Raw genomic sequence first — 230,686 nt, 5'->3', positions numbered from 1 at the left:
CGCCGCGCTGCCCGCGCAGGGCGCGACCGTCGCCCTGGTGGAGCAGCCCTGGCGGGTCGCGGGGAAGAAGGTCGCTCCGGCGCCGCGCACCCTGGACACCGCGTGGACCGCGCTCTGGCCCGCCCTCGCCGCACGCGGGCTGCCGGTCGTCGCGGGCGGGCGGAGCGCCGGGGCGCGCGTGGCCTGCCGTACGGGCGCGGAGCTGGGGGCGCGCGCGGTGCTCGCGCTGTCGTTCCCGCTGCATCCGCCGGGGAAGCCGGAGAGGTCGCGGGCGGCGGAGCTGGCCGGTACGGGCCTGCCGACCCTCGTCGTCCAGGGCGGGCGCGATCCCTTCGGGACGCCCGGCGAGTTCCCGGAGGGCACGGAGATCACCGAGGTGCCCGGCGGCGACCACGGCTTCGCGGTGCTGAAGCAGGCGGAGGTCACGCAGGAGGAGGCGCTGGCCGTGCTCACCGAGTCGGTGCTGGCCTGGCTGCGCGCGCTGCCGCCGCCGCTTCCGGCCGCCGGCCCGGAGTGACCGTTCCTGGCCGGTTCTCGCCTGCTCTGACCGGCGGCGATCGGTTTCAACCGGTTTGGCGAGGCGGGAATGCGTACGGGGATGTGGTTGTTGACGCGATAACCAAGCAGCACGTCTCGACGAGAGGAAGCCGCCCCCATGGGTTCTGTCGCTTGCCCGCAGCGTCCCCAGGCCGCTGACCTGGACTGGGCCACGCTCGCGCTGGCCGGTACCCCGAAGATTCCGGCGGCGGGGGGAGTGGATCGTCGTCTATTCTCCGATTCGAGCGGGTCCTCTTTCGGACCCGGCACATCATCGGAGGAGGTGGGTCCGGTCACCGGGACCGACGACGGCACGGAAAGCACGCCGAACACGCCGCACGAGACCGCCGCGGAGCGCAGCGCGCGCTTCGAGCGGGACGCCCTCATGTTCCTGGACCAGATGTACTCCGCCGCGCTCCGCATGACGCGGAACCCGGCCGATGCGGAGGACCTCGTACAGGAGACGTACGCGAAGGCGTACGCGTCCTTCCATCAGTTCCGCGAGGGCACCAACCTCAAGGCGTGGCTCTACCGCATCCTGACCAACACCTTCATCAACTCCTACCGCAAGAAGCAGCGTGAGCCGCAGCGCAGCGCCGCCGAGGAGATCGAGGACTGGCAGCTGGCGCGCGCCGAGTCGCACATGTCCACCGGACTGCGCTCGGCCGAGGCGCAGGCGCTGGACCACCTGCCGGACTCCGACGTGAAGGAAGCTCTCCAGGCGATTCCGGAGGAATTCCGGATCGCTGTCTATCTCGCCGATGTCGAGGGGTTTGCCTACAAGGAGATCGCGGACATCATGGGGACACCCATCGGCACGGTGATGTCCCGTCTGCACCGCGGACGGCGGCAGCTGCGCGGCATGCTGGAGGACTACGCCCGGGACCGCGGGCTGGTCCCGGCGGGCGCCGCACCCGCGCCGACCGGGTCGGCTCCGGCGCAGCCGGAGTACGGCGTCTCCTCGGCGCAGCCGGGGTTCGGGGAAGAGTCGTCGCACGACCGGAAAGGCTCGGGCTCATGAGTTGCGGAGAGCCGCATGAAATGGACTGCTCCGAGGTCCTGGACCATCTCTATGAGTACCTCGACAAGGAGATGCCCGACAGGGACTGCGAGAAGTTCAAGGAGCACTTCGACGAATGCTCCCCGTGCTTCGAGAAGTACGGCCTGGAGCAGGAGGTCAAGAAGCTCGTGAAGCGGTGCTGCGGGCACGACGACGTGCCGTCGGACCTGCGGTCCAAGGTCATGGGCCGGATCGACATGATCCGTGCGGGCGGCGTCACGCCGGAAGAGCCCGCGGAGGAGGACGCGCCGGCCACCGGTCCGCGCAAGCACCTCGCCTGACGGCGTGGCAACAGCCCCTCCCAATACGGCAGTTGAGCCGTGAACGGTAGCTTCCGTAGGGCGATTCACTCGATCGAGTGCGCTCGATGCCGCTCGTAAGGACCAATGCGGGTATGAGCCCGCGCGGACCCCTTACGGCGGCCTATCCTCCCCAACCTGTGGCAAGCGGGGAGGAGTCGCGATGCGGATACGGGGTGCCGGGCTGCCGTGGGGCGCGCGCGTCCTCATCGTGTGCGCGGCGGTGGCCGCCGCCGGCTGCGCTTTACCCGCCGTCATACGCCCCGCCGGCACGGACTGGGCCGCGCTGGTCCCGCTCGCCGCGCTGTACGCGCTGTGCGAATGGATGCCGCGCTGCCCCCTGATGAGCCACCGGGTGCCGCAGCGCATAGGCCCGCTGTTCCCCGTGCTGCTCACCGCCGCGTTCCTGCTCCCGCCCGAGGCCGCGGCGCTCGCCCCGCTCGGCGGGGCCCTGTGCGGCCGCGTCGAGCCGCACCACGCGGCCGCGCGGCGCGTCTGGCACGCCGCACAGCTCGGGCTGGCCGCGTACGCCGCCGCGCACGTACGGGAGCGCATGGCGGGGGCGGACGCGGCGGAGCTCGCCGCAGCCGACTTCCCCGGCGCGCTGTTCCCGGCGTGCGCCACCGCGTTGACCTTCTGCGCCGTCGTCAGCGTCCTCGACGGCGCCGTCCTGGTCCTCGCCGAACGCTGCTCCCCGCGCGCCGCCTTCCGCGGCCAGCCGCTGCGCAACGCGGCGCCGTACGTCGTCCACGGGCTGGCCGGCCTGATGATGGCGGTGCTGTGGCGCAGCCCGTACGGGCCGGTCGCCGCGCTGTTCGTGCTGCTGCCCATGTACATCTCCGCCTGGGTCTTCGCGCAGTACCACCGCGAGCGCGCCGCGCACCAGGCCACCATCCGCGCCCTCGTACAGGCCGTCGACATCAAGGACCGCTACACCCGCGGCCACAGCGAACGCGTCGGCCGCGCCTCCGTCCTGATCGCCCGCGAGCTCGGCATGGACGAGGAGCGTACGGAGGCGCTCCGGTTCGCCGGCATCCTGCACGACGTCGGCAAGCTCGGCGTGCCCACCCGGCTGCTGCGCAAGGACGGCCCGCTCACGCCGCAGGAGAGACGCGTCATCGAGCTGCACCCCGAGTACGGGCACGAGATGGTGCGCGGCATCCGCTTCCTCGGCGACGTGCGCTGCGCGATCCTGCACCACCACGAGCGGCTGGACGGCCGCGGCTATCCGTACGGGCTGTCCGGCGGCCAGATCCCCGAGTTCGCGCGGGTCGTCGCGGTGGCGGACGCGTTCGACGCGATGACCTCGACCCGCTCGTACCGCAAGGCGCTGCCCGTGTCCCGCGCCGTCGCGGAGCTCGAGGACTGCGCGGGCACGCAGTTCGACCCCCGTATGGTCGCGGCGCTCGCCCGCGCGCTGGCACGGGATGGCTGGTCGCCCGCCGTGACGGCCGATGCCGGCGGCGCGGAACCCGGCGGTCCGCCGGAGGACTTCCCGGACCTCGTCGTCGGACTGCCCGGTACGCGCGCCGAGACCGCGCCCTGGTCCGAGACCGCGTACCCGTCCGGGCCCGCGCACCGTGCCGAGACCGCGGGGCCGCCGGCGTGAGCCGCCGGGTGGCGGCGGTGCACGCCGCCGCGGTCGCGCTCGGCGGTGCGGCGATCGCCGGCACCCTGGCGCGCGGCCTCCAACAGCCCGGCATCGCCCTCGCGTTCGGGATGGTCATCACCGTCGGCGAGCTCGTACGGGTGCGGCTGCCCGGCACGGACCACTCCGTCGGGCCGCTCGGCACCGCCGGCGCGCTCGGCTACGCGCTGCTCGGCGAGGCGGGCGGGCGCGCGACCAGCCACGGCGCGCTCCAGGTCGTCGCCGTCGTCGTGACCGCGACCCTGCTGGGGCTGGCGCCGCACCTCGCCGCAGAACGGGCGGCGGGCCGCGCGTTCGTGCTCGACCACGCCGTACGCAGGGTGCTCGCCGCCGGATTCGCCGCCGTCTGCTTCCAACCGCTGTACAGCACCGGCACGTTGGAGCGCTGGGTCGGCACCGGCCCGTACTACGCGCTGTGGCTGCTCGCCGTCGTGCTGCTCACCGCCCTGTGCGACGCGGTGCTCGCCGCCGTCCTCGCCGCGGGGCGTACGGGCTGGCCTTACGCGCCGCTGCTGCGCGACCAGTTGCGCGCCACCGTCGGCATCATCCCGGCGATCGTCGCGACCGGCGCCGTCATCGCGCTCGCCGTCGCCGTGGCGGGGCTGTGGGCGCTGCCGGTCTTCTGTGTGCCGCTGCTGCTCACGCAGTTCTCGTTCCGGCGCTACGCGGCGGTGCGGACCACGTACCGGCAGACCATCGTGTCACTCGCACGGGCGACCGAGGTCGCCGGCTACACCCCGCACGGGCACGCGCGCCGCGTCGCCGCGCTCAGCCGCGCCGTGGCACGCGAGCTGGGCCTGGGCGAACCCGAACTCACCGTTCTGGAGTACGCCGCCCTCATGCACGACATCGGCCAGCTGTCCCTGGTCGACCCGGTGGCCGCCGGCGCCACCGAGCCGCTGGACCCCGCGCAGCGGCGCCGGATCGCGCTGCTGGGCGGCGCGGTCGTACGGCAGACGGGCGTGCCCACCGAGGTCGCCGTCGTCGTCGAGCGGCAGGCCGATCCGTACCGTGAGCAACCCCTCACCGCCCGCATCGTGCGCGCCGTCAACGCGTACGAGGACCTGGTGGCCCGATCCGGGCACGGCACCGCGGACACCTCCGGAGAGACCGAACCGCCGGACGGGCGGGACGGAATAGCGGGTCCGCTGCACGCGCTGGAGCGACTGCGGCTGGGGTGCGCGCGGGACTACGACCCGCGCGTGGTGGAAGCGCTCGCCCGGGTCGTGTCCGAGGGCAAGGTGCCCTGACATACGGGTAGTGAGCGGGCACCCGAGTGGGCATGGTTGGATGCGAAGAGGGGAACCGGAAAGCGCGGAGGCAGCGCACAGGACAAGCGCACACAGACCCCGTACGGACGCACCGGACAGGGCGCGGATGACAACCGGCAGGCGGGAATCAGGCGGCACATAGTGAGGATCTTCGGCAAGGTGCGGCACCGGCCCTCCGCCTCCTGGCGGCAGGCGACGGACCGCGCGTTCACGCTTATAGGCGACGGGCGTTACGAGGACGCCGGCGCCCTGCTGACGCGTGCCGCGGATCTGGAGCCGTGGCTCTCCGAGTCGTGGTTCAACCTCGCGCTGCTGCACAAGTTCCGGCACGACTGGGAGCAGGCGCGCGCCGCCGGGCTGCGCGCCGTCGCGCTGCTGGACCGCGACGCCGGGGCGCCCGACTGGTGGAACGTCGGCATCGCCGCCACCGCGCTCCAGGACTGGCCCCTCGCGCGGCGCGCCTGGCAGGCGTACGGGCTGCGGGTGCCGGGCGAGGCGCACGGCTCGGCCGCGGCCGGGGAACCGACCGGGATGCAGCTGGGCAGCGCCGCCGTACGGCTCTCGCCGGAGGGCGAGGCCGAGGTCGTCTGGGGGCGGAGGATCGATCCGGCACGGCTGGAGATCCAGAGCATCCCGCTGCCCTCGTCCGGCCGCCGCTGGGGCGAGGTGGTGCTGCACGACGGGGTGCCGCACGGCGAGCGCACGACCTCCGCCGGCCCGTCGTACCCCGTCTTCGACGAGATCGAACTGTGGGCGCCCTCGCCCGTGCCCACCTGGGTGGTGCTGCTGGACGCCGCCACGGAGTCGGACCGCGACGCGCTGGAGCGGCTCGCGGCCGAGGCGGGGTTCGCCGCCGAGGACTGGTCCTCGTCGGTGCGGCTGCTGTGCCGCTCCTGCTCGGAGAGCCGGATGCCCAGCGACGAGGGCGACGGCTCGCTCCATCTCGACCCGCACGACCACAGCTCGCCCGGCCACCCCGGGCCGCTCGGCCACATGACCTCCGGCGGGCCCGGCGATCTGTGGGTGCCGGAGCGCGAGTGCGGGCTGGCGGCGCCGGCCGGGCTCGTACGCGGGCTGCTGGACGGCTGGGTCGCGGACAGCCCGGACAGCCGGGAGTGGCGGGATCTGGAAGAGGTCTGCTGACCGCGCCGTACCCTGTAGGGCGAAACTGTGTAGGGCGTAACAGCCAGTGTGGTCCCCGGCGCGACCGGGCGTGAGGAAGGCGTACGACGGCATGTCGCAGCAGCAGGAGACCCGGTCGGAGACCGCCGACGAGTTCGTGGTCGACACGGAGGACTGTGCGGAGCGTGAGGCGGCGCACGTCGCGCGCGGCACCGCGCACCCGGTCACGGTCGTCGGCAACCCGGTCCTGCACAGGGAGTGCAAGGACGTCACCGAGTTCGACGACGGGCTGGCCCGGCTGATCGACGACATGTTCGCGAGCCAGCGCGCCGCCGAGGGGGTCGGGCTGGCCGCCAACCAGATCGGCGTCGACCTGAAGGTGTTCGTGTACGACTGCCCGGACGACGACGGCGTACGGCACGTGGGCGTCGTGTGCAACCCGGTGCTGGACGAACTCCCCGCCGACCGGCGGGTGCTGGACGACTCCAACGAGGGCTGCCTGTCCGTTCCTACCGCGTACGCGCCGCTCGCCCGCCCCGACTACGCCGTGGTGCGCGGGCAGGACGCCGAGGGCAAGCCGATCGCGGTGCGCGGCAGCGGGTACTTCGCGCGCTGCCTCCAGCACGAGACGGACCACCTGTACGGGTACCTGTACATCGACCGGCTCTCGAAGCGTGAGCGCAAGGACGCCCTCCAGCAGATGGCGGAGGGGACGCCGCGGTACGAGACGGTGCCGAACGACTGACGACTGACGGGTGACCGCCGGCGGCCGGGTGCCGGGATCCGGGGCACGCTGGTCAACGGCGTTCAATGGCCCGGCCATTGGCAGTTTCGCGGTGATGTTGACGCGTTGGCCTGGGCACGCCAATCTCGGTGTTCCCCCACACCAACGGAGGCAGCATGCTCCCCAGCAACGTTCCGGGCGACCGGCGTGACCCGCGGCCGAGACGGCGCCGTGTGACGCGCGTCCTCGCCGCCGCTGGCGCCGCGGTGGCGCTCGTGGCCGGAGGCGTCACCGCCACCGCCGTGGCCGCGCCCGGCGGCGCGCCCGCCGAGGCGACCGAGGCGCAGCCGCTGGCCAAGCTCAGCCACGGGCAGGCGACCGACAAGTTCAGCGCGGCCGGCCTCACCTGGTCGTCCAGCGGCAACTGCTCGGACCGCAACAACTCCACCTGCACCTCGTTCGACCAGATCAACTCGGCGACGGTGGACGGCGTGATCACGCTCAAGAGCGCCAGCGGCTGCGCGATCAACCTCACCGGCGGCACCGAGACCGGGCACGCGGACGGCACGTACAGCCACTGGAACGGCTACAAGGTCGACTTCAGCCTGTCGAGCTGCCTCGACAACTACATTCAGGGCACGTTCACCTCCATCGGCGGCTCCAAGTGGAAGTCCGGCTCCGGGAACATCTACTACCGGGAGGGCAACCACTGGGACGTGACCTACCACAACTGCGGCGGCTGCTGAGTCCCCCCTCGCACGGCCGGCCGTGGGCGTCCGCGGCCGGTCCCCGTACGTCGCGTGTACGGAGACCGGCCGCGCCGTCGCCCGCCGCTCAGAAGTCGTCGTCGAAGGAGACCGATCCCTCGACGGCGACCTGGTACGCGGAGGCGCGCCGCTCGAAGAAGTTGGTCAGCTCCTGGACGTTCTGCAGCTCCATGAAGGAGAACGGGTTCCGCGCGCCGTAACGGGCCGCGAAGCCCAGCCGTACGAGGCGCTGGTCCGCGACCGCCCGCAGATAGTCGCGCATCGACCCGGTGTTCATGCCCGGCAGGCCCTCCCCGCACAGGTCGCGCGCGAACTGCAGCTCCGCCTCCACCGCCTCGTCGAGCATCGCCGCGACCTCCGCCTCCAGGGCGTCGTCGAACAGCTCCGGCTCCTCGGCGCGGACCGTGTCCACCACGTCGAAGGCGAACGACATGTGCATCGACTCGTCGCGGAACACCCAGTTGGTGCCGGTGGCCAGGCCGTGCAGCAGGCCGCGGGAGCGGAACCAGTAGACGTACGCGAACGCGCCGTAGAAGAACAGCCCTTCGATGCACGCGGCGAAGCAGATCAGGTTCAGCAGGAAGCGCCGCCGGTCGGCACGTGACTCCAGGCGGCCGCTCCTCGCCACCCCCTCGCCCTCCTCCAGCGCGGCCATCCAGCGGAAGCAGAACTGCGCCTTCTCGCGGATGGACGGGATGTTCTCCACCGCCGCGAACGCCTCGGCACGCTCGTCCGGATCGGGCAGATACGTGTCCAGCAGCGTCAGATAGAACTGGACGTGCACGGCCTCCTCGAACAGCTGCCGGGACAGATACAGCCGCGCCTCGGGGGAGTTGATGTGCTTGTACAGCGACAGCACCACGTTGTTCGCCACGATCGAGTCACCGGTGGCGAAGAAGGCCACGAGACGGCTGATCATGTGCTGCTCGCCCGGTGAGAGCCGGGCGAGATCGGCGACGTCGGAGTGGAGGTCGACCTCCTCCACGGTCCAGGTGTTCTTGATGGCGTCGCGGTAGCGGTCGTAGAACTCCGGATACCGCATCGGGCGCAGGGTCAGCTCGAAGCCCGGGTCGAGGAGGTTCTTGGGACGGGCCGGTTCCGGGTGTGCTGTGGTCGTCACTGGCATGCCTCGCAGGACTCGGGGTTCTCCAGGGAGCAGGCGGCCGCGTCGTCTTGGGGCGCGGCTGTGGTCGGGTTCGCGGCCGTGCCGCCCGCCGCCCGCGCGATCCGGGTCGCCGGGCGCGAGCGCAGGTAGTACGTGGTCTTGATGCCGCTCCGCCATGCGTACGCGTACATCGAGCTGAGCTTCCCGATGGTCGGCGAGCTCAGGAACAGGTTCAGCGACTGGCTCTGGTCCAGATACGGCGTGCGCGCCGCCGCCATGTCGATCAGCGCGCGCTGCGGGATCTCCCACGCGGTGCGGTACAGCGCGCGTACGTCGTCCGGGATGCCGTCCAGCTCCTGCACCGAGCCGCTGCTCTCGCGCAGCGCGTCCCGGGTCCGCTCGTCCCAGCGCCCGAGCCGCTTCAGCTCCGCCACCAGATAGGCGTTCACCTGGAGGAACTCGCCGCTCAGGGTCTCCCGCTTGAAGAGGTTCGACACCTGCGGCTCGATGCACTCGTACACGCCCGCGATCGAGGCGATTGTCGCCGTCGGCGCGATGGCGAGCAGCAGGGCGTTGCGCAGGCCGGTGCGGGCGACGCGCTCGCGCAGCGCCGACCAGCGCTCGGGCCAGGCCGGTACGGCGTCGGGGTAGTGGTCGGGGTGCAGCACGCCGCGTGCCGTACGGGTCGACTCCCAGGCGGGCAGCGGGCCGTGCCGCTCGGCGAGCGCGGCGGACGCCTCGTACGCGGCGAGCATGATCCGTTCGGAGACACGGGTGGACAGCTCCCGCGCCTCCGGCGAGTCGAACGGGAGCCGCAGCCGGAAGAAGACGTCCTGCAGGCCCATCAGGCCCAGACCGACCGGGCGCCAGCGGGAGTTGGAGGCCGCGGCCTGGGGGGTCGGGTAGTAGTTGACGTCGACGACGCGGTCGAGGAAGGTCACGGCGGTGCGGACGGTGGCGTCCAGCCGCTCCCAGTCCAGCGTGCCGTCGTCGTGCAGATGGGCTGCGAGGTTGACGGAACCGAGGTTGCAGACGGCCGTCTCGCCGTCGTCCGTCACCTCCAGGATCTCGGTGCAGAGGTTCGAGGAGTGCACGACGTGGCCGGGCTCCGCCGTCTGGTTGGCGGTGCGGTTGGAGGTGTCCTTGAAGGTCATCCAGCCGTTGCCGGTCTGCGCGAGCGTGCGCATCATCCGCGAGTACAACTCACGCGCGGGCACGGTCCGTACGGCCAGGCCCGCGGCCTCCGCACGGCGGTAGGCGGCGTCGAAGGCGTCGCCCCACAGGTCCGTCAGCTCCGGTGTGTCCGAGGGCGAGAACAGCGACCAGCCGGCGTCCGCCTCGACCCGGCGCATGAACTCGTCGGGGATCCAGTGGGCAAGGTTGAGGTGGTGCGTACGGCGTGCCTCCTCGCCGGTGCTGTCGCGCAGCTCGAGGAACTCCTCCAGGTCCGCGTGCCACGTCTCCAGATAGACGCAGGCCGCGCCCTTGCGCCTGCCGCCCTGGTGCACGGCGGCGACGGAGGAGTCGAGGGTGCGCAGGAACGGGACGATCCCGTTCGAGAGCCCGTTGGTGCCGCGGATCAGCGAACCCCGCCCGCGGATACGGGAGTACGACAGGCCGATGCCGCCCGCGTGCTTCGAGAGCCGGGCGACCTGGCCGTAGCGCTCGTAGACGGAGTCGAGGTCGTCCAGCGGGGAGTCCAGCAGATAGCAGGACGACATCTGCGGGTGCCGGGTGCCGGAGTTGAAGAGGGTGGGGGAGGAGGGCAGATAGGCGAGGGTGCTGGTGAGCCGGTACAACTCGGCGACCTCGGTGAGCGCCTCCTCGCCGTCGTCCGCGGCGAGTCCGCAGGCCACACGGAGCAGGAAGTGCTGCGGGGTCTCGATGACGCGGCGGGTGACGGGGTGCCGGAGCAGATAGCGGGTGTGGACGGTGCGCAGCCCGAAGTACCCGAGGCGGTCGTCCGCGCCGTCCGCCTGGGCCGCCGCGACGAGCGCGTCCAGCCGCGCCGCGTGCGTACGGACGAACGCCGCGGTGCCGTCCGCGATCAGCCCCTCGCGGTGCCCGGTCGCGACCGAGGCCGAGAACGAGTGCGCGCCCTGGCCGGCCGCCTCCTCCCGTACGGCGAGGGTGAGGAGCCGGGCGGCGAGCCGTGAGTACGCCGGCTCCTCGCCGATCAGGCCGGCGGCGGCCTCCGTCGCGAGGGAGCGCAGCTCCGCGTCGTCGGAGCCCGGGTGGCGGCCCCGCAGCGCGGCGGCGGCGACCCGGTGCGGGTCGGTGGCGGGGAGGTCGGCGGCGAGGCCGGTGAGGAGCCGGGTCAGCGCCGCAGCGCCGGGGTCCGTACGGGCGGCGGGTGGTGCGCTCGGCGCAGTGGCGGCTGCGGCGGCTGGTGCGGTGGTCACAGGACGTGCTCTCCCTCGCTCGGCCGGAGCCACGGGGAAGCGGTGCGCGCGGGCGCGACGCGGCAGCCGGGCAGCACGGCACGGCTCCGCTCGCGTCCACCGGCCCAAATCCACGAAGCCCGGGACGTGTACGACGCCGTCGGCAGGTGCTCGGGCTCGGCAGGGCCGTACGCGGTGCCGCGTCAGCCCGTGCCACACCGTTGCGGGTCAGCTCCGGATTCGCACCGGATTCCCCTGCGGCGACAGCAGGCCCCACCATACATGTGGTGGCGCTCCATGCGAGCACCCCAATATGTTGTGCCGGACGCCGTGTTGAGTCTTTTGGCGGCCCAGCGCCGTGCTCAGCCCGACGGCGGCAGGTCCACGGTGAACGTCCACAGGGTGAGGTCCGGTATCGGCTGCCAGTCGCGCTCCGGGGTCCGGCGGAAGCCCAGCCGCTCGTACAGCCGGTGCGCCGCGGCCATCTGCGGCTGGCTGGACAGGACGACCCGGTGCAGCCCGAGCGCCCGCGCCCGCGCGAGGCACTCGCGCACCAGGGCCTCGCCTGCTCCGCGGCCGCGCCCCTCCGGCCGTACGGCCAGCATCCGGAACTCGCCCTCGCCGGGCCCGGCTATGTCCGCGTACTGCCCGCCGTCCCCCACGAACGCCACCGCGCCCAGCACCAGCGGCCGCACGCCCGGCCCCGCGCGCTCGGCGGCCACCAGCACCTCCGAGTGCTCCGCGCGGCGGCGGGCGTCACGCAGCTCGGCCAGATATCCGTCCGCCTCGCCGAACGCGAGCAGACCGTCCCCGAGATACGCCTGCGCGGTCAGCTCTCCGACCTCGTCGAGCTCGTCGACCCGGGCCGGCCTGATCGTGATGTCCATGGAGCCAAGCATGCAGCACCCCACTGACAGCGGGCCGTCAGTGGGGTGCGGAGCCGACGCCTCCGGCCGGAGGCGCCGGTACCGTTCTCAGCCGGTCAGGGCGCCTTGGCGACCGGCGGCAGCTTCTCCTGCACGCCCGGGTCGCCCGCGTCCGCGGTGTAGTCGCCGGGCGAGGTCTCGTCGACGCCGTCCGGCGCGTTGAGCGCCCGCAGGACGAACGTCAGGACCAGTGTCACCAGCAGGTTGAGCACGAAGGCCGTCAGCCCGATGTAGCCGATCTCGCCGATGAGCGGGATGGTGTCGTTGCTGCCGCCGAAGTGCTTCTGCGTGGGGCTCTCGACGTAGTACGCCGCGATCGTCCCGTAGAGCATGCCCACGGCCCAGCCCGCCAGCAGCGCCCAGCGGTGGAACCACCGTGTGAAGAGGCCGCCGACGAGCGCCGGCATCGTCTGGACGATCCAGATGCCGCCCAGCAGCTGGAAGTTGATCGCGGTGGTCTTGTCCATGGTGAGGACGAAGACCAGCGCGCCGACCTTCACCAGCAGCGAGGTGATCTTGGAGACCTGGGCCTCCCGCGCCGGGGTGGCGTCCGGCCTGAAGAAGTCGCGGTAGATGTTGCGCGTGAACAGGTTCGCGGCCGCGATCGACATGATGGCCGCCGGGACCAGCGCGCCGATCCCGATCGCCGCGAAGGCGACGCCGGCGAACCAGGCCGGGAACATGTTCTCGAACAGCTGCGGCACGATCAGCTGCCCGTTCTCCACCTCGATGCCGGCCGCGATGCCCATGAAGCCGAGCAGCGCGAGCATCCCCAGCATCAGCGAGTACAGCGGCAGGATCGTCGTGTTGCGGCGGATGACATTGCGGCTGCGACTGGACAGCGTCGCCGTGATGGCGTGCGGATACATGAACAGCGCGAGCGCGGAGCCCAGCGCCAGCGTCGCGTACGCCCAGTGCGCGTCCGGCCCGGTCACCAGCGAGCCGCCGGTCTCCGAGAACTTCTCCTCGGCGCTGCTGAAGATCTCGTCGAAGCCGCCGAGTTCGACCGGGATGTAGACGATCGCCACGATGATCACGATGTAGATCAGCGCGTCCTTCACGAACGCGATGAGCGCGGGCGCCCGCAGCCCGGAGGAGTACGTGTACGCCGCCAGCACGCCGAACGCGATCAGCAGCGGCAGGTCCTTCACGAACCAGTGCGTCGATTCCCCGCCGCCGACGCCCATCACGTCCAGCACCGCCTGGATGCCGACGAGTTGCAGCGCGATGTACGGCATCGTCGCCAGGATGCCGGTGAGGGCGACCGCGAGGGAGAGCCCGCGGGAGCCGAACCGGCCCTTCACGAAGTCCGAGGTGGTCACGTAGCCGTGGCGGTGCGAGACCGACCAGAGGCGGGGCAGGAAGGTGAAGATCAGCGGGTAGACGAGGATCGTGTACGGCACCGCGAAGAAGCCCGCCGCGCCCGCCGCGTAGATCGCCGCCGGGACGGCCACGAAGGTGTACGCCGTGTACAGGTCGCCGCCGAGCAGGAACCAGGTGATCCAGGTGCCGAAGCTCCGGCCGCCCAGGCCCCATTCGTCGAGATTGTCCGCCACCGCCGCCTTGCGCCAGCGCGCGGCGAGGAAGCCCATCACGGTGACCAGGGCGAAGAAGAAGATGAAGACCGCGAGCGCGATTCCGTTGACGCCGTCGTTCACTGCTGCTCACCGCCCTCGCGAGCACGCCTGGCGGCCTTCTCGCGGCGCACCAGCACGTACGCGACGCAGGTCAGCGCCGTGGACAGGGGCACCCACAGCATCTGGTACCAGTAGAAGAACGGGATGCCGATGAACTTCGGATCCACGCTGTCGTACGAGCCGACCCAGAGCATCGCGACGAACGGAGCGAGCAGGCAGAGGCCGATCACCACGCGCGCGGGCGTGATCACCGGCTCGCCTGCTGCCTTATCGGGTGGTGACATGAGGCGCTCCGTCTCTGGCTGGGTGATCTCTGCGGGCTGCGCAGGAAATCTAGCCACGGCGGGGTCTCGCGTCACTACCCCACGGGATAACGGACCGGCCACACCACCGCCGGTCAGCGGCCCGTACGGGCAGTCCGGAACGCCGGCTCGTACGGGCGCGGGGCGTGCGCCCGTACGACCGCGGTGGCGCCGTACGTCAGCGGCGCGGGCGTTGGAGGGTGGCCACGAACTTGTAGCGGTCGCCGCGGTAGACCGACCGGACCCACTCCACCGGTTCGCCCTCGCTGTCCTGGGAGTGCCGGGACAGCATCAGCATCGGCAGCCCGACGTCGGTGGCCAGCAGCCCGGCCTCGCGCGGCGTGGCCAGCGAGGTCTCGATCGTCTCCTCCGCCTCGGCGAGGTGGACGTCGTACACCTCGGCGAGCGCGGTGTAGAGCGAGGTGTACTTGACGAGGCTGCGGCGCAGTGCCGGGAAGCGCTTCTGGGACAGGTGCGTCGTCTCGATCGCCATCGGCTCGCCGCTGGCCAGCCGCAGCCGTTCGATGCGCAGCACGCGGCCGCCGGTCGGGATGTCGAGCAGGCCGGCGAGCCGGTCGTCCGCGGTGATGTAGCCGATGTCCAGCAGCTGCGAGGTGGGTTCGAGGCCCTGGGCGCGCATGTCCTCGGTGTACGAGGTGAGTTGCAGCGCCTGCGAGACCTTGGGCTTGGCGACGAACGTGCCCTTGCCCTGGATGCGCTCCAGCCGCCCCTCGACGACGAGTTCCTGGAGGGCCTGGCGCACGGTCGTACGGGAGGTGTCGAACTCGCTGGCCAGCGTGCGTTCGGGAGGTACCGGCGTGCCGGGCGGCATCGTCTCGGTCATCTCCAGCAGATGCCGCTTCAGGCGGTAGTACTTGGGCACGCGTGCGGTGCGCGGGGCGGCGTTGCCGTTCCCGCTCGCGGCTTCCCCCGTGCCCGCGCTGTTGGTGCCGGCCGCCGTGGCCGCAACCCCGTCGGTGCTCATGGCACGCCTTCCCGGCTCGTGTCGTGCTGCCGTCACCGGCTCCTCCGTGTACGTAGCGGCTCACATCGTGGCACGAGCCCGGCCTGGGAGTGCGTCCCAGCTCAGATGTCGTTCCGGTAACGGAAACGACTGCGAGCTTTATACACCGTTGACACCCCTATAGGTCTAGGCCAAGCTGCGGGAACTGGTCTAAACCATTAAAGACCAATCCCGGTCCCACGGGCAGTACGCGACGTATGTCTTCGTATGTCTTCGGTTGTTCATCTCGTTGGGCGGGGGGTTCGGGCGTCCCTTGAGGAGGATGGCGTGAAGCGCAAGCTCATAGCGGCAGTGGGGGCCGCGGCCATGGTGGCCGGTGTCACGGCCTGTGGCTCAGACGACGACAGCGGCAGCGGTGGCGGCGACAAGACTCTCACGGTCTGGGCGATGGACGGATCCGCACCCGACCCCTGGGCCAAGGAACTCAACAAGGCGTTCGAGGCACAGCACAAGGGCGTCAAGGTCGAGATCAAGGTCCAGCAGTGGAACGGCATCCAGGAAAAGATCACCACAGCGCTCTCCGAGGACTCCCCGCCGGACGTACTGGAACTCGGCAACACGCAGACCGCCGGCTACGCGGTCACGGGCGGCCTCGCCGACCTCACCGACATGAAGAGCGAACTCGGCTACGACAAGTGGAACAAGGGCATGGTCCCCTCCACCGAGCTGGACGGAAAGCTCTACAGCGCGCCCTGGTACGCGGCCAACCGCGCCGTCGTCTATGACAAGAAGGTGTTCGAGGACGCCGGGGTGAAGCCGCCGAAGACCCGCGACGAGTGGGTCGCCGGACTGCAGAAGATCAAGGACAAGACGGACGTCCAGCCGATCTACCTGCCCGGCCAGAGCTGGTACGTCTTCGCGGGCTTCCTCTGGGACGAGGGCGGCGACATCGCGGCGAAGGACGGCGACAAGTGGAAGGGCACCCTCGCCGGCCCGGAGGCGCAGAAGGCGATGGAGTTCTACAAGAAGCTGAACTCCTTCTCCACCGCACCCAAGGATGCCGACGAAGCGACCCCGCAGCAGTCCACCGACGTCGTGCCCAAGGGCAAGGTCGCCTCCTGGATCGGGCTCGGCTGGGAGGCCGCCGGTGCCATCGAGGCCATCGAGAAGGCCGGCGACAAGGCCGACTTCGGCTACTTCCCGATCCCCGGCAAGACCGCCGACACCCCCGGCAAGGTCTTCTTCGGCGGCTCGAACCTCGCGGTCTCCGAGCGCTCGCCGAACAAGGAACTGGCCCAGGAGTGGCTGAAGATGGCCACCTCCGAGAAGTGGATGAAGAAGTACGCCGAGGCCACTGAGGGCGGGCTGCTGCCCAACAGCCCGGCCGCCCAGGTCAAGCCCGCGGCCGGCTCCTTCGCCGAGGCCATGGTCAAGTCCTCCGAGGCAGGCGCGCTCACGCCGATCACGCCGGGCTGGGCGAACGTCGAGACCGAGCCCAACCCGATCAAGGAGTACATGACCAAGGTGCTCAAGGGGACTTCCCCGGGGCAGGCCGGCAAGGACGCCGACAAGGTCATCGACGAGCGCATCAACAAGAGCTGAACCGCCCCCGGCGTTCCGCGCCGGGAGACCCATGGGGGTGCACCGGGCGGCCGTCGGCCCGGGCACCCCGCCCCTCGTCCCCGGCCCTCACCGCGAGGAAGTAGACATGACCGTGCACACCCAGGGAGCGACCCCGGTCGCGGAGGAGTCGCCGCCGCCCGGCACGAAGGAGCCGGCGGGCGGCGGGCGGAGCGGCGGGAAGGGCGCCCGCGGCAGACGTACAGGGAACGCCGCGTGGCTGCCGTACGCGCTGATCGCTCCCGCGGTCGTCTCGCTGCTGGCCTTCCTGGGCTACCCCCTGGTCCGGAACATCCTCCTGTCGACGCAGCAGCTCGGCCGTACGGAGATGATCTCCCGCAAGACCGTCTGGACCGGTCTCAGCAACTACACCGACCTGCTGACGAACGACGCCTTCTGGACCGTCGTCGTACGGACCTTCCTGTTCATGGCGGTCAACGTGGTGCTGATCATGGTGTTCGGCACCCTGATCGGCGTGCTGCTGGGGCGGCTCGGCAAGAAGATGCGGCTGCTGCTGTCCCTGTCCCTGGTGATGGCCTGGGCGATGCCGATCGTCGCCTCGGCGACGGTCTTCCGCTGGCTGTTCGACACGCAGTTCGGCGTCATGAACTGGGTGATGCGCAGCCTCGGCTTCGAGGGCTACGAGCAGCACAACTGGTTCGAGTCCGGGTTCTCCACGCTCACCATCGTCACGGTGATGATCGTCTGGGCGTCGGTGCCGTTCGTGGCGCTCAACCTGTACGCCGGACTGACCACCATCAGCGGCGAGCTGTACGAGGCCGCCCGCGTGGACGGCGCGTCGAACTGGCGGCTGTTCCGGTCCGTGGTCCTCCCGATGATGAAGCCGTTCTTCCTGATCACCACGTTCCTGGAGATCATCTGGGTCTTCAAGGCGTTCGCCCAGATCGTCGCCCTCAACGGCGGCGGGCCGGACCGGGCTTCCGAGACGCTGCCCGTCTTCGCCTACGTCGAAGGCATGGCGCAGATGAACTTCGGCACCGCGGCCGCGGCCTCCGTACTGACCATCCTGGTCCTGCTGATCGCGATGTCCTTCTACTTCCGCCTGATCCTCAAGCAGGAGGAGGAACAGTGAGCAACACCCTGCCGGTCGACAAGGCGGCGGTGCGCGCCAAGCGCCGCAAGACGATGGGGAAGGTATGGCCCAACGCCGTGGCGCTGGCGCTGGTGCCGGTCTTCCTGTTCCCCGTCTACTGGATGTTCTCGACGTCCTTCAAACCGTCCTCCGAAATCCTCACCGAGACACCGACGTTCGTCTTCACGCCGACCTTCGAGCACTACGGCACGGCGACCGGCGTCGACATGTTCTGGACGTACGTGCAGAACAGCCTCACCGTGACGATCGGGGCCGTGCTGCTCGCGCTGTTCGTGGCGCTGGCGGCGAGCTTCGCGATCGTACGGATGCGGTTCCGCGGCCGTAAGGGCCTGGTGCTCGCGGTGATGATGGCGCAGATGGCGCCCTGGGAGGTGATGGTCATCGTGATGTACCTGATCGCCCGGGACGCCGAAATGCTGAACAACATCGGCTTTCTGACCCTCATCTACTTCGTGATGGTCCTACCCTTCACCATCTGGACGCTGCGCGGCTTCATCGCCGCCGTGCCGAAGGAACTGGAGGAGGCCGCCCTGATCGACGGGTGCAGCCGCACGCAGGCGTTCTTCCGGGTGATCTTCCCGCTGCTCGCGCCCGGGCTGATGTCGACCTCTCTCTTCGGGTTCATCACGGCCTGGAACGAGTTCGCCATGGTGCTGGTGCTCAACAAGGAGTCCGAGGCGTACACGCTGCCGCTCTGGCTGACCCAGTTCCAGAGCGCCTTCGGCAACGACTGGGGTGCCACCATGGCGGCGTCCTCCCTGTTCGCCGTACCCGTACTCCTCCTGTTCCTCTTCCTCCAGCGACGCGCCGTCGGTGGCCTGAGCGCCGGCGCAGTGAAGGGATAACCGCGGCATGACGACCCTCGTAAGTGACGCCGGCACCCTCACCCGCGACGCGCTCGCCGTCCTCCAGCCCGGCTTCACCGGCACCACCGCCCCCGCGTGGCTGCTGGCGCAGCTGCGCGAAGGGCTCAGCTCGGTCGGGCTGTTCGGGCGGAACATCGAGAGCGCGGAGCAGCTCGCCGCGCTCACCGCCGAGCTGCGCGAGGCACGACCGGACGTGCTGGTCGCCATCGACGAGGAGGGCGGCGATGTCACGCGGCTGGAAGCGCGTACGGGGTCCTCCTTCCCGGGCAATCTGGCGCTGGGCACCGTGGACGACCCGACACTCACCCGGGAGGTCGCCCACGAGCTCGGGCGGCGGCTGGCGGCCTGCGGCGTCAACCTCAACTGGGCGCCGTCGGCGGACGTCAACTCCAATCCGGACAATCCGGTCATCGGGGTCCGTTCGTTCGGGGGCGACCCACAGCTCGTCGCCCGGCACACGGTGGCCTATGTGGAGGGCCTGCAGGCGGCGGGCGTGGCGGCCTGCGTCAAGCACTTCCCCGGGCACGGCGACACGGCCATCGACTCGCACCACTCCATGCCCCGCATCGACGCCGATCTCAGCACGCTCCACGAGCGTGAACTCGTGCCGTTCCGGGCGGCCGTGGCGGCCGGCAGCAAGTGCGTGATGAGCGCGCACATCCTGCTGCCCGCCCTCGACGAGGCGCTGCCCGGCACGCTGAGTCCGGCCGCCCTCACCGGGCTGCTGCGTGCCCCGCAGAGCCGGGGCGGCGTCGGCCACGACGGGCTGATCGTCACCGACGGGATGGAGATGCAGGCCATCTCCGCCACTTACGGCCTCGAGCGCGGCAGCGTGCTCGCCCTCGCCGCAGGGGCCGACGCCATCTGCGTCGGCGGGGGACTGGCCGACGAAGACACCGTGCTGCGGCTTCGCGACGCGCTGGTGAGGGCCGTACGCGACGGCGAACTCCCGCGGGAGCGACTCGCCGACGCCGCAGCACGGGTGCGCGCTCTCGCGCGCTGGACGAGGGGTGCAGGCGCGCTGGGCAAGGAGGGGAGCGCGCCTGCCCTCTCGCCACCACGGCCGGGCCTGCTGGGGGAGACGGGACCGGGCGGCACGGGTGCGGGTGTCACGCGTACGAATGTCACGGACACGGGTGTCACAGGCACGGACGGCACGGCGGGTGCGGACGTGGGGCTGCGGGCAGCCCGGCGTGCGCTGCGGATCACCGCGTCCGGCGACTACGAACCCCTGGCTTCACCTCCCTTCGTCGCGGCCTTCACACCGCTGGCGAACATCGCCGTGGGCGACACGACCCCCTGGGGCCTCGCACCCGAACTCGAACGTCTCCTTCCCGGCACCCGTACGGCCACGTACGGCCGCGACGCGGTGGCCGCCACGGGTGCGCCCGGCTTGGTCGCAAATGTGCTCGACGCCGCGGCGGACCGTAGGATCGTCGCAGTGGTACGCGACGTCCACCGTCACTCCTGGATGGCCGACGCACTGGACGCCCTGCTCGCCGTACGGCCGGAATCGGTCGTGGTCGAGATGGGACTGCCCCAGTCGCCGCCCGCCGGGGCCCTGCACATCGCCACCCATGGCGCCGCCCGCGTCTGCGGACGGGCCGCCGCGGAGGTCATCGTCGGCAAGGGGGCCGACGGCTGACCCCCGCGGGCCGCACAGCACAAGCCACTTGGAGGCACCCAGCATGTCCGCCCCGACTCCGTCCCAGCAGCCCCACGTGCCGGGGCGGATCATGTCCGGTGAGATGGCCGAGCAGCCCGCGGTGCTGCGCCGCATCCTCGAAGAGGGCGCCCCCGTCATCCGGGAGACGGCCGAACAGATCGCCGGACGGAACCCCCGCTTCGTCCTTCTCACCGCGCGCGGCACCTCCGACAACGCGGCGCTGTACGCGAAGTACCTCCTCGAGGTGCTGCTCGGCAAGCCCTGCGGACTCACCTCCATGTCCACGACCACGGCGTATGAGGCCAAGGCCGATCTGACCGACTGCCTCGTGATCACCGTGAGCCAGTCCGGCGGCTCCCCGGACCTGGTCGCCTCCACCAAGGCCGCCCGCGAGGCCGGTGCGATCACCCTCGCGGTGACGAACAACGCCGATTCCCCGCTCGCCGAGGTCAGCGAGTTCCACATCGACGTCCTCGCCGGACCGGAGAAGGCGCTCCCGGCGACCAAGACCTACACCGCCGAACTGCTCGCCCTCTACCTCTTCGTGGAGGGCATGCGCGGCGGCAACGGCCCGGAGACCGCCAAGGCGCTGCCCGAACTGGCCGAGTCGGTGCTGGCCCGTGGCGACGAGGTGAAGGCCCTCGCCGGCCGCTACCGCTTCGCGGAACGCATGGTGATCACCTCTCGTGGCTACGGCTATCCAACGGCCAAGGAAGCCGCGCTGAAGCTCATGGAGACCAGCTACATCCCCGCCCTCTCCTACTCGGGTGCGGACCTGCTGCACGGCCCGCTCGCCATGGTGGACAACATCTCCCCGGTGATCGCCGTCGTGACCGACGGCAAGGGCGGCGAGGCGCTGCAGCCGGTGCTGGACAGGCTCAAGGACCGGGGCGCGGACCTGGTCGTGATCGGCCCGGCAGCGCAGGTGGACACGGCGTCCTCGGGCTTCGTCCTGCCGACCGAGGGTGTGGCCGAGGAGCTTCAGCCCATCCTGGAGATCATGCCGCTCCAGATGCTGGCCTACGAGGTCACCATCGCCCGCGGCCAGGATCCCGACGCCCCGCGCGCCCTCGCGAAGGTCACCGAGACGCGCTGAGGCTCGAGACGCACCCAGGCTGAGCACGGACGACGGCCCCGCCCCCGTGGCGGGGCCGCCGTCCGTGTGCGCTCAGAGCAGCGAGCCGCCCGACGCGTCTATCCACTGCCCCGTCACCCAGCGGCCGTCCTCCGACGCCAGGAACGCCGCGACATCCGCTATGTCCTCGGGCCGCCCCACGCGGCCCAGCGCGGCCGCACCGGACGCGCCCGACCACGCTTCCTCGCTGGTGCGCAGCCAGCCCGCGTTCATGTCGGTGTCCACGATGCCCGGCGCCACGGTGTTGACCGTGATGCCCCGCGGGCCCAGCTCCTTCGCCAGCGTCAGGGTGAAGACGTCCATCGCGCCCTTGCTCATCGAATACGCGATCAGCTCGGGCATCCCGACGCCCCGGGTGAGAACCGTCGAGACGCTGATGATCCGCCCGCCGTCCCGAAGCCGGGGCAGCCCCAGCCGCGTGACGAAGAACGGCGCCTTGGCGTTCACGTCGAAGACCACGTCGAAGTCGTCGGGCGTCAGCCCCGAGATCGGCTCCCGGGCGCCGGTGATCCCCGCGTTGTTCACCAGGATGTCCAGTCCGTCGGCATGCTCGTCGAACGCCGCCCAGAGCGCCTCCGCGTCGCCGGGCCGGCCCAGCTTCGCCCCGACCGTGAACGCCTCACCTCCCGCGGCCTCGATGGCCGCCGCCGCCTCCTTGGCCGATGTCTCGTCGCTGCCGTAGTGCACGGCGACCCGGGCGCCGTCCCGCCCCAGCCGCTCGGCGATGCCTCGTCCGATCCCCCTGCCGCCCCCGGTGACCAGCGCGGTCTTGCCCGTAAGGGTGCGCGTCACATGTCCGGTCGCAGGCGCCGTGGCAGCACTCATCGCTGTCTCCCGTTTCTCTAGCGGTCACTATAGAAAGACCGTAGCACATTCTTCAGTGAGCGCTATAGAATGGTTTCCATGGCCACGAAACAGCGCGGACGTCCGCGGTCCTTCGACCGGGAGACAGCCCTGGAGAAGGCGCTGCGTGCTTTCTGGGAGGACGGCTACGAGGCGACGTCCATCTCCGATCTGACGCGCGTGATGGGCATCGGCGCGCCCAGCCTCTACGCGGCGTTCGGCGACAAGAAGACGCTCTTCGAGGAGGTCATCGAGAGCTACATCCAGGAGTACGGCGGCTTCATCGACCGCGCGCTCGCCGAGGAGCCGACCGCGCGGGACGCCATGGAGCGGGTGCTGTGCGACGCCGCGGTGGAGTACACGCAGCCGGGCCGCCCGCCCGGCTGTCTGATCGTGAGCGCCGCCACCAACTGCAGTTCGGGCGAGGTCGCGGAGTCGCTGCGCCTGATGCGCGAGCAGAACGTGCGGCTGTTCGAGCGGCGGATACGCGCGGGGGTCGCGTCCGGTGAGCTGCCCGAGGAGGCCGACCCGGACTCGCTGGCGCGGTACGTGGGGGCCGTGATGCAGGGGATGTCCCAGCAGGCGCGGGACGGCGCGGGCCGTGCGGAGTTGGAAGCGGTGGCCGGCGTCGCGATGCGGGCCTGGCCGGAGAGACCGGAGGCCGGCGGCGCCTGAAGGAAGGCAGCCCCGGAGCTGAAGCCCGGCGGCCCCGGAAATCACTTCGGGCCGCGGCGCCGGGACGGGACCCTCAGCCCGTCCGGCACCGCAGCCCGGAGTTCGGAGACTCAGGCGCGGTCAGGGCAGAGAGCGCCGCGAGTCTCGTTCCGCCTTCCTGTGCGGGGAAGGCAGAGTCTGTGGAGTTGTGTGTCCGGCCCTTCGCGAACCATTGTGGACTAGACCTTTTGCCGCTGTCCATGGGCTGAGGCGACTTCTTGTTCGCCACCCGCCGGTAGGCTCGACGCGTGCCCTCCATGAACGACCTCGTACGCCAGCACACCGCCCTCAGCGACCGCGATCTCGACTGGCTGCACCTGCTGGTGTCCGAGTGGCAGCTGCTCTCGGACCTCTCCTTCGCCGACCTGGTCCTGTGGGTCCCCACGCTGGACGGCGCCCGCTACGTCTCCGTGGCGCAGATGCGCCCCAATACCGGCCCCACCTCGTACCAGGACGACATGGTCGGGCATCTCGTTCCGCGCGGCCGCCGCCCGCTGCTGGACGCGGCCCACGACGAGGGCCGGATCGTACGGGAGGGCGACCCGGAGTGGCGCGAAGAGGTGCCCGTACGGGTCGAGTCGATCCCCGTGCGCCGTGAGGGACGGGTGCTCGGCGTGATCGCCCGCAACACCAACCTGCTCACCGTCCGTACGCCGAGCCGGCTCGAGCTGACGTACCTTCAGAGCGCCTCCGATCTCGCACAGATGATCGCTGCCGGATCGTTTCCCTTCCCCGGCGAGCAGGGCGACACGGATGTCTCCCCGAGGGTCGGCGACGGGCTGATCCGGCTGGACGCCGAGGGCGTCGTGCAGTACGCCAGCCCCAACGCGCTCTCCGCGTACCACCGGCTGGGCCTGGCCGCCGACCTGGTCGGCCTCCATCTGGGCCAGGCCACCACCGAACTGGCGCCGTCGCGTGGCCCCGTGGACGAGGCGATCGTGAAGCTGGCGAGCGGCTGGGCGCCGCGTGCGGCGGAGGTCGAAGGCAACGACTGCGTCGTGCAGTTGCGCGCGATCCCGCTCAAACCGAAGGGCACCCGCATCGGTTCGCTCGTCCTGCTGCGGGACATCACGGAGGTACGGCACCGGGAGCGCGAGCTGCTCACCAAGGACGCGACCATCCGGGAGATCCACCATCGGGTGAAGAACAATCTGCAGACGGTTGCCGCGCTGCTCCGGCTGCAGGCCCGGCGGATGGACTCCGACCGCGGCCGCGACGCGCTCAACGAGGCCGTACGGCGGGTCGGTTCGATCGCGATCGTGCACGAGACGCTGTCCCAGACACTGGACGAGCGCGTCGAGTTCGACGAGATCGCCGATCGTCTGCTCGCGATGGTGGCGGAGTTGTCGCCGGGCCGGGTCACAAGTCGCCGGGCCGGGCGCTTCGGCATCCTCGACGCCGAGGTCGCGACCCCGCTGTCCATGGTGCTCACCGAGGTCCTGCAGAACGCTCTGGAGCACGGCTTCGGGCCGGACACGCTCGGCACGGTCGAGGTCGGAGCCGTACGCGGCGGGAACGTGGGCCGCGAGGCGGGACGGCTGCTGGTGACGGTGCAGGACGACGGGTGCGGTCTGCCCGAGGGCTTCGACGCGCGGAGTTCGGGCAACCTGGGACTGCAGATCGTACGGACGCTGGTGGAGGGCGAGTTGGGCGGCACGTTCGACATGGTGCCGGCGCCGGAGCGGGGCACCCGCGTGATCTTCGACCTGCCGGTGGCACCCGAGAAGCCTTAGGGCCGGGGCCGGCCCCGCCGCGCTCGCGGAAGGGCTGTTGGGGGCGCACAGACCGCGAGCCCCGGACGGTGACTTTCGTCGTCACGTTCCGGGGCTCAGGGCGTATGTGCGATGCGTATCAGGGCACTGCGCGCTGCGGGTCGAGAGCAGCTGGTGGCAGTCGGGGGGTCAGTCAGGCGGTCGCGGCGTTGTTCCGCGCCCGGTTGCGGGCGGCGCGGCGCTTCATCGCGCGGCGCTCGTCCTCGCTGAGGCCACCCCAGACACCGGAGTCCTGACCGGACTCCAGCGCCCACTGCAGGCACTGCTCCATGACGGGGCAGCGGCGGCAGACGGCCTTGGCTTCCTCGATCTGCAGCAGCGCGGGACCGGTGTTGCCGATGGGGAAGAACAGCTCGGGGTCTTCCTCGCGGCAAACGGCGTTGTGACGCCAGTCCATGGCTGCTACCTCTCCTCGTGCTACGGGTACGTTGCTTGTGAATGTGAACGCTTTCACGAATCCCTCCACGGGGGAAGGGGCACTGCGCAAGATGTGATGCGCGTCCCACAGGAATGAGGAGGAGGATTCGGGCTCTCAAGGGGGCCGACAACGAGCCGTCCCGATCGCCATGAAGAGACTCGCAAACCTCGGCTGCGGATACAACCCCTTGCGGAAAGTTTTTTTTGATTCCTTGGTGTCGCATCGCTCACAGCCGTACTTCCAGTGGGTGGAAGCCAGCCTAAACGTTCGAGTAAAAGGACTTTAGGCCCTTCGGCTTACACAATCACGCGCAGTGCACGCCGTACGCCTGTGAACTGAACGCTGGTACGGAGTCCCAGGTGGTCACCGTCCATCTGGAACGGCAGTGGGACCTGCGAATGCAAGGTGAAACCACTCAGGTCGTGCAGGGATACCGCGTGCTTGCCGTGCGGGCCGCGTTCGGGCGTGGAAGTGAGCAGCTGGGTGCCGTAGCGGCTGACGGCGGCGGGCGTCAGTTTGGACAGTCCCAGCAGGTCAAGGCCGGTGTCGAAGGAGGTGCCGGGGACCGCGTACATCGGGCGGTTGCCCAGATAGGTCCAGGGCGCCGTGTTGCAGATTATGGACATCACGAGCTTCTCGACGGGCTCCTCGCCCGGGCGCTCCAGTGTGATCGTGCCGTGCCTCCGGTGCGGCTCCTTGAGGAACTGGCGCATCACCTGTCGTACGTACAGCGGGTGCGTCGAACGCTTGCCCTTCTCCCGCTGCTGTTCGACCCGGCCGATCACTCCCGCGTCGAATCCGTAGCCCGCGCAGAAGGTGAACCAGCGCGGCGGCACTCCGGCGTCGTCCGAGTCGGGCGGTCCCGCCGCCAGCCCGAGCCCGACCGTACGTTCGCGGCCTTCGCGCAGCGCGTCGAGCAGGACGCCGGTGGCCTCGACGGCGTGGTTCGGAAAGCCGAGCGCGCGGGCGAACACGTTCGTGGAGCCGCCGGGGACGACGGAGAGGCGGGGGAGCCGGTCCGGGTCGGGGCCGTCGTGCAGCAGGCCGTTGACGATCTCGTTGACGGTGCCGTCGCCGCCGAGGGCGATCACCAACTCCGTCTCGCCGTCCTGAGCCGCCAGCCGGCCGAGGTCGCGGGCGTGGCCCCGGTACTCCGTCGTCGCCACTTCCAGCTTGAGGTCGCTGGCAAGTGCGTGCGAGAGCACGTCACGCGTCCGCGCGCTGGTGGCGGTGGCTGCGGGATTGACCACGAGAAGTGCGCGCATGAAGGGCAGCGTACCCACGGTGCGGTACGGGGCCCAGCCCGGTGCCGGGCTACCCTGCTGGGGTGAGTGACACCACCGCGCCCCACGCCCGTCCCGCCCGCATCACGGCGGCGGCTCTGCTGACCGCACTCGAAGGAGTGGTCATTGCCGGGTTCGGCCTCGTCTCGCTGGTGATGCTCTTCACCGGCGATCCCGACGGTATGACGCAGGCACTGACGATGGCCCTCACCGTGCTCGCGCTGTCCGTGCTGCCGCTGCTGGCCGCGCGAGGGCTGTGGCTGCGGCGGCGCTGGAGCCGGGGGCCTTCGATGATCACTCAGCTGCTGGCGTTGCCCGTGGGCTGGCAGATGGCGCAGAACGGCGGCGCCTGGACCGCGGGGGGAGCGCTGATCGGTGTGATCGCGTTCGCCGTGCTCGTGTGTGTGGTCAACCCCACCGCGACCGAGGCGCTCGGCATCGGGCCCAGGGACGCGTAGCCAGGGGCGCCAGGGGGCGTCCGAAGGGCGCCCGGCCGACGTATGAGCCCGGAACACCGGGCGCGGACGTCGCGTGCGGGGACATCCGGCGCAGGAACGTTCAGCCCGGGAAGTCCGGCCCGGAGCCTTCCGCTTCAAGGGGGCGCGTGGCGCGCGGACGGGCGCGCCACACTGCCGCCTACTCCTCCACGAGCAGCCGGTCGCGAAGCTGGGCCAGCGTGCGGGCCAGCAGCCGGGAGACGTGCATCTGGGAGATGCCGACCTCCTGGGCGATCTGCGACTGCGTCATGTTGCCGAAGAAGCGGAGCAGCAGGATCTTCTTCTCGCGCGGCGGCAGCTCCTCCAGCAGCGGCTTGAGCGACTCGCGGTACTCCACCCCCTCCAGGGCGTCGTCCTCCGCGCCCAGGGTGTCGGCGACGGCGGGGGACTCGTCGTCTGTGTCGGGCACGTCGAGCGACAGGGTGCTGTAGGCGTTCGCGGACTCCAGGCCCTCCAGCACCTCCTCCTCCGAGATCGCCAGCCGCTCGGCCAGCTCGTGCACCGTCGGGGCGCGGCCGTGCTGCTGGGACAGCTCGGCGGTGGCGGAGGTGAGCGACAGCCGCAGCTCCTGCAGCCGGCGCGGCACGCGGACCGCCCACCCCTTGTCCCTGAAGTGCCGCTTGATCTCGCCGACGACGGTGGGGGTGGCGTACGTCGAGAACTCCACGCCCCGGTCCGGGTCGAACCGGTCCACCGACTTGATCAGACCGATCGTCGCGACCTGCGTGAGGTCGTCCAGCGGCTCGCCGCGGTTGCGGAATCGGCGGGCCAGGTGCTCGACGAGCGGCAGATGCATCCGCACCAGGTGGTTGCGCAGCTCCGCGCGGGCGGGGGAGCCGTCGGGCAGCTTGCGCAGCTCGATGAACAGGGCACGCGCACCGCTGCGGTCGTGCGGGTCGTACTGCCCGTACTCGGTGTGCCCCTGCTTCTCGCTCCGCTGCTTTTCCATCGAGTCCGCCCGCTCTGCCTGCTCCGCTCGCTCCGCCCGCTCCACTCGCTGACTGCCGGGGTCGGCCGGGTGCGGCCGGGCCTGCTGCTCGGGAATGCCGGGACCGGCCGCCTCGAAGCGGCCCGCCCACGCTTCTCGTGCCTCGTGCTCGGTCACGACGATTCCGGACCCGCGCCGCGCTGCTTGCGCAGACTGATGCTGACCGTACGGTCCTCTGACACCACCGAGTCCACCTCCCCGGCCAGGGCGGTCAGCACCGTCCAGGCGAAAGTGTCACGCTCAGGAGCCCGGCCGTCGGTCGTCGGCGCCGAGACCGTCACCCGCAGCGAGTCGCCGATCAGCTCGAAGACACAGCTCAGCACCGAGCCGGGGACGGCCTGCTGGAGCAGGATGGCGCACGCCTCGTCGACCGCGATCCGCAGATCCTCGATCTCGTCGAGAGTGAAGTCCAATCGGGCCGCGAGCCCGGCTGTGGCCGTACGCAGCACGGACAGATAGGCACCCGCAGCGGGCAGCCGGACCTCGACGAAGTCCTTGTCTCCGGGCTCGCCTGCGATCTGGGACACCCTCACCTCCAAGGTGGCGCAAGCTGGTTAGGCTCGATGGCTGTTTACCAACGCTCCGGTCCGGGGGCTCTGCGCAGTGCCTGCAGAGCCGCACGGGCCGACGCGGCGGATGGTACGACTGCGACGCTATCGCGATCCGACTCGGGATGTCGCCCGGACGAATCTTGAACGGCCGCCGCCGCCCCATCCTGGGGGCGTCACCCATAGTAAACACATGGGTACTGTCCGTGGCTAGGGGGTAAGGCCCTCAAATCCAGGACGATTACGCTGCGTTGGCGTCGTCCGGCGCGCGCAGTGGCTCTCCGGGGATCCGGAAGAGCACCCGGCGGTCCCGCCACCCGGTACCCCGCGGCTCGTATCGCAGCCGATGGAAAGGGGTACCTCAGGTTCCATACCCACGAGTTGGGGCGTTCATAGCAACACCCGGCACGGATCTGGGCGAAAGCGGAAGGCGGTTCCTTTGCGTGACCGCAAGCGGAGCGAGGCGGTACGGTCGCGCAGCCGTGCCGGACACGCAGCGTGACAGCGATGTCGGCGGCTAACCCGTGATCACGGCCGTGACGGTGCTCCCCGGCGCGAACGAGCCCTCCACCGTGAGTGTGCGGAGGGCGAACAGCAGCTTGGCCACGTAGACGCGGTCGAGACGGTCCGTGCCCCCGTCGTGCGCCCCCTCCCCCGACGCTCCCAAGTCGTCCCTGGCCAGTACGGCGGCGTGCCGGGCGGCGAAATCCGCGGCGAAGGCGTCGAGCTCACCGGTCGTCCGCGCGTAACCGCCGCAGTGGAAGCGGTCGTCCAGCGTCCAGTCGCCGCGCGGGCCGCCGAACGCCTCCCGCTGCAGCCGCTCCACCTCGGCGCCCAGGAAGCCGCCCTTGAGCACGGGTATGCCCAGTGCGCACCCTGGTGCGGATGTGGAGGATGTGGAGGGTGTGCCGTACGTGTCTTCCGCGCCGTACGTGCCGAGCCCGGCGGCCAGTCCCGCCAGCGTGCCGCCCGTACCGCAGGCGACGGCGGCGACGTCCGTACGGCCGCGCAGCTCGTGGCCCAGTTCCGTGCAGCCGTGTACGGCCAGGGCGTTGCTGCCGCCCTCGGGGATCGCGTAGAAGTCGCCGAACCGGTCGTGCAGCCCGGCGGTCCAGGCGGGGTCGTTCCGGCGCCGGTACGCGGCGCGGGACACGAAGTGGAGCCGCATGCCGTCGGCGGCGCACCGGGCGAGCGACGCGTTGAGCGGGCGGTCGGCCAGCTCCTCGCCGCGGACGACGCCCACCGTGGCGAAGCCCAGGAGGCGTCCCGCGGCGGCGGTGGCGCGCAGGTGGTTGGAGTAGGCGCCGCCGAAAGTGAGCAGCGTACGGTGGCCGGTTTCGGCCGCGGCGCGCAGATTCGGCGCGAGCTTCCGCCACTTGTTGCCGGGCAGCGCCGGGTGGATCAGGTCGTCCCGCTTCAGCAGCAGCCGGACGCCCCGCCGCGCGAACCGCTCGTCGGCCACCTCCTGGAGGGGCGACGGCAGTCGCGGGGCGAGGGCGTCCAGCCGGTCCGCTGTCACGCGGGGCCTGCGGGGCACGCGGGGCCTGCGGGGCACGCGCGTTGCACGGGGCACGAGGGGCACGCGGGCTGCGCGGGTTGTGCGGTCACAGGCCGATTCTCACCCGGGCCGGCCCGCGGCTCGACCCGGCGCCCTCCCGTGCCCGGCTCTCACTTGAGCCGTTCCGCGATGCGTTCCCGCATGTCGTCCATGCTGAAGCCGCGCGGGTCCACCTTCTGGTTCGTCCACTCCTTGTGGCCGATGACGGACGGCGCGTTCCAGCCGTGGTGGCGGCAGAGCGCCGCGGACGCCTTCTCGATGGCCTCGAGCTGGGCGGCCGGCCAGGGGTCCTCGCCGTCGCCGAGGTTCTCGCACTCGAAGCCGTAGAAGCGGCTGTTCCCGTCGGTGTTCTGCTCGTTGGGCGCGGGGAGTCCCTTCTCCGCGATCACGGCGCGCAGCACGTCGTCGTCGCCCAGCCCGGCGTGGTTGGCGCGGCCGTGGCCGACGAGATGGACGGTGCCGTCCTTCGTGATCACGCCGTGGCAGAGCGGCCCCGGCAGCTCGGCGTATCCGTCGTAGCAGATGTCGACGGTGCGCTCGGCACCGCTGGTGACCGTGTGATGGATCATGATGCCGTGCACTGGCCCCCAGGCGCCCTTGTGGTTGCGGTTGTGGTTCCGCCAGTCGCGCACTTCCGCGACGGTCAGACCCTCGTCCTCGAGGGCCGCGACCAAGGCGTTCGCGGTGATGGGTGTGGCCATGCTCGCCTCTGTTTCTCCTGGTCTCGGATGACGTCAGGGGCCGAAGCCCGTACTTTCGCTTTTACTGGAAACCACCGTTCCCCGCCAGGGCGCCCGAGCGCGCCATAAGCGCCTGTGCGCACTCTTCGCGCCGGTATGGGCGGATCAGCACCGGGATGCGGGCCCGGGCACGCCGCGCGCGGCCGGAGCGGACCATCGAGCAGTCTTCCAGGAAGACCTCCCAGGAGGCGCACGCCTCCTCCAAACGGCCGCAGGAGAGCAGCAGTTCGGCGAGCTCCGCGTGGCTCAGCGCGCGGGCGCGCCGTTCGTCCACCGGGCGGGACCGCAGGGACGCGCGCAACTCGCGTATGGCGCCGCTGCGGTCGCCCAGTCCGGCGCGTACCTGCCCGGTCTGGTACTGGAGCGCGGCCTCCTGATAGCCGCCGACGGGGCCGCCGCCCAGGGCGTCGGCGTGTGCCATGGACTGCTCGGCGCGGCGCAGCGCGGCCAGTGCGTCGGCGCGTCCGCCGCCGTCCGCCGCCGCGACGGCCAGTCCCGCGTAGAGGAACGCGCGCGCGGACGGCTCGGTGTCCGGCGGCGCCGTCTCGCAGGCGGCCTCGGCGAGCGCCAGGCTGTGCCGGTGGTGCCCCAACTCGTGCGCCTGCGTGCTCAGTGCACGCCGCGCGAGCGCGGAGCCGGCCGGGTCGCCGGCCTCCTCGGCCAGTTCACCGGAGGTGAGGAAGGCGCGCTGGGCGAGTCCGTGGCGCTGCTCGTCGGCGTATACGCGGGCGAGCAGGTAGCTCAACCGTGCGGCGCCGGACAGCAGTTCGCCGCGGTACGGGCCCGCCGCCTCCGGGTCGCGCAGCCGGCGGGCCAGCCCGGAGACGTACGCGGCCAGCGGCGCGCGGATGTGCCCGCCGCCGCGCCGGTCGGCCTGCTCGGCGAAGAAGTACGCGTGCGCGCGGACGGAGGCGACGTCCGCCGGGCCGCAGTCGGCGCGCTCCGTGGGCTGCGCGCCCTGCGCGTGCTCCGCGCGCTGTGCCGGTGCGGGCCGCCCGCGTACGCCCTCCGGTCCCGTCAGTGCGGCGTTCCCCGCCGGTCCTCCGGGTCCTGCCGGTCCTTTCGGCCCTGTCCGGCCCTCCGGCGGTACGGACTTCCCCTCCGGCGGTACGGACTTGGGCTCCGTGAGGAGCGTCAGCCGGTACGGCGCCGGGGTCTTCGCGTGCGCGCGCGACGGGCCCGCGGCCGGCGCCGTGAGCGCCGCCAGCGTGTCCAGCGCCCGTACGCGCGGATCCGGCCAGTCGGGCGGCGCGGCCGTGCGCCCGTACGGCCGCCGGCCCGGGCCGCCGGTGCCGCCCATGCCGAGGTCGGCCACCGTCACCGGGCGGCGCAGGCGGCGGCTGAGCGCCTCCGCCATCAGCCGCTGGACCGCGGGCCCGGGGCGGCTGCCGCGCAGCCAGTGGGCGACGGAGGTGCGGTCGTAGTGCAGGTGTGCGCCCGTCTCGGCGCCCAGCCGCGCCAGGGCGCGGGCGAAGGCCGCCTGCGTCCAGCCGGACTCCTCCAGCAGCGCGCGGAGCGCGTCGTTGGGGGTGCGGGTGCGGCTAGCCGAGCGCATCGCGGTCCTCCTTCCGGAGATCGAGTCGAAAGCGGATCGGATCGTTCACTGAGCCCTCCTTGGTTGCTCTCCGTACGCATCTCTGCCTACGGAGGGGTACTTCGACTCAACCCCAAGTAACCTACGACGGGGAGCATGTGCCTCGTACAGGTGGTCGTGCTGTATTCGCACCCCGTGTGAACGGATGTGCCCTTACTCTGCGAAACACGTGATGAAGGACCGGAGGGCCGCGATGGAGCCGAACCGCCAACTGGACGCGCTGCTCGATCAGGCCGGGATGTCCCGGGCCGGACTGGCCGCGCGGATCAACCAGCTCGGCAACGACGCCGGGATCACCCTGCGTTACGACCACACGGCTGTGGCGCGCTGGCTGAAGGGCCAGCGGCCGCGCGGCCGGGTGCCCGAGCTGATCTGCGAGATCCTCGGCCGCCAGCTCGCCCGTACGCTCACGCTGGACGACATAGGCATGGCGGCGCCCTCGGAGCCGCCCGCCCAACTCGTCGCCGACGTCGGCGGACTGAACCGTTTCCTCGAACGGGCCGCCGTGCTGTGGCGATCCGACCAACTGCACGGCGAGGCGCCCGGCCCGTCGCTGCTCACGGGCGCGGCCGCGGCGGCGCCCGTATGGGAGTGGGAGAACCCGCCGGAGGACCTCGACGTCTCACACGCCGGCCGCCGGCAGGTGACCGACGCCGAAGTGGCTGTGCTGCACGCGGCACGCGGCCACTATGAGCACCTGTACCGGAATGCCGGCGGCGTCGCCACCCGCCCCCGCGTCGTCGGCTTCCTGACCGCCGAGGTGGCGCCGCTGATGCGCGGGGCGTACGACGACCGCACCGGTCGCAAGCTGTGCCGCGCGGCCGGCTCGCTGGCCGCGGTCTGCGGGATCTGCGCGTACGACGCGGACTCGCAGGGCCTCGCCCAGCGGTACTTCCACCAGGCGCTGCGGCTCGGAAAGGCGTCCGGGGACCGGCTGTTCGGCGGGTACGTGGTGTCGCTGCTGGTGAACCAGGCGCTGTTCCTGGGAGACAACCGGCACTCGATCGCGTGCGCCGAGTCGGTGTTACGCACCACCGGTCCGCACGCGAGCCCCGCGCTCGCCACCGACCTGTACGCGATGCAGGCGAAGGCGTACGCGCGGCTCGGTGACCGGGGCAGCGCGCACCGCTGCATGCGGCTGGCCGAGACGTTCTCCACGCGGATACGTCCGGAGGAGGAGCCCGAGGAGACGGGCTACGTACAGCCAGGGCTGCTCGAAGTGCGGGTGGCCGAGGCGCTGTTGGTGCTGGGGGACGTGAAGGCCGCCGGCCGGTATGCCGAGGAGGCCGCCCGGGCACCCGCGCACGTACGAGGACGGGTGAACCGGCTCGCCACGCTCACCGACGTCGAGCTGCGCAGCGGCGAGGCGGAGCGGGCGGCGGCGACTGCGGCCGAGATGGTGGGGCATGCGCAGGGGATCGAGTCACAGCGGCTGCGGGACCGGATGCGAGCGGTCCGCGACCACTTGGCCGGGCACCCCGGCACGTCCGCGGCGGAGGCCGCGCGGCTGATCGACGAGGCACTGCAAGTCCCCCTCTGAGGCCGCATGCTGGAGTGCCCAACTTCTGCGGGGAAGGGGGCACTTACGTGCTATGGAAGAACCTGGGTGAGCACACGGTGTACGAGAACCAGTGGCTGCGCGTGAACCTGGCCGATGTGGAACTGCCCGACGGCCGCCGCCTCGACCACTACCTGATAAGGATGCGGCCGGTCGCCATGGCCACCGCCGTCAACGAGCGGAACGAGGTGCTGCTGCTCTGGCGGCACCGCTTCATCACCGACAGCTGGGGCTGGGAACTGGCTGCGGGCGTCGTCGAGGACGGCGAGGACATCGCCGCCGCCGCGGCCCGCGAGATGCTGGAGGAGACCGGCTGGCAGCCGGGCCCGCTGCGGCACCTGATGACGGTCGAGCCGTCCAACGGGCTGACCGACGCGCGGCACCACATCTACTGGGCGGAGAGTGCCGCGTTCGTCGGCCACCCGGAGGACGACTACGAGTCGGACAAGCGCGAGTGGATGCCGCTGAAGGAGGCGCCGGACCTGATCGCACGGGGCGAAGTGCCCGCCGCGAACTCGGCCGCGGCGCTCCTCATGCTCCACCGGCTGCGCTTCGGCTGACCGGCGCGACCGGCGGGACCGGTGCGCGCAGCGAGCACGACGCGCGAGGTGCGTACGGTGCCGGCTAGCGCAGTGCGCCGTCGCCGTGCTGGGCGATGTGCTGCTCGAGAGCGGCCATCGCCTGCTGCACGTTCGCGGCGGAGCCGGTGCCGTGCTGCTCCGCGTAGTAGGCGGCGCCCAGCTTGCGGACCAGGTCCTGGCCCGCGCGCTGGGCCTGCACCTCGCCGACCTTCTCCTTGCCCTGCGAGAGGCCGCGCTGCGCCTGCTCCTTGGCCTTGTCGAGGAACCCTGCCATGGTCTGTCTCCTGTGGTGGATCTGGATGGGGAATGGATCCGGATCCCGATACCTGGATCCCGATGGGTGTGCGAGAGGCTGAGTGCCCTCTGCCCGGCCAACGTATGCCGTGATCACTCGGTTCCCTGTGGAGGGACACAGAGGATGTCGAGTACGAGGGCGGTCAGCGCGGGCACCGCCGGGTGGGCCGCGGTGCCGGGCCAGACCAGCCGTACGGGCACGTCGTCCGTCCCGGCCAGCGGCCGGTAGACGACACCGGGGTGCGGGTGCAGCTCCGCGGTGGCGGTGGTGGAGGTGCCGACGGCGCTGCCGCCCGCGATGACGCCCAGCCAGTCGTCCGTGTTGCGGACGCGTACGGCCGCGGCCTCGTCGGGGCGGATGTCCTGCGGCCACAGTTCGAGCGTCGTCAGGCCGGCCACGGTGTTCAGCACGACCGGCTGACCCGACAGGTCCGCCAGGGTCAGCGGTTCCGGGCGGGTGGCGAGCGCGCTGCCGGCGGGCACGGCAGCGACGCGCGGCTCGTCCAGCAGCCACTCGCTGCGCAGCCCCTCGGCGTCCTCCGGAAGCGGCCCCCGTACGACCGCCGCGTCCACCTCGCCGCGCAGCAGGCCGGCCGTACGGTCGTCGACCCGGAGGAGTTCGAGCGGCGTCAGCGGGTGCTCCTCGCGCCAGCGGCGCAGCAGGGGAGTGGTCCAGCGGCCGAGCGCGGACCAGGCGTGCCCGAGCCGCAGCGGGCGGTTGGCGGCGCGGGCCGGGTCGAGCGTCTCGTCGACGGCGGCCACGGCGGCGGCCGCGCGGTCGCGGAAGGCGCGTCCCTCCGGGGTGAGTTCCAGGTGGTGCGTGGACCGGTCCACCAGCCGCACGCCCAGGTGGTCCTCGAGCCGGCGCAGCCGGCGGGAGAGCGTCGGCTGGCTGAGCCGCAGGACGGCCGCGGCGCGTGTGACGCTGCCCTCCTCCGCGATGGCGAGGAAGGCGCGCAGATGACGCAGGCCAGCGGTCATGCGTCCCGAGCATAGCCGCCGGTGAACCGGCATTTCACGCGGCGCACTGTGCCCTTCTAGCGTGGCCGTATGGGCAGCGCGGCGGCACGAGGGACACCGGAGACACAAGGGACACCGGCGGCAGGGGGCGCGGCCGCCGGCGCCCGCGCCGCGGGGACGGCGCGCGCGGGCGGCCGTACGCCGCACGGCGCGGGCCGCGTCGGCGCGGTCGGGCTGGTGTGCGCGGGCGCGCTCTCGCTGCAGTTCGGCGCTGCCGTGGCGGCGCTGCTGTTCCCGCGTGCGGGGGCCATCGGCGTGGTCGCCATGCGGCTCACGTTCTCCGCGCTGATCATGCTGGCGCTGTGCCGTCCGCGGCTGCGCGGCTACACGCGTACGGACTGGACGGCGGCCGTCGGCCTCGGGCTGGCCCTGGGGGCCATGAACACGCTGATCTACCAGGCGATCGCCCGCATCCCGCTCGGCGCGGCCGTCACCCTCGAACTGCTGGGGCCGCTCGTGCTCTCGGTCGTCGCCGCGCGCCGCGCCGTCAGCCTGCTGTGGGCGGCGCTCGCGCTGACGGGCGTGTACCTGCTGGGCAGCAGCGGCTTCAGCGAACTCAACTTCACCGGCGTCGGCTTCGCCCTCGCGGCGGGCGCGACCTGGGTGGCGTACATCATGCTGAACGCACGCGTCGGCGCCCGCTTCCCGAAGGCGGACGGGCTGGCGCTGGCCATGGGCGTCGCGGCGCTGATCAGCGCGCCCGTCGCGGTGGTGAGCACGGGCACCGCGCTGCTGGACCCGGTCACGCTGGCGCTGGGCGCGGCGGTGGCGGTGCTGTCCTCGGGGCTGCCGTACACGCTGGACCTGTTCGCCCTGCGGCGCCTTCCGCAGGCCACGTTCGCCGTGCTGATGAGCCTGATGCCGGTGGCCGCCGCGACCGCCGGGTTCGTCGTGCTCGGGCAGGGCATGGAGCCGCTGGAGCTGCTGGCGGTGGCGCTGGTCATCGCGGCGAGCGTGGGCGCGGTCCGTACGGAGCCCCGTACCGGCCCGCGTACGGCGCCCGCGCACGGGGCGGACGCGGCGCCGCCCACGTAGCGGGCGCAGGCCTGTGCGGCGGGCACCGTACGGTCGGCGGGCGCCGCCCTCTGCGGCGCCGCATAGGGTGGCCCGGTGAGCGAACGCCAGACCATCCGCTGGATCGAGGGCGGCGAGGAGCGGTCCGCCCGGTGGCGTTCCGAGAGCGGGGCGCGCGTACCGGCGCGCGTGGCCGTCGCGGACGACCGCACCCGCGCTGCCGACGCGTACAAGCGCGTGTGCGAGGGCACGGCGCTGCTGTACCGCGGCGACTTCCAGAACGCGCGCCAGCTGCTGACCGCCCTCGCCCACCGGGTGGACCGCAAGCCGCGTACGGCGGACGGCACCACGGGCGAGCCGCGGGACCTCTTCCACCGGCACCGCGCGCGGCAGGCGCAGCGCGCCCGCATCCTCGGCATGCTGCTCGTCCCGCTGGACGGCGGCCACGCGGTGCCGCTCCGCCGCGCACCCACCGTCGCGGACGCGTGCACCGCCGCCTTCGGCCCGCCGGACGGCGCGCCGTCGGTGCTGCCGCTGCGCGAACTGCTCGGCGTGATCGGCGCGTACGAGTGGCAGCGCAAGGGCGTCGAGATCCCGGCGCTCGGCGGTGACCGCGTGCACCCGGCGTACGGCGTCTTCTCCCCGGTGCGCGGCGAGTACGTCGACCTGGTGGCCGAAGCGCCCCTGCCGGAAGGGGCGGTGGGGCTCGCGTACGACATCGGCACCGGCACCGGCGTGCTGAGCGCCGTGCTCGCACGGCGCGGGATCCGGCGCGTGATCGCCACGGACACCGATGCGCGCGCCCTCGCCTGCGCGCGGGCGAACGCCGAGCGGCTGGGTCTGGCGGAGCGGGTGGACGTACGCCGGGCGGAACTGTTCCCGGACGGGCGGGCGCCGCTGGTCGTATGCAACCCGCCCTGGGTGCCGGCCAAGCCCACGTCGCCGCTCGAGCACGCCGTCTACGACCCGGGCAGCCGTATGCTGCGCGGCTTCCTCGCCGGACTGGCGGACCACCTCGAACCGGGCGGCGAGGGCTGGCTGATCCTGTCCGACCTGGCCGAGCACCTGGGGCTGCGTACGCGGGAGGAGCTGACGGGCTGGATCGGCGCGGCGGGACTGCGCATACGGGGGCGCGCGGACGCGGCCCCGCGCCACCCGCGCGCCGCGGACGCGGATGATCCACTGCACGCCGCGCGCGCGGCGGAGGTCACCTCCCTGTGGCGGCTCACCGCCGGGGAGTGACAGGCGGCGGGGGAGTGACAGGGCGCGCACGGAACGGCGCCCGGCCCCGCAGTCAGCGGGCCGGGCGCCGTCTCCGTGCGTCAACGGGTCCTGGTGCACACGCCCTTCACACCGTCCCGGCTGTCGCCAGCCCGCCGGAAGGGACGGTCAGCGGGCAGTCACCGCAGACCCGGTGCGGGCTCAGTGGGCCTTGGCGAACGCCGCGTTGAGGTCCATCTGGTTCAGGCCGTTCGCCCACAGCTCCTCGACCCGTGCGGACTCCTCCGCGTTGGGCTGCGAGTTGGTGCAGGACGGGCCGGGGCCGCCACCCGACATCAGTTCCTCGCACGGGCCCTCGTAGTGGTCCGGGAGGCCGAGCACGTGGCCGGTCTCGTGCGCGGTCACGCGGGTGGAGTCGTACTCCTCGTTCTGCGCGTAGTCGAGGAAGATGTAGCCGTGTCCGTGGCCGTCCGTGGAGGCGTACGAGCCGCGCGGGTCGTTGCCCTCGCGGTAGTCGAAGTCGCTGCCGCCCTCCTGCAGGGTGACGTTGTCCACCGCGGCGTTCCAGATCTCCGTGCTCTTCGCTATCTCCGCAGCGAAGGTCGGCGCGCCGCTGGCGTCGTAGGAGACGGTGACGGCCTGGATGCCGGGCTTCTCCGCCTGCTTCTCCATGGCGATCTTCATGATCGCCTTGAAGAAGGCCTTGTTGCCCGCCTGGTCGGCCTTGCTGCCGGTGTAGCCGGCGGTGACGGAGGTGTCCTGCGGGGCGGCCGCGGAGGTGGACGCAGCCGCCGGCACGGCGGACATGCCGGCCGCGAGGCCGAGTCCGAGCACGCCGGAGAGGACGGTACGGGAGAATCTCATGGGGGGTTTCCTCCTCGTCGTCCGTGGGATCACGGCCGCCTGGAACGTGGGGCGGCGGCTGGATCCAACGGATGAAGGTTCGGTCCCGCAGAGTGTCGAGGAGGCTACGGGCCGACGGGATGATGTCAGCAGGCGATAGCCCCGTCGAATACCCGTCCGGAAGGGGCGAGTGTGAACGGACCTGTCGCATCCTGAGTCTGGTGCGGCGAACAGACGCGCGGCTATGCTCCCGGCGTGGAGCTCGAGGTGAGGCACCTTCGTGCCCTGTGCGCGATAGCCGACACGGGCAGCGTGCGAAAAGCCGCCCGCCAGCTGGGTGTTACCCAGCCTTCGCTGACGACCCAGCTGGGCCGCATCGAACGGGCCATCGGCGGACAGCTGTTCACCCGTGAGCGTACGGGCAGCCGTCCGACTCCGCTCGGCCGCTCCGTCCTCTGCCGTGCCCGCCCCATAGTGGCGGAGATGACGGCACTCGTCACCGAGGCGAAGGATTCGGTGATGCTCGCCGGAGGGGCGAGGTTCCGCATCGGCAGCACCGGAAACCGGGCCGTGGCCGGGTGGTTGAGGCGGCTGCACGCGCGGCTGCCGGACACGGACATCACGATCCGGATCGACGTCTCACCCAACACGCTGCTCCAGATGGTCGCCGCCAACCAGCTCGACGTCGCCTTCGTGCACGAGGTCGCGGGCTGCCCGCTGCACATCCCCGACGGCGTACGGCAGCGCGTCCTCGTACAGCGCGAGCCGCAGTTCGTCGCGCTGCCCGCCACGCATCCGGCGGCGGCGAAGGAGCAGGTGGCCCTCACCGACCTTGCCGGGGAGCGCTGGATGGTGGACCCGAGCGTCGACGGCGAATGGGCGGGCCTGCGCCGGGTGTTCGCCGCCGAAGGGCTCAACCCGCGTGTGGTGCACGGCGATTACCTCACCGGAGCCGACCTGGTGGCCGCCGGCGAGGTGGTCAGCCCGTGCCAGCCGACGTCGCGGCCGCGCCCCGGGATGGCGATACGTCCGCTGCTCGGCGACCCGCTGACCGTACGGCTGCTGCTGGCGAGCCGGGAGGTCGCCTCCCCGGAGGCGGAGACGAACCTGGACGCGGTCTTCGCGGACCTGGAGGGCTCGTACCGCGAGGCGGCCTGGACGAGCGCCGCGTACCGGCAGTGGCTGATGTTCCACGACAGCCCGCTGCTGCGCTCGCACGCGGCGTAGCGGCCCGGCGCGCGTACGGACGGCTCGCCCGCGCCGTACGTACCTGGCACGGATGAACCCGCTCATTTCAGACCCGGGCCGCTCCCGGGGCAGCATGTGACGGCGGCGCGCCGCAGGTCCGCGGCCCGGCGAGGGGGCAGGTGTCGCGCGAGCGCGCACACGAGATATCTTGATATCGAGACGATGCATACATGGAGCGGAGTTCCGGTGACTGACTCGACCATCATCTATACGGACACTGACGAGGCCCCGGCCCTGGCGACGTACTCGTTCCTGCCGGTGGTCAAGGCATACGCCTCGACGGCCGGGGTTACCGTCGAGAGCCGCGACATCTCCCTGGCGGGGCGCATCATCGCCGGCTTCCCCGAGTGGCTGGAGCCGGGTCAGCGCATCGGCGACGGCCTCGCCGAGCTCGGCGACCTCGCCCAGCAGCCCGAGGCGAACATCATCAAGCTGCCGAACATCTCCGCCTCGATCCCGCAGCTCAAGGCGGCGGTCGCGGAGCTGCAGGAGCAGGGTTACGCGCTGCCGGACTACCCCGACGACCCCAAGACGGACGGGGAGCGGGACATCCGCGCCCGTTACGACAAGGTCAAGGGCAGCGCGGTCAACCCGGTGCTGCGCGAGGGCAACTCCGACCGGCGCGCGCCCGCCTCCGTGAAGAACTACGTCCGGTCGCACCCGCACCGCATGGGCACGTGGTCGGCGGACTCCCGTACGAACGTGGCCCACATGGTCGCCGACGACTTCCGCTCCACGGAGAAGTCCGCGGTCATCCCGGCGGACGGCGCGCTCCGTATCGAGCTGGCGGCGGACGACGGCAGCACCACGGTGCTGCGCGAGTCGGTGCCCGTGCTGGCCGGCGAGGTCGTGGACGCGGCCGTGATGCGGGTGGCGGCGCTGCGCGAGTTCCTCACGGCGCAGATCGCCCGCGCCAAGGCCGAGGGCGTGCTGTTCTCGGTGCACCTGAAGGCCACGATGATGAAGGTGTCCGACCCGATCATCTTCGGTCACGTGGTCCGCGCCTTCTTCCCCAAGACGTTCGCCGAGTACGGCAAGACGCTGACGGCGGCCGGGCTGACCCCGAACGACGGTCTCGGCGGCATACTCAAGGGCCTGGAGTCGCTGCCCGACGGCGCGGCGATCAAGGCGTCCTTCGAGGCGGAGCTCGCCGAGGGACCCGACCTGGCGATGGTCGACTCGCACCGCGGCATCACCAACCTGCACGTGCCGAGCGATGTCATCGTCGACGCGTCCATGCCCGCGATGATCCGTACGTCCGGTCACATGTGGAACGCGGACGATCAGGAAGCGGACACCCTCGCGGTGATCCCGGACAGCAGCTATGCCGGTATCTACCAGGTCGTGATCGACGACTGCCGTGCGAACGGCGCGTACGACCCGGCCACCATGGGCTCGGTCCCCAACGTCGGGCTGATGGCGCAGAAGGCCGAGGAGTACGGCAGCCACGACAAGACGTTCGAGATCCCGGCCACCGGGACCGTGCGGGTCGTCGACGGCGCCGGCAACGCCGTCCTCGAGCAGGCCGTGAGCGCCGGCGACATCTTCCGCATGTGCCAGACCAAGGACGTGCCGATCCGCGACTGGGTCAAGCTCGCCGTCACCCGCGCCCGCGCGACCGGTGCCCCGGCCGTGTTCTGGCTGGACGAGGGGCGCGCGCACGACGCGAACCTCATCGCCAAGGTCAAGGAGTACCTCCCGGAGCACGACACCGAGGGGCTGCGGATCGAGATCATGTCGCCCGTCGACGCGATCGCGTTCTCCCTGGAGCGGATCCGCCGCGGCGAGAACACCATCTCGGTCACCGGCAACGTGCTCCGCGACTACCTCACCGACCTGTTCCCGATCCTGGAGCTGGGCACGAGCGCCAAGATGCTCTCGGTGGTGCCGCTGATCAACGGCGGCGGGCTGTTCGAGACCGGAGCCGGCGGCTCCGCGCCGAAGCACGTACAGCAGCTGGTCAAGGAGAACTACCTCCGCTGGGACAGCCTGGGCGAGTTCCTCGCGCTGGCCGTCAGCTTCGAGCACCTGGCGCAGAAGACGGACAACGCGCGCGCCAGGATCCTGGCCGACACGCTGGACCGGGCGACCGCCACGTTCCTCAACGAGAACAAGTCGCCGACCCGCAAGCTCGGCGGCCTCGACAACCGCGGCAGCCACTTCTACCTCGCGCTCTACTGGGCCCAGGAGTTGGCGAAGCAGACCGAGGACGCGCCGCTCGCGGAGGCGTTCCGGCAGCTCGCCGACACGCTCGGCGAGCAGGAGCAGACGATCGTCGGTGAACTGCTCGCGGTCCAGGGGCAGCCGGCCGACATCGGTGGCTACTACCGGCCGGACGCCGCGAAGGCGGCGGCGGTCATGCGGCCGTCGAAGGTCTTCAACGAGGCGCTGGCGACCCTCGGCTGACGGTGCCTCGGGGGCCGGAGCACCGAGCTCCGGCCCCCGGAACCCGTACCGGCACCGGCACCCGTACCGGCACACGAAAGACCGCACCCGGCCCGCACGTACGCCTCACGGCGTGTGTCGCGGGCCGGGTGCGGTCGTGTGTGACCTCACCGGCTCAGCCGTTCTTGGTCTCCCAGAAGATCTTGTCGATCTGGGCGATGTGGTCCAGGGCCTTCTGGCCCGTGGCCGGGTCGGTCGAACCCTTGGCGGCGCTGAGCGCCTTGAGGGTGTCGTTCACCAGCTGGTGCAGGTTCGGGTACTTCTCGAAGTGCGGTGGCTTGAAGTAGTCACTCCAGAGCACCGACACGTGGTGCTTGGCGAGCTCTGCGCGCTCCTCCTTGATGACGGTGGCGCGGGCCCGGTAATGCGGGTCCTCGTTCGCCTGGTACTTCTCCTGGATGGCCTTGACGGACTCGGCCTCGATACGTGCCTGGGCCGGGTCGTACACGCCGCAGGGGAGGTCGCAGTGGGCGCTGACCTTCACCTTTGGGGCGAACAGGCGGGAAAGCATAAAGCTGTCCTTCCTCGTGATCGTCTTCTCACGTGCGAGATTACTCCGTGCGGGAGCTCTTTTCGCGTGTGGCCCCGGGTGCCTAGGACAAAAGTCCAGTGGGAGTCTGGGACAGGTGGAGGATCGGACCGGAGGCGGACAGATGCCGGAGCGGGCGCGGGAACGGCCGCAGGAACGGGAGCAGCAGGACGCGCACGGCCGGGGTCTGCTGTCGCGAATCGGCCTCGCGGAGGTGTACAACCCGTCGATGATGCCGACCCTGCGCCCCGGCGACCAACTGGTCGTGCACTACGGCGCGGCCGTACGGCCCGGGGACATCGTGGTGCTGCGGCACCCGTTCCAGCACGACCTGCTGATCGTGAAGCGCGCGGTGGGCCGGCGTACGGGCGGCTGGTGGGTGCAGGGTGACAACCCCGCGGTGTTCAACGACAGCCGCGAGTTCGGCGCCGTACCGGACGAGTTGCTGGTGGCGCGGGCGTGGCTGCGGCTGCGTTCGCCGCGCGGGATTCAGCTCTCCGTGACCTCGGTGCTCGGCTGGGCGCTCTCGGCGGTACGCCCCCTGGGGCCGTTCTCCAGGCGTTTCCGGGCGCGGTAGGCGGCCACGTTGGCGCGGGTCGCGCAGCGGTCCGAGCAGTAGCGCCGGGAGCGGTTGGTCGAGGTGTCCAGATAGGCGTTGCGGCACGGGTGCGCCTGGCAGATGCCCAGCCGGTCCACGCCGAGCTCGGTGAGGCTGAACGCGAGCCCCATGCAGGCGGTGGCGGCGTAGCCCGCGGTCGCGTTGGCGGGGTGGTCGGCCAGGTGCATGTGCCAGCGCGGGCGGCCCTGGTCGTCCAGGTACTCGTGGCCGGAGATCTGCGGGCTGGTGGGGAACTCCATCAGAAGCGAGTTCAGCAGGTCCACCGCCCGTACCTCGTCGCCCTCGGAGGCGGCGCCGAAGACGGCGCGCAGCCGGGTCCGTACGCCGCGCAGGCGCGTCACATCGGCGTCGGTCGCGCGGCGGGCGGCCTGCTGGCCGGGGCCGAACAGCTCGCGTACGGCTTCGACGGTGGTGAGCGTGTCCTCACCGCGTTCGGGTTCCTCGGTGTTGACCAGACGGACGGCGAAGTCGGAGTAATAGCTCAGTTCCACTTGTGATCCTTACGGCTGGCCGTCTATGGTCGGTAATGGCTGAATGGCTATCCAGGCTATTACATGCGGCATGGAGGAGGAGCGGTGACGATCGAGGCGACGGGGCACCGGAACGCACGGCCTTCGGAGTGGCAGGCGTGGCAGGACAGCTGGGATCGCCAGCAGGAGTGGTACCTGCCTGACCGCGAGGAACGCTTCCGGGTGATGCTCGACATGGTCGAGGCACTGGTGGGGACCGCGCCCAGGGTGCTGGACCTCGCGTGCGGTACCGGCAGTATCTCGGACCGCGTGCTGAAACGGTTCCCGAAGGCCGAAACCACCGGCGTCGACCTCGACCCGGCCCTGCTCACCATCGCCCGCGGGCACTTCGAGGACGAGCCCCGCGCCACGTTCGTCACCGCGGACCTCACCGACCCGGCGTGGCCGGACCGGCTGCCGCACCGCTCGTACGACGCCGTGCTGACCGCCACGGCGCTGCACTGGCTGCGTACGGACGCGCTGAGCGCGCTGTACGGCCGACTCGCCGGCGTGGTCCGCGAGGGCGGCGTCTTCATGAACGCCGACCACATGCCCGACGAGACCACGCCGCGCATCGACGAGGCCGCGGGCGCCTTCGACCGGGCCCGCCGCGAGGCGGCGAAGGAAGCCGGGGCGCAGGACTGGGTGGACTGGTGGCAGCGGGTCGCCGACGACGAGCGGCTGGCAGGCGCCGCCGCCGAGCGCTTCGGCATCTTCGGCAACCCGATCGAGGGCGACCACTCCGACGGCGAGGTCCAGTCCGTCGCCTGGCACGTCCGGACGCTGCGCGAGCACGGCTTCGCCGAGGCGAAGGCCGTCTGGTGCGCACCGGCCGACGCGCTGGTGCTGGGGCTGCGGTAACCGGGCCCGCGGCAGCGGCAGCGGCAGCGGCAGCGGCCGCGGCAACGGCTCCCGGCGTCCGGGCGCGCGGAGGGGAGCGGCCGGGCGACGGGCGTACGCGAGGGGTGGTACGGGCGTGCAGCACGCTCGTACCACCCCTCGCGCCGTCTCCTGGACGGCGATGGCCGCGGTTACCTCCGGGCCACGCCCTCCGCGCGTGCCGCCGCGGCCACCGCCGAGGTGACCGCGGGCGCCACCCGCTCGTCGAACGGCGACGGGATGACCTTCTCCGCGCTGAGCTCGTCGGCGACGACCGCCGCCAGCGCCTCAGCCGCGGCGATCTTCATGCCCTCGGTGATCTCGGACGCGCGCACCTGGAGCGCGCCGGCGAAGACACCGGGGAAGGCGAGGACGTTGTTGATCTGGTTCGGGTAGTCGCTGCGGCCGGTGGCGACGACCGAGGCGTACTTGCGGGCCACGTCCGGGTGGATCTCCGGATTCGGGTTGGCCATCGCGAAGATGAACGAGTCCGGCGCCATGCTGGCCACCGCGGGCTCCGGAACCGTACCGCCGCTGACCCCGATGAACACGTCGGCTCCGGCCAGCGCGGTCTCCAGGGAGCCGGTGCGGCCCGCCTTGTTGGTGAACCCGGCGAGGTCGCGCTTGACCGCGGTGAGGTCCGTACGGTCCGCCGAGACGACGCCCTTGCGGTCGCAGACCACCACGTCGCCGATGCCGGCCTCGACCAGGATCCGCGAGATGGCCACGCCGGCGGCGCCGGCGCCCGAGATGACCACGCGCAGCTCGCCGAGCTGCCGGCCGCTCACGCGCGCCGCGTTGCGCAGCGCGGCCAGGGTGACGATGGCGGTGCCGTGCTGGTCGTCGTGGAAGACGGGAATGTCGAGGCGCTCCTTGAGCCTGTCCTCGATCTCGAAGCAGCGGGGCGCGGAGATGTCCTCCAGGTTGATGCCGCCGAAGGACGGCGCGAGCCGCGCGACGGTCTCCACGAGGTCGTCCACGTCACGGCAGTCGAGCGCGATCGGGACCGCGTCCACGCCGCCGAACTGCTTGAACAGGATGGCCTTGCCCTCCATCACCGGAAGCGACGCCTCCGGCCCGATGTCGCCCAGGCCCAGCACCGCGCTGCCGTCCGTCACCACGGCCACGACCTGGGACTTCCAGGTGTAGTCGTGCACCTGCTCCGGGTGCTCGGCGATCGCGCTGCACACCTTGGCGACCCCGGGCGTGTACGCGAGGGACAGGTCGTCCGCGTTCCGCACCGGCACGGTGGCCTGCACGGCCATCTTGCCGCCGCGGTGGAGGGCGAATGCCGGATCGATGACATCCCCTTCCAGCCCGTCCTGAGAATTGACGATCTCCGCTGCCACTTTGTGGACCCCTTTTTCGTGAATATGGCGAGGGTGGCCGCTCCCGGTTGTGAGGAACGGGCGGGCACCACGTCCGCGACCGGGGCCGCGGATGGCCGCTGCCCCCGGGGGAGTTACGGACGCCGGGCGCGCCGCACACGCGCCCTGGGTCCCCGGGTGAGGGGTGTAACTGTCTTTTCTACCGGATGACTGCCACCAGGGACGAACGGCTTTGGTCACACAGCGCTGACACCCGGCGGCAAGTCAGTGCAAAAAGGGTCGAGTCGCCTGGTGAATCGAGGGTTCCTTTAGCGCGCCCCTGGCGCCCTGTATGCGGAGTGAGCTATCCGTTATCCGATTTTGACATCGGGGACGCACTGATCCCCGCAGTCCGGATGGCAAGATGCCCCCCATCACACGTGGTCGTGACGTTCGAAGATCCGTTCCCCGACAGGCGACTACCTCACCCAGCAGGAGGACCTGGCAATGACCGTAAGCACCACCCGTCGCTCCACCGCCGTCCGATCGCGGGCCGCGGCGGCCGGAGCCATCGCGGTCGCCGGAGCCCTGCTGCTGAGCGGCTGCGGGGACCAGACCGACGACGCGAGCGGCGGCGAGAAGACGAAGGGGAAGGACGCGCCCCTCTTCGACAAGCTGCCGAAGAAGATCCAGGACGCCGGCGTGGTCAAGGTCGGCTCGGACATCGCGTACGCGCCGGTCGAGTTCATGGACGAGAACAACGAGGTCGCGGGCATCGACCCGGACATCGCCAAGGCGCTGGGCGAGCAGCTGGGCGTCGAGTTCAAGTTCGCGAACGGGACCTTCGACGGGCTGGTGACCGGCCTCAACACGGGCCGCCACGACGTCATCATGTCGTCCATGACGGACACCAAGGACCGTCAGCAGGGTCTGGACGAGAAGGGCAAGAAGGTCGGCTCGGGCGCCGACTTCGTCGACTACTTCAAGGCCGGCTCCTCGATCCTCGTCAAGAAGGGCAACCCGGAGGGCATCAAGTCCCTGGACGACCTCTGCGGCCGGACGGTCGCGCTGCAGCGCGGCACGGCCAACGAGGACCTGGCCAAGGAGCAGAGCAAGAAGTGCGACAAGCCCATCGAGGTGCTCGCCTTCGAGAAGGACACCGAGGCGCTGCTCCAGCTGAAGCAGGGCCGCGCGGTCGCCGACCTGAACGACTTCCCGGTGGCGGCGTACAACGCGAAGACCTCCGGCGGCGGCAAGGACTTCCAGGTCGTCGGCGACCAGATCAACGCCGCCCCGTACGGCATCGCGGTCAGCAAGAAGAACACCGAGCTGCGCGACGCGGTGCAGGCCGCCCTCACGGCGATCATGAAGAACGGGGAGTACGAGAAGGTGCTCAAGAAGTGGGACGTGACCAACGGCGCCCTGAAGAAGGCCACCGTCAACGCCGGTGAGTGACACCGGCCAGCGATCCCGCGCAGGTGCCGGTGATCCCCCGGGCCGGTGATCCCGCAGGTCCGTGATCCCGTGCCAGAACCGTTCCGCCGTGCAGTCCGCCGTGCAGTGAGGTAGTACTCCGTGTCAGACCCCGTCGACCTGAAGGACAAGGTGCCGCCGGAGGCCATCAAGGCCATCCCGGTGCGCCACTACGGCCGCTGGATCAGCGCCGTGCTCGTGCTGGCGGTGCTCGCGCTGCTCGGCTGGGCGCTCTCCAACGCCGAGATCAAATGGGACACCGTCCCCGAGTACCTCGACTACGAGACCGTGCTCAAGGGCGCCGGCAACACCCTGCTGATCACCGTGCTGGGCATGCTCGTGGGCGTGCTGCTCGGCACCCTGCTCGCCGTGATGCGGCTGTCGAAGAACCCCGTGGTCAGCAGCGTCGCCTGGGGCTACGTCTGGTTCTTCCGCGGCACGCCCGTACTCGTGCAGCTGATGCTCTGGTACAACCTGGCGCTGATCTTCCCGATCCTGAACCTCGGGTTCTACAAGGACGAGATGAACGACGTGATGACGCCGTTCCTCGCCGCGCTGCTGGGACTCGGCCTCAACGAGGCCGCGTACATGGCGGAGATCAGCCGCGCGGGCATCCAGTCCGTGGACGAGGGGCAGACCGAGGCGGCGCACGCGCTCGGCATGACCCGCGGCCGCACCATGCAACGGATCGTGCTGCCGCAGGCGATGCGCGTGATCGTGCCGCCGACCGGCAACGAGTTCATCAACATGCTGAAAACCTCGTCGCTATGCTTCGCGATCCAGTTCGAGGAGCTGATGAAGTCCGTCACGGACATCTCCTCGCGGAACCTCGCGGTGATGGAGCTGCTGATGGTGGCGACGATCTGGTATCTCGTGCTCACCACGGTCTTCAGCATCGGCCAGTTCTACATCGAGCGGTACTTCCAACGCGGTTCCTCCCGTACGTTGCCCGAGACGCCGCTGCAGAGGGCGAGGAGAAACCTGATGACGTTCACCCGTGGCACGGGATCGGGGGCCAAGGCATGACCCCGATGGTGAAGGCGGAGGCCGTGCACAAGTCGTTCGGCGCCTCCCACGTGCTCAAGGGCATCGACCTGGAGGTCGCGCCGCGCGAGGTGTTCTGCCTGGTCGGGCCGTCCGGGTCCGGCAAGTCGACGTTCCTGCGGTGCATCAACCACCTGGAGAAGATCAGCGCGGGACGGCTGTCCGTCGACGGCCAGCTGGTCGGGTACCGGCAGAAGGGCGACAAGATCTACGAGCTCAAGGAGCGCGAGGTCGCCGCCCAGCGCCGGGACATCGGCATGGTCTTCCAGCGCTTCAACCTCTTCCCGCACATGACCGCGCTGGAGAACGTCACCGAGGCACCGGTCCAGGTCAAGGGCGAGTCCAAGGCGAACGCCGTGGAGCGCGCGCGGAAGCTGCTGGACCGCGTAGGGCTGCGCGACAAGGGGGACCACTACCCCGCGCAGCTCTCCGGCGGGCAGCAGCAGCGCGTGGCCATCGCCCGCGCGCTGGCGATGGAGCCGAAGCTGATGCTGTTCGACGAGCCCACCTCGGCGCTCGACCCGGAGCTGGTCGGCGAGGTGCTGGACGTCATGCGGGGGCTGGCCGAGGACGGCATGACGATGATCGTCGTGACGCACGAGATGGGCTTCGCCCGCGAGGTCGGCGACTCGCTGGTGTTCATGGACGACGGCGTGGTGGTCGAGTCCGGCCGGCCGCGTGAGGTGCTGACCGATCCGCAGCACGAGCGGACGAAGTCGTTCCTGTCGAAGGTCCTCTGAGCCGGCGGTCCCTGCGGCCCCCGCTCCGAACGTCCTCCGCAGCGCGGTACGAGCGCCCGCGGCCTCCGGGCCGCGGGCGCTCCCGCATACCCTGGAGGCGGAATTTCCCCGTTTCCCCGTTCCCCTGTACCCCTGGAGCACAGCCTTGTACTTCACCGACCGCGGCATCGAGGAGCTGGAGAAGCGGCGCGGCGAGGAGGACGTCACCCTCGGGTGGCTGGCCGAGCAGCTGCGTACGTTCGTCGACCTCAACCCGGACTTCGAGATTCCCGTGGAGCGGCTGGCGACCTGGCTGGCGCGGCTGGACGACGAGGACGACGAGGACGACGAGGGCTGAGGCCGCGGGCGGGCGGCCGACGCGTAAGTCGCGTAAGTCGCGATGCGAGGGTGCTTGCGCGGCACGGGGGTCGCGACATATCGTGTTTGCCGAGGACGCGATATGTCGTCGTACGTCGATCAGGGAGGCCGTCGTGCCCGCCGACCGTTCATGGCAGATCTCGGAGCCGCGGAAGCTCGACTTCGACGGCCCGATCGACGAGCTGCAGGTGCGCATCGTCAACGGCACCGTCAACGTCGTCGGCACCGATGACCCCACCGCGCGGCTCGAGATCAGCGAGGTGCACGGCCCGCCGCTGTGCGTCCAGCGCGAGGGCGGCAGACTCGTCGTGGCCTACGAGGACCTGCCGTGGAAGGGCTTCCTCCGGTGGCTGGACCGCAAGGGCTGGCGCCGGGGCGTGGTGGTCTCCCTCTCGGTCCCGCACGATGTCCGGCTCACGGTCGGCGTGGTCGGCGCCAGCGCCGTCGTCACCGGGATCAGCGGCCGTACGGACGTGCGCGGCGTTTCCGGCGACACCACTCTCGTGGGGCTCTCCGGCGAGGTACGGGCGGAGACGGTCTCCGGGAGCGTCGAGACGCAGGCGCTGGAGGGCACCCTGCGGATGAACTCCGTGTCGGGCGATCTCACCGTCGTCGACGGCGGCGGCTCCCGCATCAAGGCGGACTCGGTCAGCGGCTCCATGATCCTCGACCTGCACTCCTCGGCCCAGGGCGCCGACATCAGCCTCAACACCGTCTCCGGCGAGGTCGCCGTCAGACTGCCGGACCCTGCTGACGTCGAGGTCGTGGCCAACACCACCAGCGGCGCCCTGTCCAGCGCCTTCGACGAGCTGAGCATCGACGGCCAGTGGGGGGCGAAGCGGGCCGTCGGCGTCCTCGGCACGGGCAGCGGCTCGCTGCGTGCCACGTCCGTCTCCGGCGCGGTGGCGCTGCTGCGCCGGCCGCCCCGTGACGACCTGGACGACGTGCTGCATGGCGCGCGGGCCGGCGGCTCCGGCGACGACAGCCACTCCTCCGGTAAGGACGTCTGACATGCCTCCCGTCTTCGCACACGGGCGCCTGCGCCTCTATCTCCTCAAGCTCCTGGAGGAGGCGCCGCGCCACGGCTACGAAGTGATCCGGCTGCTGGAGGAGCGGTTCCACGGGCTGTACGCGCCGTCGGCCGGGACCGTCTATCCGCGGCTCGCCAAGCTGGAGGCCGAGGGCCTCGTCACCCACGCCACCGAGGGCGGCCGCAAGGTCTACTCCATCACGGAGGGCGGACGCGGCGAGCTCGCCGGCAGACAGGACGAACTCACTGATCTGGAGCGCGAGATCAGGGACTCGCTCGCCGCCCTCGCCGCCGACATCCGCGAGGACGTCAGCGGCTCGGCCCGCGCGCTCCGCATCGAGATGCGCGAACAGGCGCTGCACGCCCACGGCGCGAGCGGCGGCGCCGACGGCCGCTGGCGCAAGGAGGAGGCCAAGCGGGCCAGGCGGGAGGCGCAGGAGGCACAGCGCCGCGCCCGCGAGGAGGAGCGGCGTGCCCGCGAGGAGGACCGCCGCGCCCGGCAGCCGGGGCCCCAGGGCTGGGAGGGGCACACCGAGGCGGCCGAGGAGATCGGACGGATTGCGCGCGAGACCGAGCACCAGGTACGCGAGCAGGCGCGCGCGGGCGACTGGCAGGGCGTCGTCCAGTCCGGCTTCGAACTGGCCCGGCAGATGGGGGACTTGGATCTGGGCGGGTTGACAGGGCACACCACCTCGTGGCCGCCGTATGTGAAGCCCGACCCCGCCGGGGCCGAGACACCGGACTGGGCGGCGGAGCCGGCGTCCTCCGGCGACCCGGCGCGCGATCTGGAGCGGCTGCTGGACCGCTTCCGGGACGACGTGCGGGACGCGGCCCGCGATCACGGCGTCAGCGAGGACCAGTTGCGGGAGGTCCGCCGCCATCTGTCGACGGCGGCGGCGCACATCGGGGTGGTCCTGCGCAGACCCGAGGAGACGGAGGCACCGCGGGGAGAGGGCGCCGAGGAGAAGTGAGCCCGAGGGGGGGGCCGGGGGCCGGGGGGACCTGTACGGCCCGGTGACCGGTCACCGGGCCGTACGGCGGGCGGGCGCCGGGGTTGCCGGTGTCCGCACCCCGGAGCGGTGACGGGTCAGACCGGCTCGCGCCACATGGGCCACATCTGCGGGCCGTCCGGCAGCCGGACGGCGGTGCCGGTGAACACGAAGCCGTGCCGCTCGTACAGCGACCGGCTGCGCGGGTTGCTGGCCTCCAGGAAGGCGGGCAGCCGCAGCCGGTCGCACTCGTCCAGCACCGGCTCCAGCAGCGCGCTGCCGATGCCCCGGCCGCGCCGGTCCGCGGCCACCGCGATGGCCTGGAGATAGGCGTGGTCGACGTCCACGGAGTGCAGGTCCCCGGTCAGCCGCTCCAGCTCCGGGAGCCGCTTGTTCCCGGGGTCGGCCTCCTCGGTCCAGCGGCCGAGGTCGTCCTCGCCCACCAGCGCGCCGCCCCGTACGGAGAACCACACGGCGGCCCCGGCGCCGTCGTCCGTGACATGGACGGTGCCGTGGGCCAGGCCCATGTCGAGGAAGGCGGTGAAGAGACGGCGGTGCGCCCACTCCCGGTGCGCCTCCTCGGGGAACAGCCAGCAGCTCACGGGATCGTCGCGGAACGACTCGTGCAGCAGCTCCCCGACCGCGTCCCGGTCAGCCGGTCCGGCCTCGCGAATGCCCCCCACAACGACCCCTCTCCCCACGGCGGTTCGGCACGGCCGGGCGTGTCAGACGGTCAGCACGACCTTGCCGAACAGGTCGCCGGCGGACATCTTCTCGAACCCCTCGCGCGCCCGGTCAAGGGGGAGCGTCGAGTCGATCACCGGCCGCACCCCCGTCGCGGCGCAGAAGCTCAGCAGCGAGGCCAGCTCCTCCTTGCTGCCCATGGTCGAGCCGACGACCTTGAGCTCCAGGAAGAAGATCCGGTTCAGCTCCGTCGCGGCCGGGTTCGGGCCGCTGGTCGCGCCGGAGATCACCAGCGTGCCGCCCGGCTTCAGCGACTTGACCGAGTGCGACCAGGTCGCGGCGCCCACCGTCTCCAGCACGGCGTCGACCCGGCGCGGCAGCCGCGTGCCGCTGTCGAAGGCGCCTTCCGCGCCCAGTTCGAGCGCGCGCTGCCGCTTCGCCTCGTCCCGGCTCGTGGCGAAGACCCGCAGGCCCGCCGCCGCGCCGAGCACGATCGCCGCGGTGGCCACGCCGCCGCCCGCGCCCTGTACGAGCACGGAATCGCCGGGCCGTACGCCCGCGTTGGTGAACAGCATGCGGTACGCGGTCAGCCACGCCGTCGGCAGGCAGGCGGCCTCCTCGAAGGACAGCTCCTTCGGCTTGGGCAGCACGTTCCACTGCGGGACGGCGACCCGTTCCGCGAAGGTGCCCTGGTACTTCTCGGTGAGGAGCGAGCGCGGCTCGCGGGCGTCGACGCCGTGCCCGGTCTGCCCGATCACGGAGTGCAGCACGACCTCGTTGCCGTCCGCGTCCACGCCGGCCGCGTCGCAGCCGAGGATCATCGGCAGCGACTCCTCGTTCAGCCCGACGCCGCGCAGCGACCACAGGTCGTGGTGGTTCAGCGAGGCCGCCCTGACGTTGACGGTCGTCCAGCCCGGCGGCGTCTCCGGCTCGGGACGGTCTCCCAACTCGAGTCCGTTCAGCGGCTGATCCGGGTCGAGGCGCGCAGCGTAGGCAGCAAACATGATCCACACGCTAGCGCCGCGGGGCGGAGGCCAACCAGCCCCCGCCCCGCGAAGCGACGCACATCACCCGGCCGCGGCCCGCGGCCCGCCGTACCACCGGCAGGCCGCGGGCCCCCGGGCCGGTCCGGTCAGAGGTCGAACACCTCGTTGACCAGTTGACGCTGCTCCTCGTTGTGCCGCTTGCCGGAGCCCACGGCCGGCGACGAGGAGGACGAGCGCGAGACCCGGCGCAGCCGGTCCGCGTTGTCCGGCGCCGCGCCGATGATCAGGTCCAGGTGGTCGACCAGGTTGAGCGCGATGAACGGCCACGCGCCCTGGTTGGCCGGCTCCTCCTGGGCCCACACGTACTTCTGGGCCTTCGTGTACGGCGCCAGCGTGTCCTGGATCTCCTGCGCGGGCAGCGGGTAGAGCCGCTCGATGCGGACGATCGCGGTGTCCGTGATGCCGCGCGACTGCCGCTCGGCGTCCAGGTCGTAGTAGACCTTGCCCGAGCAGAAGACGACCTTGCGGACCTGCTCCGGGTCGACCGAGTCGTCCCCGATCACCGGACGGAAGCCGCCCGAGGTGAACTCCTCCACCTTCGACGCCGCCGCCTTGAGCCGGAGCATCGACTTCGGCGTGAAGACGACCAGCGGCCTGTGGTGCGGGTTGTGCACCTGCCAGCGCAGCAGGTGGAAGTAGTTCGACGGGAGGGTCGGCATCGCGACCGTCATGTTGTTCTGCGCGCACAGCTGCAGGAAGCGCTCGATACGGGCCGAGGAGTGGTCCGGGCCCTGGCCCTCGTAGCCGTGCGGCAGCAGCAGCGTGACGCCGGACGTCTGGTTCCACTTCTGCTCGGCCGAGCTGATGAACTCGTCCACGACGGTCTGCGCGCCGTTGACGAAGTCACCGAACTGCGCCTCCCACATCACCAGCGCCTCGGGCCTGGCGAGCGAGTACCCGTACTCGAAGCCCATCGCCGCGTACTCGCTGAGCAGCGAGTCGTAGACGTTGAACCGCGCCTGGTCCTCGGAGAGGTAGAGCAGCGGCGTGTACTCGTCGCCGGTGTCGCCGTCGACGAGGACCGCGTGCCGCTGGCCGAACGTGCCGCGCCGCGAGTCCTGGCCCGCGAGCCGGACCGGCGTGCCCTCCATCAGCAGCGAGCCGAAGGCGAGCATCTCGCCCATGGACCACTCGATGGTGCCGTCCTCGATCTGCGCCGCGCGCCGCTGGAGCTGCGGCAGGAGCCGCGGGTGCACCTTGACCCGGTCCGGGATGTTGACCTGGGACTCGGCGATCCGCTTGATGATCTCCTCGCTGACGCCGGTCTCCAGCGGTACGGGGAACTCCGCCGTCGGCTGCGGCACTTCGGCCGGCGCCGCGGCGGTGGTCGCCTCCCTGACCTCCGTGAAGACCTTCTCCAACTGCCCCTGGAAGTCCTGGAGCGCCTGCTCCGCCTCCTCCATGGTGACGTCGCCGCGGCCGATCAGGGACTCGGTGTAGAGCTTGCGCACCGAGCGCTTCTTGTCGATCAGGCTGTACATCACCGGCTGGGTGAAGTTGGGGTTGTCCATCTCGTTGTGGCCCCGGCGCCGGTAGCAGATCAGGTCGATCACGACGTCCTTGTTGAACGCCTGCCGGTATTCGAACGCGAGCCGCGCCACCCGTACGACGGCCTCGGGGTCGTCGCCGTTCACGTGGAAGATCGGCGCCTCGATCATGCGGGCCACGTCGGTGCAGTACATCGACGAGCGCGCGGACTCCGGCGCCGCCGTGTAGCCGACCTGGTTGTTGATCACGATGTGCACGGTGCCGCCGCAGCGGTAGCCGCGCAGCTGCGACATGTTCAGCGTCTCGGCCACGACGCCCTGGCCCGCGAAGGCCGCGTCGCCGTGCACCTGGATCGGCAGGACGGTGAAGTCCGTGCCGCCCTTGCCGATGATGTCCTGCTTGGCCCGTGCGACGCCCTCGACGACCGGGTCGACGGCCTCCAGGTGGGACGGGTTGGCGGTGAGCGTGACCTTGATCTGCTCGCCGTCCAGCCCGGTGAAGGTGCCCTCGTTGCCCAGGTGGTACTTCACGTCGCCGGAGCCGTGCATCGACTTCGGGTCGAGGTTGCCCTCGAACTCGCGGAAGATCTGCGCGTACGACTTGCCGACGATGTTCGCGAGCACGTTCAGCCGGCCGCGGTGCGCCATGCCGATGACGGCCTCGTCCAGGCGCGCCTCGGCGGCCGCGTCGATCACCGCGTCGAGCAGCGGGATGACCGACTCGCCGCCCTCGAGCGAGAACCGCTTCTGGCCGACGTACTTGGTCTGCAGGAAGGTCTCGAACGCCTCCGCCGCGTTGAGCCGGCGCAGGATCCGCAGCTGCTCCTCACGCTCCGGGGAGGCGTGCGGCCGCTCCACGCGGTCCTGGATCCACTTGCGTTCCTTCGGGCTCTGGATGTGCATGTACTCGATGCCGGTGGTCCGGCAGTACGAGTCGCGCAGCACACCGAGGATCTCGCGCAGCTTCGCCATCGTCCGGCCGGCGAAGCCGCCGACCGCGAACTCCCGCTCCAGGTCCCACAGCGTCAGCCCGTGCTCGTTGATGTCGAGGTCGGGGTGCTTGCGCTGCTTGTACTCCAGCGGGTCGGTGTCGGCCATGACGTGGCCGCGCACGCGGTAGGAGTGGATCAGGTCGAAGACGCGGGCGGCCTTGGTGACGTCGTCGTCGTGGGAGACGTCGATGTCCTTGAGCCAGCGGACCGGCTCGTACGGGATGCGCAGCGCCTCGAAGATGTCGTCGAAGAAGCCGTTCTCGCCGAGCAGCAGCTGGTGCATGATCCGCAGGAACTCGCCGGACGCGGCGCCCTGGATCACCCGGTGGTCGTACGTGCTGGTCAGCGTCATGACCTTGGAGACGCCGAGCCGGTGCAGGGTGTCCTGCGAGGTGCCCTGGAACTCCGCCGGGTACTCCATCGCCCCGACGCCCACGATCAGGCCCTGGCCGGGCATGAGGCGGGGCACGGAGTGGACGGTGCCGATGCCGCCGGGGTTGGTCAGCGACGCGGTGACGCCGGAGAAGTCCTCCATCGTCAGCTTGTTGCTGCGGGCGCGGCGGACGATGTCCTCGTACGCCTGCCAGAACTCGAAGAAGGTGAGCGTCTCCGCCTTCTTGATGGCGGCCACTACGAGCTGCCGGTCGCCGTTCGGCTTGACCAGGTCGATGGCGAGCCCGAGGTTGATGTGGTCCGGCTTGACCAGGGTGGGCTTGCCGTCCTTCTCGGCGTACGCGTGGTTCATCGTCGGCATCGCCTTCAGCGCCTGCACCATGGCGTAGCCGATGAGGTGCGTGAAGGACACCTTGCCGCCGCGGGCGCGCTTGAGGTGGTTGTTGATGACGATGCGGTTGTCGATGAGGAGCTTGACCGGGATGGCGCGCACCGACGTGGCGGTGGGCAGCTCCAGCGACGCGTTCATGTTCTTCGCGACGGCGGCGGACGGGCCCCGCAGGGGCACGTACTCCGGGCCGCCCTCCTCCGCGGCGGGCTCGTCCGCCTTGGCGGGGGCCCCCGCGCCCGCGCTCGGCTTGGCCGGTGCCGGCTTCGCGGGCGCTGCCGGTGCGGCCTGCGCCTGGGCGGGTGCGGACTTCGCGGGCGCCTGCTGCGCCGGTGCCTGCTGCTGCGCGGGCGGCGCGGCCTGCGCGGGCGCCTGCTGCGCCGGTGCGGCCTGGGCCTGCGCGGGAGCGGCCTGGGCCGGCGGCTGCTGCGCCGGGGGCGCGGGCGGCGCGGCGGCGCCCGAGGCGCTCGCTCCCGACTTCCCGTCGCCCTTCAGGCTGGCCCCGGCCGGGCCTGGCTTGTAATCCGCGAAGAAGTCCCACCAGGCTCGGTCTACCGAGTTGGGGTCCTGGAGGTACTGCTGGTAGATCTCGTCGACGAGCCACTCGTTGGGTCCGAACGCGGCGGCGGGGTTATTCCCCTCACCGTGCTGTTCGGCAGAGACGCTCGAGGTATTGGGGGACTGTGACGACACGGCGACAACCGCCCTCTTCCGCTTCCTAAGATGGTGGACAGCGGAAGTAAAGGCTACGCCTTCCAGCCGGTTCGTTGCAGTCTGAACGGGCTGTCGTCGTGCAAGTCACATCCGAGACCTGGTTTCAAGGCAGGTTTTGGCGGGAAACACACGACGTTCAGCGTCAGTCGGCAACCGGGAGACGTCGCCTCGGCGTCCGTGTCCGCGTGCTCGTGCGACCCTACGTCAACAAGCGGCCCGCTACCGACCCGGAAGCATGACCTGGATCCGGCACCCCCGGGGGGATTCGGCCACGCGGATCCGTCCGCCGTGCAGATCGACCGCCCAGCGCGCGATCGCCAGGCCCAGCCCGGTGCCCCCGTCGCCCGAGCCCGACTGGGCGCCGCCCGGCCCCTTCGTACGGCTGAAGCGCTCGAAGACGCGGTGCCGCTGGGACTCCGGGATGCCGGGGCCCTCGTCCAGCACCTCGACCTCAAGGCTCTCCGGGGCGCTGCCGCCGCGGGCACGCACGGTGACGCGGCCGTGCGGCGGGCTGTGCTTGACGGCGTTGTCGATCAGGTTGGCGACGACCTGGTGCAGCCGTTCCGCGTCCGCGTGCGCGGTCAGCTCGGGCGGCGAGACGTCCAGGTGGAGGTGGACGTCCGTACGGGCGTGCCCCTGGCCCTTGCTCATGTTGGCCTCCTTGAGCACGCCCGCGAGGTACGGCCACACCTCGAAGCGCCGCGCGTGCAGCGGCACCACGCCGCTGTCCAGCCGCGACAGGTCGAGCAGGTGCTCCACCAGCCGCCCGAGCCGCTGGGTCTGCTGGAGGGCGGTGCGCATGGTCTCCGGGTCGGCGTCGGAGACCCCGTCGACAACGTTCTCCAGTACGGCGCGCAGCGCGGCGATCGGGGTGCGCAGCTCGTGCGACACGTTGGCCACCAGCTCCTTGCGGTGCTGGTCGACGGCCTCCAGGTCGGCGGCCATCTGGTTGAAGGTGGCGGCCAGTTCGCCGAACTCGTCGCGCCGCCCGCCCCGTACCCGCTGCGTGTAGTCCCCCTGCGCCATGCCGCGTGCCGCGTCAGTCATCTCGTCCAGCGGCGCGGTCAGCGACTGCGCGACGAACTGCGTGATCAGCAGCGAGACGATGATCGAGAGGATCGTGATCACACGCAGCTCGGTCGCCGAGTGGACGGCGAACAGCGCCAGCAGCGTGGTGATCACGACCGAGGTGATCACCACCGCGCCGAGCGCCGCCTTGACCGAGCGGTACGGGTCGAGCGGCCGGAGCGCTTCCCACGTGCGCGCCCATGTCCGGCTCCAGGCCGCGCGTACGCGTGGCGAACCGGCGGTCACGTCACGTCACGCCCCGTCGGTGACGGATGTGACCGGTGTGGCCGCCGAGGCGGGGGTGCCCGAGGAGGGCGACTCCAGGGCGTACCCGACGCCGTGGACCGTACGGATGCGCTCGGCGCCGATCTTCCGGCGCAGCGCCTTGATGTGGCTGTCGACGGTGCGGGTGCCGGAGGCGTCCGCCCAGTCCCACACCTCGGCGAGCAGCTGCTCGCGGGAGAGCACGGCGCGCGGCGAGTGCGCCAGGCAGACGAGCAGGTCGAACTCGGTCGGCGTGAGGTGCACGTCCTCGCCCGTCACCCGGACCCTGCGCTGTGCGTGGTCTATCTCCAGCTCACCGAGCCGCAGCGTCCCGCTGCGCGGTGTGTGCGCGGCGAGCGTGGCCCGCTCCACGCGGCGCAGCAGGACGTGCACCCGGGCGGCGAGCTCGCGCATGGAGAACGGCTTGGTCATGTAGTCGTCGGCGCCGACACCGAGCCCGACGAGCATGTCGGTCTCGTCGTCACGCGCGGTGAGCATCAGCACCGGCAGCGGGCGCTGCGCCTGTACGCGGCGGCACACCTCGAGTCCGTCGAAGCCCGGCAGCATGACGTCCAGGACGAGCAGGTCGGGCTGCCATGCCTCGGCGGTTTCGACGGCGGCCGGCCCGTCGCCGGCCGTTTGCACCTGGAAGCCCTCGGCGCGCAAGCGCATGCTGATGGCGTCGACGATGGTGGGATCGTCCTCGACCACCAGAATGCGACGCTGGGCGCCAGGGGTGGTCGCCGCAGCGGCTTGGCCGTTATGCGTTGATGTGGTGTTGGTCTGGTCCATTCGGTGCCGCCCCTGCGTTGCCCCTGTGGCTTTGTGTGTGTCTGCTGGCAGCAGCGTAAGGGCCTCGTGCACGTGTGGGCTACGCCGGTCTCATTGCGAAGTGAACGACGTCGGGAACGCCCCGGGCGACTGGTGTCTCTTCCGTACGGACCCGACTGAATCCGTTATTCCGCAGTAGTTCCTCGAATGCGGGGGAGTGTCGGGCCGACCAGACCGCCAGCACCCCGCCGGGGGTCAGCCGGGCACGGCAGGCGGCGAGTCCGGTGGGGGAGTACAGCGAGCGGTTGCCGTCGGTGACGGTCCAGTCGGGGCCGTTGTCGATGTCGAGGCAGAGCGCGTCGTAGCGGTCTCGGGTGGCGCGCAGGTGCTCCAGGAGGTCCGCGTGTACGAGCTCGGTGCGCGCGTCGGCGCGGGCTTCGGCGGTGAACGGGGCGAGTGGTCCAGACCTGTGCCATTCCACCACGGCCTCCTCGCGCTCGACCACCGTGATGCGCCCCCAGCGCGGTTCGCGCGCCGCCTCGGCCAGCGAGAAGCCGACGCCGAGGCCGCCGAGCAGCAGGCGCGGTCCGGGCCGTACGGGCAGGGCGTCGAGCGCGGCGCGGACCAGCAGCCGTTCGGAACGGCCGTCCGAGGTGTCCATCAGGAAGCAGCCGTTGGCGATGATCTGCAGCAGTTCGCCACTGCGCCGCAGCACCACCTCGCCGTACGGGCCGGTGCGGCGGTCGAGGACGACGGGCCGGCCGTCGTCGGGCGCCTGCGTCTCGTCCGGTGCGTGCATGGCTTCCGCTGCTCCGTCCGCTCGTGCCGTTCCCGCTGCCGTTCCGCCGTGCCCGGTCAGTCCTCGACGGCCCGGTCCAGCGCCCGCTCCAGCAGCGCGATGGCGTCGGACAGCGGCGGCACGGGGTCGGAGAGGTCGGTGACGACGACGTGGTCACCGTAGGTGACGCGGTAGAGGAACTGGTCGCGGAGGTCCGGGTCCACGTTGCGGCTGGGCTGCGTGCCGAGCCGGGCGCCGTCCAGCAGGCGGCGCAGCCGGGACAGCTCGGCGGGCGTGAAGCGGCCGGTGCGGCCCGGGATGTCGCGGAGGGAGGTGGTGTACGAGCCGTCGGTGCGGACCGCGATCTCCTTGTCGACGCCCGCGTAGCCGCCGGAGACGTGCAGGGTGACGAGCCGCGCGCGGCTGCCGGACGGGTCCGGGCCCGGGGACCGCTCCGGGGACGGGGACTCCTCCGCAGTGGCGTCCTCCGAGCGCGGGGCGTCCCCCGAGCAGCCCGCGAAGGCGCCGAGCAGCAGCCCGGTCATGAGGGTGCGACGGGTGACACGGGGAGGTGACATGTCTGGAGTATCCCGGATCGCTGAGAGCGAACAAGCGCCCGTACGAGCCCCGTTCCCGCGCCGTCCCCCGTACGGGCGCCGGGGAACAGCCCGCCGCCGACCGGGGTTGTCGACCACGCGACTCCTTCCTTCGGGTCCCCTCGTTCGGATCCCCCCGGTGGGCCGGCTATCGCCGACAGCGAACGCCCGCCGCTCACGGGAACATCCCACCCCCTCCGTGCATTGAGTCTTGATAGCTCAACTTGCCTGCCTAGGGAGAGATCATGGCTTCGACGTCCGAAACACTCACCCTGCCCGTGCTGCCCCTCGACGACGAGGTGGTCCTGCCGGGGATGGTGGTGCCGCTGGACCTGTCCGACACCGAGGTACGCGCCGCGGTCGAGGCCGCGCAGTCCGCCGCGCCCGAGGGGAAGAAGCCGCGGGTGCTGCTCGTCCCGCGCGTGGACGGCAACTACGCCGGCATCGGTGTGCTTGGCCGGGTCGAGCAGGTGGGGCGGCTCGCCGACGGCGACCCGGGCGCGCTCATCCGCGGCCTGCGCCGGGTCCGTATCGGCTCCGGTACGGCCGGCCCGGGTGCCGCACTGTGGGTGGAGGGCAGCGAGGTCACCGAGACCGCGCCCGACCCCGTGCCCGGCGCGGTCGCCGAACTGGTCAAGGAGTACAAGGCGCTGGCCACCAGCTGGCTCCGCAAGCGCGGTGCCTGGGAGGTGGTGGACCGGGTGCAGCAGATCGACGACGTGGCGCAGCTCGCCGACAACGCCGGCTACTCGCCGTTCCTGTCCACCGCGCAGAAGATCGAACTGCTGGAGACCACCGACCCCGTGCAGCGGCTGCGGTTCGCCGTGGAGACGCTCCGCGAGCACCTCGCCGAGCAGGACGTGGCCGAGTCCATCGCCAAGGACGTCCAGGAGGGCGTCGACAAGCAGCAGCGCGAGTTCCTGCTGCGGCGCCAGCTGGAGGCCGTACGGAAGGAGCTCGCGGAGCTGAACGGGGACGACGCGGCTGAAGGCGATGGAGTGGATGCCTACCGCGCCCGCGTCGAGGCAGCCGCGCTCCCGGAGGACGTCCGCAAGGCGGCGCTCAAGGAGGTCGACAAGCTGGAGCGGTCCTCCGACCAGAGCCCCGAGGGCAGCTGGATCCGCACCTGGCTGGACACCGTGCTCGAGATGCCGTGGAACGAACGGACCGACGACGCGTACGACATCGCGGGCGCCAAGGAGGTCCTGGACGCCGACCACGCCGGGCTGGCGGACGTGAAGGAGCGCATCACCGAGTACCTGGCGGTGCGCAAGCGCCGCGAGGAGCGCGGGCTGGGCGTCATCGGCGGCCGACGCGGCGGCGCCGTACTGGCGCTGGTCGGCCCGCCCGGGGTCGGCAAGACCTCGCTGGGCGAGAGCGTCGCGCGGGCGATGGGGCGGAAGTTCGTACGGGTCGCGCTGGGCGGCGTACGTGACGAGGCGGAGATCCGCGGCCACCGCCGTACGTACGTCGGGGCGCTGCCCGGGCGGATCGTACGGGCCGTCAAGGAGGCCGGTTCGATGAACCCGGTGGTGCTCCTGGACGAGATCGACAAGGTCGGCTCGGACTTCCGCGGCGACCCGGCCGCGGCCCTGCTGGAGGTGCTGGACCCAGCGCAGAATCACACGTTCCGGGACCACTACCTGGAGGTCGAACTCGACCTCTCCGACGTGGTGTTCCTGGCCACGGCCAATGTCATGGAGGCCATCCCGGAGGCGCTCCTGGACCGGATGGAGGTCGTGCAGCTCGACGGCTACACCGAGGACGAGAAGGTCACCATCGCCCGCGACCACCTGCTGGCCCGGCAGCTCGAACGGGCCGGACTGGCCGGTGACGAGGTGACCCTGGACGAGTCCGCGCTGCGCAAGCTCGCGAGCGAGTACACGCGTGAGGCGGGCGTACGGAACCTGGAGCGCGCCGTCGCACGCGTCCTGCGCAAGGTCGCGGCCGAGCACGAACTCGGCGAGCGCGAGCTGCCGTTCACCGTCGGTCCGGACGCCCTGCGCAAGCTCATCGGGCGGCCGCACCACACCCCGGAGGCCGCGCAGGACCCGGCCGAGCGGCGTACGGCGGTGCCGGGCGTGGCCACCGGCCTGGCGGTCACGGGCGCGGGCGGCGACGTGCTGTACGTGGAGGCGTCGCTGGCCGATCCGGAGGCGGGCGGCAGCGGGCTCACGCTGACCGGGCAGCTCGGTGACGTGATGAAGGAGTCCGCGCACATCGCGCTCTCCTACCTGCGTTCGCGCGGCGCCGAACTGGAGCTGCCCGTCGCCGACCTCAAGGAGCGCGGTATCCACCTGCACGTGCCCGCGGGCGCGGTGCCCAAGGACGGGCCGAGCGCGGGCATCACCATGACCACCGCGCTGGCCTCGCTGCTCAGCGGGCGCCAGGTGCGGCCGGACGTGGCGATGACGGGCGAGGTCTCGCTGACCGGGCGGGTGCTGCCGATCGGCGGCGTCAAGCAGAAGCTGCTGGCGGCGCACCGCGCCGGGGTGACCACCGTGATCATCCCGAAGCGGAACGAGCCGGACCTGGACGACGTGCCGGAGGAGGTGCTGGCCGGCCTTGACGTCCACCCGGTCTCGGACGTACGCCGGGTGCTGGAGCTGGCGCTCACCCCGGCCTCCGCGGAGCTCCCGGTCGCGGCGTGACGGACGCGGCCGGGAAGGGCGGCCGCGTGCCCCGGCGCGCGGCCGTACCGACGGCACGGCCGCGCGTGGCCGTACCGCAGGAATGGCCCCCTCCCGCCCTGGTGGAGGGGGCCACTCCTGGTCTGTGGCGGCGCTGCCGCCGCGTGCCGGGGCCTAGCCGTTGGCGAGGGCCTGCAGGCGGTCGTACGCGCCGTTGAAGACGTTGTGGTCACCGACGATGGGGCCCGTCGAGGTGTACTGCCAGAAGGTGTAGAAGCCCCAGCCGTTCGGCAGCGCGCCCGGCCCGGAGGCGTAGCGGGCGACCCACAGCGGGTTGGTGGCGCCGAAGCTGCCGTCGTTGCCGGTGCAGGTGGCCCACCAGTTGGTGGTCGTGTAGATCACGGCGTCGCGGCCGGTGCGGGCCTTGTACGTGTTGGTGAAGTCGCGGATCCAGTTGACCATCGCGCCGGCGCTCATGTCGTAGCAGTCGTTGCCGTCGTACGGGTTGTACTCGATGTCGAGTACGCCCGGCAGCGTCTTGCCGTCCTTCGACCAGCCGCCCCCGTGGTCCACGAAGAAGTTGGCCTGGGCGGCGCCGCTGGAGTCCTTCGGGTTGGCGAAGTGGTACGCGCCGCGGATCATGCCGACGTTGTACGAGCCGTTGTACTGCTGCGTGAAGTAGTCGTTCTGGTAGTACGTGCCTTCGGTGCCCTTGACGTAGGCCCAGCGGACTCCGCTGTTCCACAGCGCGTTCCAGTCGACGTTCCCCTGGTGGCCGGAGACGTCGACGCCTTCCACGCTCGCCGCCAGGCTCGGCGGCGGCTCCTCCTGCGGCTTGCCTCCCTCGTGCCGCTCGACCGACATGCCCATCCACGCGTCGCCGCGCTTGACGGGCCCGCGGTCCTCGCCCGGGGCGGCGGACGCCGTGCCGGGCAGGGTGACGACGAGGGCGAGAACGGACAGGAGCATCCCGGCCGCGGTGGCGACACGGCGCGTGGGGCTGCTGGAACCGGATCTGTAGCTGGGCATCGCTGCCTCCGAAGACCTCAGTGGGGGATGTGCCGGGGGGTGGGACGGTGCCTGGTGGTACGGAGCGGTGCGGGGGTGCGTACGGTGCGGAGCGTGCGCGTGGTGCGGGGGAGCACGTGGTGCCGAGGGGGTGACATGCCCGGAGTGCGGTGGTGTGGACATGCCATGGGAAAGATACGCGCGTAGAACTCCCGGGTGGAAGAGGGCTCGTGGGCTGCCGTTGGTCTACTCCTGCGAAATACTGGCGGAGCTGCGACGATCGCGTGCGCTGGCAGGAACTTTCATCATGGGAAAAGCCGGAGAGGGCGCTGACGTGCACAATGCCGGGACCGAAGGTGACGCTTCGACGAATCCGCGGGACGCCGCGGACCGCGGCCACGATCCGGCGGGCGGGCCGTACGGGCCCGAGTTCCTCGACCTCGAACGGGAGTTGGCGGTTTTCCTCCGCCGCGCCCGCGCCTCCTCCGGCGAGATGGCCCGCGAGGTGCACCCTGACCTGGAGCCCGCCGCGTACGGGCTGCTCGTACGGCTCGAGGAGGCCGGACCGCAGCGGGCCACCGAGCTCGCGACGTACTTCGGGGTCGGCAAGGCCACGATGAGCCGCCAGTTGGCGGCCCTGGAGACGCTCGGTCTGGTCGCCCGCACGAGGGACCCCGCCGACGGGCGTGCCTCGCTCGTGGAGCTGACACCGGGCGGCCGGGACCGCTTCACGCGGGTACGGCAGGCGCGGCGCGCGGAGTACGGGCGCAAGCTGGCGGCGTGGGACCGCGGGGAGATCTCCGAACTGGCGCGGCTGCTGCACCGGCTGAACGGGCTGGGCAACACGGAGGACTGACGCGGCGTACGGCGCCCGCCCCGCGTGCGGCTCGTACGCCGGCCTGCGTACGGCTCGTACGCCCGCCCGCGTGCGCCCGGGGCTACACCCCGCCCGTCGTGCCCCGCCGCGCCTCCGCCTGCGGCAGCTCGGCGAACACCGTAGTCGCGTCGTCGTGCGCCTTCCCGCGCGGGAACGCGGTGCAGTCCGGGTCCGCGTCTTCCGCCGTGCGCACCCGTGCGACGAGCGCGTACGGGCCCTCCTTCCGCACCAGGTCCAGCAGTCCGGACCAGTCGCCGAGCCGGAACGTCTCGACCCAGCGGGACGCGCCGTCCGTGAGGCCGAGCAGCGCGGTGACGTCCGTACGCGGCGTGGTGCCGGTGACCGCGAGCCGGGCCACGGCCGGGTCGGCGGCCGCGGTGTAGAAGCCGCCGCCGTCGGGCGCGTTGCGCAGCGCCTCGACGGCGCGGGCGTACGCGGCGCCCGCCGTGGCGCGTTCGGCGGAGCCGCGCGGGAGGGCGCGGACACCGGCGCGCATCGAGCGGACACGGTCGGGGAGTTGATCGAGGCGCGCGTCGAGCACGGGCGTCACGGAGCCGTCGGCGCGCTCCAGGAGCAGTGCGGAGTCCGAGAGCACCAGGTGTTCGACCGTCCCCTCGTCCCAGCGGGCCGCGACGACGGTCGCCTGCGGAGTGCGCGAGTGAGAAAGGTCACAGGTTTCGCGGTGCGCGTCGGAGGTACGCGTAATGGCCTCCGCGAGGCACTCGGCGAGCGTCAGATCCCGCGGGGAGGCGGCCAGTTCGAGCAGCGCGCCGCCCAGCCGTGAGGTGAACCAGGGCACGCCGTGCACACACCCGTCGTCGCCCGCGGGCGGGGTCACCCCGTCGAGGACGACGAGGGCTCCGCCGTCGCCGGAGGCGGGCAACGCCACGGATGTGTAGTCCTCGTTGGGGCGTCCCGGGCCGCCCGGTTCGCTCGCCATCTCGATGCGCATGGGACAAGTCTGCCGGAGCCCTGAGCGGCGGATTCGGGCACCCGTACGGTTTCCGGGGATTGGCCTGGACCAGCAGGTCAGGGGTGTGCCGCGGTGCCCCGGCGTGCTCCGTGCGGTGCCGGACGCGGTCCTTCAGGCGGCTCCGTACGAGTGCGGGCGCGCATACTGCCAGGCTCCCGCGCGGATTTCCAACCGCGGCCACGGGCGGGCCCGTACGCAGCCGCGATCCGAGTTGTCTACCAACTCCCGCGTGATGTTCACTCCTTCGGGTGGTGCGGAAGGGGAACCACACCCGCCCCAATTCGGCACTGGAAGGGTCGTGCGTCGTCAGTCGGGGCGGGAGCCTTCTCGCGCCACATGAGTTGGGCTGTCGCCTCCGGGGCCGTTCCCGGGCCGGGCGGGACGAGATTGCGAGCGCGGGTGCGGACGAACCGACTTCGGAAATCTGGCAAGCCTGCCGCCACCACGGCGTCCCCTACGCCACGTACACCGCGCCGGGCGCGCGTACGCAACCGGCTGCTCATCTCCGTCGCGCTCACCGCCGTCTGCGTCGCCGCGGCCGGAGCCCCCGCCGTCCTCTCCGCCTCCGGATCGCTCGCCGACGCGCAGGACCGCGTCGACCAGGCCGTCCTGGACCAGCGGATCATCGCCCTCACGCACTCCCTCGCCGACGAACGCGAGGACCTCGTCGTGTACGCCGCCGCCGGACGCGAGCGCGGCACGGGGGGCACGGGCGGCACCGAGGTCGGCACCGGTTCGACCGCCGGCAGCCCCACCGGCGTGTCCGCGTCCCAACGGGCCCGGCTGAAGCGGCAGATCGCCGCAGTACGCGGCTCCGACGAGGTGCCCGCGGACCTCAAGGAGCGGCTGGCCCGGCTGCCCGGCAAGCGGCAGCAGGACGGCGCCGGGCAGGCCGCCGCCCTGGCGACGTACGAGTCGTACACCGACACCATCCAGCGCCTCCAGGCCGTGACCCGCGACGGCGGCTCCTCCGGCACCGCCGCGTTGCCGCACCTGGGCCGCGCCGTCGCCCAGGCGTCCGGCACCCGCGGTCTGCTGCACGGCGCGCTCGAGGCGGCCGGTTCGCAGCCGGAGCTGACGGCGGCGGCCGAGCTGGCACGCGTACGGGAGCAGGGCGCGCAGGAGGACTTCGAGCAGACGGCGGACAGCGGCCCGCGCGAGACCTTCGAGAAAGCGGTGACCGGCAGCGACGTCAACGCCGCGCACCGGTATCTGCGGCGGCTCACCGAACGCACCTCGCCCGGCCCCGCAGACTGGTCGAACGTGGACGGCGAACGCGTCGCCGCCGCCCTCTCGGCCCGTGTGGGCCTGATGCGCGGTGTCCACTCGTCGCTCGCCGCCGCCGAGGTGCGGCGGCTGGAGGGGCTGCGGGACGACGAGGTGACGGACGCGGAGCTGCGCGCCGCACTCGTCGGCGGCAGCCTGCTGCTGGCGCTCGCCACCGGTGTGCAGTCGGCGCGTTCGCTCGCCCGGCCGCTCGCGGTGGTGCGGCGCGGCGCGCGGCGGCTCGCCGCCGATCCGGTGGGCGAGGAGCCGGTGCGGTTCACCGGCCGCAACGACGAGTTCGCCGACGTGGTCCGCGCGCTGAACCAGCTGCGGGACACGGCGGCGGCGCTGCACGAGCGTACGGCGGACGGCGCGGCCTCCGTAGGGAGCGCGGCGGCGTCTGTAGGGAGCGCGGCCGCGGGCGCGGACGGTGCGGACAGCGCCGGAACGGGCGGCGCGGGAACGGAGCCGCACACCCCGCCGCTGGGCGCCCCGGCCGTCTCCGCCCCCGAGGTCGCGCGGCTGCGCGCCGGACACGCCGCCCTGGCACAGGAGACGGCCGCCGCGCCGCAGCCGTCCCAGGCCGACAGCCCGGTGGCGCTCCTGGGGCAGCGCACCCTCGGGCTGATCGAACGCCTGCTGGCCAACATCGAGGCGCTGGAGGCGGACGAGACCGACCCCGGCCGCCTCGGCACCCTGTTCACGCTCGACCACCTGGCCACCCGCACCCGCCGGCACAGCGAGGGACTGCTGCTGCTCGCCGGCGCCGTACGCCCGGTCCCGCACCACGACGGGCCCGTCCCGCTGCTCGACGTGCTGCGCGCGGCGGTCAGCGAGACGGAGCAGTACGAGCGCGTACGGCTCGCCCCGCTGCCGCCGCAGGCGTACGTGACCGAGCACGCGGCGGACGACGTGAGCCACCTCGTCGCCGAACTCCTCGACAATGCCACCGCGTTCTCCGCCCCGGAGTCCGAGGCCCAGCTGACCGGCTGGCTGCTGCAGAACGGCGAGATCATGCTCTCCGTACAGGACCAGGGCACCGGCATGACCGGCGAACGCCTCGCCGAGCTCAACGAGTTGCTGTCCGCCCCCGTCCCGCCGGAGCCCGTACGTCCGGGCGTCGACGCAGGCGGCAGCGCGGGCCTGGGGCTGCACGTGGCGGCCCGGCTGGCGGCGCGGCACGGTCTGCGCGTACAGCTGCGCCGGCAGACGCGTGGCGGCATCGCCGCCGCGGTGATCCTGCCGCTCGAGGTGCTGGCGGAGGCGGGCCCGGAGGCCGGCGCCGCCGCGCCGGACGACGGCGCCGCGCGCGCGGCGGCGGCACCGGCCGCGGCCGGTGCGCCGGGCAGCCTGCCGGGCTCGGTGGCGGAGGCCAACTCCAACGCGCTGCCCGTACGGCGTCGGCGCACCGCCACGGTGCCGCACCCGCCCGCGCTGGAGCGGAACGTCACCCCGCCGATACCCGTCCCCGCCCCCGCGCCTGACGCGCCGCAGCACGAGTCCGCGGACGACGCCGGCCGCGAGGGCACCAGAGGAGACGACGCCGTACGGAGCGACGCGGCGCCGGACGACTCCGTACGGAGTGACACCGTGCGGAGTGACGCGGCGCCGGAAGGCGACACTGTACGGGAGCACACCGGGACCGTCCCGGACGTCACCGGCACGGGGCTGCCCAGGCGCACCCCGAAGCAGGGGAAGCACGCCGCGCCCGCCGGTCCGCCGCCGCAGCGCAAGGGCGGCGCCGACCCGGAGGAACTCCGCCGGCGCCTCGGCGGCCTGCAGCGAGGCGCACAGAAGGGCCGACGTGACGCGGCGGCGGAGATCGCCGCTGAACGAGGTGCGAACGAAGAGGAGTCTCTGCCGTGAACGCCCCCACTGCCCCCACCACGGAGCACACACCCGTCAGCAGCGGAGTGCGCAGTCTGCGCTGGCTGTTGTCGGACCTTGTCGCGGAGGTGCCCGGACTGCTGTCCGTCGCCGTCGTCTCCGCCGACGGGCTGCCGATGCTGTCCTCCGATGATGACCCGGCTGACCCCGCCGACCCCGGTCCACGGTCCGCGCCACACGAGACCGGCGCGGACCTCGCCACCATCGTCTCCGGGCTCGCCTCTCTCACCACGGGCGCCTCCGAGCTGATGGAGGCCGGTGCCGTGAAGCAGACGATGGTCTCCATGGACGACGGCAGCCTGTGCGTCATGTCCATCAGCGACGGCTCGCTGCTGGGCGCGTACGCCGCGCCCGACTGCGACATGAGCGCCGTCGCGTATCACATGGCGCTGTTCGTCGGCCGGGCCGGCCATCTGCTCACACCCGAACTCCGCACCGAGCTGCGCCGGTCGCTGCGGACGGAGACCGGGACGGAGCGGGAGCGCCGGCCGTGACCCGGCTCCCCGCGCTGCCCGTACGCGCGCCCGCGAGGGTGCGTCCGTACGCGCTGACCGGCGGCCGTACCGGCGCCGGGCGGGTGCTGCTCGTGGAGACCTTCGTGGCCACGGCCGAGGTGCCGCCGCGCCGCACCGGGCGGCGCGGCCCGCAGGGCCCGCTCGGCGAACGGGGGCTGCCCGAAGCGCGGGCCATCATCGAACTGTGCCGCAGGATGCGCACGGTGGCGGAGATATCCGCGCTCCTGCGGATGCCGCTGGGCGTGGTGCGGGTGCTGCTGAGCGAACTGGCGGACCAGGGCCGTATCCGCGTGCACGGCACGGGGCACGGCACCGGGCCGCCCGATCACGCGCTGCTGGAAAGGGTGTTGGGTGGACTCCGCAGACTGTGAACAGGACCCGCCGGGCTCCGGGCCGCGCCGGGGCGGCGAACCGCGCTGGCGCGACGACCTGAGCAGCGCGCCCATCTCCACGAAGATCGTGGTGGCGGGCGGCTTCGGGGTCGGCAAGACGACATTCGTCGGGGCCGTCTCCGAGATCGAACCGCTGCGCACCGAGGCGGTGATGACCAGCGCGAGCGAGCTGACCGACGACCTCGTGGCCACCCCGGACAAGACCACGACGACCGTCGCGCTCGACTTCGGGCGGATCACGCTCGACGAAGGCCTGGTGCTGTACCTGTTCGGCACGCCCGGCCAGCAGCGGTTCTGGTTCATGTGGGACGACCTCGTACGGGGCGCGATCGGCGCGGTGGTGCTGGCGGACACGCGGCGGCTGCAGGAGTGCTTCCCGGCGATCGACTACTTCGAGGCGTGCCGCCTGCCGTACGCGGTCGCCGTCAACCACTTCGAGGGCACCCGCGCGTACGCCACCGAGGACGTACGCGAGGCGCTGTCCGTGCCGGACACGGTCCCGGTCGCGCTGGTGGACGCCCGGCGTCGCGGGGCCGTCACCGAGTCGCTGGTCACCCTGGTGGGCCACGCGCGGGAACTGGCGGTCGTCTGAGGGCGGTTGGCGCCTTCCGCGGAGCGGCTCGTTCCGGTAGGACACAGCCAGCGAGCCCGGCCCCCCGGGGCACGGCCCGGCGGGGCACGGCCCGGCAGAACATTCACACCCTCACACAGGGAGATCCGCCATGCGGAAGATACTCGTCGTCGGAGCCGGGCAGGCCGGGCTCCAGCTCGCGCTCAGCCTCCAGGGCAGGGGCTACGAGGTGACGGTGATGTCCAACCGTACGCCGGACGAGATACGCGCCGGCCGGGTCATGTCCACCCAGGTCATGTTCGACCAGGCGCTCCAGCACGAGCGGGACGCCGGCCTCGACTGCTGGGAGAGCCAGGCGCCCCCGATCGAGGCCATCGGCGTCTCCGTCGCCGCCCCCGACCCGGCCACCGGCGCGGCCGGCGAGTTCCCGGAGCGCGCCGTCGACTGGCTCGGCAGCCTCGACGCGTACGCGCAGTCCGTGGACCAGCGGGTGAAGATGGCCGGCTGGATGGAGATGTTCGCGGCGCGCGGCGGCCAGTTGGTGATCCACGGCGCCGCCGTCTCGGATCTGGACTTCTTCGCCGGGAAGTACGACCTGGTGCTGGTGGCAGCGGGCAAGGGCGAGCTGGTGTCGATGTTCGCGCGGGACGCGGCCCGCTCTCCGTACGACAGCCCGCAGCGCGCGCTCGCCGTCTCGTACGTGCACGGGCTGGCGCCGCGTTCGGACGAGCCGGACGTCGAGGCCGTCCGCTGCAATCTGGTGCCGGGCGTCGGCGAACTGTTCGTCATGCCGTGCCTGACCACCTCCGGACGGTGCGACATCCTGTTCTGGGAGGGCCTGCCCGGCGGCCCTCTGGACGTCTTCCAGGGCGTCAGCGACCCGAACGAGCACCTGGCCACGACGCTGGAGCTGATGGAGCGCTACACGCCCTGGGAGTACGCGCGCGCCACCAACGTCGAGCTCACGGACGAGCAGGGCACCCTCGCGGGCCGGTACGCGCCGACCGTGCGGCACCCCGTCGGGCACCTGCCGGGTGGCGGCGCCGCGCTGGGCGTGGCGGACGTCGTGGTGGCCAACGACCCGATCACGGGGCAGGGTTCGAACTCCGCGTCCAAGTGCGCGGCAACCTATCTCGCGGCGATCGTCGAACGCGGCGACCTGCCGTTCGACGAGCAGTGGATGCGGGAGACGTTCGACCACTACTGGGCGACGGCACGGCACGTCACGAAGTGGACGAACGCGATGCTGGCGCCGCCGCCCGAGCACGTCCTCACGCTGCTCGGCGCCGGCATGCGGCACCAGGAGGTGGCCGACCGCATCGCCAACGGGTTCAACGACCCCGCCGACTTCGAGGACTTCTTCTACGAGCCCAGGGCGGCGGAGCGCTATCTGGCGTCGCTCGAGCGCGGTTCGGTCCCGCGCGCCTGACCGGCGTCCGTACGCGCGGCGTCCGTACGCGCGGCGCCCGGAACCGCGTCGTCGGGGCCCGCGTCGGCGGGCAGCGGCGGGGCCTCGTACGAGGGCAGCGGCGGCGCCCACGGGTCGGGGCGTACGGCGCCGATCACCGGGTTCGCGGCAATCGGCGAGACCTTGACCCGGGCGCCGGGGCGCGGCGCCTGCACGATGCGGCCCTGGCCCGCGTACAGGCCGACATGGGTGGCGCCCGCGAAGTAGAGCACCAGGTCGCCGGGGCGCAGCTCGCGCAGCGGCACCCGTTCGAGCCGCCGCCACTGCTGCTGGCTCGTGCGCGGGATGGCGCGCCCGGCCCGCGCCCAGGCGCGTGCGGTGAGGCCGGAGCAGTCGTACGCGCGCGGGCCCTCGGCGCCCCAGGCGTACGGCTTGCCGCGCTGCGCGAGGGCGAACTCCAGCGCGCGGCGGCCCTGCTCGGACGGCGCGCGCGTGCCGGCCTGGGCGTCCCCGCCGGGTGCGCCGCCCTTCGGGGTGTCGCCGCCGAGCGCGCCGCCCGCCAGGAACTCCCGCTGCGCGCGTGCGTCCTGCGTGCTCTCCAGCTGCCGCAGCCGCGCCAGCCGCTCCGGCGGCAGCGCCGCCAGCATCCGCTCCACCTGGCGCAGCCGCCGCTGCGCCGCGTCGCGGTGCGCCTTGCGCGTGGCCGCCAGCCGCCGCTGCTTCTCGAGCGCTCCGCGCGCGCGGAGCGCGAGCGCGTCCCGCTGCCGCTCCCCGCTGGTCAGCCGCTTCACCGCGACGGCCTGCCGGCCGACCGCGCGCTGCAGCGCGTGCCCGCCCTGGAGGGCGCGTACGGGGTCGTCGGCCAGCAGCACCTGTACGGAGGGCGGCAGACCGGCGGCCTGCTCGCGGTACTGCTGCCGGGCGAGCCGCCCGGCCTCGGCCCGTCCGGCGTCCACGGCGCTGCGGGTGCGCACCAGCCGCGCGTTGAGCCGGCGGACCTCCGCCTGCTGTGCCTTCAGCCGCTCCGCGGCGCCGTTGTACGCCTCCGAGGCGGCCTCGGTCTGGCGGTACAGCGTCCGCATCCGGGTCAGCAGCTCGCCGAGCGACCGGCCGCCGGGCTCCGCCGGTGCCGCCGCCGCGGCGGGCCGCCCGGCCCGTACGGTGTGCCGGTCCTGCGGTACGGGCTGGGCCGGCTGGGCGGTCACGACCACCATGGCCGCGGTGGCCACCGCCACCGCGCTGACGGACCGTACGGGAATCAGCGGACTCACCTCCGGGACAAGGGCCTCCCGGTGATCGTCGCCGGGCGTCCGGGCCGTCCGCGCGGTGAGTTGGGCGGATCCGCCGACGCGTGTCACCCGTTGGGGGAGCGGGGGCGCCTGAGGGTCACCCGTCCAGCGGCAGGGCGCGGATGTGCACGCCGCGTACCGCGTACAGCCGTTCGCCGTCCCAGGAGAGCTGCGCGCTGTCCGCGATGTTGTCCGTCTCCGCGATCCGCCAGGCACGCTCGCCGGTACGGGCGTCGAGCGCGACCAGCGCGGTCTGGCCGCCCAGCAGTGAGGGGAAGACGAGGCCGCCCGCGGCGGTGACCGGGGCCGGGGGCGGGCTCAGCTCCTCGTCTCCGGCCTGCCAGAGCCAGCGGCGCTTGCCCGTACGGACGTCCACCGCCAGCACGGCCTTCTGCGCCACCGTGACGTACGCCGTGTTCCCGGCCACCGCAGGAGTGCCGAACGCCGTCGCGCCCGGCTCCACCCTGCCGGTGTCCACGTCCTTCAGCCGGCCGGGGCCCAGGCGCCAGAGGGGGCGGCCGTCTGAAGGGTCGAGCAGCCGCAGTTCGGGGCCCGAGGTCAGCACGCCGTGGCGGCCCGCGGACGCCATGCCGTGGTCCGTGAGGCTGTAATCCGTGATGCCGTCCGCGGGCGGGGTGCCCTCCAGCGGCGCCTCCCACTGCTTCGCGCCGTCCTGTACGCCGTACGCGCGCAGGGTGTCCGTCTCGAACACCAGCAGCCGCGAGCCGAACACGCCGCCCGTCGCCGTCTTCACTTCGCTGGGGGAGATGCGGCGGCGCCAGACCGTCTCGGCGCGGTCGATGTCGTAGGCGAAGAGGTGGAGTTCGCGCTTCCCCGGGGCCGCGGAGGCGCCCTCGCGCAGCCGCTCGCCGACGGCGAACACGGTGTGGCCGCGGGTGGCGACCACCGGCGAGCCGTCGATCCTCTCGAGGATGATGTCGAGCGGCTCGCTGTACCAGGTGCGCCCGTTGGCCGTCTCGACGAACGCGAGCCGGTCGTCCCCGGCCGTGCCCAGCGCGGCGAACACGGCGATCGAACGGTCAGGGACGGTGAACGGCTGTTCCCCGGCGACACCGGTCACGGTCCAGCGCAGGGTGCCCGTACGGGTGTCGATGCCGTACAGCTCGCCGAACGTGTCGGTGCCCGTCACCAGCACGCCGCGCCCCAGCGCGGGCCGCCCATAGACGTCCAGCGGGCCGCGGTACTCCCAGGCGGGCTGCGGCGCCGTGCCCTTGGCGCCGCCGGGGCGCCGGGACGCGGCGGCGGAGCCGCGCGCGGGACCCGGTTTGGCGGCAGGCCGGGCGGCGCGGCCCGCCGCGTACGCGCCGGTGGCGGCGGCGCCGGCCGCCGCGAGGGTGCCCGCGGCGCCGAGGAGCAGCGCACGGCGTGAGGGCGGACCGCCGGGCGTACGGGCGTGGGCGGGAGCGCCGTCCGGGCCGACGGCGCCGCCGTCGTCCTCCCGCGTGCCGTGGCCCGGCGGCGGGGAGGGCGCGTCCTCCCGGCGAGGCACCGCGATGTCCCAGTCGAGCGTCGTACGGGCGGCGATGTCCGCCAGTACGGGCGCGGGCAGCAGCGCCGCGAAGGGAGGCGCGTCGACGTCCGCCGGGCGCAGCAGCCGGGCGAGTTCGGCGGCGCTGGGCCGCTCGGTCACGTCCTTGGCCAGGCAGCGCGCCAGCAGCCTGCGCAGCGCGCCGTCCGGGTCGGCGGGCCCGTCGAGCGCCGACAGGTCCGGCTGCCCGTGCACCACCCGGTACAGCAGCTCCTCGGCGGCGCCCGTGCCGAACGGGCCGCGCCCGGTCGCCGCGAAGACCAGGACGCCCGCGAGCGCGTACACGTCCGAGTACGGCGTGGACGTGCGCCGCTCCACCTGCTCCGGCGCCATGTAGGCGGGCGAGCCCAGCACGTGGCCGGTGCGGGTGAGCCGCCGCGCACCGGACGACAGGGCGATGCCGAAGTCGATGACGCGCGGACCGTCAGCGGTGACCAGCACGTTGGACGGCTTGACGTCCCGGTGCACCAGCTGCGCGCGGTGCACGGCGGCGAGCGCTTCCGCGAGAGCGGAGCCCAGCGCGCGTACGGCAGTGAGCTGCCACGGCCCGAACGCGTCCACCGTCTCCTGCAACGCGGGCGCCAGCAGGTACTCGGTCGCCAGCCACGGCCGCGGCCCCTCCGTGTCCGCGTCGACGACGGCGGCGAAGTGCCGCGCCGCCGTGGACGGTCCGGGCTCGGCGTGCCCGATCAGCGCGCGGGTGGCGCGTACCTCGTCGCGGAAGCGGGCACGGAACTCGGGCTCCTGTGCGAGCGTTGGATGCACCGCCTTGAGCGCGACCGTACGGCCGCCGGGGGAGCGGGCGAGGTAGACGCTGCCCATGCCGCCGGAGCCGAGCCGGGCCAGCAGCCGCCAGCGGCCCAGCGCCGCGGGGTCGTTGGCGTGCAGCGGGCGGGGGCGTGCGAGGGATTCCATGCCGCGGCCCCTCAGTCCACCGGGAGGGCGAACGCCGACGCGGTGTGCGTCACCAGGACCACGCCGTTCCCCGGGAACACCGCGTACTCGTCCGCCGAGTCGCCGCGCGTCTCACGGAACCGCCACAGCAGCTCGCCGCTGCGTGCGTCGATGGCCACGACGCCTGAACTCGACGCCGCCAGCACCGTCTTGCCCGACGGCGAGGACTCCAGCTCGGGGACGTCGCGCCAGAGTGAGTCGTTGGCCAGCTCCGTGCGCCAGATCTCCCGGCCGTCCTCCGGCGCGAGGGCGAACACGGTGCGGTGGCCGTCCGCCACGTACATCCGCCTGTCGCGCTTCTTCCCCTTGGACTTCCCCGACGTGGGCGGCGGTCCGGGCCGTACGACGGCACGGCCGAGGCCGCTCTCCGTCCGGGTGACGAGCCGCCGGGACCAGAGCTCCCTGCCCGTGTCGACACGGACGGCGCGCAGATCGCCGCCGCGCGAGGCGTAGACCGTGCCGGAGGAGGCGGAGAGCGACAGCGTGCTGTGGCCCTTGAGCCCGTCCAGGGAACGCCGCCACTCCCGCTCGCCGTCCGACAGCCGGTACGACGTCAGCTGGGGCACGTCGTCGCGCGGCGCCATCGTGACGACGGACGCGCCGGCGGCCTGGACGCTGAGCGCGTCGTCCGTCTCGTACTCGGCGAGCTCGACGTGCCAGCGCTCGCGGCGCTTGCGGGTGTCGTACGCCGACAGCGTGTGCGGCGGCTCCTCAGGCGTGTCCTCGCCCGGCTTCCCGATCTGGTCGGCGGTCACGAAGGCGGTCCGGCCGTCGCCGGTGGCGGCACGGAGCTCGTCGGCGCTGCGGCCGTTGAACCGCGGTGTCCCCGGCTTGAACGCGTTGTCGCCCCAGCGGCGCTGCCCGGTGCGCGCGTCGAAGGCGACGAGCTCCGACTTGTCCAGCACCAGGACGAGTTCGCTGCTGATGACCTTGGGCGCGTAGAGGCTCGACAGGTCGTTGCGCGACCAGACGGTCTCGCCGGTGCGCAGGTCGACGGCCACGGAGCTGTGGAAGCCGACGAGGACGCCGAGTTCGCCGCGCCACACCAGCGGCCTCGACTTGGCGGAGTCGGAGCCCGGCAGGTCGTACCGCCACAGTGCGGTCGGCGGAGTGCCGGGCGGCGGCGTGCGCCCGCCGCCGAGCGTGTCCGCTCCGGCGCCCGTACGGCCCGGCCGGGTCAGCGCGTCCAGCCCGCCGCCGCGGCCGGTGACCCAGCCCGCGACGGCGCCGCCGCCGACGGCCAGCCCGGCGGCGCCGGCCGCCGCGCCGGCCAGCAGCAGCGAACGGCGGGACGCGGCCCGCGGCCGCGTGGTGTCGCCGTGCGGGGCGGCGGCAGGGCTGTCCTGCGGGCGGGGCTCGGTGGGTTGGTTGTGGGGGCCGTCGGGGCCGGAAGCGCCTCCCTCCGCGGCGCCTCCCTCGGGTGCCGTTCCGTGCGGCTGCGCCGGCACCAGGGGCGGCGATACGGGCAGCGGCTCCAGGCCGGAGACCTGCCCGTCGCCCCGCCCGGCCGTGGGCCATACCTGTACGGGCGCCGCTCCGGACCCGTCCGGTGCCGCCCCGGGCTCCTCGGGTGCCGCTCCGGACTCCTCCTGCGCGGCCCGCAGTTGCAGTGTGCCCCCTTCCGCGTGCCGGTCCGCGCCGCCCGTACGCAGCTGCCGGGTGGCGTGGTCCGCGCCCGGCGGAACGGCGTCCGGGCCGTCCGGCGCCTCCAGCGCCAGCGCCTCCGCCGCGCGCGCGGCGAGCGCGGCCACGGACCGCGCCGGGAGCGTCAGTTCGGGCCGCCGGCCGCGTACCGGCGTGTCCAGCGCGGCGTGCAGCTTCGCCAGCCGTGGCGCGTTGCGGGCGCCGCCCTTGCCCGCGACCTTCCCCGCGCCGAGCGCCGGCCCCAACGCGTCCGCCAGCCCCGTCGGCATCTCCGCCAGGGCGCCCGCCCGCTCCGCCGCACCCGCGCCCGTACGGCCCGTCGCGGCGTAGACGAGCACCTCCGCCAGCGCGCGTACCTCCGCCGCCGCGTCGCCCCCGTCCGCCGCCCGTACGTCGCCGAGCGCGCCCAGCCGCGGCCCGTCGGCCGCCAGCGAGACGGCGTGCGGCCCGAGTCCGCCGTGCGTCCGGCCGGCGTCGTGCAGCGTGCCCAGCGCCTGCGCGAGGGCGCTGCCGAGGGCGCGTACGGAGGGCTCGGCGAACGGCCCTTGCTCCCGCACCAGTCCGGTCAGCGGCAGCGTCGGCACGTACGCGTACGCCAGCCACGGCACCGCCGCGTCCGGGTCCGCGTCCACCAGCGGCACCACCCACGGCCCGGCGGCGGCGCGGGCCGTCTCCGCCTCCCGGCGCATCCGCTCCCGCAGGGTGGCGTCCCCGGCGCGGTCCGGGCGTACGGCGGTGACGGTCACGGTGCGCGCGTCGTGCGGAGAGCGGGCCAGATAGCACCGGATGCCGTCGCTGACGACGCCGTCGTCCTCGGCGGCCAGCAGCCGGAAGCCGCCCAGCGTACGAGGGTCACCGGCGTCGAGCCGCCGGTATACCCGGTCCCCCTGCTGTGCCACGGTTCTCATCCCCCCGGTTTCCCGTTGCGGTCAGCACGATACGCGGCGCGTCACGGGCGCGGCGTGCGTCTTCGTACCCGCTGTCCGGCTCAGAACACCGGCATCGCCGTCAGCGCCCCTCCGCGCAGCAGGAACACGCGGTTGCCCGCCGCCGCCTGCCGCCACGGCCCTTCGCCGTTCTGCGTGTACAGCCACGCGCTCTTGCCGCCCCTGCGGTCGACGGCCGCGACACCGTCCTCGCCGGAGGCGTCCAACGCCGTCCACACGCTGTTGCGTTCGACCACGGGCGGCTGCGGGGGCAGCGGTTCGGAGACGAGCGAGAGCGTCCAGACGTCGCCGCCGTCGGACACCCGGCGCGCGTACAGGCTCGCGCCGTCCGTCGCGTACACCCGGCCGCCGTCCACCGCCGGCGCGCCCCAGCCCTCCTCGGCGCCGCTCGGTCGCGCCCACCGCTCCCGGCCGTCGGCGAGTTCGAGCGCGGTCAGCTCCGTGCCGCCGAGGTACGCGGTGCCGCCCGCGACGGCCGGTACGAGCGCGCGCTCGCCGCGCTTCCGCGGCCCCCAGACGCGGCGGCCGTCGCGTGTCGAGAGCGCCGCGGCCCGGCCGTCGGTGCCGCACAGCACGAGCCGTCCGGCGCCCGCGGCGGCGGCAAAGGAGGCCGCGCCGGGGGACGTCGCGCCGGGGGATGCCGTGCCGGGGGATGCCGTGCCGGGGGAAGCGGCGAAGCCGCGTACGGGCGGCTCCGCCGTCCACAGGGGGCGGTGCGAGGCCAGGGAGACGGCGCGCAGCGCTCCGTCGCGGGTGGTGAAGCAGACGGTGTCCGCGCTGACGGCGAGGAGCACGGCGGCGTCCGCCGTACGGAGCGTCCACCGCGGCCGGCCGTCGTCGGCCGCGAGTGCGAGCAGTGCGCCGTCGCCGTCGGCGGCCAGTACGGTGTCCGCGCCCGCCGCCAGCGTCCGTGCGCCGGGTGCGGCGTCCGGCTGCCGCCAGCGGCGCTTCCCGTCGCGTACGCCGAACGCGGCCAGGCCGCCGCCGCGCGCCGCGACGACGACAAGGTCCCGTACGGGCAGCGGCGCCGTCTCCGCGGACGCCTCCAACGGTCCCCAGAGGGGCTGCGGCGCGGTGCCCTCCGTGTAGCCGGAAAGCGGTTCGGCGTCCCAGGGGTGTCCGTCCGCCGCCGCGTCGTCACGGCGCAGCAGCCACCAGGCGGCACCGCCGCCACCCGCCGCCAGGGCGGTGGCGGCGCCCGCGAGCGTGATGGCGATCCGGCGCCGCGCGGGGCCCGTTGGCGCCCCCGGCCCGTCCCGCGCACCCAGCGCGTCCCGCGCACCCAGCGCGTCCCGCGCACGCGACCCGCCGTCCCCGTCGTCGTCCGGTGCCGTGGCGAGCTGTCCCGCGGCGCGTTCCCGCTCGGCGATGTCGCGGGCCAGCGGGCCCGTGCGCCACGCCTTGCGGCCGCGCCACGGCGGTGCCAGCAGCCGGGCGAGCCGTTCGGGGGAGGGCCGCCGGGCGGGGTCGGTGGCGAGGCAGGGTTCTGCCACCTCCCGTACGGCGGCGGGCACCGCGTCCAGTTCCGGCTCGCCGTGCACCACTTGGTACTGCACGGCGGCCACGTGCCCGCCCCCGTACGCGCGCCGGCCGCTCGCCGCGAACGCGAGCACGGCGCCCAGTGCGAACACGTCGCCCGCCGGTCCCGTCCGCTGCCCGAGCACCTGCTCGGGCGCGGCGTAGCCGGGTGTGGCGGGGGCCTGGCCGGTGGCGGTGAGGGTGAGACCGTGCTCCGCGCGCGCGATGCCGAAGTCGATCACGCGGGGGCCGTCCGAAGTGAGCACGATGTTGGCGGGTTTGAGGTCGCGGTGCACGAGACCGGCGGCGTGGATGTCCCGCAGCGTACGGGCGAGGGCGGCGCCCAGCGCGCGTACGGCGGCCTCGTCCAGCGGCCCGTACCGCTCCACCGCCCGCTCCAGCGTCGGTCCGGCGAGGAACTCGGCGGCGATCCACTGCCGTCCGCCCTCCGTACGGGTGGCCAGCACGCGTGCGACGCCCCTGCTCCGTACGGCCCGCGCGGCCTCCGCCTCGCGCAGGAAGCGCTTCACCATGTGCGGGTCGTCGGCGAGTTCGGGGCGCAGCACCTTCACGGCGGCGACGCCGCCCGCGCCGTCCCGCCCGAGGTACACGTGGCCCATGCCGCCGGACCCAAGAACCCCGGCCAGCCGGTACGGGCCGAGCCGCCGCGGGTCGTCCTGCTGCAGTGGTTCCATCTCCGTTCCGTCCCCCGGCGGGGGAGCCTACCGTCCGGAGCGTGGCCGGGCGTACGGTCGCGGCAGAGGGCTCAGCGGCAGAGGGCTCAGCGGCAGAGGGCTCAGCGGCCGAAGAGGTGGCGGCCCAGCAGCTGTCGCGCGTCTTTCCTGGACATGTCAATCTCGTGCACGTACGACTCCGGCAGCCAGTCCGCCGCGGGCTGCTCCGCCAGGTCCGCCAAGTCGAGGGCGCGCGCGAGCTGTCCGGGCGACGGCCGCGACTCCGGCGTCTTGTGCAGGCACGCGAGCAGCGCCGGATGCAGTCCGTCCGGCACGCCCGTCAGGTCCGGGTCCTCCCGCGCCGCCGGCAGCAGGCTGCCGGTGAACGGGAGGTGCGCGCTGGCGGCGTAGCAGAGCAGCGCCCCCAGCTCGAAGACGTCGGCGGCCGGGTCGGCGGCGGTCTCGTCGTCGGCGCCGAGGTCCGTACGGCCCGGCCCGAGGCCGTAGTCGACGACGCGCGGAGTCCCGGCGGTCAGCAGGACGTTGGCCGCGCGCAGGTCGCGGTGCGGGATGCGGGCGGCGTGCAGCGCCGCGAGGGCGCGGCACAGGGCGCCGCCCAGCGCGCGTACGCCGTCCTCGTCCAGCGGCCCGTACCGCGCGACCAGCGTCGCCAGCGCGGGACCCGGCACGAACTCGGCGGCCAGCCAGGGGTGTTCGCTGTCCAGCTCGCAGTCCAGCGCGCCGGCGACGTACGGGCTGTCCACCTCGTTCGCGACGGTCTGCGTCACGTGGCGCAGCCGCGCCCGCAGCGTACGGTCGCGCAGCAGCTCCGGGCGCATCGCGCGGACCGCGGCGGCGCGCTTGCGGCCGCCGCGCCGCGGACTGCCGCGCCCGAGGTACACCGTGCCGAGGGCGCCGTTGCCGAGGACCCCGTGCAGCCGGTACGGGCCGAGCTGGCGGGGGTCGGCACTGCCGAGGCGAGCCATCCCTTCGAACACGGTGCGCAGACTAGGCCCAGATGGGCCTCAGACGGTCAGGCCCCGTAATAACTGTCGAAGTTCTTCATAAACTCCCACCCTGCGAACCGGTCCCAATTGATCGACCAGGTCATCAATCCGCGCATATCCGGCCAGCTCCCGTGCGGCTGGTACGGACCGCAGCCGGTGCCGTCGTGCAGGCAGTCGAGCGCCTTGGTCACCTCGGACGGGGTGGTGTGCCCGTTGCCCGCCTGCGCCGAGGCCGGCAGCCCGATGGCGACCTGCCCGGGGTCGAGCGGCGGGAAGACGCGGCTCTCGTCGCCGGCCACCGGGAAGCCGGTGAGCAGCATGTCGGTCATCGCGATGTGGAAGTCGGCGGTGCCCATGGTGTGGTACTGGTCGTCGAGGCCCATGATCGGGCCCGAGTTGTAGTCCTGTACGTGCAGCAGCGTCAGGTCGTCGCGCAGGGCGTGGATGACGGGCAGGTACGCGCCGGAGCGCGGGTCCTGCGCGCCGTTCGGGCCGGGGCCGTAGAACTGGTAGCCGAGCTGCACGAAGAACGTCTCGGGCGCCATGGTGAGCGCGAAGTCCTCGCCGTACTTGCCCTTGAGCGTCTTCAGCGCGTCGATCAGGTTCACGATCACCGGGGTCTTCGGCGAGCGGAAGTCCGAGTCGCCGGCGTCCAGCGACAGGGAGTGGCCCTCGAAGTCGATGTCCAGGCCGTCCAGTCCGTACCGGTCGATGATCCCGCTCACCGACTCCACGAACTTGTCGCGCGCGGCGGCCGTCTTCAGCTGCACCTGGCCGTTCTGGCCGCCGATGGAGAGCAGCACCTGCTTGCCGGCGGCCTGCTTCTCCTGGACCGCGGCCTTGAACTCCTCCTCCGTCTCCACGTTCGGGCACTCGCTCTGCGGGCACAGCTCGAAGCGGATGTCGCCGGAGGTGGTGGACGTGGGCTCGCCGAAGGCGAGTTGGATGACGTCCCAGCTGTCGGGCACCTCGGAGAGCGGCGTGTAGCCGGAGCCGTTGGCGAAGGTGGTGTGCAGATAGCCGACGAGGGCGTGCTCGGGGAGCGCGGCGGAGGTGCCGCGCGGCCGGTCGGCGCCGGCCGTCTCGCCGGAGTCGCCGGACGGTCCGGCGTGTGCGCCGGTGATGAGCAGTCCCGCGCCGAGGATTCCGGCGAGGACGGCGGTGAGCGCGCGGGTGCGGGGGGCCTTGGGGCGGCGGCGGTGGCGCATGGGGGGACGCTCCCTGAGTCGACGGCGGACGCGCGGATGCGGACGTACGTACGGCCGAACTGGTGGGTGCGCCGCCCGGAAGTCATACGACAGCGGGAGGCATCCCGGGCGGCGCCCCTGGTCAGGGAGCAAACAGGACTAGACCAGTGTTGTCAATGGTCCGTACCAGAACTGTTCCGATCGGTCTCCGGCGCGGTCACGCCGGTCCGCAGTGGTCGTGAACCGCGCCGCCGCCAGGGCCACTTGGGGCCCTTGTCGGCGGCCTCCGCGTCCGGCTCGTACACGTAACGCCAGCCGCGCGGCAGCCGCAGCCGCGGCGTCACCGCGGCGGGCTCCAGCCGGTACACGTGGACGACCTCGGGCCCGCCGTCCGCGTCCGGCACCGGCACCTCGTACGACGCCGGGGGGCGGCCGGTCGGGCCGAGCAGCACGGGAAGCACCCGGCCGTCCAGCGGTCCGCCGGTGAACTCGGTGTCCTCGCTCCGCACGCCGTCACTCCCCGTGCGGCGTGCAGGGCTGGGCCAGCCGGCGGGCGCCGGGGCCCTCGTCGCCGAGCTGGTCGTACGGGTTGGCGAGCACGCAGACGTCGATGGACAGGCAGCCGCAGCCGATGCAGTCCGTGAGGTTGTCCCGGAGCTGCTGCATCAGCGTGATCCGCTGGTCCAGATCGCTCCGCCAGCACTCGGACACCCGGGCCCAGTCCTCGCGCGTGGGCGTGCGGTTGTCGGGGAGCAGCGACAGCACCTCGCGGATGGACGCGAGCGGAATGCCGAGGCGTTGCGAGGCCCGGATGAAGGCGACTCGGCGCAGCGTGTCCCGGCTGTAGCGGCGCTGGTTGCCGCTGGTGCGCCTGCTGCGGATGAGGCCCTCGCGCTCGTAGAAGCGGAGGGCGGACGTGGCGACCCCGGCGCGTTCGGCGAGCTCGCCGACGGTGGCTTCCTTGGCGTCCCAGGACAGGTGAGTCGTCGACATGTGTCCACCGTAGCGTGCGGTTGAAGGGGAGTTTAAGTCACCTGGGCACGGCGCTCGCGGTCCCCTCGGGCACGATCCCCTCGGGGGCTCAGCTCTCCGGGCTCTCCGGGCTCTCCGGCGGCAGCGCCAGATGCGCCGCGTCCGCCACGACCGGCAGCAGCCGCTGCGTCAGCGCGGCCACCGGGCCGTCCGGCCGCTCCAGCACCAGCGCGCGGCGCGCGGCCGCGGCGGTCTCCGGGTCGCCCGCCGCCGTGACCGTCAGCAGCGCCACGAAGTGGTCCAGCAGCCAGCCGTGCAACTCCTCCACGGGCGGCTGCTTGCCCTCGTCCAGCCAGATCAGCGAGGCGCCCTCGACCGCGGTGATCCACGTCCGCACCATGAGCCGCAGCCGCGCGCCCGGCTCCGGCGCCTCGAGGTGCACCAGGATGTGGTCGGCGGCGGTGCGCCGCACCTCGTCCACGATGGCGTTCGTACGCGACGTCTCCACCACGCTGCCGCCCTGCAGCAGTGCCATGAAGCCGGTGTCGTGCTCGTCGACGAAGCGGAGGTAGCGGCGCAGCGCACGCGCGAGGCGTTCGGTGAGCGGCCCGGTCTGCGGCTCGGCGAAGCAGCGCTCCAGCTCGTCGGCCGCGGAGCGCAGCGCCGCCTCGTACAACTGCTGCTTGCCGCCCGGGAAGTAGCGGTACACCAGCGGCCGTGAGACGCCGGCCGCGGCGGCGACGCCGTCCAGCGAGACCTCCTCGGGCAGCCGGTGCGCGAAGAGGTCGAGCGCCGCGTCGATCAGCTGGCTGCGGCGCTGCTCGACACTGAGTCTTCGGTACGCCGGGACGGTCATGCCGGGCAGCGTATCCGCCCCGGCGCACGCGCCGAGTCGCGCGCCCCTGCCGGCGTACGGGCGCGGCTCGTACGCGTCCCGTACGCCGTCCCCGTCAGGCGAGGAGGCCGGAGCTCTTCCACATGCGGCGGCCGACACCCCGCAGCACCCCGATCTCGTCGAGGAAGTCGGTGAGCCGCTTCGCGCCCTGCTGCATCACCTCGCGGCGGTGCCCGCTGGCCTTCACCTGGGCGAGCGCCTCCCGCCTGTCCAGCCCGACGTCCGTGTAGACCTGCGGGTTGACGAAGGAGATGGAGAAGACGCGGGCGGCCTCGCCGGAGCTGATCCGGGTCAGTTCGGCCTCCCAGCGCGGACAGCTCACCATCTGGCGGCGCAGCTCCTCGCGGGCGTACCGCACGTGCCGCGCCTCCTCGACGACGTGGATGCGGGTGACGCCGCGTACGAGCGGCTGGACGCGCTCGTCCGGGAACGTCAGCCGCTGCATCCAGTCCAGGATCTCCTCGCCCAGCAGAGTGCACGTGAACGAACCCGGCGTCGTGGACACGGTCTTGAGCACCCGCGCCAGGTTGTGGTGCAGCCTGCTGACCGGGTACGCGGGTGCGCCGCCCTTGGTGATGAGGCGCGCGAACATCATCGAGTGGCGGCACTCGTCGGCTATCTCCGTGAGCGCGTACCGCACGTGGGAGCTGGTCAGCGGCTTGTCGTAGATGTGCCGGACGAGCAGCTGCATGAGGATGACCTCGAACCAGATGCCCAGCGACGCCAGCGAGGCGGCCTCGTGCCGGGCCAGGTCCAGCCGCTGCTCCTCCGGCATGCGCCGCCACATCGGGGTGTCGTAGAGCGAGACGAGCTCCGGCGGCCAGAACCACTTGCCGTCCTCGAAGGGGGCGTCCCAGTCGAGCTCGGTGTCGGGGTCGAAGGAGTGCTTGCGGGAGGAGTCGAGGAGGCGTTCGGCCACCTGTTCCCGGTCCTTGAGCAGGCCGAGTGCGTCCCGGAGGACCTCGTTCTCGGTCATGGTCGTCATCGCTGCGGACACCTCGCTGCGGGAGTCGTCATCCGGGTGTTACCGGCGGTCACCACTCTTGTCGCCTCTTATGAGACTGCGCGTCAGCAAGGACGTCAATCCCTCGCGCAGGACTTGTCGACGCGGTGGTAACTCCCGTACGCGGTGCCCGGACCGGCGGGATCCCGCGGGTCCCCGGATGCGCACAGCACCGTGCCCCCAGGCCGCTCGGGCAGCTGGGGGCACGGTGAGTGTGTTCCCGCGCCGGGAGGGGGATGGTCCGGCCGGTCACACGTCTGGGGGTCAGCGGTAGCGGCACCACTCGGGGGCGGCACCGATGTTCTTGATGTAGCGGGCGGAGGCCCAGGCCCAGCGGCCGTCGGCCAGCTTGTACCAGCGGGGGTTGCCGTTGATCCACTGGCCGTTGACCTTGCACTTGATCTTGACCGTCTGGCCGTAGTGCAGGACGCCGATCACGCGGTAGCTCTGGCTCGGGCCGGAGCGGATCTTGAGACCGGTGCGGGCGATGACCTTGCCCCAGTAGACCTTGCCGCTGCCGCCGAGCTTCGGCAGCTGCTCGGTGCTGTGCGAGGTGGCGGGGGGCGCCGTCGGGACGGAGTTCGTGGCCATCGCGGGCCCGGCCGCGGTCATGGCGGCTACGGCACCGCCCGCCGCGCACAGGGCGACTTTGCTGAACTTGGTGTCAAGCACTTTCTGCCTCCTACGGAGGGGGAGCGGACCCCGGGGCGGGGGTCCTGGGAAGGGCGAGGAGTACGGTCCGTGAGGAACCGGTTACTTCATGCAGGCATCACGCTAAATGTCCTAGTTTGTGCCCGCAACTTGTCGCCCTCCGCTGTCCCCTGGATGCGTCGCACCCGCAGCGGCGCTCCGGATCACACGCTCACGAGCGCGCGGTCCCGGCTGCGCGCGTCCATGATCAGCGAGAGGTCGCCGAGGTACGCCATCTGCTCCGCCACCGCCGCGGGGGTCGGCTGGTGGAGGCAGCCGGCCAGCTTGCCGTCCGCCATGAAGACCACCGAGTCGGCGTACGAGGCCGCCACCGGGTCGTGCGTCGCCAGCACCACCGACTGGCCGAACTGGCGCACGGAGTGGCTGAGCAGCTCCAGTACGTTCCGCGCGCTGTCGGGGTCGAGGCCGCCGGTCGGCTCGTCGCCGAAGATCACGCTGGGGTTGGCGACCAGGGCGCGTGCGATGGCGACCCGCTGCCGCTCGCTGTCGGACAGCTCCGCCAGGAGGTGGTGCAGCCGGCCGCCCAGGCCGGCCTGGGTCGCGATGTGCTCGGCGTACGAGGTGTCGACCCGCTTGCCCGCCGTCCGCAGCGGGAGCGTGACGTTCGCCAGCACGGTCTCCGTCTCCACCAGGTCGAACTGCTGGAAGATGGAGCCGATCCGCTGCCGGCGGAACTTCGCCAGCTCCTCCTCGCCGCGACCCGCCACCTGGGCGCCGTCCACGACGACCACACCGGTGTCCGGGGTGTCCAGCCCGGCCGCGCACTCGATCAGCGTGCTCTTGCCGGAGCCGGAGGGGCCCATCACCGCGGTGAAGGAACCGGCCGGCAGGCTGAGGGACACCCGGTCCAGTGCGGTGACCTCGCCCTCGGGGTGGCCGTATGCCTTGCGCACGGAGACCATCCGAAGAGCTTCGGTAATCGTGTCCGGGGCGGTGTCGTGGTGGCGGAACATCGTCTTCACTCCCCTTCGCGGCGCCGGGTTGCGCCCTCTGAAGAAGAAGCTACGCAGTGCGCGGGGCCGGCACGATGGCTCTACGTGGCGAAGGTGTGGTGCACCTATGTGCACCACACCCCTCGGGTTTGCCGCGCACCGTACGGGGGTTAACCCGCGGCCCTGAACCCGCGCAGCCGCAGGCTGTTGCCCACCACGAACACCGACGAGAAGGCCATCGCGGCCCCGGCGATCATCGGGTTCAGCAGCCCGGCCGCCGCCAGTGGCAGCGCGGCCACGTTGTACGCGAAGGCCCAGAACAGGTTGGACCGGATGGTACCGAGCGTCCGCCGCGACAGCCGGATCGCGTCGGCGGCCACGCGCAGGTCGCCGCGTACGAGGGTGAGGTCGCCCGCCTCGATGGCGGCGTCCGTGCCGGTGCCCATGGCCAGCCCCAGCTCGGCCTGGGCGAGGGCGGCGGCGTCGTTCACGCCGTCGCCGACCATCGCGACCCGGCGGCCCTCGCCCTGCAGCCGCTTGACGACGTCGACCTTGTCCTCCGGCATGACCTCGGCGATCACCTCGTCGATGCCCACCTCGGCGGCGACGGTCGCCGCGACGGCCTTGTTGTCGCCGGTCAGCAGGATGGGCGTGAGGCCCAGCGCGCGCAGCCGCGCGACCGCCTCACGGCTCGTGTCCTTCACCGCGTCGGCGATCTCGAGGACGGCGCGCGCCTCGCCGTCCCAGGCGACGGCGATGACCGTACGGCCGGCCGCCTCCGCCTCAGTACGGGCGCGGGCGAGGTCCGCGGGCAGTTCGATCGCCCATTCGGCGAGCAGCGCGGGGCGGCCGACGAGGACGGCGTGGCCGTCGACGACGCCCTGGACGCCGAGCCCCGGGACGTTGGCGAAGTCCTCCGGTACGGGCAGCTCGCCCAGCCGGTCCGCCGCGCCGCTCGCCACCGCGCGGGCGATCGGGTGCTCGGACGCGTGCTCCAGCGCGCCTGCCAGCCGCAGCACTTCGTCCTCGGAAGCGCCGGCGGCCGTACGGATCTCCAGCAGGGTCATGCTGCCGGTGGTGACGGTGCCGGTCTTGTCCAGTACGACGGTGTCGACCCGCCGGGTGGTCTCCAGCACCTCGGGGCCCTTGATGAGGATGCCGAGCTGCGCGCCGCGTCCCGTACCCGCCATCAGCGCGGTGGGGGTGGCCAGCCCGAGGGCGCAGGGGCAGGCGATGATCAGCACGGCGACGGCCGCGGTGAACGCGGCGGTGAGGCCCGCGCCGTTGCCGAGCCAGAAGCCGAGGGTGCCCAGCGCCAGAGCGATGACGACCGGCACGAAAACGGCGGAGATCCGGTCCGCCAGCCGCTGCGCCGCTGCCTTGCCGTTCTGCGCGTCCTCGACCAGCCGCGCCATCCGGGACAGCTGCGTGTCGGCGCCGACGCGGGTGGCCTCGGCGACGAACCGGCCGCCGACGTTCAGCGTCGCGCCGGTGACGGCCGTGCCCGGCACCACCTCGACGGGCACGGACTCGCCCGTGAGCATCGAGGCGTCGACGGCCGAACTGCCCTCCACCACCAGGCCGTCGGTGGCGATCTTCTCGCCGGGGCGCACCAGGAAGCGGTCGCCGACGGCGAGTTCGGCGGTGGGGATCAGCTCCTCGCGGCCGTCGCGCAGCACGGTGACCTCCTTGGCCCCGAGCTCCATCAGCGCGCGCAGGGCGGCGCCCGCCTGCCGCTTGGAGCGGGCCTCGAAGAAGCGCCCGGCGAGGATGAAGGCGGTGACTCCGGCGGCGGCCTCGAGGTAGATGTTCCCGGCGCCGTCGCTGCGGGCGATCGTGAACTCGAAGCCGTGCGTCATGCCCGGTGTCCCGGCCGTGCCGAAGAACAGCGCCCACACCGACCACAGGAACGCGGCGGAGACACCGACCGAGATGAGGGTGTCCATGGTGGCCGCGCCGTGCCGGGCGTTGGTGAACGCGGCGCGGTGGAACGGCCAGGCGGCGTACGTGACGACCGGCGCGGTGAGCGTCAGCGAGAGCCACTGCCAGTACTCGAACTGCCAGGACGGCACCATGGCCAGCGTGATCACCGGCACCGCCAGCAGCACCGCGGTGATCAGCCGCTGCCGCAGGGGCAGCAGCTCGTCCGGTGCGGCGCTCTCACCGGCGGTGCCGGCGCCCGTACCCGCGCCCGAGGCCGAGCCGGCCGTACGGGCGGGGGCGGGCGGCGTCGCGGTGTAGCCGGTCGCCTCGACGGTGGCGATCAGGTCGGCCACGTCGACGTCGCCGGCGTAGGTGACCTTCGCCTTCTCGGTGGCGTAGTTGACGGTGGCCTCGACGCCCGCCATCCGGTTGAGCTTCTTCTCGATACGGGCCGCGCACGAGGCGCACGTCATCCCGCCGATGGCGAGCTCGGTCGCGCTGGTCCCGCCGGCAGGGGCGGACTCGCCCGTACCGCCCGTCCGGCCCGTCTCGTGCGGCGCCGTGGTGGTCATCTTCGCTCCCAGGTTCCTCGGTGAAGCATGCGGTGCCGGACCGGCCCGCGCGGGCCGGTCCGGCGGGCTCAGGCCGCGCGGCCGGTGAGTTCGTAGCCGGCGTCGTCGACGGCACGGGCGACGGCTGCCTCGTCGGGCTCGCCCGAGGTCCGTACGGTGACGCGGCCGGCGCCGAGGTCGACGTCGACGCCGAGCACGCCGTCCAGGGCGCCGATCGCCCCGGTGAGTGCCGTACGGCAGTGTCCGCAGGTCATGCCGGCGACGTCGTAGACGGCGGTGCGGGCCTCGGCGACGGCCGTGGCGCGGCCACCGTCAGGGGTGGTGGCGGTCGAGCAGTTGCCGTCGGGAGTACAGCAGTCCGACATGGTTCCTCCAGTGTGGGTGCGGCTTCCGCAAGTATACCCTCGGGGGGTACCTGCGCTGGCTCTCCATATATACCCCCGCCCCGTATCCTTCCGCAAGGGTTTCCGACGCTTGACATGATACCCCCTGGGGGTACTCTCAAGTTCTCGGCCCGCCCCTCCCGCGGCGGCCCCCCGGAAAGGAACCCCATGAACACCGGACTGAAGATCACCGTTTTCGCCACCGCTCTCGCCGCCGTCTTCGGCGGTGCCTACGGGGTCGGCACGGGCCTGGACCCGCTCGCCGACGACCCCGAGCCCGCCGCGCACTCGGACCACCGGGGCGAGGAGTCCGGGGCGCCGGACGGCCGGGCCCCCGCCGCCGCGGACGAGCCCGTCGGCGGGCTGCGCGTCTCCTCCGGCGGGTACTCGCTCGATCTGCGGACGCCCCGCGTCGAGGCCGACCGCGCCGCCACCCTCCGCTTCCGGGTCCTCGACCGGGACGGCCGGCCGCTCACCGAGTACCGCCCGGACCACGACAAGGAGCTGCACCTGATCGTGGCGTCCCGCGACCTCGGCACGTACCGGCACGTGCACCCCACCCGCGCCGCGGACGGCACCTGGAGCACCCGGCTGACCCTGCCCAGGGCCGGCGACCACCGCGTCTTCGCGGACTTCGTCCCGGGCGACGGCGCCAAGGGCGGTGAGGCCGCCGAGGACGTCACGCTCGGCGCGGACCTCGCGGTCGCCGGACCGTACGAGCCGCGCGAGCTGCCCGAGCCCGCGCGTACGGCCGACACGGACGGCTACCGCGTACGGCTCGACGGGTCGCTGCGCCCCGGCACCGCGCGGAAGCTGACACTCACCGTCACCAAGGACGGCAAGCCGGTCACCGACCTGCAGCCGTACCTGGGTGCGTACGGGCACCTGGTCGCGCTCCGCTCGGGCGACCTCGCGTACCTGCACGTGCACCCCAACGGCGAGCCGGGCGACGGCAGGACGCGCCCCGGCCCCGGGGTGTCCTTCACCGCCACGGCGCCCAGCTCCGGCGCGTATCGGCTGTTCCTGGACTTCAAGCACGAGGGCGAGGTCCGCACGGCGGCGTTCACCGTACGGGCGGACGGCACGGCGGGGCAGGACGCGCACGAGGAGGGCGGGAGCGGTGAGAGCGGTGAGGGCGCCGAGCACGGGCACTGACGGGCACCCGCGGACCGGCGCGCACGACCGCTACCACCGTCTGCGCGCCACCTCGTCCCGCAGCGCGGGCAGTTGCCCGTACAGCGCGTCGCCGGGGCAGTCCGTCTCGAAGCCGTCCCGGTGGCCGGTGATCACGTCGAACCGCGCCGCGGACCCCTCGTGGTACCGGCTGTCGCTGTTCGTCGAGACCAGCCGCACCCGGCCGTGCGGGTCCGCGCCGGGCCGCAGCTTCCACGCCGCCACCGCCGCGATCGCCTCCAGCATCGCCCGCGGCACGTGCGCGCCCGCGCCGAAGTCGCCGAGCGCGCCGATCCCCACGCTGCGGGTGTTGAACCCGGTGGTGTGCGCGCCCCGTAGGGCGCGGCCGGTGCCGTCGCCGCGGCCCTCGTAGACGGTGCCGCAGCGGTCCACGACGAAGTTGTAGCCCATGTCGTCCCAGCCCATCCGGCGGACGTGTTCGGCCTGGAGCGAGCGGAGCATGCGGGGCGTGTCGGCGCAGTCGTAGTCGTTGGCGTGGCCCGTGTGGTGGATGAAGACGGCGCTGACCGTCGCGACGGGCTTCGAGCGCTCCCGTACGAGCCGCTCGTCCGCGCCCCACTCGGCCCTGCTCACCAGATCGGGGCGTGCCGCCGCGGGGCGGGCCGCGGAGGGCGCCGAGCGCCGCTCCGGCTCGGGGTCCCGCACCGGGGCGTCCCAGCGCATCAGCACCGCCAGTGGCAGTGCCGTCGCGGCGAGCGCGAGCTTGGCCAGACGCATAGGGCCAACGGTGCACCGGGGGCGTCCGCTCGCACATTTGGACGCATCCGTTCGGGTGGCCCGGGGAAGGCTCCGGGCGGTGCCGGGGGCTCTGCGGACGAGCCCGGCGAGCAGATTCCGTTCAGCCGCTGAAAGTGGCCCGTTAAGCCGAATACTAGGGGAATCGCTATACCCAGTGCCTCTTCCGCTTGGCGCGTTTGCCGGGACGGGGCGCAGGAAAGGCGGCTGTCATGACAAGACTGACACTGCCAGAAGAGCTCATGCTCATCGCTCTTGACGACGAGACCGGCGGGGGCAAGCTGCGCCCCGGCGTCGACTACGCCGTGGCCGGTATGGCGCTCGTCGAACTGTCCCTCCAGGGCCGGGTCGACGTGAGCGAGGACGACAGAGTGAGCGTGCTGGACTCGAATCCGGTAGGCGTGTCGTACTTGGACGCCGAGCTGGCCAAGATCGTGGAGAAGAGCGAGGGTTCCAAGGTCGGGACGGTGCTGCGCCGCTCCCACATGAGCGCCATCAACGGCGCCGTGGACTCCCTCGTCGAGCGCGGCGTGCTGGAGAAGAAGACGAAGCGCGTCCTCGGCCTGCTCCCGATCAGCCGCTACCCCGAGGCCGAGGGCGCCCCGGAGCTGGAGATCCGCAAGCGGATCGGTGACGTGGTGCTCGAGGGCGGGGAGCCGGACGAGCGTACGGCCGCCCTGATCGCCGTCCTGCACGGCGCCAAGCTCTGGGGCAAGGCGTTCCCGGACGCGGACCGCAAGCAGGTCAAGAAGCGCATGGAAGAGATCTCGGAAGGCAGTTGGGTGCAGGGCGCGGTGGCCCACGCGGTCAAGCGGACGCGTATCGCCATCGCCGCCGCGGCGGCGCACGGCGGCGGCTGACCGGGGTCGCCCGGCCGGACCGGCCGGGACGGGCCGGGCTCTGCCGGCCGATGAGGACGACGTAGCAGAACGCAGAAGGTGACCGCACCGGGCGGGTCCCGACCGTGAAGGGTCGGGGCCCGCCCGGTCGTTCGTGTGCCACGAGTCCGGCGGTACGTCGCGTGTACGGCGCGCTGCCGGGGGCCGGATCCGGTAGGAACGTGTGCGGAAACGGTCGTTGCCGCCCGCTCGCCGCACCCTTCCGGCGGGACCGCACGCTCTCTACCGTGGAAATCACGCACTTGGCACGGACATGCCAGTTTCGCCACATCCCTGACACCGGAGGAAGGCGACGATGAGACCCCACCGAGTCCGCACGGTCCGCCGAGTCACCGGAGTGCTGACCGCCGTGCTGCTGTGCGCCGCGGGCCTCGTGCCCACGGCTGCGGCACACACCACGGCCGGCCCTTACGCGCCGCACGCCCCCGACCCGTACGGCGCCTCCGCGCGCGCGGCCGACGACGGGCTCGCCCTCACCCCGCCCATGGGCTTCAACAACTGGAACTCCACCCACTGCGGGCCCGAGTTCAACGCGGAAATGGTCAAGGGCATCGCCGACATCTTCGTCGACAAGGGCCTGAAGGACGCCGGCTACGAGTACGTGAACCTCGACGACTGCTGGGCCCTGCCCGAGCGCGACGCCGACGGCAAGCTCGTGCCCGACCCCGAGCGCTTCCCCGACGGCATCAAGGCCGTCGCGGACTACGTGCACGGCAAGGGACTGAAGCTCGGCATCTACACCAGCGCCGGCACGAAGACCTGCAACGACGCGGGCTTCCCCGGCGCGCTCGGCCACGAGTACAGCGACGCCCGGCAGTTCGCGGACTGGGGCGTCGACTACCTCAAGTACGACAACTGCAACAACCTGGGCCAGGACGCCCGGACGCGCTACACCACGATGCGCGACGCCCTGCGCGCCACCGGCCGCCCGATCGTCTACAGCATCTGTGAGTGGGGCGAGAACGACCCCTGGGAGTGGGCGGGCGAACTCGGCCACCTCTGGCGCACGACAGGGGACATCAGCGACAGCTGGGACTCGATGCTCTCGATCATGAAGCGGAATCTGCCGCTCGCCCCGTACGCGAGCCCCGGCAACTGGAACGACCCGGACATGCTGGAGGTGGGCAACGGCGGGATGACCGGCACCGAGTACCGCACCCACTTCTCCATGTGGTCGGTCATGGCCGCGCCGCTGCTGATCGGGTCCGACCTGCGTACGGCGTCCCCCGAGACGTTCGAGATCCTCGGCAACGAGGAGGTCATCGCGGTGGACCAGGACCCGCTGGGCAGGCAGGGCGCGGTGGTCTCCAGCGAGGAAGGGCGCTGGGTCGTCGGCAAGGAACTGGCGGACGGCAGCCGGGCGGTGGCGCTGTTCAACGAAACGGACGAGGAGCAGACAGTCGCCACCACGGCCGGGGCCGTCGGGCTGCCGGACGCCGACTCGTATGCGCTGCGCGACCTGTGGGCGCACGAGGACGGCAGCACCGCGGGCGACATCTCCGCAACGGTGCCCGCGCACGGCACCGTGCTGCTGCGCGTCTCGGCCGACGGCTGACGTTCCGCGCGCTGCGGAACGGAGCGCGCGGAACGTACGGGAGTGGTTGCGTACGGAACCACTCCCGTACGGAACCGCCCGTACGTGCGCGGGGTCTGCACTGTCATGCGTGTCACGATGATCCTGCCTGCGCTCACGGAGGCGACCAGCCCGCCTCGGTCGCGACCCTGATCGCGCCGACACGGCTGCGGGTACGTCTTGGCGACCGCCGAGCAGGGTAGTTCCGTACGGTCCCCACCGAGATGTACAGCTGCGCGGCGCCAGCGGCCGCCGCGGATGCTCCGGGCGGGCCACGCTGGTGAGGATGAGTGTCCGGCACTCCGGCAGCCGCGACCGCAACTCACCGGCCGCGCTGAACCCGTCGACCACCGGCAGGCCGATGTCGGGGACGGCGACGTCGGGCACCGTACGGAGCGCCTCCCGAACGATGAGTTCGCCGCTCTCCACAGTCGCCACGGCGTCGATGTCCGGCTCCCGGGCGAGCAGCGCGGTTCAGCGCTGGAACTCGGCCCGCCTGCAGCAAGGGCGCGATCCAGCCATGGGCGGAGGCGGGAGCCGGGGGAGCCGACGGCCGACGGCCAGCTAGGCGGCTCGTTCAGTCGAGGACCGCGGTGGCCTCGACCTCGACCAGGTGCTCGGGTACGTCCAGGGCCGCGACGCCCAGCAACGTGCCCGGCGGCACCGGGGTGGCTCCCAGCTTCGCGGCCGCCCGGGAGATCCCGTCCAGGACCAGGGGCATCTTGTCGGGGATCCAGTCGACGACGTAGAGGGTGAGTTTCGCGACGTCGTCGAAGGAACCGCCGACCCCGGCGAGGGCGGTGCCGACGTTGAGGTAGCACTGCTCGACCTGCGCGGCGAGGTCGTCCGCGCCGACGGTGGTCCCCTCGGCGTCCCAGGCGACCTGTCCGGCGAGGTGGACCAGTCTCGTCCCGGTGGCGACCGACACCTGCCGGTACGCGTCGACGGTGGGCAGTCCGGCGGGGTTCACCAGGGTGATGGCCATGCTGTGGGTCTCCTTGTGCGGGTGTGCGGGTGTGCGGGTGTGCGGGTGTGCGGGTGTGCGGCTGTGCGGAGGGAGCGCGTACGGCACGCACCCGCTCTCTTGTGGTTACTGGAGAACCGTAGGAGAGTGGCCGCTGACATGGAAGAACGCACTTTTCAGTGACTGGGGAACCGTATGGTGACCAAGCAGTTCAGCGACGCGCCCGAGGACGCGGACCTGAGGCGGGCGGACTCGCTGGCGCGGGAGATCTTCTCGGACGTCGCCAACAAGTGGGCGCTCCTGATCATCAGCGTCCTCGACGAGCGCACCCTCCGCTTCAGCGAGCTGCGGAGGGAGATCGACGGCATCAGCCACAAGATGCTCACGCAGAACCTGCGCATGATGGAGCGCAACGGCCTCGTCGAGCGGAACGTGCACCCTACGGTGCCGCCGCGGGTCGAGTACGCGCTCACCGAGCCGGGGCAGGGCCTGCTCAAGACGGTCGACGGCATGTGCGACTGGACGCACCGCTACCTCGGTCACATCGAGAGCTCACGCCGCCGCTTCGACGCCTGACCGGTGGGGTCTCGGCGCGCGCCCGCCGGTCATTCCGGCGGGTGGGCGATCTGCGCGGCGAGCTTCTTCGGGGCCAGCAGGCGGTAGCTCTCGATGAGCAGTTCGGTGAGCTCGTCCCAGCCGGTGTCCGCACCCTGGCGCCCCTCCGGGCCGTCCAGCACCATGCCGACGGCGTCGCGGCCCCAGCCGCCGTAGAAGTACGGCGGGCCGAGGAGGCGCAGGGCGTCGAGTTCCGCACCGCCCGCCCGGAACGTGACGACGGTGACCGGCCCGTCGCTGCCCACCGCGCGCGCGAACGCGGGCGGCCAGCCCGACTCGATCCGCAGCACGTGCGCGAAGGTGCGCAGGCGGACGCGCCAGCGGGTGCCCGCCCAGGCTTCCTCCTCGTACGCCTCCGGCAGCCGCAGGCACACCGACCGCAGACGGTCGAGGATGTCGAGGGGCACGTCACGGTCCACCACGGTCACGCTTTCCTCCCGGCAGGCGGCGGTCGACGGCGTACGGCGCCTCCGTACGGTGCGTGCTTACGGCACCTCCGTACGGTGCGACGGGCGCCTCCGTACGGTGCGTACGGCGCCTCCGTACGGTGCGTACGGCGCCTCCGTACGGTGGCGCTTCCGTACGGTCTCAGCCTGCGCCGCCGGACCGCAGGAAGATGCCGTCCTCCGGGAGGATACGGGCGGGCGTGCGGCCGCCCGTGAGCAGCGCCGCCTCGGCCGCCAGGAGCCGGAGCCGCGGGTCGGCGTTCCGGTCGTGTACGACGTCCGCGGGCAGGAGGTCCAGCGCCTCGTCCGGGCGGTGCGCGTCGAGGAGCGCCCGCAGGGTCTCGACGGTCAGCTCCGTGAGCGCGGGGCGCAGCCGGTGCGCCTCGGTGAGCAGTACGGCGGCACCTCCGGCGTCGCCCGTACGGGCCGCCAGCACGGCGAGGCAGCGCAGGGACCACGGGTTGCGCCCGGCGTCCACGGACTGCTGCCAGGCGCGGCGGGCGCCGTCGGTGTCGCCGTCGGCGTGGCGGACGAGGCCGAGGTGGTAGCGGGCGTGCCAGTCGCAGGGGTGCCGTTCCAGAAGGGTGCGCCAGACGCGTCCGGTGACGGGCCGCGCGGGCGGGTCCTGTACGGGCAGCCGCCCGGAGGTGAGCAGCTTCAGCCACGGGCGCTGCTCGCGCTGGACGGACCCGAACGGCAGCCCCGGCAGCGGGGGGAGGAACTCGGCCGCCGTCTCCAGCGCGCCCCAGCCCGAACCGGTGGACAGGACCCGCGGGCCGCCGTGCCGGGCGGCACGCCCGCGTCCGCCGCGCGCACCGTACGGGTGGCCGCCGGCGGTGACGGGCCGCACCCCGGCGGCCTCGTCGAGCACCGCGGGCGGCACGAGACGCTCCGCGGCGCGGGCGGCGGCGCGCCGGGCCACGCCCCAGTCGCCGTGTACGAGCGCGGGCTGGACGGCCAGTGGCCCGTACGCCTCCGCCCACATCCACTCGGTGTACGGGGGCAGCGGGGCGTGTTCGGACTGGGCGCGGGTGAGGCCGGCCTGGAGTTCCAGCCAGCGGCCGTCCCCGCCGTCGGACAGGTCCGCGCACGCTTCCGTACGGCTCGTACGGCTCGTACCGGCGTCTGCTTCCGTACGGCGACCGGCTTCCGTACCGGCACGTGCTCCCGTACCGCCACCGGCTTCCGTACGGGCATCGGCTCCCGTAGCGGCGTCCGTGCCCGCGTCGGCCCCCCAGTGGAACAGCTTCCGCCCGCGCAACCGGCCGGTGGAGAGCTGGACCAGCCCGCGTCCGGTCCCGTCCAGCGCGGCGGTCCACGGGCGCTGGTCCCGGCCGATGTCGAAGAAGTGCTCACCCGCCGCGCGTTGGCGGCCCGGGTAGCTGCGGTCCGCCGCGCCGCCCGGCGGCGCGAACGGCGCACGTCGCAGCCGCCCGCCCCGGTCGTGGCGGAACGCGTGGTCGGCGGGCGCGAGTACGCGCACGTCCGGGCGTTCCGGGACCGCCGTGGCGGACCACCAGGAGACGGGCACGGTGTCGGGGCCCGGATTGCGTATCGCGATCCGTACGAGGAGCACCGGCGAACCCTCCGGCAGCCAGGCGTCGATGACGAGCAGCACGCGGCGCAGCCGCTCGAACTCGTACATCCGCAGCACCGGAGTGCCGTCCCGCAGCGCCAGCCGCACCGCGTGCAGCGGCGCGCAGGTGAGCGGCCAGCGGGCGCCGCTCACGCCGAAGTTCCACTCCACGCCGCCGGGCACCCAGGCGCCGCGCAGCGCCATGTTCACCGGGCGGAGGACGGCGGGGCGGTGCAGCAGCTCCCGTTCGGCGGGCCGGTGGACGAGCGACCACAGGCGGCCGCCGAGGGAGGGCACGAACGTCGCCGTGAGGACGTCGTTCTCGAGCACCACCACGGGCAGGCCGCGGCGGCGTGCCGTACGGGCGTGGCCGTTCTGCGGGCCGTACGGCAGGAGGGTGCGCGGGCGGCCGTAGGCGGCCTCTGCGGCGAGGCTTGCCGCGGTGGCGGGCAGATCCGCCGGCGGGTCGGGCGGGCCGAGCAGCGGCAGGTGTCCCTCCGTACCGATCGCGGCGGCGGGCAGCCGCACCGTACTCACGCGCAGGGACGTGTTCACCGGCGAACCCCCTCCTCCTGCTGCGGACTTGTGTCGGCGGTGGTCGCCGTCGCCCGGGCGCGGTGGGGGAGCACCGGCCCGTGGCGGCAGGCTCACGATGGGCCGCGGGCGCGGGCGGAACAATCCGGAGGGCGATAGGTAGGGGTACGCAATCAGCAGCAGGGGCGGGGTGGTTACTCCGCCGCGCCGTCAGGTACGGATGAGCCGCTGGGACAGTCCCCGCAGCTCCTCGCTGATCACCGTCCGGGGCGAGAGGGCCGCCGGGCGCAGTACGGGCGAGGCGGTCTCCCACGCGGAGTCGGGGTCGCCCGCGCAGGCGTAGCTGTCGGCCAGCCGTACGGTGAGCAGGAGCCGTATCGGCTGCATCCACTGCGGTAGATAATCCAGCGCCGAACTCGTCGCGCGCACCGCCTGCCGGGCCAGCCGGCGGTCGCCCGTGGAGACGGCGAGGTCGCGCAGCGCGGCGCCCGCGGTGGACTCGAGGTGCATCAGCCCCTGTGTGCCGTCGAGGCACGGAGACTCCTCCAGATCACGCCTGTCGAGGACGTCGAGCCGGCGCCGCGCGAGCGTCAAGTGCCGCCTGCACTCCCGCAGATCGGAGGCGCGCGCGTATGCCCGCGCCTGGAAGATGTGCGAGAGGGCGGCCGTCCAGCCGCGGTCCGGGGCGAGGGCGGTGAGGGCCTGCGCGTACGAGAGCGCCGAGTCGACATCGTGCTCCGCGCGCGCGAGGGCGGACATCTCGCCGAGCAGCGCCGCGCGCGCGGAGAGGTCACCGCTGGCCTCCGCCCACCGCGTGCCGTGGCCGAACCAGGCCATCGCCGCCGCGCTCTGGCCGTTCTGCCTCCGCAACCGCCCGGCCAGGACGGCGTAGTGCGCGCTCAGGATCAGCTGGCTGCGCGGCAGCCGGCCGGCGGCGTGTACGGACTCCGCCCAGCTCACCACGGAGCGCAGGACGCGTTCGACGTGTGCGGTGGCGTCGCTGTCGAGATCCGTACGGTTCTCGACCACCAGGCATTCCAGGAGTGCGGTGAGCCCGTGGATCAGGTCGCCGTCCTCGCCGTCGGGGAAGGAGGCGCCGCTCGTGAACAGTGTGTGGACGGCGGTGATGTCCGGGACGGCGCAGCGGGCGCTGCCGTGCAGCGGGCAGTTCAGCTCCTTCTGGGGCAGCCGGTCCGGCCAGCCGCCGGGCGCCGGAAGTGCCGTACGGCCGCCCGCCGCCGCCCACCGGGCGGGCATCGCGGGGAACAGCGCCTGCTGGGTCAGCGGCCCGCCGCGCCGTGCCTGCCGCAGGCGGAGTGATTCGGCCAGCAGGCCGCCGGTGTTCAGTGCCACGTCCAGGCGGCGAACCGTTGCCCACGGGGGTGGTTCGCGGGTGCCGCTCTCCCAGCGGCTGACCATGCTGTGGTCGTAGCCCACCACGGCCGCCAACTGGCGCTGCGTCATTCCGCGCCGCCGGCGCCACGTCCGTAATCGCTGGCTGAATCCCGCCCACGACTTCGCGTCCCGGTCGTCTTCGACGGACACTCTTCCCTCCCAGACGCGTTCTGAACCGAGCGGAACTGAAAAGGAGTCCGGAGCGGGCCGCGGCCGGAAGACGTCTCTGCGGGAGCGGCATTCCGCGTGGGTATCCCGTGGCTGCTGTATACCGCGTCGGCTTGCGGACCGCCATACCACGCACCGCGGAGCGCCGGCCCTGGTTGCCTGGATTTGCCAACCCGCCGCCCGGGGCCTCGCCGCGTTGACGCACCGGCGTCCCGATGTAACTGTTCATCCGTCCAGCGGGCGTTACGTGCAGGCGAATCCGTTTCCGCACTCGGCCGCCACGGAGGAAAAGGCCGTTCGCACCAGAGCACTTCGGTCAGTGGCGTGGCATGCACGCGACATCCCGCCGGAACATCACCGCAGAAACAGCGACACCGCACCAGGCGACACCACGCACCATCACGCGGAAACAACACCCCCATTGAGCAAGACCGTCTTTCTTCTCGGGAGGAAGAAATGACCAAGCGCAGCACTCCCCACGGTGGCCGCGCCGGGCGCGCCCGGCTCATCGCCATCGCCACCGGTATCGCGGCGGTGGCAGGACTCACCCTGGCCGCCACGAACGCGAGCGCCGAACCGGCCGCCGAGAACGGCTCGTTCAGCGCCACGCAGCTCTCCCAGGCGAGCGACGCCGTGCTCGCCGCGGACGTGGCCGGCACCGCATGGCACACCGACGCCCGTACCGGCCAGGTGGTCCTCACGGTCGACAAGCGCGTCTCCAAGGCCGAGATAGCGCAGATCAAGAAGAGAGCCGGAGACACCGCGTCGGCCCTCAAGATCGAGAGAACCAGCGGGACCTTCCAGCGCTACGTGCAGGGCGGCGACGCCATCTACAAGGGCGGCTCCCGCTGCTCCGCCGGCTTCAACGTGCGCTCCGGCAGCACGTACTACATGCTCACCGCCGGGCACTGCACGGACGGCGGCGGCACCTGGTACGCCAACTCCAGCCGCACCACCCTCATCGGCCCGACCGTCGGCTCCAGCTTCCCGACCAACGACTACGGCCTCGTGCGCTACGACGGCAGCGTCAGCCACCCCGGCACCGCCGGCGGCGTGGACATCACCAGCGCGGCCAACGCCACCGTCGGCATGAGCGTCACCCGGCACGGCAGCACCACCGGCACCCACAGCGGGCAGGTCACCGCCCTGAACGCCACCGTCAACTACGGCGGCGGCGACGTCGTCTACGGCATGATCCGCACCAACGTCTGCGCCGAACCCGGCGACAGCGGCGGCTCCCTGCGCTCCGGCGCCCGCGCCGTCGGGCTGACCTCCGGCGGCAGCGGCAACTGCAGCTCGGGCGGCACGACGTTCTTCCAGCCCGTCCCCGAGGCGCTCAGCGCGTACGGCGTGAGCATCTACTGACCGCGCGCCTGCCGACGGCAGGCACCACGGCCACGACAACGGCCCCGTCCGGTACCCCGCGCACAGCGGGACCGGGCGGGGCCCTTCGCGTCGTACGGGTCATGCGCGTCGTACGGGTCGCGCGTGCCATGTGCTTCGCGGAGAGAGGCCCGGAGGTGCGTGCACGTGTCTTGACCGGCTGTCCGGAGGCTGGCACCGTTCCCATCTGGGATCGATGCCATACGTGTCACCACGCGCCCCGGGCCGCTCACGGCCGTACCGGGGGCGGCCCCGTCGTGCCGAGCCGTGCCCGAAAGGATCCGCATGCGCCCCTTCTCCGCGGCTGCTCCGCAGCCGCCACAACCGCGCGGCAGGGCGCGCCTGCCGGCCGCCGGCCTGGCGGCCGTCCTCGGTCTCGGCCTCCTCCCGTCGGCCACGTCGGCAACGGCCGCCACCACTGCGGACGGCCCTGCCGCGGACGCACCCGCGGGCGCCGGGCCGGCCGCCTCCGGCGGCGAGCAGGCGGCGCTCCCGTCGATCACCCCCCGGCCGCAGTCCGTGCAGCGCCGCGGCGACGGCGTCCCGCTCCCGGCCCGCGCGCGGGTGGTGGCCGCCGACGGCACCGACCGCGCGGCGCGCGCCGCCGTCACCGCCGCCCTTCGCGCGGCGGACGTAGAGGTCGAAACGGCGCCCGCAGGGGCGACGGAGGCGGCACCGTCCGGGGCCGCCGGAACGCCCGTCCTCACCGTGTACGTCGGCGGCCCACAGCAGGGCGCCGCCTCCGTCCGAGCACTCCGCGAACTGGGCGCCAAGAGCCCGAGCGGGCTGCCCTCCGGCGGCTACGTGCTCGCCTCCGGCAAGGCCGCCTCCGCCCCGGACACCGCCGTCGTGGGCGACTCCGTACGGGGCAGCGCACGCGTCGTGCTCTCCGGCGCCGACGCCGACGGCACGTACTACGCCGCGCAGACCTTCCGCCAGCTGCTGGAGTCCGCGCGCGCGGAGGGCGGCCGGCCCGCGCGCGCGGAGGGCGGGGACGACGCCCCCGTACTGCCCGCGCTCACCGTCCGCGACTGGCCGCGGATGCAGTGGCGGGGCGCCATCGAGGGCTTCTACGGCGACCCGTGGACGCAGCGGGACCGGCTCAGGCAGCTCGACTTCTACGGCGCGCACAAGATGAACACGTACGTCTACGCGCCCAAGGACGACCCGTACCACCGCGAGAAGTGGCGCGAGCCGTACCCCGCCGACCGGCTGGACGACCTGCGCGCGCTGAACCGGCGTGCGCAGGCGCGGCACGTCGACATGGTGTACAGCATCTCGCCCGGCCTGGACGTGTGTTACTCCGATCCGGACGATCTCGCCGCCCTGCGCGCCAAATCCGAGGCCGTGTGGGACCTCGGGGTGCGCACCTTCGGCCTGTTCTTCGACGACATAGCCGGCGAGCTGAACTGCGCGCGGGACAAGGAGCGGTTCGGAGACGACGCGGACCCCCTCGCGGCGGCGCAGGCGCACCTGCTGAACGCGTACCAGAAGGAGTTCCTCGACGCGCGTGAGGGCGCCGGCCGGCTGCTGACCGTGCCGACCGAGTACTCGGGCACGGACACCTCCACGTACCGCGAGCGGTTCGCCGAACTCACCCACGACGACGTGGTGATGTACTGGACCGGGCCCGAGGTCGTCTCCGACACGATCACCGACGCGGACGCCGACGCGGCGGCCGACGTCTTCCGGCACGACCTCATCCTGTGGGACAACTACCCGGTCAACGACTACCTGCCGCGGCAGCTGTACCTCGGCCCGCTGGCCGGCCGTTCGCCCGAGCTGACCCGGCACGGCATCGTCGGCCTCACCGCCAACCCGATGCCGCAGGCCGAGCCGTCGAAGATCGCCCTCTCCACGGTGGGCGACTACGCCTGGAACCCCGGTGGTTACCGTTCCGAGCCGTCCTGGCGCGCCGCCCTGCGCGACGTCGGGGGACAGGCGCACGAGGCGCTGCGGGCGTTCGCCGGCAACACCCGCTCCTCGGACCTGGACCCGACCGAGTCGCCCCGGCTCGCCGCGCTCATCGAGGACTTCTGGACGGAGCGGCGGAAGGGCGGTGGCGCTGCTAGCGCCGCGGGCACTCGCGAGAGCGGCGGCGCGGCCGAGGCGCTCGTCGCCGAGTTCACCGCTATGGAGCGCGCGCAGGGCGAGTTGACGCGGCACATGGGGAACCCGTCGTTCACGCGGCAGGCGAAGCCGTGGCTGACGAAGCTGCACCGGTACGGTGCCGCGGGCGCCGCCGCGACGCGGGCGCTGGCCGCGCAGACGGACGGCGACGCCGGTAGGGCCTGGCGGGAGTGGACGGCGAGCGTCAAGGCCGCCGAGTCGGCCGACGAGGTCTACGAGTCGATGACGAACGGCGTCGTTCCGCGCTTCCTCGCCGACGCCACCAAGGCGCAGCGCGTGGTCACCGCGCAGGGCCCGGAACGCGCGCCGGCGGAGTCCGACGTGCCGCTCACCGCCCGCGTGCGGTCCGGCGACGTGGCGGTCGACCGTGTGGAGTTCCACGCCGGGCCGCGCAAGCTCGGTGCCGACACGACCGCTCCGTACGAACTCACCTGGAAATCGGCCCCCGTAGGGAGGCACATGGTGACCGCGCGCGCGGTCGCGGATGACGGCAGTACGGTCACCTCCGCCGCCTCGCCGCTGACGGTCGGCGATCCGTCGCCGGTGCTGCTGCTCGTCGGTGACGACGTGCCCGTACCGGAGGGCGAGGAGCTGAGCGCGGGAGACGCCGCCGTACGCGACCGGCTGGAGTACCTCGGCCATCCCGTGGTCGTCGCCCAGGGCGAGGACACGGGTCCGGAGGACGCGAAGGGCAAGGCGGGCGTCGTGATCTCCTCGTCGCTGCCGTCCAGCGCGGTCGAGGAGAAGTTCCGGGACGCCGCCGTGCCGGTCGTCACCTGGGAGGCGCAGATCCTGGACGACATGGGGATGGCGTCCGAGCCGGGCGAGACGTTCCGTGTCTCGCGGTTGCGGATCGCCGACCCCGAATCGCCGCTCGCCGCCGGGCTGGACGGTGACGTCGACGTGTATCGCGGCGAGGACCGCATCCGCTGGGGCACGCCCGCCCGCACCGCGGAGACGGCCGCCGTGACGGCGGACGAGGACGAGTACGCGACCGTGTTCGGCTACAGGAAGGGCGACCGGATGGTGGACACGACGGCACCGGCCGCACGCGTGGCCCTCTTCCTCGGCGACGACGCCATCGCGCCGGGCGTGACCACCGACGAGGGCCTGCGCCTGTTCGACGCCGCCGTACGGTGGGCGCTCTGAGCACACGCAGGGGCCGCGCGCGTACGGAGGACTGCGCGCGCGGCACAGGGCGTACGGGGCGCACTTCCCGTAGAGCCGTCCAATGCGTACATCTCCGACAGGCGCTATTTGGACTTTCTCGTGAAGGTCACGTGTGGGCGCAGTGCAGCTCGCTGCCCGCGCCGACTCTCGGTATAGACCAATGACGGGCCTGGTTGGGACGGTGCGGCTGCAACCGGCCGCACCCGTGGGGTGGTTGACGCGCCCCTTGTCAACAACGGCTTCCGGTCACCGTTGAGGCACCCGTGGCGGATCGCTCACGCGAACACCGTGTCCCCTCCCGCCGATTGACGCACCATATGGCGGGGCGGCCCCCGACCGAAGCGCCCCGCGTCCTTGGGGGGACACACATGAGACGTACGATCCTGCCCGCCGCGCGCCGCGCGGTGGCGTCGCGGGCGTTCCCGGCGCCCCGGGCAGGCGCGCCCCCGCACCCCGCACCGCGTTCCGTACCGCACTCCGCACAGCCCGCACCGCCCGCACAGCCCTCCGTACGGTGTCCGCATCCCGTACGGCGCCCCGTATCGCACCGCTGAGCCCGGCCCTCCGCCGCGGCACCCTGACACGCCGGCCCGACCCCGCCCGCGCCCCTCCGCACGCGGGCCCCGTACGCCCGTACGGCCCCCACGCCACCCGGACTGCTCCCACCTGGCGGAAAGACCTCACCGAGCCGCGCGCGGCGCCCTCGCCGGCGCCGAGTCAACGACCCGCGCGCACAGCTGATCAAAGGAGCGTGAGACCACGATGCGGATCCTCCTGCTGGGCCACAGCGGCTATCTCGGCACCCATGTCGCCAACGCCCTGCGCGCCCACCCCCGGGTACGGGTGCTGCGCGGCGGCAGGCACGGCTGCGTACGGGACGCCGGCGGCGCGCTCACCGACGGGCCGCAGCCGGAGGTCGCGCTGCGGGCGGACCTGGCGACCGCCGACCCGGAGGACCTCGCGGTCCGGCTGCGGCGGCTCGCCCCGGACGCGGTGATCAACTGCGCCGGCGCCGTCGGCGGCAGCGCCGCCGCGCTCGTCTCCACCAACGCCCGCGGCCCCGCCGTGCTCTGCGAGGCCCTCCGTACGGCGGCACCGCGCGCGCGGCTCGTCCATCTCGGCTCCGCAGCGGAGTACGGGCCGGGGCTCGCAGGACAGCCGTGCGCGGAGAGCGACCCGGCGTGCCCGGCGAGCGTGTACGGCGCCGCCAAGCTCGCGGGCACCCTGGCGGTCACCTCTTCCGGCCTGGACGCGGTGGTGCTGCGGGTGTTCAACCCCGTCGGGCCCGGCGCCCCGGCCACGTCGCTGCCCGGCCGGCTCGCCGCCGAGATGCGGCGAGCGGGCGCGGAGGGCACCGTACGGGTCGGAGACCTGTCGGCGCACCGGGACTTCGTGGACGTACGGGACGTGGCGCGGGCCGTCGTGCTGGCCGTGCTCTCATCCGGGAGCCTGCCGGGCGTGCTGAACATCGGCAGCGGCGCCGCACGCCCCGTACGCACGGTCGCCGAAGGGCTGGCGCGGGCGGGGGAGTTCCGCGGCCGATTCGACGAACGGGGCGGCAGGTCGCAGCGTTCCGCGATGCTGTCCTGGCAGCAGGCGGACATCAGGGCGGCGGACCGCGTACTGGACTGGCGTCCGCGGCACGGCCTGAAGACGTCCCTCACGGACCTGTGGGCGGCGACGGCCGCACAGCAGCGGGAACCCGCACTGTGACGCACCGTACGGGCGCCACCCGAGCACCGTACGGTGCTCGCGTCCCGTACGGCACGGTGCGCGCGTCCCGTACGGCGCGAGCCGGACGCTCGAGCACCGTACGGTGCTCGCCGCCCCCTGCCGCGCGGCTATACCACTTGCCGATAACGGCGCGCGCATTCCCGTAGAAGTGCGCAGGCCGGACGGGCTCCGGTGAACCGCGCCGAAAACGGCGCCCCTTGTTGCACGTGTATGCCTCCCCTAGGCTCGGCCCGCTCCTTTGTGCCCTGTATTTCGCGTCAGTGATCGCGTATCAGCCAGAGGAAGGACCCCCCATGCTCAGGAAAGTCCGAATCGGCGTCCTCGCCGGTGTCGCCACGGTCGCCCTTGTCGCGGCGCCCACGGCCATCGCCACGACGTCACCCGCACCGGCGCCGCCAGCGCCCGACCGCGTCGCACAGACCACGCTGTACTACGACGACAGCCAGGCCCAGGGCTGGGAGGAGGCCGTGACGGCGGGCGTCGAGTCGTGGAACAGCACCGTCGAGAACGTCAAGCTCGCCCCGGCCGAACCGGGCTCGCGCGCCGAGATCACCATCGTCGCCACCAGCGGATGGCCGCAGGCGACCCTAGGCCCCGTCCGCCCGGGCGGCAGCGCACGCGTCGAACTCGGCCAGCAGGCTGTGGACGACGGCCACGACAAGATACGGATCGCCGCCCACGAGCTCGGGCACAACCTCGGGCTGCCCGACACCAAGCCCGGCCCCTGTTCTCAGCTGATGTCCGGCTCCTCCGCGGGCACCAGCTGCAAGAACGCGCTCCCTGACGAGCGCGAACAGGCCTCGGTCGAGGCCAACTACGGCAACGGCGCCGCAGGGCGCACACCGTCCGACGGCCGTACGATCGTCGACGCACCCTGAACCACCGCGAGTTGACAGGCGGCTTCTCCGTGACCGGAGCCCGGAACGCACGCTGCCGCGTGCGCCGGACCGCGGGTCACGGGGAAGCCGTTCTCGCGGCGTCGGCGTCGGCGTCGGCGTCGGCGTCGGCGCTGGCGCCGGCGCGATGCCCGGAGCAGCCCTCCTACTCCTCGCGGCCGGCGCCGCGTTCCGGCCGCTCCTTCAGACGCCAGTAGCTGGCGGGCGCCCTCTTCGCCGCCATCGTGCGGATGACGGGCGTCAGCAGATCGCCGAGCCCCCGCCCCTCGAAGTCGAGCGTGAAGGTCACACGCGACGGCCCGCGCCCGACCCGGCGCACCGTGGTGAACCGCGTCCCCACGCCGGGCGGGCCGCCGCCCGCGAGACGCACCTCCACGACGTCGTTCTGCCACTCGGCGAAGCGCAGCGGGTCGGTGGCGTACGCGAAAACCGCCTCCGGCGGGCGGTCGATCTCGATCTCGGACACGATCGGTGCCATGGCAGTTCCTCCTTGCGCACACGGTGGACTGGTCCTCACTGTCCTGACGTGTCCGGCGGGCGCGATGTGACGGGCGGCGCGCCGCACGGCGGCCGCGGCCACCGCGAAAAGGGAGTGCGGCGCGGGCGGGCCGGGCATAGCGTGACCTGCCGGAGGTACGGACATGGGTGGAGTTGGAGAAGTCGGGTAACACCGCACGCGCTGACGTGAGATGACCGCGACCTGCCGTCGCGGACCTGTCATCGCGTGCTGCCGGTCTTTTCGGTTCGCAGCACGGCGAGGCGGCGGCGTCCAGAGGGCGTCCGCCTGATTCCCGTACCCCGCCGGACCCACCCGCCCCGCCCCGCGCGGCGGTTACGGGTCCTGCCTGTGGCCCGAAGGGTCCTCCCCATGCCTCTTGCCGTTCTCGCCTGCCTGGCCTACGTCAGCATGGCGCTCCCCGACAGCGTGATGGGCATCGTCTGGCCCGCCATGAGAACCGATCTGCACCAGCCGCTCGGCGCGTTGGGGCTGCTCCTGCCGTTCGGCCTCGGCGCCGCGGTCCTGTCGAGCAGCATGACCGGGCGCATACTCGCCCGTACGCACATCGGCGGGCTGCTGGCGGGCAGCACCGCCCTGTCCGCGGCCGCGATCCTCGGCTACAGCCTCGCCCCCTCCCTGTGGGCGGTGATCGCGGCGACCGTCCTGCTCGGCCTCGCCAACGGCGCGGTCGACGGCGGTCTCAACGCACACGCCGCCCGCCACTTCGGCGCCCGCCACCTCACGTGGATGCACGCCAGCTACGGGCTCGGCGCCGTCGCCGGCCCGGCGATCGCCACCGCCGCCCTGAGCGCCGGCGTCCACTGGCGCTGGACATACGCGCTGATCGCGGCCGTGCAGACGGCGCTGGCGTACGCGTTCGTACGCTCCGCCCACCGCTGGGCGGACGGCCTCCGCACGGACGCGTTGCATACGGACGCGTTGCATACGGATGCGTCGCGTACGGATGCGTCGCGTACGGATGCGTCGCGTACGGATGCGTCGCGTACGGATGCGTCGCGTACGGGTGCGTCGTGCACGGACGCGTCTCCTGCGGATGCCTCCGTGGACGGCCCCCGTCGGGAGGGTCCTCGCCCCGACGCGCCGCCCGCGGAAACGCGCGCCGCGCGCGCGAAGGCACGTACGGCCCGTACGGAACGCACCGTCCGCGGCGGGCCGCGCTCCGGCGCTCTGCGAGCGGCGCTCAGCACGGTGGTCTTCTTCCTGCAGACGGGCATCGAGGCCTCCGCGAGCCTGTGGATGTACGTCTTCCTCACCACGGGGCACGGCGTCTCGCCCGGCGCCGCCGGAGTGGCCGTATCGGCCTACTGGGCCACCATGTTCGCCGGCCGCGTCGTTCTCGGCCCGGTCGCCGAACGCGTCGGCGCGGCGCCCGTCCTCGCCGCCGCCGTCACGGGGATCGCGGCCGGCGCGGCGCTGACGGCCGTACCGGTGCCCGGTCCTCCGTACCTCGCCCTGTGCGGCCTGCTGATCCTGGGGCTCGCGTCGGCGCCCGCTTTTCCGCTGCTGGTGCTGACCACGGCCGGACGGGCCGGGCCGGAGCGCGCGGACCGTACCGTCGGCCTCCGTGTGGCCGCGTCCAAGGTCGGCATCGCCGCACTGCCCTCCGGAACGGGCCTGCTGATCCAGGAGTACGGGCCGACCGCCCTCGGCCCGGCCCTGCTCGCCCCGGCGCTGGTCTTGGCGGCTGCGTACGCCGCGTTGGTGCGCCCGGTGGCGAGGAGCGCGTAACGCCGACTGCTCTATCGCCGCAGAACGGTGCCGCTGGTCACGTCGCCAGGTTGCCGGCCGAGCCGGCGCCCTTCTGCTCCTGTACGAGGCGGCGCGCTTCCTGTGCGACGGGCTGCGCTTCCTGTGTGAGGGGCCGCGATCCGGCGCCCTCTGCGGTCAGTTCGGCCACCTGCTCGCGGAGCATCCGCACCTCCGCCGTCAGTTCGGAGATTGCCGCCGTCTGCCGCCCCATCTCCTCGTCGTCCCGTTCGAAGCGGGCGATGAACCAGGCGGCGATGTTGGCCGTGACCACACCGAGCAGCGCGATCCCGGACAGCATCAGCCCCACGGCCAGCACCCGGCCGAGCCCGGTTACCGGCGCGATGTCGCCGTAGCCGACGGTCGTCATCGTGGTGAACGCCCACCACACCGCGTCGCCCGTCGACTGGATGGTGGAGCCGGGCACGTCCCGCTCCACCTCCAGTACGGCCAGCGAGCCGAACATCAGCAGCCCGCCGCACGCCCCCGCCACGTACGTCGTCACCCGGATCTGCGACGCCAGCCGGGCCCGCTGCCCGACGAGCAGCAGCGCGGCGACGAGCCGCAGCAGGCGCAGCGGCTGGACCAGCGGCAGCGCCACCGCGAGCAGTGCGAACGGATGCTTGCGTACGAACTTCCAGCGGCTCCGCGACAGCACGAGCCGCGCCCCGTAGTCCACCGCGAACGCGCCCCACACCGTCCACTCGACGGCCTGGCACACACCCCGTACCCAGGGGGCGGAGTCGGCGACGACGATGGGCGCGGCGTAGGCGACCGCGAACAGCGCCGCGAGTCACAGCAGGGGGACTTCCGTACGCCGCTCCCAGCGCGTACGTCTCGCCTCCGCCGCCTCGGTGGTGTCGCTGTCACCCGTCATGCTGGGCATCTTAGGCACCGCCGTCCGGCCGCCTTCCGGCCCCGCCGCCGCCTTCACATGCCGTGGCGGCGAGTGCCGAGGACGCGTTCGCTCACCTCCCGCTCCATGCCGGCCGGGCCGAAGGGGGAGGGGTCGGCGCCGATGCCCGTGGCAACGTTGCGCGGGGCTCCGGCCCTCGCTGCAACGTTGCGCCGAGCCGCGACGGCGCGGCGTGTGTCCTCGGTGATCAGATCGGCGTTGAGCGCTCCGGCGGCGCGGACCCCCGCGGCGGCGGAGCCCGCCACCTGCTCCGTCATGCTGGCGAGGTTCCCGGCGATCCACACGCCCGGTACGGCGGTCAACCCGGTGGGATCCGCCGGAATCTGGCTGCCGAGCACCGCTCCGGCCTTCTCCAGCTCGACCGGTTCCAGACCGAGGGACGCCAGGAAGCCGGCGCGGGCGGTCATGCGCGACGCGACGGCCAGCGCCCGGCAGCCGACGACGGTGCCACCGGCGAGCCGTACGCCGGTCAGCCGCCCGTCCTCCCGTTCCAGCGCGCTCACCTCGCCGTCCACGACCGCGATGCCGCGGGCGGCGAGCTGCTCGTACTCCTCGTCGTCCGGCTCGGGACCCGTGTGCAGGAAGAGGGTGACGTCCTCGCTCCACTGCCGCCACAGCAGCGCCTGGTGCACGGCCAGCGGCCCGGTGTTCAGCACGCCGATGGCCTGGTCGCGTACCTCCCAGCCGTGGCAGTACGGGCAGTGCAGCACGTCGCTGCCCCACAGCCCGGCCAGACCGGCGACGTCGGGCAGCTCGTCGACGAGGCCCGTCGCGACCAGTAGCCGGCGGGCGCGGAGCACCCCGCCGCCGGTGAGGCGGACGGCGAACCCCGGGACGTCTCCGTCCTCCGCCGCGCCTGCGGATTCCTGCTCGACGGCCAGGACGGTGCCCTGCCGGAACTGCCCGCCGTAGCCGCGTACTTCCGCGCGCCCGGTGTCCAGCAGTTCGGCGGGTGCGACGCCCTCGCGCCCCAGGTAGCCGTGCACGCCGTCGGCGGGGGCGTTACGCGGCCGGCCGTCGTCGACGACCACCACCGAACGCCGCGCCCTGGCCAGCGTCAGCGCCCCACTCAGTCCGGCGGCGCCACCGCCGATCACCACCACGTCAAAACGCTCTCCGTGCTGTGCGGTCTGCTCGCTCATGTGCGTTACCTCCGTTCTGAGGCAACAGTGCGCTCGCACTCCCGAGATTGACAAAGACTGTTGCCATAACGGCAAACTGGCTCCATGGGCGACGACGACCTCGCACACGTACTCACCGCCGTGGGCCCCCGCCTGCGCGCCCTCCGGCACGCACGCGGCGCCACCCTGACCCAGCTCAGCGCCTCCACGGGGATCTCCACGAGCACGCTCTCCCGCCTGGAGTCGGGGCAGCGCGAGCCCACCCTGAAGCTCCTGCTGCCCCTGGCCAAGGCGCACGGCGTACCCCTGGACGAACTCGTCGGCACCCAGACCGGCGACCCCCGCGTCCACCCACCCGTCGCTCCCCCCCAGGCGGGACGGCGCGTCCCGGTCTACCTGGAGATGGACATCTACTGGGCGTACTGCGGCCAGTACTTGTACTGGCCGCAGTACGCCCAGTAGATGTCCATCTCCAGGTAGACCAGCCGCGGGTCGGTCTCGGCGAGGAGGATGTCGTAGAGGCGCACGTCGGGCCGGTCCTCGGCGAAGCCGAACTCTTCGGCGTGGTTGTGCTGGTAGAACTTCAGGCCGCGGGCGCGGGCGGCCTCGCCGTACGTGTTGAACTCCTCGGCGGCCTTCTTCCAGGCGTCGACCGTGTTCCCGTACCGGTTGGGGCTGGCGGGCGTGCCGACGTGCGGGGCGCCGAGTGCCGCCGCGTCGTCGAGGACCTTCTCGAGCTGGGTGGCGAAGGTGTACGAGTCCGGGTCGCCGCCGTCGGCGTGGTAGCCGACGTGGCTGCCGACCGGGTCGAGCCCGTTGTCGCGCAGCAGCCGGCGCAGCTGCTTCAGGCTGATGTCGCCGGTGCCCTGGGTGTAGCCGGCGAACTCGACCTCGTCGTACTCGTAGCGGGCCAGCTCCTCGAAGACGCGGGCGAAGCCCATGGACTGGATCTGGTCGCGGAGCGTGTAGAGCTGGATGCCGAGCCGCCCGCGCGGCACCGCCGGTCTCAGGCCCGCGCCCGCGGGGGCGGGCGCGGCGGCGGCCGTGCCGGCGGTGCCCAGCAGGGCGGCCGCGGTGGTGCCGGCGGCGACGCCGAGGAAGCCGCGGCGGCGCAGCTTGCGGTCCAGTTCGGTGCCGTCAGTGGAACGGGAGGCGTTCTGGCGGTGCTTTCTCATGACGCGTCTCCTGTCGTGCGTTGTGGGTTCAGGGCGAGGTCCAGCAGGAGCCGTTTGACCTCGGTGGCGTCGACGGAGCCGGTGACGGCGTCCGGTCGGGAGCAGAGGATCAGCGGCCCCTCCTCCTCGCTGTCGGGCAGCCGCCCGTGGCTGCCGCGTACGGGAGAGGGGTCGAGCGGCACGACGGCCATGCGGTAGCGCATCCCGGACTTCTTGCGGGCGAGTGCGGTGGCGGCGCGCAGCCGTACGTACGGGTCGAGCGGGTCCATGAACAGTTCGGCCGGGTCGTAGCCGGGCTTCCGGTGGATCTCCACCAGCTGGGCGAAGTCGGGGGCGAGGGCGTCGTCCAGCCAGTAGTAGTACGTGAACCAGGCGTCGGACTCGGCGACGGCCACGAGTTCGCCGGCGCGGGGGTGGTCGAGGCCGTGGGTCTTCTTGCCGTCGGCGTCGAGGAGTTCGGCGATGCCGTCGAGCCCGTCCAGCGCCTCTCGCACGGCCGGCAGGTCCTCGGGGCGGCGGACGTAGACGTGCGAGATCTGGTGGTCGCTGACGGCGAACGCCCGCGAGGTCCACGGGTCCAGATACTCCATTCCGTCCTGCGTGTGCACCTCCAGCAGTCCCGCGCGGCGCAGCGCGCGGTTGATGTGCACGGGGCGGGAGACGGGCGTGATGCCGTACTCGGACAGGGCGACGACCGTACGGCCCTCCGCGGCCGCGTCGTCCAGCAGCGGGGCGAGCGCGGCGTCCAGGGCGGTGGCGGCGGCGCGGGCGCGCGGGTCGTCGGGGCCGTGGCGCTGGAGGTCGTAGTCCAGGTGGGGGACGTAGCAGAGGGCGAGGTCGGGCTTGCGGGTGCGGAGAATGTGCCGGGTGGCGTCGATGATCCACTGCGAGGAGGTGAGGCCGGCGCGCGGGCCCCAGAAGGTGAAGAGGGGGAACGTGCCGAGGGCGTCGGTGAGTTCGTCGTGCAGGTCCGGGGGGCGGGTGTAGCAGTCGGGTTCCTTGCGGCCGTCGGCGTAGTAGACGGGCCGGGGCGTGACGGTCCAGTCGGTGTCGGCGCCCATCGCGTACCACCAGCAGATGTTGGCGACGGTGTAGCCGGGATGCGCGGCGCGGGCGGCGTCCCACAGCTTCTCGCCGCCGACGAGGGCGTTGTGCTGGCGCCACAGGAGGACTTCGCCGAGCTCGCGGAAGTACCAGCCGTTGCCGACGATGCCGTGCTCGGCCGGTGGCACCCCGGTCAGGAACGTGGACTGCGCGGCACAGGTGACGGCGGGCAGGACGGTGCCGAGCGGCGCGTACGAGCCGGAGTCCGCGAGGGCGCGCAGCCGCGGCATGTGCGCGAGCAGCCGGGGGGTGAGGCCGACGACGTCGAGCACGAGCAGGGGATGCGCGGGTGCGGCTTCGGGGCCGGCGGGTTCGGTCATGGCAGCTCCTTGAGCCCGAGGTCGGTCAGCAGGTCGCGGGCGACGCCCAGTTCGGCCGCGATGCCGTCGGCGAGCTGGGCGCGGGTGCGGGGGCGCAGCCCGTCCGGCAGCGCCTGCCAGGTGTACGTCTCCACCTCCAGGTGGTGCGTGAGCGGCTCCGTACCGCCGACCAACTGCCCCAGCGCCGCCCGTAGTTCCGGCAGCGTCGCGGTCAGCGGCGGCCGGAGCGGCGCGTGCAGCGGCACGTGGAAGTGGGCGCGCCAGGGCGCCTCGGTGGGCAGCGCGCCGGAGGTGAGGGCCTCGTCGAGGTCGTCGGTGGCGCGCAGCCCGGCACCCGTACGGACCCGGGTCTGGTGCAGGAAGCGCGGCTCGGCGAAGTCGGCCAGGGCGGCACGTACGTCGGGGCGGTGCGGCTCCTCGGCGTGCAGCGCCGCCGACAGCTGCGCCTTGACGACGGGCAGTCCCGCGCGGGCGAGGGCGGGCAGCGCGCGGTCGGGGTCCTCGAAGGAGGTGGCGAGGTGGCAGGTGTCCACGCACACGCCGATACGGTGCGCGGGCGGCGCCCCGTCGCCGGTGAGCGCGGCGACCGCGTCGGCGGTGGTCTCGACCGTGCAGCCCGGCTCGGGTTCGAGGCCGATGCGGATGCTGCGGCCGGTCAGCTCCTCCAGCGCGTCGAGCTGCCGGGCGAGCGCGGTGAGCGCGCCCAGCGCCGTACGGCGGCGGTCCGCGTCGAAGCCGGTGCGCCAGGCGAGCGGCAGGGTGGAGACGCTGCCGTCGGTGACGTCGTCCGGGAGCAGCGCGGCAAGCAGCCGGGCCAGGTCGGCGGTGTGCTCGAGGCGGTCGGGCTCGGTCCAGTCGGGGCGGTACACGCGGTACTTGACGTACTCGTCGCCGAACCCCTGGTAGGGGAAGCCGTTCAGCGTGACGACCTCCAGGCCGCGCGCGTCGAGCTCGCCGCGCAGGCGGCGCAGCGACGCCGGGTCGGAGGTCAGCGCGTGGGCGGCGTCGCGCGCCAGCCACAGGCCGATACCGAGCCGGTCCCGGTGCAGCCGCCGCCGTACGGGCTCGGCGTACGTGCCCAACTGCGCCAGCACGCCGTCGAGATCCTCCGCCGCGTGGACGTTGGTGCAGTACGAGAGGTGGACGGTGGAGCCGTCCGGGTGCCGGAACCGCATCGTCACTCACCGCCGCGCAGCAGCGAGTTGCCCTCGTGGGTCGGCTCGGGCCGTACGACGTCCAGGTCGAGGCGTCCGCTGAGGCCGTAGAACGCGACGGGGTTGCGCCACAGCACCTGGTCCACCTCGTCGTCGGTGAAGCCGGCGGCGAGCATGGCGTCGCCGACGGCGCGGGTCTTGAGGGGGTCGCTGTTGCCCCAGTCGGCGGCGGAGTTGACGAGGATGCGGTCCAGGCAGCCGCCGTGCGAGCGGAGGATGCGGACCATGCGGTGCTCGTCCATCTTGGTGTCGGGGTAGATGGAGAAGCCGAGCCAGCAGCCGCTGTCGGCGGCGGCGTCCACCGTCGTCTCGTTGAGGTGGTCCAGCAGGACGAGCGCGGGGTCGAGCACGGACTCGCGTACGACGTCGACCGTACGGGCCAGGCCCGCCGCCTTGTCCCGGTGCGGCGTGTGCACGAGCGCCGGGAGGCCGTGGTCGGCGGCCAGTTGCAGCTGTACGGCGAGCGCGGCGTCCTCGGCGGGGGTCATCGAGTCGTAGCCGATCTCGCCGACGGCGACGACGGAGTCCTTGACGAGGTAGCGCGGCAGCTCGTCCAGGACGGGGAGGCAGCGCGGGTCGTTGGCCTCCTTGGGGTTCAGCGCGAGGGTGCAGTGGTGGGCGATGCCGTGCTGCGCGGCACGGAACGGCTCCCAGCCCAGCAGCCCGTCGAAATAGTCGTAGAACGTCTCGGGGGCCGTACGGGGCTGGCCGAGCCAGAAGGACGGCTCGACCAGGGCGCGGACACCGGCCGCGTACATGGCGGCGTAGTCGTCCGTGGTCCGTGAGGTCATGTGGATGTGGGGGTCGAAGATGCGCATCAGGACTCCTTCTCCTCCTTCTCCTCGTCCTTCGCGGTGAGCGCGTCCTTCGCGGTGAGCGCGAGCACGCGGTGGAGGTCGTCCGGTACGGGGCGGCCCGCGGCGGTCCGTTCGGCGGCGTAGTCGTGCAGCATCCGGGCGAGTTCGGCGTCGCCCGCGGCCCGCTCAGGCAGCTCCGCCACGGCGGCCACGGGCACTCCCGTGAACAGGCACTTGAGAATGGCCTGCCGCCACGCGTGGGCGCCGAGGTGCGCGGCGGCGTACGGGCCGACGGCCGCGGCGACGAGCCGGGTGTCGTTGGCGCGGAGGGCGTCCTCGACGAGCGGCACGGCACCGGCGCCGACCGGCAGCCGCGGCAGCGCGAGCAGCACGGCGCGGCGTTCGGCGGCGCTGCCGCGGGTGTAGAGGCGGGTGAGGGTGTCGGGGCCGGGGCGGGCGGCGTGCAGGAGGAGGACGCGGGCGGCGTCGGCGGGGTCGTCGGTGCCGTCGGGGTCGTCGGTGCCGTCCGGGTCTTCTCCCGGGCGGACGCGGCAGTGGCGGCCTGCCGACGCGAACCGCAACTCCCAGGCGGGTATGGGGCGCCGGGCGCCCTGAGCCGCGTCCGGCTGCTGCGTGCCGGAATCGGCGCCGGTGCCGGTGCCGGTGCCGGGGTCGGGGCCGGTGCCGGGATCGGGGCCGGGACCTGTGCCGGGGTCGGCCGCGGCGGACTGCCGCGCCTCCTCCAGCGCGCTGTCCAGCCACGTACGGGCGTCCTCACCGAGCCGCCGCCGCAGCGCCTCGTACAGCGCCTCGGCCCTCAGCACGGCTGCTCCTGTACGGGGCGTACGGGGTGGGGCGCTGCTGCGGACCGCGTGTGCGCGGCCGCCGCTTCGGCCGCGCGCAGGAAGCGCAGGGAGGTCTCCGCCATGGCCGGTCCGGCGTGCGAGTGGCGGGGCAGCTCGACGGTGACCAGCCCCTCGTAGCCCACGTCGCGCAGCGCCGCCAGGATCGGCGGGAAGTCCATCTCCCCCTCGCCGAACGGCAGATGCTCGTGCTTGCCGCGCCGCATGTCCTCGATCTGTACGTGCCGCAGCCAGGGCGCGGCGGCGTGTACGCACTCCTCCGGCGGCGCCGGTTCCAGGCACTGGCAGTGGCCGAGGTCCAGCGTGAGGCCGAGCCCCGGCGTACCGCCGACGGCCATCCGCAGCCGGTGGAACCCCGCCAGGTCCTCCACGAGATGGCCCGGTTCCGGTTCGACCGCCAGCGGCACACCGGCGGCGTCGGCCGCGTCCAGTACGGTCCCCATGCCGTCGGTCAGCCGCTGCCACGCCTCGTAGTGCGGCGTGCCCGGCGGGGCCACGCCGCTGAAGCAGTGCACCGCGTGCGCGCCCAGATCGGCGGCCACCCGTACGGCCGTGCACAGCAACCCCACCCGGGCGGCCCGGCCCTCCGGCTCGGCGTCCAGAAGGGTCGGGCCGTGCTTGCGGCGCGGGTCGAGCACGTAGCGGGCGCCGGTCTCGACGGTGACGGAGAGGCCGCGCCGCTCCAGCGACCTGGCGACGGCGGCCGTACGCCGGGCCAGGTCCGGTGCGAGCGGGTCGAGATGCATGTGGTCGAGCGTCAGGCCGACGCCGTCGTAGCCGAGTTCGGCGAGGACGGCGAGGGCGTCGTCGAGCCGGAGGTCGGCGAGGCCGTTGGTGCCGTAGGCCAACGCCAACCGCCGCAGGGCAGCGGGCGGGGTCATGTGGGGCTCACCTTCCTGGACAGCCGCCGTGCCAGCGGCAGCAGCGCGAGCAGCGGCACAGCGGTACGTACGGAACCGGACCGCGCGGCCAGCGCGGCCTGCAACGGGATCATGGCGCGAATGCCGCCGCCGACCGCCCGCTGGAACAGCTGCGGCGACGGGTTGAGCACGGCGTGCGCGAGGGGGCGGGCGGCGGTGGCCGCGTAGGCGGCGGCGAGGAGGGTGGGTACGGGGGTTCTGTGGCCGCCGCGGGTTGTGACGGCGGCGATCGCGCCGACGGCCGCCAGCGCGGCGAGCGGCAACGCCGTCGATTCACCGACGGTCTCGCGCCGCGACACGGTGGTGACGGCGAGGGTGTGCGCGCCGAGGAGGGCGGCGGCGGGGGCGGCGCTCCGTACGGTGTGGCTGGCACGGCCACCGCCGGTGGCGGGCCGGGGCGCGCGGCCCCACGCGGGTGCCTCGGGGCCGGGGGCCGTCCTCAAACGCCGGACGGGCTTGCTGAGGCCCGGGTGCTCCCCAAGGCGGACTGCCTCATCGGGGTTACGGGCCGTCCCCACGCCCCGGGCGGGCTTGGCGGGGGCGGGGGCCGCTGCTCGGGTTGCGGTGGCGCCCAGGAGGAGGTCCAGGGCGCGGGCCGTGGCCATTGCCGCCGGGCCCGCCGGGGTGTGCTTCAAGCCCAGGTCGTACGCCCACACCGCGCCCGCCAGCGCCGTTGCCGTACCGAACGCCGTACGCCCCGCCGCGGCCGCGAGCCCGAGGCCCGCCGCGGTCAGCGCGGCGGCGGCGGTGAGCGCCGCGCGCGGGCTGATGCGGCCCGAGGGCAGCGGGCGGTCGGGGCGTTCGACGGCGTCGATGTGCCGGTCCGCCCAGTCGTTGAGCGCCATACCTGCCTCGTACAGGCAGAGCGAGGCGCCCATGGCCAGCACGGTGCCGCGGTTCGGTCGGCAGCCTGCGGCTGCCGCGCCCGCGAGGGCGTCCCCGGGCACGGTGAACACGGCCGACACGCGCAGCAGTTGTGCCCAGTCGGCGGCACGCTCGGCGGCTCCGCGAGCGGGAACGTCCACGGCTCGGGGCTCGCTGGGCGCACCGGTGCGCGGCGGCCGTACGGGCACCCCAACGGCCCCGATCACACCGAGCACGGCGACCCCGACAACCCCGAACGCCCCAGCGCCCACGGCGCCTTGCCGGGGCGTTGCCGGAGCACCGGCGGGCCGGCCAGGCGGCCCGGTGCCAACAGTGTCGGCGTCCCTCGCCCCCTCCTGGCGGGCCCGCCATGGGGACGACCCGCGCCACATCAAGCCCGTCCGGCAGTTGAGGACGGCCCCCGGCCACGAGGCACCCGCGCTGGGCCGCGCGCCCCGATCGGCCACCCGCCGTGGCCTCGCCATCCCTTGACGACCCGCACGCGCCGGGCGAAGCGCGGCAGTCGACGGGGTACGCCCGTACGGCTCGGGCGGCATGGCAACGTTGCCGGGCCCCGCCAACCGGCCCCCCTCCGGAGCGGCTTCCGCCGCCCGGTGGCGCGCGGGGCGGCGCGCCCCGCGGCGCGCCAGGGCGGCGGCCACCGACGCGGTCGCGACCGTGAGTGCCCCCGCCGCCACCAGCGTGGCCACCCGTGTGGGGCCGTTCACGGGCGGGCCCCGAGGCGGGCGGCGAGGGACAGCAGTGCGCGCCACTGTTCGGGCAGGGCGCTCGACCCGGTGTCAGGGTCCTTGAAGTAGAAGCCGAGGCCGTCGACCGGCCCGGCCAGGCCCACTTCGTGGGCGCGTGCGAGCAGGCGCGCGAGGTCCAGTACGAGGGGCGCGGCGAGTGCCGAGTCGCAGCCCTGCCAGATGGTCTGGAGGATCATGCGTGAGCCGAGGAAGCCGTCGAACGCGACGTGGTCCCAGGCGGTCTTCCAGTCGCCCAGCGCCGGTACGTCGTCGATGTGCAGCTCGCCCTCGGGGAGTTCGCCGAGGGTGTCGGACAGCACCCGGGCCTTGCCGGCGTTCTTCGCCGCGGCCGCGCCGGGGTCGGTGAGGGCGGCCCCGTCGCCGCCGCCGAGCAGGTTCGTGCCGGACCAGGACCGTACGGACAGGGCGCGCTGCGCGAACATCGGCGCCAGTACGGAGCGCAGCAGCGTCTGCCCCGTCTTGCCGTCGCGGCCCGCGTACGGGAGCCCCGAGCGCTCCGCCTCTGCCCGCAGCCGCGGGTGGTGGAGCCCGGCGGAGGGGGTGAAGTTGACGTACGGGCAGCCCGCGCGCAGCGCCGCCGCCGCGTAGAGGGAGCTGGCGGGCAGGGCGGCGTCCCCGGCGGGAACGGGTTCCGTGGTGGCGACGTTGATCACGACGACACGGGCGAGTCCGTGCGTGCGCCGGAAGCCGTCGAGGTCGGCGGCGAAGGCGTCGATCAGCTCCTCCTCGCCGCGCGGGTCGTCGGGGCAGGGCCCGCCGGGGCGCAACGCGTCGTCGGCTGCGGACAGTTCGGCGCGGAGTGCGGCGGGCAGGCCGTGCGGGAGGGCGCCGGAGGTGACGAGTTCCTCGGCCCGTTTGGGCAGCGGGGTGTGCGCCGTGTCGTGGCCCCCGAAGACGAGGGTCTCCAGGGGTGGCAGTCCGCTGTCGGCGAAGGGGTCGGTCGCGGTGACCATTCCCGTGGCGGGATGGAGCCCCGCGGCGACGGCCGCGCAGCCGGCGATCGCGGTGGTGGCGACGGAGCCGCGGGCTCCGATGAGCCACACGCCTGTTCGGTCCTCGGTCACGTCCTGCCTCCCTGGTTGTTGCTCTGCCGTGGTGGGGGCCTCTGTCGTCGAGTGGGCTGGAGCGCCGCCGTACGGGCCGTGCCCGTACGGGGGTTGTGCCGTGGTGCCTGGCGCCGTCGTGCCTGGCGCCTCGTGCCGTCGTACGTGGTGCCTCGTGCCGTCGTGCCGGAGCCGTGCATGCGCACGTACCGGCTGTGGTGTGCCGTGTGGTGCTCCCGATTCAGCTGTTGTGCGGCGTGCAGCCCACGAGCCGCACTGCCCATCCGGCCGCCCGCCCAACCTCCCGTACGTGCACGGCAGGTGGCGCGGCACCCCGCAGGCACCCCGTACGGCGCCCGCACAGCGGTCGTACGGCGCCCGCACGGCACCCGTACGGCAACGGGTGGGGAGTCGGCGTTCTCCCCACCCGCCGCCAGCGCCGCGGGCGGCCCCCCTCGGGCCACCGGCGGCGGGATGAGGGGCCGGGACCGGCCGGGAGGCCGGGACCGGCCGGCTCGGCCGACCCGGCCTCAGGGCAGGTCCAGACCTACGGTACCGGTGTGGTCAGCTCCTTCACTCGGACGTTCCGGAACGAAACCTCGTCGCCGTCCCCGTGGTTCTGCAGACCGACGTGGCCGTCGGTGAGGCTGCGGACGGGGTCGGTGTTCGTGAAGTCGTTGATCAGCACGTCGTTGAGGTAGAGCTTCAGGTTCTCGCCCTCGACGACGAGTTCGTACGTGTTCCACTCCCCCGGCGGGTTGAGCGCGCCGTCGCGGGCCTCGATGTCGGCGGACTGGAAGCCGTAGACGGCGCCCGTCGTCTTGTCCTCGGCGTCCGTGGCGTCGATCTGGATCTCGTAGCCGTTGTCGACCGCCGACCACGGGTCGTCGGAGGCGGGGAAGCCGATGAAGACACCGGAGTTGTCGTCCCCGGCCATCTTCCAGTCGAGCTTCAGCGAGTACGAGGAGAACTGCTTGGCCTCGTACCACAGCAGGCCCATGCCCCCGGTGGAGGTCATGGTTCCGTCGTCGTTCAGCTCGAACGAGCCGGGACCGGCCTGCTGCCAGCCGTCCAGTGAGGTGCCGTCGAAGATGGGCGTGTAGCCCGGTTCGTCACCGCCGCCGGGAGGCGCGCACGTGGCCTCGACGGCCCCGGTCGCGTACTGGATGCCGCCGAGCAGGTGCTGCCGGAACTCGGGCTCGGCGTACGACTCCTTGGTGTGCCCGAGCCCGGTGTAGAACGACCGTCCGCCGTCGAAGTCCTGGCACCAGGTGATCGGGTGGTCGTCACCCATGTTCCCGCCGGTGTAGGTGCTTTCGTCGAGGGTGGCCAGCACCCGCGTCCGGGCACGGGGGTTGGACTGGTAGTTGTACAGCTCGTCCGTGCGCACCCAGCTGTCCTCGAGGTGCTCGGTCGCCGGGTGCTCGTGGTCCTCGACGTGCACCGTGGCCTCCTGGATGGCCGGGTGCGAGTCGAAGTACGTGCCTGCGAGCTGCCCGTACCAGGGCCAGTCGTACTCCGTGTCGGCCGCCGCGTGGACGCCGACATAGCCGCCGCCGGCCTGCACGTACTCCTCGAACGCCGTCTGCTGCGCGTCGTCGAGCACGTCGCCGGTCGTCGACAGCCACACCACGGCGTCGTACTTGGCGAGGTTCTCCGGGGTGAACCGGGCGGCGTCCTCGGTCGCTTCGACCGTGAAGCCGTTCTCCTCGCCGAGCTGCTGTACGGCGGCGATGCCGTCGGGGATGGAGTCGTGGCGGAAGCCGGCGGTCTTGGAGAAGACCAGGACGTTCTCGCCCTCCTTCTTGTCTTTCTTGTCCTTCTTCTCTTTCCCGGCTTCCTTTCCGGCCTCTGCTGCGGCCGGCGCCGCGGACTCCGCGGCGTGTCCGGCGGGCAGGGCAGCCGAGCCGAGAAGCAGAGCCGCCGCGATGGTCGCCAGGCGTGCTGTGCGCTGCATGCGTTACTCCTTTCTCTGCGGTCAGCTGCTGGTCACGGTGAAGCTGTCGAGGCTGAACCCGGTGCCCTTGAACACCAGGTAGAGGCTGGAGGCGTCGGCCGGCGCGCCTTCCAGCGCGGCCTCGAGGTCCTGCCAGCCGTCTCCGGCGGCGACCGGAACGGTGCCCACGAGCGTGCCGTCCGCGGCACCCGCGCGTACCTCGATGGAGCCCTCCGCGGTCGCGTTGACCCGCGCGGCCAGCTCGGTCACGCCGCTGAGCGCGTACGGGCTGAACGAGATCCACTGGCCGTCCTTGATCTCGGTGACGGCCTTGCCGCCCTCGGCTCCTTCCGCGTCGCCGACGGTGACGCCCTCGGCGGACTCGGAGAAGTGCTCGGCCTGGCGGTGCTTGGGCTGCAGGGTGCCCTGGTCGTGCGTGGTCAGCGCGGGCTGGCCGTTGGCACCGTTGTCGGTGTACTCGGCGTCGAGGACGCCGAAGATGTTCGCGTTGGGGTCGTGTTCACCGTCCGCCTTGGTCTGCAGCGTGCCGGAGCAGCCGTTCGCCGAGGTCTGCGGGTGGCCGTGCGAGTCGTGGCCGATGATGAACGTGACCTTGACCTTGGAGCAGTCGATCTCGCCGTCCTCGGGGTCGCTGACCTTCACCTCGAACGGGATGGCGTCACCGAAGTTGAACGGCTTGCCGTCCACCGGCTGCTGGATCTCCACGGTCGGCGCGGTGTTGCCCACGGTGACCTGGACCGAGGCGGTGCCGGTGAGCCCCGAGGGGTCGGTCGCGGTCACGGTGGCGCTGTACGTGCCGTTCTCCTGGTACGTGTGCGTGGGCTCGGTGCCCTCGCCGGTGCTGCCGTCGCCGAAGTCCCAGGAGTAGGTGAGTTCGTCGCCGTCGGCGTCCGTGCCCTTGGCTGAGAACGCGACGTCGAGCGGTGCCTGGCCGTTCGTCACGTCGGCCGAGGCCTCGGCGACGGGCGCGTGGCCCTCGGTGGCGTTCTCGATGCGGTACAGCGCGGAGTTCTCGTCGCCCGCGAAGTAGCCGGTGCCGTAGTCGAGCACGTAGAGGGCGCCGTCCGGGCCGAAGTCCATGTCCATCACCTGGGTGCCGCTCCAGGGGAAGTCGTTGATGGAGGTCACGGAGCCGTCGTCACCCTGCTCGATGCGCTTGATCCACTTGCGCCCGAACTCGCCGGCGAAGAAGTCGCCGTCGTACTCCTGCGGGAACTTCTTGGGCGAGTCGAGGTCCTTGTCGAAGCGGTAGACCGGGCCGCCCATCGGGGACTCCGAGCCGTCGCCGAACTCCGGCACGGAGGCGCCGTCGTAGGGGATCCAGGCGGGCTTGGCGGCCGGCAGCTTCTCCAGGCCGGTGTTGTTCGGCGAGTTGTTCACCGGGGCGGCGCAGTCGAAGGCCGCGCCGGAGGTGCCGGAGGCGAAGTCGTAGTCGGTGTACGCGTCGTTCTTGCCCGTGCAGTACGGCCAGCCGTAGTTGCCCGGCTCCGTGACGCGGTTGAACTCGACCTGCCCGGCGGGCCCGCGTGCCGGGTCGGCGGTGCCCGAGTCGGGGCCGTAGTCGCCGACGTAGATGGTGCCGGTGGGCTTGTCGACCGTCATGCGGAACGGGTTGCGGAAGCCCATCGCGTAGATCTCCGGCCGGGTCTTCTCGGTGCCGGGCGCGAAGAGGTTGCCCTCCGGGACGTCGTACGAGCCGTCCGCGTTGACCTTGATGCGCAGGATCTTGCCGCGCAGGTCGTTGGTGTTGGCCGAGGAGCGCTGCGAGTCGAACGCGGGGTTGCGGTCCGCGCGTTCGTCGATGGGCGTGAACCCGTCGGACTGGAACGGGTTGCCGTCGTCGCCCGTGGACAGCAGCAGGTTGCCGTCGGCGTCGAACGCGATGTCACCGCCGACATGGCAGCAGATGCCGCGGCTGGCGGGTACGTCGAGCACCTTGGTCTCGCTGCCGGCGTCCAGCGTGCCGTCTTCCTTGAGCACGAACCGGGACAGCCGGTTGACGCCGTTGAACGGCTCGAAGTCCGCGGCGGAACCGCTCTCCGGGGCGTCTCCGGCCGGCGTGTCCAGCGGCGGTGCGTAGTAGAGGTAGACGAAGCGGTTCTCGCTGAACCCGGGGTCGATGCCGACGCCCTGGAGCCCTTCCTCGTCGTGGGAGTAGACGGGGATCCGCCCGGCGACCGAGGTGGTGCCGCCCTCGTCGGTCAGCCGGACCGTGCCGTCGCGCGAGGTGTGCAGCACGGACTTGTCCGGGAGCACGGCCATGGTCATGGGCTCGCCCATCTCGGGCTCGCCCTTCGCCAGGGTGACCTGCTGGAAGTCCGCCGCGGCGGGCTTGTCCTTCTTGGGTGCGGGGGCGGCTTGCGTCGTGGGGCTGATGCCGACGGTGAGTCCGCCGACGAGCAGGGCGCTCGCGAAGGCCGCGAGGCGGATTCTCAGTTTGCGGTTCTTCCTGTGCACGCGTGTCCTCCTGGGACGTTAACGGTTGACGGGGGTGTCGTGACCGTCGTGCCTGGCACAGGCGCGCGCCGTCGCGCCGGAGTTCGGGGCGGTGCCCGAAGGGGTGTGTACGGGTCTCGTACGAGGGGGGTCGCGGGGGGATCATGACCCGTACACACCAAGGACCGTAGCCATCTTTGTCTAGTTAGTGAACCCCTTTCACAAATCCAGAAGTTGACTTCTTCCAGAGCCGGGACAAAGTACGGGCACCGGTACGCCGGTGACGTGCGGTCAGCCGTCGGTCAGCCGGTGGCGGCCGTCGCCCGCCGTCGGTCAGCCGTCCTCGGGCCCGCCGAAGGCCGCGTCGAACGAGGCGGTGGGCGGCTCGTAGTCGTACGCCTTCAGCCGCCGCAGCGCCTCGGGCGCGCCCTGGAGCCGGTCCATGCCCGCGTCCTCCCACTCGACCGAGACGGGCCCGTCGTAGCCGATCGACCGCAGCATCCGGAACACGTCCTCCCACGCCACGTCGCCGTGCCCGGCCGAGACGAAGTCCCAGCCGCGCCGCGGGTCGCCCCACGGCAGATGGGAGCCGAGCCGGCCGTTGCGGCCGTCCAGCCGGCGGCGGGCCTCCTTGCAGTCCACGTGGTAGATCCGGTCGCGGAAGTCGTAGAGGAAGCCGGTCGGGTCGAGGTCCTGCCACACGAAGTGGCTCGGGTCGAAGTTCAGCCCGAACGCGGGCCGGTGGCCGATGGCCTCCAGGGCGCGGTGCGTCGTCCAGTAGTCGTACGCGATCTCGCTGGGGTGCACCTCGTGGGCGAAGCGCACGCCCTCCGCGTCGAAGACGTCCAGGACCGGGTTCCAGCGCTCGGCGAAGTCCGCGTAGCCGCGCTCGATCATGTGCGGCGGCACCGGCGGGAACATCGCCACCAGGTGCCAGATCGACGAGCCCGTGAACCCGACCACCGTCCGCACCCCGAACGCCGCGGCGGCGCGCGCCGTGTCGGCCATCTCGGCCGCGGCACGCTGCCGTACGCCCTCCGGTTCGCCGTCGCCCCAGATGCGCGCGGGCAGGATCGCCTGGTGCCGCTCGTCCACCGGGTCGTCGCACACGGCCTGCCCGACCAGATGGTTGGAGATGGCCCAGCAGCGCAGCCCGTACTTGTCCAGGAGCTGGTGGCGGCCCTCGAGATAGCCCGGCTCGGTCAGTGCCCGGTCCACCTCGAAGTGGTCACCCCAGCAGGCCAGTTCCAGCCCGTCGTAGCCGAAGTCGCGGGCCAGCCGGCAGACCTCCTCCAGCGGCAGGTCGGCCCACTGCCCGGTGAACAGCGTGAAGGATCGCGGCATCGTGAACTCCAACTCCTCTGTGCGTCCGGCGGTGCTTCCGTGCGTCCGGCGGTGCTCTTCCGGTGTGTGCTTCGGCTAGTTCAGTACGGGGGTGTAGACGCAGTTCTTCGCGGCGCTCTCCTCCACCGCCGCCAGCACCCGCTGCACCCGCAGGCCGTCCTCGAACGACGGGCTCGGGTCGGTGTCGTCGGCGATGGCGTGGAGCAGGTCGCGGGCCTGGTGCACGAACGTGTGCTCGTAGCCGAGCCCGTGCCCCGGCGGCCACCACGCCTCCAGATACGGGTGGTTCTCCTCGGTCACCTGGATACGGCGGAAGCCCGCCTCGGCGGCGTCCTGCGTCTGGTCGTGGAAGTGCAGCTCGTTGAGGCGCTCCAGATCGAACGAGAGCGACCCGAGCGTGCCGTTCAGCTCCACGCACAGCGCGTTCTTGCGGCCCGCGGCGACCCGGCTGACCTCGAACGAGGCCAGCGCACCCGACGCGAGACGGCCGTTGAACACCGCCGCGTCGTCCACCGTGACCGTGCCGTACGCGGCCCCTGCCGCGCCGCCCGTGCCGTCCTTGCCGCCGGGCAGCGGCCGTTCCCGTACGAACGTCTCGGTCTGCGCGGACACCCCGGTCAGCGCCTCGCCCGCCAGGTGCTGCGCCAGGTCGATCGCGTGCGCCCCCAGGTCGCCGAGCGCGCCCGACCCGGCCTGGTCGCGCTGGAGCCGCCAGGCGAGCGGGAACTCCGGGTCGACCAGCCAGTCCTGCAGATACGTCACCCGTACGTGCCGGAGCGTCCCGATCCGGCCCTCCCGCACCATGTGCCGGGCGAGCGCCAGGGCGGGCGTACGGCGGTAGTTGAACCCGACCATCGCCCGCTGCCCGCGGTCCCGCGCGCGCCGCGCCGCGTCCGCCATGGCCTCGGCCTCGGCGACCGAGTTGGCCAGCGGCTTCTCGCACAGCACGTGCTTGCCCGCGTCCAGTGCGGCGATGGCGATCTCCGCGTGGCTGGCGCCGGGGGTGCAGATGTCGACCAGCTGTACGTCGTCACGGGCCAGGAGGGAGCGCCAGTCGGTCTCGGCGGCGGCCCAGCCCAGCCGTACGGCCGCCTCCCGTACGGCTGCCGGGTCGCGTCCGCACACGGCTCTCATGGCGGGGCTCAGCGGCAGGTCGAAGACCCGGCCCACGGTGCGCCAGCCCTGGGAGTGGGCGGCGCCCATGAAGGCGTAGCCGACCATGCCCACCCCCAGAGCGGGTGCGGCGGTGTCGTTCAGCATGAAGCTCCTCCCTGTCCCGGAACGGGACGGTCAGTTGAAGCCGATGGGCAGGTACTCGTCGACGTTGTCCTTGGTCACGACGGCGGAGTAGAGCGTCATCGACGCGGGGATCTCCAGCTCGGCGAGGCCGCTGACGCCCTTGCCCTGGCCCAGCGCGCGGGCGAGGTCGATGGCGGACGCCGCCATCGTTGGCGGGTACAGGACGGTCGCCTTGATGACGGAGTTGTCGGCCTTGATGGCGTCCATGACGCGCTTCGAGCCGGCGCCGCCGACCATCAGGAACTCGTCGCGGCCGGCCTGCTTGATGGCCCGGTCGGCGCCGACGCCCTGGTCGTCGTCGTGGTTCCACAGCGCGTCGAACGAGGACTCGGCCTGGAGCAGCGCCGACATCTTCTCCTGCCCCGACTCGACCGTGAACTCGGCGGCCTGCCGGGCGACCTTCTTGATGTTCGGGTAGTTCTTGAGGGCGTCGTCGAAGCCCTTGGTGCGCTCGCCGGTGAGCTCGAGGTTGTCCAGCCCGGCCAGCTCGACGACCTTGGCGTTCTTCTTGTTCTTGAGCTGCTCGCCGATGTAGCGGCCGGCGTTCAGGCCCATGCCGTAGTTGTCACCGCCGATCCAGCAGCGGTACGCCTGGGGCGAGTTGAAGATCCGGTCGAGGTTGACGACGGGGATGCCCGCGCGCATGGCCTTCAGGCCGACGCGGGTCAGGGCCTTGCCGTCGGCGGGCAGGATGACCAGGACGTCGACCTTCTTGTTGATCAGCGTCTCGATCTGGCCGATCTGCTGCGCCGTGTCGTTGGAGCCCTCGGTGCTGACGAGGGTGACGTCCTCGTACTCCTTCGCCCGCCGCTTGCCCTGCTCGTTGATGGCGTTCAGCCAGCCGTGGTCCGCCTGCGGCCCGGCGAAGCCGATGGTGACCTTCTTGCCGGGCTTGTCGGCGGCGTTCGCGGGCTGCTTGCCGGTGTCCTCGTCGTCGTTGCTCTCGTTGCTGGTACACCCGGTGGCGAGCAGGGCACCGGCGGCGGCGCTGCCGAAGAGGAGTCCTCTGCGGGAGGCGAACGGGGACGTGTGCGAGTTCTCTCTCATGTTGAGTTACGACCCTTCTGTACCAGTACGGCAGCGACGATGATCGCGCCCTTGGCGATCTGCTGGACGTCGCTCTGGAGGTTGTTGAGAGCGAAGAGGTTGGTGATGGTGGTGAAGACGAGCACACCGAGCACGGAGCCGGTGATCGTGCCGCGCCCGCCGCTGAGCAGCGTGCCGCCGATGATCGCGGCGGCGATGGCGTCAAGCTCGTAGAGGTTGCCGTTGGTGTTCTGGCCGGAGCCGGTGAGGACGATCAGCATGAACGCGGCGATGCCGCAGCAGAGTCCGGAGAGCAGGTAGAGCAGCAGCCGCTGGCGCTTCACGGCGATCCCGGCGAGCCGGGACGCCTCGGCGTTGCCGCCGACGGCCACGGTGCGGCGGCCGAACGTGGTGCGGTTCAGCACCAGCCAGCCGATCAGGCTGACCGCCGCGAAGATCATCACGAGCGGCGGCACCCCGAGCACGTACGAGTCGGGGACACCCAGGTCGAGCACCGAATCCACGGTGACCACCTGCGTCTTGCCGTCGCTGAGCTGCTCGGCCAGACCGCGCGCGGAGGCGAGCATCGCGAGGGTGGCGATGAACGGGACCATCGGGCCGTACGCGATCAGCAGCCCGTTGACGAGTCCGCAGCCCACTCCGACGAGTAGGGAGCAGAACAGCACGCCGGTGATGCCGTACTCCTGGGTGGCCACCGTGGTGGCCCATACGGAGGCGAGCGCGACGATCGCGCCGACCGACAGGTCGATGCCGCCGCCGATGATGACGAAGGTGACGCCGACCGTGACGACGCCGATCACCGACGCCTGGGTGAGGATCAGCTGGAGGTTGTCCGTGCTCAGGAACTCGTCCGGCTTGGTGATGCCGCCGACCAGCGTGAGCACGGCGAGAACGGCGATCAGGGAGACATGGCGCAGGTCGAGGCGCGTGGCCGCCGCCCTCGCCCTGGACTTGACCGGGGGCGGCGGGGTGCTCCCCTTCCCCGGGCTGGTCGCGGTGCTCAACACTACGGGGTTCCTTCCATGTCGGAGCCTTCCATGACGAGGTCGAGTACCCGGTGCTCGTCGAGCTCCCGGGCGGGGGCGGTGTGGACGACCCGTCCTTCACGCAGCACCAGCACCCGGTCGGCCAGACCGAGCACTTCGGGCACTTCGCTGGAGACCAGCAGGACGGCGACTCCTTCGTCCGCGAGCCGGCGGATCAGGGCGTACAGCTCGGAGCGCGCGCCGACGTCGACGCCGCGGGTGGGCTCGTCGAGCAGCAGCACGCGGCAGTCCCGCAGCAGCCAGCGGGCCAGCACGACCTTCTGCTGGTTGCCGCCGGACAGCGTGCGGACCGGCCGGTCCGGGTCGTCGGGGCTGAGCGAGAGGTCGCGGGTGCCGCTGCGGGCGGCGGCGCGCTCCGCCGTACGGTCCAGCCAGCCGCCGCGGGAGAAGCGCGGCAGGGAGGACACGGAGACGTTGCGGGTGACCGACTCGAGCATGAGGAGGGCCTGCGACTTGCGTTCCTCGGGCGCGAGCCCGACCCCGGCGCGTACGGCGGACAGCACCGAACCGGGGCGCAGCGGGCGGCCGTCGACCAGCACGCGGCCCGCGGTGGGGCGGCGGGCGCCGTAGACGGTCTCCAGGATCTCGGATCGGCCGGAGCCGACCAGCCCCGCGAGGCCGACGATCTCGCCCGGCCGCAGCTCGAGGTCGAGCGGCGCGAACTCGCCCTCGCGGGAGAGGCCTTCGGTGCGCAGCACCGGGTCCTTCGCGGGCGCCGGTTCCCCGGCGGGCTCGGCGGCCGGCTCGCCGGACGGCCGTTCGGGGAAGGCGTACTGGATGTCACGGCCCGTCATCAGCGCCACGACCTCGCTGGTGTCGGTCGTACGGGCGGGCAGTCCGCCGGCGGCGACGCGGCCGTCCTTGAGGACGGACACGCGGTCACCGATGCGGCGGATCTCCTCCAGCCGGTGCGAGATGTAGACGACGGCGACGCCCTCGGCGGTCAGGTCGGCGACGATGCGGAAGAGGTTGTCGACCTCGTCCGGGTCGAGCGCGGCCGACGGCTCGTCCATGACGATCAGCCGTACGTCGTGCGAGAGCGCGCGGGCCATCGACACGATCTGCTGGCCGGCGGCGGACAGCGCGCCGACGAGCGTCCCGGAGTCGATCTCCGGGTGGCCGAGCCGGCCGAGGAGTTCGGCCGTACGGGCGTGGGCCTCGCGTGTCCTGATGAAGCCGCGGCTGGCGACCTCGTGGCCGAGGAAGACGTTCTCGGTCACGGACAGGTGCTCCACCAGGTCGAGTTCCTGGTAGATGGTGGCGATGCCGAGCCGCATGGCGGAGACGGGCGTGGCAAGCCGTACGGTCTCGCCCTGCCAGCGGATCTCGCCCTCGTCGGGCTGGTGGGCGCCGGCGAGCACCTTGATGAGCGTGGACTTCCCGGCGCCGTTCTGGCCGAGAAGGCAGTGCACTTCGCCGGGTTCGACCTCGAGGTCGACGCCGTCGAGTGCGCGCACGCCGGGAAACGTCTTGGTGATGCCTGTCATCGTGAGCAGTGGAGCCATGGCGGGCCTCCGTGCGTGCGGGCAGAGCGGAGCTGAACGTGCTGCGGTGCGGTGTGTGCGGTGCGTTACGTGCTGCGGTGCGGTGTGTGCGGTGCGGTGCGGTGCGTGCGGTGCTGGTACTCGTACTGGTGCAGGTGCGGGTACGGCGCTGGTACGCGAGGCGCTGTGCGTGCGGGGCGGGCGGCCCGCCGGCCGTCGGGCCGGGGAAAGCGGGGCCGTCAGGCCGGGGAGAAGAGGTGGTCGCTGATGAGCCGCGCCGCGCCGGTCACCCCGGCGGCCTGGCCCAGCTCACCGAGCACGATGGGAAGGTTGCCGGTCGCCAGCGGAAGTGACTGGCGGTAGACCTGAGTGCGGATGCTGGCGAGCAGGGTGTGACCGAGGCCGGTGACACCGCCGCCGATCACCACCAGCCCTGGGTTGAAGAAGCTGACCAGTCCGGCGATGACCTGGCCCGTACGGGCCCCGCCCTCGCGGATCAGGTCGAGTGCCACGCCGTCGCCCGCCGCCGCAGCGGCGGCCACGTCGGCGCCCGTCAGCCGGCCGGACGTCTCCAGCCTGCTGTACAGCTCGGGTGAACGGTCGTCACGTGCGGCGGCCTCCGCGTCCCGGGCCAGCGCGGCACCGCTGAAGTGCGCCTCCAGACAGCCCCGGTTGCCGCAGGCGCACTGGCGGCCGTCGGGGTCGACCTGGATGTGCCCGATGTCGCCCGCGCTGCCGGTCGTACCCCGGTGGACCTCGCCGCCGACGACGATGCCGCAGCCGATGCCGGTGCCGATCTTCACGCAGAAGAAGTCCTGCACGGAGCGTGCGACACCCGCCTGCTGCTCGCCCATGGCCATGAGGTTCACGTCGTTGTCGACCATGACCGGGCAGCCCAGCTCCTGGCTGAGTGCCTCCCGTACGGGGAAGCCGTCCCAGCCGGGCATGATGGGCGGCGCCACCGGTACGCCCTCGGGGAACCGGACCGGCCCGGGGACTCCGATGCCGGCGCCGTCGAAGCCCTCCGCGACGCCCGAATCCCGCAGTTTGCCCACCATGGCCAGTACCTGTTCGAAGACCGCGACCGGCCCGTCCCGTACGTCCATCGGGTGGGTGAGATGGCCCAGGATCTCCAACTCGGCGTTGGTCACGGCGACATCGACCGAGGTCGCACCGATGTCGATGCCGAGAAAGCGCAGCCCGGGAGCGAGCCTGATGTTGTGCGACCTGCGGCCGCCGCGTGAGGCCGCCAGTCCGTCGGCGACCACGAGCCCGGTCTCCAGCAGCCGGTCCACCTCGACGGCGAGCTTCGACCGCGAGAGGTCGACCTCGTCGCCCAGCTGGGCACGGGAGTTGGGACCGCTGTCACGCAGCAGCCTGAGGAGCCGCGCCTGATGCGCGTTCGCGGGCCGAGCTGTCATGCGCCTCACGCTGCCCCTCCCTCCCCTGGCTTCCGGCACGGGGAACCGGTCCTCGGCATGCATCCCGGTCACCGGCGCGGATGCCGCCGCAGGCCGGGATTGCACGGGAAACGTAGCAGTGTGGCCCACCGCTGGGAAGAAGTTGCGCAGAAATCGATCCGACTTTCTCCAGTCTCAGGACAAAGCCGCTGCGGCCGTGTGCTCTCAGGTGCGGCCGCGGTCCTCCTGGGCCTGCTCCAGCGTCGGGGACGGCGGCATCCAGTCGGCACGGACGACGCGGAAGCCCGCCCGCCGGTACGCGGCGCAGACCTGCTCGTCGTCGTCGACGACGACGGCGACCGTACGGCGGGCCGCCAGCCGCTCCAGCAGCTTCAGCTTCGTGACCCGCGCCGGACGGCGGTCCGCGGCGCCCCGCATCCACAGCTCGCCCGTCGGCAGCCCCTGCTCGCCGAGCCAGCGGAGGGTCGCGCGGCGGCACCGTTCGGGGCGGCCCGTCACGTAGCTGAGCTCGCAGCTCTCGGCCCACTCGCGGGCCAGCGCCACCCCGGCGGGCAGCGGCGGATCGTCGTCCGCCGCGCGGAAGAAGGCGTCCCAGTCGCGCGGGGAGGACTCCACGTAGTGCAGCCGGTGGCGCGTGTCGGACAGCGTCCCGTCCAGGTCGAACACCGCGAGTGGCCGGTCCGCCGCCCGTTCCGTCATCCGCCGTCCCCTTCACTTCCGTGACCACCGCTCCGCGTGCAGCATTCTGCGTGCCGCACTCCTCGTTCCGCACTGAGCGGTCTCCGTCTACGCAGCGTAGGGCCGCCGCGCCACGGCCGCGCGTACGGGACAATGGACCGGCGACCCGCAACCGCACCGCCGTCCGTCCCCTCCGACTCGGGAGTGAGCGTCCATGGGCCGAGTCACCGAGCGCCGCCGCGTCATCCGCGTACGGGACGGCGCCGTCTCCGAACGCCCCGACACCCTCGTCGGCGAGGAGCCGCTGGAGATCCGCCTCAACGGCAAGCCCCTCGCCATCACCATGCGCACCCCCGGCGACGACTTCGCGCTCGCCGCCGGCTTCCTCGTCAGCGAGGGCGTGGTCGGCACCAAGGACGAGGTCACGAGCATCGTCTACTGCGCGGGCGCCACGGCGGACGGCGCCAACACGTACAACACCGTGGACGTACGGCTCGCCCCCGGCGTCCCGCTGCCGGACATCACGCTGGAACGCAGCGTCTACACGACGTCCTCGTGCGGCCTGTGCGGCAAGACCAGCCTCGACGCCGTACGCACGCGGACGCGCTGGCCCGCGGAGGAACTCGACGGCGTGTACGCCCCGTTCCGCGTCGAGCCGGACGTACTGACGCGGCTGCCCGACCGGCTCCGTGAGGCGCAGCGCGTCTTCGACCGGACCGGCGGGCTGCACGCGGCGGCGCTGTTCGCGGCGGACGGCACGATGCTCGGCGTACGGGAGGACGTCGGCCGCCACAACGCCGTCGACAAGCTGATCGGCGGCGCGCTCCAGGACGGCGCGCTGCCGCTCACGTCGGCGCTGCTGATGGTGTCGGGGCGGGCCTCGTTCGAGCTCGCGCAGAAGGCGGTGATGGCGGGCATCCCGGCCCTGGCGGCGGTCTCGGCACCCTCGTCGCTCGCCGTCGACCTGGCCACGGAGACGGGCCTGACGCTGGTGGGCTTCCTGCGGGGCGGCTCGATGAACGTCTACGCGGGCGCCTGGCGCCTTGGCCTTGGCCTGAACGAATCAAGCCCGTCGGGGCACAACCCCAGCCCGTCGGGGCACGACCCCAGCCCGTCCGGCGTTTGAGGACGGCCGTCAGCCACGATGTCGCGACGCTTGGCCAGCGGACCGCCGTCTCACCGGCGTTGCTCAGCGGCCGGACTCAGTGCCGACCATGGCCGATCCGGGCCGTCCTCAATCGCCGGACGGGCTCGAGTGGTAGCCCCACGCCCCCGCGATCTGCGCGAGCCGCACCGGCAGCTCCACGTCGTCCCCCGGCTGCCTCGCAGGCTGGATGCGGCCGGACTTGATGTTGCTGCTCCAGTCCCCGATGTGCGGGCGGAAGCTGCCGTGGTCCTGCTCGCCGTAGTCGAGCATGGCCGCGTCCCATTCCACGTCCAGGTAGCGGCAGATGTCCCGGGTGGCCTTCTCGGGCTCCGCGGTGAGGTGCTCGTACGTGACGGTGTGCCCGTTCAGTTCCGTGCGCGCGTCCTCGAGGCGTTCGGCGTACTCCAGGACCTCGCTGTGGATCTGCTCCAGGTCCGGCTCTCGCCTGCGGTTGACGAGGGAGGAGACGACCGCCGCCGGGTGGCGCAGCAGGAAGAGGTAGCGCGCGTCGGGCCAGCAGCGCCGCAGCCGGGGCCAGATCAGCGTGTTGGGCGGGGTCTTGTCGACGATCACCCGCTTTCCGCTGCGCTCCAGTTCGAGGTGGAGGACGCGGTCCCAGAGCAGGTGCTCCAGTTCGTCCTTGTCCAGCTCCAGTTCGCGCATCGCGCTGGGCGTGAAGTCGCGGCCCATGCGTACGTTCAGCGTGCGCAGGTGCATCTCGTGCGGGGCGCGGATGTCGGGGTGGCTGTTCAGGATGACGCGCAGCAGGGTCGATCCGGAGCGGACCGGGGAGAGTACGAAGACGGGCGACTCGACGAGCCGCGACGCGCGCGGGGCGGCGTAGTCCTGGCTGGTCCGGCCGTAGTCCGGCACCGCCGGCACCGTCCCGGCGGCACCGGCGCCGCCGCCCGTGCCCGCTCCCGGCGCGCCGCCCGGGGGTCGCAGCGCCGCGGCGATCAGCCGTCCTCGGCGGCGCAGTCCCTTGCCGACGGTCTTCATGCGCGGGTCGCGCATCGGTGACACCCTTTCTCGTGCATTTCGTTCCGGTGCCCCCGTGGCCGTCCGCACCGTCGTGCCCCGCCCGCACCGCCGTACCCGCCGTGTCCCCCGCGGTCGCCGAACGGCCATACCAGGGGATGGACACGAACGGGCAGTGTCGGAAAAGTAACGGAAGGGCATCGCCGGGCTGTCGTCGGTGCGTTCCGCTGACGCACGGTCACGCCGTGCCACGGCAGGGTGTACGACCGCACAGACGCGCGGGGAGGCGTACGGCAGACGTACGGCCCACCGCCGCCCGGCGGAACCGGGCGGCACCCGGCGTGGTGGACGGGACGCCGCGCGATGTCCAGAATTGGGTGCCCTTGCCAAGCGTTTCCGGGCCCCCATATCACTGGGGGGAGGTTCCGTGCAGATATCACGGGTGACCTGCAACGACCTGGCTCCGGTCTCCCGTTGTGACCGCAATTGCACCACTGACCAGCACCGACGCCTCTCCCGCTGGCGTTCCGTATCAGATACGGTCGCGGCGCTGTGCCCTGCAGGAGGAGCCGGACCATTGCACGAGTTCACCGTTCCCGCCTCGGCGACGGCGCCCCAGGTCGGAGGGCTGGCGGACGCCGTCTTCGACCACGCCGCCGATGATCCGGACCGGGTCGCGCTGGCACGCAAGGATGCCCAGGGGCAGTGGCAGGACATCACGTCGGGCCAGTTCCGCGACCAGGTGCTCGCGCTGGCCAAGGGGATGCTGGCGGAGGGCGTGCGGTTCGGCGACCGCGTCGCGATCATGTCGCGTACGCGCTACGAGTGGACCCTCTTCGACTTCGCCCTGTGGGCGATCGGCGCCCAGCCCGTGCCGCTCTACCCCACCTCGTCCGCCGAGCAGGTCTACTGGATGCTGCACGACGCGGGCGTCTCCGCGGCCGTCGTCGAGCACGAGGACCACGCGATGACCATCGGCTCGGTCGTCGACCGGTTGCCCCAGCTCAAGCGGCTGTGGCAGCTCGACGCGGACGCCGAGGCCGAACTGATGGCGGCGGGCGCGCACATCGAGGACGACGTGGTGCACCGGCACCGGCTCGCGCTCACCCCGGACACCGTCGCCACCGTCATCTACACCTCCGGCACCACCGGCCGCCCCAAGGGCTGCGTGATCTCGCACGCCAACTTCATGGCCGAGGCCGACAACATCGTCGACCGGTACGAGCCCGTCTTCCACTCGAAGCCCGGCGACCAGGCGTCGACGCTGCTGTTCCTCCCCCTCGCGCACGTCTTCGGGCGGATGGTCGAGGTCGCGGCCGTACGGGGCCGGGTCAAGCTGGGCCACCAGCCGCAGCTGTCCGCCGCCGCGCTGCTCCCCGACCTGGTGGCATTCCGGCCGAGCTTCATCCTGGCCGTGCCGTACATCTTCGAGAAGGTCTTCGCCGCCGCCCGCCGCAAGGCCGAACTCGAGGGCAAGCTCGGCCCGTTCGACAAGGCCGTCGAGGCCGCGGTGCGCTACGCGGAGGCGACCGAGCACAAGGCGTTCGGCACGGGGCCGGGCCCGGGTGCGTCGCTGCGGATGCAGCACCAGCTGTTCGACAAGCTCGTGTACGGCAAGCTGCGCGAGGCCATGGGCGGCCGCTGCCGGCACGCGATGTCCGGCGGCAGCGCGATGGAGCGGCGGCTCGGGCTGTTCTTCGACGGCGCCGGGATGCGGATCTTCGAGGGTTACGGGCTGACCGAGTCGACCGCCGCCGCCACGGCCAACCCGCCGGAGCAGACCCGTTTCGGCACCGTCGGGCGCCCCATCCCCGGCACCACGGTGCACATCGCGGAGGACAGCGAGGTGTGGCTGCACGGCGGCCAGATCTTCCAGGGGTACCTCAACAACCCCGAGGCCACCGGCGAGACGCTGCACGACGGCTGGCTGGCGACCGGCGACCTCGGTTCGCTGGACGAGGACGGCTATCTGACGATCACCGGGCGCAAGAAGGAGATCCTGGTGACGTCCAGCGGCAAGACGGTCTCGCCGGCCACCCTGGAGGAACGGGTGCGCGCGCACCCGTTGGTCGCGCAGTGCGTCGTGGTGGGCAACGACCGGCCGTACATCTCCGCGCTTGTCACGCTGGACCAGGAGGCCGTCTCGCACTGGCTGACGATGCGGGAGAAGCCGCAGCTCAGCCAGGCAGAGCTGGTGTGCGACGCGGATCTGGAGACGGAGATCCGGCGTGCGGTGGTGGCCGCGAACACGCAGGTGTCGCAGGCGGAGTCGATCCGTACGTTCCGGATACTGGCCGCACAGTTCACCGAGGAGCAGGGGCTGCTCACGCCGTCGCTGAAGCTGAAGCGGAAGGCGATCGAGAAGGCCTACGCGGTGGAGATCGAGGCGCTCTACCACACGTGACGGCCGCGCCCCGTACGCCACGCACCGTACGCCGTGCCCCCGCCCGCCCCCGTACGGGCGCCGCACCTCGCCGCGCTGGCCCGGGGAGGAATGATCCCGAGCCGCGGACCGTTACATTCCGAGGACCTGACATCCCCCGACAGAACGTAAGGACCGATTGCTCGTGAGCAGCGTCCCCTCCATCACGCTCAGCAACGGCGTCGCCATGCCGCAGCTCGGCTTCGGTGTCTGGCAGGTGCCGGACGACGAGGCGGCGCGCGCGGTGGGCACCGCGCTCGAGGCCGGGTACCGCAGCATCGACACCGCCGCGATCTACGAGAACGAGAAGGGCACCGGCCAGGCCATCGCAGCCGCCGGCGTCCCGCGCGAGGAGCTGTTCGTCACCACGAAGCTGTGGAACGCCGACCAGGGCCACGACACCACGCTGCGCGCCTTCGACGCCTCGCTGGCCAAGCTCGGCCTGGACTACGTCGACCTGTATCTCATCCACTGGCCGATGCCGGGCATCGACAAGTACGTGGACAGCTGGAAGGCGTTCGAGAAGATCCTCGCCGAGGGCCGCGCCAAGGCCATCGGCGTCTCCAACTTCCAGCCCGCGCACATCCAGCGGCTGATCGACACGACCGGCACCGTGCCCGCGCTCAACCAGATCGAGCTGCACCCGCACCTCCAGCAGCCCATCCCCCGCGCCTACCACGCGGACCACGACATCGCGACGGAGGCGTGGTCGCCGCTCGGGCAGGGCGGGGACGTGCTGGCCGAGCCGCTGCTGGGCGACCTCGCCGGGAAGTACGGCAAGACCGTCGCGCAGATCGTCCTGCGCTGGCACCTGCAGCTCGGGAACGTGGTGATCCCCAAGTCCGTGACCCCGTCCCGGATCAGGGAGAACATCGACGTCTTCGACTTCGAGCTGGAGCAGGCGGACGTCGACGCCGTCACGGGCCTGAACACGGACACGCGGCTCGGCGCCGACCCGGACACGATGAACTGGCTCGGCTGACCGAGACCCCGCACGGCTGCCGCCACGCGCGGCCCGCCGTACGTACGGAGCCGCCCGGACGACACCGTTCCGGGCGGCTCTCCGCGTTCGGCGCCCCGGAAGGCGGGCCGCCGTACGGCGTTCAGCCGGCGCCGTGTCCCGCCGCGATCTCCTCGATCCTGCGGGCCAGCGCGACGTCCAGCTCCGTGATCTTCCCGCCCACGCTGTGCGTGTTCACGGTGATCCCCAGCGTGTTGTAGCTGAGCGTCATGTCGGAGTGGTGCCCCAGCTCCTCCTGGATCGCGGCCACGTGGATCACCATCGCGGCGGCGGGCAGATGCTTGCCGAAGACGTAGTTCCGCGCGAGCCGGTCGTCGGCCGCCTCCCAGCCGGGCAGCTCCGCGAGCGCCTGTTCGGTCTGCTGCGGCGTCAGCGGTTCGGGTGCCATGAGGGTCCCTTCATCGGTGCGGTCGGTCGCGGGCCACGGGTCGCGGGTGCCCGGTACGGGGCCAGCGTGCCACGCTCTCCGGGCGTTTCGTGTGAGGCCATATATTCGAGCCATGACGACCACCGAGGACGACGTGCCGGTGGGCGCGCTGCTGCGGGGCTGGCGGAACCGGGCGCGGCTGAGCCAGCTGGAGCTGGCGCTGCGCGCCGACTCCTCCGCGCGGCACATCAGCTTCATCGAGACCGGCCGCGCCCGCCCCAGCCCCGAGATGGTGCGGCGGCTGGCCGAGCACCTGGACGTCCCCGTACGGGAGCGCAACGCCCTGCTGCTCGCGGCCGGTTACGCGCCCCACTACCCCGAGACCCCGCTGACCTCCCCCGCCCTGTCCCCGCTGCGCGCGGGGCTGGAGCGGATGGTGGCGGCGTACGAGCCGTACCCGGCGCTCGTCGTCGACGGCACGTACGAGGTGCTGGCCGCCAACCGCGGCATCGCCCTGCTGCTGTCCGGGGTCGCGCCGGAGCTGCTGGAGCCGCCGCAGAACGCCATGCGGATCACGCTGCACCCGGACGGACTGGCCCCGCGTATCCGCAACTTCGCGGAGTGGCGGGGCCATCTGCTCGAACAGATGGAGCGCCAGCTGGCGTTGGTGCGGTCGGCGCCGCTGCGCGCGCTGTACGAGGAGGTGTCCGCGTATCCGACGCCCCCACCCCCACCCGTACGGGACGAGGCGCCCGCGCCGCCGGCGGACGCCGGACCGGGCTGCCCGTTCGCGCTGCCGATGGTGATCGAGTACGAGGGGCGGGTCCTGTCCTTCTTCTCCACCATCGCGACCTTCAACACGCCGATGGACGTGACGGTCTCCGAGCTCGCCGTGGAGACGTTCCTCCCGGCGAGCCCGGAGACGGCGAAGGACCTTCAGCTGCTCATGCCGTAGCGGCGGGGCCCGTTCACGCGGCGGGCACCCGGTCCAGGAAGCCGAGTACGGCGCGGATCCGGCCGTCCTCGGCCAGCGTGATCACGTCGGAGCCCGCGACGGGCGCCGACCCGTCGGGGGCGCGCAGCTCCCAGCCGAACCGCGCGATGTGGTGGTGGCCGTCGACCGTCCCGGTGAGGGCGAAGACGCAGCCGGGGAACTGCTCCTGCGCTCCGGCGATCACGGCGGCCAGCCCTTCGTGGCCCTGGGCGTCGGAGACGGGATCGGTGTACGACCCGTCCTCGGTCCACGCGGCGGCGACGGCCTTGTCGCGGGCGGCGGCACCGGTGGCGTTCCACGCCTCGAAGTAGCGGCTGACGGCGGTCTCGTACGCGCTCATGTCGGGCCCTCCCTGGTGAGTGTGCGCTGTTCGCGGGGCGGGCCCGGACCGGAGTGCGCCGGCCCGGACCCGCTGACCTCACCCTGCCGGGCGCCCGGCGGAGCGTCGATTACCGCTGAGGTAAGGGCGCGGGCACCGCTGAGGCGAAGGCGCGGGCTACGCGCTGCCGCCCGTCTCCGGCAGCCGTACGGCCAGCAGCGCGATGTCGTCGTCGGTGACGTCCGGCAGCCGGGCCAGCAGGCCGTCGCAGAACTCGCCGACCGGCGCCCGGGCCAGCGCCGCCGCCTGCAGCCGCAGCCTGCGCATCCCCGCGTCGAGGTGGTCCACATGGGTCTCGACCAGCCCGTCCGTGTAGAGCAGGAGCGTGCTACTCGGCAGCAGCGGCTCGGTGCAGTCGGTGCGCGGTCCGACGAGTTCGGGAAGGCCGAGGAACGGGCCGTGCCCCTGGTCCAGATAGCGGGCGCTGCCGTCCCGGCTGACCAGCAGCGGCGGCGGATGGCCCGCGGACGTCCAGTTCAGCTGCCAGGGCCCGCGCGCCGGGCCCTCGACGCGGGCGTACACGAGGGTGGCCAGCGGGGTGTCCGTGAGCCGTTCCAGCGCGCCGTCCATCCGGCCGACGATCAGCCCCGGCGGCTCCTGGTGCTCCCAGGCAAGCGTCCGCAGCATGCTGCGTACCTGCGCCATACGGGCGGCGGCCTGCATGTCGTGGCCCGCGATGTCGCCGATGACCAACGCCATCGCGTCGTCGGGCAGCGGGAAGGCGTCGTACCAGTCGCCGCCGATCTGGGAGCCGGCCGCCGCCGGCCGGTAGCGGGCGGCCAGCTGGAGCACGCCGTGCTCGGGCAGGTCGGTGAGCAGGTGCCGCTGCATCGTCTCGGCGATGTCACGCTGCTGGCTGAACAGCCGCGCGTTGTCCATCGCCAGCCCCGCCCGCCGGGCGAGGTCGACGGCGAGCGCCAGCTCGCGTGCGTCGAACGGCTTCGCCGGGTCCGTACGGCCCAGCGTCAGCGACCCCAGCACCTGGTGGCGGGCGGTGAGCGGCGCGGCGATGGCCGACACAGTGCCGAACGACCGCAGCATCTCCTCCTGCCACGCCGCCAGCTCCGTGTCGGGCGGCGACGCGATGTCCTCCGGCCCGAGCAGCATCGCGGGCGCCCCGCGCAGCACCCGTACGAGCGGGTGCAGCGAACCGTCCGGCACCGGCGGCAGCGGGCCCAGCCACGGCGCGGGGCTCCCGCCCGCGTCCCCCGCCACGGCGACGCAGTGCGGCAGGCCCGCGGCGAGCCGTACGAACACGGCCCACTCGGCGAACCGCGGCACCACCAGCCGCGCCAGCCGGCGCAGCGCCTTGTCCGCGTCCAGCGTGGACGCCAGCACGGTGGTGGCGTCGGCCACCATGGACAGCCCGGCCGTACGCCCGGTCAGCTCCCGTACCTCCGGCGCCTTCCCGGCCAGCGGCCGCGGCCGGCTGGTGAACACCACCGCCGCCCCCGTCCGGTGGCCCTCGCGGTGCACGGGCAGCGAGGTCCACGACACGGGCAGCAGCTCCCCGTCGCCACGCAGGAAGTACGCGGTGCCGGTGGCCAGGCGGCCCTGCGTGATGACCCGCGCCAGCTCGCACTCGGCGTACGGCATCCGGGACCCGTCGCGCCGCCGGTGGAACAGCCCGTGCGCGCCCACGCCCTCGAGCTGCGCGACCGTACGCCCGAGCATCTCCGCCGCGCGGGCGCTGACGGAGGTGATCCGGCCGACGCCGTCGAGGACGTAGATGCCCGCGCCCACGCTCTCGGACATCTCGCGCAGGAACTCCACCGACACCACGGCGGCGGCGGGCTCACCGGACGACGGATCGGGCATCCGTTCCCTCTTGGTCTCTCACTCGGGCGGCCCCCGGCCGCCTCCGACAGGCCCCCGGCTCGGCCGCCCCGGACGGCCCCCGGCCCCGTCCCACCACCGTACCGGCATCCAAGCGGAATGCCGGGAGGCAAGCTCTGCGGGAGAGTGGCAGAGTGAGCGGGACAGACCTGGGGAAGCAGCCCTGTCCCGCTCCCACCTGCGGAAAGCGAGGCGAGCAGTGTGTCGGCGGCAACGCGTCCGGTATACGGAGCGCCATGCTGGGTGAGCCTGGCGACGCCCGAACTGGAATCTACGCAGGAGTTCTACTCCGCGGTTCTCGGGTGGACGTTCCGGCCCGATTCGCTCGGTGAGCAGTTCTCCGTCGCGATGTCCGGCGGCTCGCCCGTCGCCGGGCTCGGGGCCGTGACGTCCAGCTTGGGCATGGCCGTGGCATGGACCCCGTACTTCTTCGTGACCAGCGCGGACACCGTGGCGGCCCGCATCGGCGAACGCAGCGCGACGGTCGCGGTGGGCCCGGTGGAGCTCGGCAACGGCCGCGCCTGCCTGGCCTCCGACCCGGCGGGCGCGAACTTCGGCTTCTGGGAGGGCGACGTACGCCCAGGCTGGCGCTCCGGAGACCACGACGCCCCGGCCCAGCTGGACCTCCGTACGCGGGACGCCTTCGCCTCGGCGATCTTCTACGCGGAGGTCTTCGAGTGGGCCTCGGGCCGCCCGGACCGCTGCGATGTGGAGTACGAGCACGGCGCGGTGATCGTACGGGCCGCGGGACGCACGGTGGCGACGCTGCGCGGCGGCGCCGTCGAGTCGGCCCCGGACCCGCGCATCAGGCCGCGCTGGCACGTGTGCTTCCGCGTGGAGGACGTGGGGGCGGCCGTGGCCGCGGCGGAGGCGGCGGGCGGCACGGTGACGGAACCACCCACGGACACGCCGTTCGGTTACGCGGCGGGCCTCCGCGACCCGGACGGCGGCCTCTTCACGGTGGCCGCGACCCAGCCCAGCCACGCCGACGCGACGAACAAACCCCAGCAAACGACCACTTGAAACCAGCCCTCAAGGCGCGCCCGATCAAGCCCGTCCGGCGATTGAGAACGGTCCTCGGCCACGACGAGCCCGCGCCCGGCCACCGGGGGGGGTACCGCCGCCGAAGGGAACGGCGCCTCCCCGAGGCGTAAAAAGGGTAAACGGGGCGACACCGTCCCGTAAGGGGGCCCGGTTGTGGGGCCCACCGGCCCCGACTACTGTCACAGAGCCTTGGTGTTCGGGAAACCGGTGCAGAACCGGTGCGGCCCTCGCCACTGTGATCGGGAAGTCCGGCTCCATCCCCACGGGGAGGCCACTGGACCGCCGCGGGAAGCCGCGGGGTCCGGGAAGGCGGAGTCCAGGGCGGCATGACCCGTCAGCCAGGAGACCGGCCAGGGTGCGCTGTCCATCCACGAGGTGCTGGAGAGGTCTTCCCTGCCATGCATATCGCCGAGGGGTATCTGCCCCCGTTGCACGCGGTCGCCTGGGGCGCCGCATCCGCTCCGTTCGTCGCACACGGTGTCCGCGTACTCACCCGTGAGGTGCGGGCGCATCCCGAGAGCACGCTGCTGCTGGGCGCTTCGGGCGCCTTCACGTTCGTACTGTCCGCGCTGAAGATCCCGTCCGTGACGGGGAGTTGTTCCCATCCGACCGGCACAGGACTGGGGGCGATCCTGTTCCGGCCGCCCGTGATGGCGGTGCTGGGCACGATCACGCTGCTGTTCCAGGCGTTGCTCCTGGCGCACGGCGGCCTGACGACGCTCGGCGCGAACGTGTTCTCGATGGCCGTCGTCGGCCCGTGGGCCGGTTACGGGCTGTACCGGCTGCTGCGGCGCTGCGGACTGCAGTTGATGGTGTGCGTGTTCGCGGGGGCGTTCGCCGCCGACCTGAGCACGTACTGCGTGACGAGTGTGCAGCTGGCGCTGGCGTTCCCGGACCCGGGGAGCGGAATCCCGGGTGCGCTCGCGAAGTTCGGCGGCATCTTCGCGGTGACGCAGATCCCGCTGGCGGTCAGCGAGGGGCTGCTGACCGTGCTGGTGATGCGGCTGCTGCGGCAGTCCAGCGAGGGCGAGCTGACCCGGCTCGGGGTGTTCGCTCGGGACAAGAGCCGCCAGGACGGCAACCAGCCGAAGGCGGTGGCGTGATGCGCGGGACGAACGACATGAACAGCACGAACGGGAAGCGCAGGATGAGCCGCAACGCGAAGATCAACGCTCTGCTGCTGGCCGTCGTCGCGGCACTGGCCGTGCTGCCGCTCGCGCTCGGGCTGGGCGACGACAGGAAGGAACCGTTCACCGGCTCTGACGCACAGGCGGAGACGGCCGTCACGGAGAACGACCCGGACTACGAGCCGTGGTTCACGCCGCTGTACGAACCGCCGTCCGGGGAGGTCGAGTCGGCACTGTTCGCGCTCCAGGCGGCACTGGGCACGGGCGTGCTGGCGTACTACTTCGGGCTGCGCCGCGGCCGCCGCCAGGGCGCGGCCCGCGCGGCGGCGGCCACCGCGGAGGGGCAGCCGGACGCGGACACGGACGCCGCGGCCGACACCCACCGCCCGTAACCGCGTGCTCCCCATAGACGCGGCGGCGCACAGCAGCCGCTGGCGCCGCCGCCATCCGCTGGAGAAGGCCGTGCTCGGCCTCGGCCTGACCGTCCTCGCGGTGTGCCTGCCGCCGTGGCCGGGCGCGCCGCTGGTGGCCGGGGCCACCCTCGCCGTGCTGCTGGGCCCGGCGCGGGTGCCCGTACGGCAGTTGTGGCGGGCGTTCCGGCTGCCGCTCGGCTTCTGTGTCACGGGCGCGGTGCCGCTGCTGTTCCGTGTCGGCGGTCCGGGCGGGGAGGGCGGCGCCGCCGGGCTGGTGTCGCTGGATCCGGGCGGCCCGGTGCACGCGGGCGAGTTGCTGCTGCGTACGTCGGCGGCGTCGCTCGGGCTGCTGCTGTTCGCGTTCACCACGCCGGTGTCGGACGTGGTGCCGCGGCTGGTACGGGCGGGGGTACCGCCCGCGGTCGTGGACGTCGCGCTCGTGACCTACCGCATGAGTTTCCTGCTGCTCGACTCCGTGTCCCGGGTGCGCCAGGCGCAGGCGGCGCGGCTCGGGCACACCAGCCGTGCCGCGCAGTGGCGTTCGCTCGCGGGCCTGGGCGCCACGGCGTTCGTGCGGGCCTTCGACCGGGCGGCCCGGCTGCAGTCCGGGCTCGCGGGCCGGGGTTACGACGGGACGCTCCGGGTGCTGGTGCCCGATACGAGCGTCTCGTCCCGCTTCCTCGCCGCCACCGCCGCACTGCTGACGGGTGTCGCTGCGCTCACCCTCGTACTGGAAGGGCTCGTTCGATGACCACGGGCACCACCCCGGGCGCCGTCCCGGCCCCCGCTCCCCGCCCCGCGGCGGCCCCGTTGGTCGAGCTCGCCGGCGCCGCGTACGCGTACGGCGACGGCCCCGCCGTGCTGCGCGACCTGGACTTCGCGGTGCCGGAAGGCCGTTCGCTGGCGCTGCTCGGCCGCAACGGCAGCGGCAAGACCACCCTCCTGCGGCTGCTCAGCGGCGGCCTGCGGTGCACCTCCGGCGAACTGCGGCTCGCGGGCGCGCCGGTGGCGTACGACCGCAAGGGCCTGACGCGGCTGCGCGAAACCGTGCAGCTGGTGGTGCAGGACCCGGACGACCAGCTGTTCGCGGCCTCGGTCGGCCAGGACGTGTCGTTCGGCCCGCTGAACCTGCGGCTGCCCGAGGACGAGGTACGCGCCCGCGTGGCGGACGCGCTCGCGGCACTGGGCATCACGGAGCTGCGGGACCGGCCGACGCACCTGCTGTCGTACGGGCAGCGCAAGCGTGCCGCCATCGCGGGCGCCGTGGCGATGCGGCCGCGCGTACTGATCCTGGACGAGCCGACCGCGGGCCTCGACCCGCACGGGCAGGAGCAGTTGCTCGAGGTGCTGGACGGCCTGCGCGACGCGGGTACGACGGTCGTGATGGCCACGCACGACGTGGACCTGGCGCTGCGCTGGGCGGACGACGCGGCGGTACTGGCTCCCGGCGGGCCGCGTACGGGACCGGCCGCGGAGCTCCTCGCCGACCCGGAGCTGTTGACGGCGGCCGGGTTGCGTACGCCGTGGGCTGCGGCGGTGGCCGCGGCACTGCGCGCGCACGGCCTGCTCGCCGCCGGCGAAGCGCCGCCGCGCACGCCGGAGGAGCTGGCCGCCCGCTGGGGCGGCGCGCACGGCGGCGAACGGGACGGCGAGCAGGACGGCGTACGCGGCCCGCGCGCCTGAGCGGTGCCGGGCGCGCGCGGGTGCCGGGCAGCGCCCGCGACCGTACGCGCACGCCCCCACGCGCTCGCGCACACCCGCACGGACGCACACATACACGTATGGACTCCTCCCTACGTGTACGGAAACACGTGCGGAATTCGCCACCACACCCGTACACACCCCGTAAGGGTGGGAATAGCCGCGCACAGCCGGAGGTTGGGGACGTACGAGGCACCGGATCCCCGCTGACGTGCGGTTCTGCCAAGGAGGCGGGGCAGGATACCGGGCCCGGAGGGATTTCGGGGTGTAGCCAGGTCCCCTCTTCTTACTGTGGCGTGCCCCCGTTTCAAGACACGTGCTGCGCGGCTGTCTGTGATGCCCACGGGCCAGTCAGGCTGACCGCATGACGACAAGCACCGAAGCACCACCCGTGCGGACTCCGGACGCGGCACAAGGCAGCGACTTCGCCCGGCTCTCCCGGCGGATCATCGACGCGGGGCTGCAGAAGCGGCTGCCTGGCTACTACGTACTGCGGTTCACCCTGGTCGGGCTCGCGCTCGTGCTGGGCTGGACGGCGTTCTTCGCACTCGGCGACAGCTGGTGGCAGCTCGCCGTCGCGGTGGGCCTCGGGCTGATCTTCGGCCAGCTGGCGCTCCTCGCCCACGACCTCGCGCACCGCCAGGTGTTCACCAAGCGGCGGCCCAGCGAGATCGGCGGCCTCATCATCGGCAACCTCGGCATCGGCATGTCCTACGGCTGGTGGATGAACAAGCACACCCGCCACCACGCCAACCCCAACCACGAGGAGCTGGACCCGGACGTCGCCCCCGACATCCTCGTCTGGTCCACGGACCAGGCCCGCGAGGCGAAGGGCCTCCCGCGGTTCATCGGGCGGCACCAGGCAGGGCTGTTCTTCCCGCTGCTGACGCTGGAGGGCTTCAACCTGCACGTGGCCGGCGTACGGGCGCTGCGCCAGCCGCACATGAAGCGGCGCTGGCTGGAGGGCGCGCTGCTGTTCGCGCACATCATCGGCTACGTGGTCGCGCTGTTCCTCGTCCTGCCGCCCGGCCTGGCCGTCGCGTTCCTCCTCATCCACCAGGCGGTCTTCGGCGTCTACCTCGGTTCGATCTTCGCCCCGAACCACAAGGGCATGCCCACGCTGCGCGGCAACGCGCGTCCGGACTTCCTGCGCAAGCAGGTGCTCACGTCGCGGAACGTGAAGGGCGGCTGGTTCATCGACGTCGCCATGGGCGGCCTCAACTACCAGATCGAGCACCACCTCTTCCCGAGCATGCCGAGCCCGCACCTGCGGCACGCCCAGGCGATCGTGCGCGACTACTGCGAAGAGATCGACATCCCGTACCACGAGACCGGCCTGGTCCAGTCGTGGCGGGAGGCGCTGCGGCACCTCAACGAGGTGGGCGCACCCATCCGGGAGCGCGCCGGCGCGGAGAGCTGACGCCGGAACCGACTCCACGCGGGCGGACCGCCGGCGCCGCGCTCAGCGCGCGCGTGCGGTCCGCCGCCGAGTCCCAACCAGCACCCGTAAACACCCGCAATACCCGTAATACCCGCATTGTGCGCAAAGCCGCCGACGGGCCAGGCCCCCGGGCCCGTCGGTCACCGCGGCCCTGAGCCGCGGCGCCGGGCGTATGCCGCTGCGCGTACGAGTGCGCGCACCGGCACCGACCGCCCGCGTCACCCCACCCGTTGCTGCGTCGCCGCCAGGCCGTCGCCGTCCTGCGGCTCCGTGACAGCGCGCGCGTGCCGTACGGGCGCCGCGCCGCCGCGTGCCTCGCGCAGCCAGCGCCGCAGCACACGGTGCACCTGTTCCGCACCGACGAGCTCACCCGACACCACCGGCGCGGACAGCCGCAGCGGCGACAGCAGGAACGCCTGGTTCTGCTCCCCGCCCAGCCCGCCGTGCGAGCCGATCTGCTCCTCGAACGCGTGCACTTCGCCGGTCGCCGGATCGACGCTTGAGTTGACCATGATGTCGGCGGCGTGCGGGAACCCGGCCGTACGCCGCACCGCCGCCACCGCGCCCGGCCCGAAGCAGGCCAGCGGGTCGCGGTCCCCCGTCACCTCACCCGTGTCCAGCCGGTGTTCGCACGCCCCCGCGCCGATCACCACCGGCCCGTGCTCCTCGCTCCGCACGAGCAGGAAGCCGATGCCCGGATGGTCCGCGAGCGCCCGCAGCAGCGCCGGATGGCGCGCGTCGATCGCCTCGCGCGACATCCGTCCGGGCACGTCCGGGAACGAGACCAGCGCGAGGTTGCCCGACGCCAGCACCACCGGCCCCGTACCGCGCGGCGGCCGGTCCGGGCTGCGCCGGCGGCGGCCCAGCAGACCGGCCCGGCGCGGTTCCTCCGGGCGGTGCAGCGCCGCGCGCGCCGCCTGCCGGGCCTCGGCCCCGCTGGGCGTACGCCCGGCACGGCGCGGCACGGGCAGGCCGCACCCGGCCCGTACGAGGTCCTCCAGCGTCAGCCCGAAGGCACCCGCGAACGTCTCACCCGTGCTCTGGCCGTGGTCGGAGAGCAGCACGACGCGGTACGGGCGCGGCGCGTGGTCCGTCGCCTTGACGATCATGCGGACGGCGCGGTCGAGGCTGCGCAGCACCTGCCGGGTGTCCCGGCCGCGCGGCCCGGAGTGGTGCGCCACCTCGTCGTACGCGACGAGGTCCGCGTACACCGCGGCCCGCCCGCCCAGCACGTCGCCGATCACCGCCGCGACCACCACGTCGCGCTGGACGACGGTCACGAAGGCCCGCAGGAACGGGTACAGGCCGCCGCGCGGAACCCGCGGCGACTCGCGGCGCAGCCGCGCCCGCACGGACTGGCCCACCTCGCGGAACACATCCGCGACGTACGACACCGCGGTGCGGGTGGCGTTGGCCGGGTCGGAGAAGTACGCGAAGTACCCCGCGCGGGACCGGGTTTCCCGGCCGCGCCGCGCGGAGACGGACAGCACGAGCGCGAGCTGGCGGGCGCCGCCGCTGAACAGGTTCCCGCGGCTGGCACCGTCCGTCTCCAGCAGCCCGTACCGCCCGGTGCGCTCCACGGCCCGGCGCTGCAGCTCGGCGGCGCCGCTGGGCCGGTTGCTGACCATGACGACGCCGGTCTCCTTCTCGTACCAGCGGAAGGCGGGCACGTCCTCGTTGCTCCCGTGCAGGATCCCGAGCTGGCTGGCACCGGTCTGGCTGGACCAGTCCGTACGCCACCGGGTCAGCCGGTGCGTACTGCCGCGCAGCGCGGCGACGGTCGGCATCAGCGGCTGCTCGCCCTCGATCGCCTCGCGCAGCACGTCGTACCCCACGCCGTCGAGCTGCAGGAAGATCACGCCGGGGCTCTCGTCCATGGGACCCGCCGTCCCCTCGCGGCGCCGCCGCCGTCCGGCGAGCCGGGCCAGCCTGCGCCGGTAGGCGCCGTCGTCCCGTACGGCGAGGAACGTGCTCGTCGCCGACGAGGCGGCGGACATGACGGCGGCGACCACCACGGCCGTCTCCGCGTTGACGTCGCCCCGGTCCGGGGTGACGCGGAGGGCGATCCACAGGAGGGAACCGTTCAGGAAGAACACCAGCAGCCCCAGCACCAGGGCGGGCACGAGCAGCAGCGCCCGTACGAGCACGGGCCACACCAGCGCGCTCAGCACCCCGAAGGCGCCCGCGCCGAACGCGGCCGTGACGGCGATACGGGTGGCGCTGTCGCCGCTCGGTGACTGCAGCCGGAAGTCCGGCAGGCCGCCCGCGAGCAGCAGCATGGTCACGGTGCTTACCGCCCACACCGCGAGCACGCGGAGGACGGTGCTGCCCACGGCGCGCCAGGGTGGCAGACGCAGTCGCACGCTGTGGTCTCCTCACGTTCCGGTCACGCACGCCCGCGCGCGGCGGACGCACACGTCGGGGCGCGGGACATTGTCCACTTTTTCACAGTGCGCGCCCCGGAAGCCTCGGGCTTACGCCCGATACGACCCGTAGGGGTCGGACCCTCCGACCCAGCGGCCCACCGGTCATCTGGGAGCGGACCTCAGCAAAATCAAGCCCGTCCGGCGATTGAGGACGGCCCCCGGCCACGGCGGAGGCGCGCTGTGCCCCGCGCCGGTCCCGTCGCGACGGCCCGGGTGACCGGAAACCCGGCAGCGGAATGGCCGCGCACCAGGCCCGCCGCCGGCCGGTGGCCGCTCCGGGCCGTCCTCAAACGCCGGACGGGCTGAACGGGCGGCTACGCTCAAGGAGGGGCGGCGCCCCCGCCGCGGAGAGGAGCACACGTGCCGGTGGAGGTCACGTGGTGGGGTCACGCCACCGCCACAGTCCGGGACTCGGGTGTCACCGTGCTCACGGACCCGCTTCTCGTACGCCGCATGGCACACCTCCGCCGACGGCGCGGCGCGCTCCCGCCCGTCTCCGCGACGCTCGCGGACGTCGTCCTCGTGTCCCATCTGCACGCCGACCACCTGCACGTCGGCTCGCTCACGCGGCTGCCGCCCGGCACCCGCGTCGTCGTGCCGCGCGGCGCGCCCCGCGCGGTGCCCGGCCTGCGCCGGCTCGGCACGCTGCTCGACCTGGTGGAGGTGGTCCCCGGCGACGTGGTGCGGACCGGCCCCGTACGGGTGTGCGCGGTGCCCGCGGCGCACGACGGCCGCCGCCTCCCGTACGGCACGCACCGCGCGCCCGCGCTGGGTTACGTGGTGGAGGGCGAGGCCCGTACGTACTTCGCCGGTGACACCGGCCTGTTCGACGGCATGGCCGACGCCGTCGGCACCGTGGACGTGGCGCTGCTGCCGGTCGGCGGCTGGGGCCCGTACCTCGGTGACGGGCATCTGGACGCGGGCGGCGCGGCACAGGCGCTCACGCGGATCAGCCCGCGCTGCGCCGTACCGGTGCACTACGGCACGTACTGGCCGATCGGCATGGACGCGATCAGACCGCACGAGTTCCACTCCCCCGGCGACGAGTTCGCCCGGCTCGCGGCGCAGCTCACACCGCACGTACGGGTGCACCGGCTCCGGCACGGGGAAACCGCGCGGCTGGAGACGTCCGTATGATCACGGCGCTCGGCGGGGAATTGTTCGCGGCGGTACGGGCGGTGCCGCCCGAGACGACGCAGCAGGCGATCGGCTATCCGTCGCTGTTCCTGCTGGTGGTCTTCGGCTCGCTGGTGCCGGTGGTGCCGACGGGCGCGCTGGTCAGCGGGGCCGCGGTGGTCGCGTTCCACCAGAGCGTCCCGGCAGTGTCGCTGCTGCTGGTGTTCGGCGTGGCGGCGCTGGCCGCGTTCCTCGGCGACCTCGGGCTGTACTGGCTGGGACAGCGCGGCATGGGCTCCCGCAACGGCTCCCGCTGGCTGGAGCAGCTGCGCGAACGGGCGGCGCCGGAACGGCTCGCCCAGGCCCGCGAGAAGCTCGACCGGCACGGCGTGGCGGTGCTGGTGGTGTCCAGGCTGGTGCCCGCGGGGCGGATTCCCGTGATGCTGGCCTGCCTGATGTCGCACATGCGGATGCGGAACTTCGTACGCGGGGACATTCCGGCATGCCTGGCATGGACGGCGACGTACCAGCTCATCGGCGTCGCGGGCGGCTCGCTCTTCCCCGAGCCGTGGCAGGGCGTGGCGGCGGCGGTCGGCCTGACGGTCCTGGTGAGCGTGGCACCGACGGTCTGGCGCCGCATCCGTGGCCGACGCGGAGGGGGCCGTACGGAACGCCGTACGGCGCGGACGGCACGGCGTACGGACGGAGGGCACGAGGCGCCCGACGGCCAGGATGGCCAGGATGGCCAGGATGGCCGGGGCAAGCAGGACAGCCGGGACAGCACGGTGCGCTGAGTCCCGGCGCGGATCAAGCCCGTCCGGCGTTTGAGGACGGACCGGAGCGAGCACGGTCGGGCCGGGACCACGCCGCTCGGCCGACCACGACCGCCGTTCGGCGCCACCGCCTGCGGACCGCGCGGAGCGCACCTCAGTCGGAGGCGAGCAGCTCCGCGAGAGCCGTATGCACAGCCTCAAGTGCCTCGGGCACGCCGGGCAGTTCCATCGGACGCGCGCCGGGGGCCCGTACGTCCGCGGCCCGTACGTCCGCGGCCCGTACGTCCGCGGCCCGTACGTCCGCAGACGGCACACCCGCCGCCAGCACCTCCGTCGAGATCCGTACCCGCAACCCCAGCGGATCGTCCCCGACTCGGTGCCCGCCGGTCGCGTACGGGCCGAGCCGCCGCACCAGTTCCGCCTCCAGCGCCGCGGCGTCCTCGATCCCGTGTGCCGCGAGCCGCGTACGGGACTGCTCCAGGTCCACGTACAGGTGCCGCCCGACCTGCGGCGGACGGCACAGCGCCCCGGCCGCCGTGAACTCGTCGTGCAGGGCCGCCGCGTACGCCCCGTGCAGCGCCGCCTCCGCGGCGCGCCGCTCCCGTACGTGCGCGGGCTCGGCCAGCGCCTCAGCCGCCGCGTCGGCGTCCGGCCCGTGCAGGCCCGTGTGCAGGGCGCCGAGCACTTCGCGTACGTGGTCGCCGAGCGCACGGCCGTAGTCGCTGTCCGGGAAGCGGGCGATGCCCGCGCTCAGCCCCGGCGGCAGCAGCGCGGCGTTCAGTCCGGCGAGGACGACGACCGAGTCGGCGTGGCCGTCCCCGACCATCTCGGCGGGGCTGACGACGACCGTGTCCCGCGTGCTGTGGGAGGTGTCGCGCCAGCTCTCGTCGCTGACGATGAGGAGGCCCTCGTTCACGGCGGCCTCGCACACCTCGTGCAGCAGCTCGGGCGGCGCAGTGGTGCCGGTGGGGTCGTCGGCGACGGAGAGCAGCAGGACGCGGGGGTCGCCGCCGTCGGCGCGGGCCCGTCGTACGGCTTCCAGCAGCGCGAACGGGTCGGGCACACCGCCGCACTCGGCGGGCACGGGGACCGGGTGTACGGGCCGCCCGAGGAGCCGCGCCTGCGGGGCGTGCCAGGCGGCGCTGGGGCGGGGCAGCAGGACGGCGCCGGGTCCTTGACCGGTCGGGCCCTGGCCGCCGGGCGGCGCGCCGCCGGGGCCCCCGCCCTCCGGTGGCCCGCCCGCCGCGGGGGCCTGGCCGGGGGCGGCGGACGCACCGGGGGCCGCGGTCACGCCGGGGGCGGCTGTCGCCCCGGTGACGGCCTCCCGGCGCACCGCCCGTTCCCCGAGCGCGCCCGGTGCCGGACCGGCGGGGGTGGCGGCGGCCCCGGCGAGCAGCGCGAGCAGGAGGAGCGGCGCGCCCGGGGCGGTGACGACCTGGCCGGGCTCGGTGTGCAGACCGCGGCGGTGCCAGTAGCCGCATGCGGCCGTCGCCACGTCGGTGTGCCGCATCGGCCTGCCTCCACCGTTCCGCTGTCCCTCGCGCTCTTCAGGCGCGCTGCGCATACGTACGTGTGCGTACGTGTGCGTACGTCACGGTCACTCTGGCAGACGGGTGTCCGGGGCGGCGGGCGACATGCGCCGTACGGCCCGTGCCGCCCGTCCAGCCCGTCCGGCGCCTGAGGACGCATCCGGGCCCCCACGGCCCGGTGGGCGGCCCGCGCCGCCGGTGCGCACCGGTGCGGCGCGAGGCCACGCCCCCGCGGGGTGGTCCGCGGCGTGCGACCCGCCTCGGCACCACCGTGGCTGAGGGCCGTCCTCAAACGCCGGTCGGGCTGGATGCCGCGGCCTCCCGCCGTCGCCAACCGGCAGACGGGCTGGATGCCGCGGCCTCCCGACCTCGCCAACCGGCGGACCGGCTGGGTGGCGCGGCCGTACGCCCGTCGTCAATCGGAGAGACGGGCTGGATGGGCCGACCGTCGAGGGGCAAAGGCTCAGTGGCCCCCGCCCCCCGGCACGTTGCCGCTCTCGTCCGTCACCACGAAGAGGCCCGCCATGCCCATGTCCGCGTGGCTCTGGACATGGCAGTGGTACATCCACTCCCCGGGGCCCACGTGTTCGCCCGCGATCACCTGGAAGCCGAACGAGTCGCCGGGGCCGCAGATCTTGTTGTCGACGATGATGCTCGGGTCGTCCGGCCCGGCCAGCATGCCCGTACGGTTGTCCGCCCAGCGGTGACCGTGCACGTGGAACGTGTGGTAGAACTCGCCGTGCGTGATCACCAGGAACTCGCAGCGCTCGCCCTGCTTCACCTTGAAGTTGGGCGTGTCGTCACCCGGCTTGCCGGTCCGGTTGTTGATGGTCATGTCGTTGAAGACGCAGGTGAACTGCTTGTCGGGGACGGGGTCCCCCTTGCGCCGTACGATCAGCCCGCCGTAGAGGCCGTTGCGGATGCCGCCGGTGCCGTGGTGGGTGCCGACGACGTGGTCGTGGTAGTGCCAGTAGCCGGCGCTGCCGTGTACGTACGTGCCGTCCGCGCGTTTCCCCGGCTCGTGCGACTTCCAGGTGTAGAGCCGTTTCTGGCCCGGTTCGACAACGCTGTCAGTCATATGGGTGCCGTCGCTGTCGATCTCGTAGTCCACGCCGTGCACGTGCAGACTCGCCGCCACGTCCAGGGTGTTGACGACCTCGATGTGCAGCGTGTCGCCCTCGTACATCTCCAGGAGCGGTCCGGGGATGGTCGCCTCGCCGGGCTTGAGGCCGTAGCCCATCTGCCCGTCGGGCAGCGCCTCGATGTACATCGTGACGAGGCGTGTCTCGCCGGCCGCCGCGGCCGCGGGCTGCGCCGCGGCGGTCCGCGCGTCGGCGGCGTGTGCCGTGGCGAGGCCGGTCGGGGTGAGCGCGGCCAGAGCCGCGCCGCTGGTGAACGTCCGCCGGGAAAAGCGTGATCGCGCCATGCGGATACCTTCCTCGGTCGTCTCTCACGACCCTCGGTCGTCTTCCACGACGTTGACGGCCAGTCATGCTAGGAAGCCTCCGAGAGTTTGACCACCCTCTGGACAAAGTTCAGTTGGTTTCGGTCATAGCCATTGGCGGCTCGGCAAAAGTCGTTTAGCTTCCTAGGGCGTTGCAGTTCATCCACGAGCACCCACGAGAGGTGTGCGAACTATGCGGCGCCGAGCACACGTCCTAGCACTTGCCGCCACCATGATCGTGTCGCTGCTGGCAGGAGCACCCGCCAACGCGCGCACTGATAACGATGTCGGCGGCGGAGCCGAGAAGAGACAGGAGCCTCCGGGCTCGGCCGACGTCCGGGTCCTCGTCTTCCATGGCGAGAACGCGCCGGACGACGTCACCCAGGCCGGTATCGCGGCGATCGAGCAGATCGGCAGCGAGGCACCCGAAGAGCAGCGCTTCAGCACCGAAGTCAGCGACAACCCGGGCGTGTTCACGCCGGGGAAGCTGGAGAAGTTCAACGCCGTCGTGTTCCTCTCCGCCGACGGCGATCTGCTGGACGCGGACCAGGAGGCGGCGTTCACGGAGTACATCAAGTCCGGCGGCGGCTTCCTCGGGCTGCACGACGCGGCCCGCGCCGAGCCGGACAGCGAGTGGTTCACCGGCCTCATCGGCAGCCGTCCGGCCGAGGGCGGCCCGACGGCGCCGCAGAAGGCGACCGTCGAGGTGGGCGACCGCGTCCATCCGGCCACGAAGGGCCTGCCGCTGGAGTGGGCGCGCAACGACACCTGGTTCAACTGGGCGGAGAACCCGAGCGGCAAGGTGCACACCGTCGCCCGCGTACGGGAGAGCACCTACGACCCCGGCGAGGGCGCCAACGGCTGGGACCACCCCGTCTCGTGGTGCCGCGACTACGAGGGCGGCCGGTCGTTCTACACCGGCATGGGCGGCACGGTCGCGAGCTTCGGCGAGTCCAACTTCCGCAAGCACCTGAGCGGTGCACTGCAGTGGACGACGCGGCTCACGCAGGCCGACTGCAAGGCGACGATCGCCGCCAACTACAAGGCGACGAGGGTCACCCAGCCCAACCAGCCGGACCAGCTCGACCAGATCGGCGAGCCGCACGGGCTGGATGTCGCGGACGACGGCCGGGTGTTCTCCATCGGGCGCGGCGGCGGCATGCCGAACTCCCCGGTGGTGACGGACTGGAACGACCCGAAGATGGGCCTCGGCGACGGCACCCTGCACGTCTGGGACCCGAAGACGGGGAAGGTCACGCTGGCCGGCACGCTCGACGTGTTCGGCAACAAGGGCGGCGGCGACGAGCTGATCAAGAACGAGGAGGGGCTGCTCGGCATCGCGCTCGACCCGGACTTCCTCACCAACGGGCTCGTCTACCTGCACTGGACGCCGCACGCGAAGATCGACCGTACGGCGCACATGGCCGAACGGCGCGTCTCCCGCTTCAAGATGAACCTGGCGACCAACAAGCTCGACGTGGCCTCCGAGAAGGTCCTGCTGAGCTGGCCCGTGCAGATCCACAGCTGCTGCCACGCGGGCGGCGGCATGGACTGGGACTCCAAGGGCAACCTGTACATCGCCACCGGGGACAACAACTCCTCGCGGTTCAGCGACGGTTACTCGGGCAACAACCCGGAGCCCGACTTCGGCGGCGTCTCGTTCGCCGACGCGCGCCGCACCGCGGGCAACACCAACAACCTCAACGGCAAGATCCTCCGCATCCACCCGGAGGCCGACGGCACGTACACCGTCCCCGAGGGCAACCTGTTCACCGGGAACGAGGAGGGCGGCGGCAAGACGCGGCCCGAGATCTACGTGATGGGCGTACGCAACCCGGCGCGCATCGCCGTCGACCAGGAGACGGACTGGCTGTACGCGGGCTGGGTCGGGCCCGACGCGGGCGAGCCCAGCACCACGTGGGGTCCCGCGAAGTACGACACGTTCGCCGTCATCACCTCGGCGGGCAACCAGGGCTGGCCGTACTGCATGGGCAACAGGCAGCCGTACCGGGACCGCAATCTGCCCGATCCGACGCAGCCGCTGGACTGGTACGACTGCGGCGACCTGAAGAACGAGTCCCCCAACAACGACGGGCTGGTGAACCTGCCGCCGGCCCGCGACAACAACATCTGGTACTCGCCGCAGGGCGGCGGTCCGGACTTCCCCCGGAACGCCGACGGCGTGCCCAGCTACAAACTGGAGGAGCAGCAGCTGCGGCTGCCGTGGCTGAAGGGCGGCGGCCAGGCGGCCATGACGGGCCCGGTCTACCGCTTCGACGAGGGCAGCAACAGCGCGGTCAAGTGGCCGTCGTACTGGGACGGCAAGTGGTTCACCGGGGACTTCTACGACGGTGACCAGCCGCGCCACGCGCTCGTCATGGACCCGTCCAACGCGGGCAGCGGCGGACTCCCGGTGCACGCCGAGAGCCTGGACGCGATCGTGCCCGCGGGCGAGGGCGGCATCCGGAACCTCATGGACTGGAAGTTCGGCGCCGACGGCGCGCTGTACGTCCAGGACTACGGCCGCGGGTTCTTCACCGCGGACGGCGACTCCGCGCTGTGGCGCGTGACGTACGAGGGAGGGCCACCGACACCGCTGGCCGCGAACACCCTCGGGAAGCAGGACTCCGCGGGAGGCGGTAAGCGATGACACGACGGAGGATCGGCAAGACCCTACGGTCATTGGCGACCGTGATGACGCTCGTCCTGGCGACGCTCACGCTGACGCTCGGCCCGTCCGCCCAGGCACAGCAGCCGCCGGGTGAGACGGAGCAGGCGGCGGCTCAGGTGCTCACCTGGACGGCGGGCGACAGCATCACCGAGTACACGTCGGCGCCGACGACGGCGGTCGCCGGCGAGGCGACGCTCGTCTTCGAGAACAGCGCGGCGACGGGCAACACGACGGCGATGCCGCACACGTTGACGTTCACCACGGGCAACCCGGACTACAACTCCGACGTGAACGTGAACATCCTCGCCAACCCGAACGACGCCAACGGCGGCCGCCACGAGGTGTCCGTGACCCTCTCCCCCGGCGTGTACCACTACTACTGCGCCCTCCCCGGGCACGGCAGCATGCAGGGCGAGCTGGTGGTCACCGGTGGCGGCGGCGAGGACACGACCGCGCCGGTGCCCACCGCGGACGTGAACGGCCGGCAGGACAGCTCGGGCGCGTACATCGGCAGCGCCACCGTCTCGCTGGCCGCGACGGACGACTCGTCGGGCGTGGCGAGCATCGAGTACGCCCTGGACGGGGGTGAGTTCGCCGCGTACACGGCGCCGGTTGTGGTGGACGCGCTCGGCGAGCACACGGTGAAGTACCGCGCCACGGACAACGCCGGGAACGTGTCTGCGGAGGAGTCCGCCGCGTTCACGGTGGTCGAACCGCCGGACGACGCGGTACCGCCCGAGGTGACGGCGAAGGTCGACGGCGAGCAGACGCCGGACGGCGAGTACATCACGATGGCCACGGTGACGCTGGACGCGACGGACGACTCGTCCGGCGTGGCCAGCGTGGAGTACGCGGTGAACGGCGGTGAGTTCACGCCGTACACCGAGCCGTTCATGGTGCACGCGGTCGGCGAGCACACCGTCAGCTACCGCGCCACGGACAACGCGGGCAACTCCTCCGAGACCGGCACCGTCACCTTCACCGTCGTGGAGGACGGCGGCGAGCCGGACCCGGTGTGCCCCGAGCGGGACGGCCGTCCGCTGGTCGTCGTGGGCGACGAGCAGTCCGGCGTGCCCAACCGCGTGGCCCCGGACGGCTGCACCGTCAACGAACTGATCGAGGACGAGGCCACCTGGGACGGCGAGAAGGCGTTCCGGGAGCACGTGGACACGGTGACCGACAAGCTCGTTACGGACGACGTCATCGACGCCGAGGAGCGCGAGGCGATCACGGACGCGGCCGAGCGGTCCGACGTGGGCGCCAAGGGCACCACCGGCTACGAGAAGGTCTACGACGGGACCGAGGAGTCGTTCGCGCGCTGGGAGCACGTCGGCGGCGGCGGTTTCGACCGCAAGTCCAACGGCACGCTGACCAGCAGCCGCGAGATCGAGGGCATGGGGATGCTGTGGTTCCCGGAGAAGAAGTACGGCGACTTCTCCCTGCGGCTGCAGTTCCGCGACGACGCGCCGGCCGAAGGCCGGGCGAACAGCGGCGTCTTCGTGCGCTTCCCCGGAGTGCACGACCACCCGGAGGAGTCGCGTCCGGAGTGGGTGGCCATCAAGTACGGGCACGAGATGCAGATCTACGACGGGAAGGGCGGCGACCAGTACAAGACCGGCTCCACGTACGGCTTCGACCTGGTGGGCTACGGCGACTCGATGGCCATGCCGAAGGGTCTGTGGAACGACTACGAGATCCGCGTCGTCGACCAGCACTACTCCGTCTACCGGAACGGCCGGCTGATCAACGAGTTCGAGAACGCGCCGGGCCAGCTGTTCTCCCCGCCGCGTGACGACGACCCGGGCACGGACGGGCGGCAGCACGACAGCGGCTACATCGGGCTGCAGACGCACGGCACGTCCGATGTGATCTCGTTCCGGGACGTACGGATCAGGCCGCTGTGACGGCCGTACGGACCGCCGCGTCCACGGGGGTGGTCAGCCTGCGGTGAGACGGGCGAGACCGGCACAGCCGTCCGTACGGGCCAGCGCCTCGAGCTCGTCCAGAGCCCGGCGCGCCCGTGCGGCGGCCTCGGGGTCGCTCTCGGGCAGACCGCTGGCCAGGAGTTCGTCCTCGTCCAGCCGCAGCACCTGCGTACCGTCCGCGGAGACCCACAGGTCCAGTTCCAGATCGGTGATCGCCAGCGCCCCGTCCGTGACCCGGGCGGGGCGCGTCATGTCGCAGTACCAGCCCTTGAGGCGTCCGCCGGCATCGCGCACCTCCTTCACCGCGTACCAGCGGTCACGCCAGTAGTGCTCGGTGAAGACGTCGCCGCGCTCGAAGCGCACGAACCCGAAGTCCTTTACCGGCGGCCCCGCCCAGGGGGCGCGTACGACGGCGTGCGTGCCGTCGTCGCGGATGACCGTCGCGGGGTAACGCACGTCGTGGCGCTCGTGCTTGAGGAGGGTGACCGTGACCTGGTCACCCGGGGTCAGTGTGGCTTCGGTGTCCATGGGCCCAGCCTCGGATACGGGCGGCGGCCGACGCACCCGGATTTCGCACGGTGGTTCCGGCTGGGCTCGGGCGGCGCTCCCGGCGGCGGCCCGGCGGGGATTCCGGGCGGGCGCTCCGGGCGCCCCGGGCTCCGGGCTCCGGGCGTACGGCGTCACTTCACGCGCGCCCGCGCGCCCTCCCTCGTACGGCCCGGGGCCACGGGGCGGCGCGGGTGGCGGCGCAGGTACTCGCCCTCCAGCTCCGCCATGCGCGCGTTGTGGGCTCCCAGTGCCTCCGTCGATCCGTGCAGCAGGGTGTCGTGCCGGGTGCGGTGGATCGTCTCCAGCTCCTTGAGCAGCTGCGCGTCGGAGAGATCCTTCGGATCGATTCCCATCATGCGCCCTCCTCGTGTCGGTCTTGTCTCAGCGGGTACCCGATCAGGGCGATTCAAGGAGGGAGCGATGGAGCTCGGATTCCTCAGTCCGCTCTTCGACCGCCCGGGGCCGTGGGCCTCGGTCTATTTCGACACTACGACCGCACCCGGGGACGCCGCCTCCCGTCAGCAGGCACACGCGCACGCCGCCTGCGCCCGGCTGCGCCGGCAGGGCGCCGACCAGGGCACCTGCCGCGCCGTGTACGACGTGCTCGCCGCGGCGGGGCGCCCGCCGCAGCCGCCGGGCCGCGCGGTCTTCGCCGCGCACGGCGAAGTGGTGCTCGCTCCCCCGCTGGCCACGCCGCCCCCGGGCGGCGGCCCGCACGCGTGCTGGGAGGCGCTGCCGCACACCGGCCCGCTGCTGGAGCTGCTGGAACGCCACCCCGTGGCCCTGGCCGCGCGGGTGCACCCGGCGGGCGCCGACCTGGAGCTGCACGGTCCGCTGGGCATACGGGACGCGGGCCGCGTACGCGATTCCGAGGCCGTGGCGGACGCGCTGAGCAGGTGCTTCTCCGCGTACGGCGCCGAGCTGCTGGTCCTCGCCGGCGACGTGCCCGCGCGCCGTGCGCTGCACGCGCAGCTGCCGGCGCGGCTGCGGAACCGTACGGTCCAGGCCGCGCGCGGCAGCCGGCGGCCGCTGGCAGACGAGGTGGCGCGGGCGCGGAACGGGCACTCGCGGGAGCGCACCTCGACGGCGATGGCGCGCTTCGTGGCCGGACGGGTGCCGACGGACGACGGCCGCGTGTGGGCCACGGAGAACGTGCACTCGCTCGCGGACGCGGCGCGCGAGCACCGTATCGGCTCGCTGCTGATCCGGCCCGACGGAGCGAACGTGCACCGCGAGGTGTGGGTCGGCGAGGACCCGGACCAGATGGCGGTGGACCGTACCGGCACGGAGCACCTCGGCGGGCCGCCCGCCACCGCGCGCGCGGACGACGCGCTGCTGCGCGCGGCGGCGGTGACGGGCGCCGAGGTGGTCTGCGTACGGCCCGGCGAGCTGGCGCCGGACGCCCCGGCCGGGCTGCCGGCCGGGGGCCTGGGCGCGCTGCTGCGCTGGCCGTACGGGGGAACACGGGAAGGAGGTGGCCGCGATGGCGGACGGCGAGAGCCCGCAGCGCGGCAGTGACCGCATGAACGTCCATCTGGACGACGAGATGAAGAAGGAGCTGCGCGGCAGGCTGCAGTCGGGGCACCCGACGCACGCGGAGCAGTGGAAGGACCCCGAACCCGACGCGGACGACGACCCGCAGCTGGCCGAGTGGGCGGTCCCCCGGGACACGGGCCCCGACCGGGAGGAGACGGAGGCGGAAGCGCTCCGCTCCGACCTGGCGCGGCATCTCGGCCGCACCCCTTTCCCGGCGGACAGGGGCACTCTGATGCGCACGCTGCGTGACGCGCACGCCCCCGACGCGCTGCTGGACACGCTGCGGGAGCTGCCGCGCGGCGGCCACTACCGGAACGTGCAGGAGGTCGTGGTCGCGCTCGGCCGCGCGCCCCGGTCCTGAAGGGCGCTACGGTCCTGAACGGGCGCCACGGTCCTGAACGGGCGGGCCGGATCCGGGCACGGCGTGCCCCGTTCCGCCATGCGGCACTGACCCGGCCCGCGCCATCAACTACGCTGCCCCGCATGGAGATTCTGGGGACTTCGCTGCGGGTCTGCGTCGACGATCTGGACGCCGCCATTCCGGTGTACGAGAAACTCGCGAACGCGGAGGCGGCCCGCTTTCAGAGCGGTCCGGTGTCGGTCGCCGCGGTGGGCCCCTTCTTCCTGATGAGCGGCCCGCAGGAGCACCTCGACATCCTGCGCAAGATCAGCGCGACGCTCGCCGTCAAGGACGTGGACGACGCGGTCACCGACCTGCGTACGGTCGGCGCCGACATCATCGCGGGCCCGAAGCCGACACCGGCCGGGCGGAACCTGATCGCGCGCCACCCCGACGGCTCGGTCTTCGAGTACGTGGACCGGCAGGGCGCCGCGGGCGCCTGAGCCCCCGCCGGCCGCACGTCCCGTCCCGTACGCACATCCCGTACGCACGTCCAGCCCCGTACGCACGTCCTGTCCGTGCGTACGGCGGTCAGCTCACCTCGAGCACGATCTTGCCCCGCGTGCGGCCCTCCTTGCTCAGCCGCCATGCCTCCGCCGCCTCGGCGAGCGGCAGGGTGCGGTCGACGTGGACGGTCAGCTTCCCCGCGTCCGCGAGGTCGCCGAGCGCGGTGAGCCCGGCCGCGTCCGGGCGTACCCAGACGAGGTGCCCGCCCAGCGCCGTCACCTCGCCGTCGGCGATGGACGCGATCCGTTCCGGCGTCCGTACGAGCGCCTGGGACGCCGCGGCGGCGCCGCCCCCGACGAAGTCGAGCGCCGCGTCCACGCCTTCGGGCGCGAGCGCCCGCACCCGTTCGGCGAGCCCGTCGCCGTAGGTCACCGGCTCGGCGCCCAGACCGCGCAGGAAGTCGTGGTTCCGCTCACTGGCCGTGCCGATGACGCGTGCCCCGCGTGCGACGGCGATCTGCACGCCGAGTGAGCCGACGCCGCCAGCCGCGGCGTGGATGAGCGCGGTGTCGCCCGCGCGCACGCGCACGCGGTCAAGGGCCTGGTACGCGGTGAGGCCCGCGAGCGGCAGCCCGGCGGCCTGCCGCCAGTCCAGCGCCGCGGGCTTCCGGGCGAGCGCGCGTACGGGCACGGACACCAGCTCCGCGTACGTGCCGTGCTGGATGTCGTCCCGCCGCGCGTAGCCGAGCACCTCGTCGCCTACGGAGAACTCCGTGGCGTCCAGGCCGACCGCCTCCACGACGCCCGCCACGTCCCAGCCGGGGATCAGCGGGAAGTGCGTCTCGAAGAGGGGGTCGAGCCCGCCCTCGGCGACCTTCCAGTCGACGGGGTTCACGCCCGCCGCCCGTACCCGTACGAGCACGTGGTCCGGCGCCACCTTGGGGTCGGGCCGGTCGGTGAGCCGGAGGCCGTCGGGTCCGTCGTAGCTGTCTGTCACGATTGCCTTCATACGGGCGGGAACGGACGGCCCCCGTTGATCATTCCCGCCGCTGCCGTGCGGTCCCCCGAACGCCGTAGCGCTCCGCCGCGTTCCGCGCCCCGGCGGGCGCGCCGGGCGCCACGTACTGCCGCAGCACCTCCCCGAGTTCGCTCTCGAACGCGCCGTACCGGCCGCGCAGCCCCGCGCCCGGCCAGTCCGGCGGCAGCAGCGGCTCGGGCAGTACGGGGTCGGCGAGCAGGTGCCGTACGACCGCAGCCGCGACCGTGAACCGCTCCGCCAGGTCCGCGGACCCGTCCAGCGCCGACGCCAGCGCGCGGGCCCGCCGCGCCCAGCCGTCCAGGTCCCACAGGGCGGCGGCCAGCTCCGCCGGGTCGCCCTCGGGCGCGCCCGTGAGCAGCGTGCACTGGGCGCGTACGACGGGCGGGCGCGGACGCTCCAGGTTGGCGGGCCGCAGCCAGCTGCCCTCGCGCAGCTCGGCGAGCCGCAGCGCGGTCATCGTCTGCCGCAGCGCGGCCCGTTCGGCGGCGGGCCGGCGGTCCGCGGTGACGAGCGCGATCTCCCAGCGGCCGTCCCAGTCGCGGACACGCGGCGAACGGCTGTCGTCCTGCCGCGCCTGGCGTGCCAGCAGCCGGGCGGTGAGCCCGTACGTGCCCTCGCGCTGCTCCAGGTCACCGGCTGCGACCATGCGGGAGAGGGCCACCCGTACGGTGCCCTCGGCGACGTCGAACAGCTCCCCGACCCGGACCAGCGCCCGTACGGGCAGCCGCGGCGGATGGTGCCCGAGGAGGGTGCTCAGCACGATGGAACGGGCGGTGAGCGGCCGGAGCTCGAGCGACCCGCTGTCGGCCGGTCTGCCGCCGGTTGTCCCGTTCTCGCTCCCGTAATCGTTCATCTGTCCGGAATTCTATCCCTTACGGGTTCACCGCGCGCATCCGGAAGGCGTAACGTCGGGAACATGGCCACCCACGAAGTCTTCAACCAGGCGCCGCCGCTGAGCGACTTCAGCACCGCCGACGAGCCCGCCCTGCTCGACGCGCTGCGGCGGGACGGCGCGGGCTGGGGCGAGCCGGAGCTGCTGCGGCTGGGCGCGCTCGCCGGCTCGCCAGAGGTGCAGGAGCAGGCCCGGCAGGTCGAGGAGCAGCCGCCGCGGCTGCGCACGCACGACCGGTACGGGCACCGCGTCGACGAGGTGGAGTTCCACCCCGCCTGGCACCAGCTGATGACGACGGCGGTCGAGCACGGGCTGCACGCGGCGCCCTGGGCGGAGCCGCGCGCGGGGGCGCACCTGCTGCGGGCGGCGAAGTTCTACGCGTGGTCGCAGGCGGAGGCCGGACACGGCTGCCCGGTCTCGATGACGTACGCCGCGGTGCCCGCCCTCCGCGCCGAACCGGGCCTCGCGGAAGCCTACGAACCCCTGCTCGCCGCCCGCGGCTACGACTTCGGGCTGCGGCCGCCGCTCGGCAAGGCCGGGCTGATCGCGGGCATGTCGATGACGGAGAAGCAGGGCGGCTCGGACGTCCGCGCCAACACCACGCGCGCGGTGCCGTCACCCCCAGACAACACAGACGGCATGGCCAGCACAGACAGCATCGCCAGCACAGACAGCATGGCCAGCACGGACGGCGCCGGCGGCGCGGAGGCGTACCGCATCACCGGGCACAAGTGGTTCACCTCGGCCCCGATGAGCGACGTCTTCCTGACCCTGGCGCAGACCGACGAGGGGCTGACCTGCTTCCTGCTCCCCCGCGTCCTGCCCGACGGCACCCGCAACGGGCTGCGGCTCCAGCGGCTCAAGGACAAGCTCGGGAACCACTCCAACGCCTCCGCCGAGATCGAGTACGAGAACGCCCTCGCCTGGCGGGTCGGCGCACCCGGCCGCGGTGTCCGCACCATCGTCGAGATGGTCAACGTGACCCGGCTCGACTGCGTCCTCGGGTCCGCCGCCGGAATGCGCGCCGGGCTGCGGCAGGCGCTGCACCACGCCACGTACCGGCGGGCGTTCGGCGCCCCGCTGGCCGAACAGCCGCTGATGCGGAACGTGCTGGCCGACCTCGCCCTCGAGTCCGAGGCCGCGACCGTCCTCGGGCTGCGGCTGGCCGCGGCGCTGGACCGCGCGCAGGCCGGGGACGCGGACGAGGCGGCGCTGCGCAGACTGGGGCTGGCCGCGGGCAAGTACTGGGTGTGCAAACGCGGCAGCGCACACACGGCCGAGGCCCTGGAATGCCTGGGCGGCAACGGCTACGTAGAGGAGTCCGGCATGCCCCGGCTCTACCGCGAGGCCCCGCTGCTGTCCATCTGGGAGGGCTCGGGCAACGTCGCCGCGCTCGACGTGCTGCGCGCCCTCACCCGCGACGCGGGCACGCTCGACGCGTACCTCGCCGAGGTGGACCGCGCGGCCGGCGCCGACCGGCGGCTCGACGCGGCCGTGGCGGCGCTCCGCAAGGAACTCGCCGGACTCGCCGGGCTGTCCGACCCGGCGGAGGCGCAGCTGGGGGCGCGGGGCCTGGCGGAACGGATGGCGCTGGTGCTCCAGGGGGCGCTGCTCGTACGGCACAGCGAGGCGGCGGTCGCCGACGCGTTCTGCGCGTCGCGGCTGGGCGGCGAGTGGGGGCGGGCGTTCGGGACGCTGCCCGCGGGGACGGACTTCGGCGCGGTGCTGGGGCGGGTGCGTACGGGCGGCTCGGGTGCGGGCGCTGACTCGCGTACGGGTGCGGGTGCGGGTACGGGCTCGGCGGGTGTGGCGGGTGCGGGCTCGGCTGCCGGTGGCGCGAACTCCGGTGCGGGGGCCGCCGTATGACCGTGTGGGTGAAGCGGAACGGCCCGGTCAGCACCGTCGTACTGGCCCGGCCCGAGGCACGCAACGCCGTCGACGGCGCGACGGCCACCGCCCTCGCCGACGCCTTCCGCGCCTTCGACGCCGACGACGACGCGCGGGTCGCCGTGCTGTGGGGCGAGGGCGGCACGTTCTGCTCCGGCGCCGACCTCAAGTCGGTCGGCACCCCGCGCGGAAACCGGGTCGCCCCCGACGGCGACGGGCCGATGGGCCCGACGCGGATGCGCCTGAGCAAGCCCGTCATCGCCGCGGTGAGCGGCCACGCGGTCGCGGGCGGGCTGGAGTTGGCGCTCTGGTGCGACCTCCGGGTGGCCGAGGAGGACGCCGTCTTCGGCGTGTTCTGCCGCCGCTGGGGCGTGCCGCTGATCGACGGCGGCACCGTACGGCTGCCGCGGCTGATCGGCACCTCCCGCGCCATGGACATGGTGCTCACCGGGCGGCCCGTGGCCGCGCAGGAGGCGTACGAGATGGGCCTGGCCAACCGCCTCGTGCCGAACGGCCGGGCCCGTACGGCCGCGGAGGAGCTCGCGGCGGAGATCGCCGGGCTCCCGCAGGACTGCCTGCGCAGCGACCGCGCGTCCGTACTGGACCAGGAGGGGCTGCCGGAGGCCGAGGCCATCGACACCGAACTGCGGCACGGACAGGGCGTGTTGGCCCAGGCCCTGGACGGAGCCGCGCGCTTCGCCGCCGGCGCGGGCCGACACGGCGAGCCGACCTAGGCCGGACCCACCGAGCCACCGCGCCGCATGCGTCACCTCACGGCACCACCACGATCTTCCTCCCCACCCCCGCCGCGAACGCGTTCAGCGCCGACGGGTAGTCCGACAGCGGCAGCCGGTCGCTGATGAAGACGTCCGGATCCAGCACGCCCGCCGCGAAGAGCTCCGCCGCGCGCTCGTAGCTGTGCAGGACGGCCATCGAGCCGGTGATGGTGATCTCCTGGTTGTAGATCTTGTACGGCTCGATCGTCGCCCGCGTCGCGTAGTCCGAGACGCCGAACTGCAGGAACGTCCCCGCCTTGGCGACCCGTCCCAGCCCGTCCTGGATCGCGGCGCCGTTCCCCGTCGCGTCGACCACGAGGTCCCAGCCCTGCGGCCGGTCGAACTCGTCGGCGTTCGACGCGCTGCCGGAGCAGCCCAGCTTGCGGGCGGTGGCGAGCCGTTCGGCGTTCAGGTCCAGCACGTCGACCGCCGCGGCGCCCGTGAGCTTCGCCAGCTCGAGCATCATCAGGCCCATCGTCCCCGAGCCGTAGATGAGAACACGGGAACCGAGCTGGCTCTTGAGCACGTCGTAGCCGCGCACCGCGCAGGACAGCGGCTCGATCAGCGCGGCGTCCTGGGTGCGTACGTGCTCGGGCAGCGGCACGCAGTTGGCGACCGGTGCGACGGCGTACTCCGCCGCGCCGCCCGCCGTCGTGACCCCGATGGCGGCCCAGCGGTCGCACAGGTTGTTGTGTCCGGTGCGGCAGTACCGGCACTCGAAGCAATACAGCGACGGGTCGACGGCCACCCGGTCGCCGATCGACAGCTCGGTGACGTCCGTACCGATGCCGACGACCTCGCCGGCGAACTCGTGCCCGGGCACGATCGGCAGTGACGGCGCGAACTCGCCCTGCATGATGTGCAGATCGGTGCCGCACAACCCGCACGCGGCGACGTCCACCACCACCTCACGCGGCCCGGGAGTGGGGTCGGCCACGGAGGTGAGTGTGACCTTTCCGGGCGATTCGACGAGTGCGGCCTTCATTTGACGGCTCCTAGCGACAGGCCCTGGACGAGTTTGTCCTGGGCGGCGAACCCGGCGGCCAGCACCGGCAGGGAAATGGCGAGCGACGCGGCGCACACCTTGGCCAGGAAGAGGCCCTGACTGGTGATGAAGCCGGTCAGGAACACGGGTGCGGTCTGGGCCACCACACCGGTGAGCACCTGCGCGAACAGCATCTCGTTCCAGCTGAAGATGAAGCAGATCAGGGCGGTGGCGGCCATCCCGGGGCCGGTGATCGGGGCGATGACCCGGGCCAGGATGGTCGGCAGCCGGGCGCCGTCTATCTGGGCGGCCTCGATGACGGATATGGGGACCTCGGCCAGGAACGACTGCATCATCCACACGGCGATCGGCAGGTTCATCGACGTGTAGAGGATGACCAGCAGCCAGATGTTGTCGAGCATGCCGGTGTTCTTGGCGAACAGGTAGATGGGCAGCAGCCCGGCCACCACCGGCAGCATCTTCGTGGACAGGAAGAAGAACAGCACGTCCCGCCACTTGCGCACCGGCCGTATGGACAGCGCGTACGCCGCCGGGAACGCCAGCAGCAGCACCAGGAGCGTGGACACCACGGACGCCGTCATCGAGTTGATCAGCGGCGGCCAGGGGCTGTTGCCGCCCCCTGCGCCGAAGAACTCCCGGTACCCGTCCAGGGTGAGCGGCGCGCCCAGCGACGGCGGGTTGGTGGCGGCGTCCGGCTCGGAGTGCAGCGAGGTCAGCGCCATCCAGGCGACCGGGAGGAAGAAGAGGATCCCGGAGATCCAGGCCAGCAGCCCGAGGGCGGCGTTCCGCCTGCGCGCGCGGCGTACGGGGGCGGGTACCGGGCCGGTACGGGCCTTGGCGGGCGCCGTCAGGGTCGCGGTCATGACCGGGACACCTCCTCGCTGAAGAGGGACGAGACCACTCGCAGAGCGAAGGTGGCGATGACGATGGACCCGATGACGACGAGCACACCGGTGGCGGACGCCTCGCCGTACTCGTGCGCGTTGTAGAACGTCTCGTAGATCGTGTACGGCAGGTTGGCCGTACCGAGCCCGCCCTTGGTGATCGTGAAGACGGCGTCGAAGTTCTGCACGATGTAGATCGAGCCGAGCAGGGCGCCCAGTTCGAGATAGCGGCGCAGGTGCGGCAGCGTGAGATAGCGGAATATCTGCCAGTTGCCCGCGCCGTCCAGCCGGGCCGCTTCGATCAGGTCCAGCGGCCGGCTCTGCAGCCCGGCCAGCAGGATCAGCATCATGAACGGCGTCCACTGCCAGATGAGCGACATCTGCACCGCGAGCAGCGGCATGTCGGTCACCCACTCGGGCTGCACCGGGTCGTCGATGCCGACGAGGCCGGCGAGCCAGTTGAGCAGGCCGTTGAACAGCCCGTACTCCGGGTTGTAGAGCACGTGCTTCCACAGCAGCGCCGCCGCCACCGGCACGATCAGGAACGGCGCGATCAGCATCGTCCGTACGATGCCGCGGCCCTTGAACGAGCGGTCCAGCAACAAGGCCAGCAGCAGCCCGATGACGATGCTGACCAGCACCACGACGGCGGTGAGCACGGCGGTGGTGACCACCGACTCGCGTACCTCCGCATCGGCCAGCACGGTGCTGTAGTTGTCGAAACCGGTGAAGTGCCGGTCGTCGGGGTGGAGCGAGTTCCAGTCGAAGAGGGAGGTCACCAGCGTGGCCGCGAACGGGAGTTGGGTGACCACGATCAGGAAGACCAGGGCGGGCATCAGCGGTGCTCTGGTCGCCCAGGCCCGCAGCGCCGGCCGCTTCGCGGCGGGCGGCGGCTGCGGGTCCTGAGCGGAGGCGGCGGGCGGCGCGGCGGCCGCCGGGGGCGCGCTCATCACTGGTATTCCTCGCCTACCTTCTCGGCCAGCTTCTGCGACTTCTCGAGCGCGGACTCGACGGACTGGCGGCCCGCTATCGCGGCGCTGATCTCCTGCGAGACCTTGGTGCCGAGGTCGGTGAACTCCGGGATGCCGACGAACTGGATGCCGGGCGCCGGACGCTTCTGCACACCCGGATTACGCGGGTCGGCCTGGTCGATCGCGTCGTGGGTCACCTTGTAGAACGACTTGGCGGCCTTCTGGTACTCGGGGTTCTCGTACGTCGAGGCGCGCTTCCCGGCGGGGACGTTCGCCCAGCCGATCTCCTTGCCGACCAGCTCCTCGTACTCCTTGCCGGACGCCCACGAGATGAACTTCCAGGCGCTGTCGGCGTTTCCGGACGCCTTCTGCATCGCCCACGCCCAGGTGTAGAGCCAGCCGGAGCTCTTGGTCTTGTCGACGGGCGCCGGAACGTAGCCGATCTTGCCCTTGACCGGGGACTTGGTCTCCTCGAGCGAGCCGGCGCCGGCGGTGGCGTCGTACCACATGGCGGCCTTGCCCTGGGTCATGTTGTTCAGGCACTCCGCGTACCCGGACTGGGCCGCGCCGGCCTCACCGTGCTCCCGCACCAGGTCTACGTAGAACTTGGTCGCCTTGGTGAACTCGGGCGAATCCAGCTTCGCTTCCCAGTTCTCGTCGAACCACGTGCCGCCCATGGTGTTCACGACGCTGGTCAGCGGCGCGATCAGCTCGCCCCAGCCGGGCAGCCCGCGGAGGCAGATGCCCGCCATGCCCTTCTGGGCGCCCTCCACCTCGGCGGCCAGGTCGGCGACCTCCTGCCAGGTCGGCTTCGCGGGCATCTTCAGGCCCTGCTCGGCGAAGATGTCCTTGCGGTACATGAGGAAGGACGACTCGCCGTAGAACGGCGTGCCGTACGTCTTGCCGTCCTCACCGCTGAGGGAGACCTGCATCGGGGTGAGGATGTCCTTGGCCTCGAACTTCTTGTCCTTCTCGATGTACGGGTCGAGGGCGTGCAGCCAGTCGTTCTTGGCGTAGATCGGCGCCTCGTAGTTGCTGATGGTGGCCACGTCGTACTGGCCGGCCTGGTTCGAGAAGTCCTGACTGATCTTGTCCCGGACCTCGTTCTCCGGCAGCACCGTGAAGTTGACCTTGATGCCGGTCTTCTTCGTGAAGTGCTTCGCGGTCAGCTTCTGCAGATCGGCCATCTGCGGGTTGTTGACCATGAGGACGTTGATGGACTTGTCGTCCGAGGACCCGCCCCCCGCTCCGCTGCAAGCGGCGAGGAGACTCCCCGCGACCGCCACGGCGACGAATGCACGCGCTGGTTTTCTGCTCTGGCTGCGCATGTCCTGCTCCGATTTCTTCGGTGATGAGGGGCTGTTTCACGAAATATGAGGGGATGCTGTGAGCGTGCTGTGGGTGTGCTCGGCCACGCCTCCCGCGTACGGAGGGCGCGGGAGGCGAAGACTTGGGAAGGCCGGGAGCCTGCCGAGGAGACGCCGGGCGGTCAGACCCGGATGACCTGCGGCCCCTGGAGGGAGTAGCGGTGGGCCTCCGAGGCGGGCAGACCCGTGGAGGTCACGATCGCCTCGAAGTCGCCGACTTCGGCGAAGCGGCAGAAGCTCACCGCGGCGAACTTCGTATGGATCCCCGCGAAGACGCGTCTGCGTGAGGCGCGGATCGCCTGGGACTTGACTTCGCTCACGGCCGGATCGGGGGTGGTCAGGCCGTGGTCGCGGGAGATGCCGTTGGCTCCGATGTACGCCAGGTCGATGACGAATCCGGCCAGCATCTTCGTGGTCCAGTGATCGACGGTGGCCAGCGTGCCGCCGCGCACCCGGCCGCCGAGCAGCAGCACGGTGAAGCCGTCGTACTCGGCGAGCGCGCCCGCCGCCGCGAGCGAGGCGGTGACCACGGTCAGATGCCGGTCACGGGGCAGGGCCTCGGCGATGAGCTGGGGGGTGAAGCCCTCGTCGACGAAGACCGTCTCGGCCTCGCCCAGCAGGTCGGCCGCGGCGGCGGCGATCCGGCGCTTCTCCGGCACGTGCATGGTGGTACGGAAGGCGAGCGTGGTCTCGAAGCCCGCGCTCTCCACCGGGTACGCGCCACCGTGCGTACGGCGCAGCAGGCCGTGCGACTCGAGCACCCGCAGGTCACGGCGGACCGTCTCCCGCGCGACGCCCAGCTCGGCGGCGAGCTCGGCGACATCGACGGAACCGCTGCGGCGTGCCGCTCCGACGATCTCCCGCTGCCGCTCTTCCGCACTCATGAGGCTTCGCCCCCTCTCCGTTCGGGCGTCGTGGTGCCCGTTCGGGCCGTGTGAAGAGTTGTACATCCGGCGCAACAGTGCGGCCAGGCTTGGAGCACACGGGATCGTGCCCGTTTGTGCCCGCTTCCCGGGGCGGCGCGACGGCTTGGGGGCGGCGCGAAATGGATTCCGCGTGACCTACGCCACTGACCGTTTCGGGCACGCGAATGCCCGTTTCTTGCCCGTGCCGTGCGACCGGCCCGGGCCCGCCCCCTCAAGCCGGGGCCGGGCACCCCCAAGCCCGTCCGGCGCTTGAGGACAGACCGGGGCGGTCACTGCCCGGCACAGGCCGGTGGCCCAACCGAACACTGCCGAGTGCAGGCCCACCGTGGCCAAGGGTCGGCCGGACGGGCTTGGGGGGGGCGGCTGCGGGCCGTCCCCCAAGTGCCGGACGGGCTGGAGAGTCAGGCCGGGCGCATGCGGAACTCGTAGCGGTCCGGGATCGGGGCGTCCGTTATCGAGGACCACGTGTCGTTGAGGATCTCGTCGCCCTCCCGCAGATCGTCCACCTCGAAGCCGTCGCCCTCGGTGAAGACCGCTCGGGCCGCCTCCCGGTCGCCCTCCGCGACCAGGATGCGGGCGTGCAGCAGGCGGCAGCGTCCGCGGGCGCGTTCCTCCGGCGGGAGCCGGTCGAGGACGGCGCGGGCGTCGGCCGGGCGGTCCGCGGCGAGGAGGACGGGGACCGCTTCCCGTATCAGCGCGGCCAGCGCGTGCCCGTCGGAGACGCGCTCGACCGCCGCCAGGAAGCGGTCGGCCGCGCGCTGCGGGTACAGCCCGGTGGCCGCGTCGTACGCGTCCGCCACGGCGAGGCAGCGCAGCGCCCACGGGGTCTCGGCCGCGGCACAGGACCGCTCCCAGCTGCGCACCGCCTGCGCGTGGTCGCCGGCGTGCCACTGGGCGATGCCCAGGTGGTAGTCGGTCATCGGCCCGGAGGGCGCGCACTCCAGCTGGTCCCGCCACGCGGCCGAGACCAGCGTGGGGCCGGGCGGCGTGCCGCCGAACCCGTCACGCTCCGGCCCGTCCGGGCCGCGGCCCGCGTCCGCGGCACGGCCCGGGTCGGGCAGGCGGCCCGTCTTGAGGAGCTCCAGCCACGGCTGCTGTTCCTCCCCCAGCGTGTCCTCGGGGAACGGGGTGCCGGGCAGCAGGTGACCGCCGCGGACGACCTCCAGCGCGCCCCAGCCCGAGCCGGTGGCGAGGCGCGGCTCGGCGGGGTCGGTGTCGGCGTACGGCCGCCAGGCGGCGTACGCGGCGTCCACGTCGGCGCGCGGCAGCGCCGTCTCGAGCCGCCCTTCCACCTCGGCGCGTGCGGCGTCCCAGTCGTCGCCGTGCACGGCGGCCGGGTCGGCGTCCAGCGGACCGTACGCCTCCAGCCACGCGAACTCCTCGCCCGCCTCCAGCGGGATGTGCTCCAGCTGCGTACGGGCGAGGCCGGCCTGGATCTCGGCGTACCCGGGAGTGCCCGGCTCGGTCAGCCACTGCTGCCACCGGCGGCCGCCGGGCCCGTGGCCCCAGACGAACAGCTTCCGGCCCCGCAGCAGGTCCGTGGAGGTCTGGACGAGACCCTGCCCGTGCTCGTCGAGCGACGCGATCCACTTGCGGGCCTCGACCGGCACTTCGTAGAAGTAGTCGGCGGGGAACTCGCTGCGCAGCGGATAGCTGCGGTCGGCGTCCCGCCAGTGGGGCACGGGGATACGGCGCAGGCTCCGCTCGTAGCCGAAGTGCCAGGTCTCCTCGGCGGGTACGAGGACGCGGGTGCGCTCCTCTTCCGGGACGGCGATGTTCGACCACCAGTAGACGGGCACGGTGCGGTCGTGCGGATTGCGGGTCCGCGCCCCCACGTAGAGGAAGTCGGAGCCCTCCGGCAGCCACAGGTCGACCTGGAACGGGGTGTCGCGCAGCCGCTCCCACTCCCACAGCCGCAGCATCTCGCCGCCGTCGGGCGCGGGCACGACCGCCGCGTGCACGGGCGCGCAGGAGAGGGTCGTGTGGCCGGTGGCGCCGATGTTCCACTCGATGCCGCCGGAGAACCAGGCGCCGTTGAGCGCGAAGTCGGCGGGCTGCAGGACAGGGTTCGTGTACAGCAACTCCCGCCCGGTGGGCTTGTGGTGGAGCGAGTGAATGCGGCCGCCGAGGCCCGGCAGGACCGTGGCGCGCAGCCGGTCGCTCTCGATCACGAGGGTGTCCAGGCCGGCCGGTGCGCGGTCCCGGCCGTAGCCGTCCAGGATGCGCGTGGGGAGCACGGAGCTCAGCGGCTCGTATCCGACCTGACGCGCCATCGACGGTGGCAGCGCCGCCCGTTCGCTCTCCTCGATGGTGTGCATCTCGTCGAGCGGCAGCAGCGGCGGAAGCGGATTCTCCGGTCCGACGGGTGCCACGGGCAGGGTCAGGATGCTGCTGCGTACGGTCGTGCTGCCCACGGCTGCCTCGCTCTCTCCCACGGGGCCGCCGCCTCCCGGCACCCCCGATGACCATGGAACACGTTCGGCAGCTTGTTGAACAGTCCTCCCAGGTAAGGCTTGGGAGTTCGCTTTTCTCTTACTTTGGCAAGGAATCGGACTGCACTTTCGATGGGTTGCGTGCAAGGGCCGGCGCGCGGCACCCCCGCCCCGTCAGCCCTCATCAGCGACCCGTCAGCGACCCGTCACGGCGCCAGCACCGACTCCAGCAGGTCCGCCAGCAGCGCCGCGCCGCTGCCGTCCGCGTCGCGCTCCGGGTCGTAGATGGTGAGCTGGAACCCGGCGCAGCGCGGCGACGCGGCCAGCGGCCGCAGCAGGCCCCGTACTTCCTCGGCGGTGAGCCCGCCGGGTTCGTCGCTGTCCACCGCGGGCAGCACCTCCGGGTCGAGCACGTCGGCGTCCATGTGCAGCCAGAAGCCGTCCAGTTCGGGCGCGGCGACGCGGTGGAGCGCGGCGCGTGCGGTCTCCTCGGAGCCCTCGGCGCGTACGGAGGCGACGGGGGCGTAGTGGATGCCGAGGCCGGTCAGCTCGTCGAAGCAGTTCTCGGGTTCGTTCTCGGCGTCGCGCAGGCCGAGGAGCGCCACGTCCTCGTCCCGTACGTACGGCCGCAGCCCCTCCAGGTCCGTCAGGTCGCGCTGGCCCCGGCCGGTCGCCAGCGCCACGTCCTCGCCGCCGGCGGCGCCGATGCCGTCCGGGGCGTTGCCGGGGTGGCGGAAGTCGTCGTGGCCGTCGAGGTAGGCGAGCCCGTACCGGCCGACGCGGCGCAGCGCCAGCGACGAGCCGAGGACGATGGAGCAGTCGCCGCCGAGTACGACCGGGAAGTCACCCGCCCGGACGTGGCCCTCGACGCGGTCGGCGAGCCGGCGGCTGTAGCCGGCGATGGCGGCGGCGTTGAACACGCCGTCGCCGCGCTGCCACTCGCCGCGGTCGTAGCGCGGCGGCACCACGACGCCGCCCTCGGCCGCGCCGAGCCGCCGGGCCAGGCCCTGGTCCCGCAGGGCGCCCGCGAGCTTGTGGCAGCCGGGCACGGTGCCCGGGGAGGGCGGGCGCAGCCCGAGGTTGGAGGGGGCGTCGATGAGTACGAGTCGGCGTGACATGCGCCCATTATCCGCGGCCCCTCGGGCGGCCGTACGGCCCGGGGCTGCGAGGATGCCCCTCATGGTGTCGACTGAACGCGTTCCTCCGTCGCTGCCCGTGGTCACCACGATGGGGCGGCACGCCGGCGGCCGGGCGTGGCTGGCGGAACTGCCGGGGCTGATCGAGGAGTTCCGGGAGCGGTGGGGGCTGCGGCTGGGCGAGCCGTTCCACGGCGGCAGCTGCTCCTGGGTGGCGCCCGCCTGGCGTCCGGAGGACCTGGACGCCGCGGGCGGCACGGACGCCACGGGTGACACGTACGCGGACGCCGCCGCGCCCGCCGTACTGAAGATCACCTGGCCGCACCCCGAGGCCGTCGGCGAGGCGGCTGCGCTACGGCTCTGGGCGGGACGGGGCGCGGTGCACGTGTACGAGGCGGACGCCGAGCGGTTCGCGCTCCTGCTGGAGCGCTGCGACCCGGGCACCGAACTGGCCCGTGCCCACGGCATACCGGCCGACGAGCGGCTCACGAGCGCCGCCGACCTGCTGCGCGAACTGTGGTCCGCGCCGGTCCCCGCCGACGCCGGGCCGGCCCCGCTCGCGAACGTCACAAACGAGTGGGCGGACCTCGCGGAGGAACGGGCGTCCCGGCCGTGGCCGGAAGGGATCGACACCGGGCTGTTCAAGCTCGGCGCGCGGCTGCTGCGCGAACTCCCCGGCTCCGCCGACCGCGAGGTCGTGCTGCACGGCGACTTCAACCCCGGCAACGTCCTCGCGGCGCGGCGGCGGCCCTGGCTGGCGATCGACGCTAAGCCGATGACCGGCGATCCGGCGTTCGACCCCTGGCCGTTGATCGAGCAGGTCGACGACCCGTTCGCGCACCCCGATCCGCGGGCCGTGCTCGAGCACCGGACCGCGCTGGTGGCGGAGCTGGTCGGCGAGGACCCGTGGCGGGTACGGGCGTGGGCCGTGGCCCGGCACGTCGAGTACCTGCTGTGGTCGGTCGTGGAGGACGAGGACATGGCGCGCAGCATCGTCATGACGGAGCAGGCCCGGCTGCTGGCGGACGTCGCGGGGCTCTGAGCCGGGCCCTGGCCAGGCTTTGACCGGCCTCTGAGCCGGGCTCTGGACCGGGCGCTCGGCTGCGCCACCACCGCCGGGCTGACGTGCGGGAACGGCCGCGCGGTTGCGAGACACCAGGGGCGCGGGACGATGGAGTGACGCACACCCGTGCCCGAGGAGGTACGTCATGACGACCGCCGCAGACATCATGCACCCCGGTGCACAGTGGATTCCCGCCACCGAGACCCTGGACCGGGCTGCCCAGTTGATGCGCCGGCTGGACGTGGGGGCGCTCCCGGTCAGCGACAGCAACGAGCGGATGTGCGGCATCCTCACCGACCGCGACATCGTGGTCGGCTGCGTCGCGCACGGCCAGGACCCGTCCAGGATGACGGCGGGCGATCTGGTGCACGGCACACCGCGCTGGATCGACGCCGACGCCGGGATCGACGAAATCCTCGAAGAGATGCGGAGCCACCAGATCCGGCGGCTTCCGGTGATCGAGAACAAGCGACTCGTCGGCATGATCAGCGAGGCGGACCTGGCTCATCATCTGTCCGAGAGCCAGATCGCCTCCTTCGTCGAGAGCGTCTACGCCTGACGCGCCCGGCCCCCGGCCCGGCTCACTCCCCGACTGCCCCGTCGGCCAGCTCGCGAACGATGTCCAGCTGGCCGACGTGGCGCGCGTACTCCTGGAGCAGATGGCACAGGATCCAGCCGAGCGTGGGCGCCTCCTCCGGGGTGCCGAACCGCCCGCCGACGGCGGCACGGTCGAGCAGCGACGCCTCGCGGATGATCGCCCGCGAACGGTCCCGCTGGGCCGCGAACCGCTCCAGCACCTCGCCCGTGGTCATGCCCTCGGGCACCTGCCAGCGGCCGTCCGGGCCGTCGTCGCCCCACGGGTCCGGCACGCGCTCCGCCCGGAACCCCCAGCAGAGCCAGCGCCGTTCGACGTGGACGAGGTGCCACACCAGCTCCAGGGGAGTCCAGCCGGACGCCACCCTGCTGGCGCGCAGCTCGGACTCCGGGAGCCCGGCCAGCTTCCACAGCAGCGTGTCGCGGTGGAACTCCAGCTGGCCCGCCAGCAGCTCGTGCGGGTCGGAGACCGTACGGGCGGGCTCGTCCCGTGACTCGGAGGGCCCGCCGCCGGGCGCGTCCCCGTGCCTGTCCGGCGCCGCGGTCATTTCCGCAGCTCCAGCGGGGGCACATCGTCCCGTACGAGTCCGAACGTCCGGACGTAGAGGGCCAGTTCGGCCTCGACCGCACGCGTGATGGTGTCGGCGCGCCGGAATCCGTGCCCCTCCCCCTCGAAGGCGATGTACGCGTGCGCCGCCGCGTGTCCGTCCACTGCTTCCAGGAAGCGGTCGCACTGCACGGGCGGGCAGATCACGTCGTCCAGCCCGGCCATCAGCAGGAACGGGGCGCTGGTGCGCGCGGCGTGGTTGGCGGGTGACCGCTCGCGGTAGCGGTCGCGGGTCTCGGCGAGCGGCCCGACCAGCGACTCCAGATACTGCGACTCGAAGTCGTGTGTCTCGCCCTCCGCCCAGCCCTCCAGGTCGAGGATCGGATAGAGGATGGTCGCGCAGGCGTAGACGCCCTCCGTGGCGGGCGAGGTCAGTGACGCGGCGCTGGTCCAGCCGCCCGCGCTGCCGCCGCGGATCGCGAGCCGCGCGCGGTCCGCGGCGCCCTCTTCGGCCAGCGCCAGCGCGACCGCGGCGCAGTCGTCGACGTCCACGACGCCCCACTGCTCGCGCAGCCGGTTGCGGTACTCGCGGCCGTATCCGGTCGAGCCGCCGTAGTTGACCTCGGCGACGCCGATGCCGCGCGACGTGAAATACGCGATCTCCAGGTCGAGCACGAGCGGCGCGCGGCTGTTCGGGCCGCCGTGCGCCCACACCACGTACGGCGGCAGCTCGCCGTCCGGTGCGGTGACATCGGGGTGGTGCGGCGGGTACACGTGCGCGTGGATGTCGCGGCCGCCCGGCCCGGTGAAGGTGCGGATCTGCGGCTCGGGGTAGAACACCGGGTCCACCGGGTCCCGGTGGACGGAGCCGATGACGCCGGTGTGCCCGGTGCCGGTGTCGAGCTCGACGATCTCGTACGTGCTGTGCGTGCCCGCCGCGATCCCGGCGACGCGGGTGTCGCACACGGCGAGGGCGGGCGCCCACTCGGTCCACGGGCCGGTGCCGTCCACGAGCTCGCCCGTCTCCGGGTCGAGGATGCCGAGCTTCGTCTCGCCCAGCCCGTGCACCACGGCGATCAGCCCGCTCGGCAGCGGCGCGAACCAGCGCTGCCCGATCTTCCACAGGCCGCCCCCGAACTCCTCTTCGCGCGGGCAGAGGTTGACCAGCTCGCCGTTGTCCGGGTCGAGCCGGTGCACGTTCCACCAGCCCGTACGGTCCGTGGCAAGCAGCAGCGAACCGTCCGCCGCCCACTCGGCCTGGACCACCGACTCGTCGGCGCCGCCCGCGACCGTACGGACGTCGGTGAACGCGCCGTCCTCCGTGACGCTCGCGAGCCGGACCAGCGTGCCGTCCCAGGGCATCGACGGGTGGTCCCAGGCCAGCCACACGGCCTGCCGTCCGTCCCGGGAGAAGCGTGGGCCGGTGACGAAGCGGTGGGTGGCGTCGGTGAGTTCGACGACGAGGGAGCGGTCGCCGGCGGCGGAGCCGTCGAGCGGCACGGAGACGGGCAGCCGCCGCAGGTCCGTCTGGCCCTCCCCGGTGAACTCCTCCAGCACGCAGGTCACCACGCCGAGTTCGGGCCGCAGCACCGGGTCGCACCAGCGGAGCCCGCCGCCGACGCCGGAGACCGGGGTGAGCGGCCAGGGCGCGGTGCCGGGGTCGTCGGGGGCGAAGGCGTACAGCCGCTGGTCGCCGAAGTGGGTGAACACCACGAGGGGGCCGCCCTCGGCGCGCGGCGCGCCCGCCCAGGGGGTGCCGCCGTACTCGATGACGCGGTTCCGCACGTTCCAGGGCGCCGGGAGCGTCGATTCGGCGGGTGCCGAACGGTCCGCGCGCAGCCGCATCAGGGCGCGCCGGCCGCCCTCCTCCGGGCGCGGCTCCGTCCACCACACCTCGTCGCCCACGGCATCGAGGAACTCGGGCCGGCCGTCCCGCGCGGCGACGAGCGCGCCGTCGATCGGGGACGGCCAACTGCCGTACGGGGCCCGGGCGGTCTCAGATCGGGTGGTCACCATGCAGTCAGTCTCCTAGAGGGCGAGCAGGGCGCGGTCGAGGACGCGGACGCCGAAGTGGAGCGCGTCCACCGGCACCCGTTCGTCCACGCCGTGGAACAGGGCCTGGTAGTCGAAGCCCTCCGGGAGCCGGAGGGGCGTGAAGCCGTACCCTCTGACGCCCAGCCGCGAGAACTGCTTGGCGTCGGTGCCGCCCGACATGCAGTACGGCACGGTGTGCGCGGTCGGGTCGAAGTGCTCCAGCGCCTCGCGCAGCACCGCGAACGCCGGCTGGTCCACGGGGGCCTGCAGGGGGACTTCCTGGTGGTGGAACTCCCAGTCGACGTCGGGGCCGGTCAGCCGGTCGAGGGTGGCCCGGAACTCGTCCTCGCCGCCGGGCAGCATCCGCCCGTCGACGTACGCGGTTGCGCTGCCCGGGATGACGTTGACCTTGTAACCCGCGTCGAGGATGGTCGGGTTGGCGCTGTTCCGCACGGTCGGCTCGACCAGCGCGGCGGCCGGGCCGAGCTTGGCCAGCAGGCTGTCCACGTCGAAGTCCGGCGCGTCCAGGTCCGGGGCGTCGAGCCCGTGCAGCCGGGCCAGCTCGAGCAGCGCGGCCCGTACGGTCGGGGTGAGCCGGACCGGCCACTCGTGCTCGCCGATCCTGGTGACGGCGGCGGCGAGTCTGCTCACGGCGTTGGCGCGGTTGACCTTCGAGCCGTGGCCGGCCTTGCCGGTGGCGGTGAGCTGCAGCCAGCCGGTGCCGCGCTCGCCCGCGGCGACGGGATAGAGCCGGAGGCCGCCGCCCGCGTGGAAGGTGAACGCGCCGGACTCGCTGATGCCTTCGGTGCAGCCCTCGAACAGCTCCGGGTGCCGCTCGGTGAGGAAGCCCGAGCCGTACTCGGCGCTGTCCTCCTCGTCCGCGGTGAAGGCCAGCACGATGTCCCGGCGGGGCCGCACGCCCGCGCGCGCCCAGGCGCGCACGACGGCCAGGGCCATCGCGTCGGCGTTCTTCATGTCGATCGCGCCGCGTCCCCAGACGACGCCGTCGCGGATCTCGCCGGAGAACGGGTGGACCCGCCAGTCGGCCGGCTCGGCGGGCACCACGTCGAGATGGCCGTGCAGCAGCAGCGCGTCCGCGTCGGGGTCGGTGCCCTCGACGCGCGCCACCACGTTCGTACGGTCCGGGGCCTTCTCGAGCAGTGTCGGTTCGAGGCCGGCTTCCGCGAGCCGCTCCGCGACGTACTCGGCGGCCTGCCGCTCGACGCCGTCGCCACCGCCGTTGTTGGTGGTGTCGATGCGGATCAGGTCCGAGGTGTAGGTGACCACCTCGTCGAGGGCCTGCTGGTCGATGTGCGCGTCAGCCATACTGCTCCTCCACGGCGGACGAGACGAGTGTCGTGACCGCCTTGAAGCAGCGGATTCCCTCGTACATGGTCGGCGAGGTGTACGCCACGCGGCGCTCGCCCGTGCGCTCCACCCCCGGCACGACGGTGGCCGCGCCGACGAGGTGCTCGGCGTCGAACTCGATCTCCACCTCGTGCGGCCCCTTGGCCGCCGGCGTGTGCCGCACGGCGAGCGGGGCGGCCTCGCGGGCCGCCGCGGTGATGTCCCGCGCCGTACGGGCGGGGGTGCGGCACACCGCGGCATACCGCGAGACGTAGTCCTTCACGGCGGCCGTACGGGCCTCCGGTGCGTATCCCTTGGCGTCCTCGCAGGCGAGGTCGTCGCCGGTGACCAGCACGACGGGCACGCCGTACTCCGCCACCACAAGGGAATTGAGCAGGCCCTCGCTGGCGCGGACGCCGTCCACCCAGACGCCGGTCAGCGAATTGGCCAGATAGGTGTGCGCCAGCACGCCCTCGCTGCCCGCGCCCGTGTGATAGCCGACGAACGCGATGCCGTCCACGTCGCCGTGCTGCACGCCCTCGACCATGCTGAGCGACTTGTGCCGCCCGGTGAGCATCTGCGCGCGCTCGTCGAGCTGCTCCAGCAGCAGGTTCCGCATGCTCCAGTGCGCCTCGTTGACCAGGACCTCGTCGGCCCCTCCGGCGAAGAAGCCGGCGATCGCCGCGTTGACATCGGAGGTGAACATGGGGCGGCAGCGCTCCCACTGGGGCGTCCCGGGCAGCACGTCGGCGGGCCACGTGACGCCGGTGGCGCCCTCCATGTCCGCGGAGATCAAGATCTTGCTCATGCCGCGTCACGTTACGCGGTCGCCAAAGGCAGCAAAACCCCTGTGGATAACTTCTGAGGTCTATACCTCTTCAGGTCACCCGTTCCGCCCTGCGACCAGCCAATTCGAGGGTAGTTCGGCGGGTGCGCCGTCCGGTCCGGGCACGGTCAGCGCGAGCGGTACGGCGCCCCGCGCCAGCACGTCGAGGCCGGCGTCGCGGAAGAGCTCGGGCACGGACTCGTCGGGCATCTCCATCGGCGTGATGCCGTGTGCGAAAACCGCCGCCAGAGCGGGCGGCGGTCCCTCCGGCCGCCGCATCAGCGCGGCGAGCGCCACGCCGCCCGCCTCGGCGGGCTCCACGACGAAGGCGCGCCCCCGCTCCCCCGCCAGGGCCGCCACGGAGGCGGCGATACGGGCCCGGTCGCCGGGGGCGCACTGGTGCAGTACACCGCGCACGTAGACGTCGGTGTCGCCGCCCAGTTCCGCGCCGAGCCCGGCGGCGGCCGCCGGGTCCACCGCGTCCAGCTGCCGGAACTCGGGGGCGGCGAGGGGCCCGGAGCCCGCGCCCGCACCGGAGCCCGCACCCGAACCCGCACCGGAGCCCGCGCCCGCGTCGCGCGCCCGCTCTATCGCCGCCGCCGACACGTCCACGCCGACCACCCGCTCGTACCGCCGGGCCAGGAAACGCGTCACCGTGCCGTTGCCGCACCCCAGGTCCACCACGGGGAGCTCGCTGTCGAAGTACGGCCCGAAGAGCGGCAGATGGACGGCGCCTGTACGTTCCGGGGGCGCGTCCCAGAACACCGCGCCCTCCTCCGGCGGCGCGTCGCGCCAGAAGCCCTCCCATGCGTCGGCGTACGGCGTTGTCGGTGGGTTCATCCCGGGACTCCCGTCTGTCGGCGTGCTCACGACCCGTGCTCAAGACCCGTACTCGTGACGCCTGTCCCGGACCCGTACAGAGGCTGCTCAAGACCCGGGCGCAGGCGGCGCGTTGGGGCAGCGTACGCGCGGAAGGGCGGCCCGGCACCCGTGCGTACGGCGGCCGGACGGACTCATTCCGCTCACCCTTCGGGCAGCGCCTGCTCGAACCACACCGTCTTGCCGCCCGCCGTACGGCTCGCACCCCACTCGTGCGCGAGCCGGGCCACGACGCGCAGCCCGCGTCCCGGGCTGTCCTCGCCCGCCGTGTCCCGCAGCACCGGCAGGGTGTGGTCCTCGTCCGTCACCTCGCACTGCAGCGCCGCCGTGCGCACCAGGCGCAGCCCTACGCGGTCGCCGCCCGCGTGCCGTACGGCGTTCGTGACCAGCTCGCTGACCAGCAGCTCCGCCGTCTCCACTGCCTCGTGCGGCAGCGCCCACGCCGTGAGCCGCGCACGCACCTCGGCGCGCGCCGTACGGACCTCGCCCGGCTGCGCGTCCAACGTCCAGGCCGCGACGTCCTCCTGCCCGATGCCGTTGAGCCGGGCCATGAGCAGCGCCACGTCGTCCTTGCGGCCGCCGCGCGCGGTGGAGGTGAGGCGCGCCAGCTCGCGGATGATCGTGTCGCAGGCGTCGTCCATGGAGGCGGCGGGGTGCGCCGCGGACTCGCACAGCGCGGCCAGTCCGTCGCCGATGTCGACGCCGCGCACCTCGACGAGTCCATCCGTGCACAGCACGAGCCGGTCGCCGGGCGCCACCGGCACGGTCACCGTCTCGAACGGCACCGAACCGACGCCGATCGGCGCGCCCGTCGGGAGCTCCAGCAGCTCGCCCCGGCCGCACTCGGCGCGGACGAGGACGGGCGGGATGTGTCCGGCGTTGGCCATCCGCAGCTCGTTCGCGATGGGGTCGTAGACGGCGTACAGGCAGGTGGCCAGATAGCCGTCGCCGAGCCGCTGGGCGAGGTCGTCGAGGTTGCGCAGCAGCTGTGCGGGCGGCAGTTCGAGTGCGGCCATGGTCTGGACGGCCGTACGCAGCTGGCCCATCATCGCGGCCGAGTTCAGGCCGTGCCCCATCACGTCACCGACCACCAGCGCCGTACGGGAGCCGGGCAGCTTGATGGTGTCGAACCAGTCGCCGCCGACCCGGCCCAGCCGGGTGCCCGGCAGATAGCGGGTGGCGGTGTCGCAGCCGGCCATGCGCGGGGCGACGCGCGGCAGCATGCTGTCCTGGAGGGTCTCGGCGACGTTCTCCTGGTGCGTGTACATCCGGGCGTTGTCGAGGACGAGGCCGGCGCGGGCGGCGAGTTCGGCGCCGGTGACGCGGTCCATGTCGTTGAACTCGGCGCGTTCGCGGTGCCGCAGCAGGATCATGAAGCCGAGCACCACGTTCCGCGCCTTCAGCGGCACGACGAGCATCGAACGGTTGTTGATCAGCGGGCTGATGTCGCGCTTCTCGAACTGCGCGGCGATCGCGTTGCCCATCTGCTCGCTGATCCGCGGTACGAGCACGGGTTCGCCGCTGGTCATGCACTGGAAGAACGGCGTGTGGGCGGGGAACGGCATCGACTCGCCGACCGGCACCACGTCCTCCCAGCGGCCCGGTTCGTCGTTGTGCTCCAGTGCGACCCGGTGCCACATGGTGGTGGCGTCGGGCGGCCCGTCCGGGAAGCCCTCGCCCGCCACGACCTGCTCGCGCAGGTAGGTGCCGGCGACGTCGGTGAAGCGCGGCACCACGGCCTCGCTGACCTCCTGGATGGTGCGCGCGAGGTCGAGGGACGAGCCGATGGCGCCGCTGACCTCGTTGAGGAACTCCAGCCGCTCCCGTACGGCGGCGTATTCGAGGTCCGACGCCAGCTCCTGCGCCGCCGCCCGCGCGGCCTCCGACTCGGTGTCGGTGCGTTCGGCGGCGCGTTGCAGCCTGACCCGGCGCTCGACGCGCCGGGGCACGCCCCAGTCGGGGGTGACGGGAACGCGTTCGTGCTGGCTGATGTCCAGTACGGGATAGCCGAGTTCGAGCACCTGGGAGACGATCCGCGCGCTCTCCTGCGGGCTCATGCTGGGCAGGATCTCGGGCAGCCGGCCGGCCAGCTCGGCGGAGCCCGGGAAGTCGGTGTGCAGGGCGAACCCGGGGGCCACGCGCTCGTGTTCGGCGTCCGCGGCGGGCGGTTCGACGCCGCCGCGCGTCTGCAGCCGCGCCGTGTCGGCGGCCAGCACGAGCAGCCGCTCCGGGCCGTTCCCGACCAGCGGGTACGCCCACCACAGCACGTCGCCGGAGCCGCTGCCCGGCTCGGCGACCCGCGCCCGGCCCGCCACGGCGAAGGAGGTCGCCGCGAACGCGCCCGTGACCGGCATCAGTTCGTCCGCGGGCGCCCCGACCGCGTCCTCCCGCGACACCCCGAAAAGCTTGCGCGCACCGGAGCTCCAGTGCGAGACGCGCCCCTCCCCGTCGATGACGGCCACCGCGAGCGGAAGCCGCCCGGGTTCGCCGGCGACTGCCCCCACCACGTCTTTCCCTGCACGTGCGCGTTCCATCGAAACCTCTCCAAAGGGCTCTCGGCCGGAGCCGGGAGGCAGGAGTCACGAGGCGCGGTTCTCCCCTACCCGCTGTGCGGTTCCACCGTACGGGGAGGGCGGTGCGGCGCGGGGGGCATCACACGAATAGGTGGTGCGCCGGCGTGCCACCGGCTCGCGCCGCGCGCCCGCGGCCGTACGACGGCCACCGGGAACGCCGTCCCCCGGGCGGTTCGCCGAGGTCACCCGGCCGGAGCGGGGGCCGCTCCGGCCGGCGCACGCGCGGCTTTATCGCTCGGCTCGCCTGTACACGCCCCTGAGAGGTTTCGTTTCTGCGGCCCGCGGGGGCGCGCGGGGCCCCAAGTGTCAGTCCTCGTGCCCGAGTTGGAGATCGCGTTCCGTACGGCCGCCGCCCGCGATGTGCAGCACCGTCGCGACCGGCGGATAGCCGGCGGCGATCACCGTGTACTCGCCCGACGACAGGTCCACGAACCGGAAGATGCCGTCCGCCTCCGTCGTCGCCGTGTCCACCACGTTGCCCGCCGCGTCGAGCAGCGTCACCCGCGCGTCCTCGACGGGCCGCCCGCCGTTCGCCCGTACGGTGCCGCGCAGCACCGCGCCGCCCGCCAGCTCGACGTCCTGCCGCGTCTCGCGCGCCGCCTGTACGGTCACCGGCTGCGCCGCCGGACGGTACGCGGGCGCGCTGGCCGCCAACGTGTACTCGCCCGCGACCAGTCCGTCGATCACGTACGCGCCGTCCGGCCCGCTGCGGGACGTGGCGACGACCTCGCCGCGCACATCGGTCAGGGTCACCGCGGCGTCGCGTACGGGTGTGCCGTCGGCGGTCTGCACGGTGCCCGCGAGCCGCCCCGCGCCGCCGAGCACGAGGTCGAGTTCGACGGGGCGTTCCGCGACGGACACGCTGACGGCCTGCGGCTGGTGTCCGCCTGCGGCGGCGATCAGGACGTACGAGCCGGGGCCCGGCGTGCTGAGCGCGTACCGGCCGTCGTCGCCGGTGGCGCCGCGGCCCACCTGCCGCCCGCTGGTGTCGATGAGGGTGAGCGCGGCGCGCGGCACGGTCGTTCCGTCGCTGTGCTGCACGGTGCCGCACACGGGCACTCCGGCGCCGTACGGGCCCGTGAGCGGGTCGGCACCGGAACGGGCCTCGGGCACGGGGGCGTTCTGGGACACCAGGGGTTTCTCCTTCAGCAGGAAGGCGAGCAGGAGCCCGAGAACGAGCACCGGCACGAGGTACAGGAAGATGCGGGGCATGGCGTCGGCGTACGCCAGGATGTAGCCGTCGCGCAGCGGCTCGGGGAGCGCGTGCACCAGGGCGGGGGTGAGCGCCTCGGGGTCGGGCAGCTCGGTTCCGGCGCCCGGCGATCCGTCGGGCGCGGTGCCGCCTTCGGCGTGCGGAAGTTCACGTTCGAGGGCGTCGGCGAGGCGGTGGGTGAAGAGGGTGCCGAAGACGGCGGCGCCGACGCTCCCGCCGATCTGGCGGAAGTAGTTGTTGGCGCTGGTGGCCGTGCCGAGGTCGGCCGCCGGTACGGAGTTCTGCACGGCCAGGATCAGCACCGGCAGCACGCAGCCGATGCCGAAGCCGAGGACCGCCATCCAGACGCTGTACGTCGCCCGGGACGTGTCCGCCTCCAGCCCGGACAGCAGCCACATCCCCACGGCCGACAGGGCGCAGCCGAGCAGCGGCCACAGCCGGTAGCGGCCGGTGCGCGAGATGAGCTGCCCGGAGAGCATGGACGCGCACACGATGCCGCCCATCATCGGCAGCATGAGCAGCCCGGACTCGGTGGCGGTAGCGCCGTCCACCATCTGCAGATAGCTCGGCAGGTAGCTGGCGGCGCCGAAGAGGGCGACGCCGACGACCGCGCCGATCAGCCCGGTGACGTTGAAGACGGAGTCGCGGAACAGCCGCAGCGGGATGACAGGTTCGCGGGCGAAGCGCTCGGTGACGAGGAACAGCAGCCCGCTGGCGAGCGCCCCGGCACCGAGCCCGAGGACGACGCGGTCGTCCCACGCGTATTCCGTGCCGCCCCAACTCGTCAGCAGCACCAGACAGGTGGAGAACGCGGCGATCAGCAGCGCGCCGAGCACGTCGAGCCGGGGGCGGCGGCCGCCGGGGGCGGGGAGCTTCAGCACGAAGGCGGTGACGAGGAGGGTGAGCAGGCCGAACGGCACGTTCACGTAGAAGCACCAGCGCCAGGACAGCTCGTCCGTGAACCAGCCGCCGAGCAGCGGCCCGGCCACCGAGGCGAGCCCGAACGCGGCGCCGATGAGACCCATGTAACGACCGCGCGCGCGGGGCGGCACGATGTCCGCGATGATCGCCTGGACGCCGATCATCAGCCCCCCGGCGCCCGCGCCCTGGATCGCGCGGAACGCGATCAGCTCGTTCATCGAACGCGACCAGCCCGCGAGCCCGGAGCCGATGATGAACACGACGATCGCGAACAGGAAGACGCCCTTGCGCCCGAAGAGGTCGCCGAGCTTCCCGTAGACGGGCAGCCCGATGGTGGCGGCGAGCAGGTACGAGGTGACCGCCCACGACATCCGCTCCAGGCCGTGCAGATCGCCGACGATCTCGGGGAGGGCGGTCGCGACGATGGTCTGCTCGAGCGCGGCGAGCAGCAGCGCGAGCATCAGGACGGCGAAGACGATCCGCACGCGGCGCGGGCTGAGCCCGGCTGGCGCGGCCACGCCGCCGTGGTCCGCGGGAGGGGGCGGCGCGGCGGCGTCCGTACGGGCGTCGGTGTCCGTACGGGCGTCGGTGTCCGTACGGGCGTGGCTGCCGGTCTCCGTACGGGCGCCGGTGCGCGGGGGGTCCGTACGGATACCGCCACGGGCCTCCGGCGCGCTGCTCGCGGGGGCCGGAGCCGGGGCGTGCGTCCCGTAGTCCGGGATCTCCAGGGTGACCTCGACGGCAGCGGGCCACGCCGGGTCGCTGGTGCTCTCCAGCGTGGTCCCGCCCATCACACTCACCCCTTGCCCCGAGTCGCCAAGTGCGCATATTTCTCGCATCAAGCGACAAGAGCGAGCAAGTTGGGCATGGAGTGCGGAGGGACCCGTTCGGAGCGCCAACTCCGTTGCCCTGGGCGCCCTTCCGGCGCTCATCAGGGGCTTTCGTATTCCCGTCGGCGCGACCGGCGTACGCCCTGGCCGCGCGAAAACCACTCGATCCGGTGAGACGGCCGGTGCTTCCCGGGAGCTCTCCGAAGACCTCGCGGCCTTCGGAGATCCCGTGCGGCCCGGCCCTCTTCCGACCGTCCCGCAGCTATCGCTCCGGGGTCACTTCTCCGTCTCGGCCGCGAAGTTGGCGAGCAGCTCGTCGTAGATCCGCGCGAGCCCCTTGGGCGCGAAGGTCTTCTCGAAGAAGCCGCCGATGCCGCCCGCACCGTCCCAGACGGTGGTCACGGTGACGCGCGACGTGCCCTCCTCGGCGCCCGGCGTGACGCGCCAGGTGGTGACCATGGAGGAGTTGCGGTCCTTCTCGACGAGTTCGCCGTCCGCCGGCTCCGTGACGTCCAGGAGGCAGTCGCGCACCCGCTTGCTGGTCGCCTGGAGCTTCCAGTGCACGAGGGTGCCCTCGCCGTCGCCACCCTCGCGCACCTCGTACTCGCTGAACTGCTGCGGCAGCACCTTCTCGCGCGTGCCGCTGTAGTCGGCCAGGGCGCCGAAGACGTCCTCGGGCTTCGCCCGGACCTCCCGCTGGGTGGCCGCTTCGACCTGCGCCATTGATCCTCCTGTGCTCGTCGCCTGTGTCCCGTCGCGTCTTGTCCGCGCACGCGCTCGAGGACCCGGCGCCCAGCCAACCACCCGCGCGTCCCCCGCCAAAATCCGGGTTGACCGCTAGCATGGGAACAGGTGTTCTATTGAGGACACCGTGAGGACCACCAAGGAGGACCCCATGCGCTGGGACAATCTGAGCGGCGACGGCCCGGCCGCCCTCTTCGGCACCGACGTCGTCACGCGCACGTTCGACACCCCGGAGTTCCGGGGCGTCACCTTCCACGAGGTGCGTGCGCGCTCGATCGTCAACCGGGTGCCGGGGGCCTCCCGCATGCCGTTCGAATGGACGGTCAACCCGTATCGCGGCTGCACACACGCCTGCGTGTACTGCTTCGCGCGCAAGACGCACAGCTATCTCGACCTGGACACCGGCGCCGACTTCGACTCGCAGATCGTCGTCAAGGTCAACGCCCCCGACCTGCTCCGCCGCGAGCTGGGCGCACGGCGCTGGCGCGGCGAGCACATCGCGATGGGCACGAACGTCGACTGCTACCAGCGCGCCGAGGGCCGCTACCAGCTCATGCCCGGCATCCTCACCGCCCTCCGCGACTACGCCAACCCGTTCTCCATCCTCACCAAGGGCACACTGATCCTCCGCGATCTCGCCCTGCTGCGCTCCGCGGCGGCCGTCGCGGACGTGGGCGTCTCCGTCTCGGTCGGCTTCACTGACGAGGGGCTCTGGCGCTCCGTCGAGCCCGGCACGCCCGCACCCGAACGCCGCCTGGACGTCGTACGCACCCTCACCCAGCACGGCATACCCTGCGGGGTCCTGATGGCCCCGGTCATCCCGTTCCTCGGCGACTCGCCGTCCCAGCTGCGCACGACCGTACGGGCCATCGCCGCCGCCGGTGCCACCTCGGTCACACCGCTCACGCTGCACCTGCGGCCGGGGGCCCGCGAGTGGTACATGCGCTGGCTCGGCATCCACCACCCGGGGCTCGTCCGGCACTACGAGGCGCTGTACGCGGACGGGGCGTACGCGCCCAAGTGGTACCAGCGGCGCATCACCGGTCAGGTGCACGAACTCGCCACCGAGTACGGCATCGGCCCCTCCTCCCCCGGCACGCACCGGTTGCCGCCGGAGCACACGGAGGAGGACGCGCCCGACGAGGGCGTACACGCGCAGCAACTGACGCTGCTCTGATGGCTTTCACCACGCTGACGGATGTCACCGCGCTGACCGCTGTCAGCTCACTGACCGGTCTCACAGCCCTTACGGCTCGCACAGCGCGGGGCTGATCACCGCGGACCGTGCTCACGGCACACCGCACTCAGCGCAGTCCGTGCTCACGGCAGCACGCTGAGCACCACCTTGCCGCGGACGCCGCCGGCCTCCAGCGCGCGGTGCGCCTCCGCGACGTCCGCGAGGGGCAGGACCCGGTCCACCACCGGCCGGATCGCACCGGACTCCGTGAGCCGGGCCAGTTCGGCGTACAGCGTGTCGTCGGGGTTGCCGCTGAAGCTCCGGACACGACGCCTGCCGAAGGCCGCGGAGGCGGCGATGTACGCGAGCGACCGGAGCATGTGCCCGCTGTCGAAGGTCACCGCCACCATGCGCCCGTTCGCGGTCAGCAGCCCCCGGTAGGCGCTGAGCGCGGAGCCGACCGCGTCCAGGACGACGTCGAAGCGCGGGAGTTCGGCGGGCCCGGTCGTCGCGTAGTCGAACGCCTCGTCGGCGCCCAGCCCGCGTACGAAGTCCAACTGCTTCGCCCCGGCCAACGCGGTCACGTGGGCCCCGTACGCGTGCCCGAGCTGGACCGCGGCGCTGCCCACACCGCCGCTCGCGCCCCGCACCAGCAGCCGTTCGCCCGCGCGCAGCCGGGCCTCGTCGCGGAGCGCGGTGAGGGCGGTGGTGCCCACGGCGGGCAGGGCGGCGGCCTGTACGAGTTCGGTTCCGCTCGGGGCCAGCGACAGACGCCGTGCGGGAGCCGCGACGTACTCGGCCGCGGCACCGAACGCCCTGGACCCGCCCCACACCCGGTCGCCCTGCCGAAAGCCGGTGACATCGGGGCCAAGCGCCACAACCTCACCTGCGAAGTCGATTCCGGTCCGTTTCGGGAAGCCCCGGCTGAGACCGGTGACGACGCGCACCTTGCCCGCACGGGCGAGGAGTTCGCCGCCGTTCAGGCTGGCCGCGTGGACGCGTACGAGGACCTCGCCCGGTCCCGCGTCCGGCTTCGCCACCGTGCCCTCGTAGAGCACGTCCGGAGGCCCGTACCGGTCGTACAGGGCCGCTCGCATCTCACTCACTGCCTGACTCCTCGCTGTCAGTCTGCTGACTGCTGACTGCCGTCTGCCGTCTGCCGTCTGCCGTCTGCCGTCTGCCGTCTGCCGTCTGCTGTCTGCTGTCTGCTGTCTGCTCCCAGCCAACCGGCTAACCGGACGCCCCCTTCCACTTCTCGTTAATGTGAGACACATGGCTGCCGACTCGTCTCAGATCGCCCCAGCCGCGTCCGCTGACGCTTCGGATCGGCTGCGCGCGGACGCGGAGCGCAACCGGAACCGGATACTCGACGCCGCCCGCGAGGCGTTCGCCGTACGCGGCCTCGACGTGCCCATGGCGGCGATCGCCCGCCGTGCGGGCGTCGGCGTGGCCACGCTCTACCGGCGCTTCCCCACCCGGGAGTCGCTGGTCACGGAGGTCTTCGCCGACCAGCTCGCGTCCTGTGCGGCGGTCGTCGACGAGGCGCTGGCGGACCCGGACCCGTGGCGCGGGTTCTGTACGGTCGTCGAGAAGGTGTGCCGTATGCAGCTCGCGGACCGGGGGTTCACGGCGGCGTTCCTCAGCGAGTTCCCGGACGCGGTCGACTTCGACCGCCAACGCGCCCACGCCGAGCGGGGCTTCGACGCGCTGACGCGGCGGGCGCAGGAGGCCGGGCGACTGCGCGCCGACTTCCACCCCGACGACCTCACGCTCGTCCTGATGGCCAACGACGGCATCACCGCCGAGGCCGCCGGCTCCGCCGAGGCCGCGGCGGCCGCCTCGCGTCGGCTGGTCGCGTTCCTGCTCCGGTCCTTCCGCGCCACGCCTTCGGTCCCGGTCCCGCCGCTGCCGCCACCGGCCGCCGTGGGTCTGTGTTGGCCCAAGTCCGGCCCGTCCGGCGCTTGAGGAGGGCCCTCGGCTACGGACACCGCCTGGGCCTCCTTGCCCACCGCCTGGCCTCTGGCCCCCCACAGGTCCCGTAAGCCCACGCCTCGCCCCTGGCCCCCACAACCGCCGGTCTCCACCCGCCAAGATGGCCCGCATTCCCCCGACGGCCGCCCCGGACCGTCCTCAAACGCCGGGCGGGCTTGAACAGCCGCCCGGCGGTTGTCAGTGCCGCTTCCTACACTCGCCGACATGACCAGCCAGACCGCATGCAGCGAGCACGCCGAGGGCCCTGAGGAGTGGTGCCCGCTCGACGGGTGGGAAGACGGCGCGGGTGAGCCGCCCGAAGGGGTCGAAGTCCTGCTCCGTCTCGCGCCGTTGATGCCCTCCCACCTGCTGCTCCCGGTGCTGGACAGACTCGGCGTGCCGGTGGTCGACGCTCTGCACCAGCCCTGGCTCGAGGTGCGGTCCGACATGGGCGGTTACGACGCGTACATGGACGCCGTGGAGTGCCCCGCCCTCATCGAAGCCGTTCTGGCGAGAGGCGACCCGGAGCTGGTCCGGGAGCTCCTGTGGGCCAGGCCGCTCGCCGGCCACTGGTCACGCGTGGCCGACGGGCTGAACCGTGTCGGGGGCCCCCAGCTGGCAGAGGTCGCCGCAGAGTTGTACGCGGATCCCGACGCCACCGCCGCCATCCGGCACAGCCTCGCGCGGGGGCCGCTCGGCCCCGCGATGGCCGCGTGCCTCGCCGCGGACGGCACGCTGTCGCCCCGGCACCTGCGCCCGCTGCTTGCCACGGGCGACCCGGAGGTGGCGCGGCACGTGCTCGCGCTCCCGCCCGGCTCGGTGACCAGGGACGAGCAGGCGCTCGCCGCCATGTCGCTGCTGGAGCAGGGGCACGGCGAGGACCTGGTCGGACTGCTGCGCCCCGTTCCGGAGCAGGGCGGCGCCAAGAAGGCCGCTCCCGGAGCGCACATCGCGGCGGAGTTGGCGGAGGCGTTCGCCGACGGCGTTCCGGCCTCCTCCGACGCGCCGGGCGTGGCGGCGCTGCGCCGTATCGCCGAGGAGGCACACACGCCTCGCCGCCTTGCCGCGCTTCTCACGGAGCAACTCACCGGCAAGCGGCAGAACTTCAGCTTCGTCCGGCACAGCCCTCAGCTGCACGACCTCAACGCGCTGGCCGGCGTCGAGCTGCCGCGCACGACACGGGACCTGGTGGTTTCGAAGCTCCGGAATGAGCTCCCGGCAGAGTTCGGGCTGCCGCTGCTGGACCACCGGGACGCGGCCGACGACCCTGACACCGCCCTGGTGACACCGAGGCAGGCGCTGGAGGTCGCTTCCCGGGACGACGTCATACGGCACACCGCTCCCGTACATCACCTGGCCGAGCTGCTGGATCCCACGCGGGACCGGAGCGCGGGTCGGCCCATCGACCGCATGTACGGCGCTCAACTGGACGTCGCCCTCCGTGCGTTTCTGGAGGACATGTCCCCGGAGGCGCTGCTGGGCGCCGCCCGGCTCGGACCGGGCTTCGACGGCACGCTGCCGGAGTTGCTGGATTCGGCCACCGCGGACACCGGCACCACGGATCTGCCGCCGGAGGGCATCGAGCTGCTGCACCTGCTGCTGCACTCCGCTCCGGCCGGTGTCGTGCCCGTGGTCCTCTCCCGTGTCTCCGCGCAGGACGCGCTCGGACTCGCTTGGCACGCCGCCGTGCGGCTCAGCCACGTGCAGCCCGACGACAGAGACGAAGACGGTGACCTCCGGCCGTACCGCTCGGTGCTCTGTGCCCTCGCGAGAGTGCGTACGGACCCGGCCGTACGGGACGTGCTGGCCGAGACGGCCGTGCAGGCGGCCGGCGTCGCCGGGCTCACGGATGCCGCCGAGGAGCTGCTGGCCGCGCTGGACGCGGGCGGTGTCCCCGTACGGGAGCCGGCCGCGCGCCATCTCCCCGGGCCGCAGGCGTGGCTGGCGCAGTCCGAGCGGCGCCGGAGAACGGCGCGCGAGGAGTGGGAGTCACCCGAGGTCGCTCTCGCCGGACTGACGGCGGCCGGGCACTCCTCGCGCCGGGCCCGCCGTCCCGGCACTCCGATCGCCTGGGAGGAGGTCGTCAGCCACTACCGCGGCGGCGGCAGGCTCGCCGAAGCGGCGCTCGCGCCGCTGCTCCACCGGCCGGATCTCCCGGAGGAGTTGCGGCCGCTCCTCCCGGAATCGCATCCCGAGCTGCGTACCCTGCCGCTCTGGGTCACCGAAGGGGCGACTCCCCCGCGCTGGCTGCTGCGGGAGGCGCTGCCGCATTGGGACCGGACGCCCGCGGTGGTCCGTTCGTCCCGGCTGACCGTGGCCGTCGAGCGGCGGCTCGTGGGCGCCGCGGAAGTCCTCGGCCTCCTGGCACCCGCCCCGTACGCGGCGGAAGTGCTGGAAAGCGCCCAGCACGTCGTCCCCGAGCTGGCGCCCCGCTGCCGTGAGCTGGTCGGCGCACACATACCCCAGGCCGACGCGGCAGCGTGGACGGCCGCGGTCCGGATGCTGGCAGGGGGATTCTCCGGCACGCTCCTGGAACTGCTCACCGCGGCTGCCGCGCGGGCCTCGGCGGCGGACGGCACGGTGCCGGAGGAAGGCGAGGTGCCGTCACGCGAGGTGCCGCAAGGCGAGGTGCCGCAAGGACCCGTGGCGGATTCGGCTGGCGCGTAGCGGGTGGTGCGGGTGAGGATCGCGGCATGTCATCTGATCTCATCCACGTCGCCGCACCCGACGGCGTCGCTCCCGGTAACGGCTACAGCCACGTCGTCTGGGGCGAGGGCAGGTTCATCGCGGTCTCAGGGCAGATCGCCGTGGACGAGCACGGCGCGGTCGTCGGCGAGAACGATCCCGCCGCACAGGCGCGCCAGGTGTTCGAGAACCTGCGCCGCTGCCTCGCCGAGGCGGGCGCGACCTTCGACGACGTCGTCAAACTGACCTTCTTCGTCACGGACTTCGGCTTCATGCAGGCCGTACGGGACGCACGCGACGCCGTCATCGACACGTCGCGCCCGCCCGCCAGCTCCGCCGTGCAGGTCGCCGGGCTGGTCCGGCCCGAGCTGCTGCTCGAGGTCGAGGCGTTCGCCATCCTCCGCTCCTAGGCGGGCAGTAGCCGCTCCTGGGCGACGGCGCGCGGGCTGTCCCTCCGCGCGGAGGGACAGCCCCCGCGCCGTCGCCCGTTCAGTCCGTGGAGAGCCCGGCAGCCGTCTCCTCCAGCGCGTCGAGCACCGGCCGGATCAGCGGGTGCTCCTCCGCGCCCCGGCGTACGGCCGCGAACACCCGGCGCGTCGCCGCCGGCCCCGCGACCGGGCGTACGACCGTCTCCCTGTGCTCCATCCCGCGCAGCGCCGAACGCGGCACCAGCGCCACCCCCGCACCGGCCGCCGCGAGGGCGACGACGGCGCGGAAGTCGTCCGAGGTGTGCGCCAGCCGTGGCTGGAACCCGGCGAGTTCGCACGCCAGCAGCATCACGTCGAGGCAGGGGTTGCCGGGGTGCTGCCCGATCCAGTCCTCGTCTGCAAGCTCCGCGAGCGCCACGCGCCCGACGCCGCTCAGCGGGTGGGTCCGGGCGAGTACGGCGTCGAACGGCTCCGCGTACAGCGGCAGCCTCGTCAGCCGCGGGTCGTCCGGACGGGGCGCGCCGCGGTACTCGACGGCGACGGCCAGGTCCGCCTCCCCGTCCAGCACCATCGGCAGGCTCTCGTCGCCCTCGGAGTCCCGCACCCGTACGCGGATGCCCGGCTCGACGTCGCGCAGGCGGCCGATGACCGGCGCCACCACCTCCGCGATGCCCGTGGCGAACGACGCGACCGTGACCTCGCCGACCGTGCCGTCCGCGTACGCCGCCAGCTCCGCCTCGGCCCGTTCCAGCTGGGCGACGACGGCGTGCGCGTGCCCCAGCAGGATGTCCCCTACGGCGGTCAGTTTCACGCCCCTGCTGCTGCGGGTCAGCAGGGTGTGGCCGGTCTCCTGCTCCAGCGCGGCCAGTTGCTGGGAGACGGCCGAGGGTGTGAGGTACAGCGCCGCGGCCGCGGCGGTCACCGTGTGGTGGTCCGCCACGGCCCGCAGCACGCGGAGCCGCCGGGGGTCGATCACCGGGCCATTCTCTCAGCGCGGCGGACGACGTGCCTGGTGGCGCGTGCCACGGACCCGGTGGCGCGCACCGCAGTCACCGCGGGCCGCCTCAGCCGTGCAGTGCCGCGCGGGCGTCGGTGAAGGCGGCGACGGCCCGCTCCACGTCCTCCTCCGAGTGCGCCGCGGACAGCTGGACGCGGATGCGCGCCTGGCCCATCGGCACCACGGGATACGAGAAGCCGATCACGTACACGCCGCGGTCCAGGAGGAGTTCGGCCATACGGGCCGCCTCCGCCGCGTCGCCGATCATGACGGGCACGATGGGGTGGTCGCCGGGCAGGATCTCGAAGCCCGCCTCGGTCATCGCCGTACGGAACCGGGCGGTGTTGGCACGCAGCCGATCGCGGAGTTCGCCGGCGCTCTCCAGCAGGTCCAGGACCTTGATGGACGCGGCGGCGATGACGGGCGCGAGGGAGTTGGAGAAGAGGTACGGGCGGGACCGCTGCCGCAGCAGGGCGACGATCTCCGCGCGGGCCGCGACGTAGCCGCCGGAGGCGCCGCCCAGCGCCTTGCCGAGGGTGCCGGTGATGATGTCCACCCGGTCGCGTACGCCGTGCAGTTCCGGGGTGCCGCGGCCGCCGGCGCCGGTGAAGCCGACGGCGTGCGAGTCGTCGACCATGACCAGCGCGTCGTAGCGGTCGGCGAGGTCGCAGATCGCGTCGAGCGGCGCGAGGTAGCCGTCCATCGAGAACACGCCGTCCGTGACGATCAGCCGGCGGCGGGCGTCCTGCGACTCCTTGAGCCGCTGTTCGAGCCCGGCCAGGTCGCGGTTGTCGTAGCGCAGCCGGCGGGCCTTGGAGAGCCGGATGCCGTCGATGATGCTGGCGTGGTTGAGCGCGTCGGAGATGACGGCGTCCTCGGCGCCGAGGAGGGTCTCGAAGACGCCGCCGTTGGCGTCGAAGCAGGAGGAGTAGAGGATCGTGTCCTCCTGCCCCAGGAACGCCGAGAGGCGCTGTTCCAGCTCCTTGTGCACCTCCTGCGTGCCGCAGATGAAGCGGACGGAGGCCATCCCGTAACCCCACTGGTCCAGGGCGTCCTTGGCGGCGGCGACGACCTCGGGGTGGTCGGCGAGGCCGAGGTAGTTGTTGGCGCAGAAGTTGAGGACGTCGCCGGGGCGGCCGCCGTCGGTGACGGCGACGGACGCGCTCTGCGGGGTGCTGATCACACGCTCGGGCTTGAAGAGGCCCGCGTCGCGGATCTCGTCGAGGGTGCTGCGCAGGTCGTCGCGGACGGACTCGTACACGGAGGCTCCTTCAGGTACGGGAGGGGGTGGGGCGGCGTGCGGGGCAGTGCGTACGGGGTCAGACCGTCCAGTCGAGGATGATCTTTCCGCTGCGGGCGGTGGCGGCCTCGTCGAAGGCCGCTTCGAATTCCTCGTAGCCGTACCGCGCGGTGATCACGGGGCTGATGTCCAGGCCGCCTTCGAGCAGGACGGTCATCGCGTACCAGGTCTCGTACATCTCGCGGCCGTAGATGCCCTTGATGGTGATCATCGACGTGACGATCTTCGACCAGTCCAGCGGGAACTCCCGCGCGGGCAGGCCCAGCATCGCGATCCGGCCGCCGTGGGTCATGTTGTCGACCATGTCGCGTACGGCCTCCGGGCGCCCGGACATCTCCAGGCCCACGTCGAAGCCCTCCTTCAGGCCCAACTCCCGCTGCGCCTCCGCGAGATCCGCGTCCGAGACGTTGAGCGCGAGGCTGGCACCGGCCTTGCGGGCCAGTTCGAGACGGGGCTCGCTGACGTCGGTGACCACGACGTGGCGCGCGCCCGCGTGCTGGGCGACGGCGGTCGCCATGATCCCGATGGGCCCCGCCCCGGTGATCACCACGTCCTCGCCGACGAGCGGGAACGACAGGGCCGTGTGCACGGCGTTCCCGAACGGGTCGAAGATCGCAGCGATGTCCAGGTCCACCTTTGCCTGGTGCACCCAGACGTTGGAGGCGGGCAGCGCGACGTACTCGGCGAACGCGCCGTCCCGTCCGACGCCCAGCCCGATCGTGCTGCGGCACAGGTGGCGGCGGCCGGCGAGGCAGTTGCGGCACTTCCCGCAGACGAGATGGCCCTCGCCGCTGACGAGATCGCCGACGCGGATGTCCGCCACGTCGTCGCCGATGTGCGCGACCTCGCCGACGAACTCGTGGCCCAGCACGAGCGGTGTCTCGACGGCCTGTCGGGCCCAGCCGTCCCAGTCGCGGATGTGCAGATCGGTACCGCAGATGCCGGTGCGCAACACCCTGATCAGGACGTCCCCCGGCCCCGTACGCGGCTCGGGCACGTCCGCGAGCCACAGCCCGGGAGCGGCCTGCTGCTTGACAAGGGCTCTCATACGGTGGCTCCCCGGGCTGGCGCGACACCGACGTGTCCGGCGGTGCGCTGCGGTCTTGCTCTCGGACGGGTCCAATCTGCCGAGGGGGTGCCGTTAAGTCCATCGAGGATTTCTTAATCAGGACAACAGCGGAGCTTTACACGGTCCAGCCCGTCCGGCGATTGAGGACGGCCCCGGCCGAGGACAACACGCGGGCCGCCACCGGCTCGTGGACCACCAGCAGTTCGGTGGGCCCCAGCCGCCGGCCTCCGCCCAGCGCCCTGGCCCGCACCCCCGGCGGCCGCCCCCGGGCCGTCCTCAACCGCCGGACGGGCTGGACGTGCGCCCCCGCGCCACCGTGCGCCGTGGCCGGAAGGGGACCGGCACCGGGCGCCACGGGGTAGGAAGGGGCACACGGCCAACTCGCCTACGCACAGGGGGTATCCGGTGCCCGTACGGGGTTCGGGGCTGCTCGCCAAGACCGGTCTCGCCGCCGCCTGTCTCCTGCCGCCCGCCGCCGCCGGCATCGGATTCCGGTCATGGTTCACCTCGCACCAGGTCGCCGCAGTGGTGCTTCTCCTGGGCTACGCGGTGCTGGTGGCGGCCGTGGGTTTCGCGGGGCGGATCTTCGGCGGCCTCCAGTCCCGCTGGGCGGAACGTCTCACCGACGTCATCGACCGCCGCCTGCGCTGGAAGCTGTCCCGCTTCGAACGCGCCTACCGTGCCGCGCTGATCAGCCGGAACCGTTTCGTCGACCTGAAGGGCCTCGCGACGCGCGGCGACTACGCGCCGGGCCTGGCCGAGGTGTTCATCGACGTCAGCCTCGTCCCGCGGCCCGCGCACGAGACGTCCGGCGAGGCGCTGGCCGGGCGGCCGCCCCACGGCACGGGCGAGGCGGGGCCCGTACCGGCGGCGACCGCCGGAGCCGCCGGCCCCGTGCCCGCCCGCCAGTCCCTCACGGACTTCCTCGGCGCCGAACGCGGCACCGCCCTCGCCGTGATCGGCGCGCCCGGCACCGGCAAGACCACGCTCCTCAAGCACGTGGCGCTGCGCCCGCCGCACGGCCGGTACGGCGGCGGGCGCGGCCCCCGTACGGCGCTGCCGGTGCTGCTGTTCCTCCGCGACCACGCCGCAGCGATCACGGAACGCCCCGACAGCACCCTCCCCGAGCTCGTCCGCGCCTCCCTCCGCGGCCTGCGGGAGGACGAGCCGGAGGGCTGGTTCGAGCAGCAGCTCGCGCAGGGCCGCTGCGTCGTCCTCCTCGACGGCCTGGACGAGGTCGCGCGCGAGGAGGACCGGCGGGCGGTGGCGAAGTGGGTCGAGGAACAGATCGAGCAGTACGAGACCAACGACTTCGTGCTGACCTCCCGCCCGCACGGCTACCTCAGCGCCCCACTGAACCGGGCCCGGGTGCTCCAGGTGCGCCGGTTCACGAGCGAGCAGGTCTCCTCGTTCGTGCACGGCTGGTACCACGCGATCGAAAAGCTCAGCACCGGCGTGAACGACGCGGGCGTGGCCGACCGCGCCGCCGAGGAGGCGACGGACCTGCTCGAACGGCTGCGTGCGCGGCCCGTGTTGTACGACCTCGCGACCAACCCGCTGCTGCTCACGATGATCGCGAACGTCCACCGCTACCGCGGCGCCCTCCCCGGCAGCCGCGCCGACCTGTACCGCGAGATCTGCGAAGTCCTGCTCTGGCGCCGCCACCAGGCCAAGAACCCGGCCGAGGGCCAGGTCGACATCAACGGCGCCAAGACGGAGACGGTGCTGCGCGAACTCGCGTACCACATGATGACGCAGCGCCTCCGCGACATCTCCGCCGAACAGGCCGGCAGCGTCCTGCGGCCCGCGCTGTACCGCGTCGGGCTCAACAACCCGGTGGACGCCACGGCGGTCTTCCTCGACTCCGTGACCTCCAACGGGCTGCTGGTGGAACGGGAACGCGGGCTCTACGCGTTCGCCCACCTCACCCTCCAGGAGCACCTCGCCGCGCTGCACATCCAGCAGCACGGCCGCACCGACGTGCTGACGGCCGCCGTGGACGACGACTGGTGGCGCGAGACGGCGCTGCTGTACGCCGCCCGCACCGATCCGGCGCCGGTGATCGCGGCGTGCCTCGCAGCCCGTACGCCGGCGGCGCTCGCGCTGGCCTTCGACTGCGCGGAGGCCGCCACGGAGGTGGACCCGGGCACCGTACGGGAGTTGGAGGAGCTGCGGGAACAGGCCCTCATCGAACCGCTCGACTCCCCCACGCGCCGCCTCATGACGGCCGTGACGGTCACGCGGCTGCTGCGCGAGACGGTCCAGCTGAACGACGACACGGTGGTGTGCAGCCGCCCGGTCACACGCGAGCTGTACCGGCTGTTCGCGGCGGAACGGGAGGACGCCCGCTACCCCGGCTACGACGAGGGCGACGCCGCGGAGACGGCCGCCGGCATGAGCCGTACGCAGGCGCTGGCGTTCGTCGGCTGGGTCAACTCCCTGCTCACGGACGGGCCGGTGTGGACCCTGCCCACGCGCGGGGAGGTCGAGGACCCGGGGTTCCGGCTGGTCGCCCAGAACCCGGAGCACGCGGTGTGGTGCGCCGGCCGGGAGTCGATCGCGGACACCCGGCCGCCCTCACCGGGTTCACCCGGCAGCGGGAGTCACCTCACGGCATTCCACGTCGGGCCGACAGCGGAGCTGTGGGTTCCGCAGGGGCGACCGCATCCCTGGGAAGCGCAGATTCGGCCCATCGCGGAGGACGACGCGCTCAGGGTCGCGTTCGAAACGGGCCAACTGACGCTGCGCACCATGGCCCATGCCTCCGTGAACCGCAGCATCGCGAACGACCTCGCCAGCGCCCTGCGCGCGGGGCGGATCAGGTCGACGCACAACCACAACGCCGCTCTCGTCCGCGCGCTGGCGGAAAAGGTCGTGCAGCTGGTCCCCCCGGCGCTGGACCCGGCCGCCGTCCACTACGGCTTCCGAGACCTTACTCAAGCGCTCTCGCACGGCAAGGCCCCTGTCGAGCGGGACCGCAGCCTGCACACACACCGCGCCCTCACCGACACCATGCGCGAGGCGCTGCGGCTGGCGGAGCAGTCCGCCCCTCCGTACCAGCTCACCCAGATGCTCGAGAACGCCCACGATCACGTGCGCGAGGCCGTCCGGCTCCACCATCTCGCGCCTCTCACGGACAGCTTGGAAGGGCGCGTACTGCTCTGGAGCTGTGCGGTCGCCTACCTGCGGGAGGAGAGCGGCCGACAGGGCGAGCCCGTACCGCTGCGGCCCAGGCCCGTCCCGCGCCCCGTCCGGGGGACGGCGCCCTCCGTCCGGCCCGCTGACACACCGCCGCGCAAGTTCACCGCCCACCCCGACGAGTTGAGCCTCGCCGCGGAGGACGCGAACCGCCTGGGTCGCGAAGTGCTCAGTGCGGGAGGCGGGTCGGCGCTGGAGGAGGCCACGGGCCGCCTCCTGGAGCACACTCTCGCGCTGTTCCGGCACGCCCAGGACGCCGCAGGAAGCGTGCCGCAAGGGGCTGCCGTCGCGCTGGAATTCGGCGCGCGGATGCTGGCCGCGGAGCTTGAGAAGACCACCACGCCGTTCACTCACTTTGCCGCGTGCTGCAACGTGCAGCGCCACCGCGCCAGCGGCGCGATCACGCCCTCCGAGACGATCGTCCTCACGCGTACGTAAGCGGCCAGGGGCGGCGGGCGGACCCAGCCCCCGTACACCGCTCAGGGCTTGCGCCCCACCCCGCCGAACGTCATCGCTTCCTTCGCCGGCGGCTCGGGTGCGCGCCAGTGCGAGCAGCTGGCGATGCCCGGCTCGATCAGGTCGAGGCCGTCGAAGTAGCGGGTCATCTGCTCGACGCTGCGGAGGCGGTACGGGACGGAGCCGCCGTCGTCGTAGCCCTGCTGGGCCTGCTTCAGCTCCTCCTCGCCGTCGGTGCTCTCGTACAGGACGAGGAAGCTGCCGGAGGGCAGGGGTTCGAGGAGGCGGCTGACGATGGAGCGGGCCTCGTCGTAGCTGTCGACGTGGCCCAGGATGCCCATCAGCATCAGGGCGATGGGTTGCTCGAAGTCGAGGTAGCCGCGGGCGGTTTCGAGGATGGCCTCGGGGTTGTGCACGTCGGCGTCGATGTACGTGACGCGGGGGTTGAGGGCGGTGGCCGGGTCGGTGAGGATCGCGCGGGCGTGGGAGAGCACCATGGGGTCGTTGTCGACGTAGACCACCCGGCAGTCCGGTGAGGCGCGCAGGGCGACCTCGTGCGTGTTGTCGGCGGCGGGCAGGCCGGTGCCGATGTCGAGGAACTGGCGTACGCCCTCGTCGCCCGCGAGGTGACTGACGGCGCGGGTGAGGAAGTCGCGGGCGGACCGGGCCATGTACTCGATGCCGGGGTAGACCAGCTTGTACGCCTCCCCGGCGGTGCGGTCCACCTCGTAGTTGTCCTTGCCGCCCAGCCAGTAGTTCCAGATCCGGGCGGAGTGCGGCACCGAGACGTCAAGGGCGCCTTCAGAGGTGGTCGCGGGTGTGTGTTCGGGTTGCGTCATCGCGTCGCCCTCTTGTTCTGGTGTGGTGTACGGAACACCACGTTTCCACAGGTCCCGAGGGGTTAGGAGCGCAGTCCCGGAGGATGGCATATGCCAGCTTGGCAGGGGCAGTTGGGGCCGACGACGGCCCCGCCCCGTGCCGCTCGGCGTATCAGGGCGTCGGGATGCCCGCGGGGCGTTCGGGGCGGCCGAAGCGTACGGGGACGCCGGGCGAGTACAGGACACTCACCGGTTCGCCCGCCGGCTGCGGCAGGCCCGCGGCCGTCACGAGGTCCTCGTCGCACGCGAGGAGTTCGGCGCGGTGCAGCGGCCAGCGCGGGTGAACGTTCGGCAGGTACATGGAGCGCCCGAAGAACGCGCTGTGCATCCCCCAGCGCGCGGTCAGGAAGTGCTCCAACTCGGTGGGCTCCGCGATCCGTTCGCCCTTGCGCACCGCTATCCGGCTGCGCGCGCCGCGCGGCCCCGGCCAGCGACGGTTGCTGGTGTAGGTAATGGTGTCGCCGTCGGCCCGTACGGACATGCGCGACCACACGTACGGCAGCCGGAAACCTGCCCGCGCCATCAGCACCGGCACCAGCCGGGAGGCGTCCAGCGAGCGGAAGACGACGCCGCGCCGGCCGTGCGCGTCCACCGAGTACAGCCGGACGTTGGTCTCGGGGAAGGTGCCCAGGTACGGCACCCCCGGCAGCCGGAACCACCCCACGCGGTGCATGCGGAAGGCGACCAGCCCGACGTACGTCATGCCGTCGAGCGTGTCGGGTTCGGCGCCGGCCGGGAGCAGCCCGGCGACGTCCTCCGGTGCCACCGCCCAGTGCAGGAAGGCCAGGTCGAGCCAGGACTGGGTGAGCAGCGGGCTGGTGATGGCCCCGGGCGGATCGGCGGTCACGGGCTCGGGCACACGCGTACGCCCGTGCGCCTGCCGGGGCTGCGGCGGCTGTGCCGGTTGCGGCCGCTGCGGCCGGGACGGCGGTGGCGTGAGGGACACCGCGCCAGGATCGCAGAGGCCCGCCACGGCGCCGCGAGGGGCCCTGCCGTACGGCCCCGGGCCCCTGGCCTTGTTCCCGCGGGTTCCCCGTTGTCCCCCGTTACGTGTCCTCGCGCGGCGCCGCGTCGTCGTTCCCGCGCCGGATCGTCCGCAGCGGGCGGCCCGGGTGCCAGACGTCCATGCACATGTCCGGCATCACGAGGTACGTACGGACCACCTCGGTCAGGTCCACGCGGAACAGATGGAACACCTCCGGCACCTCCCCCTCCGGCGCCGCCTCCGCGTACCGCGCCAGCTCCGCCGGGTCGGTCACCTCCACGGCCCGTCCCGAGATCCGGGCGTCGCCGCCCTCCATCTCGGACTCCGTGCCCGAGCCGGGGTTGGCATGGATTGCGAAGCGCGGGTCGCGCCGCAGGTCAAGCGCCTTGCGGGAGTTCGGCATCATGCCGAGCCACAGTTCTCCCCTGCTGACGTCCGCTTCCAGTCCGGTCAGGCGCGGTGATCCGTCGGCCCGCAGGGTGGCCAGTACGTGGTGCTTGTGTTCTCCGAAGCGCTTCCGCACGCGCGCCGCGTGCTCCGGTGCCGCCGCTTCGAAATCCGCCCAGCTCATCGTCATGACGCCATCCTCACGCCGATACCGGACACCTTCTGTCGGGTATCTGGAAGAGGCACCGGGCGGGCGGTCACCCTCTGCGGCCGCCGCTGCCGTACGGCCTGGTGAGGATCTCCATCGCGTGCCCGTCCGGGTCGTCGAAGTACGTGCCCCGGCCGCCGTCGCGCGTGTTGATCTCGCCGACGCGGCCGTGGTACGGGTCCGCGTAGTACGTGATCCCCGCCGCCTTGATCCTGCCGAAGATCGCGTCGAAGTCGTCCTCGGAGACCAGGAACGCGTAGTGCTGCGGCGTGATGCCGCCTTCCTCCTCCTCGTACTCCGCGTAGTCCAGCGTGACGCCGTTGCCGGTGGTCACGGGGACGAACGGGCCGAACTGCTCGCCGACCTCGAGCCCGAGCAGCTCCGCGAGGAAGGTGGCCGACGCCCGCTTGTCGCTGCTGACGACGATGGTGTGGTTCAGCTCAACAGCCATATACGCACCATAAGTCCGAGTCTGTCCGACCTCAATCGGACGGCTTCCCGCTCCTGCGCCGGCCCGCCCCGGAGCCCGTACGGAACGACGGCCCGGGACCGATGAGTTTCCCGCCGCCCCGGGGTCTGTCTTCTTCGAGAGCACCACCCCGAGAGCACCACGCGGGCAGCACCACTCAGGCAGTACCACCCCGAGAACCACCGTCCCCAGGAGGCAGTGCCATGACCGCCAACGTTCCCGTTCCGCAGCCGCAGGCCGACCGTCCGCTCGCCGACGTGCTCCGCTCCTTCGTCATCGCGCAGCCGCTGTGGCGGGCCGGGGTGCTCGCGGTGCTCGTGGGAGCCGTCGTCACCGAGGTGTTCGCCCTGGTCACCAGAGCCGCCGGCGTCCCGATGAAGGCCGCCAGTCCGGGTGAGGACGCCGCCCAGGAGATCCCGGTGTTCGGGTTCGCGGGCGGCGTGCTGTTCTGGTCGGTCGTCGGGCTCGTGCTGGCCTTCGCGCTCGCGCGGTGGGCGAAGCGCCCGGCGCGTACGTTCGCCGTGACCACGGTGGCGCTGACCGCGCTGTCGCTGATCACCCCGTTCATCGCGCCGCACACCGCCGTCTCGACCCAGTTCGTGCTGGCGGTGTCCCACCTGGTCGCCGCGGCGGTGATCATCCCCGCGCTGACCATACGGCTGGACCACACCGCGCAGCGCCCCTCGGCGTAAGCCGACGCGTGCGCAGGCCAGCACCCGTGCCCGTGCCCGCACCCGCACCCGTGCCCGGCGCCCGGCGCCCGGACAGTCCACCGCTGATCGCGGCCCGCGTACTACTCGTGGGCCGCGATCAGCGTCTCCAGCGGGCTGTCCGGGAACTCCCGCTCGAAGGAGGAGATGTGCCAGCGGCTGGGGAACAGTCCGAGCCACACTCCGTCCCGTACGCGGTGCATGGCCTCGCCGTGGACCAGGCGTGAGCGGTTCAGCAGCTCCGCGCCCTGCAGGTCGGTGGCGCGCGCGGTCTGGTACGGGAGGGATTCGAGCCGTACGGGCGCGGTGAACTCGTTCTCCATGCGGTGGCGCACCACGTCGAACTGCATGGGTCCCACGGCCGCCAGTACCGGTGCCTGCTCTCCGCGGCGGTCGGAGACCAGCACCTGGACGACGCCTTCCTCGTCCAGCTGCGCGATCCCGCGGCGGAACTGCTTGGTGCGGCCGATGTCCACCGGGCGTACGACCGAGAAGTGCTCCGGCGCGAAGGTGGGCATCGGCGGGAAGACCGCCTTCCGCTCCGCGTACAGCGTGTCGCCCACCCGCAGCGCACCCGCGTTCACCAGACCGACGACATCACCCGGGTAGGCGGTCTCCACCGACGAGCGGTCCTGCCCGAACACGCTGTGCGCGTACTTCGTCGCGAACGGCTTGCCCGTCGCAGCCCGCGTCACCGTCATCCCGCGCTCGAAGACACCCGAACACACCCGCACGAACGCGATCCGGTCCCGGTGCGAACGGTCCATGTTCGCCTGCACCTTGAACACCAGCCCGGAAAACGGCGCCTCCACCGGCCGCTCCCCGCCACCGTCCGCCAGCGGACGCGGGCCCGGCGCCGGCGCCATGTCCACCACCGCGTCCAGCAACAGCCGCACACCGATGTTCGACAGCGCCGCACCGAAGAAGACCGGCGTCGACTTCCCCGCCAGGAACGCCTCCGGATCGTGCACGGCGCCGGTCTCCCGCAGCAGCGCCAGCTCGTCGCCGGCCTGCTGCCAGTCCCCGGCATGCTCGGCCGCGGCCTGCCCGGCGCCGAGAGTCTCCTCCAGCGCCTCCTTCGCCCCGCCCGGCGCCCGGGTGTAGCGCAGCATGCGCTCCGGATCCCGCACGTCCACCAGCCCCCGCATGTGCCCCGCGATGCCCACGGGCCAGGTCACCGGCGTCGGCTTCAGCCGGAACTCACTCTCGATCTCGTCCAGCAACTCCAGCGCGTCCCGCCCCGGACGGTCCCACTTGTTGATGAACGTGATCACCGGGACACCCCGGTGCCGGCAGACATCGAACAGCTTCCGCGTCTGCTCCTCCAGCCCTTTCGCCGCGTCCACCAGCATCACCGCACAGTCCACGGCCGCCAGCACCCGGTAGGTGTCCTCGGAGAAGTCCGCGTGCCCCGGAGTGTCCAGCAGGTTCAGCACCTGCTCCCGGTGCGCGAACTGCAGCACCGCCGAGGTCACGGAGATACCGCGCGCCTGCTCCATCTCCATCCAGTCCGAGGACACACCCCGCCGACCGGCCTTCCCATGCACCGCACCCGCCGACGTGATCGCCTGCGCATGCAGCGCCAGCGCCTCCGTCAACGTCGACTTGCCCGCGTCAGGGTGACTGATCACCGCGAACGTACGCCGCCGCGCAGCCTCTTCCGTCGCGTCCCCGCTCACCACGCCCGCCGTTCGTCCGTCCACTGTGCGCTCATCCGCTGAACGGTACCTCCGTTCGGGCCCCGACCGGATCGCTGTCCGTACGGGCACGGTGCGGAAACGGGTTCGCCCCCCGCCGCCGCGGACTGAGACCATCGCGCGCATGCGGATACGGGAGATGGCCGAGGCCGACATCGACGCCGTGGCCGAGCTGCGCGTACGGGGCTGGCAGCACGCGTACGCGGGGCTGATGCCCCAGACGTATCTGGACGGCATGTCCCCGGACCGGGACGCGGGTCAGCGGCGGGAGCTGTTCGCGAAGACGCGCGGCGTGATCACCAACCTCGTCGCCGAGGACGACGCGGGCCGCGTCACCGGCTGGGCGGCGCTCGGCCCGTACCGCGACGACGACCGTACGGGCGGCGCCGGGCGCGCACAGGACGGCGAGCTGTACGCCCTCTACGTCCTGCCGGAGCGGATCGGCACGGGCACCGGGCGCGCCCTGATGGACGCGGTCCTGACGCGCGCCGAGGAGCTCGGGCACACGCGCCTCCTGCTGTGGGTGGTCAAGGGCAACGCGCGGGCGCGGCGGTTCTACGAGCGCGCGGGCTGGGCACCGGACGGCGCGGAGGAGGCGTACGACGTGGACGGCGCGTCCGTACCGGAGCTGCGGTACGTACGCGGGGTGCGGCGGGTGCCGGAGCAGCGCTCCCTGGCGGGTGCGAACGGGCACGCGGCGGCGCGGGAGGCGGACCGGCAGGACGCGGACCGGCAGGAGGCGGCTCCGCGGCGCCGCTGACGGCGCGCGCACGGGCCGGACGAACGGTGCCGCACCCGCTCAGCCGCCCGCCCCGGGCACGCCCGGTACGCCGCCCACCGCCCGCAGGTCCGCCTCCATCCCGGCCTGCGCGGCCCGCAGCGCGGGCAGCAGCGCCGCGCGGGTCTCGTCGGCGCTGTGCCGTCCGGCGTGCGTGGGCACGTTCACGGCCGCCACGACGTGACCCGCGGCGTCCCGTACGGGCACCGCGAGCGACCGCAGGCCCTCCTCCAACTCCCCGTCCACCAGTGCGTATCCGGCCTCCTCGGTGTCCGCGAGGATGCGTTCCAGCTCCGCCGGACCGGTCACCGTACGGGAGGTGAACCGGCGCAGCTCCGTACGGGCGAGCAGCTCCGTGCGTTCCGCCGCGGGCAGTCCGGCGAGCAGCACGCGGCCCATGGAGGTGGCGTAGGCGGGGAAGCGGGTGCCGACGGTGATGTTCACGGTCATGATCCGGTACGTGGGGACGCGGGCCACGTACCGGATGTCCGGCCCGTCCAGCACCGCCATCGACGCGGACTCCCCGGCCTCGGCCGCCAGCCGCCGCAGGTGCGGCTCGGCGAGGTCGGTGAAGCCGAGCCCGGACAGGTGCGCGTAGCCGAGTTCGAGCACCCTCGGGAGCATGCGGAAGCGCCGCCCCGCCGCCTCCGCGTACTCGACGTATCCGAGGTGTACGAGGCTGAGCAGCGCCCGGCGGGCGGTGGCGCGCGGCAGTCCGGTCGCCTTGGCCGCCTCCGAGAGCGTGCAGCCGCCGCGGCGCGTGCCCAGCGCGCGGAGGACGGCGAGGCCGCGGGCGAGTGACTGCAGGAAGTCCGCGCCGAGTTCGCCCTTGGCCTCCCGTGTGACGTCGTCCAGCGGCGCGGGCGCGGCGGCGCCCGGCGCCTCCGCTTCCGCGAGGGCGCGCCCCATCGCGGGCAGCATCTCGCGCAGCCGGGGCACGGCGGCCCCGGCCAGCGAGTCCAGGGTGTGCCTGCTGGTGTGGCTGACGACGCTTACCGCGCAGACGGGCCGCCCCTCCGCGTCGTGCACGGGGGCCGCCACGGCGATCAGGCCGGGCTCGACCAGCCCGTCGTCGACCGCCCAGCCGGACGCGGCGGCCCCCTCCGTACGGTGCCGGAAGTCCGCCTCGACCTCCGCGGCGCTCGGTGCGTCGCGGCGCGGGGCGATCGGGAATCCGGCGTCGTCCGGGTCGGCGCGGCGGCGCTCGCGCCACGCGTCGTAGCCGGCCTCGTCCCAGCCGGCGGCGAGGACGGTGCCGGCGGCGCACCGCTCGGCGGGTACGAGGTCGCCGATGCGGAACGCGAGGGACATCGCGCGCCGCCGGGTGCACTGGGCGACGAACCGTACGCCGGTGCCGTCCGGCACGGCGAGCGACACCGACTCGTCTACGGCGTCGGCGAGTTCGGCCGTGAACGGGCCGAGCGCGTCGGGGATGCCGCTGCTCGCGAGGTAGCCGTTGCCGAGTTCCATGAGGCGCGGCGCGGGCTCGATGTCGCGGCCCGCGGGGCGTACGTAGCCGATGCGGGTCAGGGTGCTCACGAGGCGGTCGACGGTGGCGCGGGCCAGCCCGGTGGTGTGCACCAGGTCGCTGGGGCGCTGCCGGTGCCCGTCGGGCGCGGACAGGGCGCGCAGCACGGCGACGCCCCGTTCGAGCGGGCCGAGGACGCCGGGCTCGGCGTGCTCGGCGGCGCCGGCTGCGTCGGCGTCGGCGTCGGGCGCGAAGGCACCGGCGGCGGCTGCGGTGGAGGGCGGCGGGGACAAGGGCGGACTCCTCTGGGCGGCACCTGGCACCGGACATCTTCTCGGAACGCGCGCGCAAGGCCATTGACACCCGGGAAGACGTGGGCGGAAACTCGGCGCAGATCATTATGAACTAAAGTTCACTCTGCGAACAACCTCTCCCGGGCGAAGGGACCCATGGCCGAGATCCGCACCCTGCAGGACGCCGTGGCGGAGCTGATCCGCGACGGCGACACCGTCGCGCTGGAAGGCTTCACCCACCTCATCCCGTTCGCGGCCGGGCACGAGCTCATCCGCCAGGGCACCACCGACCTCACGCTCGTACGGATGACCCCGGACGTCGTGTACGACCAGCTGATCGGCGCCGGGCTGGCGCGGAAGCTGGTCTTCTCCTGGGGCGGCAACCCGGGCGTCGGCTCGCTGCACCGGTTCCGCGACGCGGTGGAGAACGGCTGGCCGCGCCCGCTGGAGCTGGACGAGCACAGCCACGCCGGGATGGCCAACCGCTACGCCGCGGGCGCCTCGGGACTGCCGTTCGGCGTGCTGCGCGGCTACCGCGGCTCGGACCTGCCCGCCCGTTCGGCCACGGTGTCCACCGTCACCTGCCCGTTCACCGGCGAGGTGCTGGCGGCCGTGGCCGCACTCAATCCGGACGTCACCGTCATCCACGCGCAGCGGGCGGACCGGGACGGCAACGTGCAGTTCTGGGGCCTCCTCGGCGTCCAGAAGGAGGCCGCCCTCGCGGCCCGGCGGGTGCTTGTCACGGTGGAGGAGCTGGTCGACACGCTCACGCCGGTGCCGGGCGGCGTGGTGCTGCCCGGCTGGGTCATCGACGCGGTCGCGGTCGCGCCCGGCGGCGCCCACCCCTCGTACGCCACCGGGTACAGCGTCCGCGACAACGACTTCTACGAGAACTGGGACCCCGTCTCGCGGGACCGCGACGCGTTCACGGCGTGGCTGAAGGACAGCGTGTACGAGAGTGCGGGAGGCAGGCGATGAGCGCGCACTCCGCGACGGGTGACGCCGGGGCCGGACAGGCGGGCGCCGAACAGGACGGCACCGCCACCGAGTTCACGCCGGCCGAGCTGATGGAGGTCAACGCCGCCCGCGCGCTGGCCGGCGCGAAGACCTGCTTCGTCGGCATCGGCCTGCCCAGCACCGCCGCCAACCTGGCCCGCGTCACCGCCAACCCCGGCCTGGTCCTCATCTACGAGTCCGGCGCCATCGGTTCGCGGCCGACCCGGCTGCCGCTGTCCATCGGCGACGGCGAGCTGGCCGAGACCGCGGACGCGGTGGTGTCCGTGCCGGAGATGTTCAACTACTGGCTGCAGGGCGGCCGTATCGACGTCGGCTTCCTCGGCGCCGCACAGGTCGACCGCTTCGGGAACGTCAACACCACCGTCGTGGCCGGCGGCGCGGGCCGCCCTGAACTTCGGCTGCCGGGCGCCGGCGGGGCGCCGGAGATCGCGGCGAGCTGCGCACGCGCGCTGCTGGTGCTGCGCCACTCCACGCGCGGCTTCGTCGAACGCCTCGACTTCGTCACCACCATGGGCCACGGCAGCGGGCCGCACGACCGCGCCCGGCTCGGCATGCGCGGCCGTGGCCCGGTCGCCGTCATCACCGACCTCGGGGTGCTGCGGCCCGATCCGGAGACGTCCGAGCTGGTGCTCACCGAGACCCATCCGGACGTGACACCGGACCAGGTGCGCGCGGCCACCGGCTGGGAGCTGCGTACGGTCCCCGAGCCGCACACCACCGCACCGCCCACCCCTGCCGAACTGACCGCGCTGCGCCGCCTCAAGAACGCCGGAAGGAGCGACGTATGAGTGCCCGTGCCGCCAGCCCCCCGGACCGTACGGGGCCGGAACGGCCGCCGTCCGGACCGCCCGAGTCCGCCTGGCTGGAGTACACCCAGGCCGACATCGACGCCGAGATCCGTACGGTGCACGCCGCCTACGCCCGCGCACGCGCCGCCGGCGCGCCCGTCGCGGACCACCCGCCGCGGGACCACGCGCCGTACCGCAGCAGCCGGTTGCGGCATCCGAAGCAGCCGCTCGTCGCGGTGACCGGCTATCCGGAGACGGTCGAGCTGCACACGCCCGTGTTCGGGCCCACCGATGTCACGCCGACCGACAGCGACCTCACCCGGCAGCACACCGGTGAGCCGCTCGGTGAGCGCATCACCGTCTCCGGCCGGCTCCTCGACAGCCGCGGCCGCCCCGTACGGGGTCAGCTGATCGAGCTGTGGCAGGCCAACGCCGCCGGCCGCTACGCGCACCTGCGCGACCGGCACCCCGCCCCGCTGGACCCGCACTTCACCGGCTTCGGCCGGGTGCTGACCGGCGACGACGGCAGCTACAGCTTCACCACGATCAAGCCCGGCGCGTACCCCTGGCGGAACCACCTCAACGCCTGGCGCGCCGCGCACCTGCACTTCTCCCTCTTCGGCCGCGCCTTCACGCAACGGCTGGTGACCCAGATGTACTTCCCGAACGACCCTCTGTTCCCGTACGACCCGATCCTGCAGTCCGTCCCCGACGAGTCCGTACGGCAGCGCCTCGTCGCCGCCTACGACCACGACCTGTCGCAGCCGGAGTGGTCCCTCGGCTACCACTGGGACATCGTGCTCGACGGCCCCTCCGCCGTCTGGGCCGAAGCCGGAGAGGACGGCTGAGCGGTGCGCACCGAACCCGGCGGCACGCTCCCGCCCACGCCCTCGCACACCGTCGGGCCGTTCTACGGCCACGCGCTGCCGTTCGACGGCGGCGGCGACATCGCGCCCGCGTCCCGTACGGACGCCGTCACCGTGCACGGACACGTGCTGGACGGGAACGGGGATCCGGTGCCGGACGCGCTGCTCGAGACGTGGCAGGCCGACCCGGTGGGCAATCTGGCGGGCCGGGCCGGCTCGCTGCGCCGCGACCCGGCCACCGGCCGCCATCTGGGCCGCAACGGCGCCGACTTCACCGGTTTCGGCCGCACTGCGACGGACGCGGACGGGCACTGGGCGGTGCGTACGCTGCGGCCCGGGCGTACGGGCGGCCCGGACGCGCCGTACCTGAGCGTGTGCGTGTTCGCGCGCGGGCTGCTGCACCACCTGTTCACGCGGGTGTACCTGCCGGACCCGCCGGACGGCGCGGAGGCGCTGGCGCGCGACCCGCTGCTGGCGTCGCTTCCGGCGGCGCGGCGGCGGACGCTGGTGGCCGAGGCGGAGCCGTACGGTGTCTACCGTTTCGACATCCGTCTGCAGGGCGCGGAGGAGACGGTGTTCCTTGACTTCCGCTGATGGGTACGACGAGGCGATGCGCACGGATACGAGCGCGGAAGCGGACGCGGACGCGGATACGGGCGCGGGGCGCGCGGATACGGGTGCGGATGCCGATGCGGGGCTGCTGGCGCCGTGCCGGGCCGGTACGGCCGTCGAAACGGCCACCGGCGACCGGGCGTTCCTCCAGTCGATGCTCGACGCCGAGGCCGCGCTGACGCGCGCGCAGAGCGCGCTCGGGCAGGCACCGGAGGAGGCGGCCAAGGCGGTAACGGCCGCCGCGCGCGCGGAGGCGTACGACGTACGGGACCTCGCGCTGCGGGCGCGCGCCGCCGGGAACCCGGTGGTGCCGCTGCTCGACGGGCTGCGCGCCGCGGTGGACCGTACGGCCCCGGGCGCGGGGGCGTACGTGCACCGGGGCGCGACCAGCCAGGACATCCTGGACACCGCGCTGATGCTGGTCGCCGACCGCGCGCTGCGGCTGACGGCGGCCGAACTCGCACGCGCCACCGAGGCGTTGGCGCGGCTCGCGGCCGAACACCGGGACACGCCGGTGGCGGGCCGTACGCTCACGCAGCACGCGGTGCCGACGACGTTCGGGCTCAAGGCCGCGGGCTGGCGGGCGCTGCTGCTGGACGCGTACGACCGGCTGGCGGCCGTCCTGGACGGCGGCCTTCCGGTGCAACTCGGCGGCGCGGCGGGCACGCTGGCGGCGTTCGGCGCGCACGCGGAGGAAGCGGGCACGGGCGCCGGGACCGTGCTCCCGCTCGTGGCGCGCTTCGCCGCCGAGACCGGACTGTCCGAGCCCGCGCTGCCCTGGCACACCCTGCGCACGCCGGTGGCGGACCTGGCGGGCGCCCTCGCCTTCACCTGCGGCGCGCTCGGGAAGCTCGCCGCGGACGTGCTCGTGCTCTCCCGTACGGAGCTCCGCGAGGTCGCCGAGGCGGACGGCGGCCCCTCGTCCGCGATGCCGCAGAAGGCCAACCCCGTACGCGCCGCCCTCATCGCCTCCGCCGCGCGGCAGGCGCCCGCCCTCGCCGCCACCCTGTACGGGTCGCTCGCCGCCGAGGACGAGCGCCCGGCGGGCGCCTGGCACGCCGAGTGGCAGCCGCTGCGCGAACTGCTGCGCCTGACCGGCGGCGCGGCCGGACAGGCCGCCGAACTCACCGCTGGGCTACGGGTGTTCCCCGCGCGCATGGCCGGGAACCTGCGGCGGACCGGCGGCCTCATCGTCACCGAACGCGTCGCCGCCGCCCTCGCCCCGCACCTCGGCCGCGCCCGCGCCACCGAGGTGCTGAGCGCCGCGGCACGCCACGTGACCGAGGAGGGCACGCCGCTGTACGACGTGCTCGCCGCCGAGCCGGACGTGACGGCGGCGCTGTCCGACGCGCGGCTGCGGGAGCTGACCGACCCGGCCGGATACGTCGGCTCCGCCCCGGAGTTGACCGACCGCGCCCTGCGGCGGGCGCCGCGCACCGTACGGAGCGCACCCGGCGCGGACCAGGAAGCCGGGCGGTGACCACCCCGCGCCGGCGGGCGGACGACGCGCAGAAGCCGCCGGACGGCCTGCACGCGCGGCTCGACGGCGACGGCCCGCCGCTCGTCCTCGGGCCGTCACTCGGCACCTCGCTCGCCGTGTGGGAACCCCAACTAGCCGCGCTCGCCGGGTCCCACCGGGTGCTGCGCTGGGACCTGCCCGGACACGGCGGCTCCCCGGCGGCCCTGCTCCCCGGGGACGGCTCCGCGACCGTCGCCCGCCTCGCCGCCCTCGTGCTGCGGCTCGCGGACGCGCACGGCTGGCGGCGGTTCGCGTACGCCGGGATCTCGCTGGGCGGCGCGGTGGGCCTGCACCTCGCCGCGCACACACCGGAACGGCTCTCCTCGCTCGCCGTCGTGTGCTCCTCCGCCCGCTTCGGTGACGCCGCCGTCTGGCGCGAACGGGCCGCGCTGGTACGCGCACAGGGCACGGCGCCGCTCGCGGAGGCCGCCGCGGGACGCTGGTTCAGCCCCTCCCCCACCCCACCGGACGCACACCGTACGGAGGCGGACGCGCAGCACCGTACGGAGGCAGACGCGCACCGTACGGACGCCGACGCGCACCGTACGGACGCCGCCCGTACGGACGCCGACGCACGTACGGGCGCCGACGCACGTACGGCACTCCGCGCGCGGCTGCTCGACGACCTGCGCGCCGCCGACCCGTACGGCTACGCCGCCTGCTGCGACGCCCTCGCCGCGTACGACCTGCGCGCGCGGCTGCCGTACGTCACCACGCCCACCCTCGTCGTCGCCGGGCTGGACGACCCCGCGACGCCGTCCCCGCACGCCCGCGAACTCGCCGACGGCATCCCGGACGCGCGCCTCTCCGAGGTCCCGCGGGCCGCACACCTGGCCAACGTGGACCAGCCGCACCTGACCGGCGCCACCCTGCACGCGCACTTCGCAGCACCCCACGCCGCCGGCGGCGACCCCGGCGACAGCTCCCGCACGTGACGACCGCTCCTCCTCACGCCCCCAACGGAGACACCCATGACGTCAGCACCAGGCGACTCCCCCGGCCCGGACCGGGGCTCCGCGCGTACGCCCGAGACGGGCCCCGCCGCCGGGCCCGCGCCCACCGTCCCCGCCCAGGCCGGTCCCGGGCCCACCGGGCCCACCGGTCCCACCCGGGGCGTCGCCGCGCCGCCGGAGGTGCCGGGCGAGGACGTACCGCGTGAGGGCGCCCGCATCGGGTGGCTCCGCCCCTGGCACACCCTGTGGTTCCTGCTGCTGCTCGGCTGGACGGTCAGCGCGGCCGACCGCGCCGTCACCGGCCCCGTCGTCACATGGATGATCGACAACGGCGTCGGGTTCCTCGCGCACGCCGAGAACCCGCACGCGCTCGGCGGCCTCATCGGCGGCCTGTTCTTCGCGGGTTACATGCTCACGCAGTTCCCCGGCGGGTATCTCGGCGACCGTTACGGGCACCGCACGCTGATCGTCGTCAGCCTCCTCTGGGCGGGCATCTGCACCCTGCTCACCGGGTTCCTCACGGGGCTCCTCGCGTTCATCGTGATCCGGGTCGTCACCGGCCTCGGCGAGGGCGCGTTCTACTCCAACGACCGCACGCTGATCACCCACTCCACCCCCGAGCGCCACCGCAGCCTGGGCATGGGCGTCGTCATCACGGGGCTGGCGCTGGGCATCACCATCGCCATCGTCTTCACGCCGCACTTCATCGACTTCGGCCAGCTGTTCATGCCCGACGTCGAGGCGTGGCGGATGGTGTTCTGGCTGCTCGGCGTCGCCACGCTGCTGGTGGGGCTGCTGGTCGCGTACCGCTTCCGGGCCCATCTCAGCCTGGCGCTGCTCGGCCGCGCGACGCTCCACCTGGGCGCGTACTCGGCGGTCGCACTCGTCCTGATCATGGCCGTGTACGTGCTCGGCGACAAGGCCGGCCTGTCCGACCTGTGGATCGCGCTCCTCGAAGTCGCCCTCGCCGTCGGGCTGGTGCTGTTCGCGCTGTCGCGCAAGGGCGAGGAGCTCAAGCCCGTACTGAAGAACCGCAACCTGTTCCTCATCTACATCGCGAACATCGCCATCCTCTGGAACCTCTGGTTCTTCAGCTTCTGGTCGGTGTCGATCGTCTCCGGCGCGGCGGACTCGTCGTTCATGAGCGGCGCGCTCACGGCCGGGTTCAACGCGGGCGCGGGCATCCTCGGGTTCCCCGTCGGCGGCTGGCTCTCCGACTACGGCGTGCGGCGCGGCTGGGGCCGCAAGGAGATGATGCTGACCTTCACGGGCGTACAGGCGCTGCTGACGGTGGCGTTCGCGTGGTACATCACCACGGCCGAGAAGCCGTCGCTGTGGGTCATGGGCCTCCTGCTGTTCACCGCGAGCCTGTTCTTCAACGCCCTCCAGCCCGTCGGCCACGCCCTCACCGCCGACCTCGCCAAGCCCGAACTCCGCGGCTCCGCCTTCGGCATGGAGAACCTCATCGGCGAGATGGGCGCCGTGCTGTCCCCGGCCATCAGCGGTGTGCTGCGGGACAGCACGGGCGACTGGTCGGCCGCCGTGTGGCTGGACGCGGGGATCGTGGCAGCGGGCTTCTGCGTGCTGGCCATGGTTCGTACGGAACGCAGGCCCGCCCTGGCCTGAGCACCGTCCGCGCCCCCGGCACCGCAAACCACCCCGCAGGGAAAGGACCCGCCGCCCTCATGCGCACCGTCCGCGACGCCGCCTTCGACGTCATGCGACAGCACGGCATGACCACCGTCTTCGCCAACCCCGGCTCGACGGAGGTCCCGCTGCTCACCGGATTCCCCGACGACCTGCGCTTCGTCCTCGCCCTGCACGAGGGCTCGGTCGTCGGCGCCGCCACGGGCTGGGCGATCGTACGGGAGCAGCCCGCGCTCGTCCTGCTGCACACCACCGCCGGACTGGGCAACGCCGTCGGGGCGTTGGCCACGGCCCGCGTCAACCGGGCGCCGCTGGTCGTCCTCGTCGGGCAGCAGGACCGGCGGCACCTGGTCCAGGAACCGTTCCTCGCCGGGCGGTTGGAGGGCCTGGCGGGCGACTACCCCGTACGCGTCGAGACGCCGGCCCGCGCCCAGGACGTGCCCGGCGCCATCGGGCGGGCCGCGCACGCCGCGCGCGTACGGCGCGGGCCCGCGCTCGTCATCGTCCCGATGAACGACTGGGCCGAGCCCGCCGACGACGTGCCCGACCCCTCGCCCGCCGCGCTGCGGACGGCCACCGGCGCCGACCCCGCCGCCGTACGGGAGGTGGCCGCGCTGCTCGCCGGTGCCACGGCGCCCGCGCTGGTCGTCGGCGCCGGCGCGGACCACGCGGACACCTGGAGCGCGCTGACCGACCTGGCCGAACGGCTCGGCTGCCCCGTCCGGCAGGAGCCGTTCGGGGCGCGGGCGGGCTTCCCGCAGGACCACCCGCTGTTCGCGGGCCACCTGCCCGCCGACCGCGCCCGCCTCCGTACGGTGCTCGCCCCGCACGACGTGGTGCTGGCCGTCGGTGCGCCGCTGCTGCGCCAGTACCCGTACCAGGACGGCCCGTTGGCACGCCCCGGCACCCGGATGGCGCTCGTCACGGACGACCCGGCAGAGGCCGAGCGGGCTCCGGCGGAGCTGGCCGTCGTGGCGCCGCTGCCCGCGTTCTGCGCGGCGCTGGCGGAGCAGACACCGAAGCGGGCGGGGCAGCCGTACGGGGGTCCGGAGACGGCCGGTCGCCCCACGCCCCCTCCCTCCGACGCCGACGGACCGCTGCGCGGCGCGGACGTACTGGCCGCACTCGCCGACGCGCTGCCCGCGGACGCCGTCCTCGTCGAGGAGACCCCGTCCAGCCGCCCGGAGCTGCACGCGCTCGTCCCGGCCCGGCGGCCGCTCGGCTTCCTCAGCGCGGCCATGGGCGGCCTCGGCTTCGCGATCCCCGCGGCGGCCGGCGTACGGATGGGCGCGCCGGAACGCCCGGTGGTCGCGGTGGTCGGGGACGGCTCGTCGCTGTACCAGATCCAGGCCCTGTGGACGGCCGCTCACTACGGCGTGGGCATCCTCGTCATCGTCCTCGCCAACAGCGGCTACGCCGTGATGGACCGGCTCGCCGAACTGCACGGCGGAGCGGCGCCCTGGCCCCCGTTCGAGGAGGTCAGCGTCAGCGGTCTGGCAACCGCCCTCGGCTGCCCGGCGCGCCGCGTCACCGACCGCGGCACACTGCGGCGTGAACTGGGCGCGCTGCTGCCGTCACTCGGGGAGCTGACCGAACCGCTCGTACTGGAGGTGGCGGTGGCACCCGACCCCGTATTCCAGCCCTGACCCTCCCGTTCCCCCCTGGCCCCGCGTTCCCGCTGGCCCCCCGTTCCCCCGTTCCACCGCCCTCACCTCCTGGAGCAGCGCCATGTCCCTCCTCGACCCGCACACCTGGTCCGGACAGATCCACCTCGGCGGCTGGACGCCCGCCTCCGGCGGCACCACGCCCGTCGTCGAACCCGCCACCGGCGCCGAGCTGGAACGGATCGGCAGCGCCGGCACGGACGACGTCGGGCGCGCCTGCGCGCTCGCGGCGGACGCGCAGGCCGCGTGGGCCCGCACCCCGTACACCGAGCGCGCGGCGGTGCTGCGGCGCGCGGGCGACCTGTTCACGGAGGCCGCCGCGGAGATCCAGGACTGGCTGGTGCGGGAGGCCGGGAGCATCCCCGGGAAGGCGGCGTTCGAGACCACGACGGCCGCGCAGGAGTGCTACGAGGCCGCCGCGCTCGTCTCCCGCGCCGTCGGCCAGGTGCTTCCGTCCGCCGAACCGCGCCTCAGCATGGCGCGCCGCGGGCCCGCCGGAGTCGTCGGCGTGATCGCACCGTTCAACGTGCCGCTCGTACTGGCCATCCGCTCGGTCGCCCCGGCCCTCGCCCTCGGCAACGCCGTGGTGCTCAAGCCCGACCCCCGTACGGCGGTGGGCGGCGGCGTGTCGATCCTGCGGGTCTTCGAGGAGGCCGGACTGCCGCCCGGCGTCCTGTCGTTGACCCCCGGCGGGGCGCCCGTGGGCGAGGCGCTGGTCGCGGACCGGCACGTGCGCGTCATCTCGTTCACCGGCTCGACGGCCGCCGGCCGGAAGGTCGGCGAGGCCGCGGCCCGCCACCTCAAGCGGGCGCACCTGGAACTCGGCGGCAACTCCGCGATGATCGTGCTGCCCGACTCCGACCTGGAGCAGGCCGCGTCGACCGCTGCCTGGGGCTCGTTCTTCCACCAGGGCCAGATCTGCATGACCACCGGACGGCACCTGGTGCACGCGTCCGTGGCCGACGAGTACACCGAACGCCTCGCCGCCAAGGCCGACATGCTGCCCGTCGGCGACCCGGCCACCGCGCAGGTCGCGCTCGGCCCGGTCATCGACGCCGGGCAGCGCGACCGTATCCACGCCCTGGTGACCTCCAGCGTCGACGGCGGCGCACGGCTGGCCGCGGGCGGCAGTTACGAGGAGCTGTTCTACCGCCCTACGGTCCTCGCCGACGTCACCGACGGCACCCCCGCGTACGCCCAGGAGGTCTTCGGCCCGGTCGCCCCGGTCCGCACCTTCGCCTCCCTGGACGAGGCGGTGGCGCTGGCCACCGACAGCGAATACGGCCTGTCCCTGGGCATCCTGACCCGCGACGTGATGAAGGGCCTCGAACTCGCGGAACGCATCCCCACCGGCCTGGTCCACATCAACGACCAGACGGTCAACGACGAGGCCCTGGCCCCGTTCGGCGGCACGGCGGCGTCGGGCACGGGGGCGCGCTTCGGCGGCGAGGCGAACCTCGAGGCGTTCACGGAGACCCGCTGGATCACGATGCGCGGGGCGCAGGCCGAGTACCCGTTCTGAGGGTGCGCCGAATCGAACCTTTCCGGGCCCCGCCCACGCACCTGAAAGTGCCTTTTGTACGCCCTCTCTTACTCACTCATGATGGTGTTACGCACTACCAGTGAGGTGAGGAAAATGGTTGAGCGGGCAACGCAGCCCGAGGGGTCGCAGGTCGCCGTCGAAGTGTGGTCCGACCTGGGATGCCCGTGGTGCTACGTCGGTCATCACCGGCTCCGGACCGCGATGGCGCAGCGCCCTGACGCGGACAGGTTCGACATCAGGATGCGGGCCTTCGAGCTGAACCCGAACGCGCCCCAGGAGCCGGAGCCGGTCGAGACGGCCTTCATCCGGACCCACGGCGGCACCACCGCCCACTTCCTCCGGGCCGAGCGCCAGATCCAGGCGCTCGCACACGGGGAAGGGCTCGAGTTCTCGCTGGACCGCCTCAGCGCCAGCACCTTCGACCTGCACCGCGTGGTGCAGTACGCGGGCGACCAGGGCCGCGGGTTCGAGTTCTTCTCCGACCTCCAGGACGGCTACTTCGCGGGCACCCTCAACCCGTACGACTCGGACACCCTGGCAGGCGTCGCCGAGTCGGCCGGGCTGGACGGGCAGCGAGTCCGCGAGATCCTCGCGGGCGACGACTACGCCGAGCGCGTGCGCGCCGACCGGACCGAGGGCCTGGAACTGGGCGCCAACGGCGTCCCGTTCGTCGTCCTCAACCGCCGGGTGGCCGCCCCGGGCGCCCAGAAGGTCGCCGGCTACGGCCAGTTGCTGGAGCAGGCCGCGGCCGGGCCGGTGCCGAGTGAGCGTGTGCCGTGAGCGCCGCGACGTACGGACTTCACCGACACATCAGCCTGCCGACGCGCTGACCGCGGCCTTGCCCCGGCCGACTCCCGTCAGCTCGCTGGCGGCCCGGTTGTCGGCGACCTCCCTGTGGTGGGCGGCGGCCCAGCCGACCATCGCCGTCACCGCGTCCATCAGCGACCGGCCCAGATCCGTCAGCTCGTACTCCACTCGCGGCGGGACCTCGGCGTACGCGGTCCGCGTGATCAGACCGTCGCGCTCCAAATGCTTGAGCGTCTGGGTCAGCATCCGCTGGGAGATCCCCGGGATGCTCGCCTGCAGGTCGGAGTAGCGCAGCGAGCCGGCGCTCAGGGTGCCGATGGTCAGCACCGTCCACTTGTCGCCGATGCGGTCGAGCACCTCACGGATGAAGGCGCTGTCCTCCGGCCATGCCTGGCACGGGCCGGCGATCCGTCGCTCTGACGCCATCTCGATCCCCTCTCATTCCGGGTGCAACCGCACTACCAGTATGTAACGCCCTCGGGGCGGCCACACACCAGTCCACGACCACGGCCCGCTCCCGGACCACCGGGGCGTGCTCTCAAACCACCCCGAAAGGAACCAACCCATGTCTTACCTGCTGCACATCGACTCCTCTTCGCTCGGCGAAGCCTCCATCTCCCGCCAGGTCGCCCAGTCCTTCCTCGACGACTGGAACGGCAAGGTCGTCCACCGCGACCTCGCCGCCGCACCCGTGCCCCACATCACCGCGGCCGGCATCACCGCACGCGACACCGACCCCGCCCAGCACACCGACGAGCAGGCCGCCGCGGCCGCGATACAGGAGACGCTGATCGAGGAGTTCCTCGGCGCCGACGCGTATCTCTTCACGGTGCCGATGTACAACCTGACGATGCCGTCGGTGTTCAAGGCATGGCTCGACCAGATCATCGTCTTCGGCCACACCGTCCACCCCGGCAGCCCTTCCCAGGTCGCCGGGCGTCCCGCCGTGGTGATCTCGGCCCGGGGTGGCAGCTACGCCCCCGGCGCTCCCAGGCACGGCTTTGACTACGTCGTACCCGTCCTCGACGCGCTGCTCGGCCACGAGGACATGTTCGGCCTGGACGTCACCACCGTGATCCCCGAGCTGACCATGGCCCCGCACGTGACGGCGCTGGCCACGCTGCTTCCGAAGCACGAGGCGTCCATGGCCGACGCGCACGAGCGTGCGCGCGAACTCGCCGCGACGATCGGCGGCGGTACGGCCGCCGCCGCCTGAGCCGGTCGTTCCGGGTGAGGGATCCGGCCCGGTCCGCGGCGGGAGGACCGTGGCCGGAAACCGCCAGCGCGCGCCGTACGCGCCTCCGTACGCTCCCGGCCATGACCGGCACCGAGGAGAACCGTGAGACCGTACGCCGCGCCTGGCGGGCCTTCGCCGGACGCGACCCGGAACGGATCGCCGCGTTCTTCACCGAGGACGCGCAGTGGACGGCCCCGGCAGGCAACGCGACGGCGGTCGCGCTGGGCGCGCCGCACCACATGGCCGGCCGGGCGCAGATCGTCCACTTCCTGACCGTCGACTTCCCCCGCCTGTTCGTACGGGACGTCGCGTCACCTTCCACGGCCTCCACGCCGCCGACCGCGACGTGGTCGTCGTGGAGGAGACGATGACGGCGACCCTCGCCAACGGCAATCACTACGCGAACGACTACTGCTTCGTCTTCGAACTCCGCGACGGCCTGATCCACCGGGTACGCGAGTACATGGACACGTCCCGCGGCGCCCGCACGATCCTGCCGAACGGCCCGCACTGACCGCGTGCGCGGGCCGCCCTGCCGGTCCCGCCGTCACGTCACTTGGCCTCACCCCCGCGCTCGGCGTCGATGACCGCAAGGTCCTCGGCCAGCCACGGAGGCGCGAACGGCGACCGCGCCCGCGTACGGGCGCACGGCAGGCACCCGTACACCAGCGCGCCCGGCCCGGACCCCACCTCGACCACGGCCACCAGCAGGCGTTCCTGCACCTGCTCCTTGCACACGGCGCACTCCCCCGCCGGAGCGATCAGCTCCGCCGCGTCGCTCACCGCGCGTCCTGGCCGCCGTACGCCGCCCCCACCGCGTACGCGAGCGCCTCGTGCAGCAGCGCCGGGTCGGTCAACTGCCGGTCGTGGTCGGGCGGTACGGCCCAGTGCGGCCCGAGACCGTTCGTACGGTGCACGGGCGGCACGGCCACGTAGCACGCCACCCCGAGCACGGTCACGTGCGGCAGCCGCCAGCCGTCGGCGGCGCCGGGGCGGATCAGCCAGTACAGGGTGTCCGACCACGGATCCCGCAACACGGCCCCGGACCGCTCCCCCAGCCGCGCCAGCACCCGATCCCCCGCCCAGGCGGGTGCCTTCACCCCGTCCCACAAGATGCCTGCCCGCTGCATCTCCACATCGGTCCCAGTCGGCATCTGTTCGAACGAACGGCACCGTTGACTACGGTGTCTCATGTCAGCGCTCCTTCAGCAGCGTTGGCCACGCCCCCGGGCGCAGTCCCGTGCGTCGCGGGGGTCTCTCCTCGCACTAGGCAACCGTCCGACTACACACAGCGGTACGGTTGCGGGAGCGGCGCGGGATTAGAGCGCTAAGTCCGCCTTGGTGCGAGGGGTTGACGCCAGTGAGCAGCACACGCGAGCCGAACACCGGCCTCCTCCGGCTGTACCGCGAGAGCGGCTGGACGCAGCGCCAGTTCGCTCAGGAGATCAACCGCCTGGGCACGGAACGCGGCACCCCGCTCAAGTACCGCAGCCCGTCCGTGCACCAGTGGCTCGGCGGCCACGTGCCGAGGGAGGACGTACGGCCGCTGATCCTGGAGGCGTTCGCCCGCAGACTGGGCCACCCGGTCACCCACGCGGAGGCCGGTTTCCCGCCACCGGGCGGAGCCACGGGCCGCCGTCCCGCGACGGAAGGCATCACGGACCTGGGCCGCCAGGACATGGACCCGTCCCGCCGGGGCGTCCTCGGCGCGAGCCTGTTCTCCGTCGCGCTGACGGTCCCTAACTGGCCCGACGTCGCGGGCCGCATGGAGGCCGTCCAGACCGGCCACACGCAGCGCGTGGGCATGTCGGATGTCGACATGGTGACCGCCATGACGGAACAGATCTCCGCCCTTTACGCCGAGTTCGGCGGCCGCCACTCCCGCCCCATGGCAGCGGCTTTTCTCGTCAACACGGTGACGCCGTACCTCAAAGCACGAGCACCCGAGCCCGTACGCAAGTCCATGATGTCGGCGGCCTCCGACCTCTGCTATCTGGCCGGGCACATGGCGGTGGACGAAGGGCTGCACGGACTGGCGCAGCAGTACTACGTGAAGGCCCTGGAGGTCGCGGGCGCCTCGGAGGACCATCTGACGTACTGCACGACGCTGCGCGGCATGAGCGTCCAGGCGGTCGACCTCGGCCACGGCCGAGAAGCCCTGCGCCTCGCCGACGCCGCCGCTGCCGCAGCGCCGGAGGCCGGGCCCCGTATGCGCGCGTTCCTCGCCGGGCAGCAGGCGCACGCGGCGGCACAGACCGGGGACCGTACGAGCGCGCTGTCCCATCTCCGCGTGGCGGAGGCCGCGTTGGACAAGGCCGAGTCGCGGGAAAGGAAGTTCGTCTGCTCCTACCGCCTCCCGGCGCTGCGCTACCACACGGGCCAGGTCCTGTACGCCCTCGGTGACGTCCGCGGCTCCACCACGGAACTCGCGGAATCCGACAAACACCGCAACCCGTCGGCCCACCGCACCCGCGTCCGCTACCTCTCCCTGCTGGCGGAGCGCCAGTTGGAGATCGGGCACCTGGAGACGGCCTGCGCCACCTGGCGCCAGGTGCTCGACATCTACCCGAAGGTCCAGTCGGGCCAGTGCGACCAGAGCGTCACCCGCATGCTCGGCCGCATCCGCCCGTACCAGAAGACCCCCGCCGCGCGGGCCCTCTACGAACGCGCCCGCACGGCCGTCCCGTTGACCGGGAGGGCGTGACGCCGCCCGGCTCGCCGCGGGCGGCCCGTCAGGCGCGCTTCCGCGGTAAATGCGGAGACATGGCCCGGACCGTTCCTCCAGACTGACGGGATGATCACGAAGGGGGACGCGTGAGCGACGACGAGAAGTCGGGTCTCGGCGAGTTCAGCGCGCGGCTGGGGAGCGACGACATCGACGTCGTACGCGAGGCTCTGGACGACTACCAGTCGGCGCAGGCGACCACCAGGTGGGGCGTGGACAACCCCTACTGCCCCGTGGCCGGCGAGGTGCTCTTCGCCGCCCGGGACCTTCTCGGGCAGCCGCCGTCCGGCCACAGCCACGAGAGTGCTCTCACCGTGATGTGGCACCTCGCCGAGGCGGAGGACGCGGACTTGATCGCGGACGCCCTCGAAAGGGCGCCGGACGCCGGGGAGCGGGAGACGGCGCTGCTCGCGGCCGGTACCGCCCTCGCCGAGGGCGGGGAACCGGACCGGCGGCTGCTGGCGCTGGTCACCGCCATGGTCCTGGACGAGGGCCTCGACGTACGAGGTCGCAAGGCCGCCATGGGCGCCCTCGACGATCTCGATCTCCCGGAGGTCGAGGACCTCCTCGTCCGTCTCACCGAATCGTCCGAACCGGAGCTGCAGGTGTACGCGGCCGGTTGTCTCGCGACGCCCCTGCGGCTCCGCACCCACCGCGACCGGGTCAGCCGGCTCGTCAAGTCCTGGCCCGAGGACGCGGGTTGGGAGGCCAAGCACATTCGCGAAGCGATCAAGGGCTTCCACAGCACGTACTGGACGGACACCGAGCTGCACGATCAGGTCCTGCGCGAGGCCCACGACGAGCTGAGGTTCCCGCTCGGCGACGACGCATGCCTGCGCGCGTTCGTCACCCTGCTCCGCAGCGAGAACCCGTACGCCGTGGGCATCGCGCTCGACCACTACGAGTCGTGGGAGGGGCTGCGTCACGTCCTGGAGGACGAGGAACGGGCCGAGGCGTACCTTCCCGAGGTGCTGGCCCGCGCTCGTGAGGTGCTCCGGCGTCCGATGTCTCCCGCCGAGGTGAGCGCGCTGAACCTGCTCGGGACCGAGCACGCCGAGTCCGGCGACGCCGGGCTCCTGCTGGACGTTCTCGCGCGCACGGACTCGGACACGGTGCGCCGCAAGGCCGTCTGGATGGCCTACGGCGTGCTCGACGAGGCGGAGGTGAAGGACGAGAGGCTCGTCACCGCGCTGGGTGACCTGATCGTCGACCCGTCCGTCGGCTTCTACGGCACGAAGGAGACGGCGATCCGCGTCCTCGCCGACAGCCTCGGCGCGGACGCGGACGGCGTTCTCCTCCGGGCGCTCCGCGAGGGTGAGCCGATGGTGCAGGCCCACACGTCCTATTTCCTGGTCCGGACGGGAGGCCTGGACCGGCACCGCGCCGTCCTGGAGGAGGTCGCCGAGAGCTGGGGCGGCCGGCCTCCTCAGCATCCCTGGGGTGAGGACCCCATCGAGCTGATCTTCGGCAAGCCGCACAGCGTCCACTGGGAGGGACACCGGCTGGCGGATCCGGAGCTGTACCGCGCACACAAGAGGCTCCGGGCTCCCACGGTGGACGCGTCGTACCACCAGGCGCTGCGCATCCTGCTGGAGAGCGACGACCCGGCGGCCGTGGGCATCGGCCTCGACCACTGGTGGAGTCCCCACGGCGCCGTGCAGCGGGGCGGCGAGGAAGCACGCGAAGCGGAGTGGGCACTCGTACTGGACCGTATCCGCGAGGTGCTGCGGCAGCCTCCCTCACCGGCCGTGCTCAGCCGCGACTACGGGTCCGAGGCCAATCACCTCTCGGCGCTGTCGGCGCTCGGAGTCGCGGCGGCCGATGAGCCGTCCCTGCTGGCCGAGACCGTACGGACCGCCGCGAGCGACCTCATTCGCGGGCAAGCTCTCGACGCGGTGGAGGCGGTGTTCAGGGAGACGGAGGAGGTTGACCCGCGGCTCGTCGAGACGCTGGGGGATGTCGCGTGCGACGGGAACGTGCCGCTGCGGGACCGCGTGAGGGCGGTGGAACTGCTGGACGAGGCTCCGGGGACCAACGCGGTGGAGGCACTCGTACGGGCGACGCGCTGTCCCGAGACGGAGGTTCAAGCCGCCGCGGCATGGGGACTGATGTGGGACGGGGTGATCGAGGAGCACCGCGCCATGCTTGAGGAGCTGAACGCGAACTGGCCCGTGGAGGACGCCCCGTGGGAGGTCACGCGGGTACGGGAGATGCTCCACGCCGCAGAGGAGTAGCGCCGGTCAGGCGCGCTTGCGCGCCACGCCTCCGTAGAAGCCGATCTCCGCGGAGCGCGGCGGCGGTGGGGCGTCCGGGCGCCAGAACGGGACCTGGGCGAGGCCGGGGTCGATCAGGTCGAAGCCGTCGAAGAAGCGCTCGACCTCGGCGCGGGCCCGCAGGTTCAGGGTGGCGGTGGCTCCGTTGTAGACGGCCTGGGCGTTGCTGCGGTCGGCGAAGTCGCCCGTGGCGTGCGAGAGGACGAGGTGGCTGCCGGGCGGCAGCGCGTCGCGCAGGGTGGCGACGACCTCGGCGGGCTTCTCGGCGTCGGTGAGGAAGTGGAGGATGGCGACGAGGAGCAGGGCGACGGGTTCGTCGAAGTCGATGACCTCGCGTACGTCGGGGTGTTCCAGGATGGCCTGCGGGTCGCGCAGGTCGGCGAGGACGATGCTGGTGGAGCCGGTGTGGCTGAGGAGCGCGCCGGCGTGGACGTTCACGATGGGGTCGTTGTCGACGTACGCGACGCGTACGTCCGGTGCGACCTCCAGGGCGGACTCGTGCACGTTCGGCGAGGTGGGCAGGCCGGTGCCGACGTCGAGGAGCTGGCGGACGCCGGTGCCGACGACGTGCCGTACGGCGCGCCGCAGGAAGGCGCGGTTGGCCTGGACGCCGATCCGCACTTCGGGGGCCGCGACGGCCAGTTGGTCGCCGGCCTGGCGGTCGACCTCGTAGTGGTCCTTGCCGCCGAGCAGGTAGTCGTAGATCCGCGCGGGATGGGGCCTGCTGGTGTCGATGTCCTCGACACGGAAGGGTTTCCGTTCCACGCTGCGCTCCTCTCGACGACCGTACGCGGCATCCTCGCCTGCGAACGGCTGGCGACAGCCTCGCACATCAACTTCCGCGCGCGCCCCCGGCGTTGCGCGCGCCCGCGGTCTTACGCGGGGCTGAGCGGCCGGGCCGGGGCTCCCTTCGGGTGGTGGCGGCGGAGGTTGGCGGCGAGGATGCGGTCGAGCGTGCGGTCGGACAGCACCCGGGTCATGCGGGTGATCAGGGCGGCGTCGCGGCCTGCGGTGTAGCGGGTGCGCGGCCTGCGGGCCGTCACGGCCTTCGCGATGACCCGGGCGGCGGCGTCGGCGGTCAGGCCCGCGGCGGTGCCCGTGGCCATCAGCGCGTTGTTCGCCTCGACCAGGCCGCCGTAGCGCGC

196 protein-coding genes, 3 pseudogenes and 2 riboswitches (2 of these 201 only partly in view) are annotated in these 230,686 nt (G+C 72.7%); of the genes and pseudogenes, 90 read left to right on the top strand and 109 right to left on the bottom strand.

The features are described from left to right. The 8 genes from DVA86_RS01495 to DVA86_RS01460 all read left to right on the top strand — a co-directional run. Window positions 1-517, top strand: partial view of an alpha/beta hydrolase family protein gene (locus tag DVA86_RS01495; RefSeq protein ID WP_208875089.1) — the 3' portion only. Its footprint begins 191 nt before the window's first position; only the last 517 of its 708 coding nucleotides appear in the window; its start codon lies off the left edge, out of view; the stop codon is at window positions 515-517. Window positions 518-820: 303 nt separating this feature from the next. Then, window positions 821-1,558, top strand: coding sequence for a sigma-70 family RNA polymerase sigma factor (locus tag DVA86_RS01490; RefSeq protein WP_425470738.1), 738 nt, complete (start codon window positions 821-823; stop codon window positions 1,556-1,558). Then, complete coding sequence (gene rsrA / locus DVA86_RS01485; protein WP_208875087.1) at window positions 1,555-1,878, top strand: mycothiol system anti-sigma-R factor; 324 nt, start codon at window positions 1,555-1,557, stop codon at window positions 1,876-1,878. The genes DVA86_RS01490 and rsrA overlap by 4 nt, the downstream gene beginning before the upstream one ends. A 181-nt stretch (window positions 1,879-2,059) precedes the next feature. Beyond that, entirely contained in the window at window positions 2,060-3,505 is a 1,446-nt protein-coding gene (locus DVA86_RS01480) for an HD-GYP domain-containing protein (protein ID WP_208875086.1), read from the top strand. Continuing rightward, window positions 3,502-4,794, top strand: a complete 1,293-nt coding sequence (locus tag DVA86_RS01475; protein WP_245996226.1) for an HD-GYP domain-containing protein — start codon at window positions 3,502-3,504, stop codon at window positions 4,792-4,794. Before DVA86_RS01480 ends, DVA86_RS01475 begins: the two co-directional genes overlap by 4 nt. Before the next feature lie 162 nt (window positions 4,795-4,956). Next, window positions 4,957-5,958 (top strand): tetratricopeptide repeat protein, encoded by a 1,002-nt coding sequence (locus DVA86_RS01470; protein ID WP_208875085.1) that lies wholly within the window; start codon window positions 4,957-4,959, stop codon window positions 5,956-5,958. A gap of 91 nt (window positions 5,959-6,049) precedes the next feature. Continuing rightward, the gene (gene def / locus DVA86_RS01465) at window positions 6,050-6,682 is read left to right on the top strand and encodes a peptide deformylase (protein WP_208875083.1); all 633 of its coding nucleotides are present in this window, start codon (window positions 6,050-6,052) and stop codon (window positions 6,680-6,682) included. Window positions 6,683-6,837: 155 nt separating this feature from the next. Continuing rightward, entirely contained in the window at window positions 6,838-7,407 is a 570-nt protein-coding gene (locus DVA86_RS01460) for a hypothetical protein (RefSeq protein ID WP_245996220.1), read from the top strand. An 88-nt stretch (window positions 7,408-7,495) separates the two neighbouring features. On the opposite strand, the gene DVA86_RS01455 is transcribed toward DVA86_RS01460, so the two are convergent. From DVA86_RS01455 to DVA86_RS01430, 6 genes are all read right to left on the bottom strand, one after another. Beyond that, window positions 7,496-8,554 (bottom strand): ribonucleotide-diphosphate reductase subunit beta, encoded by a 1,059-nt coding sequence (locus DVA86_RS01455; protein WP_208875082.1) that lies wholly within the window; start codon window positions 8,552-8,554, stop codon window positions 7,496-7,498. Further along, complete coding sequence (locus DVA86_RS01450; protein ID WP_208875080.1) at window positions 8,545-10,935, bottom strand: ribonucleoside-diphosphate reductase subunit alpha; 2,391 nt, start codon at window positions 10,933-10,935, stop codon at window positions 8,545-8,547. Before DVA86_RS01450 ends, DVA86_RS01455 begins: the two co-directional genes overlap by 10 nt. A 124-nt stretch (window positions 10,936-11,059) precedes the next feature. Continuing rightward, window positions 11,060-11,210, bottom strand: a riboswitch (cobalamin riboswitch). 66 nt (window positions 11,211-11,276) lie between these two features. Continuing rightward, window positions 11,277-11,801 carry a GNAT family N-acetyltransferase gene (locus tag DVA86_RS01445; protein ID WP_208875078.1) on the bottom strand — a complete coding sequence of 175 codons (525 nt, stop codon included), beginning with the start codon at window positions 11,799-11,801 and terminating at the stop codon, window positions 11,277-11,279. 95 nt (window positions 11,802-11,896) lie between these two features. Beyond that, on the bottom strand, window positions 11,897-13,498 hold the full coding sequence (gene mctP / locus DVA86_RS01440; protein WP_208875076.1) for a monocarboxylate uptake permease MctP: 1,602 nt from the start codon (window positions 13,496-13,498) through the stop codon (window positions 11,897-11,899). Further along, window positions 13,495-13,761 (bottom strand): DUF3311 domain-containing protein, encoded by a 267-nt coding sequence (locus tag DVA86_RS01435; RefSeq protein ID WP_208875074.1) that lies wholly within the window; start codon window positions 13,759-13,761, stop codon window positions 13,495-13,497. The genes mctP and DVA86_RS01435 overlap by 4 nt, the downstream gene beginning before the upstream one ends. 196 nt (window positions 13,762-13,957) lie before the next feature. Then, a complete protein-coding gene (locus DVA86_RS01430) occupies window positions 13,958-14,764 on the bottom strand; it encodes a GntR family transcriptional regulator (protein ID WP_208875073.1) in 807 nt (268 codons plus the stop codon). Between the two features lie 306 nt (window positions 14,765-15,070). On the opposite strand from DVA86_RS01430, the gene DVA86_RS01425 reads away from it, so the two are divergent. From DVA86_RS01425 to DVA86_RS01405, 5 genes are all read left to right on the top strand, one after another. Next, window positions 15,071-16,345 (top strand): extracellular solute-binding protein, encoded by a 1,275-nt coding sequence (locus tag DVA86_RS01425; RefSeq protein WP_208875071.1) that lies wholly within the window; start codon window positions 15,071-15,073, stop codon window positions 16,343-16,345. 106 nt (window positions 16,346-16,451) lie between these two features. Continuing rightward, on the top strand, window positions 16,452-17,456 hold the full coding sequence (locus tag DVA86_RS01420; RefSeq protein WP_208875069.1) for a carbohydrate ABC transporter permease: 1,005 nt from the start codon (window positions 16,452-16,454) through the stop codon (window positions 17,454-17,456). Between the two features lie 53 nt (window positions 17,457-17,509). Then, window positions 17,510-18,322: a carbohydrate ABC transporter permease gene (locus tag DVA86_RS01415; protein WP_208884288.1), complete on the top strand. Its 813-nt coding sequence runs from the start codon at window positions 17,510-17,512 to the stop codon at window positions 18,320-18,322. A gap of 7 nt (window positions 18,323-18,329) precedes the next feature. After that, window positions 18,330-19,988 carry a glycoside hydrolase family 3 N-terminal domain-containing protein gene (locus DVA86_RS01410; protein ID WP_208875067.1) on the top strand — a complete coding sequence of 553 codons (1,659 nt, stop codon included), beginning with the start codon at window positions 18,330-18,332 and terminating at the stop codon, window positions 19,986-19,988. Between the two features lie 43 nt (window positions 19,989-20,031). After that, window positions 20,032-21,105, top strand: a complete 1,074-nt coding sequence (locus tag DVA86_RS01405; RefSeq protein ID WP_208875065.1) for an SIS domain-containing protein — start codon at window positions 20,032-20,034, stop codon at window positions 21,103-21,105. A 72-nt stretch (window positions 21,106-21,177) separates the two neighbouring features. On the opposite strand, the gene DVA86_RS01400 is transcribed toward DVA86_RS01405, so the two are convergent. Beyond that, the gene (locus tag DVA86_RS01400; protein WP_208875063.1) at window positions 21,178-21,969 is read right to left on the bottom strand and encodes an SDR family oxidoreductase; all 792 of its coding nucleotides are present in this window, start codon (window positions 21,967-21,969) and stop codon (window positions 21,178-21,180) included. A gap of 78 nt (window positions 21,970-22,047) precedes the next feature. On the opposite strand from DVA86_RS01400, the gene DVA86_RS01395 reads away from it, so the two are divergent. Continuing rightward, window positions 22,048-22,662 carry a TetR/AcrR family transcriptional regulator gene (locus DVA86_RS01395; protein WP_208875062.1) on the top strand — a complete coding sequence of 205 codons (615 nt, stop codon included), beginning with the start codon at window positions 22,048-22,050 and terminating at the stop codon, window positions 22,660-22,662. A 296-nt stretch (window positions 22,663-22,958) separates the two neighbouring features. Continuing rightward, a complete protein-coding gene (locus DVA86_RS01390) occupies window positions 22,959-24,434 on the top strand; it encodes a sensor histidine kinase (RefSeq protein WP_208884286.1) in 1,476 nt (491 codons plus the stop codon). A gap of 172 nt (window positions 24,435-24,606) precedes the next feature. Here the strand turns inward: DVA86_RS01390 and DVA86_RS01385 are convergent, their stop codons facing one another. Together DVA86_RS01385 and DVA86_RS01380 are read right to left on the bottom strand one after the other, a co-directional pair. Then, window positions 24,607-24,870 carry a WhiB family transcriptional regulator gene (locus DVA86_RS01385; protein WP_027747983.1) on the bottom strand — a complete coding sequence of 88 codons (264 nt, stop codon included), beginning with the start codon at window positions 24,868-24,870 and terminating at the stop codon, window positions 24,607-24,609. 317 nt (window positions 24,871-25,187) lie between these two features. Then, a complete protein-coding gene (locus DVA86_RS01380) occupies window positions 25,188-26,156 on the bottom strand; it encodes a diacylglycerol/lipid kinase family protein (RefSeq protein WP_208875061.1) in 969 nt (322 codons plus the stop codon). A gap of 62 nt (window positions 26,157-26,218) precedes the next feature. On the opposite strand from DVA86_RS01380, the gene DVA86_RS01375 reads away from it, so the two are divergent. After that, a complete protein-coding gene (locus DVA86_RS01375) occupies window positions 26,219-26,632 on the top strand; it encodes a hypothetical protein (protein ID WP_208875059.1) in 414 nt (137 codons plus the stop codon). Between the two features lie 178 nt (window positions 26,633-26,810). Here DVA86_RS01375 and DVA86_RS01370 read toward each other — a convergent pair whose 3' ends face one another. The 5 genes from DVA86_RS01370 to DVA86_RS01350 all read right to left on the bottom strand — a co-directional run bounded on the left by DVA86_RS01370 (window position 26,811) and on the right by DVA86_RS01350 (window position 32,060). Then, complete coding sequence (locus DVA86_RS01370) at window positions 26,811-27,776, bottom strand: RNA polymerase sigma factor SigF (protein ID WP_208875058.1); 966 nt, start codon at window positions 27,774-27,776, stop codon at window positions 26,811-26,813. Continuing rightward, window positions 27,773-28,186: an ATP-binding protein gene (locus tag DVA86_RS01365; protein ID WP_208875056.1), complete on the bottom strand. Its 414-nt coding sequence runs from the start codon at window positions 28,184-28,186 to the stop codon at window positions 27,773-27,775. Before DVA86_RS01365 ends, DVA86_RS01370 begins: the two co-directional genes overlap by 4 nt. A 538-nt stretch (window positions 28,187-28,724) precedes the next feature. Further along, entirely contained in the window at window positions 28,725-29,726 is a 1,002-nt protein-coding gene (locus DVA86_RS01360; RefSeq protein ID WP_208875054.1) for a 1-aminocyclopropane-1-carboxylate deaminase/D-cysteine desulfhydrase, read from the bottom strand. 149 nt (window positions 29,727-29,875) lie between these two features. Next, window positions 29,876-30,466 carry an N-acetylmuramoyl-L-alanine amidase gene (locus DVA86_RS01355; protein ID WP_208875053.1) on the bottom strand — a complete coding sequence of 197 codons (591 nt, stop codon included), beginning with the start codon at window positions 30,464-30,466 and terminating at the stop codon, window positions 29,876-29,878. Between the two features lie 61 nt (window positions 30,467-30,527). Then, the gene (locus tag DVA86_RS01350; protein ID WP_208875051.1) at window positions 30,528-32,060 is read right to left on the bottom strand and encodes an NsdA family TPR-like regulatory protein; all 1,533 of its coding nucleotides are present in this window, start codon (window positions 32,058-32,060) and stop codon (window positions 30,528-30,530) included. A 232-nt stretch (window positions 32,061-32,292) separates the two neighbouring features. Between DVA86_RS01350 and DVA86_RS01345 the strand changes: the two genes are divergently transcribed. Together DVA86_RS01345 and DVA86_RS01340 are read left to right on the top strand one after the other, a co-directional pair. After that, entirely contained in the window at window positions 32,293-33,639 is a 1,347-nt protein-coding gene (locus DVA86_RS01345) for an NsdA family TPR-like regulatory protein (protein ID WP_208884284.1), read from the top strand. Between the two features lie 47 nt (window positions 33,640-33,686). Next, window positions 33,687-34,217 (top strand): NUDIX hydrolase, encoded by a 531-nt coding sequence (locus DVA86_RS01340; RefSeq protein ID WP_208875050.1) that lies wholly within the window; start codon window positions 33,687-33,689, stop codon window positions 34,215-34,217. Between the two features lie 64 nt (window positions 34,218-34,281). Here the strand turns inward: DVA86_RS01340 and DVA86_RS01335 are convergent, their stop codons facing one another. Then, entirely contained in the window at window positions 34,282-34,512 is a 231-nt protein-coding gene (locus DVA86_RS01335; RefSeq protein WP_208875048.1) for a hypothetical protein, read from the bottom strand. Window positions 34,513-34,625: 113 nt separating this feature from the next. Then, window positions 34,626-35,513: a LysR family transcriptional regulator gene (locus tag DVA86_RS01330; protein ID WP_208875047.1), complete on the bottom strand. Its 888-nt coding sequence runs from the start codon at window positions 35,511-35,513 to the stop codon at window positions 34,626-34,628. 69 nt (window positions 35,514-35,582) lie between these two features. Here DVA86_RS01330 and DVA86_RS01325 point away from each other — a divergent pair, with 69 nt between their 5' ends. Continuing rightward, on the top strand, window positions 35,583-36,587 hold the full coding sequence (locus tag DVA86_RS01325) for an EamA family transporter (protein WP_208875046.1): 1,005 nt from the start codon (window positions 35,583-35,585) through the stop codon (window positions 36,585-36,587). 75 nt (window positions 36,588-36,662) lie between these two features. Further along, complete coding sequence (locus DVA86_RS01320) at window positions 36,663-37,808, top strand: N5-glutamine methyltransferase family protein (protein WP_208875044.1); 1,146 nt, start codon at window positions 36,663-36,665, stop codon at window positions 37,806-37,808. 180 nt (window positions 37,809-37,988) lie between these two features. On the opposite strand, the gene snpA is transcribed toward DVA86_RS01320, so the two are convergent. Continuing rightward, window positions 37,989-38,651, bottom strand: a complete 663-nt coding sequence (gene snpA / locus DVA86_RS01315) for a snapalysin (RefSeq protein WP_208875042.1) — start codon at window positions 38,649-38,651, stop codon at window positions 37,989-37,991. A 246-nt stretch (window positions 38,652-38,897) separates the two neighbouring features. Between snpA and DVA86_RS01310 the strand changes: the two genes are divergently transcribed. Together DVA86_RS01310 and DVA86_RS01305 are read left to right on the top strand one after the other, a co-directional pair. Next, window positions 38,898-39,857 (top strand): LysR family transcriptional regulator, encoded by a 960-nt coding sequence (locus DVA86_RS01310; RefSeq protein ID WP_208884283.1) that lies wholly within the window; start codon window positions 38,898-38,900, stop codon window positions 39,855-39,857. A gap of 207 nt (window positions 39,858-40,064) precedes the next feature. Continuing rightward, window positions 40,065-42,284 (top strand): NADP-dependent isocitrate dehydrogenase, encoded by a 2,220-nt coding sequence (locus DVA86_RS01305; RefSeq protein ID WP_208875040.1) that lies wholly within the window; start codon window positions 40,065-40,067, stop codon window positions 42,282-42,284. 154 nt (window positions 42,285-42,438) lie between these two features. Here the strand turns inward: DVA86_RS01305 and sodN are convergent, their stop codons facing one another. Next, entirely contained in the window at window positions 42,439-42,834 is a 396-nt protein-coding gene (gene sodN, locus DVA86_RS01300; RefSeq protein ID WP_208875039.1) for a superoxide dismutase, Ni, read from the bottom strand. A 142-nt stretch (window positions 42,835-42,976) separates the two neighbouring features. On the opposite strand from sodN, the gene sodX reads away from it, so the two are divergent. Next, on the top strand, window positions 42,977-43,429 hold the full coding sequence (gene sodX, locus DVA86_RS01295; protein ID WP_208884281.1) for a nickel-type superoxide dismutase maturation protease: 453 nt from the start codon (window positions 42,977-42,979) through the stop codon (window positions 43,427-43,429). Here the strand turns inward: sodX and DVA86_RS01290 are convergent. Beyond that, window positions 43,342-43,962 carry a CGNR zinc finger domain-containing protein gene (locus tag DVA86_RS01290; protein WP_208875038.1) on the bottom strand — a complete coding sequence of 207 codons (621 nt, stop codon included), beginning with the start codon at window positions 43,960-43,962 and terminating at the stop codon, window positions 43,342-43,344. The genes sodX and DVA86_RS01290 overlap by 88 nt on opposite strands. An 84-nt stretch (window positions 43,963-44,046) precedes the next feature. On the opposite strand from DVA86_RS01290, the gene DVA86_RS01285 reads away from it, so the two are divergent. Beyond that, window positions 44,047-44,841, top strand: coding sequence for a class I SAM-dependent methyltransferase (locus DVA86_RS01285; RefSeq protein ID WP_245996207.1), 795 nt, complete (start codon window positions 44,047-44,049; stop codon window positions 44,839-44,841). Between the two features lie 170 nt (window positions 44,842-45,011). Here DVA86_RS01285 and DVA86_RS01280 read toward each other — a convergent pair whose 3' ends face one another. Then, window positions 45,012-46,208 carry an NAD(P)-dependent malic enzyme gene (locus tag DVA86_RS01280; RefSeq protein WP_281279262.1) on the bottom strand — a complete coding sequence of 399 codons (1,197 nt, stop codon included), beginning with the start codon at window positions 46,206-46,208 and terminating at the stop codon, window positions 45,012-45,014. A gap of 465 nt (window positions 46,209-46,673) precedes the next feature. On the opposite strand from DVA86_RS01280, the gene DVA86_RS01275 reads away from it, so the two are divergent. The 6 genes from DVA86_RS01275 to DVA86_RS01250 all read left to right on the top strand — a co-directional run bounded on the left by DVA86_RS01275 (window position 46,674) and on the right by DVA86_RS01250 (window position 51,781). Next, window positions 46,674-47,621, top strand: a complete 948-nt coding sequence (locus tag DVA86_RS01275) for an ABC transporter substrate-binding protein (RefSeq protein WP_208875036.1) — start codon at window positions 46,674-46,676, stop codon at window positions 47,619-47,621. Between the two features lie 120 nt (window positions 47,622-47,741). Then, window positions 47,742-48,665: an amino acid ABC transporter permease gene (locus DVA86_RS01270; RefSeq protein ID WP_208875035.1), complete on the top strand. Its 924-nt coding sequence runs from the start codon at window positions 47,742-47,744 to the stop codon at window positions 48,663-48,665. Next, the gene (locus DVA86_RS01265; protein WP_281279261.1) at window positions 48,662-49,423 is read left to right on the top strand and encodes an amino acid ABC transporter ATP-binding protein; all 762 of its coding nucleotides are present in this window, start codon (window positions 48,662-48,664) and stop codon (window positions 49,421-49,423) included. Before DVA86_RS01270 ends, DVA86_RS01265 begins: the two co-directional genes overlap by 4 nt. A gap of 145 nt (window positions 49,424-49,568) precedes the next feature. Next, complete coding sequence (locus DVA86_RS01260; RefSeq protein ID WP_208875034.1) at window positions 49,569-49,760, top strand: DUF6104 family protein; 192 nt, start codon at window positions 49,569-49,571, stop codon at window positions 49,758-49,760. A 133-nt stretch (window positions 49,761-49,893) separates the two neighbouring features. Then, on the top strand, window positions 49,894-50,790 hold the full coding sequence (locus DVA86_RS01255) for a DUF4097 family beta strand repeat-containing protein (protein WP_208875033.1): 897 nt from the start codon (window positions 49,894-49,896) through the stop codon (window positions 50,788-50,790). Window position 50,791: 1 nt separating this feature from the next. Further along, entirely contained in the window at window positions 50,792-51,781 is a 990-nt protein-coding gene (locus tag DVA86_RS01250; RefSeq protein WP_208875032.1) for a PadR family transcriptional regulator, read from the top strand. 116 nt (window positions 51,782-51,897) lie between these two features. On the opposite strand, the gene DVA86_RS01245 is transcribed toward DVA86_RS01250, so the two are convergent. From DVA86_RS01245 to DVA86_RS01215, 7 genes are all read right to left on the bottom strand, one after another. After that, complete coding sequence (locus DVA86_RS01245; protein WP_208875031.1) at window positions 51,898-52,482, bottom strand: GNAT family N-acetyltransferase; 585 nt, start codon at window positions 52,480-52,482, stop codon at window positions 51,898-51,900. 42 nt (window positions 52,483-52,524) lie between these two features. Further along, window positions 52,525-53,487, bottom strand: a complete 963-nt coding sequence (locus DVA86_RS01240; protein WP_208875029.1) for a zinc-binding dehydrogenase — start codon at window positions 53,485-53,487, stop codon at window positions 52,525-52,527. A gap of 128 nt (window positions 53,488-53,615) precedes the next feature. Further along, a complete protein-coding gene (locus tag DVA86_RS01235) occupies window positions 53,616-57,482 on the bottom strand; it encodes a multifunctional oxoglutarate decarboxylase/oxoglutarate dehydrogenase thiamine pyrophosphate-binding subunit/dihydrolipoyllysine-residue succinyltransferase subunit (protein WP_208875028.1) in 3,867 nt (1,288 codons plus the stop codon). Between the two features lie 240 nt (window positions 57,483-57,722). Then, window positions 57,723-58,817 carry a HAMP domain-containing sensor histidine kinase gene (locus DVA86_RS01230; protein ID WP_208875026.1) on the bottom strand — a complete coding sequence of 365 codons (1,095 nt, stop codon included), beginning with the start codon at window positions 58,815-58,817 and terminating at the stop codon, window positions 57,723-57,725. 6 nt (window positions 58,818-58,823) lie between these two features. Beyond that, window positions 58,824-59,627, bottom strand: a complete 804-nt coding sequence (locus tag DVA86_RS01225) for a response regulator transcription factor (RefSeq protein ID WP_208875024.1) — start codon at window positions 59,625-59,627, stop codon at window positions 58,824-58,826. A 79-nt stretch (window positions 59,628-59,706) separates the two neighbouring features. Continuing rightward, window positions 59,707-60,405, bottom strand: coding sequence for a polyamine aminopropyltransferase (locus DVA86_RS01220; RefSeq protein WP_208875022.1), 699 nt, complete (start codon window positions 60,403-60,405; stop codon window positions 59,707-59,709). Window positions 60,406-60,461: 56 nt separating this feature from the next. Then, window positions 60,462-60,962, bottom strand: coding sequence for a hypothetical protein (locus tag DVA86_RS01215; RefSeq protein ID WP_208875020.1), 501 nt, complete (start codon window positions 60,960-60,962; stop codon window positions 60,462-60,464). Between the two features lie 263 nt (window positions 60,963-61,225). Here DVA86_RS01215 and lon point away from each other — a divergent pair, with 263 nt between their 5' ends. Further along, the gene (lon, locus tag DVA86_RS01210; protein WP_208875018.1) at window positions 61,226-63,631 is read left to right on the top strand and encodes an endopeptidase La; all 2,406 of its coding nucleotides are present in this window, start codon (window positions 61,226-61,228) and stop codon (window positions 63,629-63,631) included. 153 nt (window positions 63,632-63,784) lie between these two features. Here the strand turns inward: lon and DVA86_RS01205 are convergent, their stop codons facing one another. Beyond that, entirely contained in the window at window positions 63,785-64,639 is an 855-nt protein-coding gene (locus tag DVA86_RS01205; protein WP_208875016.1) for a lysozyme, read from the bottom strand. Between the two features lie 286 nt (window positions 64,640-64,925). Here DVA86_RS01205 and DVA86_RS01200 point away from each other — a divergent pair, with 286 nt between their 5' ends. Continuing rightward, the gene (locus DVA86_RS01200; protein WP_208875014.1) at window positions 64,926-65,474 is read left to right on the top strand and encodes a MarR family winged helix-turn-helix transcriptional regulator; all 549 of its coding nucleotides are present in this window, start codon (window positions 64,926-64,928) and stop codon (window positions 65,472-65,474) included. A gap of 82 nt (window positions 65,475-65,556) precedes the next feature. On the opposite strand, the gene DVA86_RS01195 is transcribed toward DVA86_RS01200, so the two are convergent. Further along, window positions 65,557-66,447 (bottom strand): protein phosphatase 2C domain-containing protein, encoded by an 891-nt coding sequence (locus DVA86_RS01195; protein ID WP_208875012.1) that lies wholly within the window; start codon window positions 66,445-66,447, stop codon window positions 65,557-65,559. Between the two features lie 420 nt (window positions 66,448-66,867). On the opposite strand from DVA86_RS01195, the gene DVA86_RS01190 reads away from it, so the two are divergent. The 5 genes from DVA86_RS01190 to DVA86_RS01170 all read left to right on the top strand — a co-directional run bounded on the left by DVA86_RS01190 (window position 66,868) and on the right by DVA86_RS01170 (window position 72,528). Further along, a complete protein-coding gene (locus DVA86_RS01190) occupies window positions 66,868-69,600 on the top strand; it encodes a sensor histidine kinase (protein ID WP_208875004.1) in 2,733 nt (910 codons plus the stop codon). Then, window positions 69,597-70,115, top strand: a complete 519-nt coding sequence (locus tag DVA86_RS01185; protein ID WP_208875003.1) for a roadblock/LC7 domain-containing protein — start codon at window positions 69,597-69,599, stop codon at window positions 70,113-70,115. Before DVA86_RS01190 ends, DVA86_RS01185 begins: the two co-directional genes overlap by 4 nt. Then, window positions 70,112-70,507, top strand: coding sequence for a DUF742 domain-containing protein (locus DVA86_RS01180; protein ID WP_208875001.1), 396 nt, complete (start codon window positions 70,112-70,114; stop codon window positions 70,505-70,507). Before DVA86_RS01185 ends, DVA86_RS01180 begins: the two co-directional genes overlap by 4 nt. Then, the gene (locus DVA86_RS01175; protein WP_208875000.1) at window positions 70,488-71,120 is read left to right on the top strand and encodes a GTP-binding protein; all 633 of its coding nucleotides are present in this window, start codon (window positions 70,488-70,490) and stop codon (window positions 71,118-71,120) included. Before DVA86_RS01180 ends, DVA86_RS01175 begins: the two co-directional genes overlap by 20 nt. A 130-nt stretch (window positions 71,121-71,250) precedes the next feature. Next, entirely contained in the window at window positions 71,251-72,528 is a 1,278-nt protein-coding gene (locus tag DVA86_RS01170) for a styrene monooxygenase/indole monooxygenase family protein (RefSeq protein ID WP_208874998.1), read from the top strand. Here DVA86_RS01170 and DVA86_RS01165 read toward each other — a convergent pair. The 14 genes from DVA86_RS01165 to DVA86_RS01100 all read right to left on the bottom strand — a co-directional run bounded on the left by DVA86_RS01165 (window position 72,486) and on the right by DVA86_RS01100 (window position 90,649). Further along, on the bottom strand, window positions 72,486-73,778 hold the full coding sequence (locus DVA86_RS01165; protein WP_208874997.1) for a C40 family peptidase: 1,293 nt from the start codon (window positions 73,776-73,778) through the stop codon (window positions 72,486-72,488). The two genes, DVA86_RS01170 and DVA86_RS01165, sit on opposite strands and share 43 nt — an antisense overlap. 115 nt (window positions 73,779-73,893) lie before the next feature. Continuing rightward, complete coding sequence (locus DVA86_RS01160; protein WP_208874995.1) at window positions 73,894-76,260, bottom strand: protein kinase domain-containing protein; 2,367 nt, start codon at window positions 76,258-76,260, stop codon at window positions 73,894-73,896. 11 nt (window positions 76,261-76,271) lie between these two features. Then, complete coding sequence (locus DVA86_RS01155) at window positions 76,272-78,842, bottom strand: outer membrane protein assembly factor BamB family protein (protein ID WP_208874994.1); 2,571 nt, start codon at window positions 78,840-78,842, stop codon at window positions 76,272-76,274. A gap of 89 nt (window positions 78,843-78,931) precedes the next feature. Next, entirely contained in the window at window positions 78,932-81,103 is a 2,172-nt protein-coding gene (locus tag DVA86_RS01150; protein ID WP_208874992.1) for a protein kinase domain-containing protein, read from the bottom strand. 101 nt (window positions 81,104-81,204) lie between these two features. Next, window positions 81,205-82,080 (bottom strand): protein kinase domain-containing protein, encoded by an 876-nt coding sequence (locus DVA86_RS01145; protein ID WP_208874991.1) that lies wholly within the window; start codon window positions 82,078-82,080, stop codon window positions 81,205-81,207. 35 nt (window positions 82,081-82,115) lie between these two features. Further along, window positions 82,116-83,297, bottom strand: coding sequence for a chitinase (locus DVA86_RS01140; RefSeq protein ID WP_208874989.1), 1,182 nt, complete (start codon window positions 83,295-83,297; stop codon window positions 82,116-82,118). Between the two features lie 152 nt (window positions 83,298-83,449). Further along, complete coding sequence (locus tag DVA86_RS01135) at window positions 83,450-83,785, bottom strand: hypothetical protein (RefSeq protein WP_208874987.1); 336 nt, start codon at window positions 83,783-83,785, stop codon at window positions 83,450-83,452. A gap of 4 nt (window positions 83,786-83,789) precedes the next feature. Continuing rightward, entirely contained in the window at window positions 83,790-84,269 is a 480-nt protein-coding gene (gene soxR, locus DVA86_RS01130) for a redox-sensitive transcriptional activator SoxR (protein WP_208874985.1), read from the bottom strand. Between the two features lie 88 nt (window positions 84,270-84,357). Further along, window positions 84,358-85,104 (bottom strand): TetR/AcrR family transcriptional regulator, encoded by a 747-nt coding sequence (locus DVA86_RS01125; protein WP_208874983.1) that lies wholly within the window; start codon window positions 85,102-85,104, stop codon window positions 84,358-84,360. A 94-nt stretch (window positions 85,105-85,198) separates the two neighbouring features. After that, window positions 85,199-86,128: an AurF N-oxygenase family protein gene (locus DVA86_RS01120; protein WP_208874981.1), complete on the bottom strand. Its 930-nt coding sequence runs from the start codon at window positions 86,126-86,128 to the stop codon at window positions 85,199-85,201. Window positions 86,129-86,410: 282 nt separating this feature from the next. Then, window positions 86,411-86,818: an SH3 domain-containing protein gene (locus tag DVA86_RS01115; protein WP_208874979.1), complete on the bottom strand. Its 408-nt coding sequence runs from the start codon at window positions 86,816-86,818 to the stop codon at window positions 86,411-86,413. A gap of 182 nt (window positions 86,819-87,000) precedes the next feature. Beyond that, window positions 87,001-87,759 carry an ABC transporter ATP-binding protein gene (locus DVA86_RS01110; RefSeq protein WP_245996206.1) on the bottom strand — a complete coding sequence of 253 codons (759 nt, stop codon included), beginning with the start codon at window positions 87,757-87,759 and terminating at the stop codon, window positions 87,001-87,003. Between the two features lie 200 nt (window positions 87,760-87,959). Next, entirely contained in the window at window positions 87,960-90,284 is a 2,325-nt protein-coding gene (locus tag DVA86_RS01105) for a heavy metal translocating P-type ATPase (protein WP_208874975.1), read from the bottom strand. 68 nt (window positions 90,285-90,352) lie between these two features. Next, the gene (locus DVA86_RS01100; protein ID WP_208874974.1) at window positions 90,353-90,649 is read right to left on the bottom strand and encodes a cation transporter; all 297 of its coding nucleotides are present in this window, start codon (window positions 90,647-90,649) and stop codon (window positions 90,353-90,355) included. Window positions 90,650-90,835: 186 nt separating this feature from the next. Between DVA86_RS01100 and DVA86_RS01095 the strand changes: the two genes are divergently transcribed. Continuing rightward, complete coding sequence (locus tag DVA86_RS01095; protein WP_208874972.1) at window positions 90,836-91,822, top strand: hypothetical protein; 987 nt, start codon at window positions 90,836-90,838, stop codon at window positions 91,820-91,822. A gap of 30 nt (window positions 91,823-91,852) precedes the next feature. Here DVA86_RS01095 and DVA86_RS01090 read toward each other — a convergent pair whose 3' ends face one another. Continuing rightward, window positions 91,853-92,578: an N-acetylmuramoyl-L-alanine amidase gene (locus DVA86_RS01090; protein WP_208874970.1), complete on the bottom strand. Its 726-nt coding sequence runs from the start codon at window positions 92,576-92,578 to the stop codon at window positions 91,853-91,855. Between the two features lie 230 nt (window positions 92,579-92,808). Here DVA86_RS01090 and DVA86_RS01085 point away from each other — a divergent pair, with 230 nt between their 5' ends. Then, window positions 92,809-93,456, top strand: coding sequence for a GOLPH3/VPS74 family protein (locus DVA86_RS01085; RefSeq protein WP_208874968.1), 648 nt, complete (start codon window positions 92,809-92,811; stop codon window positions 93,454-93,456). Window positions 93,457-93,790: 334 nt separating this feature from the next. After that, a pseudogene (locus DVA86_RS01080) lies at window positions 93,791-95,044 on the top strand (glycoside hydrolase family 27 protein); the annotation flags it as partial. A gap of 601 nt (window positions 95,045-95,645) precedes the next feature. Here the strand turns inward: DVA86_RS01080 and DVA86_RS01075 are convergent. Further along, window positions 95,646-96,053: a RidA family protein gene (locus DVA86_RS01075; protein WP_208874967.1), complete on the bottom strand. Its 408-nt coding sequence runs from the start codon at window positions 96,051-96,053 to the stop codon at window positions 95,646-95,648. A 174-nt stretch (window positions 96,054-96,227) separates the two neighbouring features. Between DVA86_RS01075 and DVA86_RS01070 the strand changes: the two genes are divergently transcribed. Then, entirely contained in the window at window positions 96,228-96,608 is a 381-nt protein-coding gene (locus tag DVA86_RS01070) for a winged helix-turn-helix transcriptional regulator (protein WP_208874965.1), read from the top strand. A gap of 29 nt (window positions 96,609-96,637) precedes the next feature. On the opposite strand, the gene DVA86_RS01065 is transcribed toward DVA86_RS01070, so the two are convergent. The 3 genes from DVA86_RS01065 to DVA86_RS01055 form a co-directional block, all read right to left on the bottom strand. After that, entirely contained in the window at window positions 96,638-97,069 is a 432-nt protein-coding gene (locus DVA86_RS01065) for an MmcQ/YjbR family DNA-binding protein (RefSeq protein ID WP_208874963.1), read from the bottom strand. Window positions 97,070-97,235: 166 nt separating this feature from the next. After that, window positions 97,236-99,224, bottom strand: coding sequence for a DUF5107 domain-containing protein (locus DVA86_RS01060; protein WP_208874961.1), 1,989 nt, complete (start codon window positions 99,222-99,224; stop codon window positions 97,236-97,238). A 189-nt stretch (window positions 99,225-99,413) separates the two neighbouring features. After that, window positions 99,414-100,748, bottom strand: coding sequence for a helix-turn-helix domain-containing protein (locus DVA86_RS01055; RefSeq protein WP_208874960.1), 1,335 nt, complete (start codon window positions 100,746-100,748; stop codon window positions 99,414-99,416). 474 nt (window positions 100,749-101,222) lie between these two features. On the opposite strand from DVA86_RS01055, the gene DVA86_RS01050 reads away from it, so the two are divergent. From DVA86_RS01050 to DVA86_RS01035, 4 genes are all read left to right on the top strand, one after another. Next, a complete protein-coding gene (locus tag DVA86_RS01050; protein WP_208874958.1) occupies window positions 101,223-102,131 on the top strand; it encodes a S1 family peptidase in 909 nt (302 codons plus the stop codon). A gap of 303 nt (window positions 102,132-102,434) precedes the next feature. Next, window positions 102,435-105,428 carry a beta-N-acetylglucosaminidase domain-containing protein gene (locus tag DVA86_RS01045; protein ID WP_208874956.1) on the top strand — a complete coding sequence of 998 codons (2,994 nt, stop codon included), beginning with the start codon at window positions 102,435-102,437 and terminating at the stop codon, window positions 105,426-105,428. A 783-nt stretch (window positions 105,429-106,211) separates the two neighbouring features. Next, window positions 106,212-107,162 (top strand): NAD-dependent epimerase/dehydratase family protein, encoded by a 951-nt coding sequence (locus DVA86_RS01040; protein ID WP_208874954.1) that lies wholly within the window; start codon window positions 106,212-106,214, stop codon window positions 107,160-107,162. 314 nt (window positions 107,163-107,476) lie between these two features. Continuing rightward, a complete protein-coding gene (locus tag DVA86_RS01035; RefSeq protein WP_208874952.1) occupies window positions 107,477-108,061 on the top strand; it encodes a snapalysin family zinc-dependent metalloprotease in 585 nt (194 codons plus the stop codon). A 163-nt stretch (window positions 108,062-108,224) separates the two neighbouring features. On the opposite strand, the gene DVA86_RS01030 is transcribed toward DVA86_RS01035, so the two are convergent. Next, a complete protein-coding gene (locus tag DVA86_RS01030; protein WP_208874950.1) occupies window positions 108,225-108,557 on the bottom strand; it encodes an SRPBCC family protein in 333 nt (110 codons plus the stop codon). A 390-nt stretch (window positions 108,558-108,947) separates the two neighbouring features. Here DVA86_RS01030 and DVA86_RS01025 point away from each other — a divergent pair, with 390 nt between their 5' ends. Then, window positions 108,948-110,327, top strand: coding sequence for an MFS transporter (locus tag DVA86_RS01025; protein ID WP_208874948.1), 1,380 nt, complete (start codon window positions 108,948-108,950; stop codon window positions 110,325-110,327). 37 nt (window positions 110,328-110,364) lie between these two features. Here DVA86_RS01025 and DVA86_RS01020 read toward each other — a convergent pair whose 3' ends face one another. Then, window positions 110,365-111,129, bottom strand: coding sequence for a potassium channel family protein (locus DVA86_RS01020; protein WP_245997513.1), 765 nt, complete (start codon window positions 111,127-111,129; stop codon window positions 110,365-110,367). Between the two features lie 146 nt (window positions 111,130-111,275). After that, on the bottom strand, window positions 111,276-112,403 hold the full coding sequence (locus tag DVA86_RS01015; protein ID WP_208874945.1) for an NAD(P)/FAD-dependent oxidoreductase: 1,128 nt from the start codon (window positions 112,401-112,403) through the stop codon (window positions 111,276-111,278). Between the two features lie 84 nt (window positions 112,404-112,487). Between DVA86_RS01015 and DVA86_RS01010 the strand changes: the two are divergent. After that, a pseudogene (locus tag DVA86_RS01010) lies at window positions 112,488-112,736 on the top strand (helix-turn-helix domain-containing protein); the annotation flags it as partial. Between the two features lie 77 nt (window positions 112,737-112,813). On the opposite strand, the pseudogene DVA86_RS01005 reads toward DVA86_RS01010, so the two are convergent. The 17 genes and pseudogenes from DVA86_RS01005 to DVA86_RS00925 form a co-directional block, all read right to left on the bottom strand. Continuing rightward, window positions 112,814-113,557 (bottom strand): annotated as a pseudogene (locus DVA86_RS01005) (sugar phosphate isomerase/epimerase family protein); the annotation flags it as partial. After that, the gene (locus DVA86_RS01000) at window positions 113,554-114,981 is read right to left on the bottom strand and encodes an alkaline phosphatase family protein (RefSeq protein ID WP_208874942.1); all 1,428 of its coding nucleotides are present in this window, start codon (window positions 114,979-114,981) and stop codon (window positions 113,554-113,556) included. The pseudogene DVA86_RS01005 and the gene DVA86_RS01000, both read right to left, overlap by 4 nt. Next, a complete protein-coding gene (gene eboE, locus DVA86_RS00995; RefSeq protein ID WP_208874941.1) occupies window positions 114,978-116,156 on the bottom strand; it encodes a metabolite traffic protein EboE in 1,179 nt (392 codons plus the stop codon). The genes DVA86_RS01000 and eboE overlap by 4 nt, the downstream gene beginning before the upstream one ends. Window positions 116,157-116,158: 2 nt before the next feature. Next, window positions 116,159-117,013 (bottom strand): TatD family hydrolase, encoded by an 855-nt coding sequence (locus tag DVA86_RS00990; RefSeq protein ID WP_208874939.1) that lies wholly within the window; start codon window positions 117,011-117,013, stop codon window positions 116,159-116,161. Further along, a complete protein-coding gene (locus tag DVA86_RS00985) occupies window positions 117,013-117,816 on the bottom strand; it encodes an EboA domain-containing protein (RefSeq protein WP_425470737.1) in 804 nt (267 codons plus the stop codon). Before DVA86_RS00985 ends, DVA86_RS00990 begins: the two co-directional genes overlap by 1 nt. Continuing rightward, on the bottom strand, window positions 117,810-118,736 hold the full coding sequence (locus DVA86_RS00980) for a sugar phosphate isomerase/epimerase family protein (RefSeq protein ID WP_208874937.1): 927 nt from the start codon (window positions 118,734-118,736) through the stop codon (window positions 117,810-117,812). Before DVA86_RS00980 ends, DVA86_RS00985 begins: the two co-directional genes overlap by 7 nt. Continuing rightward, a complete protein-coding gene (locus DVA86_RS00975) occupies window positions 118,733-119,800 on the bottom strand; it encodes a UbiA family prenyltransferase (protein WP_245996204.1) in 1,068 nt (355 codons plus the stop codon). The genes DVA86_RS00980 and DVA86_RS00975 overlap by 4 nt, the downstream gene beginning before the upstream one ends. Window positions 119,801-120,363: 563 nt before the next feature. Beyond that, window positions 120,364-121,473, bottom strand: coding sequence for an inositol-3-phosphate synthase (locus DVA86_RS00970; RefSeq protein ID WP_208874935.1), 1,110 nt, complete (start codon window positions 121,471-121,473; stop codon window positions 120,364-120,366). 526 nt (window positions 121,474-121,999) lie between these two features. Continuing rightward, the gene (locus tag DVA86_RS00965; RefSeq protein ID WP_208874933.1) at window positions 122,000-123,409 is read right to left on the bottom strand and encodes a ThuA domain-containing protein; all 1,410 of its coding nucleotides are present in this window, start codon (window positions 123,407-123,409) and stop codon (window positions 122,000-122,002) included. 21 nt (window positions 123,410-123,430) lie between these two features. Next, window positions 123,431-125,866 carry a PQQ-dependent sugar dehydrogenase gene (locus tag DVA86_RS00960; protein WP_208874931.1) on the bottom strand — a complete coding sequence of 812 codons (2,436 nt, stop codon included), beginning with the start codon at window positions 125,864-125,866 and terminating at the stop codon, window positions 123,431-123,433. Between the two features lie 312 nt (window positions 125,867-126,178). Then, window positions 126,179-127,189 (bottom strand): sugar phosphate isomerase/epimerase family protein, encoded by a 1,011-nt coding sequence (locus DVA86_RS00955; RefSeq protein WP_208874930.1) that lies wholly within the window; start codon window positions 127,187-127,189, stop codon window positions 126,179-126,181. 75 nt (window positions 127,190-127,264) lie between these two features. After that, window positions 127,265-128,449 carry a Gfo/Idh/MocA family protein gene (locus tag DVA86_RS00950; RefSeq protein ID WP_208874922.1) on the bottom strand — a complete coding sequence of 395 codons (1,185 nt, stop codon included), beginning with the start codon at window positions 128,447-128,449 and terminating at the stop codon, window positions 127,265-127,267. Between the two features lie 30 nt (window positions 128,450-128,479). Beyond that, window positions 128,480-129,535, bottom strand: coding sequence for a substrate-binding domain-containing protein (locus tag DVA86_RS00945; protein WP_208874920.1), 1,056 nt, complete (start codon window positions 129,533-129,535; stop codon window positions 128,480-128,482). Continuing rightward, entirely contained in the window at window positions 129,532-130,539 is a 1,008-nt protein-coding gene (locus DVA86_RS00940) for an ABC transporter permease (protein ID WP_208874919.1), read from the bottom strand. Before DVA86_RS00940 ends, DVA86_RS00945 begins: the two co-directional genes overlap by 4 nt. A gap of 2 nt (window positions 130,540-130,541) precedes the next feature. Further along, a complete protein-coding gene (locus DVA86_RS00935; RefSeq protein ID WP_208874917.1) occupies window positions 130,542-132,086 on the bottom strand; it encodes a sugar ABC transporter ATP-binding protein in 1,545 nt (514 codons plus the stop codon). Between the two features lie 218 nt (window positions 132,087-132,304). Then, a complete protein-coding gene (locus DVA86_RS00930; protein WP_208874915.1) occupies window positions 132,305-133,486 on the bottom strand; it encodes an ROK family transcriptional regulator in 1,182 nt (393 codons plus the stop codon). 204 nt (window positions 133,487-133,690) lie between these two features. Then, the gene (locus DVA86_RS00925; protein ID WP_208874913.1) at window positions 133,691-134,185 is read right to left on the bottom strand and encodes a phosphatase domain-containing protein; all 495 of its coding nucleotides are present in this window, start codon (window positions 134,183-134,185) and stop codon (window positions 133,691-133,693) included. A 193-nt stretch (window positions 134,186-134,378) separates the two neighbouring features. Here DVA86_RS00925 and fdhD point away from each other — a divergent pair, with 193 nt between their 5' ends. Next, window positions 134,379-135,290, top strand: a complete 912-nt coding sequence (gene fdhD / locus DVA86_RS00920; protein WP_208874911.1) for a formate dehydrogenase accessory sulfurtransferase FdhD — start codon at window positions 134,379-134,381, stop codon at window positions 135,288-135,290. A 108-nt stretch (window positions 135,291-135,398) separates the two neighbouring features. Here the strand turns inward: fdhD and DVA86_RS00915 are convergent, their stop codons facing one another. Further along, the gene (locus DVA86_RS00915) at window positions 135,399-136,325 is read right to left on the bottom strand and encodes a sulfotransferase family protein (RefSeq protein ID WP_208874909.1); all 927 of its coding nucleotides are present in this window, start codon (window positions 136,323-136,325) and stop codon (window positions 135,399-135,401) included. A 541-nt stretch (window positions 136,326-136,866) separates the two neighbouring features. Here DVA86_RS00915 and DVA86_RS00910 point away from each other — a divergent pair. After that, on the top strand, window positions 136,867-138,693 hold the full coding sequence (locus DVA86_RS00910; protein ID WP_208874908.1) for an AMP-dependent synthetase/ligase: 1,827 nt from the start codon (window positions 136,867-136,869) through the stop codon (window positions 138,691-138,693). 163 nt (window positions 138,694-138,856) lie between these two features. Further along, window positions 138,857-139,693: an aldo/keto reductase gene (locus DVA86_RS00905; protein ID WP_281279260.1), complete on the top strand. Its 837-nt coding sequence runs from the start codon at window positions 138,857-138,859 to the stop codon at window positions 139,691-139,693. A 121-nt stretch (window positions 139,694-139,814) separates the two neighbouring features. Here the strand turns inward: DVA86_RS00905 and DVA86_RS00900 are convergent, their stop codons facing one another. Beyond that, a complete protein-coding gene (locus DVA86_RS00900) occupies window positions 139,815-140,120 on the bottom strand; it encodes a 4a-hydroxytetrahydrobiopterin dehydratase (RefSeq protein ID WP_208874906.1) in 306 nt (101 codons plus the stop codon). Between the two features lie 112 nt (window positions 140,121-140,232). Between DVA86_RS00900 and DVA86_RS00895 the strand changes: the two genes are divergently transcribed. After that, the gene (locus tag DVA86_RS00895) at window positions 140,233-141,054 is read left to right on the top strand and encodes a helix-turn-helix domain-containing protein (RefSeq protein WP_208874904.1); all 822 of its coding nucleotides are present in this window, start codon (window positions 140,233-140,235) and stop codon (window positions 141,052-141,054) included. A 13-nt stretch (window positions 141,055-141,067) separates the two neighbouring features. Here DVA86_RS00895 and DVA86_RS00890 read toward each other — a convergent pair whose 3' ends face one another. Together DVA86_RS00890 and DVA86_RS00885 are read right to left on the bottom strand one after the other, a co-directional pair. Beyond that, window positions 141,068-141,433 (bottom strand): nuclear transport factor 2 family protein, encoded by a 366-nt coding sequence (locus tag DVA86_RS00890; protein WP_208874902.1) that lies wholly within the window; start codon window positions 141,431-141,433, stop codon window positions 141,068-141,070. 156 nt (window positions 141,434-141,589) lie between these two features. Continuing rightward, window positions 141,590-143,290, bottom strand: coding sequence for a SpoIIE family protein phosphatase (locus DVA86_RS00885; RefSeq protein ID WP_208874901.1), 1,701 nt, complete (start codon window positions 143,288-143,290; stop codon window positions 141,590-141,592). A 261-nt stretch (window positions 143,291-143,551) separates the two neighbouring features. Between DVA86_RS00885 and DVA86_RS00880 the strand changes: the two genes are divergently transcribed. From DVA86_RS00880 to DVA86_RS00855, 6 genes are all read left to right on the top strand, one after another. Further along, on the top strand, window positions 143,552-144,331 hold the full coding sequence (locus DVA86_RS00880) for a VOC family protein (RefSeq protein ID WP_245996201.1): 780 nt from the start codon (window positions 143,552-143,554) through the stop codon (window positions 144,329-144,331). Between the two features lie 194 nt (window positions 144,332-144,525). Further along, window positions 144,526-144,721: riboswitch (cobalamin riboswitch) on the top strand. Window positions 144,722-144,750: 29 nt separating this feature from the next. Further along, on the top strand, window positions 144,751-145,455 hold the full coding sequence (locus DVA86_RS00875) for an energy-coupling factor ABC transporter permease (RefSeq protein ID WP_208874898.1): 705 nt from the start codon (window positions 144,751-144,753) through the stop codon (window positions 145,453-145,455). 44 nt (window positions 145,456-145,499) lie between these two features. Then, entirely contained in the window at window positions 145,500-145,871 is a 372-nt protein-coding gene (locus tag DVA86_RS00870) for an energy-coupling factor ABC transporter substrate-binding protein (RefSeq protein WP_208884273.1), read from the top strand. Between the two features lie 4 nt (window positions 145,872-145,875). Next, entirely contained in the window at window positions 145,876-146,643 is a 768-nt protein-coding gene (gene cbiQ, locus DVA86_RS00865; RefSeq protein ID WP_208874897.1) for a cobalt ECF transporter T component CbiQ, read from the top strand. After that, window positions 146,640-147,575, top strand: a complete 936-nt coding sequence (locus tag DVA86_RS00860; RefSeq protein ID WP_208874896.1) for an energy-coupling factor ABC transporter ATP-binding protein — start codon at window positions 146,640-146,642, stop codon at window positions 147,573-147,575. The genes cbiQ and DVA86_RS00860 overlap by 4 nt, the downstream gene beginning before the upstream one ends. A gap of 382 nt (window positions 147,576-147,957) precedes the next feature. Next, complete coding sequence (locus DVA86_RS00855; RefSeq protein WP_208874895.1) at window positions 147,958-149,013, top strand: fatty acid desaturase family protein; 1,056 nt, start codon at window positions 147,958-147,960, stop codon at window positions 149,011-149,013. A 239-nt stretch (window positions 149,014-149,252) separates the two neighbouring features. On the opposite strand, the gene DVA86_RS00850 is transcribed toward DVA86_RS00855, so the two are convergent. Beyond that, window positions 149,253-151,397 carry a phage holin family protein gene (locus DVA86_RS00850; protein ID WP_208874894.1) on the bottom strand — a complete coding sequence of 715 codons (2,145 nt, stop codon included), beginning with the start codon at window positions 151,395-151,397 and terminating at the stop codon, window positions 149,253-149,255. Between the two features lie 423 nt (window positions 151,398-151,820). Between DVA86_RS00850 and DVA86_RS00845 the strand changes: the two genes are divergently transcribed. Both DVA86_RS00845 and DVA86_RS00840 read left to right on the top strand, forming a co-directional pair. Beyond that, on the top strand, window positions 151,821-152,597 hold the full coding sequence (locus DVA86_RS00845) for an MBL fold metallo-hydrolase (RefSeq protein ID WP_208874893.1): 777 nt from the start codon (window positions 151,821-151,823) through the stop codon (window positions 152,595-152,597). Then, on the top strand, window positions 152,594-153,370 hold the full coding sequence (locus DVA86_RS00840) for a DedA family protein (RefSeq protein ID WP_208874892.1): 777 nt from the start codon (window positions 152,594-152,596) through the stop codon (window positions 153,368-153,370). The genes DVA86_RS00845 and DVA86_RS00840 overlap by 4 nt, the downstream gene beginning before the upstream one ends. A 133-nt stretch (window positions 153,371-153,503) precedes the next feature. Here the strand turns inward: DVA86_RS00840 and DVA86_RS00835 are convergent, their stop codons facing one another. After that, on the bottom strand, window positions 153,504-154,859 hold the full coding sequence (locus tag DVA86_RS00835) for an aminotransferase class I/II-fold pyridoxal phosphate-dependent enzyme (RefSeq protein ID WP_245996199.1): 1,356 nt from the start codon (window positions 154,857-154,859) through the stop codon (window positions 153,504-153,506). Window positions 154,860-155,341: 482 nt separating this feature from the next. Continuing rightward, window positions 155,342-156,304 (bottom strand): multicopper oxidase domain-containing protein, encoded by a 963-nt coding sequence (locus DVA86_RS00830; protein ID WP_208874890.1) that lies wholly within the window; start codon window positions 156,302-156,304, stop codon window positions 155,342-155,344. 211 nt (window positions 156,305-156,515) lie between these two features. Between DVA86_RS00830 and DVA86_RS00825 the strand changes: the two genes are divergently transcribed. Then, window positions 156,516-158,972: a ThuA domain-containing protein gene (locus tag DVA86_RS00825; protein WP_208874889.1), complete on the top strand. Its 2,457-nt coding sequence runs from the start codon at window positions 156,516-156,518 to the stop codon at window positions 158,970-158,972. Continuing rightward, window positions 158,969-160,897, top strand: a complete 1,929-nt coding sequence (locus tag DVA86_RS00820) for an OmpL47-type beta-barrel domain-containing protein (RefSeq protein ID WP_425470735.1) — start codon at window positions 158,969-158,971, stop codon at window positions 160,895-160,897. The genes DVA86_RS00825 and DVA86_RS00820 overlap by 4 nt, the downstream gene beginning before the upstream one ends. 33 nt (window positions 160,898-160,930) lie before the next feature. Here the strand turns inward: DVA86_RS00820 and DVA86_RS00815 are convergent, their stop codons facing one another. Then, complete coding sequence (locus DVA86_RS00815; protein WP_208874888.1) at window positions 160,931-161,446, bottom strand: ribonuclease FAU-1 family protein; 516 nt, start codon at window positions 161,444-161,446, stop codon at window positions 160,931-160,933. A 152-nt stretch (window positions 161,447-161,598) separates the two neighbouring features. Beyond that, window positions 161,599-161,823, bottom strand: a complete 225-nt coding sequence (locus DVA86_RS00810; RefSeq protein WP_208874886.1) for a DUF6158 family protein — start codon at window positions 161,821-161,823, stop codon at window positions 161,599-161,601. A 64-nt stretch (window positions 161,824-161,887) separates the two neighbouring features. On the opposite strand from DVA86_RS00810, the gene DVA86_RS00805 reads away from it, so the two are divergent. The 3 genes from DVA86_RS00805 to DVA86_RS00795 all read left to right on the top strand — a co-directional run bounded on the left by DVA86_RS00805 (window position 161,888) and on the right by DVA86_RS00795 (window position 163,846). Then, window positions 161,888-162,985, top strand: a complete 1,098-nt coding sequence (locus DVA86_RS00805; RefSeq protein WP_208874885.1) for a baeRF2 domain-containing protein — start codon at window positions 161,888-161,890, stop codon at window positions 162,983-162,985. Continuing rightward, on the top strand, window positions 162,951-163,364 hold the full coding sequence (locus tag DVA86_RS00800; RefSeq protein WP_208874882.1) for a DUF2795 domain-containing protein: 414 nt from the start codon (window positions 162,951-162,953) through the stop codon (window positions 163,362-163,364). Before DVA86_RS00805 ends, DVA86_RS00800 begins: the two co-directional genes overlap by 35 nt. A gap of 122 nt (window positions 163,365-163,486) precedes the next feature. After that, a complete protein-coding gene (locus tag DVA86_RS00795) occupies window positions 163,487-163,846 on the top strand; it encodes a VOC family protein (protein WP_208874881.1) in 360 nt (119 codons plus the stop codon). A gap of 88 nt (window positions 163,847-163,934) precedes the next feature. Here the strand turns inward: DVA86_RS00795 and DVA86_RS00790 are convergent, their stop codons facing one another. Together DVA86_RS00790 and DVA86_RS00785 are read right to left on the bottom strand one after the other, a co-directional pair. Further along, window positions 163,935-164,858, bottom strand: a complete 924-nt coding sequence (locus DVA86_RS00790) for an NADP-dependent oxidoreductase (RefSeq protein WP_208874880.1) — start codon at window positions 164,856-164,858, stop codon at window positions 163,935-163,937. A 28-nt stretch (window positions 164,859-164,886) separates the two neighbouring features. After that, window positions 164,887-165,741 carry a PaaX family transcriptional regulator C-terminal domain-containing protein gene (locus DVA86_RS00785; RefSeq protein WP_208874879.1) on the bottom strand — a complete coding sequence of 285 codons (855 nt, stop codon included), beginning with the start codon at window positions 165,739-165,741 and terminating at the stop codon, window positions 164,887-164,889. A 63-nt stretch (window positions 165,742-165,804) separates the two neighbouring features. On the opposite strand from DVA86_RS00785, the gene DVA86_RS00780 reads away from it, so the two are divergent. Continuing rightward, window positions 165,805-167,646: an acyl-CoA dehydrogenase family protein gene (locus tag DVA86_RS00780; RefSeq protein ID WP_208874878.1), complete on the top strand. Its 1,842-nt coding sequence runs from the start codon at window positions 165,805-165,807 to the stop codon at window positions 167,644-167,646. Continuing rightward, window positions 167,643-168,401 carry a crotonase/enoyl-CoA hydratase family protein gene (locus DVA86_RS00775; protein WP_208874876.1) on the top strand — a complete coding sequence of 253 codons (759 nt, stop codon included), beginning with the start codon at window positions 167,643-167,645 and terminating at the stop codon, window positions 168,399-168,401. The genes DVA86_RS00780 and DVA86_RS00775 overlap by 4 nt, the downstream gene beginning before the upstream one ends. A 37-nt stretch (window positions 168,402-168,438) precedes the next feature. Here DVA86_RS00775 and DVA86_RS00770 read toward each other — a convergent pair whose 3' ends face one another. The 7 genes from DVA86_RS00770 to DVA86_RS00740 form a co-directional block, all read right to left on the bottom strand. Further along, window positions 168,439-169,428, bottom strand: a complete 990-nt coding sequence (locus DVA86_RS00770; protein ID WP_208874874.1) for a zinc-dependent alcohol dehydrogenase family protein — start codon at window positions 169,426-169,428, stop codon at window positions 168,439-168,441. Next, window positions 169,425-170,312, bottom strand: a complete 888-nt coding sequence (locus tag DVA86_RS00765; RefSeq protein ID WP_208874872.1) for a carbohydrate ABC transporter permease — start codon at window positions 170,310-170,312, stop codon at window positions 169,425-169,427. The genes DVA86_RS00770 and DVA86_RS00765 overlap by 4 nt, the downstream gene beginning before the upstream one ends. Then, window positions 170,309-171,283 (bottom strand): carbohydrate ABC transporter permease, encoded by a 975-nt coding sequence (locus DVA86_RS00760; RefSeq protein ID WP_208874871.1) that lies wholly within the window; start codon window positions 171,281-171,283, stop codon window positions 170,309-170,311. Before DVA86_RS00760 ends, DVA86_RS00765 begins: the two co-directional genes overlap by 4 nt. Further along, on the bottom strand, window positions 171,283-172,632 hold the full coding sequence (locus tag DVA86_RS00755) for an ABC transporter substrate-binding protein (RefSeq protein WP_208874869.1): 1,350 nt from the start codon (window positions 172,630-172,632) through the stop codon (window positions 171,283-171,285). Before DVA86_RS00755 ends, DVA86_RS00760 begins: the two co-directional genes overlap by 1 nt. A gap of 161 nt (window positions 172,633-172,793) precedes the next feature. Then, window positions 172,794-173,555, bottom strand: a complete 762-nt coding sequence (locus DVA86_RS00750; RefSeq protein WP_208874868.1) for a DeoR/GlpR family DNA-binding transcription regulator — start codon at window positions 173,553-173,555, stop codon at window positions 172,794-172,796. 443 nt (window positions 173,556-173,998) lie between these two features. Continuing rightward, a complete protein-coding gene (locus DVA86_RS00745) occupies window positions 173,999-176,011 on the bottom strand; it encodes a DUF5107 domain-containing protein (protein WP_245996189.1) in 2,013 nt (670 codons plus the stop codon). 224 nt (window positions 176,012-176,235) lie between these two features. After that, a complete protein-coding gene (locus DVA86_RS00740; RefSeq protein ID WP_208874867.1) occupies window positions 176,236-177,147 on the bottom strand; it encodes an arginase family protein in 912 nt (303 codons plus the stop codon). Window positions 177,148-177,208: 61 nt separating this feature from the next. Between DVA86_RS00740 and DVA86_RS00735 the strand changes: the two genes are divergently transcribed. After that, window positions 177,209-178,207, top strand: a complete 999-nt coding sequence (locus tag DVA86_RS00735) for an aminoglycoside phosphotransferase family protein (protein ID WP_208874863.1) — start codon at window positions 177,209-177,211, stop codon at window positions 178,205-178,207. Between the two features lie 166 nt (window positions 178,208-178,373). Further along, window positions 178,374-178,787 carry a CBS domain-containing protein gene (locus DVA86_RS00730; protein ID WP_208874862.1) on the top strand — a complete coding sequence of 138 codons (414 nt, stop codon included), beginning with the start codon at window positions 178,374-178,376 and terminating at the stop codon, window positions 178,785-178,787. A gap of 22 nt (window positions 178,788-178,809) precedes the next feature. On the opposite strand, the gene DVA86_RS00725 is transcribed toward DVA86_RS00730, so the two are convergent. The 8 genes from DVA86_RS00725 to DVA86_RS00690 form a co-directional block, all read right to left on the bottom strand. Next, on the bottom strand, window positions 178,810-179,370 hold the full coding sequence (locus DVA86_RS00725; RefSeq protein ID WP_208874859.1) for a DinB family protein: 561 nt from the start codon (window positions 179,368-179,370) through the stop codon (window positions 178,810-178,812). Beyond that, window positions 179,367-181,385: a prolyl oligopeptidase family serine peptidase gene (locus DVA86_RS00720; protein ID WP_208874858.1), complete on the bottom strand. Its 2,019-nt coding sequence runs from the start codon at window positions 181,383-181,385 to the stop codon at window positions 179,367-179,369. Before DVA86_RS00720 ends, DVA86_RS00725 begins: the two co-directional genes overlap by 4 nt. Window positions 181,386-181,397: 12 nt before the next feature. Continuing rightward, the gene (locus DVA86_RS00715; RefSeq protein WP_208874856.1) at window positions 181,398-182,729 is read right to left on the bottom strand and encodes a M20/M25/M40 family metallo-hydrolase; all 1,332 of its coding nucleotides are present in this window, start codon (window positions 182,727-182,729) and stop codon (window positions 181,398-181,400) included. Beyond that, window positions 182,722-183,558: a M55 family metallopeptidase gene (locus tag DVA86_RS00710; RefSeq protein WP_208874855.1), complete on the bottom strand. Its 837-nt coding sequence runs from the start codon at window positions 183,556-183,558 to the stop codon at window positions 182,722-182,724. The genes DVA86_RS00715 and DVA86_RS00710 overlap by 8 nt, the downstream gene beginning before the upstream one ends. Before the next feature lie 75 nt (window positions 183,559-183,633). Beyond that, the gene (locus tag DVA86_RS00705; RefSeq protein WP_208874853.1) at window positions 183,634-184,416 is read right to left on the bottom strand and encodes a class I SAM-dependent methyltransferase; all 783 of its coding nucleotides are present in this window, start codon (window positions 184,414-184,416) and stop codon (window positions 183,634-183,636) included. 182 nt (window positions 184,417-184,598) lie between these two features. After that, entirely contained in the window at window positions 184,599-186,989 is a 2,391-nt protein-coding gene (locus DVA86_RS00700; protein ID WP_208874851.1) for an ATP-binding SpoIIE family protein phosphatase, read from the bottom strand. A 345-nt stretch (window positions 186,990-187,334) separates the two neighbouring features. Beyond that, window positions 187,335-189,953, bottom strand: a complete 2,619-nt coding sequence (locus DVA86_RS00695) for an MFS transporter (protein ID WP_208874850.1) — start codon at window positions 189,951-189,953, stop codon at window positions 187,335-187,337. A 315-nt stretch (window positions 189,954-190,268) separates the two neighbouring features. Continuing rightward, window positions 190,269-190,715, bottom strand: a complete 447-nt coding sequence (locus tag DVA86_RS00690; protein ID WP_208874848.1) for an SRPBCC family protein — start codon at window positions 190,713-190,715, stop codon at window positions 190,269-190,271. Between the two features lie 172 nt (window positions 190,716-190,887). Here DVA86_RS00690 and DVA86_RS00685 point away from each other — a divergent pair, with 172 nt between their 5' ends. Then, window positions 190,888-191,913 (top strand): Rv2578c family radical SAM protein, encoded by a 1,026-nt coding sequence (locus DVA86_RS00685; RefSeq protein WP_208884268.1) that lies wholly within the window; start codon window positions 190,888-190,890, stop codon window positions 191,911-191,913. A 143-nt stretch (window positions 191,914-192,056) separates the two neighbouring features. Here the strand turns inward: DVA86_RS00685 and DVA86_RS00680 are convergent, their stop codons facing one another. Then, the gene (locus DVA86_RS00680) at window positions 192,057-193,010 is read right to left on the bottom strand and encodes an NAD(P)-dependent alcohol dehydrogenase (protein ID WP_208884266.1); all 954 of its coding nucleotides are present in this window, start codon (window positions 193,008-193,010) and stop codon (window positions 192,057-192,059) included. Between the two features lie 175 nt (window positions 193,011-193,185). Here DVA86_RS00680 and DVA86_RS00675 point away from each other — a divergent pair, with 175 nt between their 5' ends. The 3 genes from DVA86_RS00675 to DVA86_RS00665 all read left to right on the top strand — a co-directional run bounded on the left by DVA86_RS00675 (window position 193,186) and on the right by DVA86_RS00665 (window position 196,979). Beyond that, window positions 193,186-193,878 (top strand): TetR/AcrR family transcriptional regulator, encoded by a 693-nt coding sequence (locus tag DVA86_RS00675; RefSeq protein WP_208874846.1) that lies wholly within the window; start codon window positions 193,186-193,188, stop codon window positions 193,876-193,878. 231 nt (window positions 193,879-194,109) lie between these two features. Further along, the gene (locus tag DVA86_RS00670; RefSeq protein WP_208874844.1) at window positions 194,110-196,551 is read left to right on the top strand and encodes a hypothetical protein; all 2,442 of its coding nucleotides are present in this window, start codon (window positions 194,110-194,112) and stop codon (window positions 196,549-196,551) included. A gap of 26 nt (window positions 196,552-196,577) precedes the next feature. Continuing rightward, window positions 196,578-196,979: a RidA family protein gene (locus tag DVA86_RS00665; protein ID WP_208874843.1), complete on the top strand. Its 402-nt coding sequence runs from the start codon at window positions 196,578-196,580 to the stop codon at window positions 196,977-196,979. 79 nt (window positions 196,980-197,058) lie between these two features. On the opposite strand, the gene DVA86_RS00660 is transcribed toward DVA86_RS00665, so the two are convergent. From DVA86_RS00660 to tdh, 3 genes are all read right to left on the bottom strand, one after another. Further along, a complete protein-coding gene (locus DVA86_RS00660; RefSeq protein WP_208874841.1) occupies window positions 197,059-197,973 on the bottom strand; it encodes a LysR family transcriptional regulator in 915 nt (304 codons plus the stop codon). A gap of 88 nt (window positions 197,974-198,061) precedes the next feature. Beyond that, window positions 198,062-199,255, bottom strand: coding sequence for a glycine C-acetyltransferase (locus DVA86_RS00655; protein WP_208874840.1), 1,194 nt, complete (start codon window positions 199,253-199,255; stop codon window positions 198,062-198,064). A gap of 58 nt (window positions 199,256-199,313) precedes the next feature. Then, window positions 199,314-200,342 carry an L-threonine 3-dehydrogenase gene (tdh, locus tag DVA86_RS00650; protein ID WP_208874835.1) on the bottom strand — a complete coding sequence of 343 codons (1,029 nt, stop codon included), beginning with the start codon at window positions 200,340-200,342 and terminating at the stop codon, window positions 199,314-199,316. Between the two features lie 426 nt (window positions 200,343-200,768). Between tdh and DVA86_RS00645 the strand changes: the two genes are divergently transcribed. Beyond that, entirely contained in the window at window positions 200,769-203,999 is a 3,231-nt protein-coding gene (locus tag DVA86_RS00645) for an NACHT domain-containing protein (protein WP_208874833.1), read from the top strand. A gap of 41 nt (window positions 204,000-204,040) precedes the next feature. Here DVA86_RS00645 and DVA86_RS00640 read toward each other — a convergent pair whose 3' ends face one another. The 4 genes from DVA86_RS00640 to DVA86_RS00625 form a co-directional block, all read right to left on the bottom strand. Then, window positions 204,041-204,856: an SAM-dependent methyltransferase gene (locus DVA86_RS00640; protein WP_208874825.1), complete on the bottom strand. Its 816-nt coding sequence runs from the start codon at window positions 204,854-204,856 to the stop codon at window positions 204,041-204,043. 151 nt (window positions 204,857-205,007) lie between these two features. Then, window positions 205,008-205,754: a YqjF family protein gene (locus DVA86_RS00635; RefSeq protein ID WP_208884264.1), complete on the bottom strand. Its 747-nt coding sequence runs from the start codon at window positions 205,752-205,754 to the stop codon at window positions 205,008-205,010. Window positions 205,755-205,941: 187 nt separating this feature from the next. After that, the gene (locus tag DVA86_RS00630; RefSeq protein ID WP_208874823.1) at window positions 205,942-206,457 is read right to left on the bottom strand and encodes a pyridoxamine 5'-phosphate oxidase family protein; all 516 of its coding nucleotides are present in this window, start codon (window positions 206,455-206,457) and stop codon (window positions 205,942-205,944) included. A gap of 67 nt (window positions 206,458-206,524) precedes the next feature. Then, window positions 206,525-206,926 (bottom strand): VOC family protein, encoded by a 402-nt coding sequence (locus tag DVA86_RS00625; protein WP_208874821.1) that lies wholly within the window; start codon window positions 206,924-206,926, stop codon window positions 206,525-206,527. 221 nt (window positions 206,927-207,147) lie between these two features. Here DVA86_RS00625 and DVA86_RS00620 point away from each other — a divergent pair, with 221 nt between their 5' ends. Continuing rightward, window positions 207,148-207,636 (top strand): DUF6069 family protein, encoded by a 489-nt coding sequence (locus DVA86_RS00620; RefSeq protein ID WP_222623272.1) that lies wholly within the window; start codon window positions 207,148-207,150, stop codon window positions 207,634-207,636. 101 nt (window positions 207,637-207,737) lie between these two features. Here DVA86_RS00620 and DVA86_RS00615 read toward each other — a convergent pair whose 3' ends face one another. Further along, window positions 207,738-209,357, bottom strand: a complete 1,620-nt coding sequence (locus DVA86_RS00615) for a peptide chain release factor 3 (protein ID WP_245996188.1) — start codon at window positions 209,355-209,357, stop codon at window positions 207,738-207,740. Between the two features lie 118 nt (window positions 209,358-209,475). Between DVA86_RS00615 and DVA86_RS00610 the strand changes: the two genes are divergently transcribed. Next, on the top strand, window positions 209,476-210,111 hold the full coding sequence (locus DVA86_RS00610) for a GNAT family N-acetyltransferase (RefSeq protein ID WP_342776305.1): 636 nt from the start codon (window positions 209,476-209,478) through the stop codon (window positions 210,109-210,111). A 39-nt stretch (window positions 210,112-210,150) separates the two neighbouring features. On the opposite strand, the gene DVA86_RS00605 is transcribed toward DVA86_RS00610, so the two are convergent. Then, complete coding sequence (locus DVA86_RS00605) at window positions 210,151-211,890, bottom strand: IclR family transcriptional regulator domain-containing protein (protein ID WP_208874820.1); 1,740 nt, start codon at window positions 211,888-211,890, stop codon at window positions 210,151-210,153. Between the two features lie 156 nt (window positions 211,891-212,046). On the opposite strand from DVA86_RS00605, the gene DVA86_RS00600 reads away from it, so the two are divergent. The 10 genes from DVA86_RS00600 to DVA86_RS00555 all read left to right on the top strand — a co-directional run bounded on the left by DVA86_RS00600 (window position 212,047) and on the right by DVA86_RS00555 (window position 223,279). Next, window positions 212,047-212,868 carry a CoA transferase subunit A gene (locus DVA86_RS00600; RefSeq protein WP_208874818.1) on the top strand — a complete coding sequence of 274 codons (822 nt, stop codon included), beginning with the start codon at window positions 212,047-212,049 and terminating at the stop codon, window positions 212,866-212,868. Beyond that, the gene (locus tag DVA86_RS00595) at window positions 212,865-213,695 is read left to right on the top strand and encodes a CoA-transferase subunit beta (RefSeq protein WP_208874816.1); all 831 of its coding nucleotides are present in this window, start codon (window positions 212,865-212,867) and stop codon (window positions 213,693-213,695) included. The genes DVA86_RS00600 and DVA86_RS00595 overlap by 4 nt, the downstream gene beginning before the upstream one ends. Window positions 213,696-213,769: 74 nt before the next feature. Continuing rightward, window positions 213,770-214,543 (top strand): protocatechuate 3,4-dioxygenase subunit beta, encoded by a 774-nt coding sequence (gene pcaH, locus DVA86_RS00590; protein WP_245997510.1) that lies wholly within the window; start codon window positions 213,770-213,772, stop codon window positions 214,541-214,543. Between the two features lie 3 nt (window positions 214,544-214,546). Next, window positions 214,547-215,155, top strand: coding sequence for a protocatechuate 3,4-dioxygenase subunit alpha (gene pcaG, locus DVA86_RS00585; RefSeq protein ID WP_208874812.1), 609 nt, complete (start codon window positions 214,547-214,549; stop codon window positions 215,153-215,155). 16 nt (window positions 215,156-215,171) lie between these two features. Beyond that, on the top strand, window positions 215,172-216,653 hold the full coding sequence (pcaB, locus tag DVA86_RS00580; protein ID WP_208884257.1) for a 3-carboxy-cis,cis-muconate cycloisomerase: 1,482 nt from the start codon (window positions 215,172-215,174) through the stop codon (window positions 216,651-216,653). Continuing rightward, on the top strand, window positions 216,650-217,627 hold the full coding sequence (locus tag DVA86_RS00575; protein WP_342776304.1) for an alpha/beta fold hydrolase: 978 nt from the start codon (window positions 216,650-216,652) through the stop codon (window positions 217,625-217,627). Before pcaB ends, DVA86_RS00575 begins: the two co-directional genes overlap by 4 nt. Before the next feature lie 36 nt (window positions 217,628-217,663). Then, window positions 217,664-219,271 carry an MFS transporter gene (locus tag DVA86_RS00570; RefSeq protein ID WP_208874810.1) on the top strand — a complete coding sequence of 536 codons (1,608 nt, stop codon included), beginning with the start codon at window positions 217,664-217,666 and terminating at the stop codon, window positions 219,269-219,271. Between the two features lie 59 nt (window positions 219,272-219,330). Then, window positions 219,331-220,938, top strand: a complete 1,608-nt coding sequence (locus DVA86_RS00565) for a thiamine pyrophosphate-dependent enzyme (protein ID WP_208874808.1) — start codon at window positions 219,331-219,333, stop codon at window positions 220,936-220,938. An 82-nt stretch (window positions 220,939-221,020) separates the two neighbouring features. Then, on the top strand, window positions 221,021-222,478 hold the full coding sequence (locus DVA86_RS00560) for a benzaldehyde dehydrogenase (protein WP_208874807.1): 1,458 nt from the start codon (window positions 221,021-221,023) through the stop codon (window positions 222,476-222,478). A 114-nt stretch (window positions 222,479-222,592) separates the two neighbouring features. Then, complete coding sequence (locus DVA86_RS00555) at window positions 222,593-223,279, top strand: DsbA family oxidoreductase (protein WP_208874806.1); 687 nt, start codon at window positions 222,593-222,595, stop codon at window positions 223,277-223,279. Window positions 223,280-223,309: 30 nt separating this feature from the next. Here DVA86_RS00555 and DVA86_RS00550 read toward each other — a convergent pair whose 3' ends face one another. Next, window positions 223,310-223,732 carry a winged helix-turn-helix transcriptional regulator gene (locus DVA86_RS00550; protein ID WP_208874804.1) on the bottom strand — a complete coding sequence of 141 codons (423 nt, stop codon included), beginning with the start codon at window positions 223,730-223,732 and terminating at the stop codon, window positions 223,310-223,312. A 139-nt stretch (window positions 223,733-223,871) separates the two neighbouring features. On the opposite strand from DVA86_RS00550, the gene DVA86_RS00545 reads away from it, so the two are divergent. The 3 genes from DVA86_RS00545 (at window position 223,872) to DVA86_RS35090 (ending at window position 225,057) form a co-directional block, all read left to right on the top strand. After that, the gene (locus DVA86_RS00545; protein WP_208874802.1) at window positions 223,872-224,522 is read left to right on the top strand and encodes an FMN-dependent NADH-azoreductase; all 651 of its coding nucleotides are present in this window, start codon (window positions 223,872-223,874) and stop codon (window positions 224,520-224,522) included. A 101-nt stretch (window positions 224,523-224,623) separates the two neighbouring features. Then, window positions 224,624-224,914: a nuclear transport factor 2 family protein gene (locus DVA86_RS35095; RefSeq protein ID WP_245996187.1), complete on the top strand. Its 291-nt coding sequence runs from the start codon at window positions 224,624-224,626 to the stop codon at window positions 224,912-224,914. Further along, window positions 224,890-225,057: a nuclear transport factor 2 family protein gene (locus DVA86_RS35090; RefSeq protein WP_342776302.1), complete on the top strand. Its 168-nt coding sequence runs from the start codon at window positions 224,890-224,892 to the stop codon at window positions 225,055-225,057. The genes DVA86_RS35095 and DVA86_RS35090 overlap by 25 nt, the downstream gene beginning before the upstream one ends. Before the next feature lie 38 nt (window positions 225,058-225,095). Here the strand turns inward: DVA86_RS35090 and DVA86_RS00535 are convergent, their stop codons facing one another. Together DVA86_RS00535 and DVA86_RS00530 are read right to left on the bottom strand one after the other, a co-directional pair. After that, complete coding sequence (locus DVA86_RS00535; protein ID WP_208874800.1) at window positions 225,096-225,326, bottom strand: hypothetical protein; 231 nt, start codon at window positions 225,324-225,326, stop codon at window positions 225,096-225,098. Next, window positions 225,323-225,697 carry a hypothetical protein gene (locus tag DVA86_RS00530; protein WP_208874799.1) on the bottom strand — a complete coding sequence of 125 codons (375 nt, stop codon included), beginning with the start codon at window positions 225,695-225,697 and terminating at the stop codon, window positions 225,323-225,325. Before DVA86_RS00530 ends, DVA86_RS00535 begins: the two co-directional genes overlap by 4 nt. 206 nt (window positions 225,698-225,903) lie before the next feature. On the opposite strand from DVA86_RS00530, the gene DVA86_RS00525 reads away from it, so the two are divergent. Both DVA86_RS00525 and DVA86_RS00520 read left to right on the top strand, forming a co-directional pair. Beyond that, window positions 225,904-227,247: an NsdA family TPR-like regulatory protein gene (locus DVA86_RS00525; protein ID WP_208874797.1), complete on the top strand. Its 1,344-nt coding sequence runs from the start codon at window positions 225,904-225,906 to the stop codon at window positions 227,245-227,247. 110 nt (window positions 227,248-227,357) lie between these two features. Further along, window positions 227,358-229,502 carry a hypothetical protein gene (locus tag DVA86_RS00520; protein WP_208874795.1) on the top strand — a complete coding sequence of 715 codons (2,145 nt, stop codon included), beginning with the start codon at window positions 227,358-227,360 and terminating at the stop codon, window positions 229,500-229,502. A gap of 6 nt (window positions 229,503-229,508) precedes the next feature. On the opposite strand, the gene DVA86_RS00515 is transcribed toward DVA86_RS00520, so the two are convergent. Both DVA86_RS00515 and DVA86_RS00510 read right to left on the bottom strand, forming a co-directional pair. Continuing rightward, the gene (locus tag DVA86_RS00515) at window positions 229,509-230,306 is read right to left on the bottom strand and encodes an SAM-dependent methyltransferase (RefSeq protein WP_208874794.1); all 798 of its coding nucleotides are present in this window, start codon (window positions 230,304-230,306) and stop codon (window positions 229,509-229,511) included. A 110-nt stretch (window positions 230,307-230,416) separates the two neighbouring features. Continuing rightward, window positions 230,417-230,686: the end of an SDR family oxidoreductase gene (locus tag DVA86_RS00510; RefSeq protein ID WP_208874793.1), read on the bottom strand. It continues 621 nt past the right edge of the window; only the last 270 of its 891 coding nucleotides appear in the window; its start codon lies off the right edge, out of view; the stop codon is at window positions 230,417-230,419.

Source organism: Streptomyces armeniacus (assembly GCF_003355155.1).
GTDB classification, from domain to species: Bacteria; Actinomycetota; Actinomycetes; order Streptomycetales; family Streptomycetaceae; genus Streptomyces; species Streptomyces armeniacus.
This window is presented reverse-complemented; position numbering and strand designations above follow the sequence as displayed.

Coding starts and splice junctions, on each gene's coding strand:
- rsrA (WP_208875087.1), top strand. CDS start 1,555: ATGAGTTGCGGAGAGCCGCATGAAATGGACTGCTCCGAGGTCCTGGAC.
- DVA86_RS01480 (WP_208875086.1), top strand. CDS start 2,060: ATGCGGATACGGGGTGCCGGGCTGCCGTGGGGCGCGCGCGTCCTCATC.
- def (WP_208875083.1), top strand. CDS start 6,050: ATGTCGCAGCAGCAGGAGACCCGGTCGGAGACCGCCGACGAGTTCGTG.
- DVA86_RS01460 (WP_245996220.1), top strand. CDS start 6,838: ATGCTCCCCAGCAACGTTCCGGGCGACCGGCGTGACCCGCGGCCGAGA.
- DVA86_RS01455 (WP_208875082.1), bottom strand. CDS start 8,554: ATGCCAGTGACGACCACAGCACACCCGGAACCGGCCCGTCCCAAGAAC.
- DVA86_RS01445 (WP_208875078.1), bottom strand. CDS start 11,801: ATGGACATCACGATCAGGCCGGCCCGGGTCGACGAGCTCGACGAGGTC.
- DVA86_RS01435 (WP_208875074.1), bottom strand. CDS start 13,761: ATGTCACCACCCGATAAGGCAGCAGGCGAGCCGGTGATCACGCCCGCG.
- DVA86_RS01430 (WP_208875073.1), bottom strand. CDS start 14,764: ATGAGCACCGACGGGGTTGCGGCCACGGCGGCCGGCACCAACAGCGCG.
- DVA86_RS01420 (WP_208875069.1), top strand. CDS start 16,452: ATGACCGTGCACACCCAGGGAGCGACCCCGGTCGCGGAGGAGTCGCCG.
- DVA86_RS01415 (WP_208884288.1), top strand. CDS start 17,510: ATGGGGAAGGTATGGCCCAACGCCGTGGCGCTGGCGCTGGTGCCGGTC.
- DVA86_RS01410 (WP_208875067.1), top strand. CDS start 18,330: ATGACGACCCTCGTAAGTGACGCCGGCACCCTCACCCGCGACGCGCTC.
- DVA86_RS01405 (WP_208875065.1), top strand. CDS start 20,032: ATGTCCGCCCCGACTCCGTCCCAGCAGCCCCACGTGCCGGGGCGGATC.
- DVA86_RS01400 (WP_208875063.1), bottom strand. CDS start 21,969: ATGAGTGCTGCCACGGCGCCTGCGACCGGACATGTGACGCGCACCCTT.
- DVA86_RS01395 (WP_208875062.1), top strand. CDS start 22,048: ATGGCCACGAAACAGCGCGGACGTCCGCGGTCCTTCGACCGGGAGACA.
- DVA86_RS01390 (WP_208884286.1), top strand. CDS start 22,959: ATGAACGACCTCGTACGCCAGCACACCGCCCTCAGCGACCGCGATCTC.
- DVA86_RS01385 (WP_027747983.1), bottom strand. CDS start 24,870: ATGGACTGGCGTCACAACGCCGTTTGCCGCGAGGAAGACCCCGAGCTG.
- DVA86_RS01380 (WP_208875061.1), bottom strand. CDS start 26,156: ATGCGCGCACTTCTCGTGGTCAATCCCGCAGCCACCGCCACCAGCGCG.
- DVA86_RS01355 (WP_208875053.1), bottom strand. CDS start 30,466: ATGGCCACACCCATCACCGCGAACGCCTTGGTCGCGGCCCTCGAGGAC.
- DVA86_RS01350 (WP_208875051.1), bottom strand. CDS start 32,060: ATGCGCTCGGCTAGCCGCACCCGCACCCCCAACGACGCGCTCCGCGCG.
- DVA86_RS01345 (WP_208884284.1), top strand. CDS start 32,293: ATGGAGCCGAACCGCCAACTGGACGCGCTGCTCGATCAGGCCGGGATG.
- DVA86_RS01335 (WP_208875048.1), bottom strand. CDS start 34,512: ATGGCAGGGTTCCTCGACAAGGCCAAGGAGCAGGCGCAGCGCGGCCTC.
- DVA86_RS01330 (WP_208875047.1), bottom strand. CDS start 35,513: ATGACCGCTGGCCTGCGTCATCTGCGCGCCTTCCTCGCCATCGCGGAG.
- DVA86_RS01325 (WP_208875046.1), top strand. CDS start 35,583: ATGGGCAGCGCGGCGGCACGAGGGACACCGGAGACACAAGGGACACCG.
- snpA (WP_208875042.1), bottom strand. CDS start 38,651: ATGAGATTCTCCCGTACCGTCCTCTCCGGCGTGCTCGGACTCGGCCTC.
- sodN (WP_208875039.1), bottom strand. CDS start 42,834: ATGCTTTCCCGCCTGTTCGCCCCAAAGGTGAAGGTCAGCGCCCACTGC.
- sodX (WP_208884281.1), top strand. CDS start 42,977: ATGCCGGAGCGGGCGCGGGAACGGCCGCAGGAACGGGAGCAGCAGGAC.
- DVA86_RS01275 (WP_208875036.1), top strand. CDS start 46,674: ATGACCGTAAGCACCACCCGTCGCTCCACCGCCGTCCGATCGCGGGCC.
- DVA86_RS01265 (WP_281279261.1), top strand. CDS start 48,662: ATGACCCCGATGGTGAAGGCGGAGGCCGTGCACAAGTCGTTCGGCGCC.
- DVA86_RS01250 (WP_208875032.1), top strand. CDS start 50,792: ATGCCTCCCGTCTTCGCACACGGGCGCCTGCGCCTCTATCTCCTCAAG.
- DVA86_RS01240 (WP_208875029.1), bottom strand. CDS start 53,487: ATGTTTGCTGCCTACGCTGCGCGCCTCGACCCGGATCAGCCGCTGAAC.
- DVA86_RS01225 (WP_208875024.1), bottom strand. CDS start 59,627: ATGGACCAGACCAACACCACATCAACGCATAACGGCCAAGCCGCTGCG.
- DVA86_RS01220 (WP_208875022.1), bottom strand. CDS start 60,405: ATGCACGCACCGGACGAGACGCAGGCGCCCGACGACGGCCGGCCCGTC.
- DVA86_RS01215 (WP_208875020.1), bottom strand. CDS start 60,962: ATGTCACCTCCCCGTGTCACCCGTCGCACCCTCATGACCGGGCTGCTG.
- lon (WP_208875018.1), top strand. CDS start 61,226: ATGGCTTCGACGTCCGAAACACTCACCCTGCCCGTGCTGCCCCTCGAC.
- DVA86_RS01205 (WP_208875016.1), bottom strand. CDS start 64,639: ATGCCCAGCTACAGATCCGGTTCCAGCAGCCCCACGCGCCGTGTCGCC.
- DVA86_RS01200 (WP_208875014.1), top strand. CDS start 64,926: ATGGGAAAAGCCGGAGAGGGCGCTGACGTGCACAATGCCGGGACCGAA.
- DVA86_RS01195 (WP_208875012.1), bottom strand. CDS start 66,447: ATGCGCATCGAGATGGCGAGCGAACCGGGCGGCCCGGGACGCCCCAAC.
- DVA86_RS01170 (WP_208874998.1), top strand. CDS start 71,251: ATGCGGAAGATACTCGTCGTCGGAGCCGGGCAGGCCGGGCTCCAGCTC.
- DVA86_RS01160 (WP_208874995.1), bottom strand. CDS start 76,260: ATGGAATCCCTCGCACGCCCCCGCCCGCTGCACGCCAACGACCCCGCG.
- DVA86_RS01150 (WP_208874992.1), bottom strand. CDS start 81,103: ATGGAACCACTGCAGCAGGACGACCCGCGGCGGCTCGGCCCGTACCGG.
- DVA86_RS01140 (WP_208874989.1), bottom strand. CDS start 83,297: ATGCGCCACCGCCGCCGCCCCAAGGCCCCCCGCACCCGCGCGCTCACC.
- soxR (WP_208874985.1), bottom strand. CDS start 84,269: ATGTCGACGACTCACCTGTCCTGGGACGCCAAGGAAGCCACCGTCGGC.
- DVA86_RS01125 (WP_208874983.1), bottom strand. CDS start 85,104: ATGACCGTCCCGGCGTACCGAAGACTCAGTGTCGAGCAGCGCCGCAGC.
- DVA86_RS01120 (WP_208874981.1), bottom strand. CDS start 86,128: ATGACGACCATGACCGAGAACGAGGTCCTCCGGGACGCACTCGGCCTG.
- DVA86_RS01110 (WP_245996206.1), bottom strand. CDS start 87,759: ATGGTCTCCGTGCGCAAGGCATACGGCCACCCCGAGGGCGAGGTCACC.
- DVA86_RS01105 (WP_208874975.1), bottom strand. CDS start 90,284: ATGACCACCACGGCGCCGCACGAGACGGGCCGGACGGGCGGTACGGGC.
- DVA86_RS01100 (WP_208874974.1), bottom strand. CDS start 90,649: ATGTCGGACTGCTGTACTCCCGACGGCAACTGCTCGACCGCCACCACC.
- DVA86_RS01095 (WP_208874972.1), top strand. CDS start 90,836: ATGAACACCGGACTGAAGATCACCGTTTTCGCCACCGCTCTCGCCGCC.
- DVA86_RS01090 (WP_208874970.1), bottom strand. CDS start 92,578: ATGCGTCTGGCCAAGCTCGCGCTCGCCGCGACGGCACTGCCACTGGCG.
- DVA86_RS01085 (WP_208874968.1), top strand. CDS start 92,809: ATGACAAGACTGACACTGCCAGAAGAGCTCATGCTCATCGCTCTTGAC.
- DVA86_RS01075 (WP_208874967.1), bottom strand. CDS start 96,053: ATGGCCATCACCCTGGTGAACCCCGCCGGACTGCCCACCGTCGACGCG.
- DVA86_RS01070 (WP_208874965.1), top strand. CDS start 96,228: ATGGTGACCAAGCAGTTCAGCGACGCGCCCGAGGACGCGGACCTGAGG.
- DVA86_RS01050 (WP_208874958.1), top strand. CDS start 101,223: ATGACCAAGCGCAGCACTCCCCACGGTGGCCGCGCCGGGCGCGCCCGG.
- DVA86_RS01045 (WP_208874956.1), top strand. CDS start 102,435: ATGCGCCCCTTCTCCGCGGCTGCTCCGCAGCCGCCACAACCGCGCGGC.
- DVA86_RS01040 (WP_208874954.1), top strand. CDS start 106,212: ATGCGGATCCTCCTGCTGGGCCACAGCGGCTATCTCGGCACCCATGTC.
- DVA86_RS01035 (WP_208874952.1), top strand. CDS start 107,477: ATGCTCAGGAAAGTCCGAATCGGCGTCCTCGCCGGTGTCGCCACGGTC.
- DVA86_RS01030 (WP_208874950.1), bottom strand. CDS start 108,557: ATGGCACCGATCGTGTCCGAGATCGAGATCGACCGCCCGCCGGAGGCG.
- DVA86_RS01025 (WP_208874948.1), top strand. CDS start 108,948: ATGCCTCTTGCCGTTCTCGCCTGCCTGGCCTACGTCAGCATGGCGCTC.
- DVA86_RS01015 (WP_208874945.1), bottom strand. CDS start 112,403: ATGAGCGAGCAGACCGCACAGCACGGAGAGCGTTTTGACGTGGTGGTG.
- DVA86_RS01000 (WP_208874942.1), bottom strand. CDS start 114,981: ATGACCGAACCCGCCGGCCCCGAAGCCGCACCCGCGCATCCCCTGCTC.
- eboE (WP_208874941.1), bottom strand. CDS start 116,156: ATGCGGTTCCGGCACCCGGACGGCTCCACCGTCCACCTCTCGTACTGC.
- DVA86_RS00990 (WP_208874939.1), bottom strand. CDS start 117,013: ATGCGCATCTTCGACCCCCACATCCACATGACCTCACGGACCACGGAC.
- DVA86_RS00980 (WP_208874937.1), bottom strand. CDS start 118,736: ATGACCCCGCCCGCTGCCCTGCGGCGGTTGGCGTTGGCCTACGGCACC.
- DVA86_RS00965 (WP_208874933.1), bottom strand. CDS start 123,409: ATGCAGCGCACAGCACGCCTGGCGACCATCGCGGCGGCTCTGCTTCTC.
- DVA86_RS00955 (WP_208874930.1), bottom strand. CDS start 127,189: ATGCCGCGATCCTTCACGCTGTTCACCGGGCAGTGGGCCGACCTGCCG.
- DVA86_RS00950 (WP_208874922.1), bottom strand. CDS start 128,449: ATGCTGAACGACACCGCCGCACCCGCTCTGGGGGTGGGCATGGTCGGC.
- DVA86_RS00945 (WP_208874920.1), bottom strand. CDS start 129,535: ATGAGAGAGAACTCGCACACGTCCCCGTTCGCCTCCCGCAGAGGACTC.
- DVA86_RS00935 (WP_208874917.1), bottom strand. CDS start 132,086: ATGGCTCCACTGCTCACGATGACAGGCATCACCAAGACGTTTCCCGGC.
- DVA86_RS00930 (WP_208874915.1), bottom strand. CDS start 133,486: ATGACAGCTCGGCCCGCGAACGCGCATCAGGCGCGGCTCCTCAGGCTG.
- DVA86_RS00925 (WP_208874913.1), bottom strand. CDS start 134,185: ATGACGGAACGGGCGGCGGACCGGCCACTCGCGGTGTTCGACCTGGAC.
- fdhD (WP_208874911.1), top strand. CDS start 134,379: ATGGGCCGAGTCACCGAGCGCCGCCGCGTCATCCGCGTACGGGACGGC.
- DVA86_RS00915 (WP_208874909.1), bottom strand. CDS start 136,325: ATGCGCGACCCGCGCATGAAGACCGTCGGCAAGGGACTGCGCCGCCGA.
- DVA86_RS00900 (WP_208874906.1), bottom strand. CDS start 140,120: ATGGCACCCGAACCGCTGACGCCGCAGCAGACCGAACAGGCGCTCGCG.
- DVA86_RS00895 (WP_208874904.1), top strand. CDS start 140,233: ATGACGACCACCGAGGACGACGTGCCGGTGGGCGCGCTGCTGCGGGGC.
- DVA86_RS00890 (WP_208874902.1), bottom strand. CDS start 141,433: ATGAGCGCGTACGAGACCGCCGTCAGCCGCTACTTCGAGGCGTGGAAC.
- DVA86_RS00885 (WP_208874901.1), bottom strand. CDS start 143,290: ATGCCCGATCCGTCGTCCGGTGAGCCCGCCGCCGCCGTGGTGTCGGTG.
- DVA86_RS00875 (WP_208874898.1), top strand. CDS start 144,751: ATGCATATCGCCGAGGGGTATCTGCCCCCGTTGCACGCGGTCGCCTGG.
- DVA86_RS00870 (WP_208884273.1), top strand. CDS start 145,500: ATGAGCCGCAACGCGAAGATCAACGCTCTGCTGCTGGCCGTCGTCGCG.
- DVA86_RS00860 (WP_208874896.1), top strand. CDS start 146,640: ATGACCACGGGCACCACCCCGGGCGCCGTCCCGGCCCCCGCTCCCCGC.
- DVA86_RS00855 (WP_208874895.1), top strand. CDS start 147,958: ATGACGACAAGCACCGAAGCACCACCCGTGCGGACTCCGGACGCGGCA.
- DVA86_RS00840 (WP_208874892.1), top strand. CDS start 152,594: ATGATCACGGCGCTCGGCGGGGAATTGTTCGCGGCGGTACGGGCGGTG.
- DVA86_RS00835 (WP_245996199.1), bottom strand. CDS start 154,859: ATGCGGCACACCGACGTGGCGACGGCCGCATGCGGCTACTGGCACCGC.
- DVA86_RS00830 (WP_208874890.1), bottom strand. CDS start 156,304: ATGGCGCGATCACGCTTTTCCCGGCGGACGTTCACCAGCGGCGCGGCT.
- DVA86_RS00825 (WP_208874889.1), top strand. CDS start 156,516: ATGCGGCGCCGAGCACACGTCCTAGCACTTGCCGCCACCATGATCGTG.
- DVA86_RS00820 (WP_425470735.1), top strand. CDS start 158,969: ATGACACGACGGAGGATCGGCAAGACCCTACGGTCATTGGCGACCGTG.
- DVA86_RS00815 (WP_208874888.1), bottom strand. CDS start 161,446: ATGGACACCGAAGCCACACTGACCCCGGGTGACCAGGTCACGGTCACC.
- DVA86_RS00810 (WP_208874886.1), bottom strand. CDS start 161,823: ATGATGGGAATCGATCCGAAGGATCTCTCCGACGCGCAGCTGCTCAAG.
- DVA86_RS00805 (WP_208874885.1), top strand. CDS start 161,888: ATGGAGCTCGGATTCCTCAGTCCGCTCTTCGACCGCCCGGGGCCGTGG.
- DVA86_RS00800 (WP_208874882.1), top strand. CDS start 162,951: ATGGCGGACGGCGAGAGCCCGCAGCGCGGCAGTGACCGCATGAACGTC.
- DVA86_RS00795 (WP_208874881.1), top strand. CDS start 163,487: ATGGAGATTCTGGGGACTTCGCTGCGGGTCTGCGTCGACGATCTGGAC.
- DVA86_RS00790 (WP_208874880.1), bottom strand. CDS start 164,858: ATGAAGGCAATCGTGACAGACAGCTACGACGGACCCGACGGCCTCCGG.
- DVA86_RS00785 (WP_208874879.1), bottom strand. CDS start 165,741: ATGAACGATTACGGGAGCGAGAACGGGACAACCGGCGGCAGACCGGCC.
- DVA86_RS00780 (WP_208874878.1), top strand. CDS start 165,805: ATGGCCACCCACGAAGTCTTCAACCAGGCGCCGCCGCTGAGCGACTTC.
- DVA86_RS00775 (WP_208874876.1), top strand. CDS start 167,643: ATGACCGTGTGGGTGAAGCGGAACGGCCCGGTCAGCACCGTCGTACTG.
- DVA86_RS00770 (WP_208874874.1), bottom strand. CDS start 169,428: ATGAAGGCCGCACTCGTCGAATCGCCCGGAAAGGTCACACTCACCTCC.
- DVA86_RS00765 (WP_208874872.1), bottom strand. CDS start 170,312: ATGACCGCGACCCTGACGGCGCCCGCCAAGGCCCGTACCGGCCCGGTA.
- DVA86_RS00760 (WP_208874871.1), bottom strand. CDS start 171,283: ATGAGCGCGCCCCCGGCGGCCGCCGCGCCGCCCGCCGCCTCCGCTCAG.
- DVA86_RS00755 (WP_208874869.1), bottom strand. CDS start 172,632: ATGCGCAGCCAGAGCAGAAAACCAGCGCGTGCATTCGTCGCCGTGGCG.
- DVA86_RS00750 (WP_208874868.1), bottom strand. CDS start 173,555: ATGAGTGCGGAAGAGCGGCAGCGGGAGATCGTCGGAGCGGCACGCCGC.
- DVA86_RS00740 (WP_208874867.1), bottom strand. CDS start 177,147: ATGTCACGCCGACTCGTACTCATCGACGCCCCCTCCAACCTCGGGCTG.
- DVA86_RS00735 (WP_208874863.1), top strand. CDS start 177,209: ATGGTGTCGACTGAACGCGTTCCTCCGTCGCTGCCCGTGGTCACCACG.
- DVA86_RS00730 (WP_208874862.1), top strand. CDS start 178,374: ATGACGACCGCCGCAGACATCATGCACCCCGGTGCACAGTGGATTCCC.
- DVA86_RS00725 (WP_208874859.1), bottom strand. CDS start 179,370: ATGACCGCGGCGCCGGACAGGCACGGGGACGCGCCCGGCGGCGGGCCC.
- DVA86_RS00720 (WP_208874858.1), bottom strand. CDS start 181,385: ATGGTGACCACCCGATCTGAGACCGCCCGGGCCCCGTACGGCAGTTGG.
- DVA86_RS00715 (WP_208874856.1), bottom strand. CDS start 182,729: ATGGCTGACGCGCACATCGACCAGCAGGCCCTCGACGAGGTGGTCACC.
- DVA86_RS00710 (WP_208874855.1), bottom strand. CDS start 183,558: ATGAGCAAGATCTTGATCTCCGCGGACATGGAGGGCGCCACCGGCGTC.
- DVA86_RS00705 (WP_208874853.1), bottom strand. CDS start 184,416: ATGAACCCACCGACAACGCCGTACGCCGACGCATGGGAGGGCTTCTGG.
- DVA86_RS00700 (WP_208874851.1), bottom strand. CDS start 186,989: ATGGAACGCGCACGTGCAGGGAAAGACGTGGTGGGGGCAGTCGCCGGC.
- DVA86_RS00695 (WP_208874850.1), bottom strand. CDS start 189,953: ATGGGCGGGACCACGCTGGAGAGCACCAGCGACCCGGCGTGGCCCGCT.
- DVA86_RS00690 (WP_208874848.1), bottom strand. CDS start 190,715: ATGGCGCAGGTCGAAGCGGCCACCCAGCGGGAGGTCCGGGCGAAGCCC.
- DVA86_RS00685 (WP_208884268.1), top strand. CDS start 190,888: ATGCGCTGGGACAATCTGAGCGGCGACGGCCCGGCCGCCCTCTTCGGC.
- DVA86_RS00680 (WP_208884266.1), bottom strand. CDS start 193,010: ATGCGAGCGGCCCTGTACGACCGGTACGGGCCTCCGGACGTGCTCTAC.
- DVA86_RS00675 (WP_208874846.1), top strand. CDS start 193,186: ATGGCTGCCGACTCGTCTCAGATCGCCCCAGCCGCGTCCGCTGACGCT.
- DVA86_RS00670 (WP_208874844.1), top strand. CDS start 194,110: ATGACCAGCCAGACCGCATGCAGCGAGCACGCCGAGGGCCCTGAGGAG.
- DVA86_RS00665 (WP_208874843.1), top strand. CDS start 196,578: ATGTCATCTGATCTCATCCACGTCGCCGCACCCGACGGCGTCGCTCCC.
- tdh (WP_208874835.1), bottom strand. CDS start 200,342: ATGAGAGCCCTTGTCAAGCAGCAGGCCGCTCCCGGGCTGTGGCTCGCG.
- DVA86_RS00640 (WP_208874825.1), bottom strand. CDS start 204,856: ATGACGCAACCCGAACACACACCCGCGACCACCTCTGAAGGCGCCCTT.
- DVA86_RS00630 (WP_208874823.1), bottom strand. CDS start 206,457: ATGACGATGAGCTGGGCGGATTTCGAAGCGGCGGCACCGGAGCACGCG.
- DVA86_RS00625 (WP_208874821.1), bottom strand. CDS start 206,926: ATGGCTGTTGAGCTGAACCACACCATCGTCGTCAGCAGCGACAAGCGG.
- DVA86_RS00620 (WP_222623272.1), top strand. CDS start 207,148: ATGACCGCCAACGTTCCCGTTCCGCAGCCGCAGGCCGACCGTCCGCTC.
- DVA86_RS00610 (WP_342776305.1), top strand. CDS start 209,476: ATGCGGATACGGGAGATGGCCGAGGCCGACATCGACGCCGTGGCCGAG.
- DVA86_RS00600 (WP_208874818.1), top strand. CDS start 212,047: ATGGCCGAGATCCGCACCCTGCAGGACGCCGTGGCGGAGCTGATCCGC.
- DVA86_RS00595 (WP_208874816.1), top strand. CDS start 212,865: ATGAGCGCGCACTCCGCGACGGGTGACGCCGGGGCCGGACAGGCGGGC.
- pcaB (WP_208884257.1), top strand. CDS start 215,172: ATGCGCACGGATACGAGCGCGGAAGCGGACGCGGACGCGGATACGGGC.
- DVA86_RS00570 (WP_208874810.1), top strand. CDS start 217,664: ATGACGTCAGCACCAGGCGACTCCCCCGGCCCGGACCGGGGCTCCGCG.
- DVA86_RS00565 (WP_208874808.1), top strand. CDS start 219,331: ATGCGCACCGTCCGCGACGCCGCCTTCGACGTCATGCGACAGCACGGC.
- DVA86_RS00560 (WP_208874807.1), top strand. CDS start 221,021: ATGTCCCTCCTCGACCCGCACACCTGGTCCGGACAGATCCACCTCGGC.
- DVA86_RS00555 (WP_208874806.1), top strand. CDS start 222,593: ATGGTTGAGCGGGCAACGCAGCCCGAGGGGTCGCAGGTCGCCGTCGAA.
- DVA86_RS00550 (WP_208874804.1), bottom strand. CDS start 223,732: ATGGCGTCAGAGCGACGGATCGCCGGCCCGTGCCAGGCATGGCCGGAG.
- DVA86_RS00545 (WP_208874802.1), top strand. CDS start 223,872: ATGTCTTACCTGCTGCACATCGACTCCTCTTCGCTCGGCGAAGCCTCC.
- DVA86_RS35095 (WP_245996187.1), top strand. CDS start 224,624: ATGACCGGCACCGAGGAGAACCGTGAGACCGTACGCCGCGCCTGGCGG.
- DVA86_RS00530 (WP_208874799.1), bottom strand. CDS start 225,697: ATGCCGACTGGGACCGATGTGGAGATGCAGCGGGCAGGCATCTTGTGG.